This window comes from Haloarcula sp. MBLA0163 (genome assembly GCF_055632435.1).
On sequence record NZ_CM145745.1, the window covers coordinates 1,149,126 to 1,366,366 of the forward strand.

Annotated in this window: 233 protein-coding genes, 5 tRNA genes and 3 pseudogenes (2 of these 241 cut by a window edge); 130 read left to right on the forward strand and 111 right to left on the reverse strand. The window is 65.2% G+C overall.

Features of this window, described 5'->3' with window-relative positions; genetic code table 11:
- Positions 1 to 253, forward strand: partial view of a DNA adenine methylase gene (locus ACV7GQ_RS06095; protein WP_470312636.1) — the final stretch only. The gene continues 668 nt to the left of window position 1, outside the view; the window shows 253 of its 921 coding nt (coding positions 669-921); its start codon lies off the left edge, out of view; its stop codon occupies positions 251 to 253.
- 74 nt (positions 254 to 327) lie between these two features.
- On the opposite strand, the gene ACV7GQ_RS06100 is transcribed toward ACV7GQ_RS06095, so the two are convergent.
- Both ACV7GQ_RS06100 and ACV7GQ_RS06105 read right to left on the reverse strand, forming a co-directional pair.
- Positions 328 to 1,329, reverse strand: coding sequence for a Cdc6/Cdc18 family protein (locus ACV7GQ_RS06100; protein ID WP_470312637.1), 1,002 nt, complete (start codon positions 1,327 to 1,329; stop codon positions 328 to 330).
- 355 nt (positions 1,330 to 1,684) lie between these two features.
- Positions 1,685 to 1,894: a hypothetical protein gene (locus ACV7GQ_RS06105; protein WP_470312638.1), complete on the reverse strand. Its 210-nt coding sequence runs from the start codon at positions 1,892 to 1,894 to the stop codon at positions 1,685 to 1,687.
- A 1,205-nt stretch (positions 1,895 to 3,099) separates the two neighbouring features.
- Here ACV7GQ_RS06105 and ACV7GQ_RS06110 point away from each other — a divergent pair.
- The 3 genes and pseudogenes from ACV7GQ_RS06110 to ACV7GQ_RS06120 all read left to right on the forward strand — a co-directional run.
- The gene (locus ACV7GQ_RS06110) at positions 3,100 to 6,651 is read left to right on the forward strand and encodes a hypothetical protein (protein WP_470312639.1); all 3,552 of its coding nucleotides are present in this window, start codon (positions 3,100 to 3,102) and stop codon (positions 6,649 to 6,651) included.
- A 77-nt stretch (positions 6,652 to 6,728) separates the two neighbouring features.
- Positions 6,729 to 7,067, forward strand: a pseudogene (locus ACV7GQ_RS06115) (UvrD-helicase domain-containing protein); the annotation flags it as partial.
- 32 nt (positions 7,068 to 7,099) lie between these two features.
- Positions 7,100 to 10,318 (forward strand): annotated as a pseudogene (locus ACV7GQ_RS06120) (UvrD-helicase domain-containing protein); the annotation flags it as partial.
- Positions 10,319 to 10,369: 51 nt separating this feature from the next.
- Here the strand turns inward: ACV7GQ_RS06120 and ACV7GQ_RS06125 are convergent.
- From ACV7GQ_RS06125 to ACV7GQ_RS06135, 3 genes are read right to left on the reverse strand one after another with little or no spacing between them, the layout of a single operon-like run.
- Positions 10,370 to 11,059 (reverse strand): hypothetical protein, encoded by a 690-nt coding sequence (locus ACV7GQ_RS06125; RefSeq protein WP_470312640.1) that lies wholly within the window; start codon positions 11,057 to 11,059, stop codon positions 10,370 to 10,372.
- Positions 11,056 to 12,432, reverse strand: a complete 1,377-nt coding sequence (locus tag ACV7GQ_RS06130) for a hypothetical protein (protein ID WP_470312641.1) — start codon at positions 12,430 to 12,432, stop codon at positions 11,056 to 11,058. Before ACV7GQ_RS06130 ends, ACV7GQ_RS06125 begins: the two co-directional genes overlap by 4 nt.
- On the reverse strand, positions 12,429 to 15,317 hold the full coding sequence (locus ACV7GQ_RS06135; protein ID WP_470312642.1) for a coiled-coil domain-containing protein: 2,889 nt from the start codon (positions 15,315 to 15,317) through the stop codon (positions 12,429 to 12,431). Before ACV7GQ_RS06135 ends, ACV7GQ_RS06130 begins: the two co-directional genes overlap by 4 nt.
- A gap of 480 nt (positions 15,318 to 15,797) precedes the next feature.
- Between ACV7GQ_RS06135 and ACV7GQ_RS06140 the strand changes: the two genes are divergently transcribed.
- Positions 15,798 to 16,403, forward strand: a complete 606-nt coding sequence (locus ACV7GQ_RS06140; RefSeq protein WP_470312643.1) for a tyrosine-type recombinase/integrase — start codon at positions 15,798 to 15,800, stop codon at positions 16,401 to 16,403.
- Between the two features lie 132 nt (positions 16,404 to 16,535).
- Here the strand turns inward: ACV7GQ_RS06140 and ACV7GQ_RS06145 are convergent, their stop codons facing one another.
- Positions 16,536 to 17,879, reverse strand: a complete 1,344-nt coding sequence (locus ACV7GQ_RS06145; protein ID WP_470312644.1) for a glycosyltransferase — start codon at positions 17,877 to 17,879, stop codon at positions 16,536 to 16,538.
- Positions 17,821 to 18,723: a Rossmann-fold NAD(P)-binding domain-containing protein gene (locus ACV7GQ_RS06150; protein ID WP_470312645.1), complete on the reverse strand. Its 903-nt coding sequence runs from the start codon at positions 18,721 to 18,723 to the stop codon at positions 17,821 to 17,823. The genes ACV7GQ_RS06145 and ACV7GQ_RS06150 overlap by 59 nt, the downstream gene beginning before the upstream one ends.
- Positions 18,724 to 18,939: 216 nt before the next feature.
- On the opposite strand from ACV7GQ_RS06150, the gene ACV7GQ_RS06155 reads away from it, so the two are divergent.
- Positions 18,940 to 20,163 carry a right-handed parallel beta-helix repeat-containing protein gene (locus ACV7GQ_RS06155; RefSeq protein ID WP_470312646.1) on the forward strand — a complete coding sequence of 408 codons (1,224 nt, stop codon included), beginning with the start codon at positions 18,940 to 18,942 and terminating at the stop codon, positions 20,161 to 20,163.
- Between the two features lie 142 nt (positions 20,164 to 20,305).
- On the opposite strand, the gene ACV7GQ_RS06160 is transcribed toward ACV7GQ_RS06155, so the two are convergent.
- On the reverse strand, positions 20,306 to 20,563 hold the full coding sequence (locus tag ACV7GQ_RS06160; protein ID WP_470312647.1) for a DUF8053 family protein: 258 nt from the start codon (positions 20,561 to 20,563) through the stop codon (positions 20,306 to 20,308).
- Between the two features lie 324 nt (positions 20,564 to 20,887).
- On the opposite strand from ACV7GQ_RS06160, the gene ACV7GQ_RS06165 reads away from it, so the two are divergent.
- The 17 genes from ACV7GQ_RS06165 to ACV7GQ_RS06245 all read left to right on the forward strand — a co-directional run bounded on the left by ACV7GQ_RS06165 (position 20,888) and on the right by ACV7GQ_RS06245 (position 32,913).
- On the forward strand, positions 20,888 to 21,277 hold the full coding sequence (locus tag ACV7GQ_RS06165) for a hypothetical protein (protein WP_470312648.1): 390 nt from the start codon (positions 20,888 to 20,890) through the stop codon (positions 21,275 to 21,277).
- Positions 21,274 to 21,543 (forward strand): hypothetical protein, encoded by a 270-nt coding sequence (locus tag ACV7GQ_RS06170; RefSeq protein WP_470312649.1) that lies wholly within the window; start codon positions 21,274 to 21,276, stop codon positions 21,541 to 21,543. The genes ACV7GQ_RS06165 and ACV7GQ_RS06170 overlap by 4 nt, the downstream gene beginning before the upstream one ends.
- Complete coding sequence (locus ACV7GQ_RS06175) at positions 21,540 to 23,030, forward strand: hypothetical protein (RefSeq protein WP_470312650.1); 1,491 nt, start codon at positions 21,540 to 21,542, stop codon at positions 23,028 to 23,030. The genes ACV7GQ_RS06170 and ACV7GQ_RS06175 overlap by 4 nt, the downstream gene beginning before the upstream one ends.
- A 2-nt stretch (positions 23,031 to 23,032) precedes the next feature.
- Positions 23,033 to 23,494 (forward strand): hypothetical protein, encoded by a 462-nt coding sequence (locus ACV7GQ_RS06180; RefSeq protein WP_470312651.1) that lies wholly within the window; start codon positions 23,033 to 23,035, stop codon positions 23,492 to 23,494.
- Positions 23,495 to 23,497: 3 nt separating this feature from the next.
- Entirely contained in the window at positions 23,498 to 23,836 is a 339-nt protein-coding gene (locus tag ACV7GQ_RS06185) for a hypothetical protein (RefSeq protein ID WP_470312652.1), read from the forward strand.
- Positions 23,826 to 24,281, forward strand: coding sequence for a hypothetical protein (locus ACV7GQ_RS06190; RefSeq protein WP_470312653.1), 456 nt, complete (start codon positions 23,826 to 23,828; stop codon positions 24,279 to 24,281). Before ACV7GQ_RS06185 ends, ACV7GQ_RS06190 begins: the two co-directional genes overlap by 11 nt.
- Before the next feature lies 1 nt (position 24,282).
- A complete protein-coding gene (locus tag ACV7GQ_RS06195) occupies positions 24,283 to 24,570 on the forward strand; it encodes a hypothetical protein (RefSeq protein WP_470312654.1) in 288 nt (95 codons plus the stop codon).
- Positions 24,571 to 24,649: 79 nt separating this feature from the next.
- Entirely contained in the window at positions 24,650 to 25,030 is a 381-nt protein-coding gene (locus ACV7GQ_RS06200) for a hypothetical protein (protein WP_470312655.1), read from the forward strand.
- Positions 25,023 to 25,499: a hypothetical protein gene (locus ACV7GQ_RS06205; RefSeq protein ID WP_470312656.1), complete on the forward strand. Its 477-nt coding sequence runs from the start codon at positions 25,023 to 25,025 to the stop codon at positions 25,497 to 25,499. Before ACV7GQ_RS06200 ends, ACV7GQ_RS06205 begins: the two co-directional genes overlap by 8 nt.
- On the forward strand, positions 25,492 to 25,719 hold the full coding sequence (locus ACV7GQ_RS06210; RefSeq protein ID WP_470312657.1) for a hypothetical protein: 228 nt from the start codon (positions 25,492 to 25,494) through the stop codon (positions 25,717 to 25,719). The genes ACV7GQ_RS06205 and ACV7GQ_RS06210 overlap by 8 nt, the downstream gene beginning before the upstream one ends.
- The gene (locus tag ACV7GQ_RS06215; RefSeq protein ID WP_470312658.1) at positions 25,716 to 27,398 is read left to right on the forward strand and encodes a hypothetical protein; all 1,683 of its coding nucleotides are present in this window, start codon (positions 25,716 to 25,718) and stop codon (positions 27,396 to 27,398) included. The genes ACV7GQ_RS06210 and ACV7GQ_RS06215 overlap by 4 nt, the downstream gene beginning before the upstream one ends.
- The gene (locus ACV7GQ_RS06220; RefSeq protein WP_470312659.1) at positions 27,391 to 28,161 is read left to right on the forward strand and encodes a hypothetical protein; all 771 of its coding nucleotides are present in this window, start codon (positions 27,391 to 27,393) and stop codon (positions 28,159 to 28,161) included. Before ACV7GQ_RS06215 ends, ACV7GQ_RS06220 begins: the two co-directional genes overlap by 8 nt.
- A 4-nt stretch (positions 28,162 to 28,165) precedes the next feature.
- Positions 28,166 to 29,521, forward strand: a complete 1,356-nt coding sequence (locus ACV7GQ_RS06225) for a hypothetical protein (protein WP_470312660.1) — start codon at positions 28,166 to 28,168, stop codon at positions 29,519 to 29,521.
- Between the two features lie 195 nt (positions 29,522 to 29,716).
- Positions 29,717 to 30,013, forward strand: a complete 297-nt coding sequence (locus ACV7GQ_RS06230; RefSeq protein WP_470312661.1) for a hypothetical protein — start codon at positions 29,717 to 29,719, stop codon at positions 30,011 to 30,013.
- A complete protein-coding gene (locus ACV7GQ_RS06235) occupies positions 30,010 to 32,097 on the forward strand; it encodes an outer membrane protein assembly factor BamB family protein (RefSeq protein WP_470312662.1) in 2,088 nt (695 codons plus the stop codon). The genes ACV7GQ_RS06230 and ACV7GQ_RS06235 overlap by 4 nt, the downstream gene beginning before the upstream one ends.
- Positions 32,097 to 32,438, forward strand: coding sequence for a hypothetical protein (locus tag ACV7GQ_RS06240; RefSeq protein ID WP_470312663.1), 342 nt, complete (start codon positions 32,097 to 32,099; stop codon positions 32,436 to 32,438). The genes ACV7GQ_RS06235 and ACV7GQ_RS06240 overlap by 1 nt, the downstream gene beginning before the upstream one ends.
- A 97-nt stretch (positions 32,439 to 32,535) precedes the next feature.
- The gene (locus ACV7GQ_RS06245) at positions 32,536 to 32,913 is read left to right on the forward strand and encodes a helix-hairpin-helix domain-containing protein (protein ID WP_470312664.1); all 378 of its coding nucleotides are present in this window, start codon (positions 32,536 to 32,538) and stop codon (positions 32,911 to 32,913) included.
- 435 nt (positions 32,914 to 33,348) lie between these two features.
- Here the strand turns inward: ACV7GQ_RS06245 and ACV7GQ_RS06250 are convergent, their stop codons facing one another.
- The 24 genes from ACV7GQ_RS06250 to ACV7GQ_RS06365 all read right to left on the reverse strand — a co-directional run bounded on the left by ACV7GQ_RS06250 (position 33,349) and on the right by ACV7GQ_RS06365 (position 51,808).
- Complete coding sequence (locus ACV7GQ_RS06250) at positions 33,349 to 34,065, reverse strand: cupredoxin domain-containing protein (protein WP_470312665.1); 717 nt, start codon at positions 34,063 to 34,065, stop codon at positions 33,349 to 33,351.
- A 247-nt stretch (positions 34,066 to 34,312) separates the two neighbouring features.
- Positions 34,313 to 34,609 carry a hypothetical protein gene (locus ACV7GQ_RS06255; protein WP_470312666.1) on the reverse strand — a complete coding sequence of 99 codons (297 nt, stop codon included), beginning with the start codon at positions 34,607 to 34,609 and terminating at the stop codon, positions 34,313 to 34,315.
- Positions 34,610 to 34,815: 206 nt separating this feature from the next.
- On the reverse strand, positions 34,816 to 35,109 hold the full coding sequence (locus ACV7GQ_RS06260) for a hypothetical protein (RefSeq protein ID WP_470312667.1): 294 nt from the start codon (positions 35,107 to 35,109) through the stop codon (positions 34,816 to 34,818).
- Positions 35,110 to 35,505: 396 nt separating this feature from the next.
- Complete coding sequence (locus tag ACV7GQ_RS06265) at positions 35,506 to 36,225, reverse strand: hypothetical protein (RefSeq protein ID WP_470312668.1); 720 nt, start codon at positions 36,223 to 36,225, stop codon at positions 35,506 to 35,508.
- A 548-nt stretch (positions 36,226 to 36,773) separates the two neighbouring features.
- Positions 36,774 to 38,432, reverse strand: a complete 1,659-nt coding sequence (locus ACV7GQ_RS06270; protein WP_470312669.1) for a DUF7845 domain-containing protein — start codon at positions 38,430 to 38,432, stop codon at positions 36,774 to 36,776.
- Positions 38,429 to 38,773, reverse strand: a complete 345-nt coding sequence (locus ACV7GQ_RS06275; RefSeq protein WP_470312670.1) for a hypothetical protein — start codon at positions 38,771 to 38,773, stop codon at positions 38,429 to 38,431. Before ACV7GQ_RS06275 ends, ACV7GQ_RS06270 begins: the two co-directional genes overlap by 4 nt.
- Positions 38,770 to 39,366 (reverse strand): hypothetical protein, encoded by a 597-nt coding sequence (locus tag ACV7GQ_RS06280; RefSeq protein ID WP_470312671.1) that lies wholly within the window; start codon positions 39,364 to 39,366, stop codon positions 38,770 to 38,772. The genes ACV7GQ_RS06275 and ACV7GQ_RS06280 overlap by 4 nt, the downstream gene beginning before the upstream one ends.
- A gap of 287 nt (positions 39,367 to 39,653) precedes the next feature.
- The gene (locus ACV7GQ_RS06285; RefSeq protein ID WP_470312672.1) at positions 39,654 to 40,172 is read right to left on the reverse strand and encodes a PD-(D/E)XK family putative nuclease; all 519 of its coding nucleotides are present in this window, start codon (positions 40,170 to 40,172) and stop codon (positions 39,654 to 39,656) included.
- Positions 40,173 to 40,676: 504 nt separating this feature from the next.
- Positions 40,677 to 40,886 (reverse strand): DUF7563 family protein, encoded by a 210-nt coding sequence (locus ACV7GQ_RS06290; RefSeq protein WP_470312673.1) that lies wholly within the window; start codon positions 40,884 to 40,886, stop codon positions 40,677 to 40,679.
- 84 nt (positions 40,887 to 40,970) lie between these two features.
- Positions 40,971 to 41,044, reverse strand: a tRNA-Thr gene (locus ACV7GQ_RS06295).
- 30 nt (positions 41,045 to 41,074) lie between these two features.
- Positions 41,075 to 41,542 carry a GNAT family N-acetyltransferase gene (locus tag ACV7GQ_RS06300; protein ID WP_470312674.1) on the reverse strand — a complete coding sequence of 156 codons (468 nt, stop codon included), beginning with the start codon at positions 41,540 to 41,542 and terminating at the stop codon, positions 41,075 to 41,077.
- Between the two features lie 45 nt (positions 41,543 to 41,587).
- Positions 41,588 to 42,160 (reverse strand): CBS domain-containing protein, encoded by a 573-nt coding sequence (locus ACV7GQ_RS06305; RefSeq protein WP_470312675.1) that lies wholly within the window; start codon positions 42,158 to 42,160, stop codon positions 41,588 to 41,590.
- A gap of 207 nt (positions 42,161 to 42,367) precedes the next feature.
- A complete protein-coding gene (locus tag ACV7GQ_RS06310) occupies positions 42,368 to 42,706 on the reverse strand; it encodes a DUF7344 domain-containing protein (RefSeq protein WP_470312676.1) in 339 nt (112 codons plus the stop codon).
- A gap of 71 nt (positions 42,707 to 42,777) precedes the next feature.
- Positions 42,778 to 43,077: a DUF5785 family protein gene (locus ACV7GQ_RS06315; protein ID WP_470312677.1), complete on the reverse strand. Its 300-nt coding sequence runs from the start codon at positions 43,075 to 43,077 to the stop codon at positions 42,778 to 42,780.
- A 114-nt stretch (positions 43,078 to 43,191) separates the two neighbouring features.
- Positions 43,192 to 44,574, reverse strand: a complete 1,383-nt coding sequence (locus tag ACV7GQ_RS06320; protein ID WP_470312678.1) for a PGF-pre-PGF domain-containing protein — start codon at positions 44,572 to 44,574, stop codon at positions 43,192 to 43,194.
- 104 nt (positions 44,575 to 44,678) lie between these two features.
- Positions 44,679 to 44,762, reverse strand: a tRNA-Ser gene (locus tag ACV7GQ_RS06325).
- A gap of 40 nt (positions 44,763 to 44,802) precedes the next feature.
- A complete protein-coding gene (locus tag ACV7GQ_RS06330; RefSeq protein WP_470312679.1) occupies positions 44,803 to 45,543 on the reverse strand; it encodes a hypothetical protein in 741 nt (246 codons plus the stop codon).
- Between the two features lie 55 nt (positions 45,544 to 45,598).
- Positions 45,599 to 46,225, reverse strand: coding sequence for a uracil-DNA glycosylase (locus ACV7GQ_RS06335; RefSeq protein WP_470312680.1), 627 nt, complete (start codon positions 46,223 to 46,225; stop codon positions 45,599 to 45,601).
- A 1-nt stretch (position 46,226) separates the two neighbouring features.
- Positions 46,227 to 47,426, reverse strand: coding sequence for a chorismate synthase (aroC, locus tag ACV7GQ_RS06340; RefSeq protein WP_470312681.1), 1,200 nt, complete (start codon positions 47,424 to 47,426; stop codon positions 46,227 to 46,229).
- Positions 47,427 to 47,494: 68 nt separating this feature from the next.
- Complete coding sequence (aroA, locus tag ACV7GQ_RS06345; protein WP_470312682.1) at positions 47,495 to 48,781, reverse strand: 3-phosphoshikimate 1-carboxyvinyltransferase; 1,287 nt, start codon at positions 48,779 to 48,781, stop codon at positions 47,495 to 47,497.
- A 75-nt stretch (positions 48,782 to 48,856) separates the two neighbouring features.
- Entirely contained in the window at positions 48,857 to 49,285 is a 429-nt protein-coding gene (locus ACV7GQ_RS06350) for a DUF6069 family protein (protein ID WP_470312683.1), read from the reverse strand.
- A 73-nt stretch (positions 49,286 to 49,358) separates the two neighbouring features.
- Positions 49,359 to 49,799 carry a luciferase domain-containing protein gene (locus tag ACV7GQ_RS06355; RefSeq protein ID WP_470312684.1) on the reverse strand — a complete coding sequence of 147 codons (441 nt, stop codon included), beginning with the start codon at positions 49,797 to 49,799 and terminating at the stop codon, positions 49,359 to 49,361.
- Between the two features lie 78 nt (positions 49,800 to 49,877).
- Complete coding sequence (locus tag ACV7GQ_RS06360) at positions 49,878 to 50,771, reverse strand: ABC transporter permease (protein WP_470312685.1); 894 nt, start codon at positions 50,769 to 50,771, stop codon at positions 49,878 to 49,880.
- Complete coding sequence (locus ACV7GQ_RS06365) at positions 50,768 to 51,808, reverse strand: ABC transporter ATP-binding protein (RefSeq protein ID WP_470313142.1); 1,041 nt, start codon at positions 51,806 to 51,808, stop codon at positions 50,768 to 50,770. The genes ACV7GQ_RS06360 and ACV7GQ_RS06365 overlap by 4 nt, the downstream gene beginning before the upstream one ends.
- 100 nt (positions 51,809 to 51,908) lie before the next feature.
- Here ACV7GQ_RS06365 and ACV7GQ_RS06370 point away from each other — a divergent pair, with 100 nt between their 5' ends.
- Entirely contained in the window at positions 51,909 to 52,538 is a 630-nt protein-coding gene (locus tag ACV7GQ_RS06370; protein ID WP_470312686.1) for an NAD(P)-dependent oxidoreductase, read from the forward strand.
- On the opposite strand, the gene ACV7GQ_RS06375 is transcribed toward ACV7GQ_RS06370, so the two are convergent.
- Positions 52,532 to 52,903 carry a winged helix-turn-helix transcriptional regulator gene (locus tag ACV7GQ_RS06375; RefSeq protein WP_470312687.1) on the reverse strand — a complete coding sequence of 124 codons (372 nt, stop codon included), beginning with the start codon at positions 52,901 to 52,903 and terminating at the stop codon, positions 52,532 to 52,534. The genes ACV7GQ_RS06370 and ACV7GQ_RS06375 overlap by 7 nt on opposite strands.
- 81 nt (positions 52,904 to 52,984) lie before the next feature.
- Here ACV7GQ_RS06375 and ACV7GQ_RS06380 point away from each other — a divergent pair, with 81 nt between their 5' ends.
- On the forward strand, positions 52,985 to 54,160 hold the full coding sequence (locus ACV7GQ_RS06380) for a M24 family metallopeptidase (protein ID WP_470312688.1): 1,176 nt from the start codon (positions 52,985 to 52,987) through the stop codon (positions 54,158 to 54,160).
- Between the two features lie 10 nt (positions 54,161 to 54,170).
- Here ACV7GQ_RS06380 and ACV7GQ_RS06385 read toward each other — a convergent pair whose 3' ends face one another.
- Positions 54,171 to 54,320, reverse strand: coding sequence for an FmdB family zinc ribbon protein (locus tag ACV7GQ_RS06385; protein WP_470312689.1), 150 nt, complete (start codon positions 54,318 to 54,320; stop codon positions 54,171 to 54,173).
- Positions 54,321 to 54,520: 200 nt separating this feature from the next.
- Between ACV7GQ_RS06385 and ACV7GQ_RS06390 the strand changes: the two genes are divergently transcribed.
- The gene (locus ACV7GQ_RS06390) at positions 54,521 to 54,688 is read left to right on the forward strand and encodes a hypothetical protein (RefSeq protein WP_470312690.1); all 168 of its coding nucleotides are present in this window, start codon (positions 54,521 to 54,523) and stop codon (positions 54,686 to 54,688) included.
- A 45-nt stretch (positions 54,689 to 54,733) separates the two neighbouring features.
- Positions 54,734 to 54,943, forward strand: a complete 210-nt coding sequence (locus tag ACV7GQ_RS06395) for a ribbon-helix-helix domain-containing protein (RefSeq protein WP_166970745.1) — start codon at positions 54,734 to 54,736, stop codon at positions 54,941 to 54,943.
- Here the strand turns inward: ACV7GQ_RS06395 and ACV7GQ_RS06400 are convergent, their stop codons facing one another.
- Both ACV7GQ_RS06400 and ACV7GQ_RS06405 read right to left on the reverse strand, forming a co-directional pair.
- Entirely contained in the window at positions 54,944 to 55,354 is a 411-nt protein-coding gene (locus ACV7GQ_RS06400) for a JAB/MPN domain protein-containing protein (RefSeq protein WP_470312691.1), read from the reverse strand.
- A 61-nt stretch (positions 55,355 to 55,415) separates the two neighbouring features.
- Positions 55,416 to 56,096, reverse strand: a complete 681-nt coding sequence (locus tag ACV7GQ_RS06405; RefSeq protein ID WP_470312692.1) for a hypothetical protein — start codon at positions 56,094 to 56,096, stop codon at positions 55,416 to 55,418.
- 121 nt (positions 56,097 to 56,217) lie between these two features.
- On the opposite strand from ACV7GQ_RS06405, the gene ACV7GQ_RS06410 reads away from it, so the two are divergent.
- Positions 56,218 to 56,910: a VOC family protein gene (locus tag ACV7GQ_RS06410; RefSeq protein WP_470312693.1), complete on the forward strand. Its 693-nt coding sequence runs from the start codon at positions 56,218 to 56,220 to the stop codon at positions 56,908 to 56,910.
- Positions 56,911 to 56,925: 15 nt separating this feature from the next.
- On the opposite strand, the gene ACV7GQ_RS06415 is transcribed toward ACV7GQ_RS06410, so the two are convergent.
- Positions 56,926 to 57,225, reverse strand: coding sequence for a DUF5779 family protein (locus ACV7GQ_RS06415; RefSeq protein ID WP_470312694.1), 300 nt, complete (start codon positions 57,223 to 57,225; stop codon positions 56,926 to 56,928).
- Between the two features lie 111 nt (positions 57,226 to 57,336).
- Here ACV7GQ_RS06415 and ACV7GQ_RS06420 point away from each other — a divergent pair, with 111 nt between their 5' ends.
- From ACV7GQ_RS06420 to pfkB, 11 genes are all read left to right on the forward strand, one after another.
- The gene (locus tag ACV7GQ_RS06420) at positions 57,337 to 58,584 is read left to right on the forward strand and encodes a LeuA family protein (protein WP_470313143.1); all 1,248 of its coding nucleotides are present in this window, start codon (positions 57,337 to 57,339) and stop codon (positions 58,582 to 58,584) included.
- Positions 58,585 to 58,917: 333 nt separating this feature from the next.
- Complete coding sequence (gene ilvB, locus ACV7GQ_RS06425; RefSeq protein ID WP_470312695.1) at positions 58,918 to 60,681, forward strand: biosynthetic-type acetolactate synthase large subunit; 1,764 nt, start codon at positions 58,918 to 58,920, stop codon at positions 60,679 to 60,681.
- A 14-nt stretch (positions 60,682 to 60,695) separates the two neighbouring features.
- Entirely contained in the window at positions 60,696 to 61,283 is a 588-nt protein-coding gene (ilvN, locus tag ACV7GQ_RS06430) for an acetolactate synthase small subunit (protein WP_220618508.1), read from the forward strand.
- On the forward strand, positions 61,276 to 62,313 hold the full coding sequence (gene ilvC, locus ACV7GQ_RS06435) for a ketol-acid reductoisomerase (RefSeq protein WP_470312696.1): 1,038 nt from the start codon (positions 61,276 to 61,278) through the stop codon (positions 62,311 to 62,313). Before ilvN ends, ilvC begins: the two co-directional genes overlap by 8 nt.
- A complete protein-coding gene (locus ACV7GQ_RS06440) occupies positions 62,306 to 62,551 on the forward strand; it encodes a DUF7989 family protein (protein WP_470312697.1) in 246 nt (81 codons plus the stop codon). Before ilvC ends, ACV7GQ_RS06440 begins: the two co-directional genes overlap by 8 nt.
- Complete coding sequence (gene leuC, locus ACV7GQ_RS06445; RefSeq protein ID WP_470312698.1) at positions 62,548 to 63,969, forward strand: 3-isopropylmalate dehydratase large subunit; 1,422 nt, start codon at positions 62,548 to 62,550, stop codon at positions 63,967 to 63,969. The genes ACV7GQ_RS06440 and leuC overlap by 4 nt, the downstream gene beginning before the upstream one ends.
- A complete protein-coding gene (leuD, locus tag ACV7GQ_RS06450) occupies positions 63,966 to 64,610 on the forward strand; it encodes a 3-isopropylmalate dehydratase small subunit (RefSeq protein WP_220618504.1) in 645 nt (214 codons plus the stop codon). The genes leuC and leuD overlap by 4 nt, the downstream gene beginning before the upstream one ends.
- A 263-nt stretch (positions 64,611 to 64,873) precedes the next feature.
- Entirely contained in the window at positions 64,874 to 65,515 is a 642-nt protein-coding gene (locus ACV7GQ_RS06455; RefSeq protein WP_470312699.1) for a hypothetical protein, read from the forward strand.
- Between the two features lie 97 nt (positions 65,516 to 65,612).
- Positions 65,613 to 66,596 carry an isocitrate/isopropylmalate dehydrogenase family protein gene (locus ACV7GQ_RS06460; protein ID WP_470312700.1) on the forward strand — a complete coding sequence of 328 codons (984 nt, stop codon included), beginning with the start codon at positions 65,613 to 65,615 and terminating at the stop codon, positions 66,594 to 66,596.
- Positions 66,597 to 66,681: 85 nt separating this feature from the next.
- Positions 66,682 to 67,443 (forward strand): HTH-type transcriptional regulator GlpR, encoded by a 762-nt coding sequence (glpR, locus tag ACV7GQ_RS06465; protein WP_470312701.1) that lies wholly within the window; start codon positions 66,682 to 66,684, stop codon positions 67,441 to 67,443.
- A complete protein-coding gene (pfkB, locus tag ACV7GQ_RS06470; RefSeq protein ID WP_470312702.1) occupies positions 67,440 to 68,354 on the forward strand; it encodes a 1-phosphofructokinase in 915 nt (304 codons plus the stop codon). Before glpR ends, pfkB begins: the two co-directional genes overlap by 4 nt.
- A gap of 1 nt (position 68,355) precedes the next feature.
- Here pfkB and ACV7GQ_RS06475 read toward each other — a convergent pair whose 3' ends face one another.
- Positions 68,356 to 69,483: a hypothetical protein gene (locus ACV7GQ_RS06475; RefSeq protein ID WP_470312703.1), complete on the reverse strand. Its 1,128-nt coding sequence runs from the start codon at positions 69,481 to 69,483 to the stop codon at positions 68,356 to 68,358.
- Positions 69,484 to 69,486: 3 nt separating this feature from the next.
- Positions 69,487 to 70,269, reverse strand: a complete 783-nt coding sequence (locus tag ACV7GQ_RS06480; protein WP_470312704.1) for a class I fructose-bisphosphate aldolase — start codon at positions 70,267 to 70,269, stop codon at positions 69,487 to 69,489.
- Between the two features lie 117 nt (positions 70,270 to 70,386).
- Here ACV7GQ_RS06480 and ACV7GQ_RS06485 point away from each other — a divergent pair, with 117 nt between their 5' ends.
- A complete protein-coding gene (locus tag ACV7GQ_RS06485; RefSeq protein ID WP_188995439.1) occupies positions 70,387 to 70,536 on the forward strand; it encodes a DUF7557 family protein in 150 nt (49 codons plus the stop codon).
- Here ACV7GQ_RS06485 and ACV7GQ_RS06490 read toward each other — a convergent pair.
- The gene (locus tag ACV7GQ_RS06490; protein WP_470312705.1) at positions 70,533 to 70,973 is read right to left on the reverse strand and encodes a DUF5799 family protein; all 441 of its coding nucleotides are present in this window, start codon (positions 70,971 to 70,973) and stop codon (positions 70,533 to 70,535) included. The two genes, ACV7GQ_RS06485 and ACV7GQ_RS06490, sit on opposite strands and share 4 nt — an antisense overlap.
- A gap of 71 nt (positions 70,974 to 71,044) precedes the next feature.
- Positions 71,045 to 71,440 carry an OsmC family protein gene (locus tag ACV7GQ_RS06495; RefSeq protein WP_470312706.1) on the reverse strand — a complete coding sequence of 132 codons (396 nt, stop codon included), beginning with the start codon at positions 71,438 to 71,440 and terminating at the stop codon, positions 71,045 to 71,047.
- A gap of 106 nt (positions 71,441 to 71,546) precedes the next feature.
- Between ACV7GQ_RS06495 and ACV7GQ_RS06500 the strand changes: the two genes are divergently transcribed.
- Positions 71,547 to 72,437 (forward strand): NAD(P)-dependent oxidoreductase, encoded by an 891-nt coding sequence (locus tag ACV7GQ_RS06500; RefSeq protein ID WP_470312707.1) that lies wholly within the window; start codon positions 71,547 to 71,549, stop codon positions 72,435 to 72,437.
- 4 nt (positions 72,438 to 72,441) lie between these two features.
- Here ACV7GQ_RS06500 and ACV7GQ_RS06505 read toward each other — a convergent pair whose 3' ends face one another.
- Together ACV7GQ_RS06505 and ACV7GQ_RS06510 are read right to left on the reverse strand one after the other, a co-directional pair.
- Positions 72,442 to 73,161, reverse strand: a complete 720-nt coding sequence (locus ACV7GQ_RS06505) for a metal-dependent hydrolase (protein ID WP_470312708.1) — start codon at positions 73,159 to 73,161, stop codon at positions 72,442 to 72,444.
- A gap of 57 nt (positions 73,162 to 73,218) precedes the next feature.
- Positions 73,219 to 73,479, reverse strand: coding sequence for a hypothetical protein (locus tag ACV7GQ_RS06510; protein ID WP_470312709.1), 261 nt, complete (start codon positions 73,477 to 73,479; stop codon positions 73,219 to 73,221).
- Positions 73,480 to 73,560: 81 nt separating this feature from the next.
- On the opposite strand from ACV7GQ_RS06510, the gene ACV7GQ_RS06515 reads away from it, so the two are divergent.
- The gene (locus ACV7GQ_RS06515) at positions 73,561 to 74,670 is read left to right on the forward strand and encodes a S1C family serine protease (protein ID WP_470312710.1); all 1,110 of its coding nucleotides are present in this window, start codon (positions 73,561 to 73,563) and stop codon (positions 74,668 to 74,670) included.
- An 11-nt stretch (positions 74,671 to 74,681) separates the two neighbouring features.
- Here ACV7GQ_RS06515 and ACV7GQ_RS06520 read toward each other — a convergent pair whose 3' ends face one another.
- Positions 74,682 to 75,176 (reverse strand): TspO/MBR family protein, encoded by a 495-nt coding sequence (locus ACV7GQ_RS06520; RefSeq protein WP_470312711.1) that lies wholly within the window; start codon positions 75,174 to 75,176, stop codon positions 74,682 to 74,684.
- An 81-nt stretch (positions 75,177 to 75,257) separates the two neighbouring features.
- Between ACV7GQ_RS06520 and ACV7GQ_RS06525 the strand changes: the two genes are divergently transcribed.
- On the forward strand, positions 75,258 to 75,683 hold the full coding sequence (locus tag ACV7GQ_RS06525; protein ID WP_470312712.1) for a hypothetical protein: 426 nt from the start codon (positions 75,258 to 75,260) through the stop codon (positions 75,681 to 75,683).
- On the opposite strand, the gene ACV7GQ_RS06530 is transcribed toward ACV7GQ_RS06525, so the two are convergent.
- Genes ACV7GQ_RS06530 through ACV7GQ_RS06540 form a run of 3 tightly spaced genes read right to left on the reverse strand, consistent with a single transcriptional unit; the run spans position 75,684 to position 78,265 of the window.
- On the reverse strand, positions 75,684 to 76,571 hold the full coding sequence (locus tag ACV7GQ_RS06530) for a hypothetical protein (RefSeq protein ID WP_470312713.1): 888 nt from the start codon (positions 76,569 to 76,571) through the stop codon (positions 75,684 to 75,686).
- Complete coding sequence (gene priS / locus ACV7GQ_RS06535; RefSeq protein WP_470312714.1) at positions 76,568 to 77,746, reverse strand: DNA primase small subunit PriS; 1,179 nt, start codon at positions 77,744 to 77,746, stop codon at positions 76,568 to 76,570. Before priS ends, ACV7GQ_RS06530 begins: the two co-directional genes overlap by 4 nt.
- Positions 77,747 to 77,785: 39 nt before the next feature.
- The gene (locus ACV7GQ_RS06540; RefSeq protein ID WP_220618488.1) at positions 77,786 to 78,265 is read right to left on the reverse strand and encodes a GNAT family N-acetyltransferase; all 480 of its coding nucleotides are present in this window, start codon (positions 78,263 to 78,265) and stop codon (positions 77,786 to 77,788) included.
- 90 nt (positions 78,266 to 78,355) lie between these two features.
- On the opposite strand from ACV7GQ_RS06540, the gene ACV7GQ_RS06545 reads away from it, so the two are divergent.
- From ACV7GQ_RS06545 to ACV7GQ_RS06555, 3 genes are read left to right on the forward strand one after another with little or no spacing between them, the layout of a single operon-like run.
- Complete coding sequence (locus ACV7GQ_RS06545) at positions 78,356 to 79,399, forward strand: DUF502 domain-containing protein (protein ID WP_470312715.1); 1,044 nt, start codon at positions 78,356 to 78,358, stop codon at positions 79,397 to 79,399.
- A 24-nt stretch (positions 79,400 to 79,423) separates the two neighbouring features.
- Positions 79,424 to 80,518 carry a DoxX family protein gene (locus ACV7GQ_RS06550; protein WP_470312716.1) on the forward strand — a complete coding sequence of 365 codons (1,095 nt, stop codon included), beginning with the start codon at positions 79,424 to 79,426 and terminating at the stop codon, positions 80,516 to 80,518.
- 43 nt (positions 80,519 to 80,561) lie between these two features.
- The gene (locus ACV7GQ_RS06555; RefSeq protein WP_470312717.1) at positions 80,562 to 82,016 is read left to right on the forward strand and encodes an RtcB family protein; all 1,455 of its coding nucleotides are present in this window, start codon (positions 80,562 to 80,564) and stop codon (positions 82,014 to 82,016) included.
- Position 82,017: 1 nt separating this feature from the next.
- Here ACV7GQ_RS06555 and ACV7GQ_RS06560 read toward each other — a convergent pair whose 3' ends face one another.
- A complete protein-coding gene (locus ACV7GQ_RS06560; protein ID WP_470312718.1) occupies positions 82,018 to 82,452 on the reverse strand; it encodes a type IV pilin domain-containing protein in 435 nt (144 codons plus the stop codon).
- Positions 82,453 to 82,542: 90 nt separating this feature from the next.
- On the opposite strand from ACV7GQ_RS06560, the gene ACV7GQ_RS06565 reads away from it, so the two are divergent.
- The gene (locus ACV7GQ_RS06565) at positions 82,543 to 83,394 is read left to right on the forward strand and encodes an eIF2B alpha/beta/delta subunit family protein (protein WP_470312719.1); all 852 of its coding nucleotides are present in this window, start codon (positions 82,543 to 82,545) and stop codon (positions 83,392 to 83,394) included.
- Here the strand turns inward: ACV7GQ_RS06565 and ACV7GQ_RS06570 are convergent.
- Both ACV7GQ_RS06570 and ACV7GQ_RS06575 read right to left on the reverse strand, forming a co-directional pair.
- On the reverse strand, positions 83,391 to 83,585 hold the full coding sequence (locus tag ACV7GQ_RS06570) for a DUF8106 domain-containing protein (protein WP_470312720.1): 195 nt from the start codon (positions 83,583 to 83,585) through the stop codon (positions 83,391 to 83,393). The two genes, ACV7GQ_RS06565 and ACV7GQ_RS06570, sit on opposite strands and share 4 nt — an antisense overlap.
- A 124-nt stretch (positions 83,586 to 83,709) precedes the next feature.
- Positions 83,710 to 84,456: a proteasome assembly chaperone family protein gene (locus ACV7GQ_RS06575; protein WP_470312721.1), complete on the reverse strand. Its 747-nt coding sequence runs from the start codon at positions 84,454 to 84,456 to the stop codon at positions 83,710 to 83,712.
- Between the two features lie 76 nt (positions 84,457 to 84,532).
- Here ACV7GQ_RS06575 and ACV7GQ_RS06580 point away from each other — a divergent pair, with 76 nt between their 5' ends.
- Positions 84,533 to 85,552, forward strand: coding sequence for a mechanosensitive ion channel family protein (locus tag ACV7GQ_RS06580; protein WP_470312722.1), 1,020 nt, complete (start codon positions 84,533 to 84,535; stop codon positions 85,550 to 85,552).
- Here ACV7GQ_RS06580 and ACV7GQ_RS06585 read toward each other — a convergent pair.
- Together ACV7GQ_RS06585 and ACV7GQ_RS06590 are read right to left on the reverse strand one after the other, a co-directional pair.
- Entirely contained in the window at positions 85,522 to 85,968 is a 447-nt protein-coding gene (locus tag ACV7GQ_RS06585) for a universal stress protein (RefSeq protein WP_470312723.1), read from the reverse strand. The genes ACV7GQ_RS06580 and ACV7GQ_RS06585 overlap by 31 nt on opposite strands.
- 32 nt (positions 85,969 to 86,000) lie before the next feature.
- Positions 86,001 to 87,359 carry a bifunctional metallophosphatase/5'-nucleotidase gene (locus ACV7GQ_RS06590; RefSeq protein ID WP_470312724.1) on the reverse strand — a complete coding sequence of 453 codons (1,359 nt, stop codon included), beginning with the start codon at positions 87,357 to 87,359 and terminating at the stop codon, positions 86,001 to 86,003.
- Positions 87,360 to 87,738: 379 nt separating this feature from the next.
- Here ACV7GQ_RS06590 and ACV7GQ_RS06595 point away from each other — a divergent pair, with 379 nt between their 5' ends.
- From ACV7GQ_RS06595 to ACV7GQ_RS06625, 7 genes are all read left to right on the forward strand, one after another.
- The gene (locus ACV7GQ_RS06595) at positions 87,739 to 87,978 is read left to right on the forward strand and encodes a DUF5816 domain-containing protein (RefSeq protein ID WP_470312725.1); all 240 of its coding nucleotides are present in this window, start codon (positions 87,739 to 87,741) and stop codon (positions 87,976 to 87,978) included.
- 78 nt (positions 87,979 to 88,056) lie between these two features.
- A complete protein-coding gene (locus tag ACV7GQ_RS06600; protein ID WP_470312726.1) occupies positions 88,057 to 88,365 on the forward strand; it encodes a DUF7116 family protein in 309 nt (102 codons plus the stop codon).
- A gap of 24 nt (positions 88,366 to 88,389) precedes the next feature.
- Complete coding sequence (locus ACV7GQ_RS06605) at positions 88,390 to 88,923, forward strand: mechanosensitive ion channel domain-containing protein (protein WP_470312727.1); 534 nt, start codon at positions 88,390 to 88,392, stop codon at positions 88,921 to 88,923.
- An 86-nt stretch (positions 88,924 to 89,009) separates the two neighbouring features.
- On the forward strand, positions 89,010 to 89,924 hold the full coding sequence (locus tag ACV7GQ_RS06610) for a metal-dependent hydrolase (RefSeq protein ID WP_470312728.1): 915 nt from the start codon (positions 89,010 to 89,012) through the stop codon (positions 89,922 to 89,924).
- A 42-nt stretch (positions 89,925 to 89,966) separates the two neighbouring features.
- Entirely contained in the window at positions 89,967 to 90,587 is a 621-nt protein-coding gene (locus ACV7GQ_RS06615; protein ID WP_470312729.1) for a hypothetical protein, read from the forward strand.
- Positions 90,584 to 91,243 carry a DUF2238 domain-containing protein gene (locus ACV7GQ_RS06620; protein ID WP_470312730.1) on the forward strand — a complete coding sequence of 220 codons (660 nt, stop codon included), beginning with the start codon at positions 90,584 to 90,586 and terminating at the stop codon, positions 91,241 to 91,243. The genes ACV7GQ_RS06615 and ACV7GQ_RS06620 overlap by 4 nt, the downstream gene beginning before the upstream one ends.
- Before the next feature lie 46 nt (positions 91,244 to 91,289).
- The gene (locus ACV7GQ_RS06625) at positions 91,290 to 91,490 is read left to right on the forward strand and encodes a dodecin (RefSeq protein WP_166970634.1); all 201 of its coding nucleotides are present in this window, start codon (positions 91,290 to 91,292) and stop codon (positions 91,488 to 91,490) included.
- Here the strand turns inward: ACV7GQ_RS06625 and ACV7GQ_RS06630 are convergent.
- From ACV7GQ_RS06630 to ACV7GQ_RS06660, 7 genes are all read right to left on the reverse strand, one after another.
- On the reverse strand, positions 91,487 to 91,858 hold the full coding sequence (locus ACV7GQ_RS06630) for a HesB/IscA family protein (protein WP_470312731.1): 372 nt from the start codon (positions 91,856 to 91,858) through the stop codon (positions 91,487 to 91,489). The two genes, ACV7GQ_RS06625 and ACV7GQ_RS06630, sit on opposite strands and share 4 nt — an antisense overlap.
- 62 nt (positions 91,859 to 91,920) lie before the next feature.
- A complete protein-coding gene (gene hisD, locus ACV7GQ_RS06635) occupies positions 91,921 to 93,189 on the reverse strand; it encodes a histidinol dehydrogenase (RefSeq protein ID WP_470312732.1) in 1,269 nt (422 codons plus the stop codon).
- A gap of 48 nt (positions 93,190 to 93,237) precedes the next feature.
- Positions 93,238 to 94,512, reverse strand: coding sequence for an outer membrane protein assembly factor BamB family protein (locus ACV7GQ_RS06640; RefSeq protein WP_470312733.1), 1,275 nt, complete (start codon positions 94,510 to 94,512; stop codon positions 93,238 to 93,240).
- A gap of 84 nt (positions 94,513 to 94,596) precedes the next feature.
- A complete protein-coding gene (locus ACV7GQ_RS06645; protein ID WP_470312734.1) occupies positions 94,597 to 96,630 on the reverse strand; it encodes a SpoVR family protein in 2,034 nt (677 codons plus the stop codon).
- On the reverse strand, positions 96,627 to 97,943 hold the full coding sequence (locus ACV7GQ_RS06650) for a YeaH/YhbH family protein (RefSeq protein ID WP_470312735.1): 1,317 nt from the start codon (positions 97,941 to 97,943) through the stop codon (positions 96,627 to 96,629). The genes ACV7GQ_RS06645 and ACV7GQ_RS06650 overlap by 4 nt, the downstream gene beginning before the upstream one ends.
- Positions 97,934 to 100,216 carry a PrkA family serine protein kinase gene (locus tag ACV7GQ_RS06655; RefSeq protein ID WP_470312736.1) on the reverse strand — a complete coding sequence of 761 codons (2,283 nt, stop codon included), beginning with the start codon at positions 100,214 to 100,216 and terminating at the stop codon, positions 97,934 to 97,936. The genes ACV7GQ_RS06650 and ACV7GQ_RS06655 overlap by 10 nt, the downstream gene beginning before the upstream one ends.
- A complete protein-coding gene (locus ACV7GQ_RS06660) occupies positions 100,217 to 102,289 on the reverse strand; it encodes a PrkA family serine protein kinase (protein ID WP_470312737.1) in 2,073 nt (690 codons plus the stop codon).
- 453 nt (positions 102,290 to 102,742) lie between these two features.
- Here ACV7GQ_RS06660 and ACV7GQ_RS06665 point away from each other — a divergent pair, with 453 nt between their 5' ends.
- Both ACV7GQ_RS06665 and ACV7GQ_RS06670 read left to right on the forward strand, forming a co-directional pair.
- A complete protein-coding gene (locus ACV7GQ_RS06665) occupies positions 102,743 to 103,120 on the forward strand; it encodes a DUF5820 family protein (RefSeq protein WP_470312738.1) in 378 nt (125 codons plus the stop codon).
- A gap of 32 nt (positions 103,121 to 103,152) precedes the next feature.
- The gene (locus ACV7GQ_RS06670; RefSeq protein WP_470312739.1) at positions 103,153 to 103,605 is read left to right on the forward strand and encodes a UPF0179 family protein; all 453 of its coding nucleotides are present in this window, start codon (positions 103,153 to 103,155) and stop codon (positions 103,603 to 103,605) included.
- A gap of 81 nt (positions 103,606 to 103,686) precedes the next feature.
- Here ACV7GQ_RS06670 and ACV7GQ_RS06675 read toward each other — a convergent pair whose 3' ends face one another.
- Both ACV7GQ_RS06675 and ACV7GQ_RS06680 read right to left on the reverse strand, forming a co-directional pair.
- Positions 103,687 to 104,475, reverse strand: a complete 789-nt coding sequence (locus ACV7GQ_RS06675; protein ID WP_470312740.1) for a M14 family metallopeptidase — start codon at positions 104,473 to 104,475, stop codon at positions 103,687 to 103,689.
- Between the two features lie 55 nt (positions 104,476 to 104,530).
- A pseudogene (locus ACV7GQ_RS06680) lies at positions 104,531 to 104,851 on the reverse strand (DUF309 domain-containing protein); the annotation flags it as partial.
- Positions 104,852 to 104,914: 63 nt separating this feature from the next.
- On the opposite strand from ACV7GQ_RS06680, the gene ACV7GQ_RS06685 reads away from it, so the two are divergent.
- A complete protein-coding gene (locus ACV7GQ_RS06685; RefSeq protein WP_470312741.1) occupies positions 104,915 to 106,207 on the forward strand; it encodes a tyrosine-type recombinase/integrase in 1,293 nt (430 codons plus the stop codon).
- Between the two features lie 228 nt (positions 106,208 to 106,435).
- On the opposite strand, the gene ACV7GQ_RS06690 is transcribed toward ACV7GQ_RS06685, so the two are convergent.
- Positions 106,436 to 107,188 carry a hypothetical protein gene (locus ACV7GQ_RS06690; protein ID WP_470312742.1) on the reverse strand — a complete coding sequence of 251 codons (753 nt, stop codon included), beginning with the start codon at positions 107,186 to 107,188 and terminating at the stop codon, positions 106,436 to 106,438.
- A gap of 984 nt (positions 107,189 to 108,172) precedes the next feature.
- Here ACV7GQ_RS06690 and ACV7GQ_RS06695 point away from each other — a divergent pair.
- The 6 genes from ACV7GQ_RS06695 (at position 108,173) to ACV7GQ_RS06720 (ending at position 114,818) form a co-directional block, all read left to right on the forward strand.
- Positions 108,173 to 108,778 carry a site-specific integrase gene (locus ACV7GQ_RS06695; protein ID WP_470312743.1) on the forward strand — a complete coding sequence of 202 codons (606 nt, stop codon included), beginning with the start codon at positions 108,173 to 108,175 and terminating at the stop codon, positions 108,776 to 108,778.
- An 87-nt stretch (positions 108,779 to 108,865) separates the two neighbouring features.
- Entirely contained in the window at positions 108,866 to 111,568 is a 2,703-nt protein-coding gene (locus ACV7GQ_RS06700) for a hypothetical protein (protein ID WP_470312744.1), read from the forward strand.
- The gene (locus tag ACV7GQ_RS06705) at positions 111,565 to 111,795 is read left to right on the forward strand and encodes a hypothetical protein (protein WP_470312745.1); all 231 of its coding nucleotides are present in this window, start codon (positions 111,565 to 111,567) and stop codon (positions 111,793 to 111,795) included. Before ACV7GQ_RS06700 ends, ACV7GQ_RS06705 begins: the two co-directional genes overlap by 4 nt.
- Before the next feature lie 270 nt (positions 111,796 to 112,065).
- A complete protein-coding gene (locus tag ACV7GQ_RS06710) occupies positions 112,066 to 113,514 on the forward strand; it encodes a response regulator (protein ID WP_470312746.1) in 1,449 nt (482 codons plus the stop codon).
- A gap of 242 nt (positions 113,515 to 113,756) precedes the next feature.
- Positions 113,757 to 114,296: a hypothetical protein gene (locus ACV7GQ_RS06715; RefSeq protein WP_470312747.1), complete on the forward strand. Its 540-nt coding sequence runs from the start codon at positions 113,757 to 113,759 to the stop codon at positions 114,294 to 114,296.
- A 69-nt stretch (positions 114,297 to 114,365) separates the two neighbouring features.
- The gene (locus ACV7GQ_RS06720; RefSeq protein ID WP_470312748.1) at positions 114,366 to 114,818 is read left to right on the forward strand and encodes a hypothetical protein; all 453 of its coding nucleotides are present in this window, start codon (positions 114,366 to 114,368) and stop codon (positions 114,816 to 114,818) included.
- Between the two features lie 145 nt (positions 114,819 to 114,963).
- On the opposite strand, the gene ACV7GQ_RS06725 is transcribed toward ACV7GQ_RS06720, so the two are convergent.
- Genes ACV7GQ_RS06725 through ACV7GQ_RS06755 form a run of 7 tightly spaced genes read right to left on the reverse strand, consistent with a single transcriptional unit; the run spans position 114,964 to position 118,213 of the window.
- Positions 114,964 to 115,872, reverse strand: a complete 909-nt coding sequence (locus tag ACV7GQ_RS06725; RefSeq protein ID WP_470312749.1) for a hypothetical protein — start codon at positions 115,870 to 115,872, stop codon at positions 114,964 to 114,966.
- Position 115,873: 1 nt separating this feature from the next.
- Complete coding sequence (locus ACV7GQ_RS06730; protein ID WP_470312750.1) at positions 115,874 to 116,551, reverse strand: hypothetical protein; 678 nt, start codon at positions 116,549 to 116,551, stop codon at positions 115,874 to 115,876.
- Complete coding sequence (locus tag ACV7GQ_RS06735; protein WP_470312751.1) at positions 116,548 to 116,850, reverse strand: hypothetical protein; 303 nt, start codon at positions 116,848 to 116,850, stop codon at positions 116,548 to 116,550. The genes ACV7GQ_RS06730 and ACV7GQ_RS06735 overlap by 4 nt, the downstream gene beginning before the upstream one ends.
- A 52-nt stretch (positions 116,851 to 116,902) precedes the next feature.
- Positions 116,903 to 117,043, reverse strand: a complete 141-nt coding sequence (locus ACV7GQ_RS06740; protein WP_470312752.1) for a DUF7563 family protein — start codon at positions 117,041 to 117,043, stop codon at positions 116,903 to 116,905.
- Positions 117,036 to 117,212, reverse strand: a complete 177-nt coding sequence (locus ACV7GQ_RS06745; RefSeq protein WP_470312753.1) for a hypothetical protein — start codon at positions 117,210 to 117,212, stop codon at positions 117,036 to 117,038. The genes ACV7GQ_RS06740 and ACV7GQ_RS06745 overlap by 8 nt, the downstream gene beginning before the upstream one ends.
- The gene (locus ACV7GQ_RS06750) at positions 117,209 to 117,349 is read right to left on the reverse strand and encodes a hypothetical protein (protein ID WP_470312754.1); all 141 of its coding nucleotides are present in this window, start codon (positions 117,347 to 117,349) and stop codon (positions 117,209 to 117,211) included. The genes ACV7GQ_RS06745 and ACV7GQ_RS06750 overlap by 4 nt, the downstream gene beginning before the upstream one ends.
- 57 nt (positions 117,350 to 117,406) lie before the next feature.
- A complete protein-coding gene (locus ACV7GQ_RS06755) occupies positions 117,407 to 118,213 on the reverse strand; it encodes a hypothetical protein (RefSeq protein ID WP_470312755.1) in 807 nt (268 codons plus the stop codon).
- A 255-nt stretch (positions 118,214 to 118,468) separates the two neighbouring features.
- Between ACV7GQ_RS06755 and ACV7GQ_RS06760 the strand changes: the two genes are divergently transcribed.
- The 3 genes from ACV7GQ_RS06760 (at position 118,469) to ACV7GQ_RS06770 (ending at position 122,692) form a co-directional block, all read left to right on the forward strand.
- Positions 118,469 to 118,738, forward strand: coding sequence for a hypothetical protein (locus ACV7GQ_RS06760; RefSeq protein ID WP_470312756.1), 270 nt, complete (start codon positions 118,469 to 118,471; stop codon positions 118,736 to 118,738).
- Positions 118,739 to 119,427: 689 nt separating this feature from the next.
- The gene (locus ACV7GQ_RS06765) at positions 119,428 to 122,400 is read left to right on the forward strand and encodes a phage/plasmid primase, P4 family (protein ID WP_470312757.1); all 2,973 of its coding nucleotides are present in this window, start codon (positions 119,428 to 119,430) and stop codon (positions 122,398 to 122,400) included.
- A 91-nt stretch (positions 122,401 to 122,491) separates the two neighbouring features.
- Positions 122,492 to 122,692, forward strand: coding sequence for a hypothetical protein (locus ACV7GQ_RS06770; protein WP_470312758.1), 201 nt, complete (start codon positions 122,492 to 122,494; stop codon positions 122,690 to 122,692).
- Between the two features lie 3 nt (positions 122,693 to 122,695).
- On the opposite strand, the gene ACV7GQ_RS06775 is transcribed toward ACV7GQ_RS06770, so the two are convergent.
- From ACV7GQ_RS06775 to ACV7GQ_RS06785, 3 genes are read right to left on the reverse strand one after another with little or no spacing between them, the layout of a single operon-like run.
- A complete protein-coding gene (locus ACV7GQ_RS06775; protein WP_470312759.1) occupies positions 122,696 to 123,181 on the reverse strand; it encodes a DUF309 domain-containing protein in 486 nt (161 codons plus the stop codon).
- Positions 123,178 to 123,399, reverse strand: a complete 222-nt coding sequence (locus ACV7GQ_RS06780; RefSeq protein ID WP_470312760.1) for a hypothetical protein — start codon at positions 123,397 to 123,399, stop codon at positions 123,178 to 123,180. Before ACV7GQ_RS06780 ends, ACV7GQ_RS06775 begins: the two co-directional genes overlap by 4 nt.
- Before the next feature lie 40 nt (positions 123,400 to 123,439).
- On the reverse strand, positions 123,440 to 123,658 hold the full coding sequence (locus ACV7GQ_RS06785; RefSeq protein ID WP_470312761.1) for a zinc ribbon domain-containing protein: 219 nt from the start codon (positions 123,656 to 123,658) through the stop codon (positions 123,440 to 123,442).
- 102 nt (positions 123,659 to 123,760) lie between these two features.
- Here ACV7GQ_RS06785 and ACV7GQ_RS06790 point away from each other — a divergent pair.
- The 4 genes from ACV7GQ_RS06790 to ACV7GQ_RS06805 all read left to right on the forward strand — a co-directional run bounded on the left by ACV7GQ_RS06790 (position 123,761) and on the right by ACV7GQ_RS06805 (position 126,465).
- Positions 123,761 to 123,844, forward strand: a tRNA-Leu gene (locus ACV7GQ_RS06790).
- 296 nt (positions 123,845 to 124,140) lie between these two features.
- Positions 124,141 to 124,338 carry a hypothetical protein gene (locus tag ACV7GQ_RS06795; RefSeq protein ID WP_470312762.1) on the forward strand — a complete coding sequence of 66 codons (198 nt, stop codon included), beginning with the start codon at positions 124,141 to 124,143 and terminating at the stop codon, positions 124,336 to 124,338.
- Positions 124,339 to 124,392: 54 nt separating this feature from the next.
- Positions 124,393 to 125,229, forward strand: coding sequence for an inositol monophosphatase family protein (locus ACV7GQ_RS06800; RefSeq protein WP_470312763.1), 837 nt, complete (start codon positions 124,393 to 124,395; stop codon positions 125,227 to 125,229).
- Between the two features lie 87 nt (positions 125,230 to 125,316).
- The gene (locus ACV7GQ_RS06805) at positions 125,317 to 126,465 is read left to right on the forward strand and encodes a DUF63 family protein (RefSeq protein ID WP_470312764.1); all 1,149 of its coding nucleotides are present in this window, start codon (positions 125,317 to 125,319) and stop codon (positions 126,463 to 126,465) included.
- A 1-nt stretch (position 126,466) separates the two neighbouring features.
- Here the strand turns inward: ACV7GQ_RS06805 and ACV7GQ_RS06810 are convergent, their stop codons facing one another.
- From ACV7GQ_RS06810 to ACV7GQ_RS06825, 4 genes are all read right to left on the reverse strand, one after another.
- On the reverse strand, positions 126,467 to 126,619 hold the full coding sequence (locus tag ACV7GQ_RS06810; protein ID WP_470312765.1) for a DUF7479 domain-containing protein: 153 nt from the start codon (positions 126,617 to 126,619) through the stop codon (positions 126,467 to 126,469).
- An 81-nt stretch (positions 126,620 to 126,700) separates the two neighbouring features.
- Positions 126,701 to 128,416, reverse strand: coding sequence for a YcaO-like family protein (locus tag ACV7GQ_RS06815; RefSeq protein ID WP_470312766.1), 1,716 nt, complete (start codon positions 128,414 to 128,416; stop codon positions 126,701 to 126,703).
- Between the two features lie 31 nt (positions 128,417 to 128,447).
- Positions 128,448 to 129,266: a transcriptional regulator TbsP gene (gene tbsP / locus ACV7GQ_RS06820; RefSeq protein ID WP_470312767.1), complete on the reverse strand. Its 819-nt coding sequence runs from the start codon at positions 129,264 to 129,266 to the stop codon at positions 128,448 to 128,450.
- A 210-nt stretch (positions 129,267 to 129,476) separates the two neighbouring features.
- Positions 129,477 to 131,549: a hypothetical protein gene (locus ACV7GQ_RS06825; RefSeq protein ID WP_470312768.1), complete on the reverse strand. Its 2,073-nt coding sequence runs from the start codon at positions 131,547 to 131,549 to the stop codon at positions 129,477 to 129,479.
- A 174-nt stretch (positions 131,550 to 131,723) separates the two neighbouring features.
- Here ACV7GQ_RS06825 and glyA point away from each other — a divergent pair, with 174 nt between their 5' ends.
- The 3 genes from glyA to ACV7GQ_RS06840 all read left to right on the forward strand — a co-directional run bounded on the left by glyA (position 131,724) and on the right by ACV7GQ_RS06840 (position 134,474).
- Complete coding sequence (glyA, locus tag ACV7GQ_RS06830; RefSeq protein WP_470312769.1) at positions 131,724 to 132,971, forward strand: serine hydroxymethyltransferase; 1,248 nt, start codon at positions 131,724 to 131,726, stop codon at positions 132,969 to 132,971.
- A 126-nt stretch (positions 132,972 to 133,097) separates the two neighbouring features.
- Entirely contained in the window at positions 133,098 to 133,991 is an 894-nt protein-coding gene (locus ACV7GQ_RS06835; RefSeq protein WP_470312770.1) for a bifunctional methylenetetrahydrofolate dehydrogenase/methenyltetrahydrofolate cyclohydrolase, read from the forward strand.
- Positions 133,992 to 134,474 carry an NUDIX hydrolase gene (locus ACV7GQ_RS06840; protein ID WP_470312771.1) on the forward strand — a complete coding sequence of 161 codons (483 nt, stop codon included), beginning with the start codon at positions 133,992 to 133,994 and terminating at the stop codon, positions 134,472 to 134,474.
- Between the two features lie 6 nt (positions 134,475 to 134,480).
- Here the strand turns inward: ACV7GQ_RS06840 and ACV7GQ_RS06845 are convergent, their stop codons facing one another.
- Positions 134,481 to 135,203 carry a DUF7117 family protein gene (locus tag ACV7GQ_RS06845; protein WP_470312772.1) on the reverse strand — a complete coding sequence of 241 codons (723 nt, stop codon included), beginning with the start codon at positions 135,201 to 135,203 and terminating at the stop codon, positions 134,481 to 134,483.
- A gap of 59 nt (positions 135,204 to 135,262) precedes the next feature.
- On the opposite strand from ACV7GQ_RS06845, the gene ACV7GQ_RS06850 reads away from it, so the two are divergent.
- Positions 135,263 to 135,409 carry a hypothetical protein gene (locus ACV7GQ_RS06850; RefSeq protein WP_470312773.1) on the forward strand — a complete coding sequence of 49 codons (147 nt, stop codon included), beginning with the start codon at positions 135,263 to 135,265 and terminating at the stop codon, positions 135,407 to 135,409.
- 221 nt (positions 135,410 to 135,630) lie between these two features.
- On the opposite strand, the gene ACV7GQ_RS06855 is transcribed toward ACV7GQ_RS06850, so the two are convergent.
- The gene (locus ACV7GQ_RS06855) at positions 135,631 to 135,918 is read right to left on the reverse strand and encodes an amphi-Trp domain-containing protein (protein WP_470312774.1); all 288 of its coding nucleotides are present in this window, start codon (positions 135,916 to 135,918) and stop codon (positions 135,631 to 135,633) included.
- Positions 135,919 to 136,129: 211 nt separating this feature from the next.
- Here ACV7GQ_RS06855 and ACV7GQ_RS06860 point away from each other — a divergent pair, with 211 nt between their 5' ends.
- Complete coding sequence (locus ACV7GQ_RS06860; protein ID WP_166970575.1) at positions 136,130 to 136,405, forward strand: PadR family transcriptional regulator; 276 nt, start codon at positions 136,130 to 136,132, stop codon at positions 136,403 to 136,405.
- 8 nt (positions 136,406 to 136,413) lie between these two features.
- Here the strand turns inward: ACV7GQ_RS06860 and ACV7GQ_RS06865 are convergent, their stop codons facing one another.
- On the reverse strand, positions 136,414 to 137,679 hold the full coding sequence (locus ACV7GQ_RS06865) for an AI-2E family transporter (RefSeq protein WP_470312775.1): 1,266 nt from the start codon (positions 137,677 to 137,679) through the stop codon (positions 136,414 to 136,416).
- An 82-nt stretch (positions 137,680 to 137,761) separates the two neighbouring features.
- Here ACV7GQ_RS06865 and ACV7GQ_RS06870 point away from each other — a divergent pair, with 82 nt between their 5' ends.
- Positions 137,762 to 139,030: an MgtC/SapB family protein gene (locus ACV7GQ_RS06870; RefSeq protein WP_470312776.1), complete on the forward strand. Its 1,269-nt coding sequence runs from the start codon at positions 137,762 to 137,764 to the stop codon at positions 139,028 to 139,030.
- Between the two features lie 6 nt (positions 139,031 to 139,036).
- Here ACV7GQ_RS06870 and ACV7GQ_RS06875 read toward each other — a convergent pair whose 3' ends face one another.
- Positions 139,037 to 139,369, reverse strand: coding sequence for a hypothetical protein (locus tag ACV7GQ_RS06875; RefSeq protein ID WP_470312777.1), 333 nt, complete (start codon positions 139,367 to 139,369; stop codon positions 139,037 to 139,039).
- A gap of 115 nt (positions 139,370 to 139,484) precedes the next feature.
- Between ACV7GQ_RS06875 and ACV7GQ_RS06880 the strand changes: the two genes are divergently transcribed.
- From ACV7GQ_RS06880 to ACV7GQ_RS06910, 7 genes are all read left to right on the forward strand, one after another.
- The gene (locus tag ACV7GQ_RS06880; RefSeq protein ID WP_470312778.1) at positions 139,485 to 140,414 is read left to right on the forward strand and encodes an HhH-GPD family protein; all 930 of its coding nucleotides are present in this window, start codon (positions 139,485 to 139,487) and stop codon (positions 140,412 to 140,414) included.
- Between the two features lie 139 nt (positions 140,415 to 140,553).
- Positions 140,554 to 141,132, forward strand: a complete 579-nt coding sequence (locus ACV7GQ_RS06885) for an NADPH-dependent FMN reductase (RefSeq protein WP_470312779.1) — start codon at positions 140,554 to 140,556, stop codon at positions 141,130 to 141,132.
- 118 nt (positions 141,133 to 141,250) lie between these two features.
- Complete coding sequence (locus ACV7GQ_RS06890) at positions 141,251 to 141,883, forward strand: YIP1 family protein (protein WP_470312780.1); 633 nt, start codon at positions 141,251 to 141,253, stop codon at positions 141,881 to 141,883.
- Between the two features lie 24 nt (positions 141,884 to 141,907).
- Positions 141,908 to 142,171, forward strand: a complete 264-nt coding sequence (locus ACV7GQ_RS06895; protein WP_470312781.1) for a hypothetical protein — start codon at positions 141,908 to 141,910, stop codon at positions 142,169 to 142,171.
- 65 nt (positions 142,172 to 142,236) lie between these two features.
- Positions 142,237 to 144,456 carry a DHH family phosphoesterase gene (locus ACV7GQ_RS06900; protein ID WP_470312782.1) on the forward strand — a complete coding sequence of 740 codons (2,220 nt, stop codon included), beginning with the start codon at positions 142,237 to 142,239 and terminating at the stop codon, positions 144,454 to 144,456.
- A gap of 42 nt (positions 144,457 to 144,498) precedes the next feature.
- Positions 144,499 to 144,993 carry a cupin domain-containing protein gene (locus ACV7GQ_RS06905; RefSeq protein ID WP_470312783.1) on the forward strand — a complete coding sequence of 165 codons (495 nt, stop codon included), beginning with the start codon at positions 144,499 to 144,501 and terminating at the stop codon, positions 144,991 to 144,993.
- A gap of 60 nt (positions 144,994 to 145,053) precedes the next feature.
- On the forward strand, positions 145,054 to 146,718 hold the full coding sequence (locus tag ACV7GQ_RS06910) for a tRNA uridine(34) 5-carboxymethylaminomethyl modification radical SAM/GNAT enzyme Elp3 (protein ID WP_470312784.1): 1,665 nt from the start codon (positions 145,054 to 145,056) through the stop codon (positions 146,716 to 146,718).
- 102 nt (positions 146,719 to 146,820) lie between these two features.
- Here the strand turns inward: ACV7GQ_RS06910 and ACV7GQ_RS06915 are convergent, their stop codons facing one another.
- Positions 146,821 to 147,192: a DUF7994 family protein gene (locus ACV7GQ_RS06915; RefSeq protein ID WP_470312785.1), complete on the reverse strand. Its 372-nt coding sequence runs from the start codon at positions 147,190 to 147,192 to the stop codon at positions 146,821 to 146,823.
- Between the two features lie 62 nt (positions 147,193 to 147,254).
- On the opposite strand from ACV7GQ_RS06915, the gene ACV7GQ_RS06920 reads away from it, so the two are divergent.
- On the forward strand, positions 147,255 to 147,716 hold the full coding sequence (locus tag ACV7GQ_RS06920) for an SRPBCC family protein (RefSeq protein WP_470312786.1): 462 nt from the start codon (positions 147,255 to 147,257) through the stop codon (positions 147,714 to 147,716).
- A gap of 27 nt (positions 147,717 to 147,743) precedes the next feature.
- Here the strand turns inward: ACV7GQ_RS06920 and ACV7GQ_RS06925 are convergent, their stop codons facing one another.
- Together ACV7GQ_RS06925 and ACV7GQ_RS06930 are read right to left on the reverse strand one after the other, a co-directional pair.
- On the reverse strand, positions 147,744 to 148,397 hold the full coding sequence (locus tag ACV7GQ_RS06925) for a hypothetical protein (RefSeq protein ID WP_470312787.1): 654 nt from the start codon (positions 148,395 to 148,397) through the stop codon (positions 147,744 to 147,746).
- 69 nt (positions 148,398 to 148,466) lie between these two features.
- Entirely contained in the window at positions 148,467 to 149,288 is an 822-nt protein-coding gene (locus ACV7GQ_RS06930) for a hypothetical protein (RefSeq protein ID WP_470312788.1), read from the reverse strand.
- Positions 149,289 to 149,493: 205 nt separating this feature from the next.
- Between ACV7GQ_RS06930 and ACV7GQ_RS06935 the strand changes: the two genes are divergently transcribed.
- From ACV7GQ_RS06935 to ACV7GQ_RS06965, 7 genes are all read left to right on the forward strand, one after another.
- Positions 149,494 to 150,204 carry an MBL fold metallo-hydrolase gene (locus ACV7GQ_RS06935; protein WP_470312789.1) on the forward strand — a complete coding sequence of 237 codons (711 nt, stop codon included), beginning with the start codon at positions 149,494 to 149,496 and terminating at the stop codon, positions 150,202 to 150,204.
- A gap of 68 nt (positions 150,205 to 150,272) precedes the next feature.
- Positions 150,273 to 151,310: an NAD(P)/FAD-dependent oxidoreductase gene (locus tag ACV7GQ_RS06940; protein ID WP_470312790.1), complete on the forward strand. Its 1,038-nt coding sequence runs from the start codon at positions 150,273 to 150,275 to the stop codon at positions 151,308 to 151,310.
- A 59-nt stretch (positions 151,311 to 151,369) separates the two neighbouring features.
- Complete coding sequence (gene rqcH, locus ACV7GQ_RS06945; RefSeq protein ID WP_470312791.1) at positions 151,370 to 153,511, forward strand: ribosome rescue protein RqcH; 2,142 nt, start codon at positions 151,370 to 151,372, stop codon at positions 153,509 to 153,511.
- Positions 153,512 to 153,617: 106 nt separating this feature from the next.
- Complete coding sequence (locus ACV7GQ_RS06950; protein ID WP_470312792.1) at positions 153,618 to 154,319, forward strand: DUF4013 domain-containing protein; 702 nt, start codon at positions 153,618 to 153,620, stop codon at positions 154,317 to 154,319.
- 219 nt (positions 154,320 to 154,538) lie between these two features.
- Entirely contained in the window at positions 154,539 to 155,261 is a 723-nt protein-coding gene (locus ACV7GQ_RS06955; RefSeq protein WP_470312793.1) for a DUF4013 domain-containing protein, read from the forward strand.
- A gap of 39 nt (positions 155,262 to 155,300) precedes the next feature.
- Positions 155,301 to 156,368 (forward strand): mRNA surveillance protein pelota, encoded by a 1,068-nt coding sequence (locus ACV7GQ_RS06960; RefSeq protein ID WP_470312794.1) that lies wholly within the window; start codon positions 155,301 to 155,303, stop codon positions 156,366 to 156,368.
- Positions 156,369 to 156,481: 113 nt separating this feature from the next.
- Positions 156,482 to 157,639 carry a sensor histidine kinase gene (locus tag ACV7GQ_RS06965; RefSeq protein WP_470312795.1) on the forward strand — a complete coding sequence of 386 codons (1,158 nt, stop codon included), beginning with the start codon at positions 156,482 to 156,484 and terminating at the stop codon, positions 157,637 to 157,639.
- 1 nt (position 157,640) lies between these two features.
- On the opposite strand, the gene ACV7GQ_RS06970 is transcribed toward ACV7GQ_RS06965, so the two are convergent.
- Together ACV7GQ_RS06970 and ACV7GQ_RS06975 are read right to left on the reverse strand one after the other, a co-directional pair.
- Positions 157,641 to 158,399: an MBL fold metallo-hydrolase gene (locus ACV7GQ_RS06970; RefSeq protein WP_470312796.1), complete on the reverse strand. Its 759-nt coding sequence runs from the start codon at positions 158,397 to 158,399 to the stop codon at positions 157,641 to 157,643.
- A 327-nt stretch (positions 158,400 to 158,726) separates the two neighbouring features.
- Positions 158,727 to 159,524: an ArsR/SmtB family transcription factor gene (locus tag ACV7GQ_RS06975; protein ID WP_470312797.1), complete on the reverse strand. Its 798-nt coding sequence runs from the start codon at positions 159,522 to 159,524 to the stop codon at positions 158,727 to 158,729.
- A gap of 173 nt (positions 159,525 to 159,697) precedes the next feature.
- On the opposite strand from ACV7GQ_RS06975, the gene ACV7GQ_RS06980 reads away from it, so the two are divergent.
- Positions 159,698 to 162,448, forward strand: coding sequence for an ATP-dependent helicase (locus ACV7GQ_RS06980; protein WP_470312798.1), 2,751 nt, complete (start codon positions 159,698 to 159,700; stop codon positions 162,446 to 162,448).
- A gap of 69 nt (positions 162,449 to 162,517) precedes the next feature.
- Positions 162,518 to 163,144, forward strand: coding sequence for a beta-class carbonic anhydrase (locus ACV7GQ_RS06985; protein ID WP_470312799.1), 627 nt, complete (start codon positions 162,518 to 162,520; stop codon positions 163,142 to 163,144).
- Positions 163,145 to 163,195: 51 nt separating this feature from the next.
- On the opposite strand, the gene ACV7GQ_RS06990 is transcribed toward ACV7GQ_RS06985, so the two are convergent.
- Entirely contained in the window at positions 163,196 to 164,074 is an 879-nt protein-coding gene (locus tag ACV7GQ_RS06990; protein WP_470312800.1) for a hypothetical protein, read from the reverse strand.
- A 320-nt stretch (positions 164,075 to 164,394) separates the two neighbouring features.
- Here ACV7GQ_RS06990 and ACV7GQ_RS06995 point away from each other — a divergent pair, with 320 nt between their 5' ends.
- Both ACV7GQ_RS06995 and ACV7GQ_RS07000 read left to right on the forward strand, forming a co-directional pair.
- Positions 164,395 to 164,856: a PH domain-containing protein gene (locus ACV7GQ_RS06995; protein WP_470312801.1), complete on the forward strand. Its 462-nt coding sequence runs from the start codon at positions 164,395 to 164,397 to the stop codon at positions 164,854 to 164,856.
- Entirely contained in the window at positions 164,853 to 166,430 is a 1,578-nt protein-coding gene (locus ACV7GQ_RS07000) for a PH domain-containing protein (RefSeq protein ID WP_470312802.1), read from the forward strand. The genes ACV7GQ_RS06995 and ACV7GQ_RS07000 overlap by 4 nt, the downstream gene beginning before the upstream one ends.
- 226 nt (positions 166,431 to 166,656) lie before the next feature.
- Here ACV7GQ_RS07000 and ACV7GQ_RS07005 read toward each other — a convergent pair whose 3' ends face one another.
- A complete protein-coding gene (locus ACV7GQ_RS07005) occupies positions 166,657 to 169,440 on the reverse strand; it encodes an AAA domain-containing protein (RefSeq protein WP_470312803.1) in 2,784 nt (927 codons plus the stop codon).
- 264 nt (positions 169,441 to 169,704) lie between these two features.
- Here ACV7GQ_RS07005 and ACV7GQ_RS07010 point away from each other — a divergent pair, with 264 nt between their 5' ends.
- Entirely contained in the window at positions 169,705 to 169,878 is a 174-nt protein-coding gene (locus ACV7GQ_RS07010) for a DUF7556 family protein (protein ID WP_470312804.1), read from the forward strand.
- A gap of 8 nt (positions 169,879 to 169,886) precedes the next feature.
- Here ACV7GQ_RS07010 and ACV7GQ_RS07015 read toward each other — a convergent pair whose 3' ends face one another.
- Positions 169,887 to 170,267 (reverse strand): DUF2237 family protein, encoded by a 381-nt coding sequence (locus tag ACV7GQ_RS07015; protein ID WP_470312805.1) that lies wholly within the window; start codon positions 170,265 to 170,267, stop codon positions 169,887 to 169,889.
- Positions 170,268 to 170,383: 116 nt separating this feature from the next.
- Between ACV7GQ_RS07015 and ACV7GQ_RS07020 the strand changes: the two genes are divergently transcribed.
- The gene (locus ACV7GQ_RS07020; protein WP_470312806.1) at positions 170,384 to 170,929 is read left to right on the forward strand and encodes a hypothetical protein; all 546 of its coding nucleotides are present in this window, start codon (positions 170,384 to 170,386) and stop codon (positions 170,927 to 170,929) included.
- A gap of 34 nt (positions 170,930 to 170,963) precedes the next feature.
- A complete protein-coding gene (locus tag ACV7GQ_RS07025) occupies positions 170,964 to 171,290 on the forward strand; it encodes a hypothetical protein (RefSeq protein WP_470312807.1) in 327 nt (108 codons plus the stop codon).
- 18 nt (positions 171,291 to 171,308) lie between these two features.
- On the opposite strand, the gene ACV7GQ_RS07030 is transcribed toward ACV7GQ_RS07025, so the two are convergent.
- The 3 genes from ACV7GQ_RS07030 to ACV7GQ_RS07040 form a co-directional block, all read right to left on the reverse strand.
- Positions 171,309 to 172,403 carry a GNAT family N-acetyltransferase gene (locus ACV7GQ_RS07030; RefSeq protein ID WP_470312808.1) on the reverse strand — a complete coding sequence of 365 codons (1,095 nt, stop codon included), beginning with the start codon at positions 172,401 to 172,403 and terminating at the stop codon, positions 171,309 to 171,311.
- 94 nt (positions 172,404 to 172,497) lie between these two features.
- Positions 172,498 to 173,448: a zinc-dependent metalloprotease gene (locus tag ACV7GQ_RS07035; RefSeq protein WP_470312809.1), complete on the reverse strand. Its 951-nt coding sequence runs from the start codon at positions 173,446 to 173,448 to the stop codon at positions 172,498 to 172,500.
- A gap of 57 nt (positions 173,449 to 173,505) precedes the next feature.
- Positions 173,506 to 173,757, reverse strand: a complete 252-nt coding sequence (locus tag ACV7GQ_RS07040; protein ID WP_470312810.1) for a hypothetical protein — start codon at positions 173,755 to 173,757, stop codon at positions 173,506 to 173,508.
- A 77-nt stretch (positions 173,758 to 173,834) separates the two neighbouring features.
- Here ACV7GQ_RS07040 and ACV7GQ_RS07045 point away from each other — a divergent pair, with 77 nt between their 5' ends.
- The 6 genes from ACV7GQ_RS07045 to ACV7GQ_RS07070 all read left to right on the forward strand — a co-directional run bounded on the left by ACV7GQ_RS07045 (position 173,835) and on the right by ACV7GQ_RS07070 (position 180,103).
- Positions 173,835 to 174,893 carry a M20/M25/M40 family metallo-hydrolase gene (locus tag ACV7GQ_RS07045; protein ID WP_470312811.1) on the forward strand — a complete coding sequence of 353 codons (1,059 nt, stop codon included), beginning with the start codon at positions 173,835 to 173,837 and terminating at the stop codon, positions 174,891 to 174,893.
- Between the two features lie 150 nt (positions 174,894 to 175,043).
- Positions 175,044 to 176,192 (forward strand): AI-2E family transporter, encoded by a 1,149-nt coding sequence (locus ACV7GQ_RS07050; RefSeq protein ID WP_470312812.1) that lies wholly within the window; start codon positions 175,044 to 175,046, stop codon positions 176,190 to 176,192.
- A 98-nt stretch (positions 176,193 to 176,290) separates the two neighbouring features.
- Positions 176,291 to 176,473, forward strand: a complete 183-nt coding sequence (locus ACV7GQ_RS07055; RefSeq protein WP_166970488.1) for an LSM domain-containing protein — start codon at positions 176,291 to 176,293, stop codon at positions 176,471 to 176,473.
- The gene (locus tag ACV7GQ_RS07060; RefSeq protein WP_004517916.1) at positions 176,470 to 176,643 is read left to right on the forward strand and encodes a 50S ribosomal protein L37e; all 174 of its coding nucleotides are present in this window, start codon (positions 176,470 to 176,472) and stop codon (positions 176,641 to 176,643) included. The genes ACV7GQ_RS07055 and ACV7GQ_RS07060 overlap by 4 nt, the downstream gene beginning before the upstream one ends.
- A gap of 12 nt (positions 176,644 to 176,655) precedes the next feature.
- On the forward strand, positions 176,656 to 178,098 hold the full coding sequence (gene purF / locus ACV7GQ_RS07065; RefSeq protein ID WP_470312813.1) for an amidophosphoribosyltransferase: 1,443 nt from the start codon (positions 176,656 to 176,658) through the stop codon (positions 178,096 to 178,098).
- Positions 178,099 to 178,288: 190 nt separating this feature from the next.
- Positions 178,289 to 180,103, forward strand: a complete 1,815-nt coding sequence (locus tag ACV7GQ_RS07070; protein ID WP_470312814.1) for an asparagine synthase-related protein — start codon at positions 178,289 to 178,291, stop codon at positions 180,101 to 180,103.
- Positions 180,104 to 180,157: 54 nt separating this feature from the next.
- On the opposite strand, the gene ACV7GQ_RS07075 is transcribed toward ACV7GQ_RS07070, so the two are convergent.
- Entirely contained in the window at positions 180,158 to 180,715 is a 558-nt protein-coding gene (locus ACV7GQ_RS07075) for a DUF420 domain-containing protein (RefSeq protein WP_470312815.1), read from the reverse strand.
- A 215-nt stretch (positions 180,716 to 180,930) separates the two neighbouring features.
- On the opposite strand from ACV7GQ_RS07075, the gene ACV7GQ_RS07080 reads away from it, so the two are divergent.
- A complete protein-coding gene (locus ACV7GQ_RS07080; protein WP_470312816.1) occupies positions 180,931 to 181,851 on the forward strand; it encodes a hypothetical protein in 921 nt (306 codons plus the stop codon).
- Between the two features lies 1 nt (position 181,852).
- On the opposite strand, the gene coxB is transcribed toward ACV7GQ_RS07080, so the two are convergent.
- The gene (coxB, locus tag ACV7GQ_RS07085; protein ID WP_470312817.1) at positions 181,853 to 182,632 is read right to left on the reverse strand and encodes a cytochrome c oxidase subunit II; all 780 of its coding nucleotides are present in this window, start codon (positions 182,630 to 182,632) and stop codon (positions 181,853 to 181,855) included.
- 165 nt (positions 182,633 to 182,797) lie between these two features.
- Here coxB and ACV7GQ_RS07090 point away from each other — a divergent pair, with 165 nt between their 5' ends.
- Together ACV7GQ_RS07090 and ACV7GQ_RS07095 are read left to right on the forward strand one after the other, a co-directional pair.
- Positions 182,798 to 185,071 (forward strand): DUF6789 family protein, encoded by a 2,274-nt coding sequence (locus tag ACV7GQ_RS07090; RefSeq protein ID WP_470312818.1) that lies wholly within the window; start codon positions 182,798 to 182,800, stop codon positions 185,069 to 185,071.
- 3 nt (positions 185,072 to 185,074) lie between these two features.
- Positions 185,075 to 185,587 carry a DUF7979 domain-containing protein gene (locus ACV7GQ_RS07095; protein ID WP_470312819.1) on the forward strand — a complete coding sequence of 171 codons (513 nt, stop codon included), beginning with the start codon at positions 185,075 to 185,077 and terminating at the stop codon, positions 185,585 to 185,587.
- Here the strand turns inward: ACV7GQ_RS07095 and ACV7GQ_RS07100 are convergent.
- The 3 genes from ACV7GQ_RS07100 to ACV7GQ_RS07110 form a co-directional block, all read right to left on the reverse strand.
- The gene (locus ACV7GQ_RS07100) at positions 185,584 to 186,417 is read right to left on the reverse strand and encodes a cytochrome c oxidase subunit 3 (RefSeq protein ID WP_470312820.1); all 834 of its coding nucleotides are present in this window, start codon (positions 186,415 to 186,417) and stop codon (positions 185,584 to 185,586) included. The two genes, ACV7GQ_RS07095 and ACV7GQ_RS07100, sit on opposite strands and share 4 nt — an antisense overlap.
- Before the next feature lie 104 nt (positions 186,418 to 186,521).
- A complete protein-coding gene (locus ACV7GQ_RS07105; RefSeq protein WP_470312821.1) occupies positions 186,522 to 188,789 on the reverse strand; it encodes a CDC48 family AAA ATPase in 2,268 nt (755 codons plus the stop codon).
- On the reverse strand, positions 188,789 to 189,037 hold the full coding sequence (locus tag ACV7GQ_RS07110) for a DUF7127 family protein (protein ID WP_470312822.1): 249 nt from the start codon (positions 189,035 to 189,037) through the stop codon (positions 188,789 to 188,791). The genes ACV7GQ_RS07105 and ACV7GQ_RS07110 overlap by 1 nt, the downstream gene beginning before the upstream one ends.
- Positions 189,038 to 189,186: 149 nt before the next feature.
- Between ACV7GQ_RS07110 and ACV7GQ_RS07115 the strand changes: the two genes are divergently transcribed.
- A complete protein-coding gene (locus tag ACV7GQ_RS07115) occupies positions 189,187 to 189,972 on the forward strand; it encodes an alpha/beta fold hydrolase (protein ID WP_470312823.1) in 786 nt (261 codons plus the stop codon).
- A 3-nt stretch (positions 189,973 to 189,975) separates the two neighbouring features.
- On the opposite strand, the gene ACV7GQ_RS07120 is transcribed toward ACV7GQ_RS07115, so the two are convergent.
- The 3 genes from ACV7GQ_RS07120 to ACV7GQ_RS07130 form a co-directional block, all read right to left on the reverse strand.
- Positions 189,976 to 190,662 (reverse strand): protein sorting system archaetidylserine synthase, encoded by a 687-nt coding sequence (locus ACV7GQ_RS07120; RefSeq protein WP_470312824.1) that lies wholly within the window; start codon positions 190,660 to 190,662, stop codon positions 189,976 to 189,978.
- Positions 190,663 to 190,708: 46 nt separating this feature from the next.
- A complete protein-coding gene (locus ACV7GQ_RS07125; RefSeq protein ID WP_470312825.1) occupies positions 190,709 to 191,386 on the reverse strand; it encodes a metal-dependent hydrolase in 678 nt (225 codons plus the stop codon).
- 94 nt (positions 191,387 to 191,480) lie between these two features.
- Positions 191,481 to 191,912 (reverse strand): SRPBCC family protein, encoded by a 432-nt coding sequence (locus ACV7GQ_RS07130; RefSeq protein ID WP_470312826.1) that lies wholly within the window; start codon positions 191,910 to 191,912, stop codon positions 191,481 to 191,483.
- Between the two features lie 209 nt (positions 191,913 to 192,121).
- On the opposite strand from ACV7GQ_RS07130, the gene ACV7GQ_RS07135 reads away from it, so the two are divergent.
- A complete protein-coding gene (locus tag ACV7GQ_RS07135; protein ID WP_470312827.1) occupies positions 192,122 to 192,430 on the forward strand; it encodes a PRC-barrel domain-containing protein in 309 nt (102 codons plus the stop codon).
- Here the strand turns inward: ACV7GQ_RS07135 and ACV7GQ_RS07140 are convergent.
- Entirely contained in the window at positions 192,427 to 193,887 is a 1,461-nt protein-coding gene (locus ACV7GQ_RS07140) for a DHH family phosphoesterase (RefSeq protein ID WP_470312828.1), read from the reverse strand. The genes ACV7GQ_RS07135 and ACV7GQ_RS07140 overlap by 4 nt on opposite strands.
- Positions 193,888 to 194,045: 158 nt before the next feature.
- Here ACV7GQ_RS07140 and ACV7GQ_RS07145 point away from each other — a divergent pair.
- Both ACV7GQ_RS07145 and ACV7GQ_RS07150 read left to right on the forward strand, forming a co-directional pair.
- Positions 194,046 to 194,119 (forward strand) — tRNA-Lys (locus tag ACV7GQ_RS07145).
- Between the two features lie 116 nt (positions 194,120 to 194,235).
- A complete protein-coding gene (locus tag ACV7GQ_RS07150) occupies positions 194,236 to 194,472 on the forward strand; it encodes a PLDc N-terminal domain-containing protein (RefSeq protein WP_470312829.1) in 237 nt (78 codons plus the stop codon).
- An 11-nt stretch (positions 194,473 to 194,483) separates the two neighbouring features.
- Here the strand turns inward: ACV7GQ_RS07150 and ACV7GQ_RS07155 are convergent, their stop codons facing one another.
- Positions 194,484 to 194,921: a GNAT family N-acetyltransferase gene (locus ACV7GQ_RS07155; protein ID WP_470312830.1), complete on the reverse strand. Its 438-nt coding sequence runs from the start codon at positions 194,919 to 194,921 to the stop codon at positions 194,484 to 194,486.
- A 108-nt stretch (positions 194,922 to 195,029) separates the two neighbouring features.
- Here ACV7GQ_RS07155 and ACV7GQ_RS07160 point away from each other — a divergent pair, with 108 nt between their 5' ends.
- A complete protein-coding gene (locus tag ACV7GQ_RS07160; protein ID WP_470312831.1) occupies positions 195,030 to 195,254 on the forward strand; it encodes a hypothetical protein in 225 nt (74 codons plus the stop codon).
- Between the two features lie 81 nt (positions 195,255 to 195,335).
- On the opposite strand, the gene guaB is transcribed toward ACV7GQ_RS07160, so the two are convergent.
- The gene (guaB, locus tag ACV7GQ_RS07165; RefSeq protein WP_470312832.1) at positions 195,336 to 196,820 is read right to left on the reverse strand and encodes an IMP dehydrogenase; all 1,485 of its coding nucleotides are present in this window, start codon (positions 196,818 to 196,820) and stop codon (positions 195,336 to 195,338) included.
- A gap of 197 nt (positions 196,821 to 197,017) precedes the next feature.
- On the opposite strand from guaB, the gene ACV7GQ_RS07170 reads away from it, so the two are divergent.
- The 4 genes from ACV7GQ_RS07170 (at position 197,018) to ACV7GQ_RS07185 (ending at position 198,580) form a co-directional block, all read left to right on the forward strand.
- Entirely contained in the window at positions 197,018 to 197,185 is a 168-nt protein-coding gene (locus ACV7GQ_RS07170) for a hypothetical protein (RefSeq protein WP_470312833.1), read from the forward strand.
- Between the two features lie 6 nt (positions 197,186 to 197,191).
- Positions 197,192 to 198,079, forward strand: a complete 888-nt coding sequence (locus ACV7GQ_RS07175) for a DUF5794 domain-containing protein (RefSeq protein ID WP_470312834.1) — start codon at positions 197,192 to 197,194, stop codon at positions 198,077 to 198,079.
- A gap of 38 nt (positions 198,080 to 198,117) precedes the next feature.
- Positions 198,118 to 198,345: a DUF5795 family protein gene (locus tag ACV7GQ_RS07180; RefSeq protein ID WP_470312835.1), complete on the forward strand. Its 228-nt coding sequence runs from the start codon at positions 198,118 to 198,120 to the stop codon at positions 198,343 to 198,345.
- A gap of 54 nt (positions 198,346 to 198,399) precedes the next feature.
- Positions 198,400 to 198,580: transfer RNA gene (locus ACV7GQ_RS07185), tRNA-Trp, on the forward strand.
- Between the two features lie 357 nt (positions 198,581 to 198,937).
- On the opposite strand, the gene ACV7GQ_RS07190 is transcribed toward ACV7GQ_RS07185, so the two are convergent.
- The gene (locus ACV7GQ_RS07190; protein WP_470312836.1) at positions 198,938 to 199,297 is read right to left on the reverse strand and encodes a DUF7522 family protein; all 360 of its coding nucleotides are present in this window, start codon (positions 199,295 to 199,297) and stop codon (positions 198,938 to 198,940) included.
- A 255-nt stretch (positions 199,298 to 199,552) separates the two neighbouring features.
- On the opposite strand from ACV7GQ_RS07190, the gene ACV7GQ_RS07195 reads away from it, so the two are divergent.
- From ACV7GQ_RS07195 to dinB, 4 genes are all read left to right on the forward strand, one after another.
- Positions 199,553 to 199,933, forward strand: coding sequence for a hypothetical protein (locus ACV7GQ_RS07195; protein WP_470312837.1), 381 nt, complete (start codon positions 199,553 to 199,555; stop codon positions 199,931 to 199,933).
- 42 nt (positions 199,934 to 199,975) lie between these two features.
- A complete protein-coding gene (locus ACV7GQ_RS07200) occupies positions 199,976 to 200,299 on the forward strand; it encodes a DUF7964 domain-containing protein (RefSeq protein WP_470312838.1) in 324 nt (107 codons plus the stop codon).
- A 217-nt stretch (positions 200,300 to 200,516) separates the two neighbouring features.
- Positions 200,517 to 201,038, forward strand: a complete 522-nt coding sequence (locus ACV7GQ_RS07205) for a hypothetical protein (protein WP_470312839.1) — start codon at positions 200,517 to 200,519, stop codon at positions 201,036 to 201,038.
- A 64-nt stretch (positions 201,039 to 201,102) separates the two neighbouring features.
- On the forward strand, positions 201,103 to 202,416 hold the full coding sequence (gene dinB / locus ACV7GQ_RS07210; protein WP_470312840.1) for a DNA polymerase IV: 1,314 nt from the start codon (positions 201,103 to 201,105) through the stop codon (positions 202,414 to 202,416).
- Positions 202,417 to 202,425: 9 nt separating this feature from the next.
- Here the strand turns inward: dinB and ACV7GQ_RS07215 are convergent, their stop codons facing one another.
- Positions 202,426 to 202,773, reverse strand: a complete 348-nt coding sequence (locus ACV7GQ_RS07215) for a hypothetical protein (RefSeq protein ID WP_470312841.1) — start codon at positions 202,771 to 202,773, stop codon at positions 202,426 to 202,428.
- Positions 202,774 to 202,918: 145 nt separating this feature from the next.
- On the opposite strand from ACV7GQ_RS07215, the gene ACV7GQ_RS07220 reads away from it, so the two are divergent.
- Entirely contained in the window at positions 202,919 to 204,658 is a 1,740-nt protein-coding gene (locus tag ACV7GQ_RS07220) for a helicase HerA domain-containing protein (RefSeq protein ID WP_470312842.1), read from the forward strand.
- 12 nt (positions 204,659 to 204,670) lie between these two features.
- Here ACV7GQ_RS07220 and tpiA read toward each other — a convergent pair whose 3' ends face one another.
- A complete protein-coding gene (tpiA, locus tag ACV7GQ_RS07225) occupies positions 204,671 to 205,318 on the reverse strand; it encodes a triose-phosphate isomerase (RefSeq protein ID WP_470312843.1) in 648 nt (215 codons plus the stop codon).
- Between the two features lie 112 nt (positions 205,319 to 205,430).
- Between tpiA and ACV7GQ_RS07230 the strand changes: the two genes are divergently transcribed.
- Positions 205,431 to 205,988 carry a response regulator transcription factor gene (locus tag ACV7GQ_RS07230; protein WP_470312844.1) on the forward strand — a complete coding sequence of 186 codons (558 nt, stop codon included), beginning with the start codon at positions 205,431 to 205,433 and terminating at the stop codon, positions 205,986 to 205,988.
- On the opposite strand, the gene ACV7GQ_RS07235 is transcribed toward ACV7GQ_RS07230, so the two are convergent.
- Genes ACV7GQ_RS07235 through hisC form a run of 4 tightly spaced genes read right to left on the reverse strand, consistent with a single transcriptional unit; the run spans position 205,985 to position 208,746 of the window.
- Positions 205,985 to 206,512 (reverse strand): multiprotein bridging factor aMBF1, encoded by a 528-nt coding sequence (locus tag ACV7GQ_RS07235; RefSeq protein ID WP_470312845.1) that lies wholly within the window; start codon positions 206,510 to 206,512, stop codon positions 205,985 to 205,987. The two genes, ACV7GQ_RS07230 and ACV7GQ_RS07235, sit on opposite strands and share 4 nt — an antisense overlap.
- Positions 206,513 to 206,555: 43 nt before the next feature.
- Entirely contained in the window at positions 206,556 to 207,164 is a 609-nt protein-coding gene (locus ACV7GQ_RS07240; protein ID WP_470312846.1) for a CDP-alcohol phosphatidyltransferase family protein, read from the reverse strand.
- Positions 207,161 to 207,667 carry an adenylate kinase family protein gene (locus ACV7GQ_RS07245; RefSeq protein ID WP_470312847.1) on the reverse strand — a complete coding sequence of 169 codons (507 nt, stop codon included), beginning with the start codon at positions 207,665 to 207,667 and terminating at the stop codon, positions 207,161 to 207,163. Before ACV7GQ_RS07245 ends, ACV7GQ_RS07240 begins: the two co-directional genes overlap by 4 nt.
- On the reverse strand, positions 207,664 to 208,746 hold the full coding sequence (hisC, locus tag ACV7GQ_RS07250) for a histidinol-phosphate transaminase (RefSeq protein ID WP_470312848.1): 1,083 nt from the start codon (positions 208,744 to 208,746) through the stop codon (positions 207,664 to 207,666). The genes ACV7GQ_RS07245 and hisC overlap by 4 nt, the downstream gene beginning before the upstream one ends.
- A gap of 144 nt (positions 208,747 to 208,890) precedes the next feature.
- On the opposite strand from hisC, the gene ACV7GQ_RS07255 reads away from it, so the two are divergent.
- Both ACV7GQ_RS07255 and ACV7GQ_RS07260 read left to right on the forward strand, forming a co-directional pair.
- On the forward strand, positions 208,891 to 209,589 hold the full coding sequence (locus ACV7GQ_RS07255; protein WP_470312849.1) for a chemotaxis protein CheC: 699 nt from the start codon (positions 208,891 to 208,893) through the stop codon (positions 209,587 to 209,589).
- A gap of 59 nt (positions 209,590 to 209,648) precedes the next feature.
- Positions 209,649 to 210,104: a CopD family protein gene (locus ACV7GQ_RS07260; protein ID WP_470312850.1), complete on the forward strand. Its 456-nt coding sequence runs from the start codon at positions 209,649 to 209,651 to the stop codon at positions 210,102 to 210,104.
- Here ACV7GQ_RS07260 and ACV7GQ_RS07265 read toward each other — a convergent pair.
- Both ACV7GQ_RS07265 and ACV7GQ_RS07270 read right to left on the reverse strand, forming a co-directional pair.
- A complete protein-coding gene (locus ACV7GQ_RS07265) occupies positions 210,101 to 211,738 on the reverse strand; it encodes a GMC family oxidoreductase (RefSeq protein WP_470312851.1) in 1,638 nt (545 codons plus the stop codon). The genes ACV7GQ_RS07260 and ACV7GQ_RS07265 overlap by 4 nt on opposite strands.
- Before the next feature lie 68 nt (positions 211,739 to 211,806).
- Positions 211,807 to 212,580, reverse strand: coding sequence for a fumarylacetoacetate hydrolase family protein (locus ACV7GQ_RS07270; protein ID WP_470312852.1), 774 nt, complete (start codon positions 212,578 to 212,580; stop codon positions 211,807 to 211,809).
- A 161-nt stretch (positions 212,581 to 212,741) separates the two neighbouring features.
- On the opposite strand from ACV7GQ_RS07270, the gene ACV7GQ_RS07275 reads away from it, so the two are divergent.
- The 5 genes in view from ACV7GQ_RS07275 to ACV7GQ_RS07295 are tightly spaced (at most 58 nt apart) and all read left to right on the forward strand, a layout consistent with a single transcriptional unit that may run on beyond the window.
- Positions 212,742 to 213,476 (forward strand): prephenate dehydrogenase, encoded by a 735-nt coding sequence (locus tag ACV7GQ_RS07275; protein ID WP_470312853.1) that lies wholly within the window; start codon positions 212,742 to 212,744, stop codon positions 213,474 to 213,476.
- Positions 213,473 to 214,897 (forward strand): small ribosomal subunit Rsm22 family protein, encoded by a 1,425-nt coding sequence (locus ACV7GQ_RS07280; RefSeq protein WP_470312854.1) that lies wholly within the window; start codon positions 213,473 to 213,475, stop codon positions 214,895 to 214,897. Before ACV7GQ_RS07275 ends, ACV7GQ_RS07280 begins: the two co-directional genes overlap by 4 nt.
- A 58-nt stretch (positions 214,898 to 214,955) precedes the next feature.
- Positions 214,956 to 215,753 carry a 5'/3'-nucleotidase SurE gene (surE, locus tag ACV7GQ_RS07285; RefSeq protein WP_470312855.1) on the forward strand — a complete coding sequence of 266 codons (798 nt, stop codon included), beginning with the start codon at positions 214,956 to 214,958 and terminating at the stop codon, positions 215,751 to 215,753.
- 32 nt (positions 215,754 to 215,785) lie between these two features.
- Positions 215,786 to 216,835, forward strand: coding sequence for a flippase-like domain-containing protein (locus ACV7GQ_RS07290; protein WP_470312856.1), 1,050 nt, complete (start codon positions 215,786 to 215,788; stop codon positions 216,833 to 216,835).
- 42 nt (positions 216,836 to 216,877) lie between these two features.
- Positions 216,878 to 217,241, forward strand: the 5' end (the start) of a protein-coding gene (locus tag ACV7GQ_RS07295; RefSeq protein WP_470312857.1) for a DMT family transporter. Its footprint extends 575 nt past the window's final position; the window shows 364 of its 939 coding nt (coding positions 1-364); the start codon lies at positions 216,878 to 216,880; its stop codon lies beyond the right edge, outside the window.

The window sequence follows — 217,241 nt, forward strand, 5'->3', positions numbered from 1 at the left end:
CCAGGACGACCAGAAACGGCTCTTAGAGGTCGTCGAACAACTTGCAGAGCGTGACGTCCATCTCATTATCAGCAATAGCGGAGTTATGTATGAGCTGTACGAAGAGGTTGGCCTCTACGTTGAAAAAGAGGGCGCAACGCGTGCCATCAACAGTGATGGGGACAGCCGTGGCGAAGTAGATGAGATAGTCGCAACAACTGTTGACCCAGATAAAAGGGCGACAAAGGGACAGACGTCTCTCGGGCAGTACTAATACCGATAGCAATTTCTTCGACTACGACACCGGCAGCATGATCGGAAAACGCCCCTGCGCAAGTTATTGAGGTATCAGACACCTCCGGTAGTTTCGTACTGCGTCCCGCGAGTGCTACCATCCCTCGTGATAAGCCCATACTGACGCAAACTCCGCAAATAACGCCGGCGTGTCGACCGAGACTTTGGTGACTGAATCTGGGCTTCATACCGCGCATGCAACGTGCCACCATCGACCGAACCGGCGTCGTCGATAACTTGATACAGGAGTCGTTGATGAGTACCGAGCGACCGAATTCGTCGATCACGGATCTCGGCTTCGGCATCATCGACGACGGCATCCACTACATCTATTGTCAACGCCTGCACCTCGCTTTTCTCGACGTGCATTGCGGCCCGCCGAAGGATCGCGATCCCCTCGCGTGCGTTGCCGGCAACGATGTCCGCAATGTGTTCGACTGCACCATCGGCGACCCGTGAGCTTACCAAGCCGTGGACGACACGACCATCAAGGATATCGACGAGCTCAGCATGGCTGTACTTGGCCAACCGAATCCGTTTTCCAGTCTGCATCCGGGAATTCGCCTGCGAACTGAGCGAGGCGAACCATTCGTCTTCGTCGACTGTGATGCAGATGAGCGAGACGCTGGGAATTTCCCACAGTGCGATCAGGGTAGCTTCGTCGAGAACCGCGACTTCGTCTATGATCACGAACAACTGGTCGTCACACTCACGAAGCCGCTGGATTCCTTCTATCCTCGGCGACCCGTTTGTCCGGAGGTCGGCACCGAGCCCCATATCACGGACCAGACGCCGTAATACGGCTGCCGGGGTGTTGTTGGCCATGCAGTTGACGTAGCCCCACCGGATATCCAGTCGCTCGCGTTCGAGCTGGCCTAACGCATACTTCGCGATGGTCGTCTTGCCGGCGCCGCTGGGACCGAAGATACAGACATCGTTTGAGAGGTCGGAACTCGACGACGCCAAGACCGACGACAAGTGATCGAGCTGGCCGCCCCGATGGTGCAAGTCTCGGGGAACGTATTCGTGTTTGAGTGCTCTGGCGTCTGTAATCATGGATGGCGCTGGTCGGGTGGCGAGACGAGAGTCGGACTCCCGTCCGTACGGGCGTCGACGAGCTCGTCGTAGTGGTACGCTTCTCTACACGTGTGGCAGAATACCGATGGCCCATCGCGGTCACGGAGGTCGCTATGGCCGTTTGGACAGCGGATTCGCCAGCCGTCGCCGATACGGCGGGCGATCGCTTCGTACTCGCTGCCCAGTGGCCCGTCACTCGAGTCCATGGCCTACCTGTTCGTGGTCAGCAATCGTCTGGCAACGCGGGCACGCGACGACGCCAGCTAACGAATCAGCGAAGTGGTGGCCACAAGCCCGGCAGCGATAGCGAATCTCGGGCCCACCACGACGGGCCTTACTCATCGCCAGCCTCCGAGATCTTCCGACAGTACTCGGCTGCGGCATCGGCGGCGGTGTTACCGTGACCTTCGATGGCGACGCCACCCTGCGTAGCGAGCCAGTCGCCGTCGTCCTGTTCGTTCAGGATGATGGTCGTCCAGTGTTCGCGATACGTGTGGAGTTCGGCCCGCTCATGGACCGTTTTGTCGTCGTATGTTGCCCCCATACTCAGCTAGAGTGAGGTATTTGTAAAGGGGGTGAGCCATGGGTGCGGGGTGGAAGTGAAAGTGAAGTGATCGTCGCTATCTAATAATTGGTATCCCACCTAAGCTATCGGTAATGACCAGGTTTAGAATTGATCGCATGGGCTCTGCCCAGTCACAATCCAGTGAGCACCGATGAGATCGGTTTCGATCTCTTCACGTTTGTGCTGGGCATCGTGTTCAGGTAGTTGGGCGTAACTGAATGTGAGCGTCGGCGACCGATTGTTTCGATGTGTGCGTAATCGTGATCGGAGGTTAGCACTTTGCCCGATATACTCCAGTGGAGGACACTCGGATTTCACCCAAATCCGATAGACCCCGTTTGAGGAGGGGATGGTACTGTCTACAGATTCGAGCCGTGCCGGTGTCGACCAATCGAGCCCCATCCATTCCGTGATGGTCAGCGGCTCCATATTTGTCCATTCTACTGGACCGACACCTGGCTGAGAATGTGGGTCGGATTCCCCATTTGGGAGTGGGCCACCCCGGAAGTCATCACGTCGGTAGCCAGAGATCTCATAGCCAGTCAATATCCGTCCGAAATTCGCTGTGGGGCTCTCTCCGACGTCGCGTCGGTAGCAGGCGATAAGTGCCGCTTCCAGAGATTTCCGAGACTGCTTGTCGGTTGCAGCTGCTGGCGTTGCGATTGAGACCTCTAACTCAGGTCCGAACTCTTGTCTGACGGCCCATAGACACGGTGCTGCGGTATGGGGATCGCGATACGGCATTTCATCCGCATATGCGCCGCGTGCTAGTGCTCGGACTCGGCCTCTGAGGCTTCGGCCAGTCTCTCCGATATACTCGAGTCCATCGCGATCCGCGTGCCGTACTCGGTAGAGACCTTCGTCTGTGGGCAAGCTAGATAGATGTTCACTATTAGGGTGGAGAGAGCCCCATTCCGACCACGTTGTATCGAACCACGTTGGTTGTTCGCAGTCTGGCTGCTGCACACTCAGTATGTTTTGAGTGATTGGTATGGAATTATCGGTTCAATTAAATACAAGGTTGGGACAGGCAGAAACTGGCTGCTGAATGTGGCGAAGGTAGTCAGAGTAGCGTCATAAAGTAATTTGAGAATAGCTCGTGAAAATGTAAAATACTCACCCCGTGATATCAAAACCCCTACACCTAGAGAAGATTTAACAACATTTCACATCAATACGATGCTATGACTCTTCGGCTTCGGGACAGCTCTTTCTTGCAATACTTACGTAATCGTGCAGCAGAAACACCGGACCAGCCGGGAGCGGGTCGGAACGGGCTCACAATCGTGTCTGGACAAATCGTTCGACAAAACGTCCAGGACTGGATCGACCGTGAACAGATTCCGTCCGGACGGTTCACAGAACTAACTACCATTGAGGACCTCGCCTCGACATTTCTTGAACCAACGGATCACGCTGATATTATTCTGGATAGCGCACTTCGAGAAACGCTTCTAGAACAGTGTTTGCGGGCGGCTGACCCGGCAATAAGTGAAGTCACTCTCGACTCTCTTTCACAAAGTAGGGAGCTGGATACTGCCCAACGTGAAGCAATCGTTGAATTAGCCGACCGCCTTCCCTACCAAACGGAATCAGTTCGCGATTCGTTTCTCGAAGAGCTAGATGATTACTATCGGTGTACGGATGCTGGTGCCGACTCCGTTGCGCTTGAACGTGCGATTCGTGGCTTAGAGAACGAATTTGCTATTGCCCAGAGTCGACGGTCGATTGATGCATTTAAAGCAGTGACCACGCTCCTCAATGGACAACTCGACCGACTCCCAGCTGACCGACAACCCTCACGAAGTCACCTGGTTCGGGCCGCGCGGAACTTAGTCCGGAGTGACTGGGACAATCACTTCGGACAGGTTGAGTGGATAGCTGTGGGGAGCATCAGTGTTTTCGACAATCCGACCCTGCAATTTCTGAGTCGAATCGCTGCAGCGGACGATGCACCGGATGTCAACCTGTTTGTAAACCACGGTAGTATCGAACCACTGAAAGCGCGGATTGACGCGCTCCCGGTCGACTCTGACCTCCCGACAACCATCGACGAGTCTGCAGTCGCGATGGACAGTGAGGCAGCGCGCACCCTCTTTGCTGCCACACAGGGTGAAAGCAGTGATGTCCCGGAAAACGCAACATTCGTTGAGGCACCTGATGAGAGGCGACTTGTCGATCACATCGCCAACGACATTCGACAGCGACTGCAGGATGGGGCGAAACCACAGGAGTTCCTCCTCATCGCCCCTGAAGCTGGCACCTACCAGACGTTGATCGAAGACGCATTCAGTACCGTTGGTGTCCCTCTGTATGTCCAGACACGACGCCCGCTTGCCAACGCACCTGCATTACGATATATCTCTGCGTTTGTTGGACTGATCGAAAGCGCTGAAAAAGCGGCTGAAATCACACACGGTGAGCTGATGGACCCGCTCAGATTGGGTTACTGTCCACGACAGAGCAACCCTGATCAGTGGCCACTTGCGGGACGCCGGTTCACCCAAATCGAACAACGCCTCCATCTCGAACAACAACAACACAACAGTGACCCTGACCGCTACCCCGACCAGGGCATTGAATTCGACACCTGGCGTACAATTATCGATGACCAGCCCCACTGGACAGCGGCTTGGTGGGCTGTTGAGAACCTGCTAGAGGACGTTGAATCGCATGTGGGCGACCCTCCAGAGGATGGAGATGAACTTGTTGACCTGCTCGGCAAGTATCTCAATGCATACATTCATCATACCGTTGACCACGAGCGGCACCTGTACGAAGGGCCGGGTATCGATATAACCAGGATCGCACTGACGGAAACTCACGCAACGAATCTCGGGGAACGGGTTCGGAGTCAACTGGACAGTGTCGGAAGGTACTACGACCGGATTGGAAATCTGTTTGATGTTGACCTCACCTGGGAATCCGTCAGTCGAGCCCTCTCAGCAGTGCTCGGTAGCGAGACATACGGGAAGCAACAGCTCGACCGCCATGCAATCCCGCTCCTCGACGCTGGTAACGCCTACTACAGGGAGGCGAAATATGTGTACATTTTGGGCTTGAACGCCGAAGAATTCCCAGCCAGTCCTGGTACACCGACGTTCCTCCATTCAGATCTCAGGCAGGCAGTGCATGACAGTGCAGTCAGTGGTGAGAATCCCGAGCTACATCTCGATAACCGAGCTTCAAGTTACGGCCAAGCAGTCGATTTCTATCAATCGGCATTGGCAACGGCATCAGAGGATGCAGAAATCACCTTATATCATACCTATCGTGATACACAGGGCAACAATGTAGCGTGGTCTTCATTCGTTGACCTACTCAACCCCGATGAGATTGCCCAACGGACCGACGTTGGCGAGTGGTTGCCACAACCGAGCGTTGAGCGCGAAGACGATGAAATTGTGGCTCAGGAAGACTGGCGTGATGTCAGTAGCCGCATCGCCCCTCGAGAGCGCCTTCGCACGCTTCTCTATCACGCCCACCGCGACCGTCCTGAGACACAACCTGTTGTGAGCCGTGCAGATATCGCAGCCCTCCTCTCACAGGTTGACAGCGACGTCCTATCGAATGAACTGTATCCTCGTCTTGACCGCTATCACCACCCCCCACTCAATATCGAGATTGATCCGGATGAACCAGCGTTTGCGGACACTTCATATGCAGCAATTAGTGGTGAGCCCCATCACCCACATGAGTTAGACCTCTTGGGGCAGTGTGGCCTCAAGTACTACTATTACCAATTCCTCTACAATTTCGAAGGAGAGGCACCCGACCGGGACACAATTCCGTACTATTCCAGCAACTATCCGCATCATCGACTAGGTAGCCTCCCACATATTGTCCGAGAAAACTACGCGGACCCAAGATATGTTGAGAAGTGGCGGGCCCTGATAGAAGACTATCTGCCCGAAAGACAAAGTCCCACCGAGGGGCTTCGACAATTCGACACCGATGAGGAGCTTAGAACGTGGCTGCTTGAACAAGACGAGTTCGAAGAATTTGACGAAATAACGATCTTCGAAAACCTCCGGGCCGAGCGACAACTCGTCGAGGCAGAGGTTTCGGCAGGAATTGAACGGGACTGGGAATGGCGCAGTGGCGGTGTAATCGATATCGAAGGCTTCGAAGTGAAGGTACCACCATACAGGGCAGATAAGGTTGAGACCGAATCGAAGCCATACCACCTACCCATTTTCTTTACGAGATTCAGCGACCGAGCCCGCTCGGCATTTAAAGGCTGCTTCACACATGATGACCCGATTTGGGAGGTCGAAGAAGGCTGCTCAACTCTGTGTATCGAATGCCGGGACGAAGACTGTACCTACAACTCAAAATATGCACTCGACCATCGACTTATCAGCGGTCGCGAGTACGAACGAGAGGTAGCCGGCAATAACGTACTTGGCATTGGCCTGCAAGAACAGTATGGTGACCTCGATGGCGGGCGGTTCGTCGTGGCCAAATCCAATCATATGGAGGACCTCTACCAGGAAGACGATGGTCCTGTCGCGAACTTTGAGTCGATCCAAGCTCGAGGTGGATGGAACCAATGGTATGAGACAAAAGTCGAGTCCTGGAGGGAGGATGTAGGTGAGCACGCAACAACTCTCGCCACAACAACACCACCCGAAGTGACCGTCAACGAAGAGCTCGTTAACGAAGACGAATGTCTGCGGTGCGTGTATCGAGGCCTCTGTATGGTCCCTGAGCGCCAGGGGGTAATTAACCAATGAATCACGACGAACTCGCAGCTGAACTTGAGTTAGCACTGGGAGACGATTTCGAATTTACACCCGGGCAGGCGGATGTTATGGCAGGGTACCACGAAGGGACTGGCCGAGTTGCAGTTGGTGCTGGTGCTGGGACTGGGAAAACCGCCACGTTGACACGCGTTGTCGCCGAGGCGGTGCTCCGAAATTGTCTACCGAACCCTGAATCTCTCGAACAGAATCCGTTCGAAGACATCCTTGTAACCACATTTACCCGGGATGCAGCCGGACAATTGAAATCAGAAATCAAGAGGTTACTTCGCGACCACGAGGTTGCAAGCGGCATAGAGTTTGATACGGATCTCTGGCGGTGGGTCGAAACGGCAAGTGAAATCGGTACTATCGATTCACTTGTTCAATCACTTCTCCAGGAGGTGGCTACTGATGTCGCTATTCCCCTGATTTCGAAGTCCGAGATGACCTGGAGACCGCGGACCTCTTGCGGGAATTGTTCCAAAAACTGCGGGAGGACTCGCAGCTGGAGGAAGCTGTCGAGCTACTTGACCAAGAGTTCGAAGATGACAGTACGACCACACGGGAGTTCATTTACGATATACAACAGAAGCTCAGGGAGTTTTGCTATCCATTTGATTCGGACACGGACATGTTCTCGGTGCAGTATCAAACACAGCTCCATCAAGGTCAGGAACTACCCTTTGACCCGAGGGATATCACCGAGATTGTCGCCCAATTGACTGGGCAAGAGCGGGTGGATCTCAACCAGCCAACTGAACAGACTGTCGAAGCAATCGAATCGGAGTATCGTTATAATATCGCCTTTTTAGAAGCTGTGGAGGATGTTCTTGATGCATTCGAAACAGCCTATGATGAGCAAACCCGTGAAGAAGGAGCCCTTTCCTATACAGATATCACGTATCTGGTCTGGGAATATCTGGAGAGCGACGACGGTGCAGAGTTTGCAGCGAGTTTGGGAGGGCGGTTTAGTCACCTCTTTATCGACGAGTTCCAGGACACGAGCTATGCGCAATGTCAAATTCTCTCTCATCTCATCTCAAACGGTCGCGCCACAGCAGAATCGACTGGAAGTGATGACCGGACACAGGTCCTGGTCATCGGTGACGTGAAGCAGTCTATCTACAGCTGGCGGTCTGCAGACCCCGAGATATTTGCAGATATTCTTGACCATGCAGATAGCGGATCGACTGACCCAGACCAGTACCTCGGGGCGACTGACTGGACACGAGCGGAGTTGGAGACGAACTTTCGGAGTCATCCACACCTCGTTCGGGCTGCAAATCATCTGTTTTCCCAACTGTTCACGGACCCTGGCCGCGGGGATATCGGGAGTTTTGATATTGATTATACACCACTCCGTCCGTTTCGTGAAGAGACCCAACCCGACCAGGCACACCTCCATGTGCTTCGGCTAGGCGATGGAAATTCGGAGGAACTCCGGCAACGGGAACCGGGAGACGTCGCCGCAGCGATCCATGGTGTTCTAGAAGAGGAAACCTTGGAGGTTGACCGAGAAGATGAACCAGAGGGTGATGGTGAGTTACAGGAAGAAACGGCGACACGGCCTGCGAAGGCGGGTGACTTCACCTTGCTTTTCCGGCGGTCGACCTACATGCACCGCTTCCGTGCAGCCCTTGACAATCACGGTATCCAAAACGCTGTCGTCGCACAGAGCGGCCTCTTCGAAACTGAGGAGGTCAGTTTCCTTATCGACGTCTTGGATTGGTTTGCAAATCCCCACTCAAAGGACTCTTTGTTACGTATCCTTCGCTCACCGGTAACCGCTCTTTCAGATGCGACGATTCGATTCATCGTGAGTAACGAGCTAGATCTAACAAAGTCGCTAGACGAATGGGTGGACTCTGACCTTCCGGCTGGTGACCGCCTTCGGTTACAACGACTGGTCGATTTACGAAGCGACCTCCGGTGGGACAGGGAAGGTTCGAAAGCCAACCTGGTGCAAAAAATAATTCAACACACGGCAATCGAAGCTATCCTCCTCACCGGAGATGATGCACGACAAAAATACGGCAATCTCTGGATGTTAGTCGAAGTAACGCGGGACTGGGAAGAAGAAGAGTTGCTTCCGTATCGCGAGTTCGTTAACAGACTTCGGCGATATCAGGACCGAGCAGAGAGTGGGTCTGGTAGTTTCGAAGTGGCGGCTGTTACTGACAGCAACGCAGACGAGACAGTCAAACTCCGAACGGCCCATGGATCGAAAGGACTGGAGTTCAATATCGTCGTCCTCGCAGATCTCCTCGCCGGCCCTGGAGGGAATCCGACCGGCGAATTATATCTCAGTCTTCGACGTGATGAGCAGCGTGAGCTCGTTATCCATCCCCGGAACAATCAGGGCCCAATTTCATATGATGCTGGCCCTGGGAGCAACTGGAACCATGCTGATGATACGGGGACGACCTGGATTTCCCAGGCACGAGACGATTCAGGTGCGTTACAATTCCCTCACCCGTTCAATGCCGCACTCGAAGATCAGCTCGCAGAATATTGGCGATTGTTGTATGTTGCATTTACGCGTGCTGGAGACCATTTGATCACTCCGCTTGGTGATGATCTCCACCACTCCCAACGATGGACGACATGGGCAAAAGCGCTGAACCAACACTTCCGACCAGGAGCATCATGGCACGCTGGTCGATATGACAGTCCACTCGTTGGGGCCCACCCTGATGATACAAACCATGACGGCCAACTTCCTCTATGGGTTGACCAGTTGCCTCAGGCAGCCCCACTTGAGCCAGATCCGATCGGAATGGATGTCAACCCTGAGGACAGCAACCGCAATGCGGAAGACTCCACTGAATCTGGTGTAGCGACCCAAAACTGGGATGGTGTCAATTTCGCTCCTCGACGCCTGAGTCCGTCAACACTTCATGATCTAATTGCTTGCCCCAGGAGGTTCCAGTATCGAGCCCTCCAAAATGTGAGTGAGTCACGTGGGACGTCTCCGCCGGACTCGAACAATCCTGAGGGAATCTCTCCCACTGGATGGGGCAACATCGTCCACAATGCACTTGAAGAGCTTCATATCGATTATCGCAATAATGACCTCGGGACCGCAGACAGCCGACTTCAGTCATTCCTCCGAGACCGATCGGATATCCGGTCCAATTTAGAGCGAATCGTCGGTCAGTACCGTCAGAGTAACACGTGGAAGGAAGTTCAAAAGGCAGATCAGATTCTCCCGGAGTACGAGCTCTCTGCCTTACATCCTGATGAGCCGCAGGTTCACATACAGGGGTTCGTTGACCTCCTGTATCGGGTTGGTGACGACTGGTACATCGTGGATTACAAAACCGGACGCGTCGCCGAGGAACAGTCATATCTGTGGAACAAGTACCGCTGGCAACTTGCGACGTATGTCTGGCTCCTGCGCGAAGAATATGGGATTGAAACGACCGCTGCCCGCATAATCTATGTAGAGGAGGAGACTGAGGTTGTCCAAAACGTGGACCGGGACCTCTTTGCAGATTATCTTCGACGCTTAGAGGAGGAATTGCCAGTCACCACCCGGGAAGGCTTGCCGGTCGACCCGGATCCTGATCCCGGGACTGTTGCCCGCAATGACCTACCGGATGAATCACGGTGCGGAACCTGCCCGTATACTTCGATTTGTCCCGCCTGGGAAGAGTGACCTTCCAGTCAAGGCGTACATTGTTGGTTTTCGCCAGAGATAGCCACTGGATTAGTCGGACAATTGTGCTGAGGAAAATCGAGTGAATTGAATGTCCGTTTCGTATGATTTCACTCCCGACGAATCACGTCGAGAAGAGTTATTGATGACCGCAATCGAGGGGATGATTATTCGAGATGCTTGCAGTCGAAGGATTTCCTGGAGTGTCGGTCCCTTATCGACGACAAACGGGATCTGCGTTTTGAACTCATGGTTCAACATCTCGAACGCAACTGTCCACCAGACGAGCCGTGTCCCCTCCCGAACGGTGATTCGAGCGTCAGTTCGAATGGCGTCCGCATGCTGATCGAACCATTTCCTGATAATGTCGTGAAACTGTGGTTCAGTCAGCTCAGAATCGTCACTCAATAGTTTGCTCCCGATAGCAAGCACGTCATAGGACAAGGGCGTTGAAAACGAATCGGCGTCGACATCCATAATCGGCAGCTCAACGTGGTGTTGGTATGGCTCGTTATCGCTGTGGCGGGCAGCGAACTTCCTGAAATCATCCACATTGAAAAGTCGGCCCTCAAGCTCAACAAGGATGGGCAACACACGGTTTACCGTGATCGCGTCGGGACGAAGCCAAACGACTGAGTCAGGGACTCCGCGCTCCTTGCCAAACCCACGTGGCTCCGGTACCAATTCGACATGGGAGGTGGCAAGCATTTCTTTGAGCTGTTCCGCCTGAACATAACTCATCCTTCCAGGGACAACTCTATTGGTAGCTTCCCTTTTAGAGCTTCCAGGGATTCAATTTGAATCTCTGACAGAGGAACTGAATCCTCATTATACATCCTCTCGAACAACTCCCGGACATCTGTAGCTTCAAATTGAGATGCGATCTCATCGAACGCATCATCCAACCAGCGGTGCTGGTCCTCGATGGCCTCAAACGATGTGTCAAGGTTTCCTCGAACTCTGCTCGCTGAGAGGTCCCCGAGTTCCGATGGTGGTGAGACGAACTCGATGTTTGAGACGTCAAATGTCATCCGGATTTCTGAGCACATCGAACTTAACCGGGTAAGTTCCTGGCTTGTGGTCTCAACGAACGAATCGAATTCATTGTCAATCGCACTAGCTTGCGCGTTCAGTTCCGAGACCGAACTGGCGGCTCCCGTGTCGAACTTTTCGTATTTCTCTTTAATTTCCGAGGCTGCATCAGCGAGAGAGTCCGGAACGTCTTTGGCGAGAACTTGTTCGGCATTCTGCAATGACTCGTAGTACTGGTTTTGGAATCGAGCGAGCCCTGATGCAATTTCGTTCAGCTGCGACTGGATCTCATTCGGCCGGCAGTCAGCTATTTTTGAAAGGGTATCCTCGCGAACGGTCCCCGTAATATCGTACTGAATTCCCTCAATATATCTGTTGATTTCGGTTACTTCATCACTAATAGAATCAATATCAACAGGCTCGTCGAGTGACTGATACATCGACTCTTCATCTGATATTTGTGTCACCTCTGCTGGAACCCACGGTCCCGCATCATCAAACATCGATTCGAGCTTGACCAACACATTACGCCGCCGTTGGACATTCTCGACCAGTGGGGTGAGGTCATTTGCTGGTCCAATAAGATATCTTGCAACGTCGCTCTTGACACGCTCGGAGACTATACTATCACAAAGTGGCGGTAAATCTTCAAGAACAGTGATAACTTCCTGATAGGCGTCTGCATCGTTTTGAAGATCTGAGGCAGGGCGCTGTTTGATTTGTGCTTCTAATTCAGCCTCTCGGTCTTGACTCAGTTCTAAGCCAAGCTGGTCCAGTATTTCCCGGAAACGGTTGATGGTCGTTTCTTGAATCGGTTCCGAAAGCGCTTCTTGAATCTCTCGTGCCTGGTCGACAAGTTCGGTGGGGGTGTCTATCGTCCGAAGTTGACTTTGAAGTTCTGCCGCCCGACCACGAAACGCTTCCTTGTTTTCCGACCCCATTCGCTCCCATTCTTTCGGCGCTCCTTCCAACCAGTCCTCGACCTCGTCAAGTTTATTTCTCGTTTCTTCTACTGTTCCAATAGTATCCTCCAGTTCCTGGGTGAATTCTTCTACGGCGTCGACGTCGTCAGACTGGCTCATGCTTGCACCTCCTGATCTTGAAGCACCATCTGGAGGAGTTCTTCGAGTTCGTCCTCAATCGTTTCCATTTCTGATTCAAGACGCTCGTGCCGATCCTCGAGCCGGTCGAACAATTCACGTACGCTTTCGATTTCTGGCCGATACTTGTCCGCTTCGCGATTGATTTCATTGACTCTGTCAATATTAGCTGGTAGCGTCAACCGGTGTTCGCCAGATGCAAAGTCGAAAATGTCATTTCCGATTCGTTCGACTTTCGTGAGGAGTTGGTCTCGGGAAGCAAAGTATTCGACAAGTATCTCTGATTCTTCTGCCGTCTGATACAGGTCATCATAGATGGATTTGAGGTCTTCAATCGCCGAGATATCCATGCTTCCCAGCTTCGCCTCATCTTTATCGAATTCTTTAGACATCTGCTCGGCGAACTGTCGTAACTGTATCCAGTAGGCATATGCGAGGGGTGCGATGCCAGAATTAATTTCGAGTTGGTCAACAAGATCCTCAATCCCCTCAATAGTGGTTTCAAGAATCTCTTTGTATGCGTTGAAGGTCCCAGGATCGAGCTCAATCCAGGTTCCGACGTCAGCGGTGTCTGGAGAGCTCAGTGTTTCGTTTGCCGTTTCAATCCGCTCGAGCGCATCCTCGACGTTGGAGTTGGCATCACGAAACTCGTCTGCGAGTTCCGTTAGTTTACTGGCCAAATCGAACTGGGAGCGGCTACTCGTTACAAACTCTGCCATTAGATTGGCACGCAGGAATGCATAACTATGTCGTGCAACATCAACATCCAGAACCGGGATTTGCCCCTTCTTAGCTTCTCTCCCCGTATCGTTTACCCGGTCTATGACCGTCTCTTCACCGAAGTCACGAGCTAACTCACCGAGAATACTCTGGGTATTTTGTACGGAAGCGTCGAGTCCATTGCCACCAGAGTAGTGTGCTCGTTGCTGATTCAGCGTGTTTGAGAACTCGTTTTCACTGTACAGATTGTCAATATACTCTCCGTAAGGGAACGCAGATCCACCAGAAATCAGGTCTTCATCAAGTGCCCGTTCAATAGCCCGATGGATATCGCCGTACCGTTGCCCAAAGTCAGGTTCATCAGAGAGCACCAGTAGATATGAGAGGGTAACTGGAAGTTCCGATATTTGTCCTTGCGTCCAGAAAGGAGTATCATGTTGTAGCCTGTTTTCATTCCAGACGAGTGTCTGCGTATTGGACCGCGAATATCGGCTCAGATAATCGTTTGCAAATGAATCGGCTTGTTCGGTCGCAAACCGTTCGACCTGGTCATAGAGGGTTTCAATCGTGTTTCGGACATCCCGCGAGTCGGCGTCTTCCAACAATTCCCGCTGGATAGCATCATCCATCGCTCCATTCGACAACATTTCCCGCTCGCGTAGGCGGCCCCAAAGGTTGAGGATGAAGTCCCAGAGCAAACTCGATTCGTGAGTTACGACGTCGATGAGTGCGTGGTTGATGAGGAAATCAAATTCATCCGGAACGGCATCCTCAAACTCAGGGTCAACAACGAGCAATCCAGGCTCAGTAATATCTCGTTTGTTACGAATCGAACGCAGTTGATTCTCAAGGGCTGTTTCGGTCGGGCAGAAGTACACTGGGATATCAGCCGTTGACTCGGGCTCGATAGTTAGCCCTTCCTCCATCTGTTCTTTGAGTTGCCAGGTCGGTGTCTCGCAGACCAAATCGGGATTGAGAGCAATTGGCTGGAATGCTTGGTCGATTTTGGAGGGCTTTGGAACGACTACCTCCTCTTCGACGGCGTCGATAGAATCATTAGCATCAAACAGTTTGTTTTGGAAGGTAGACATTTCGACTTCGAGCGATTCGACCGCTTGTTGCCGACCCGGACCCGTAGGCTCGAACGACAGAATCTGGTCTTCGATCAGTGAGAGGATCCCGTCCACTTCCTCCTTCTCGAACATTATCTCGCGGTACGGGAACAGTCGCTGTTTCGGCAAGCAGAGTCCGTCAAAGACACGCTCAGTATTCCGACGGATGATCTCCTTTGCGTCACTACCTTCTTCTCCAGGAAATTCCGAGGCTTCGAAAATAATGTTGCTGACGAGGTTGACCATGTCCTCCTTCGTGTAGGCTTCAGTCCCTTCGAGCAGATAGCTATCAAGCCCGTCTGATTGGAATGCGAGAGCTCGACAGGCTGGCTTCCACAACTCCGCATCCAATTGAGTCCAGATCGAGTCGATAACATCCCTCCCTTGAGTTTCAAGCGACACTGATTCGAACCACCCATGAACGTCATCAAGCGCCGTGGGCGGCATTTCTTCGATGAATTTTATAATAAGCCCTGTCCGGCCGCGGGCCATCCACCAAATGACATTTGCAAGGGAGTTTAAACCGGGGTCCTTCTCATCAAGTCGTTCGTAGACTTCCTCGACATTGAGCGGTGGGACCCGGATTTCTTTTAACCGGCCCCAGTCAGCCTCACCGATGAACTCATAGGCGGACAGCATCCCAAAGCTCCAGACTTTGAGCGTATCGGGCACCCCGTCGTTGATTATGCGAAGTGGATTGGAGTCATCAGTATCGAGTGCCTGCATGAAGTCTTCATAGTGCTGCTCTACTTCGTCGATGAAGATTGCGTACTTCGTAATTTCATCAGCAGAATCAACTGTGACATTATTCTCAAGCCACTCTTCCTTCTGGCTTGAGGATGCATTTGGAAACCATTTCACCTGAGTAGGGTCTTGTGTGACGTACGCAGCGACCTCCGCTTCAATTCGGTCCGATAGCCACGTTGCAATATCTGTTTCGTCAGCAGCCTCAAATTCAGCGAGTAGCTCTCCTGGGTCATTGATATAAACAGCACCAATATCTTGTTCCCAGGCTTCCCTGAACATCTGGTACATCAATTGTGTCTTCCCCGACCGGTATGCCCCGACAATCGCGAGCGGGTCAGGACTCTCATCCGTGAGAAGTTGTTCGTAACTCGCGCGGTAACTGGCTAATGCCCGTTCATGAGCGTCAGTAAGAGCTTCCCACTCCCGAGATAGACTAGCGTTTCGCTGAGACATAAATACGTATCCAACTCGTTACGGTTTAGAAGTTGTGTGTGATGATGACTAACCCCCAAAATAGAATTATAGACAATTGGTAACCACTCACTGAAATTTAAATTAAATATAGTTTAGTATAGTATTCATTCTCAATACTAAAATAGAACTATTTTGTAGTGCTGTATGTGTTTTGTGTAGCTTATTGCATGTTTTTCTACAAACACGCAACCGATGGCAAGGCGCTGTCTCGAAACACGCGAATTAGGCCGTTTTGCTCGGTCGGCTTTCAGCGCCGATAGGTTGAAGTTGCATACTCTCGGGGAGGAACGTGAAATGCGAACGGAGCGTAACAAGGACGGGAGCTACAACGTCTGGATGACCCGGGACGAGTATCGCGAACTCCCGAGACGAGCGGCGACCACCCAGCGGGAGATCGCGATCCGTCTGATGGGTGACTGCGGTCTCCGTGTAGCTGAGATACTTGACGTCGAGCCCAGACACATCTCGCGGATGGCTGATGGTCGACACTACGAGCTCGAAGTTGTTGGTGGGAAAGACACGACCGGCGAATACGACGGCGGCAAACAACGCGAGACCTGGCTGCCGATCGACGCCGAGGCTATCATCAATCGGTACATCCAACAGCACGCTCTCGCCGACGACCAGCCACTCATCGACAAGTCCAAACGCACCATCCAGTACTGGGTCGAAGACGCTGCCGACGCCGCCGCCGACGAATTGGACGACGACGACTATCGACGGATCTCCACACACGATCTCCGGCGCTGCTGGGCGAACCACCTCCTCGTCGAAGAGAACGTTTCTCCGCGGATCGTGATGGCACTTGGTGGGTGGTCTTCGTACGATGCCATCGAGCCGTATCTGGCGGCGCCAACCGAAGAGAACATTATCAAGTCGATGAGCACAGTCGGGTTGTAACCAATCAACGAAAGGACTAGGTAGATGTGGCAACTTTGATTGTGAATGGTTGCTTCCTACAGAACGAATCGCTGATTGCTAGCTCGTACAATATACTTAAACTAATATAAATATTGTATACAAATATTCAATTTAATATTTTATAATTAATAGAAGGTAGATATAGGCGCTCATAGTGCCTAATGCGAGAAGCACAGAAAGAGATGTCACAGCTTTTTGTCGGAGCTGATTGAACCCAAAACGACTATCATCACCTCGGGTCAACCAACCCTGAGTATTTGCACTATACAGGGCATAGAGGTAGATCGGCGAACTGATGAACGAACTGACTGTATAAACTGGTACGTAATGAAATCGTTTTGGGTATGTTGAAAGAAACGGATACATCTTGCAGGAGCGTGAGACGAACCACCATAACAGGATAGCGGCGCTCACGAAGTATGCAGACTGCGCGAGTGACAAAGAAAAGTACAGAGGTGCCATTAAGATGGCAAAAGCAGCTACAAATCTATCAGCCGTGTAGTAAGCCAGCCCCTTCCGATCGAAGATCCAGCCCTCACAAAATGCCTTGAGATCAGATCTGATCGTATTCCGCGTCCATCGAATAGTCTGACTGATGAACTGATTCATATTCGGAGTGGCACCAATATCTATGACACTTGTTGACTGGTATATTGACCTCCATCCTGCGGCCTGGACAGCTCGAGTAAGATACTTATCATCACCAGAAATCACCTCCTTTCCGAGGAAGGTTTCTTTAGGAAGGCCGCTGATTACTGGGAGCAGTGCCTCTCGTCGATATACCGCAGTCCGTCCAGAAACACACGAAAGTGATTTAGACATGTGAGAAAGGGCTGGGTAGTCTATAGAGAATTGGAGTCGCATCTGTATCTCGTATAATTTTTGAGATATAGTGTCCTGATGACGAACCACCTGACGCGGACTGACCGCACCAACACTTGAATTAGCAAATGGTTTCAGAAATTCTCGTTTTGTATCGGCGTGCCAGTATACATCGTCATCAACTAGTGCGACAATATCACCACTCGTCTGTTTTACTCCATCAACAAGTGCCGGTCGTTTACCTGGTTTTGGGGTAACTACACAAGATATGTTCTCGTGATCCTCTGCAAACTCACGGAAGCGTCTGATCGTCTCAGTGTCACCCTTGTCGATTACAGCGATTATCTCATGAGGATTTGTTGCATGCCACGACCTGACTGCACTCATGAATCTGTTGATATCTGGTCGATATACTGGAGTAACTACAGAAACCGTTAATTCTTCAAGTTCTTTTCCGTCATCTAATGTATATGCTGAGTATCGTCGTGCAAGATACAATTTCACTGCCCATACACTCCAGCGCCAAATACCGACAAGAGCGATTGGTAGATACGCGAGTACATTTGACGGCATGTCAGTCTTCCACAATTGCTGACTGCTGTGAATCTTGATTAATATCGCCCGATTCTGCATTAATATCTCTCATAATCTTGTTCTCTATTATTGTTCCTGAAAGTTGAGGTACGATAGCCTCCCTGCGATTTACTGCCCACATTTTTAATCCCTTTGTGTCCTTCGGCAGGCAGTGACCTCCATATGGCCATCCGCCCTCAAGACCCATGTTCGGACCCATCCAGGGGCAGACCTGCCTGAATGCAGATAGAACCATCTCTGGGTCAGCTTCAGTCACACTATGTGCGAGTCGCCACATCTCATTGGCAAAAGAAATTTTTGTCGCACCGAAAGAATTACTCGCCAATTTCACGATTTCCGCCTCGGTAACGGTCAGTTCTATAAAACCGGTCACGCTCGAATTGAAGGTCTGTTTAATGATTTTCGTTGCTGTATCTGAGTTGCTTCCTATAATCATTAGATCTGTATTCTCAAGGTCGTTAACAGCTGTATCTGCGAATAAAAACTCTGGAACAACGGCGTAGTCGATTATACTGTATCTGTTAGCAATACGCTTTGTCGTACCCGGTGGCACAGTACTTCGGACAGCGACTACCTCTGGATTCTGGTTGCTGAGGGTTTTTATCGCGTCCTCAATATAGTCAGTTGATAGGCCTGTGTCCTCATTATACGGAGTCGGGACACACACGAGTGAAAGATCTGCGTTGATCTGCTTTGATGGTTTTTCTGCGCGATATCCATCCTCCCGAAGTGAATTGATTACATCCGAAGAAACATCTTTAAATACGACGTCGTGCCCCCACTCATCTAATACTTTACCAGTAGCACTTCCGACTGTACCAGAACCAATGATTTCCACAGTGACTGGTTCGTCATTCACTCTTGCTGGCGACATAGCAACCATCACTCATGGGCGGTTGGCATTGTTATCAGGATACTATTATGAGTAACATTCCTCAAAAAGACGCTTCTCTCTGTTATGTATCTTGGAAATATTAGTAACGATGGACAAATTATCGATACGTGGATACCCGATGAGTTCCAACCTGCCTCTATTATTTCTAACAGTGTGACAAATTATTAGTGATGGAAATACATTACATTCTCTGATAGGAATTGGATGAGAGAGAAAACATCTGATGAAAGAGAAGACTATCGACGGTCCTTTCTCAAATGGGGAGCGGCAGCAATAACAGGAGCCGTCGGTGGTGTATCCATATACGAGAACGCGGGTGGTCTGTTTTCACTATCCGGAAATAGTCCATCCAGCGATACACGGACCATTCAGCTATCTGCAAGGAACATTGATGTATTGGATGATGCCCTGGCATCACTCGGAGAGACTCCCGGTATCATTGACATCGGTCCAGGTATTATTGATGACATCACTGACAACGTCATCATCCCTTCAAATACCTGGCTACGAGGTGCAGGTCAAGGTTCTACAATTTTGAAATTCGCTGATAACCCTCGTCTCAACCTTGCGGGATTACTCCGAGTAGAAGGTTCTGATGTGATCGTGAGCGATATGACTCTTGATGGGAACAGAGAGAATGTTGCTCTCTCCCGCAGAAACGATGGTCAGGAGTATGGTTTCTACACCTCAGGTGCAAACAGAGTGGAAGTTCGAAACGTAACGGCTACCTCTTTCCCAGGTTATGGATTTGACCCTCACGCAAACAATGCCGTTCCATCCAAGGATATAGTGATTGATGCATGCCGGGCAACAAATAACGGCTACGATGGCCTTACCTTCGCAGGAGTTGAACGAGGGACAATCCGAAATTGCATCAGTTATGCTAATGACCGCCATGGAATAAATACGACTGATAAAGAAGGGCATCAGATAACCATTAATAACTCAACGGGCCAGGGGAACGGACGTTGTGGTCTGGTTGTGCAAAACCAAACAGACAACGTCATAATCAATGTCTCGTCCTTTCTGGATAACAATAAGGATGGCATTCGAATTGGAAGCGGAGAAAAGCCAAGTGACAATATTACAGTCTCTGGTAGTAAATTTAGCGAGAATGAGAACTATGGAATTAATGTACGGTCATCACAGCAAGTGAACATTACTACTAGTGTGTTCAATCGAGATAACAGTAGTGGCAATGCAACTGCTGAGATCGTTCTAGATGATAATGAGAGCCGATCTAGTCAATCTGTGTTAATCTCTGAGAACATTTTGAGATGTCGTGAGTCGACAAAGTATGCAGTAGAGGAACGTTTGGGAAGTGGACCTGCAATAATCACAAATAATATCGTGGAAAAAGGCAGCGGTATTCCATTTAACATGACCAATTCGGAGAGTATCGTTGAGAAGAATATAATCAGATCATGAGTCACATTTCACGACCTCTCTTTGTGTATCCGTTTGGTCGTCAGAATCGTAACTACGAATACGAAGACTATGCACAACGCTCATCCGTGTGAGATTGATACTTTCTTTATGTATTTCAACTCCCTCAACGTGGGCAAGATGATCACTCACCCTGCCGCTGCCCGAACACGTCCTCGTTGAGCAGCCGTTCGGCAACAATCCGCTGAATCGCCTCGCACTCGGACAGCTCAGGAATATCCCCATCGCACACGCGCACGGCGTACACGCGCTCTCCAAGTCGGTCAACAGTGAGGTGCGCACCATCGGGCTGGCCATCCTCATTGAGCAGCCCATCGCGTTCGAGGTCGCGCTTCGGAATCGTCACCACGCCGGACCCGTCGTGGTTTTGGAGTTTCTGCATGATCACACGCTGAGCCCACGGCATACGGCTTAAACGTTGCTACGGCTCACACAGTGTGTACACGACGTGTAGACCAGCGAGGGATATTTGGTAGCTACCGTGGTCGGGCGGGCAACCCGCGAGGAATCGCGGGCCTGTACCCCTACCCATGACCGACCACCCGTCCGGTGGCGACGAACCACCGGACAGCGCGGAGGAGACCGCGTTTCGACTGTATCGAACCGACTGGCGTAACGTCAATGAACGACGACGCGAGCGAGCCCGTCGCGAGGCGGCCGGCGCGAGCCGTGATCTCCTCGGAGAACATCCGGCTGGTGGTGGCGCGTGACTGGCGACCATCCCGGCGGACCCATCGACCCGTTCAGCGAGTACAATCTCCATGACGCCGTCGAAGGGTCGATACCGGCGAGCGAGAGCACGGAGTACCTTGGGCTCCACCTCATCAGCCAGGGATGTGGCGTAATCCATGTCCAGCCTGATGGCTACGCCGGCCAGCTTGATTCACTCGACGCCAACGACTACGACGGTGTGCTCGAACTCGTTGCCGACCTGAACTCGCTCCATCTCGAGTGGGACAACCTCCTGACCCATGGCGACCTCGAAGATAGAGTCGAGCGTGCTGGGAAGCTTATGACGAGCGACCCGGAGAAAGCAGCGGAACAGCCCAACCTGTACCTTCGAGTGCCTGACAACCCACCGGAGGTCGACGCGTGAACGACCGCGCCACTCTCGTCCATCTGGCCGGCTACGCGACCATCGCATCGATTCTTGCGACGGCGGACTGGGCCGGCCTGTCGGCAGTGCTGCTGGCACTCCCGCTCGTGCTGGGAACGCTGTGGGTCGCCGGTCAGCAAGGCGCCCGAAGCGCCATAGACCGAGCGAAGGCCGACATCGACCACCCGACACCGTCGACGGCGACGGACGGCGGCACCGACCAGACAGCTACGGGTAGCGACCGGAACCGCCCACACAACGAATGAGACGCACGATACTCGCGGTATTCCTCACCCTGACGGTAATTGCATCGCCCATCGCCGGCACCGCGGCGGCGGCACCCGGCCTGAACTTCTCCTCGGAGAAAGCACCGAACCCGACCGCTGTCGAGGACGAACTGGTCATCAACGAGTGGGACAACTCGGAGATGTCCTCGGCGATACAGTACTACAACGACTCCGGTGACATAACCGAACTCCCGGCGACGGTCAATCAGTCCCAGGATACACCCGTTGGCGTCCGCTTCGACCAGATCGACGCCGACGCATACCACCTGTTCCCGCGCATCGACGGAGAGAGCGCGAACTCGGCGAACTGGACCGTCGCATCGGACTGGACGACGACAAGCGGAGCGTCCTCGTCCATATCGGTCAGCGATGCTGACGCCGACGGCATCGACAAACTGCAATTTGCGGCTACCGTTGCTAGCGGAGAGACCGCGACTGGGGCGTACGCCGATAACGTCTCCATCACTAGCGACCCGAACAAGCGCGTCCTCACGACGGTCTTGAACGTGGACACGCTTTCGGGAACTGCGGAGATCCGGGCCGTCGACGCCGATGGTGACTACCGCTACGCCGAAATCAATGGTTCGGCTGATGCCTCGGCAGACGATATCGTTGCGAACAGCACTGGCAACGGCATCGTGTTCGCCGAGAAACTCTCGAACCTGCCGCTGGCCGGCAGCGGTGACGGTTCATTTGACGGTATCCAGCAAGTCGAGATCGTCGGCGTCGACAACGATGTGACGGTCACCGTCGCCGGCCTTGACCTCGACAAAAAGAGCGAAAGTGAGCTGGCGGAGATCGAGCGCGACACTGACGGTGACGGCGAGCTCGAGACGACGACGGCCACGAACTACTACGAGGGCGGCGTCGTGAACATCACCGGTCTCGATACGCTGGGCGGCATCTACGACGACGCGGTCATCAACGACCTGCACGTCTACGACGTCCAGTACCAGCTCTCGGATATCTCCGACGACGAGGAGTACTCGACGAACATCTCGTCGGCGGACGACTACAACTACCCACAGAAGCTGGAACTCTACGCGGATATGCAAGTACCGTCGGCCATCGATCTGAGCCACGGCACGATCACGCTGGAGTTCGAACAGGGTCTCGTCGAGTCACGCTACGCCATCGCCGACGTGGCGACCGGTGCCGACACGACCGAGGCGTTCGGTAACCTCACCGACCAGGACGGCGCCTACACGAGCGTCACGGACTCGTTCGGCTCGCAGGGCTCGACGGCGACGTTCGTTGCCGACGTCAGCGCTGACACGAATTACCGTGTCCACATGGTCATCCTCTACCAGGACGAGGAGATCGACACGATCCAGCAATCGCTGGCTGGCGGCCCGACTGGTACGTCCGTTGGCTTCTTCTCGACGCTGTGGGGCCAGGTCACTGGCGTCGTGGCCGCCATCGCTGGCGCTGTCGGGTTGAACCGACTGGTTCGCGGAGGGTCCTGACCGTGTCCGCGTCCGGTGCGGGCGGGCCACGTGTCCGCCGCCTGTTCGACCGGGCCGCCGACGCGGACAGCATCGGCGGTATCATCTTCCAGTTCATCGGCGCGGTGTTCTTCGCCATCGGGTCGGCACTCGCGAGTGGCGTCCTCACGCTGGCGGACGTGTTCATCATCCCGACCCAGACGTTCATCCGCGAGGTCGGTGGCCTCATCAGTTCGATCATCGGTGGCTCGGCACGGATCATCAACTTCGGGGCTATCGCCAGTGCAGTATCGATCGGGCCTGGTGGCCTGTTCGCCAGTCCGCTCTCGTTCGTGTTCGGTATCGGTATCGTGCTGCTCGGGTTGTACGTCGTGCTGGCGTACGTCAGCGAAGAGGACACGACGAACTTCTTCCCGCTCATCGGGACGGGGCTCGACCTGCCGACGCCCGGATTCATCGACGCCGAAGAGGAGGAAGAGGGATAGTTGATGGTCAGCGCCAGCGACTTCGTCGAGAACGCTTCGATCCGGTGGAGACGCCTCGCAATCGTGCTGTTCGGGGCGAGCGTCTTTGCGTACGCCGAGGGGTTCGTTGCGGCGTTCCTGTCGCTGGTCGATATCCCGATCGCGCTGCTAGCAGGATACACGGACTTTCTCGCCCGTGCGGTCAGTATCGTCTACGGTCTCCCGAGCGTCATCATCGACCAGGGATTCGCTGCGGCGGTCCCATACGTCCTCGAGGCCGGGTTCGCTGGCTTTCTGGTCGCACTCGGAATCGTACTGGTGACGCTGTTCCCGATTGCGTGGGTGGTGAACCGTGTCGGGTAGTCGTGATGAACTCACCACGCGCGAGCTGCTGAAGACGCTGGCGCCGCTGGCGAGCGTCGCACGAGTGCTCGTCCGCTTCGGCCGCGACCCAGTCGGGTTCGTGGCGACGATCATCTCACTGTATATCGTGAACGGCTTCCTGAACCTGGGCGCGTTTGCGGCTAACAGCATCCTCTCGGCGTTTGGAATCGTCGTCGGGTTCTTCGACGGCATTCGCATCACGCTGGTGCTGGCGTTCGGGAGCATCGGAATCGACCTGCTCGGGGCCTACGCCACGGTTCAGCGGACGGTGGCTGCCATCGTATCGACCGCCGGCCCGGCTGCACCAGTCCTCGCCGTCGGGTTTGCCGCGGTCTCGCTGTATGTCGGCTACCGTGTCGGCATCGCACTACTGGGCGAGGTCCCCATCGGGAGTAGCATCGTCGACTTGCTGGGGCTGAGATAGCATGCAACGACTCAAACAACTCGTTGTGCACCCGCTGACGGCGCTCGCCGTCCTCGTGAGCGCGGTCGGGCAACTGAGTATCGGCTGGATAGAGCCAGCCTGGGCGCTTATCTCGACGACGTCCGGCTACTGGTTCCCAGCAGTCGCGACAACCGCGACGACGCTCATGCCGGAAGTCGGCTACGGCGCACTGGGAACGAAGGTGCTCGTCGCTGCCGCCATCGTGTTCGTCGCCGTGCAAGTCGATCGCCTCGTGGATCGGGTGCAAACGTTCTTCGACAACAGATGAAACGACACAACCACACGAAACGCACGGACCGACTCCCCTCGCTCAGAGGGCGCACCACTCGCCGGCCTCGAGGTGGGCCATGCCACTAAACGTGTTAGCGGGCATCGGCGTGTTCGTCGCCATCCTCGGCACTGTTGTCCTCGCCCGCTTCGGTGTCGCCTACGCCCGCAGCGACGATCTCGCGGTTTCGTGGGACCGGACGATGAAGTGGGTGACGGCCGTCGCGATGGCCGTCGGTGCGGCCGTCTCGGTGGGCCTCGTCCAGTTCGGCGACCTCATCGGCATGGCCGTCGAGTTCGTCGTCACACATCCGTACTTCGTGACCAACCTCGGCATCACGGGTCTCGGTGCGGGGGCACTCTCTGGCCTGTTCACCATCAGTACGTCCCAATTCGTCGGTATTGCGTTCCTGCTTGTTGGGCTGGTGTTCCTCGTCGTGGAGGTGGACGACTATGTCTGACCTCGTCGATGTCGACAGCGTCCAGCTGTCTGACCTCTCGCTCGGTGGCTGGCTGGGTCTGGCTATCGGACTTCTCGGCGCGTATTGGACTGTTGATGCCGTCGTGAGTTGGGCGCTCGCTGGCGGTGACGTACTAGCACCGTTGATCGGGGGCGTCGTCGCTGTCGTGCTCGGCGTGGTGCTGGCGTACGACAATGGGCGACCGGAATGTGAAGCGACGTGCGATGCGTGCGGTGAGCACATTCGGTCGCAGTCAAGTCGTGCCGGCCTCAGCGAGTACGTTGAAGTTCACGCCTCGGGGACACCCCGCCGGGCCCGGCTCGGCCCAGTATCGGTTGTCACGGAGCGGTCGATGGGCGAGTGGGTCTACTGCTCGGGTGAGTGTGCAGCCGCCGACGCCGAGAGCCGCATCCTCGTCGACCATATCGAGACCGAAGCCGTCCGAACGGCGGAGGTGACGGATGACTAAGCCGTACTCGCTGGCGACGGTTACTCACCCACAGGTTGCACCCGAAGCAATCACGACACTCGCCAGCCTCGGTGCGGCGGCGTACATCGGTGCGGTCACGGCCGCGGCTGGTCAGTACGTACTGGCCGGGTTCGCACTACTCGTGACACTCGGCTTGCTCGTGGCACTGAAACGGGTCGACAGACGCGCTCGGTACGTTGAGGACCTACCCACGACATGAGCCGGGCACCCATCGCGATGTTGGCGCTGGTCGGGGTGCTGGTCATCTCGCCAGTCGTCGGGGCCGTCGACGCACAGGCGACCACCGAGACAGCCGGGAACGCCAGCGCCAGCGACGACACCAGCATCACCCTCGACGACCTTACGAAGACGGGACCGCGACAGGCGAACTCACCCCCGAGCGTCCGCATGGGGGCCGACCAGTTCTTCTGGGTGGTCTACTGGCCGGCCGACAACCCCTTCGCCAATCCAGGCGCAACCGATAGCGGGGAGTACCTGCCGCCAGGCCACACCGTCGGCCGGAACGCCGTCTATCTCCGCACCTGGACCTACGAAGACCAGCAGGAGACGGTCCACGTTGCCTACTGGGAGAAAGGCCAGCAAACGGTCCAGCGGGGAAATACGACTACGACCATCCCAGTCGCGAGGAACGTCACGCACGTAACGCACACCGTCACGTTTGAGCGAGGGCGGCCAACGGTGAAGATCCCGCTCCGCCAGCACGACGAGGAAGTGCGCGTGACGATGTGGATCGAGGGCAAGGAGTACGCGCGATGGGCCAACTTCGGCCACAAGAGCATCGCGACCACCCAATCGGTGGACATCAACAGCGCTGGAGACTACATCGCCTCGGTCATTGTTGACTTCCTGCTGATAATCGTCATCGGCGGATTCGCCGTCGGCTGGGTGTGCAAGTGGGCACTCGACGAAGCAGGTCGAGGGCCGGGATATGGCTATACGCCGTGGATATTCGCCCTCTCGCTGGGGACCGGACTCGGTGGGCTGCTGTTCTTCGAGTCACTCGCGAATCTCGTCGTCAACGCCCAGTACGTCGTCTCACTGTACGTCGTGGCCCTGTTCGGGATTATTCTCCTCGAGACGTACACGAGCGGCGTCAGCAAGGCCGGGTTCGTCCGGCCGACGCTTGAATACGCGACGAGTCCTACCGGCGACGATGCGTTCGACATCGTCGACGTCGATGTAGAAGAGGAGAAGATCGTCCGCAAGCCTGACGGCACGGTGTTGGTCGTTAAAGCTGGCCTGTTCCCGTTCCTCGCACGTGTGTTTGGCAAGAGCGCCGAACTGAAGAACGTCGAACAGCTCCGGACACGAATCACGGTCAACGGCAATTGGGATGAGATGTTCATCGCGGATCCTGAATCGCCGGAGGTCCTGTTCTACGAAGCGGAGGGCTGGACACTCGATTGGCCGCCGCTCGACCGGATGCATACCGGAGAGTGGCTGGCAATCGTCTCGGCCATCGGAGTTGCGTTCGGGTCTGTATTCCTTGGGTACGCGTCAGCGATGCCGGTCACCGGCGTTACGACGGCCGGCCTGCTGGTGTGGCTGGCGACGCCGACCGATGGCAAGGCCGCCGTGCGACCGGCCCCGGTCCATATCCGGACGGCGTTCGCGACGATGCTCCAGTTCACCGAGGACGTCGACGACGCGAAACGATTTCGCGAAGTCAAGGACCAGCTCGACAGCGAGCGCATCAGCAAACAGCGCGACGTCGACCGCGAAGTCGCTGACCACGACCGCACGCTCGTCGAGGGGATGCTCGATCCCGAAGAGCAGGTCCCGGCCGCTGTCGATGAGGACGACGTCGACGACGAAGTAACCGACAATCGCCGCGAGAGTGACCCACTCGGCACTGGGGAGGTGGCCGACGATGACTGACGCCGAGGTCCCCAAACCGTATCGGCCGGCGCTGGTCACACTCACTCAAGACGTCCGCGAACTCACGCAGGAACTCCAGCACGGATTGGCTTCGGAAAAGCGCGTGCTGACGTGGCTGCAAGAGATGACGATCCGAACGCTGGGGCGGCTGGACCGCACCGTCTATGCGGATATGACCCGGCAGTTCCGTGGCCCACAGGGTGTTTTACTGGCTGCGCTGCTCATTCCGAGCAAGCGTCGAGGCCGGATGACCGACCTCGATGACGACACGGCCAGACAGCTCCGAGGTCGATTGCTGGCTCACTACATCCATCCGGCGCATCGTGATGCGTTCCGACGCCTCCGCGGCGATGCGACCGAGTACATCGACGCGGCCGACGACGAGGACGCTCACGAGGCGACGCGCCAGCAGTTCGTCGCGATGCGGCCGGCTATCTCCGAGTTAGAGGAGTGGCAACAGCGCTCGCTCGGGTCGCTGCTCGAGGGCTTCGATGAGCGGTCGGAAGTGCTGGACTGGGGCCACGACGTGCTGTTGGCGACCCACGGCGAACTCGACAAGGAGTGGATCACACGCGTCTATCGCGAGGAATCGACGGTCGCAGTGCTGACCGGTGACACGGAGACGGATGCACAGGCCCGCCGCCTGTTCGCGGCGCATTATCTGCTACCGATGTTCCGGCGTGGCGTCCGTGAGCTGAGCGGCCGCGCAAAGGAGAGCCCGGACATCGGGCAGCCAGACGACACGGAGCCACCGGACTGGTGATACGATGAGTTCGTTAATTGACCCGAAAGCCGATACGCAGGCGAAGATTCGAGCACAGCTACGCGAGGTTACAGAGCCACACGAGACGTCATGTCAAGCACTCGGCGACGTAGAGGCGCCCAATCATAATGATGGGGAGGAGCTACACCGCCAGTTCAACATCCCACCACTGCACAAATACCTCGCTTCAGCCGCGCGGAACGACGCGGCCGTGGCGAAGTTCCCACGAGCGTTCGTCGACGCTATCGTTCACACTGACGAACGAGATCTTGAGTTCCTCCGGGAACTAGCAGGGAAAGTCGATTACGACTTCCGTGACCCGAATCCCTCACACGAGGCACTGGAGCGGTACCCTCGGTACAGAGCAAAGACACTGGAGTGGATCGCAGACGATCCCAATCGCGTACAGGACATCCGTGCTGTCGGTGGCACTGACCTGTTCGCCCATGGTGAGCCCGGCGGCGGCAAGACGACGCTGGCGCTGTCACAGGTACTCTGGCGGATGGAAGTCAACAACGAGACCTGCATCTGGGCCGAATCCGTCGACGAGTCCGGCACGAACGAGCGGACCGAGTGGCTGTCCTTGGCACCGTTTGCTACGCTCGCGATACCCGAGGGCATGGGCACGCGCGTCCGTATCGTGCCCCAGAATGTCACCGTCGAAGAGTTCGAGGTACGGCCCGAGGACATCGCTCGGGACGTCATCCGGTATGAGTCCGTTCAGGACCTCATGTCCCAGTTGCTGCCGGGGCAATTCTACGTCGTCTTCCCTGACCCGCTGCATCGGGGCTGTCGCGAGGTTTCGAAGTTCAACTACTTCGACTACCGCGAGGTGACGCCTGCCGACGACAACGGTCCGAACCAACCGACTGACGCCGACCAGTGGTGGTTCGCGTTCGTCGCTCACCGGATCTCCGGTGACGTGTTCCCGCATCCGACGTTCATCAACTTCGACGAGGCGGGAAACCTGCTGGACCCGGATGCTCAGAAGGACGTTCACGAGCACTACGACAAGCTCCGCTGGTTCCGCAACAAGTACGCCGACGCTCGGAAGAAAGGTGTCTCGTTTGGCTACCAGGCCCACGCCCTGTCGGAGGTCCACCAGTTCGGCCGGCAAAAGATCCGCTGGCGGTTGACGATGAACGGCAACAAGCCGCCAATCGGCCGGACGCTACCCGGTGACCGCTCCTGTCCGCTAAATACGGATCTCACCTCCGATATGGATGCAGGTGAGGGCGTCGTCTGGAAAGCGCCACACTTCGCGCCCATCAAATGGCCGAATCTGAAGGCGCAGGCCAAACTCGACGCCGAGGTCAGCATCGACTTTCGAAACTGGCAGGAGGCGGTTGGCGGTGTCTGAGCAAGTCGCTGTTCGCTCAGAAAAAATTGAAAAATCTGAGCAGATTCGGCCCACGGTTCGAAACACAAAATCGGGGCCGAGCGCCCGTCTCGCGCCGATCGGTCTGTCGGCTTCACACGCGCGCGTGCTTCAGATAGGACACGAGGGGGTCCCCCCGTGTGAGCGCACGCAGTACCGCGGAGGTGTGGTCGCGTGATGGCTGTCGTCTACGAACTCGTGCGAGGCCTCCTCGAACTGTTGGCGAGTCATGTCGGCGTCGAGGGCATCGCTATCGGCGGATTGGCGGCGGTCGTCGTCGCGTTGTGGTACCTGCGAGAGGCCGCGGACGTGTTCGTCGTCCTCGCTCGGTACTCGCGGGTCGCATCGCTCATCGGGTTCATCGTCCTCCTGTTGCTGGTCGTTGGCTCGGTGACGGGCATTCTCGAACTCGAAGGCACCGGCTCACTCGTCGAACAACTGCAGGACGCAATCAGTGAGGTAGACAACGTATGAGAGACAGTACAGCTCGCGGTTCGTCGGATAGTTCTGAAACAAACGCGTCGAGAATACGAACTCGCGTACTGGCGGTTGGGCAGGCGATGCTTGTGATTGTCGCTGTCGTTGGCGTCGTCACATCGCTCGCCGCTCAACCGGCTGCGGCGGCCCAATATGCGAACAGCGAGATCGTGTTCGTCGGCGAGGGCAATAATGGCAAACAAGTGACGGCCCTGGACCCAGCCGACGGGTCGGTACTCTGGCAAACAGGGACCGACGATAACGTGGAAGTCGTTCAGCGGGGTCCTGACAACGAGTTAGTGTATGCTGGTACTGGCGCTGGGACACTGTACGCCATGTATGTCGCGAATGGAACGATCAAATGGCAAGACAGTGTGATATCTTCCAACCTCTACGGCATCGCGGTCGACTACACTGGTGAGAGGGTGTACGTCGGTGCCGCCGGTGGTGGTGTCATTCGTGCGTTCGATTCCCAGAACGGGGACCGACTGTGGAAGACAGACTACACCGATCTATCCGCAATCTCGAGTGACGGTGGAATTGATTCGCTAACGGTCGATGAAAACGAAAGTCTGTACGTTGCTGCTGGAGATAGCACTGCTGACGGTTCCTCGGCATATTACCGAGTGGACGGAACCGATGGCTCAGTCTTGTGGGAGGACACTTCGACTCAGTTCTACAATATACAGTACAAGAGCGGGTACCTGTACGGTGGGACATCTAACGGTAATCTCAAGCAGATAGACCGTACTGACGGGTCCATCATCAATTCATTCGGTGTCTACGGAAATACGCTGAACTTCGTCTCCACAACGCCGGACGCGACTGATATCTACACTGTCGGTGACGGTTCGGACCTCAAGCGTCTAAATCAAGATGGCAGTGTCGTCTGGAGTGTCGGGACCGACTCCTACAGCCCGGTTGAGGGGAGTGTCGAAGGCAAGCACGTGTTTGTGGCGACCGACCAGAGCGTCACGAGGTACGACGCAGAAACTGGGAGTCAGGACTGGTCGATATCCACTGCTGGCTACACCAACGCGATCGACACCGGCTATATGTACGGCCCGTCGGCCTCAGTTGTCGCTGGGACCGTCAGTGGGCCGGATGGAAACCCAATCGAGGGTGTGACCGTCAAGACGGATACTGGGATTTCGACGACAACCGACTCGTCAGGACAGTACTCCTTCGAACTGCAGGACGGAACGTACACGATCACGGCCGACTCTGACACGTACGGTACCCTCTCGAAAGATGTCGAGGTTGCTGGCAGTGACGTCTCAGGGATTGACTTCGGGTACGGATTCGCGATGGAGTTCGGTATCGATGACCGCACCGATGGAAAGCTGTTCGCCGACGATCCGACACTCTACACCGAGCGCCCCGACGGTTCAGTGTCGGTGACGTCGTTCAACCATAACACGAAGGCGTTCGTCGGGCTGGCAGACGGCAAGACGTACAATTTCACGATTGTAAGCGACGAACCAGCGGTATGGGAGGCGAAGGGATTCATCGCCGTCGGCTCCATTCAGTCGGCGACCTTCGTGATCAAGTCGCCAGCGTTCACCACTACAGCGACGGCGACGAACGGCACGACGACGCCGACACTAGATGAACGTCTGGACGTCCGGTTCAATGAACTGGAATCGTCGCTCGCTGGTGATGGAACAGCCGTCACGGTCCGGTCACCGGAACCCGTTGAAGAGATCGAGTACGTCATTCGCGATGGGAACGGTACTGCAGTCTACAACGATACCCGTGAGTTCGATGATCCCACCCAGTACTACCAGGGCCGACTCTCGGATAACATCACGAACAACGCCTCGGAGATAGAGAACCCTACGCTGGATTACTCGGGCACGTTCGCGAACGGGACGACGTTCAACGGGACAGCAGATCTCTCGGGACTGCTCGATAGCGGAGGTGCGTTCGGCCCGACCGGTACGGGCGGCGGTGGAGGCGGATCTGCTTCGACGCTCGTGGGCGTGGGCCTGCTGGCCGGTAGCGCGTATCTGGTCTATCGACGCTTCGGCGATGGAAACCTCGGACAGACGGTCTCGAACGTCGTCGGGAGGGGCCGTTGATGGCGAACGGCACTGTGTTCGCGAAGCTCGCGACCGTGCTGCTGGGTGCGGCGCTGCCCATTGCACTGGTCGGAAATCTCCTCGTGGACGGATTGGCACCGGTCGCGATCGGCGTCGCCCTCGCAGTGGGCGGCCTCGGCATGGTCATGCTGGACTCGGTCGCCGCGTCGACGCCAGAGAAACTGCTGTGGGTCCTCGGCGTCGGCTTGATAGTCGCACCTGTCGCCGCGGGGAACGTCCCGCTCTTGCCTGCGGAGGTACCGGCGGAGACGATCGTCGCCGGCTTGGTCCTTCTGATCGTCGCCTACGCTCAGCGTGTCCGGGAGGTCGACGTACCGTGAGCACCCCGTTCGAGGTGCCACTCGTGGCGTGCGTGAGGTGTGCGGCCGACCAGTCGACGGACTGGTGTCCAGCGTGTGGTCGTCGACGTACGCAGATATGACCGACCTCGGGCCAACCCTCCTCGTACTCTCCGTTCTCGTGTTCGTCGTCGGCCGCTCGTACGAGATCGTCTCAGACTGGCTGGAGTCCAACGAGGCGGACGTGTCGCCGGTCGACGAAGCGCATCAGGCGTATCTCGACGACGAGATAGGCGAACAGGAACTCGAACGGCGGCTGGGCATCCTCGTTGACGACCGGGCGACGACGATTCGGGACATGTGCGACGACGTCGACGGCATCGGCGAGGAACTCTCTCGCGACCTCGCCGACGAGTTCGACAGCGTGGCCGACCTCCACGCCGCCGACTGCGAGCGGCTTCAGGAGGTCGACAGGATCGGAGAGACGCGGGCGAAGACACTGCAAGACGAATTGTAGCTGGGGTAGCACTGCAAGTCCCGAACGACATAGTTCCGATCATGGTCGACAGCGAGTTCCGAGCGAGAGTGCTGCGGGTCCTCCGGCTGAACTCAACGGGGCCGACAGACGGTGTCAGTCTTAGCGGATTCAAAACAGGACTCTGTGCTGCCTGTGAGAAACCGAACCGAGTAGAGGAAATCTGGAGGAACTCATCGAGGAAGGTGTAGTCGACTACGACGGCGAGAAGCTCCGACCGGTGGGTGAGTAAGTAACACACCAGATTGTCGAGTGTTTTGAGAGCGAATCTGTTGATGTGCGAAAATCCTCTGTTCTGGTGCAGATCGTCGTTTAATACTCGTTCATCTGGGCTGTAACTACCGTTCGGTACATCTGCATATTGTGTATGGATTGATTCTCCCTTCGAGCGGGGCACACAGGGGTTCTCGGTTTGTTTTATGGGTTGAGTACGACCACTGTTCCTCGCATCCAGAGCTGATGTAAGAGACACAGATATGGGTACTCTCCCGGAGTCTCGAAGGTGTGGACGAATGGCTTGTCGGGAAGAATATCCCCTTCTCGCCCTTTCCTCCAGCCATCCAATGCGGCCTCTGCGGAATCGAAGCCGCCACTTGCAAAGTACTCCCCATCTTCCGGGAATTCTCTGTCTGCACCTTCGGGAATAACATCGCCGCCGGCCTCGCCAGTGACTGAGTGGGCGATTCCTGTACCGTTCACCCAGCCAACGCTATCGCCCACTTGAATATGCAATGACTCTGGATAATACTCGTGCACACCCATCCCGACGACGTGATCAGTATCCGGTTGGACTACCTCCGGGGGTGACGGAATCTCACCTGATTCTGTCCGAACGACGATGGTTCCAGCCATCGTGTCCAGATCTTCGTGTGGGATACAGCAGTAGTAGAAGTGCCCAGGCGTGGTGAATGTGTGTTCGAATCGGTCGTCCGATTCGAGTATCCCTGCCCGAAGGTCTTTGCCCCGCGCGGCGGTTTCAGAGGCAAATCCACCGCTTGCAAAGTACGCTGCCTCGTCTGGAATCCGTTCTTGGTATGCGGTGACGGTATGACGAAAAGAACTGCTATTCCACCAGGTGACTGTCTCACCTGGGTTGATGACGAGGCGTGACGGGCTGAACGAACGGGGTTCCATTCCGACACGGGGCTTCGGTGGCGGCCCACGAACGGGGGCTGTCGAGCAACCTGCCACCCCGCCGAGTCCCAGACTTGCGGCGGTTCGGAGGACTGATCGTCGTGTCCACCACCGTCTCATGTGTTATCTACGGAACTGTAGAATCAAATACATTTCGACAGCTCAATACGCAGTGGAGCGCATCTACCGGATGAGTGCGGACCAATCCCGCACGAGTCATTGTGAAACAACTGTTCGGTAGGCGTACTTATTGTCCGGTATGCCTCCAGATGACGGAGAGGGAGAGGATTCCGGCACCAATGAGGGCTATTCCGCCGAATAGAATAATCGGATGATATGTTATCTCACAGCCGTTCCCGTACGCGATACCGATGTTCTGCCACTCAAGGATGACATATCGAAACCCACGCGGCGGCGATTCGCCCGCTGAATACCCGACCGGCCCACAGGACACCACGAAATTGAAAAACAAGAGTCCTAACCCGATGAGTGGCCCCACGATAGCGAGAATGTACTGGAGAGTCGTCGGGGCACGCTGAGCCATACGACAATCCTCACCAGCAATTTGTATGAATCTGCGGTTATTCCAAGTGGTAATTTGAGTCTCCGTTGAGAGAGCGACCGTCTGTACTGACCAACGCAGGATAGCCAATTCAGTGCCGAGAAGCCTGTGCTCCCGTGCGGAGGCATCCAGTTATTTCCTCAAATCTGAACTATCGAGACATTGCAGAGATTACTCACCCTTCTCTCTTAGTTGACCTCGATGAGCTCCTCTTTTGGAAGGTAGATGTTGTTCCCAGGGGAAGTTTTTCGAGTTTCCGTTTCAGGGCTTGAGAAAATGCTGTCGTTCGATCTGTAAGAGTCCCAGTGGTCCATATTATAGTAAAATACGTTGTCACAAGCTGGACATTGTATCTCTATATGAGTCGGCGGAATGTCCCCGTCGTTCAGTTTCTTCGCATCTTCATCTGATACAGATACAGATTCAATTGAGTGAGGACAGTACTCACAGGAAATACCAAATGTGGGGTCAATTGTATGCATAGCAATCGTAGCACAGACGGTTCATATTAGATTCTAATAAAGATATTCGCTCGTCCGAGAGAAATCTGATATAGGATTGCCCGAGAAGCGTGTGTTCTAGTGCAATCTAGCCTGATTTGAACCCTGCTGACGCCCGAACTCACCGGAAAAACTAGATGATTTGCATTAGAACTGGAGAACGCGTGCATGGGGCAGAAGGACTACGACGGTGACTACGCAAACGGAAATCACTCGATTACCACCCATCAACGGTGCTGTCAGAGAGGAAACCGACTCGTCGGGTGTTACGATAAAAAGTGATGATATAAAAGGATGGATTTCGAGCGTACGATCACGTCTCCCATCCTTGCTGTGGGATCGACGAGACTGTGCAGGTATGCCTTCCCTTAGGTCAACTCAGCCCGAGACAGCTCCGTCATCGTCAGGACCAGTCGATCCCGTAGCTGATGCAGCCTGATTGTTCACGGTCAGGTTGATTTCTGAGGTGAACTCCTTCTCGAAGATGAGATTATCTGAACTGTCGTACCACTCGTACCTCGTATAGATTGTGATCACGTAGGCTTGCGAGGAGCCATCCGAATCAACCTCGAATGGGGTTGCAGGGAGTGGGTTCGAAGGAAGTCCGTAATCGTTCAGCGTTTCGCTGTCGCCATCATCAACGATCTCCCAGTAGACCTCTTCGTTTTTGTTCCCACCAGAGCCGTATCCAATATCGCTCTTGATGGTCCCTTCACGCCCGCCGTCGGAAGTGCTGATAGTTTCGCCAGCACCACCCCACGAGTCGCCTTGGGAAAGATCGAATTTTCCCGTATCGTTGAGATTCTGTCTACTGATGAGACTTCCTCGCGATTCGTTCTCTTTGCGTGCACTCGCGCCGTTAACGATGCGAGCCTGCGTGGCTGGTGCATCGAAGCCGTCCCAGCTAACCACAGAGTCACCAAAAATGGCAACATACTCCACAGTCCCGTCATTACTCGTCAAGGACGTACTTCCGAAGTTGGTTCCCCCAGTTGCGGTGGCCCCTCCTATCATCGCACTGAGACCAGCACCAGCTGCACCGAGTGTAATGAGCGATCCTCCTGCTCTCTTTAACAGCTTGCGTCTATCGATTTTCATAGTTGTTTCAGTGAGTAGCTATAACGGTCTCTGCACCCCCCTACGATCCTTCGGAGCTACTCATGCCACTGTAACCCCTTATTTTGTATTGGTAATCCACCGTTTTATTTTCAAAATGAGATAGATAGATGTTCTTAGTAACTCTCTACGTTTAGGAAGAATCTATTAGCATACCAATTATTCTTCGAAAAGAGTGATATCGCTTCCTCAGGATGGCAGCAATAGGAGTTCTAGTTCTTGGGGTCGATTTGTTCATGAAACCCGGTGTATAACCCTGTTTCTCCTGTTCGGAGAATCTTACCGGTGCGGTAGTATTGCGGTTTTGCGGTGCGGTCCAGCCCGACCGAAGGGAGGGGTGGGTATTTGGATTTGGTACCCTTCGGTACACTTCCTAAGGGGTCCTTGCCCACCGGGTGCAAAAGCGAGCGTGACACCCGTCGCTGGCGAGGTGTGTGACCGAGAAAGTTGCACGGTGGACCCATCTGGAACGCGGTTGGTATATAAACGGAACTACCTGCTGGATAGTGATGCCTCTCTGCCGGAGCCGTCTACCAGATGGGCCGATCCACGTTGTGCTTGCCGAGGAACCGACCGTTGTTCACGATTTTGCGGTCCTTCCGCATCTCGCCGTCGAGTCCGGTCCAGTCGATGAGCGCGTTCTCGAAGCGCTCGGTTGGGATCGGTGACGCCTCCGCGGCGTCGAGTCCTGAGCGGAGTATCTTCAGTATCTCCTGCAAACTCACGGGCCGCTGCAGCTCCAGCTCCAGCGGATCCTGCGTCGAGTGGACGACGATGCCGTGGCGGTTCGCCCAGCGCTCCAGCGCGCTCGGTTCGTCGTCACTACGGCGTGAGAACGGCGACGCACGCTCGGCGACGCGCTCCAGCGCGTCCATCGTGGCGTCCTTCGTCGCCCGCCAACGCTCGGCGACGTTCTCGATCTGGTCGCGAACAACGCCGTCACGGAACCGCACCATCCCATTGTCGACCTCGATGATGTCCGCGAATCGCTCGGCGGCGCGGTACACCGTCGACGCCGATTTCCCGGCCTCATCGGCGACCTCTTGGTAGTGCCGACCACCGCCGTCGGTCATCGCGACCAGCACGTCCCACGCACCTTCGGTCGTGCCCGGCCCAGTGAGTTGGTCGACCGCGTCGGCACGGGTCTGTTGCTCGAGATCCGGCATCGGGTTCGGATACACGTCGACTGCGTCATCGGCCCGTCCCGGCTCGAAATACGGGTCCTCGATCCACACATCCGAATCCGGCGCGAAGTCGACGCCGGCCCAGTGCAGCGCATTCACGACGGTCTCGCGAAACTCGTCGACGGCGGTGTCGTACCCTGTCCACTGGATGGGTGACTCGCCATCAGGGTAGTAGTCTGCCCAGTACTGACACTCAATCTTGTGATGATACAGCGGGTCGTCGCCCGTATCCTCCGAGCGGACCCACTTCGGCTGGTAGCACTTCAGTCGCTTCGCGAGCATCTGATCGGGGAGTAATCGCTGCCAGTTGTCGGGCGAGAGCGAGACGGCCTCGTAGTGGCCCTTGACATCCTCGTGATCCCACTTATGCTCGCCACGACCGCGACCGTTCGAAAACTGCGCGATGTGCTCAAGCACGCCGCCTTTGCCGGCGATCGCGCCCGTCGCGGTCTCGCGCTCGATACGCCCGTAGAGTTCCAGCGCGTAGATCGAGGACCACTCATGCGGGTTCTGGAAGTAGCTGCCGTTGATCCCGAGATGCGACGCGAGCGACTGGAGCAGCGCCAGCACTTCGAACTGCGAGAGGTTCGTTGATTCGACCTGAACGCGGATGGACTCTGGACACTCCGTCGGCATCCCGCCGATGAGATCGCCCGTGTCCTTGTTTTTCGCGTGAGGGAAGCCAGAACGGACCTTGATGTTGGCCCCCTTCTCGTTGTTCGGATCGTCGACAGCGTAGGCACTGATGCTGTACTCGTTCATGCCGCCGTCGAAGGTGGCCTGTGGCGGCGCTTCGATCTGGCCTTCCCAGAACGACGAGTTCGTGATCGCCATCTCATCGCCCAGACAGGTGAACGTCTCGTCGCGTTCGTCGAGATCGGGCTCGAACTGGCTGACGAACGCCCAGTACGGCGAGAGGCCAGCGTCATCGAAGATGAGATGCGCTCCGATACGATGGGGCTGAAGGTCGATGACGTCCTCGATGGTAGTCGAGGCCTGGCTCACTGCCGATCACCGTCCTGTGACCGAGCGGTGTCGAGATCGCGGAGCAACTGCCGTATCTTCCGAGTAAGCCACTGCCGCTCAGCAGGGTGTTCGGATTCGTCGAGTGATTGCTTCCGACGGGCAATTTTCTTCTCCAGCGTTCGGCGCGCGGACTCGCCACCTGTAGTTGTCGCCTCCTCGAAGGTGTGCCCACAGGGAAGCGTGGCATCTTCATCGAGATGCTCTCGAACGATGCCTGTAGCCTCATCAGGCGATTCCGGAGCCTCATCGAGGCCCTCAACGACAACGAAGTCATCACAGGCGTAACACCACTGCTCGAGGACGTAAGGGGCGTCGCTCATTCGTCCCCACCTCCATCAGTCGCGTACTCACCGAGCGTCGCCGGTTCCGTACTCGGACTCGTCTCACTGGTATCGACGCCCTCGGGCGAGTACCCCTCACTGAGTTGCTCGGTAGCTACCTCGTCGCGGTCCCGAAGGTCGCCAGCACTGACTCCGCCCTCACCCTCACAACAGTCACAGGGCCGCCGTGGCCCGTGCGGTAGCCGCTCGGGACGCTCGCCATGCAGGCGAAGCCACTCCTCGCGCTGATCCAGCCGGCGCAGCACTGCGTCGCGAGGCTCCTCGAGATCGATCGCTGAGTCGTAGCGGTCGTTCGCCAGCCGTCGTTCGACGGCTTTCCACGCCCGAACGCGCTCAATCGTGTCGATCCCGTCGATGAGCGAGAACACGACTTTCGCCGCGGTCGTGACGTCCCGGTCCTCGACGAGTCGCACTTGCTGGGGACCGGTCCCCTCATGGTCGATCTGCCGTCTCGTCGACTGCGCCATGAGGTCCTGATCCAGCCAGCGGGCCGGGTCCTCGCCGATACGATCAGCGAGTTTGGGACAGCGCAACCGCTCGCGGGTCTCGCTGCCCTGGTGCGGCGACGGCATTACGCACCGTCACCTCCAGACTGCGAAGTCGCCGTGCTGTCTGTGGGGCTGTTACCACCGTCAGTGAATGTAACTACGCTCTGTTGTGGGCTGTCATTTTGACCACGCTCGGTGGCTCGAGACCAGGCTGCCCACTCGAGAGAGCAGTTGCCGAACTCCTGGAAGCCGAAGTTGCGCTCGAGAGCGTCCAGTAGCCACTCGGTATAACCAACATCGGGGTTCAGGTAGTTCGAAATACTGGCCGCCTTCAGTGCCCCTTCAACAGGCGTCCACTCAGTCCGACCCATCTACCGCACACCTCCCAGAACGTCACCCAACACGTGTGGCCAGCCGAGTTTCGCGAGCGTGCCCTCCCGACGGTCAGTCTCGCGCCACCGCCCACGCACGTGTTCGTCCACAAGCGAGGCTGGGATGATGGCGACTGCCACCAACACACGCTCATCGCGGGGTGTCTCCTCGTAGACAGTCAGTCCGTAGTAGTCAGCGCCCTCCAGCAACGCCGCGTGCTGTCCGTCATCACGCCCTTTCAGCACCCACCGACCGCGGGACCGACGCGCGCCATCGCTCGTCCAGCGTTTCGCCGCTTTGATCTCCACGAGGGAACCGACCGGGACCAGCGGCGTCCCACAGAAGACGACCGGAACGTCAGCCTCGAGAAGCGACGGGCACAAGAGCTCGGTCACGACCGCATCGTGGTGGGCGTCGTCATCCGCGGCGGGCTCAAGCGCGTCGACGGCGCCGATGACCAGGTCCTCGACGTCAAGGCCGATGGCCTTCGGATCGGCCATCGCTGTGGCGCTATGCATCGGCACCCTCCCGGACAGTGGCCACAGTGAGGCCACAGTATCCGCCACGCGATAGGACGGTCCCGTCACCACGGTTTTTGCCACAGCGGCGGACCGTCCGAATGGCTCGTGCCTGGCTCCGACCTACTGCAGTGTGCAATGTGTGGCTGGACGGGCGAACAGTCCGACCTCGATAGCACAAACACTGGCGCTGCCTGTCCCGCGTGCGGTGAGACGGTACTCGACGAGTAAGACCAGTCCGCCCTGTCGTCGCGGCCGCGCTCGATGCGCGGTCCCCAGCCTCGCTCGACACCTGCCCACCATCACACCGAACTGCTGGCTCGACGTCGACGACGAAGTCGCGCGCGTCGGTCAGGCCGTAGTCTGCATCCAGTGGCTCACTGCTGAAGTGGTGGATCGTCGCGCGCGGTGTCCGAAAGACGACCCGGCCGCGAAACGCACGAAGCTCGCTCGGGATAGACAGCGCGGACGCGCCGACGTCGGTCTCGCGGACGCCACCGGCGGTCATTCCTCATCACCCCCGTCAGGCGCGATGCTGGTGCCATCCGGATCACTGCGGACGGTGTACAGCGAATCGACACCTGCGGCGTCGCGCTGCCGCGTCGCCGGGTTCGCACATTCGGGACACCCATGGAGCTGTCCGTCGTTGCCCGAGCGCACACGATAGTACCGCGCGGAGACGTGCGAACCGCAGTTGTCACACTGCGGACTCACGCCTCGACACCTCGATTAATTCCCGCCCCAGAAGGTGAACGAATGTGGGGGTTTATATGCCCCAGCTTTGAACCTGAGGCAACAAGCCAGGGGTGGGATTTGAACCCACGAACTCTCGATTACAAGTCGAGTGCTTGGACCACCCAAGCTCCCCTGGCGCTCGCGTTCGTCCGTTGCAGGGGGACTGTTTAGAGAGTATCGTTTTCGGTCGACTTCTCCAGTTCGATTCGATGGGGGGCGTAGCCGTGGTCGGCGTAGAACTCGCGGGCCGCGTCGTTCTCGGCCATCACCTCCAGCGCGACGACGTCGGCCCCCTTCTCGGTCAGCGCCGCCTCGCCGGCCCGGAGGAGTTCGCTCCCGATTCCCCGGCGGCGGTAGTCCGGGCGGACGTAGATGTTCTCGACGAGGCCGCGGGCGGTCCGCTGTTCGTACCGGCCCCGCTCCATCGCGACCATGACGAACCCGACGATGGTCTCCCCCTCGCGGGCCACGAACAGTCCGTCGGCGACGACGCGCTGGAGGACGGCCTCGCGTATCGCGGTCCGGTTCTCCGACGCGAGGAGGTGCGAGCCGTGTGCCTGCTGGTCGCCTGCGAGGGCGACCCACTGGTCGACGACGGCGTCCACGTCGGCCGTTGTCCCGAGGGTTATCTCCACACCGTACCTGGGGCGTGCGAGTGCAAAACAGTTCGTGCCGACGTTTCAGACGTCCCGGCAGTCGGTACACAGCAACTGACCGTTGAACGACGCGAGGTTGCGCGCGAGGGTGCCGCAGGCCGAGCAGATGCCCTGTTCATCGAAGGAGTCCTCGGCGGCCGTCGTGCCGTCCGCCGTCGCGCCCTGTCCGGTGGTCGCCATCTGGGCCTCCTGGTCGACCTGCTCCGTCGTCTCGCTCTCCAGCCGGGCGGTCGAGAGGATGTCGTGTTCGGTCAGCGTCCCGAGTGGGTCGCCGTCCTCGGTGACGAGCACCCAGTCCGACGACCAGGCGGCCATCTGGTCGCGCGCCTCGGCGAGGCGGGCGTCCGGCGAGACGGAAGGCACGGACTCCGTCATCACGTCGCCGACCGTGGCCGACTCGAGGCTCCCTTCGGAGACGAGATAGCCGAGTATATCCGCCTGTGTGACCACACCGACGGGGTCGTTACCGCGCAAGACCAGTGCGGTCGTCTCGTCTTCCCGAACCAGGAGTTCGCTCGTCTCGAGGAGCTCGTCAGATTCGCTCGCGCCGACGTACTCGCGGTTCATCACCTCCCGTACGGAGACCGGCTCGTTCATGTGTGTCACTATCTGCCGAGATGGCTAAAAGATACCTCCACCACGTTTATGCCATACGGTAGCGAAGACCAAGGCTAGTTCGCGACGGTGCGAGAGCAGTGGCAGCGACGGACCCACGTCTGGACGGTACAGACGGGCGTCCCGTCTGGTAGTTCGGCGGCCGGAGCGGCTGCTGCTCGGCGTCTGTGGGAACGGTGCCGGGGCGACTCAAGCCCGTCCTCGCCCGGCGATACCGCGTCGCTGGAGTTCGACGGTCCCGACCATCGAGTCGTACTCGACCACCCCTGTCGCCGTCAACTTCGGGATGTGTTCGGTGAACAGTTCCTCCCGCATCGCCTCCCGGTCGGCGTCGTCGACCGCCGATTCCGGCACCCCCCGCTGACGGGCGACCACGGCCGCCGCGAGGTCGCCGACGACCACCGGGTGGTCGCGTTCGTCGAGAATCGACAGGGCGAGCCGACGACTGTCCGCCTCGAGCAGGTCGTGGACGACGGAATCGGGGAGCGCCGCCGGGTCCGAATCGTCGTCAGTGCCTCGTGTCGCCATAGTGGACCGTACGACGGTCCCCTACAAGTATGTGTCGTGCACCCACACCACACGGAGCTCCTCTCCTCCGTTCAGGCGTGCTGGAGACGGTAGGGCCACAGGTCGGCTTCGCGGAGCGCCCGACCGAGGGCTCGGTGGAAGTCCGGGAAGTCCTCGAACTCGTCCTGGTCGACGTACTCGAAGACCTCCGCGACGCTGACGACCGTCTCGTAGTCGATACGGACCGGATGGTCACCGTACTGGTCGACGTACTCCTCGGCCGTGAGCGGGAAGTCCGCCTCCTCGTCTATCTTCTTCGCGAGGATGGCGTGTCCGTACTTCCGTCGGCCTTCGCTGCCCTCTTCCCCGTCTGGGTCGTGCGGCCAGTCCATACGTGACGCTGGGTACAGCGACACAAAAAGCATTGCTCTCCGGCGACTGCGCCGAGGGACGCCTTTTCGCGCCTCGGTCCAGCGGCAGTCTCGTGGTCGTCCGCCCCGTTCGCCCTACAGTTGGTCGAAGCCGCCGCTGTCGTTGCCACCGCCCCCGCGGCGGAGCACCAGCACGAGGCCGAAGAAGACGACGAGGGCGACGCCGATGCCACCGGCGAGGTAGACGGTGTCGATGCCCAGCACCGTCGCGGGGACGCCCGCCGGGAGCGCGATGTCCGGCCCGTCACCGGTCGCCGGGGTGTCGTCGGTCGTGGACTGACTGTCCGTGGGTCCCGTGTCGGTCGCCGGGGTGTCGTCGGCGACCTGCCCCTCGGTGATGACGATACTGCCGGCGTCCTCGTCGTTCAACGCGATCTCGTAGGTGCCGGCGTCCTGGACGTCGTGGGAGAGCCGGACGGTGCGCTCGCTCTCCGCGGGAATCGACACGGTCGTCTCGTTGACTCGCTCGCCGTCGACGACCATCGCGCCCTCGTAGTCCCCGGCGACGCTCCCGTTGTTCCGCACGACGGCCTCGAGGACGAGGCGCTGACCGCCCTCGACCTGCGTCGTGCCGAGCGACGTGTCCTCGACGGTGAACTCGGGGTCGATGTGCCCGACGGCGAACGTCGAGAAGTCCGTCGCCGTCGCTTCGTAGACGACGCTCCCAACCCGCTCCTCGACGAGCGTGGTCTCCAGGGGTTCCCAGGCGGACCCGTTACGGTGGTACACGGTCACCTCGCGCTGCTCCAGACCGATCGCTCGGAGTCGGGAGCGATTGAGCGAGAACCGCACCGTCGCCCGCTCCACGGCCACCGTCGAGTCGACGGTGAAGACGCTGGCGATGGTCGCGGACCTGCCCGACGGGACGTCGACCGTCGCCGCTGCCGGGTCCGCGTACTCGACGACTTGCTGTTCGTACGACGACGCCCCCGTCTGGACCGTCCACGTCTCGACGGCGAACGAGCGGTTCGCCGCGTCTGGGAAGTCGAGCGTGTACGGTTCGTCCGTCGGGACCGAGCCCGCACGGACCGCGACGGTCCGCTGACTGCCGGTCTGGTTGGCGACGGCTGCTGCCGCCCGCTGGACCCGAACCGTTCCAATCTTCCGGTCGTCAGCCTTGATTACGTACCGTCCCGGATCGTCGAACTGTATCGTCTCGGTGAACTGGTTCGAACTGTCGCTCTCTACGATGACGCGGTGCTCTGCTACCTTCGTATCGTTCCGTTTGATCGCGACTGTGAGGGCACCACCGTCGGTGCCAGTGTTCTTCACCCTGACCGTCACGTTGACGTCTTCGCCCGCAATTGCCGTACCAGAGTCGACCGACCCACCGCTCACGAACAGCCGTGGTGCCGCTACCGCCGGTGTAGCTACGCTGCTGACCAGCAGGAGGAGCGCGACACAGGTCGGGAGGACACGTTTCCCGGGGCTTCGGGGGGACCAAGTGAATCGCTGCATCAATTCTTTTTGAGCCACACCATCGACTTAAAACCGCCCTATCGACCTGTTTATATTCCCGTCGTTGGCCGGTAGGCGTGCGCTCGTGCTTAGATACGAGAAGACGGTGGGGCTGGGATTCGAACCCAGGAATCCGTGAGGATACCTGCTTTCAAGGCAGGCGCAATAGGCCACTCTGCCACCCCACCACAGGAGTCGCTAACGACCGACTCCTCTAAGGCCTATCGATTACTCGCGGACCAGTTCGGGCCCGCCGTCGCGCTCCCGCACGCGCAGGTCCAACTCGTCGACGAGCGCCGTCGTCCGTGGCGGCACCACGCGTCCGGTCCGGACGCGCGCTCGAAGCAGCGGGACGACCGTCCGGAGGTCGGACAGCGTCTCGACCACGGGGTTCGTCGGGAGGAAGTCGACGCCGTGGCCGGCGTCGGCGGCCCGGTCGACGAGGGTCTCGACGGCGGGCGTAGCGTAGGCGTCCGCGAAGTCTATCGGGTCGGCGAACCCGGCGTAGTAGACGCGGCCGTCCGTCGAGGGACCGAGGACGACCTCGCTGGAGCGGAGTTTCATCGCGGCGCTGTCTATCTGCTGGCGGGCCAGCAGTGCGGCGGTGGGTTCGACGGCGGCGACGGTCGCCACCCCCTCGCGGTCCAGCAGGTGCGTGACCGTGTTGCCTACGCGGGCCGCGTGGGTGGACCCCACCTGCACCTCGTAGCGGACGTCGTCGGGGCTCTGGAGGGCCTCGTCGAGGGATTCTCTGACCGCCGCCTCGGGGTCGACGCCGTCGGGGACCTGTTCGGCCGGACGGTAGTTGACGAGCAACTCGGCGCCGCTGGCCTCGACGGCGCGACAGACGTCACACAGCATCGCGGTGTACAACTCCGTGACCTCCGTCTCGTCCAGCACGTCGCCGACGAGTCCGGGGAGGACGAATTCTTCGACAGGCGGGTCCGCGAGGACAGCGACCGTGGTCATGTCCGACTGTGTGGCCGGACAGGGTTAGTCGGTTGCGTTCTCCGCCGCTACTGGCTCACCGGCCGCGTCGCCCCTTCGTCTGGCGGTAGTCCTGTCCGAGGACGTCGCTGAAGTGCTCGAGGAACGCCTCGCGCTCGGCGTCGGTCTGCTCGGCCGGCGGGAGCATGGGCAGTATCTCGAAGCCGCGGCCGCGGATGGTGGTGGCGTGACGCTCCGAGACGTCCAGTTCGTCCTCGCTCAGCGTCGTGTACTCGAAGGCTAGTTCTTCGAGGGGGCGCTGGCCGACGGGGAGGAGGAGCTCGGGGTTTATCATCCGTATCTCGCTGTTGAGGTACGGTTCGCAGTTGACGACCTCCTCCTCGGTCGCCGGCCGGTCGGGGTGGCGACAGCGGGTGACGTACGTGAGGAAGACGTTCTTCAGTTCGGGCTCGGCGGCGTCGGGGTCCTCGACCATGTCGACGGCGTGGAGGACGTCCAGCAGTTCCCGCTCCCGTTCGCCGGTGAAGGGGATGCCCGACGCGTCTGCGCCGGCGCTCGGCGAGTCGCCGAGGACGACGAACTCCGCGCCGACGTCGCCGTAGCCGTGGACCACGTGCTCCCGGGTGTCACAGAGCTCGGGGCAGTTCTGGCAGTCCTCGTCCATCCCGAACGGGTTCGAGATGGACTCCTGATTGGCGTCCATCTTAGTCCTCGTCGACGGTCCTCGCGTGGGTGTCGGCGTCCGCGGGGTCGTTCTGTGGGCTGGACGGGTGGTAGTCGGTGTCGTACTCGCCGGGACGGCCGTCGAGACGGTCCGGGTTGATGCGCCCGCCGAGCAGCATGAAGTCGAGCACCGTACAGTAGAGCATCGCCTCGACGACGGGGACGGCCCGGGGCGGCAGGACGGGGTCGTGGCGGCCGGTGACGGTAATCTCCTTCTCCTCGCCGGTCTCCCAGTCGACGGTCGTCTGGGTCTTCGGGATGGACACCGGCGGGTGCCAGCTGACCTCGCCGTAGATGGGCTGGCCCGTCGTGATGCCGCCCTGGATGCCGCCGTGGTCGTTGCCCTCCGGCACCGGGTGGCCGTCGTCGTCGAACGCCCAGTCCTCGTTGTACTCGCTGCCGGCCGTCGTCCGGGCCTCGCGGCCGATGCCGTACTCGAAGTCGTTGACGGCCGGGATGGAGTACATCGCCTGTGCGAGCCGGGAGGGGAAGCTGTCGAACCGCGGCGCGCCGAGGCCGGCGGGGACACCGCGACACTCGAAGTAGATGGCACCGCCGATGGAGTCGCCCTCTTTCTGGTACTGGTCGGCGAGGTCGCGCATCTCCTCTGCGGCCTCCGGGTCGGCACACCGGACCTCGTTCTCCTCGGAGTGCTCGAGTATCTGCTCGAAGGTCACGTCGCCGGCCTCTACGTCGCCGATTTGGCAGACGTGGGCCTTGATGGTCACGTCGTAGTCGGACTGCTCTAAGACCTGCTTGGCGACGCCGCCGGCGGCGACCCAGTTGACCGTCTCGCGGGCCGAGGAGCGGCCGCCGCCGCCCCAGTTGCGCGTCCCGAACTTCGCGGAGTAGGTGTAGTCGCCGTGGGAGGGTCGCGGCGCCGTGATGAACGGTTCGTACTTCCCCGAGCGGGCGTCCTTGTTCTGGATGACCATCCCGATGGGTGTGCCCGTCGTGTAGCCGTCCTGCACGCCGGAGTTGAGCTTCACCTTGTCCGGTTCACCCCGCGAGGTCGTGATCATCGACTGGCCCGGCTTCCGCCGGTCGAGGTCCTTCTGGATCTCCTCTTCGGAGAGTTCGACGCCGGCCGGCACGCCGGACACCGTACACCCCATCGCCTCCCCGTGCGATTCGCCGTAGGTCGTCATCCGGAAGAGACGACCGAACTCGTTGCCGTTCATTAGCAACGTCTCGGGGACGGGGCCATTTGAACCTTGTAGATGTGCGCGACCGCGTCGGCGGTCGACGCCTACCGCTCGACCGCTGCCCCGAGCTCCGACAGCACGTCGAAGAAGTTCGGGAAGGAGACGTCGACGTGTTCGGCGCCCGTGACCGTCGTCTCGCCCTCGGCCACGAGGCCGGCGACGGCCAGCGACATGATGATGCGGTGGTCGGCCTTCCCGTCGACCGTCGCGCCGTGCAGGCTGGTGTCCTCGCCGTAGACTATCAGTTCGTCCTGCTCCTCCTCGACTTCGGCGCCCATCTTCGTCAGTTCCTCTGCCATCGCGCTCACGCGGTCCGTCTCCTTGTACCGGACGTGTTCGGCGTCGGTGATGCGGGTGACGCCGTCGGCGGCCGCGCCCAGCGTCGCGATGGTCGGCAGGAGGTCCGGCGTGTCCTCGACGCCGACCTCGATACCCGACAGTGCCGACCGTTCGACGGTGATCTCGCCGTCCTCGCGGTCCCAGTCGAGCGTCGCGCCCATCCGGTTGAGGACGTCGACGATGGCGGAGTCGCCCTGTGCGCTCGGGAACGCCGAGGTGACGGTCACGGCGTCGTCGCCCGCCAGCGCGCCCATCGCGAGGAGATAGCTCATCGAGGAGAAGTCGCCGGGGACGTGGTAGGTGCCGTCCGCGGGGCCGTAGGTCTGGCCGCCGGCGACGGTGTAGCCGTCGTCGGTCTGTTCGGCGGCGACGCCGAAGTCGTCCAGCACTTCCAACGTGATGTCGACGTACGGCGAGGACTTGAGTTCGGTCGTCAGGTCCACGTCGACGCCCGTGTCCGTGACCGCGCCGGCCATCAGGAGGGCGGTGATGTACTGCGAGGAGACGTCGCCCGGGATGGCGACGGTGCCGCCGTCGATACCGCCGCCGACGACGAGTGGTGCCTGCCCGTTCGCCCGCGTGCTGTCGGCGCGACCACCGAGTTGCTCGATGGCGTCCAGTAGCGGCCCCTGCGGTCGGGAGCGGAGCGAGTCGTCGCCGGTGAGGACCGTGAGTTCGTCCTGCAGCGCGGCGGTCGCCGTCACCAGACGCATCGTCGTCCCGCTGTTGGCGCAGTCGATGACGTCGTCGGGCGTCTCGGGGCGGCCGTCGAACCCGTCGACGGCGATGGCACTCTCGTCGCTCCGGTCGACGGTGCCGCCGTAGGCGTCGACGGCGCGCATCGTCGCCCTCGTGTCGGCGCTGACGAGCGGGTCGTGAACGGTCGCGCCCTCGGCGTAGCCGGCGGCGAGGATGGCCCGGTGCGTGTAGCTCTTCGACGGCGGGGCCTGCGTGGTCCCCGCGACCGCAGACTCGCGTATCGTGACGTCCATGTCCGGGCGATTGCGGGCGGGCGACAAGAGGCTACCGCTCTGTGAGACCGAACGAGAACGGGCGTGCGGGGTCGTTCAGAGCCGAACCGCGCCGACGACGAACGCCACGAGCGGGACCGCGACGACGACGTGCAACGCGACGAGGACGGCCTGTCCGACGCCGGTGACGCCCAGACCGGGGGCGACGACGAGGACCGGCACGAGCATCCCGAGGAAGACGAGCGCCGAGACGGCGACGAAGTTACGCACTGGTCGGTCGGTCAGGCGGGCGAGCGCGGCGTACGCGACGGCCGCGCCGACGCCGGCGACGAGCGTGCTGGCGACGACCGGCACGGCCGCGAACGGACTCATCGCCCCGGCCGCGCCCACCGGCAGGGCGAGGGCGTCGACGAGAGCGAGGACCACCAGCGACGCGACGACGGCCGTGAGGACGCCGAGCGTGGTCCTGCGGGTGAGTTCACCGGCGCTCTCTGCTATCGGATACCGAGACGTGATTGTTGCCATGGGGAGTCTAGACGTCGTCTCAGAGCTTAAATCTGACACTGAGTTGGGGTTACCGTGCGACCGGCACACACACTCAGCGCCGGTCGAACGCCGCTCTGACGGTCTCGCCGAGGTCCAGTTCGGCCAGTTCGGCCTCGACGTCGACGTCGGCGAACTCCTCGGCGCCGGCCGGGGTGCGCTTGAGCACGTTGACGTGGTAGAGATACGAGAGGCGGACGAGCCACCGCGCGTGGTCGTAGTCGTCGGGCGACTCGACGTAGTAGGTGGTCCATCCGGACTCGGTCAGGAGGTGGTGCGGGCCCGTCTCGCCCTCGTCTACGAGGACGTCACGGAGTTTCCGGAGGTAGGCGATGTCGAGCATCCCCCACGCGTGGACGTGGCCGACTTCGCGAGGCCCGACCCGCCACTCGGTGCCGCCGAAGCGGTGCTCACCGACGGTCACGTGTGGCCACTCGCTCACCTCGTCGACGAGGCGGTCGACGGTCTGCTCGATAGCGTCTCTGTCAGCTGCCATGGCCTACGTAGGGGCCCAGACCGCATAAGTGAGCGCGCCGCTGCGTCGACGGCCGCGACGGGTGCCCTGCGACCCTCGCTACTGCACGTTCGCGCTCGAGGCCCGCTGGAGCATGTGGACCGCGACGCTCCCGAAGCCGACGGCCAGGAGGAGGAGGACGGCGACGGCCGGGACCAGCGTGTCGTAGATACCGCCGAAGGCGAGGCCGTAGTCGGCCACCTCGACGACGGTCATCACGTCGCGGTCGAGCATGATGGCCCGGGCCGCGTCGACGCCGTAGGTGACGGGGTTGAACCGGGCGACCACCTGAATCCACGCCGGTAGCACGGAGAGCGGGAGGAACGCCGTCGAGACGAACAGGAGCGGGAACTGCAGGAGGTTCGCCCCGATGATGGTCGACTCCTGGTCCTTCGTGACGACGGCGATGGTGTTCGACAGCGCCGTGAACCACAGCGAGAACAGGATGCCGACGGCGACGATGCCGACGGCGCCGGCGACGCCGGTGGCCACCTCCGCGCCCAGAACGACGCCGAGGCCGATGATGATGGTAATCTGCGCGGCGATGCGGACCACCTCCGCGGCGGTCTTGCCAAGGAAGACGGCCGTGCGGTTCATCGGACTGACGAGCACCTTCTCGAACATCCCCTGCTCGATGTCGTTGACGAGGCCGACCCCGGAGGTGGCCGCGGCGGCCAGCGCCACCTGCATGCAGATGGCCGGCACGAGGTACGTCTCGTAGGTTATCGACGCGCCGCCCTGACTCACCGCGCCGGTCGCCACCTGCCCGAACACCTGCGTGAACAGGACGAGGAAGATGATGGGCTGGACCAGCGAGACGACCAGCACGAACGGGTTGCGGACGGCCTTGATGTTCCAGCGCACGAAGTTCACCCAGAAGTCCCCGAGGAAGGAGTTCCCCGACCGCGAGACACTGCGGGACTCCGCCGACGAGTCGTCGGTCGGCGAACTCACGGCTCACCACCCCCGTCGGCGGCGATGGGGTCCTCGGACTGCGCCGCCCCGTCGGTGTCGACGTGCTCGCCGGTGATGGCGAGGAACACGTCGTCCAGCGTCGGCGCGCGGACGTTGAACCCGGTCACGCTGACGCCCTCGTCGCGCAGGGCCACGAGGAGGTCGGTCCCGCGGGAACGGGCCCGCTCGGAGGTGACGGTGATGCCGTCGTCGCTCACCTCGACGGTCGCCGTCTCCTCGAACAGGTCGCCGGCCCGGGCGACCCGGGCCGCCGCCGCTCGCGCGTCCGCGTCGCCCTCGACGCTCACGTCCAGTATCTCCCCGCCGACCTCGCGCTTGAGTTCGGCCGGCGACCCCTCGGAGACGAGCTCGCCGTCGAGGATGACGGCCAGTCTGTCACAGAGGGCGTCCGCCTCCTCGAGGTACTGGGTCGTGAGGAAGATGGTCGTGCCGCGGTCGTTGATGCGCTGGAAGTACTCCCAGAGGCGGTTGCGGGCCTTCGGGTCCAACCCCGTCGTCGGTTCGTCGAGGAAGACGAGCGGCGGGCGGTGGACCAGCGCCGTCGCGGCGTCAAGCCGCTTCTTCATGCCGCCAGAGAAGTCGTCGGCCTTCTTGTCGGCGACGTCGGCGAGGTCGACGAGGTCCAACAGTTCGTCGATTCGGTCCGCTCGGTCGCGCCGCGGCACGCCGTACGCGTCACAGGCGAAGCGCAGGTTCTCGCGGGCGGTGAGTTCCGGGTCGACGCTCGTCTCCTGGGCCATGTAGCCGACCGTCTCCCGGACGGCCCTGCTCTCGGTCTCGGCGTCGAAGCCGTTGACGGTGATAGACCCGGCCGTCGGCCGCAGGAGCGTCACCAGCGTCTTGATGGTCGTGGTCTTGCCCGCCCCGTTCGGGCCGAGGAAGCCGAAGAACTCCCCGCGTGGCACCGTCAGGTCGATACCCCGAACCGCCTCCGTCCCGTCGGCGTAGGTGAGTTCCACTCCCTCCGCGACGATTGCGTCGTCGGTCACACGTACGGTGAGGGCCGCCAGCGGCATATACTCCCGTCTCACGACGTCCGCAGTTGCTACGACACCTCGTAGTTACTACGCCGCCGGAGACTCGGACGTTGATGCCCCGGGGCCACGTAGAGGGGGTATGCGACTCGCTGTCTTCGGAGCCACGGGCCGGACCGGCCGACCGCTCGTCGAACAGGCGCTCGACGCAGGCCACGACGTGGTCGCCTTCGTCCGCGACCCGTCGAAACTAGACGTCGGCGGTGACAGGCTGACCGTCGTCGAGGGCGACGCCTACGAAGGGACCGGCGTCGACGAGGCGGTCGACGGCAGCGACGCCGTCGTCAGCGTCCTCGGACAGACCGACGGGAGCCCATCGGACCTCCAGACGGTCGCCGGCCGCAACGTTCTCGACGCGATGGGCGCGGCCGGCGTCGACCGGTTCGTCACGCTGACCGGCGCCGCCGTCCGCCACGAGGACGACCGGGTGAGTCTCGGCGGCAAGGTGATGGGGCTGATGCTCGAACTGCTGGCCCGCGACGTCCTCGAGGACGCCCGTGACCACGTCGCCGACGTACGGGCGAGCGACGCCCGCTGGACCGTCGTCCGCGCCCCGCGCCTGACCGACGGCGACCACACCGGCGAGTACCGGCACGGCGACCTCTCGCTGGGCGTGCAGGCGTCGATATCGCGGGCCGACGTGGCGGACTTCCTCCTCCGCGTGGTCGAGGACGGCGAGTACGTCCGCGAGATGCCGCTCGTGAGCTACTGACCCGTCCCTTCGAGTCCGTGCGTCTCCGCCCACTCGCGTAGCTCGGCGAACACCGGCTGGAGGTCCCGGGCCTTCTGCGTGGCCTCGTACTCGACGCGGGGCGGTATCTCGTCGTAGGAGTGGCGGTCGACGAGACCCGCCGTCTCGAGTTCGTCCAGCCGGGCGGACAGCGTGTTCGGCGACACGTCCAGCCGCTCCTCCAGCTCGGTGTAGCGCCACGGACCGGGGTCCTCCCGGACGAGCGCGAACAGGAGCGCCATCGTGTGGGACCGGCCGAGCAGGGCGAGCAGGCCGCTCGCCGGGTGGCCGCCGTCGAAGTCGCCGGGAATCGGGGCGTCGCCCGCTGCGGGGTCGGCGTCGGTCATGGCCGACCGCACGGCCCGGTCCCATTTCGTCCTTTGGCCGCTGGCGGTAGCCCTTTGCCCCCGCCGGCCCGACGCCTGCGTATGGATCCAGACCTCTCGGCACTCGACGCGTACCTCGACGAGACGGACACCGACGGGTATCTGCTGGACGCGGACTCCGAGGACTCAGACCAGTACTACCTCTCGGGGTTCGACGCGCCGGACCCGTTCGTCACGCTGTACGACGGCGAGACGCACCTGCTGTTCCCCCGCAGTCTCGAGTACGGCCGGGCGAAGCGCGAGGCCCGGGCGGAGTCGGTCCAGCGGTACGTCGACTTCGACCACGCCGAACTGGTCGAGGAGCACGGACCCGAGGCGGCCGTCTCGCACGTCCTCGCGAGGTTCCTCGACGCCTACGACGTCGACAGCGTGGCCGTGCCCCCGCGGTTCCCGTTGGAGACGGCCGACGGACTGCGCGCCCGCGGGGTCGAGGTCACCGCCGACACCGACGGCGTCGTCACCGAGATTCGCGCGACCAAGACCGACGAGGAGGTCGACCACGTCCGGGCCGCCCAGCGGGCGAACGAGGCGGCCATGGCCGCCGCCGAGGAACTGCTCGCGGACGCCACCGTCGCGGACGACGGCACCCTCGAGCACGACGGCAAGACGCTGACCAGCGAACGAGTCAAGGAGGAGATAGAGGTGACGCTGCTCCGACACGGCTGTTCGCTCGACGAGACCATCGTGGCCTGCGGGGCCGACGCCGCCGACCCCCACGACCGCGGGAGCGGCCCGCTGACGGCCGACGAACCCGTCATCGTCGACATCTTCCCGCGGGACAAGGCGACGAAGTACCACGCCGACATGACCCGGACGTTCTGCAAGGGGACGCCGAGCGACACCGTCCGGGAGTGGTACGACCTGACGGAGCGAGCGATGGACGCGGCGTTCGAGGCGCTGGAACCCGGCGCGACCGGCGAGGCGGTCCACGACGCCGTCTGTGACGTCTACGAGGACGCCGGCCATCCGACGCTCCGGAGCGACGACCGGACGGAGACGGGGTTCATCCACAGCACCGGCCACGGCGTCGGTCTCGACGTCCACGAACTCCCCCGCCTCTCGCCGAACGGCGGCGAACTCGAACCCGGCCACGTCGTCACTATCGAACCCGGGCTCTACGACCCGGACGTAGGCGGCGTCCGCATCGAGGACATCGCCGTCGTCACCGAGGACGGCTACGAGAACCTCACCGAGTACGAAAAACGGCTGGTGGTGTAGGCGGGCAGCCCTACAACTCCTCCATCTGCCCGCCGCAGTTCGGACACGCGGCTTCCGGCAGTTCCGTCTGCTTCCCGCAGACGACGCACTCGTAACCCATCTCGACCGCCTCGTCCGAGTCGTTCCCGCCGATGCCTGTGAGTCGTGAGAGGAGGCCCATTGGTGTCCTCCACGGTAACGTACCACGTGAATTATCAAAGTTCTTGTCACTGCAACGTCACTCTGCGGATTGAACATGAACATTTATGATAGATGGGGCAAAAGGGGTTGGTAGCCTATGCTTGTACCCAAAGCACGCGCCGCACACCCACGCTCAGCCCACACAGACGACTACTCCAGACGACCCACACGACCCCCAGGATGACCACACGAATCACGACACCCACCGACGACGACGCGTATCCGACCACCAACCCCACCTTCGACGGCGCGCACAGGTCCGGCTCCGACCGCGCGCAGATGATGTTCACACCGACCAGCTCCGCGACCGCCGGGCAGTTCGACACCGAGGCCGACGAGCCCCGCTGACGACGGGACACAACCGTTTTCCTGCCGGCCGGCGTCCCTTCGGGTATGGCCGAATACACCACGGTCTCGATACCGAAGGACCTCGCCGAGCGCGTCGAGGGCACCATCGAGGGGACCAGCTTCTCCAGCACCTCGGACCTCGTCCGGTTCCTCCTGCGGAGCATCGTCGTCCAGCACCAGCGAGAGGGCGAACTCACCGAAGCGGAGTTCCAGGACATCGCGGACCAACTCCGCGACCTCGGCTATCTGGAGTAGTCAGGCCAGCGACTCCTCGGGCGGTTCGACGTCGAGAATCGTCACGTCCTGTCGCCGGCCCGACCGGTCGAACGCGCCGAACGTCTCCTCCTCCCACGGCGGGATGGCGACGAACACCACCGCGTGGAGGTCGTCCGTCTTGCTGACGCCCATGTAGCCGTCGGGATGCGAGACGAACCGGCCCTGTGTCTGGCCGGCGGGCGTCCCGAGGTCCATCCCGAAGACGGCGTTGACCGACCCGCCAGCGGACGGGAGGTAGAAGTCCGTGAACACCGGCGTCTCGGGGTCGAGGTCGGTCTCGGGCAGGTCCCCGGCCGCCGTGACCGCCAGCGATATCGTCACGTCGTCGGGCTCTGCCTCCCGCGCAAGCCGTAACAGCGTCTCGACGAGGCCGCGTGTGACGTAGACCACGCTCTCACTTGTCGCGGTGCGCGTATAACCCCGTCGCCGGCGAGGGCCGGCAGCGCCCGCCTCAGCCGAAGACGAGCGACTTGACGTTCTTCGCGTACAGGCTCGGCGTCCGCGAGCGCGACCCGCGGAGCGCGTAGGTGAGCGCCTCCGTCGCGTCCGCCATGATACCGTGGCCGTGGCCGACGAGCAGGCGGTCCGGGTCGAGCCGCTTCAGCTTCGACGGCGGCGTCAGGCGGAGCATCGGATGGACGCCGAGGCGCTCGTCGCCGGCGAGGAAGTAGTCGGCCGTCCCGACCGCCTCGGGGACCACCAGCGTGTCGTCGTCGTCACCGTACAGCGCCGCCTCCTGCCAGACGGGGTTCTTGACGAGTTTGTGGACGCCGTAGTCCGTCCCGGGAATCTGTCGACGGACGCGTTCGACCGGCGCGTCCAGTTCCGACTCGACGCCGGACATCCACTCCGGGACGTAGACGGGCGCGTCGTGGCGGTTCGCGATAGCGGCGCTGTCGCGCTTGTGGCGGTCCAGCAGGACCGCGACGCCGGCCACCTCGCCGAACTCGGCGAACAGCTCGTCGATACCGTCGGCGTCGACGGGGTCGACGACGACGACGCCCGCGTCGGTCTCGAGCACGTGGCTCGCCCGTTGCATCGTCTCGTGGGGATAGGCCAGCCAACTGGCGCCTCTGTCCCAGCGGTTCGTCTCCTCCCACCCCGTCGCCGACCCGGTGCCTTTCATGGGCATACCCGGTCGTACGCTCTCGGTGTGGATAAATGCTCGAACTGCGGGTATCCAGCGCGCGGTGCCGTCACGGACTGGTCCGCGAGGACCGACAGTTTTCACCCCCGGCACCGAACGTCGTCGTATGGTCTCACACCCGGAGTGGCTCACGCTCGAAGTGAAGTACACCGACCGGATGACGGCGTTCTACGACGCCTTCCTGGAGATGGACGTGGTCAGGGAGACCGAGCAGTCGGCCGTGCTGGCCGCGGGCGACACCGAGCTCCGGCTGCGGTCGCCGGGGCCGGTCCCGCGCGGCGGCCTGCACACCCACTACGCGATGACGGTGCCCGAATCCGAGTACGACGACTGGTGGGACCGCCTCGACGAGCGGTTCGACCTCGTCGAGGAGACGTTCGGCGACAAGCGCTCGTTGTACTTCTACGACCCCGAAGGGAACTGCGTCGAACTGGGCGAGCGCCCCCACGAGGGCCACGGCGTCACCGGCCTGTTCGAACTCGTCCTCGAGGTCGAGGCACTCGACCCAGCCGTCGAGTTCTACCGGACGCTCGGGTTCGAGGTGGTCGACGACGGCCGCGACGCGGGCCGGGTCCGGTTGACGACGGGCGAACTGGACCTCGAACTCTGGTCGCCGCGGCTCGGCATCGCCGACGCCCGCGGCGGCGTCCACGTCGACTTCGGCGTCGCCGCGGCGGACCCGAAGTCGGTCGCGCGCGAGGTGGCCGACGAGGCGCTGGCGGTCACGTCCGTCGACGAGGGCGTCCGCATCCGCGACCCCGACGGGCACTACCTGACGCTGGTCGGCGAGGGGAACTGACCGCGAGAACGACGCTCAGAGCCGGTCGGTGTCGATGCTGACGCCGGGCGGCGTGACGACGAGGAAGCCCCGGAAGTGCATCAGTTCGCCGCCGGCCTCCTTGACGGGCCGGGCGAACCCCGACGCCAGTTCGTTCAGGTCGCCGTCGACGTTCAACACGAGGACGACGCCGTCCTCGACCATCTCCAGCCACTCGTCGTCCGCCGTCGACCCGTCGAGGACGCCGAGGACGACGCGGTTGCTCCCGCCGGCGTCGGCGTCGGCCTCCATCTGGTCCTCGACGGCCTGCAGGTCCAGCCCCTCGAAATCACTCATGGCCGCGTAGAGGCGCGGCGACGGCAAAAATCCTCGGCCCGGCGTCTGACGCGCGGCATCCGCCGGGGGCGACCGGCCGCCCGGAAGGGACCCGATGGACAACTATAAATACTGGAAGTGTCCAGATACAGGTGCTTATGTCCAACAACGAGGGCACGTCGGAATCTCCGGCGGATCGAGTTCTTCCAGGGCACACTGGATTCCACGTCTGAGATAACAGACGCACGGATTTTCGACACCACGCTGCGTGACGGCGAGCAGTCGCCCCGCACGTCGTTCAACTACGAGGACAAACGCGAGATAGCCGCTGTACTCGACGAGATGGGCACCCACGTCATCGAGGCCGGGTTCCCCGTCAACTCCGACGCGGAGTTCGAGGCAGTGCGCGACATCGCCGAGTCCACGACCGTGACGACCTGCGGTCTGGCGCGCGTGGTCGAGAAAGACATCGAGGCGGCTCTGGACTCGGGTGTGGACATGGTCCACACCTTCGTCTCGACGTCGGACGTACAGTTGCAGGACTCCATGCACGCGACCCGGCAGGAGGCGCTGGACTCGGCCGTCGAGTCCGTCGAGCGCATCGTCGAGGCCGGCGCCGAGTGCATGTTCTCGCCGATGGACGCCACCCGGACCGACGAGGAGTTCCTCCTCGAGGTCATCGAGGCGACGTCCGAGGCGGGTGCGGACTGGATAAACATCCCGGACACGTGCGGCGTCGCCACGCCGCGACGGTTCTACGACCTCATCGAGAAGGTCGACGGACACACGGACGCCCGCATCGACGTCCACACGCACGACGACTTCGGACTGGCCTCCGCGAACGCCATCTCCGGGTTCGAGGCGGGCGCGAGTCAGTCGCAGGTGTCGGTCAACGGCATCGGCGAACGGGCCGGCAACGCGGCCTACGAAGAGGTCGTCATGACGCTGGAGTCGCTGTACGACGTCGACACCGGCGTCGACACCACCCGTATCACGGAGCTGTCGCGGCTGGTCGAGGAGAAGTCCGACATCCCGGTGCCGGCGAACAAGCCCATCGTGGGACGCAACGCCTTCTCCCACGAGAGCGGCATCCACGCGGCCGGCGTCATCGAGAACTCCGACACGTTCGAACCCGGCGTCATGACCCCCGAGATGGTCGGCGCCGAGCGCGAACTCGTGCTCGGGAAACACACCGGTGCACACTCGGTACGCGAGCGGTTGGTCGACGCGGGCTACGCGCCGACCGACGCCGAAGTGCGGGAAGTGACCCGCCGCGTCAAGGACTACGGCGCGGAGAAACAGCAGGTCACGATGAGCGAACTGGAGCGGTTCGCCACCGAGGTCGGCGTCGACGAGGAGACCGAGGAGGTCCGCGCGTAGGCCGATGACCGGACCTCCGGCCGCGACGAACAGCCACCAGCGGTGCGCAGTGGCGCGTGTCCGCGACCGGGACGTGCGCCAGCACCTCTCACAGAACGTTTATTACCCGTCGCAAACAGACTCTCGACGTGATGACAGCGCCTGCTGGACACCGGGTTCGACCCGTCGCCAGCGGCGCCGACCTTCTTCGCGACGTGCGTATTGTAGGGGCTGTATAGCCCCTCACACCTCACTTTCGTCGCCGGCCGTACCGACTTTCCACCACACAGCAGAGACGCCAGCTATGCACGCAGGACACACACGAACGCGACCGACACACGGGGGGACGAGAGCATGAGCGAACGTGCGTCCGTTCCCGCCGAGGACGAACAGACAGACGACGAACCGACCGAGGAGCAGGCGCCGGTCACCACGGGCGCCCAGTCCGTCGTCCGCGCACTCGAGAACGCGGGCGCGGAGTACATCTTCGGCGTCCAGGGCGGGGCCATCATGCCCGTCTACGACGCCCTGTACGACTCGGACATCACCCACGTGACGATGGCCCACGAACAGGGGGCCTCCCACGCCGCCGACGCCTACGGCATCGTCAGCGGTGACCCCGGCGTCTGCTTCGCCACGTCGGGCCCGGGCGCGACCAACCTCGTGACCGGCATCGCCGACGCGTCGATGGACTCGGACCCGATGATAGCGCTGACGGGGCAGGTCCCGACGGACTTCGTCGGCAACGACGCGTTCCAGGAGACGGACACCGTCGGCATCACTCAGCCCATCACCAAGGAGAGCTACTTCGCGAGCCACTCCGACACCGTCGGCAGCGACGTCAGCGAGGCGTTCGCGCTGGCCGACGCCGGTCGACAGGGCCCGACGCTCGTCGACCTGCCGAAGGACGTCACGCAGGGCGAGACCGACGTCGAACCGGCCGCACCGAGCACGCCCGACACCTACGACGTGCCGGACGAGGCCGACGACGAGGACGTCCAGGAGGCCGCAGACGTGCTGGCCGACGCCGACCGACCGGTCATCCTGGCCGGTGGCGGGGTCATCAAGGCCGACGCCTCCAACGCCCTGCGGGAGTTCGCCATGGAGTACGAGATACCGGTCATCACGACGATGCCCGGCATCGGGAGCTTCCCCGAGGACCACGACCTCTCGCTGGAGTGGGCCGGGATGCACGGCACCGGCTACGCCAACATGGCCATCACGAACACCGACTGCATGCTGGCCATCGGGACGCGGTTCGACGACCGCCTGACCGGCGGTGTCGACTCGTTCGCGCCGGACGCGGAGGTCATCCACGTCGACATCGACCCCGCCGAGATATCGAAGAACGTCTACGCCGACTACCCGCTCATCGGGGACGCTCGCGCGGTCCTACGCCAGCTGTTCGACGCGATGCCGCGCGCGCCGGACGTCGACGAGTGGCGCGAGCAGTGCCAGGACTGGAAAGAGGAGTACCCGATGACCTACGAGATGCCCGACGACGAACCGCTGAAACCGCAGTACGTCGTCGAGACGTTCTCGGACGTGACGCCGGACGACACCATCGTCTGTACCGGCGTCGGCCAACACCAGATGTGGGCCTCCCAGTTCTGGGAGTACACCGAACCCCGGACGTGGGTCTCCTCGCACGGCCTCGGGACGATGGGGTACGGCGTCCCCGCGGCCATCGGCGCGAAACTGGCCGCACCTGACCAGGAGGTCGTCTGCTTCGACGGCGACGGCTCCTTCCTGATGACGGTGCAGGGCCTCTCGGTCGCGGTCCGGGAGAACCTCGACATCACCTACGTCATCCTCAACAACGAGGCCGTCGGCATGGTCCGCCAGTGGCAGGACGGCTTCTACGAGGGCCGCCGCATGGCCTCGGAGTACCCGTGGATTCCGCAGTTCGACAAGCTCGCCGAAGCGTTCGGCGCCCGCGGGTTCCGCCTCGAGGAGGCCGAGGACGTCGAGGACACCATCCAGGCCGCGCGCGACTACGACGGGCCGAGCGTCATCGACGCCCACATCGACCCCGGGGAGAACGTCTTCCCGATGGTCCCGAGCGGCGGCGACAACGGCCTGTTCGCACTGGAAGAGACCCATCTGGAGATGCTCTAACGATGACCGGAGGAATGCCAGGTCCCGCGCCCGACGAACGGATGCGCCCCGAGGGCCGACGCAACTCGCAAGGGATCCGCGTCGACCCCGAGGCCGAAGTGACCCACGAACCGCGACAGGCGGTGCTGTCGGCGCTGGTCAAACACCGCCCGGGCGTGCTCTCGGAGGTCTCGGGCCTGTTCAGCCGCCGACAGTTCAACATCGAAAGCCTCACCGTCGGGCCGACGAGTGAGGAGGATACGGCCCGGATGACCATCCTCATCGAGGAACCGGAACCGGGCATCGAGCAGGCCAAGAAGCAGTTGCAGAAGCTCGTGCCCGTCATCTCGGTGATGGAACTTGAGCCGGAAGCGGTCCGGCGCGAACTCGCGCTCATCAAGGTCGGTGGGGAGAAACCCGACGACGTCAACGCCGTCGCGGAGATGTACGGCGGACAGGCCGTCGACGCCTCCACCGACTCGGTGACCGTCGAGATCACGGGAAGCAAGCAGAAGATAGACGCTGCCGTCGAGGCGTTCCGGCAGTTCGACGTGCAGGAGATCGTGCGGACGGGGGCCGCCGCACTGGAACGAGGCCCCAAGACACTCGATAAAGATGACTGACGAACTCACGACGACCGTCTACTACGACGACGACGCAGACGTATCGACACTCGACGACGAGACAGTTGCCGTACTCGGCTACGGTTCACAGGGCCACGCCCACGCGCTGAACCTCCACGAGTCCGGCGTCGACGTCGTCGTCGGCCTCCGGAAGGGCTCGTCCTCCCGCGAGGCGGCCCAGGAGGCCGGCCTTCGGGTGGCCACGCCGGACAACGCCGCGAGCGAGGCCGACCGCGTCGTGATGCTCGTCCCGGACACCGTCCAGCCGGCCGTCTACGAGGCCATCGAGGACGAACTCGACGCCGGCGACACGCTCCAGTTCGCCCACGGGTTCAACATCCACTACGGCCAGATAGAGCCGCCGGAAGACGTCGACGTGACGATGGTCGCGCCCAAATCGCCGGGCCACCTCGTCCGGCGGACCTACGAGCGCGGCGAGGGGACCCCCGGTCTCATCGCCATCTACCAGGACGCGACCGGCGACGCCAAGGAGGAGGCGCTGGCCTACGCGAAGGGCGTGGGCTGTACGCGCGCCGGCGTCATCGAGACGACCTTCCAGGAGGAGGTCGAGACCGACCTGTTCGGCGAGCAGGCGGTCCTCTGTGGCGGCGTCACCGAGATGGTCAAGGCCGGCTTCGAGACGCTGGTCGACGCGGGTTACGCCCCGGAGATGGCCTACTTCGAGTGTCTGAACGAGCTCAAACTCATCGTCGACCTGATGTACGAGGGCGGCCACATGGGGATGTGGAACTCCGTCTCCGACACGGCCGAGTACGGCGGTCTGACCCGCGGTGAGGAGGTCATCGACCGCGAGGGGATGGAGAAGATTCTCGACGAGGTCCAGAGCGGCGAGTTCGCTCGCGAGTGGATCAACGAGAACCAGGCCAACCGGCCCGCCTACAAGCAGTACCGCAACGCGGAACAGAACCACCAGATAGAGGAGGTCGGCGCCGGCCTGCGCGACCTGTTCGCGTGGGGCGAGGACGCCGGCGAACAGACAGAGGAGCAGGAAGCACCCGCAGATGACTGACGACAGCACCAACGACACGATGGGCGACGTCGACCACACGCACCCACACACGAACGACACCTTCGGCGCCGCGTTCAAGCGCGGTCCGACGGTCGCCGCCGACGGTGGCGAGCGCGATGGGCGCGACGACGCCGAGGACGACGCGGAGACGATGGAGGACGTCGACCACGAAGCGCCCGGTGAGGGCGTCTCCCGCGCCTACGAGCGCGGCACCGAGGGACGGGACGAGACAGTATGAGCGAAGGCACGCTGTACGACAAGGTATGGGACCGGCACAAAGTCACGACCCTGCCCAACGGGCAGGACCAGCTGTTCGTGGGTCTCCACCTCATCCACGAGGTCACGAGCCCGCAGGCGTTCGGGATGCTCCAGGAACGCGGTCTGGAGGTCGCACGTCCCGACCTGACCCACGCGACGGTCGACCACATCGTCCCGACGGCGAACCAGGACCGGCCCTACGCCGACGACGCCGCCGAGCGGATGATGGCCGAGCTCGAAGAGAACGTCCGGGACGCGGGCATCCAGTTCTCGGACCCGACGACCGGTGACCAGGGTATCGTCCACGTCATCGGGCCGGAGCAGGGCATCACCCAGCCCGGCAAGACCATCGTCTGCGGTGACAGCCACACCTCCACACACGGCGCGTTCGGCGCGCTGGCGTTCGGTATCGGGACCAGCCAGATCCGGGACGTGCTGGCCACCCAGACCATCGCCATGGAGAAACAGAAGGTCCGGAAGATCGAGGTCAACGGCGAACTCGGCGAGGGCGTCGAGGCCAAGGACATCATCCTCGAGATCATCCGTCGTCTGGGGACCGAGGGCGGCGTCGGCTACGTCTACGAGTACGCCGGCGAGGCCATCGAGGACCTCGACATGGAGGGACGGATGTCCATCTGCAACATGTCCATCGAGGGCGGCGCCCGCGCGGGCTACGTCAACCCCGACGAGACCACCTTCGAGTGGCTGGAAGAGACGGACTACTTCCAGGAGCACCCCGAGAAGTTCGAGGAGCTGAAGCCCTACTGGGAGTCCATCCGGAGCGACGAGGACGCCGAGTACGACGACGTCGTCGAGATCGACGCGAGCGAACTCGACCCCGTCGTCACCTGGGGGACCACGCCCGGACAGGGCATCGGCATCGAGGACCCGATTCCGGCCCCCGAGGACCTCGCCGACGACAAGCAGGACACCGCCCGACGGGCACAGGAGCACATGCGCGTCGAACCCGGCGAGTCGATGGAGGGGTACGACATCGACGTCGCCTTCCTCGGCTCCTGTACCAACGCCCGCCTGCCCGACCTGCGCCGCGCGGCCCGCATCGTCAAGGGCCGGCAGGTGGACGACGACGTGCGCGCGTTCGTCGTCCCCGGCAGCCAGCGCGTCCAGCGCGCCGCCGAGGAGGAAGGGCTCAAAGACGTCTTCGAGGAAGCCGGCTTCGAGTGGCGCAACGCCGGCTGTTCGATGTGTCTGGGCATGAACGAGGACCAGCTGGAGGGCGACGAGGCCTGTGCCTCCTCGTCGAACCGGAACTTCGTCGGCCGGCAGGGCTCGAAGGACGGCCGCACCGTCCTGATGAACCCCCGGATGGTGGCCGCCGCGGCCATCACCGGCGAGGTGTCTGACGTGCGCGACCTGAAGGAGGTGGCGCTCCAATGAGCGACCCCACCGAGGAGATTCCCGAGGTCGACTACGTCGAGGGGACCGGCATCCCCATCCGCGGGAACGACATCGACACGGACCAGATCATCCCGGCCCGGTTCATGAAGGTCGTCACCTTCGACGGCCTGGGCGAGTTCGCCTTCTTCGACCTGCGGTTCGACGACGAGGACAACCAGAAGGACCACCCGATGAACGAGGAGCGGTTCCAGGACGCCAACGTCATGGTGGTCAACAACAACTTCGGCTGTGGCTCCTCCCGCGAGCACGCCCCGCAGGCGCTGATGCGCTGGGGTATCGACGCCATCATCGGCGAGGGCTTCGCCGAGATCTTCGCCGGGAACTGCCTCGCGCTGGGCATCCCGACGGTGACCGCCGACCACGAGAGCATCAACGCGCTCCAGCAGTGGGTCGACGACAACCCCGACGGGGACATCGAGGTCGACGTGGCGGCCGAGACGGTCCGCTACGGCGGCAACGAGATCTCCGTCTCCGTCGACGACGCCCAGCGACAGGCGCTCGTCGAGGGCATCTGGGACACGACGGCCCTGATGAAGGCCAACCGGAACGCCATCGAGGAGACGGCGGCGCAGCTGCCGTACCTCGACCAGACGCGCTCGGACGTCGAAGCGGACGATTGACCGCGGAGGTGGTCATCGCTTCGGCGCGAGCGTGCGGTCCGGACAGTCAGAGATTACCCCCGTAGCGGACGACGTTGTCACCGTTTTCGACGACCGACGGTAACGCCGGCGTACCGCGCGGCCCCAAACTCGGATGCTCGCTGTACCGCCAGCGGGGACGGCGGGTCACGGTTCGCTCGCCGGTCGGTCCGCCGGCGTCGCCGCGGCGCCTCACCGAGTCTTAGCAGATGCCTAACTAACTCCCGACGGACCGCACGGGCGCTATGGCCACGTTCGACGCCACGCAGATGCAATCGCTGACGGGGCTCCAGGCCACGGCTCGGACGCTCCTCATGGTGGGGTTCACCGTCGTCGAGACGCTGACGCTCGGGCTCTGGCTGGCGCTCGTCGAGGGCGCGCCGGTCATCTCCCGGCCGGCGGCGATCGGCCTCGGGGTGTTGACGCTGGGTCTCGTGGTCGAACACGTGCTGACCGACGCCACGGTGAACGGGCTCTCGCTCTCGTTCCCGGTGACGCGCATCGTGGGCGTCAGCGTCTCCGAGGCGCTGCTCTGGGGGCTCTGGCTGGGTATCGCCGACCGACTCGGCGGCGTCGACGGCATCCTCGTGGCCGGCGTCGTCCTGACCGTGTTGCTCGTCCCCCAGCACAGCGTTGAGGACAACGTGCTCCGCGGCGAGGCACCGCTGTCCGAGACGCTCAACCTCGATACGGTCGGCTTCAGTCTCGTCGAGGGCGTCGGCGCGACGGTGTGGCTGCTGCTCGTGTTCGAGGGCCAGCAGTTCACCGGCCTGCTTGCGACGCTCGGGTTCGGTGGCGTCGACCCGGCGGCGCTCGGCCTCGCGGCCCTCGGCGTGTTCCTGCTCGTCGAACACGACATCGGCGTGACGCTGGCCCGTCAGGGCTGAATCCGACCGCTGGATTCCGGAGGTCGCTCCGGACAGGGAGCCCGACCGACGCCCGCGAACCGAACCACTTTCACCGAGTGGCCGCCTCTCGGCGCACATGACACACGAGATCGCGGTCATCCCCGGCGACGGCATCGGGCAGGAGGTCACGCCCGCCGCCGTCGAGGTACTGGAGGCGCTGGAGACGGTCGACTTCGACTTCGTCGAGGGCGAGGCCGGCGACGCCGTGAAGGCCGAGACCGGCGAGGCGCTCCCGCAGGCGACGCGGGACATCGCCGCAGACGCCGACGCGACGCTGTTCGGTGCGGCCGGCGAGACGGCCGCCGACGTCATCCTCCCCCTGCGCGAGGTCGTCGGGTCCTTCGCCAACGTCCGCCCGGCGCGTTCGTACCCCGGTCTGGACGCGGTCCAGCCGGACACCGACATCGTGTTCGTCCGCGAGAACACCGAGGGCGTCTACGCGGGCATCGAGGACGAGATCGTCGACGGCGTCCGGACGCTGACCCGCGTCGTCACCGAGGAGGCCTCACGCGACATCGCCGAGTTCGGCTTCGACTACGCGAAGCAGAACGGCTACGACGACGTGACCATCGCGCACAAGGCCAACGTCATGCGCGAGACGGACGGTCTGTTCTTAGAGACCGCCGAGGCCGTCGCCGAGGAGCGCGGCGCAGACTACGACACGGCGCTGATGGACGCGCTGGCGATGCACCTCGTGATGACGCCCGAGGCGTACGACGTGGTCATCTGCCCGAACCTCGCGGGCGACATGCTGTCGGACCTCGCGGCCGGTCTCGTCGGCGGTCTGGGCCTGCTCCCCTCGGCCAACGTCGGCGAGGAGAACGCGCTGTTCGAACCCGTCCACGGCTCCGCCCCCGACATCGCTGGCGAGGGCATCGCCAACCCCTCGGCGATGATTCTCTCCGCGGCGATGCTGCTGGACCACCTCGGCTACGACGAGGAGGGCGACCGCGTGCGCGGCGCGGTCGAGCGCGTCCTCGAAACCGGACCCCGGACCCCGGACCTCGGCGGCGACGCGTCGACCGAGGCGGTCACGGCGGCCGTCCTCGACGAACTGTAACGGCCGCCCCGCCCTTTTCGCGCACAAACGCGCACCAGTCGATAGAAAGTGGTAAAACCGAAGCGAAACAATCACGGGGAACAGCATGCTCCCGGCCGAACGCAAGCGGACCATCGTCCAGCTAGTGACAGAACGAGACGGCTGTTCGGTCGCGGTCCTCGCCGACGAACTGGAGTTCTCGAAGGCCACCATCCGACGTGACCTCCGCGACCTCGAGGCCGAGGGCCGCATCGAGCGGTCCCACGGTGGCGCCGTCCCGGCGTCGTCGGTCGGCACCGAGCGCTCGTACGACCAGCGAGAGGTGGAGCGACTCGACGCCAAACAGGCCATCGCCGCCCGGGCCAGCGACGAGATACGCGACGGGCAGGTCGTCTTCTTCGACGCGGGGACGACCACCATGGAGGTCGCGCGCGCCGCGCCCGACAGCGGCTACGTCGCCGCGACCAACATGCCCGAACTCGCCATGGAGCTCTCTAACCGGGAGATAGAGGTCAAGTCCACCGGCGGGGCCCTCCGGGCCCGGACGAAGGCGCTCGTCGGGCCGACCGCGGAGTCGTTCCTGGAGCGGACGAACTTCGACCTGCTCTTCCTCGGGACGAACGCGCTCGACGCCGAGGCGGGGCTCTCGACGCCCAACGAGGACGAGGCCGAGGTCAAGCGCCAGATGGTCGAGCGGGCCGGCCGCGTGGTGCTCGTCGCGGACAGCTCGAAGTTCGGGGAGCGGAGTTTCGTCTCGTTCGCGGACCTCGACGACGTGGACATGGTGGTCACGGACGGTGACCTGCCGAGCGCCCTCGCGGACGCGTTCGCGGAGGCCGACGTCGTCGTCGAAGGAGTGAGTCCATGATAGTCACAGTCACGTTCAACCCAGCGGTCGACCAGACGATCCAGTTCGACGAACCGATGACACCGGACCGCGTCATGCGGGCCACCGACGCGCGGTTCGACGCGGCCGGGAAGGGCATCAACGTCGCCCAGTACCTCACGGCGCTGGCGACGCCCTGCGTCGCGACCGGCGTGCTCGGCGGGTTCACCGGCGAGTTCATCCGGGACGAACTCGCGGCCGACGGCGTCGAGACGGCCTTCGTCGAGGTCGAGGGGACGACCCGGCTGAACACCGCCGCCATCGCCACGGACGCGGAGTACAAACTCAACCACGACGGCCCCGAGGTGGACGCCGCCGCCGTCGACGCCACAATCGACCGGATTCGGGCGAACGACCCCGAACGGGTCGTGGTCAGCGGCAGTCTCACGCCGGGCGTGTCGCTGGCCGACGTCGACGCCGTCGCCGCCGCGGGCGAGTGGGACACCGTCGTCGACATGGAGGGCAGCGCGCTCCGCGAACTCGACGAGCAGTACGCGCTGTGCAAGCCCAACCGCGAGGAACTCGGCGAGGCGACGGGCGCCGACGTCTCGACCGTCGAGGGGTGTGCCCGCGCGGCCGACGCGTTCCGCGACCGCGGCTTCGACCAAGTGCTCGCGTCGATGGGCGGCGACGGCGCGGTGTTCGCAACCGGGTCGGAACTCCTCCACGCAGAGGCGCTGGACGTCGACGTGGTCGGCACGGTCGGCGCGGGCGACGCCCTCCTCTCCGGCGTCCTCGCGGCGTGGGAGGCGGGTGCCGACGACGCTACGGCGCTCCGGCACGGCGTCGCCGTCTCGTCGCGTCTCGTCGAACAGGCCGGGACTGCGGTGCCGTCGCTGGACGACGTCGAGGCGCTGCGAGAGCGGGTGACCGTCCGGGAACTGGACGGCTGAGTCAGAACTTCTCGTCGTAGGTGTCGACGAACGCCCGGACCTCGCCGAGCGAGGGCTGGTCGGCCGTGCGGACGAAGTGTCCGGCGACGGCGTTGCCGACGACGACGGCCGCCGCCGGCGAGAGGCCGGTCACGAGGCCGAGGCCGAGGCCGGCGTTGAAGTGGTCGCCGGAACTCGTCGTCAGTTCGGGGTCGTCCACCGCCGGCACCGAGGCGCTGTCGGTCCCCGACGGGGAGACGACGACCGAGCGGTCGACGCCGTGGCCGACGAACCACGTCGGGTCGAGTGCCTCGTGGACGGCCTCGGCGGCCGCTTCGAACGAGCGGTCGGCCTCGCCAGCGAAGGCGTCGGCCAGCACGCCCGTTTCGGCACGGTTCGAAGAGACGACCACGTCGGTCACCTCGTCGAGGCGGCCGATGGCCTCCCGGCCCGCGCGCAGGCGGTCGGCGTCGAGCTTCCGGACGTCACCGGGGTCCACGAGGACGTGGCCGGGCGGGGACTCGATATCGTCCCAGACGTCACGGAGGCCGCCGAGGATGTCGGGGAGGGCCGGGGCCTCGGACCAGTAGCCCATCCCCAGCAGGTCGGCCCCGTCGAGGCGCTGGACCAGTCGGTCGTGACCGAAGCGCTCGTCGACGCCGGCCCAGTCCAGCCGCATCGTGTCGCCGATCTCGCTCAGCATCAGCTTCCCGTCGTCGAACTCGACGGCGTCGGTGACGCCGGGGGCGCCCATCGAGTTGAGGTCGTACTCGCCGAACTCCGCCTCGAACGCCTCGTGGACGGGGTCGCCGTACATGCCGACGAGCGTGGGGTCGAACGCCCACGTCCCGAACGCGCGGGCGAGGTGGCAGGTGTGGCCGCCGGTCCGGCGACCGTTCTCGAGCCACTCGAACGTGAGCGAGCTGTCGGCCGCCACGGAGTCGTCGACCCGCTCGCCGAAGGCGGCTATCGTCGGCAGGCGCTCGTAGGTGTCCGGGTCGACGCGGTCGGCGACGACCTCACGGACCCGGTCGAGGTAGCCGTCGAAGCCGAACACGACCCGGCCACGGTCGACGGCCTCGGGGAGCGCCTCGGCGTCCGGGAACTGCTCGCGGGCGTCGGCGACGGCCCGGCGTGTAGCCTCGTCCATGGCCTACAGGACGTCGTCGGCGCTGGCGCCCTCGAAGACGACCTCGTCGAGCTTGTCGAGGATGTCGTAGGGGTCGTCGCGCTGCCAGACGTTGCGGCCGACGGCCAGGCCCGAGACGCCGACGTCCATGCAGTCCGCGACGAGTTCGAGGAAGTCCCGGTCGGAGGTCTTCGACCCGCCGGAGAGCAGGACGCGGTTGTCGGCGGCGGCGTCGACGGCGTGGGACATCGCCTCCTTGCTCCGGGGGTACTTCACCTTCGTGAAGTCGGCGCCGAGTTCCAGCCCGATGCGGGCGGCGTAGGCGATGATGTCCCGACTCCGGTGTTCCTTGACGGCCTGCCCGCGCGGGTACGACCACATCGCGATGGGGAGGTCGTGGTCGCGGGCGGCCTCCTGCACCGGCCGGAAGTCCTCGAACATCTCGGGCTCCTTGTTCACGCCGGGGTAGATGGTGTAGCCGACGGCGTCGGCGCCGAGGTCGGCGGCGTAGTCGACCGACCAGTTGTGGGCGGAGTAGGGGTCGCCCATCCAGAGGTCCGAGCCGCCGTTGAGCTTCGCGAGGAGGTTCACGTCGTCCTCGTAGCTGGGGTAGTACGTCTCGGCGAGGCCCTTGCCGACGGCGAGCGCCGTGACGGCGTCGTGGGTCGCCATCTCGAACACCTCGCGCGGGTCGAGGCGCTCCTCGACGCCGGCGAACTGCTTCGGCCCGTGTTCGAGGCCGTGGTCGTGGGCCAGGACGAGCGTCTTGTCGTTGCGAACGAGCGGCGAGTCTGCTACGGGTCGCATGTCGAAAAGCTACCCAGAACGGACATTAACCGTTTTCGATTGTGATTTTTTACTACTGTCCGAGTTCGTTTCTGTGCGTCCCCGAACGTTAAGTGCCAGCGAGGGGAACCCGGGACCATGCCGACTGTGGAACTCGACGAGGACACCGTCCAGCGACTCGACGACCTGCGCGTCGAGGACGAGTCCTACGACGAACTGGTGACCGAACTCATCAACATCTACGAGGCCGAGGAGCTCACCCTGTTCCACGGCGGCGACGAGTACTAGTTCGCCGCCTGTTGGCAGATCGCCCGCCAGCGCCCGTTCGACTCGAGTTTCTCCTGTAACTTCTCGGCGTACCGCTGGGCGAGTTCCTCCGCCTCCTCGGTGTTCTGCTCGGACCCGCCGCCGCCGAGGCCCAGCGCGTCCTTCACGCCCGAGAAGAGGCCGCCACCGCCCCCGCTCCCGCCGCCGGACTGCTGTCCCATCCCGGGTTGCTGGTCGATGCGGTCGAGTTCGGGCATGATGCTCGGGAGCTTCGACGTGTCGGCCACGATGCGGGCCGTCTCGGGGTCCTCGGGACCCTCTATCTCGAACTCCACGGCCGTCATGACGAGGCCCCACTGCTGGCTGGAGAAAGAGGAGGCCGTCACCTGGTCGTTGAACAACCGGTCTACTTCCATCCGCTCCCCCGCGATACGGTCCGTCCAGTCGTTGTCGCTCATGGGTGACCGTTGGCGGGCCTCTCCCATGAGCGTTTCCCGGTCGAGAGCGATTCGTGGGTCGGTCGGCCGGCTCAGACGCCGGACTCGATGGCGATGTCGGCGTGGAGGCCGTCACGCAGCGCCGAGTGAACGTGACAGATGTCCTCACCGAGCTCGACGATGGCCTGCTCGTCGTCGCCGAGGTCCGCCTCGACCTCGACGTGGAACGCGATGGCTTCGAGGTCGTCGTCCTCGTCCAGGTCCGCCTCGACGTCGACCTCGACGACCCCGATGTCGTCGTACCCGTGTTGGTCGGCGGCGACGCGCAGGGCCGGGATGTAACAGGACGCGTAGTCGGCGGCCAGGACCTCGTTCGGCGACGGCCCGTCGTTGCTCAGGGCGTCGACGACGAGCTCCCACTCGCCGTTGATGACGCTCTCGGTCGTGTAGCCTTCCTCGCACGTGCTGGTGACTTCGATGTCTGCCATAGCACGCGGACAGTCTCGTCCCGGTAACGTAAACGTTGTCCGATAGTGTCTGCGGCCGGTCGCGCCCGACACCGGATTGAAGCCGCTGCCGCCCGAACGGCCGCGTATGACGACCGTTGGCTTCATCGGTCTCGGCGCGATGGGAACGCCGATGGCGTGGAACCTCGACGACGCGGGGTTCGACGTCGTCGTCTACAACCGGACGACCGACCGCGAACAGCCGTTCGCCGAGGCGGGCGTCTCGGTCGCCGACTCGCCGAAGCACCTGACCAGACGGTCCGAAGTCGTCTGTCTCATGCTCAGCGACGGCGACGCGGTCGCCGAGGTGCTCGAGCGCGACCTCGGGGTCCTCGACGGGCTCGACGAGTCGACGACGGTGGTCCAGATGAGCACCATCGCCCACGAGGAGACGCTCGCCGCCGCCGAACTGGTCGCGGCGGCCGGCGGCCGGTTCGTCGACGCCCCGGTCTCGGGCACGGTCGGCCCGGCCCGCGAGGGGACGCTCGTCGGCCTCGTGGGCGGCGACGAGGCGGCGGTCGAGGCGGTGTGGCCGGTCCTCGAGGCGATGTGTGACCCGGTCGTCCACTGCGGCGACGTCGGGCAGGGGACCAACATGAAACTGTTCGTCAACCTCCTGCTCGGCAACGCGATGAACGCGTTCGCGGAGGCGCTCGTCTTCGGCCGAGCGAACGGCCTCGACGTCGCCGACATGCGGACCGTCCTCGAGAGCGGCGGCCTCCACTGCCCGCTGTTCGCCGGGAAGGGTGCGACCATCGCCGACGGCGACTTCGAGGCTCGGTTCCCCGTCGACTACCAGTACAAGGACCTCTCGCTCGCACTGGACCGGGCGGGCGACGTCGGCGTCCCGCTCTCACAGACGGCGGCGGCCCGCGAGGCGTTCAGCGCAGCGCGTGCCCGCGGCTACGGCGACGAGGACATCGCGGCGGTCGTGAAACCGCTCGAAGAGACGGCGGACGTGCGGGTCCGGGAGGACTAGACGGCTACAGTTCGTAGGACTCGTCGCCGTCGAGGACGACCACCTCGGCGTCGCTGCCGGTCGCCTTCACCTCCTTCACGAAGTCGTCCGTGTCTATCTCGATTGGCGGGAACGTGTCGTAGTGCATCGGGAACGCGGTGTCGACGTCCAGCCAGTCGGCCGCGATGGCGGCCTGCCACGGTCCCATCGTGAAGTGGTCGCCGACGGGGAGCGCCGCGGCGTCGGGTTCGAGGTACGGGCCGATTATCTCCCGCATCTCCGTCATCAGGCCGGTGTCGCCGGCGTGGTAGAACGTCGTCGACTCCGCGTCGCTGACCTGCGTGGGCTTCGTGTCCGAGATGACGAAGCCGGCGGGCATCCCGGCGCTGGTACCGTAGGAGGTGTCGATGCCGTTGGTGTGGTCGGCGCGGTGCATCGTGACGAAGGCGTCGCCGATCTCGACGGTGCCCCCGAGGTTCATCCCCATGCCGCCGACGGCGTCGTACTCGCCGAAGTTGTCCTCGCAGTACTCGACGAGCTCCGGCGTGGCGACGAGGCCGGCCCCCTCGTAGCGGTCCACGTCGCCGATGTGGTCGGCGTGGCCGTGTGTCAGCAGGACGTAATCCGGGTCCAGTTCCTCGGGGTCGGTGTCCGTGTGCGGGTTGTCGAAGAACGGGTCGATGAGCAGGTCCGTGTCGTCGACGCTGACGTGCCACGTGGAGTGGCCGTGCCATGTGAGTTCCATGAGTCGGCCGGTGGTACTCGTGGCTCGCACTTAAGACTACACCGCAACTGGTTACTGTCAGTCGAAGATGGTCAGCGTGGTCGGCTTCCCCTGTGCGTACCGAATCCAGCGGCGCATGTGCCGGTTCAGTGCCCAGAAGAGGACGACGACCATCCCGACGAGTGCCGCCAGGAGGACGACGCCGAGCACCATCGGTTCCTCCGTCGGGAGGCCGAGGAGGGCGACGATAGTCCCGACCAGCGCCATCTCCATCGCACACCGAAGCCCCGGGAGGACGAACCCGGGGGCGGGCGTCGAGTCCTGTGACGCGTCTGCCATACGTCCCATTTTGTACCCGAGATATAGTAGTTTGTGCCCCCCGACCGTGGCTTTATTCGGTCGCTCTCCTAACACGTCGGTATGGCTAACGACAGACTCTCGCGCCGGGGGTTTCTCGGCGCTCTCGGGGTCACGCTCGCCGGCGCGGCGGGCTGTCAGGCGCCGGGGCAGGTGGACAGTCCGTCCGGAGCCGGGGCGAACTCGTCGTCCCAGGCCGACCTCCAGCAGTCCCAGCAGGCGACCCAGTCGAGCGGCAGCGTCTACACCGACGTCTACCGGCAGGTCGCAGACTCGGTCGTCTCGATACAGGTCCTCTCCAACCGGGGCCGCGGCGCACAGGGGAGCGGGTTCCTCGTCAGCGACGAGTACCTCGTCACGAACCAGCACGTCGTCGCGCCGGGCGACGAGTACTACGTCCGGTTCGCGGACAGCGGCTGGCGAGAGGTGTCGGTCGTCGGCACCGACGTCTACAGCGACCTCGCCGTGCTGGAGTCACGGACCGTCCCCGACGACGTGTCGGCGCTCTCGTTCGTCGATGGCGACCCGCCGATCGGCACCCAGGTCGTCGCCATCGGCAACCCGTTCGGCCTCTCGGGGTCCGTCTCGGAGGGCATCGTCAGCGGCGTCGACCGGACGCTGCAGGGCGCGAACAACTTCTCCATCGCCGACGCCATCCAGACGGACGCGGCGGTCAACCCCGGGAACAGCGGGGGCCCGCTCGTCGACCTGGACGGGAACGTCCTCGGGGTCATCAACGCCGGCGGGGGAGACAACGTCGCCTTCGCTATCTCGGCCGCGCTCACCCGGCGCGTCGTCCCGGCGCTCGTCGAGGACGGCACCTACCGCCACTCCTACATGGGCGTGACGCTCCAGAGCGTCGGCCCGCTCATCGCGGAGGCGAACGGGCTCCGGCGCGCCTCTGGCGTCTACATCGACAGGATAGTCGACGGCGGCCCCTCCGAGGGCGTCCTGCAGGGCAGCGACGACAGCGAGAGCGTCAACAACACGCGGGTCCCGGTGGGTGGCGACGTGGTCCGGCGGCTCGACGACACGCGGACGCCCACTCGACAGGCGCTCGCGACGTTCCTCGCGCTGGAGACCAGCCCCGGCGACACTATCGACGTGACCCTCGTGCGAGACGGCCAGACGGAGACGGTCGAACTCGAACTGGGCCGACGGCCCCGCCCCTGAGCGGTCGGCCGTCAGTTGACGACGACGAAGCGGTAGTTCAGGAGGGCGGCGAAGGCGACCCACAGCAGGTAGGGGACGAGCAGGAGGGCAGCCCGCCGACTGACCCGGGCGAACGCGACCACGGTCGGCAGTAGCAGGACCAACAGGGCGAGGATGACGCCGAGCGCGAGCGTGAGGTCCTGCGCCAGGAAGAACGTCGGCGTCCACGCGACGTTGCACGCCATCTGGGCGACGAACAGGCCCAGCGCGACGGTCCGGGGCCGGCCCGCGTCCGCCCGCCACACGAGGTACAGCGCGACGCCCATGAGCGTGAACAGCGTCGTCCAGACGACGCCGAACAGCCACCCCGGCGGGTAGATGGCCGGTTTGACGAGGCTCTGGAACCACGCGGAGCCCGGACCGCCCAGCGCGGCCGGCGCCGCGCCGACGACGTTGACGAGGAGGATCGCGACGAGGACGCCGGGGACGTCCTCGCGGTTGAACGAAGGGGTTGAAGTCGTCGACATACGTGGGCGTACGCTTGCCGGCGACGTATAGCCACGCCCGGCTCCAGAAAGACCTTACCGGGTCCCCCAGAGGCTCCGACCGTGCGTGACATCCCCTCCACGAACGGCGGTGGTGACGCCCGTCCGGTCGTCGCCCTCGTCCTCGGGGTCGCCCTCCTCGCCGGCGTGTTCCTGTTCGTCACCGGGGGCGGCGACGGCGCGGGTCCGACGGACGGCGACGTCCGGGTCGAGGTGACGGCGACACCCGTCGACGGGCCGACCGCCGAGAACCAGACCCGTCGACTGTCGAGCGTCGAGCTCACGACGCCGATTCATCGCGCGGTGTTGCGAGCGACCGACGAGAACAGGACCGCGACGGTCCGCCGAACCGTCGAGAACGGTGGCGTCGTCCGTCTCGACCGGCGGGAAACCGAGACGGAATTCTTCGTCCGCCGGGACCGGCCCGCGGGGACGGACGACGAGTACGTCCGCGTCCACGTCGAACGGCTCGGCGGCGTCGAGAACTGACTACTCCAGCGGCTCGGCGGCGTCCCGTTCGACCAGCGGGTCGGCGTTGTCGGCCGGCAGCGTCACCACGTCGTCTGTCGAGAGGTCGTACTCGCGCTGGTCGACGCCGAATATCTCGCCCACGTCGTCGGTGATGCGGACGGTCTTCCTGTCGACGTCGTCGGCCTCGCCGTCGGTCGGCGGGGCGTCGTCGGGACCGGCGGCCACCGCGGCCTCGGTCGGCGGTCGCTCGGGGTCGGGGTCGTCCGGCGGCGGAGTCGGGGCCTCGGAGGTGCCGTCGTCGCTCGGCGTCGCGGCTCCCTCCGACGGGTCGGCGCCGCCACCACCCATCAGGTCCGCGGCGTCGACGCCCGATGACTGGTCGTCGGCGGTCCGCTGGGGGGCGTCGGGCGCGACGTCGGACGGCGGCGCGGCCGTCGTATCCTCCGTCGCCGCCTCGGCGTCGTCGGCCGGTGGCTGTGCCGTCGAACTCTCGCCGTCGCCGACGGCCCCGGTGGGTGCCTCGCCCGCGATGACGTCGAGGACGTGCTGGCGGTTCTCCTTGATGGCCTCGACCATCGTCTCGAAGAGGTGGCGTTCCTCCTGTGTCAGGCCGTCCTCCTCGGTGGGCATGTCGGCGGCCGCGAGCGAGGCCATCTTGACGATCTTCCCGACGCGGCGCTCGTAGATGGCCTCGACGGTCTGCTCGGCCGTCTTGATGTCGTCGGTCAGGCGGTTGACCTCCGGGGAGTCGAACGGGTCGTCCGCCCGGTCGGCCGCCCGTTCCCGCTCCTCGCGGAGCTGGTTGACGAACTGGCCGGCCTCCTCGTAGAACGTCGAGCGCAGCTGCTGGAGCTGGTCGGTCTGGCGCTCGCGTGACTGGACCGATTGGAGTTCGTCGAGATTCATTCTGCCCCCTTCTCTGCGCGGCCGCGGGCCATGAGGAACACGCCCACGTGCTCAGGTACTGTGTGATTACCCGCCTCCACTGTAAAGCTATCCCCACCCAGTTCGACGAGGCCGCCGTCGGTCACCTCGACGGTGATCTCGTGGCCCCGGAACGTGTCGGGGACGGCGTCGACCAGCGGGTCGAACGCGTCAAGCGCGTCCCGGTCGATGCGCTGGACCTCCAGGCCGCTCCCGCCGTGGAGCGACCCGGGCAGGCGGATGAGCCGGTTCGTGTCCGTCGTCACCGGTTCGTCGATGGGGGCGTTGTCGTCAGCCACCACCTCGTGGACCAGCACCTTCGCGATCTGGTAGAACGCCGAGTGGACGTCGATGTTGCCCGCGGCCAACTGGTCGTAGTTGGTCCGGGCGGCGTTGAGCGCGGCGGTCGCCTTCCCCTCGCCGATACCCTCGTACTGCTGTAACCGCTCGAGGGCGTCGGCCTCGTCCATCTCCAGCAACGCGTCGACCTCCGACATGATGTGGCGGTGGGCGCGCGCGCTCCACCCGCCCTCGGTGGTGAGCGTGCGCTTCTCGGCGGGGCTGGACCGACCGGCGGTGCCGGCGACGGTCTCTATCTCGACCAGTTCCTCGAACTCCAGTCCGATGCCGCGGACGTAGTCGACTATCTCCCGTCTGGCGTCCCGTTCGAGGCCGCGTATCGACTCGTCGCGGACGTGGACGTGGTAGCCGCGGCCGCCGGAGAAGACGACGGTCAGGTCCTCGAAGTCGAAGTCGTCCTCCAGGAAGTCCAGGAGGCGGAGCAACGCGTCCTTGCACTTCGCCAGCATCTCGGCGTAGGTGTCTTCGCCGAGGACCACGGAGGGGAGGTGGTCGGCGTCTAGGTCGAAGACGAGGTCCGAGGAGCGCCACCCCTTCTCGCTCATCGACGAGGCGCTCGGGTCGTCGTAGCGGCCCGCGGAGAAGTAGACGTGTCTGGGCTTCTTCCGACCGAGGAAGTCCTCTAAGTCGCCGAGGTCGAGCAGCGAGCGGTGGCGCACCATCGTCTCGCCGGGACCGTCGGTCCACGGGATGAAGCCCCACTCACGCTCGTTGGCGGCCGGCGGCGGCGCTATCGACGCGCGACGGTAGTGGTCGCCGAAGCGCCCACGGAGGTACTCGAGGGTCCGCGCTTCCATCGGTGACTCCGTTGGGGGGACCCGTTCAAAAGGGTTCTCCTACCCGCGCAGGAACTTCGACAGTTTGTCCGTTATCGAGTCGTCGCCGAGTTTGAGGTAGTAGGCGTCGCCCCCGTCCTCGTAGTAGTTGTCGATGCGGCGGCGCGTCTCGAAGCCGATGTGTTTGTAGAAGCCCAGTGCGGCCTCGTTCGTCGAGCGCGCGTGGCAGGTGACGCTGCCGTAGTCCTCTGCAACGCGGGCGACGAGGCGCTTCCCGAACCCGTGCCCGCGGTAGTCGTCGTCGACGGCGAGAAAGAGGATGTAGCCGTCCCGACGCACGGCGGCGAAACCGACGAGACGGTCGGAGGAGCGGTCGAGATACAGGTAGACCGTCGAACGGCGGTAGGCGTTTCTGAAGAAGCCCCGTCGCTGTCGGAGCACACCGTCCGCTTCCCGGATGGTCTCCTTGAGTCGCCACGCGTCGTCGACGTACTCGTCGCTCCCCCTGTCGACGACCCGTGTTTCGATGTTGACGCTCACTGCCACTCAGGTAGTGGCGGCACGAATATAATTCCACCGCCCGACACGCTGAGGTACAACTTTTTCCGACTGCCTGCCGTGTTAGGTGGCATGAGTGATAGGCGGGCGCCGAGGCGCGTCTCCCCGACGGCGGTCCGAACGACGGCACGGCAGGCGGTCATCACCGGGTTCGCCCTGACGATTCCGCTGCTCGTGACGCTGCTCATCATCGGGTTCGTCGTCAACGCGCTCTCGAACGTGCTCGACCCCATCGTCGCGTTCACCTTCCAGATGACCGGGTCACAGATCCAGCCCTCCGAGACGTCGCCGGTCCTCCTGAAGGTACTCGCACTCCTCGTCCTGTTCACCGGCATCGTCTCCGTCGGGTTCGTCGCCGAACAGCGCTCGGGCAGCGGCCGCATCGAGTCGGCGTTCGACGCGACGATGAAGCGCATCCCCGGCGTGGGGTCGCTGTACACGAGCTTCGACGAGATGAGCGACATGCTGCTGGACAGCGACACCCAGAGTTTCAAGGAGGTGGTCCTCGTCGAGTACCCGACAGAGGGGTCGTTCACCGTCGCCTTCGTCACCGCGAGCACGCCGGCGAGCATCGAAGAGGCGACGGACAACGGGGAGATGGTGACGCTGTTCATGCCCATGGCGCCGAACCCCGTGATGGGCGGGTACGTCATCCACGTCGAGATGGACCGAGTGTACGACGTCGATATGACCGTCGAAGAGGGCATCCGCTCCATCGTCACGAGCGGCGTCGCCATCGGGGAGGGGTCCGTCTCGACGCCGCTCGGTGCGGACGAGACGACGGCCAGTGCCGGCCACCCCGCACAGGCGCAGTACCAGCCCTCCGGCGCGATGCGCGAACCGATGCCCGAGACGGACCTGCCGGACCGGGAGGCCGCCTACAGCGAGAACATGGACCCCGAGCACGCGGAGACGCCCGAGGCGATGGCGCGCCGGCAGGACGTCGACGACCCCGTCGCCAGCGACGCCGACCGCCCCGAGGACCTCGAGCGGGGCGAGGGGACGCTCGGCGACGAGCGCGACCACCCGGCCGACATCCACTCGCCCGAGGGCACCGTCGGCCCGGACGCGGGCACGCCACAGGACATCGAGCGTGACGAGGAGGAACAAGATTAGGTGTCTCGTGGTCCAAGCAGGGGTATGCAACGCCGTTCGATAGTCACGGGGGTTCTGGTGGGGGTCGCAGTCGTCGCCGGCAGTCGGCCCGCCGCCGCACACGTCGACTACGTCACGGACGGGCCGGGTGCGGCACTCGACGCGGTCGCGTTCGTCGTCGAAGTCCTCTCGAACCCGGTGAACGCCGCCGTCTTCGGCGTGTCCGGGCTCGCGGGCGCCGTGGGTCTCGCCGCCTACCTCTGGGTCCGGCCGACCATCGCTGACATCGTCATCCTGCGGGAGAAACTCGCCGGCTACGCCGACCTCGTCCCGTGGATGCTCCGGCTGGCCGTCGGCCTCCCGCTCGTCGGGGCCGGCTTCCAGGGGTACCTGTTCGCGCCGACGGTCACGTTCGACCCGAGCGCGAACCCGCTCGTCAGGGTGCTGTTCATCGGCCTCGGCTTCTGTCTCCTGTTCGGACTGGCGACGCGCATCGTCACCACGGTCGGCCTGCTCACGTACCTCTGGGCGCTGACCGTCGACCCGGGCGTCGTCCTCGCGATGGAGTACGTCCCGGCCTTCCTCGCGTTGCTCGTCGTCGGCGGCGGCCGACCGAGCGCCGACGACATGCTGCAGGAAGTCGCGAGCACCGAGGGGACGTACTACGGGCGGGTGGACCCCGTCCACCTCCTGAAGGCGTTCCTAGACGACGTCACCGACCCGTTCCGTCGGTACGTCCCGACCGTGTTGCGGGTGGGGATGGGCGTCGCGTTCGTCTATCTGGGGCTGTTCCAGAAACTCGCCGACCCGGGGAGCGGCCTGCTGGTCGTCGAGAAGTACAACCTGACGGCCGTCGTCCCGGTCGACCCCGGCATGTGGGTCGTCGGCGCCGGCGTGACCGAGATACTCGTCGGGCTCGCGCTGATAGCCGGGTTCTTCACCCGCGGGGCGGCCGCCGCGTCGTTCCTCCTGTTCACGACGACGCTGTTCGGGTTGCCCGACGACCCGGTGCTGGCCCACATCACGCTGTTCGGGATGGCTTCGGCCGTCTTCACGATGGGTGCCGGCCCGCTCTCGTTCGACCACTGGTTCGGTCGCCCGGCCGTCGCCGAGGAGGAACCGGTCGTCCCCGCCGACTGACCGTCCCCGTACACATTTGGGGGTCCGCGGCGGACGTTCACACATGGCGACATACGACGCCGGTTCGGTCACGCTCGAACGGGTCCGGGAGTACGTCTGGGAGATCCCCCCGACGGACGGGATGCGCGTGCCGGCGCGCGTACTGGCCAGCGAGACGCTGCTCGACGAGATCAGCGACGACAAGACCCTCGAACAGCTACAGAACTCCGCCCACCTCCCCGGCGTGCAGAAGCACACGCTGTGCATGCCCGACGGGCATCAGGGGTACGGCTTCCCAGTCGGCGGCGTCGCCGGCATCGACGCCGAGGACGGCTGTATCTCGCCCGGTGCGGTCGGCTACGACATCAACTGCGGGGTCCGGATGCTGACGACGCCGCTCGAATACGACGACGTGCGGGGCCACGAGGCGGAACTCGTCGACCGCCTGTTCGCCGCCGTCCCCTCGGGACTGGGCGGCGGCGGCGTCTACGAGGGGTCTGTCGCGGACGTCGAGGCCATCCTCGAACGCGGGATGGACTGGGCGCTGGAACACGGCTACGCCACCGAGGCCGACCTCGAACACTGCGAGGACGAGGGGTACCGCCCCGAGAGCGACGCCAGCGTCGTCTCCGAGAAGGCGAAGAACCGGGGGAAAGAACAGGTCGGGTCGCTGGGCTCGGGCAACCACTTCCTCGAGGTCCAGCGGGTCACCGACGTCTACCGTCAGGACGTGGCGTCGGAGTTCGGTCTCTCGCCGGACCAGATAGTCGTCCTCATCCACTGTGGCTCGCGGGGGCTGGGCCATCAGGTCTGTACCGACTACCTCCGGAAGATAGAGAAGCGCCACGGCGACCTGCTCGCCCGGTTGCCGGACAGGGAACTCGCCGCGGCGCCCGCGGGTTCCCAACTGGCCGACGAGTACTACCGGGCGATGTGCGCGGCCATCAACTTCGCGTGGGTGAACCGCCAGCTCGTCATGCACCGGACGCGGGACGTGTTCACCGACCTGTTCGACGTCGACCGGGAGGACCTCGAACTGCTGTACGACGTGGCCCACAACATCGCGAAGCGGGAGGTCCACGACGTCGACGGCGAGGACCGCGAACTGTACGTCCACCGGAAGGGAGCGACGCGGGCGTTCCCCGCCGGGCGGCCCGAACTGCCGCCGGCGTACGCCGACGTGGGCCAGCCGGTCATCATCCCCGGGAGCATGGGTGCCGGGTCGTACGTCCTCCGCGGGGGCGAGAACTCGCTGGCCGAGACGTTCGGGTCGACCGCCCACGGCGCCGGCCGCCTGATGAGCAGGACGCAGGCCAAACAGGAGTACTGGGGCGAGGACGTGCGCGACGACCTGCGGGACCACCAGCAGGTGTACGTCAAGGCCCAGTCGGGAGCGACGGTGGCCGAGGAGGCTCCCGGCGTCTACAAGGACGTCGACGAGGTGGTCAGGGTGTCGGACGCGCTGGGCATCGGTGACCGCGTGGCCCGCACCTTCCCCGTCTGCAACGTCAAGGGCTGAGTCAGCCGCCGCTCCACTCGTCCAGCTTCGTCCGGTTGCCGCTCCGGTTGTAGTAGATCTCGATGGTGTCCCGCGCGCTCACCCGCCGGCCGTAGGCGTTGCCACTGCTCAACTGCGCGATGTCGCCCGGTTCGACCATCGACGTGTTGTTGCGGTTCGCGAGCTGTGCCCAGGTCACCGTCCTGCTCGGCCCCTCGAACTCGATGCGGCCGGCCTCGAGCGCGTCGCCGCGGCTGTGGGTCACCAGGAGGAGTTCGTTCTCGCCGACGTAGTCGTAGGTGAAGTTCGCCTGCGGTCCGGCGCTGCCGTCCTCCTCGACGACCAGGACGTTCAGCCCGACGATGGCCGTCACGAAGACGGTCAGGAAGACGAGCACACCGACGCCTATCGACTCCGACATCCCCACCGTGTCCGCGCCGAGACTGCGGCCACCCATTGCCTGTCGGTCACATGGACGGACGGCGTTAAATGCTGTTCGGCTCCCGGGAGGGGAAAGCCCATGTCGGTTCGGGTCACAGCCCCCCACATGATAGACGAGACGGTCGAGGAGATCGAGGAGATGCAGACACACAGTTCCTCGACGGTGGCGATGAAGGCGGCGAAGGCGTTGCGGACGCTCACGGACCGCGAGTTTCCGACCGTCGAGGAGTACCTCCGGACCCTGGAGCGCAACAGCAACGCGCTCCGGCGGGCCAACCCGTCCCACGCGTCGCTGCACACCACGCAGATAGAGATTGTCGCGGCAGTCTCCGACGCCGACCCGGAAGACGTCGCGACGGCCAAGCGGCTCACCGAGGAGGCCGTCGACGCGGCCGTCGACGAGGTCGAGTACGCCAAAGAGCGTGCGGCGGCCCGGGCGGCGGACGTCATCGCCGACGACGAGACGCTGTTGACACACGACTTCTCCTCGACGGTGTTGAACGCCATCGACGACGCGTTGGAAGCCGGCCACTCCTTCGAGGTGTACACCACGGAGTCACGCCCCCGGTTCCTCGGTCGGAAGATGGCCCGGAAGCTCGCGGAGCGGGACGGGGTGAACGTCACGCTCGTCGTCGACAGCGCGGCGGGGCACTACCTCTCGGAGTGTGACCGCGTCCTCGTCGGGATGGACTGTATCGTCGAGGACACCCTCTACAACCGGGTCGGCACCTACCCCATCGCGACGGCCGCGAACGACACCGGCGTCCCGATGACGGTGGTCGGCGCGGACGCGAAGTTCGTCGACGGGGCGTTCGCCTTCGAGAACGAGTTCCGGTCGCCGGCGGAGGTCCTGCGCGAGCCGGCGGAGGGGTTCGACGTGGCCAACCCGGCCTACGACGCGACGCCGACGTCGCTGCTCGACTCTGTCGTCACCGACGAAACGATACGGGAGTACTAGCGGTCGCTCACGACCGTCCGACACTCGGGGCACCGGCGAGTCCGCGTGTCGCCGCGCCAGTCGACGTGCCAGTCGCCACCCATCGGGCTCTCGTGGCCACAGGCCGGGCAGAACAGCACGCCCTTCGAACGCCGGTGGGGCGACCGCTCCGCGTCGGCGGCGTCCACCGGGTGGGTTTCGATGGTAGTCATCGACTCTAGGGAGGGGCTGGAGCGGGAAGTATGTGTTGGCAATCTGTTTAATCGTTCACCGAGAAACGGACGAGTGTGGTTCACAGGGGCGTGCTACCGACAGATACGTACATCTATGCCGAACTTACATGTACATCCGGTCGTCCGGCATCGAGTCCTCCTCGGCCGCCTCCATCCGCTCGGCGAGCGCCCGGTACTGTGCCTCGACGGTGGCGGCGAACGACGCCAGCGGTTCGGTGTCGACGTCGACGTCGTGGGTCGCCGCCAGCGCCTCGACGAGTCGGATGGCCGCGGCGGCGTCGGGTGCCTGCGGGTGGGCCGGCGTCGTGAACACGCCGACGGGACGTTCGTCGTCGGGGATACCCCGGGCGACCAGTTCCGCCGTGGCGCCGTCCAGGAACCCCGTCCCCATCGCCCTGATGTCGGTGTCCGCGAGATAGCGCTCCCGGTAGTCGTCGGTGGCGATGTAGAACGGGACGTGGTCCTCGGGGCCGTGTGCGACGGGGACCCCCGAGAGGACGGTGAGGTTCGTCGGCGTCAACTGCGCGTAGACGTCGTCGACGGCGTCGGCGAAGGACTCGGCCATCCCCGGCGGGACGAACCGCTCGCTGATGACGACGCCCAGTGACCTGTCCTCGTCGGCGTACAGCCGCGTGTGGTGGCGCGGGGTCCCGTTCTCGAACGGCGTGATGGTCGGCGGGCCGGCGCTGTCGAGGTACCCCACCTGCTCCATCGGCAGCTGGTCGACGAGGTAGTCGACGGCGGTGAGGCCCGCGAGGCCGTACTCGGTGAACCCGACGGCGAGGGTGTCGACGTCCGGCGGTTCGGCGGTCAACTCGAAGTGCGGACGGGTCCTGTCGGCAGACTCCATGGGCTCACCTCGTCTGCCGTCGTCTAATCGGTTTGGGAGGGGAACGTTTTTCTCGTGGGACTGTTCACTCTGTGCCATGCGTCCCGGCCACGTCGTGTTGTTTCAGGCGGACTCCCCGACGCCGACCCCCACGCCGACGGCCGCCGAGGCGACGCGGTCGCTGTTCTCGTGGCTCCCGTTCGAGGTGCCGATGTGGGTGGCGCAGTTCCTGACGTCGCTCCTCGTCATCGCGCTCGCCATCGGCACCTCGCGCCTCCTCGTTCGCCTGCTCGGCCGGCGCGTGGCACAGCGGTTCCGTCGCCCCAGCCTGACACGGACGGTCCTCCGCGGTATCCGTGTCGGCGTCTACGTCTTCGCCCTCCTGACCATCATGGGTATCTACGGGCTCGGTATCGGCGACATCGGCCTCTCGGTGGCCGTCTTCTCCGCCGTGGTCGGTGTCGTCGTCGCACCCATCGTCGGGAGCTTCATCTCGGGGGTCTTCCTGCTGGCCGACCAACCCTACGAGATCGGCGACATGATAGAGCTGGCCGACCGGGGCCAGCGCGGGTTCGTCGAGGACATCACGCTCAGGCACACGAAGGTCTTCACGCTCGACAACACGTTCCTCGTCATCCCGAACGGGTCGATGCGGGACCGCGACGTCGTCAACTACTCCGCCGAGGACCCGCGGACCCGCCTCTCGCTGGACGTCCTCGTCACCTACGAGAGCGACATCGCCGAGGCCCGCAAACTCATCGAGCGGGCGGCCAGAGACGTGGACAACGTCATCGAGGGCGGGCCGAACATCCGGGTGGGCGCGGCCCGCTACCCCGCCGCACCGACGGCGTACATCAACGAGTTCGCCGACCACGGCGTGCTCCTGACGCTCCGCTACTGGGTGACGGAACCGTACAAACTGCTCACGGCGCGGTCGAAGGTCCAGACCAACGTCTGGGACGCGCTGGACGAGGCCGACGTCGAGATAGCCTACCCGCACTCGCACCTGTACTTCGACGAGACGAGCGGCGAGATGCAGGTCTCGCTGTCAGCGGACGACGCGGCGCGGGGACCGCCGCCCGACGCTCAGTTCCCGGGCGACCGCGACGCCGAGTAACCCGGGGGCTCGCTGTCCGGGCTGACCGTCACGACGTCGCAGTCAAGTTCCTCCCGCAGGAAGTGCTCGATGTCCGGGTCGTCGACCAGACGCCGTATCATCGACCGCCAGCGGCTCACCTGCTTCGAGCCGATGACGACCACGTCGGCGTTCTGCGCGGCCACCTCGTCGAGAATCGTCTCCTCGACGAGCATGCCCGCCCGGACGACGTAGCGTGTCCGGGGGAGGTGACCGAACTCCCGTTCCACGGCGCTCTTCAACTGGGACCGCGACACGTTGTGGCTGTTCTGGTAGAGGTTGACGTGGAGAACGGTGAGGTCCGCGTCCGCTTCCTCGGCGACGCGGATGGCCTCCGCCAGCGTGGCACGCGAGTTCTCGGAGAGCGGATACCGGACCGGGACGACGACCTGTGGCATCGCTGAACGGTTCGGCGTCGGGGGGTAAAACCCTAGCGACGGACCACGCGCCCGGTCACCGACGGGTCGATGCCCTCGCTCCGGGCGTAGTCGGCCAGCACCTCGTACTGGAGGCCGCCCACGTCGACGCGGTGGCCCCCGGTGAGGACGCGGAACTCGACCGGCGTGTGGAGCAGGTAGTCAGTCGTCGCGACGGTGTAGGTCGCCTCGGGGTCGACCGGCTCGCCGCCGACGTGGAGCCGTTCGACGGTCCGACTCTCGCGGTCCCAGACGACTTCGAGGCCGCTGAGGTGGGCGTTCCACCAGTCCGGCTCGCCGTACGGGACGACCCGCCCGCTGGCCTGCCGGCAGAGCGTCCGCAGCTCCGCGCCGGTCACCTCGGCGACGACCACGGGTTCCTCGAACGGGACGACGGAGACGAGGTCGGCGACCGTCACGTCGCCCGACAGCGGCGTCTCGTCCTCGCGCACGCCCCCACCGTTCTGGAGGCCGACGTCGGTGTCCATCGCCCACCGGTAGGCGTCGGCGACGAAGTTCCCGATGCGGCTCTCGCCGCCGTACGTGTCCATCCGGCCCCGGGAGAGCGGTTCTTCGACGGTGGCGACCGTCTCGTTCAGTCCCGTCTCGGCCAGTCGGGCCTCGATAGCAGAGGAGACCCGCTCGTCCGGCGCCGCGTCGTCGACGGTCCTGAACTCCGCGGTGGGTTCGGGGCCGTCCAGCGCCACCGTGACGACGGTGTGGCCGTTCGACCCGGGGCGGGCCAGCAGGGCGCCGTCGACGCGTTCGATGCGTCGCTCGTGGACGTGACCGCCGAGCACCACGTCGACGTCGGTCCGGCGGGCGAGGTCGTCGTCCGCTCGGCCGAGGTGGGAGAGGACGACCACGTAGTCGGCGCCCGCGTCCCGCAGGGCCGCTTCGGCGTCGGCCACCGCGTCGAACGGGTCGGTGAAGGTCAGCGGTTCGGCGGCGGGGCTGGCGTCGCCCGTCTCGGGTGCCGTGACGCCGACGAATCCGACCCGGATGCCGTCGACCTCGCGGACGGCCCACGGGGCCGTCTCGTCGGCGAGGAACCGCTCGTCGCCGCGGCGGACGTTGGCGGTGAGCCACGTCTGTGGCGACGATTCGACGACGGCCCGCGTGGCGTCGAGTCCGTGGTCGAAGTCGTGGTTCCCGAACGTCTCGAACGCGGGCTCGACGGCCGAGAAGAGGTCGAGCGCCTGTCGCCCGTTGGTCACAAGCGAGAGGACGCCGGGCGCGGTGTTGTCACCGGTCCCGACGAGCACCGCGTCCGGACCGTCGAGCGATTCGAGCGTGCCGGCCAGCCGACCGATCCGGTCGGGGTCGTCGTAGGCGTTCTCTACGTCCGAGTAGTGGACGAGGCGGGGACCCATCACTCTCAGTAGCGGGACAGAGCGACAAAGCCGTTCCGCCGTGGGTGACCGGCCCGCGGGCGCTCGGAGATGGGTTGTGCGGCTGTCACTTCCCGTGAGCGTTATCAACACCTACACTGTACGGTGGTCATGGATGGGTCGAACCCTCGAGGTGACGGCGAACCAACTATTTGTCGCGGCTGCAAAGACGCGTTCCGGTTGATAAGCGTGCTGCCGCTCGCCGGAGAGCTACAGTACTGTCCGACGTGTTTCGAGAAGTACCTCAACCGATGACGTAGGCCACACGCGGTCTTGCGGGACTTCGGGCCGGTACCGGGAGCCACCGCGCCCCGTCGTCCACTACCGCAGTGATTTAGCCGCTGGGTCCGTACATCCCGGTATGGACGCACGCGACGGTCCGGACGGGTCGACGCTGTACGTGGACCGAGAGGACGGCGACATCGGCACGAAGGGCACCTTCTACGTCGTCTACCGCGACGAGGACAGGGAGCGCCGCTGGGGCTACTTCTGTGGCAACTGCGAGACGTTCAACAACGCGATGGACTCGATGGGGCGCATCCGCTGTAACGACTGCAGCAACCTCCGGAAGGCGGAGGAGTGGGACGCAGCCCACGAGTGACGCCGCGGGGACCGCTTTCCTGTCGTCTGTCTGTCGAGTGGGAACGTTTATGCTACCCCCACTGGTAGACGGTGACAGATGGGGGCCGTTACCACATCACTTGGCGAGCAGGCCCAGTCGATATTCGACGATATCGGGTACACCGTGTCGCGCACCGACAGCGGACTCCGGGCGGAACACAAGTGGCGCGTCGTCCGAGTCACCGTACTCGAAGACGACCAGACACTACCGGAGACCGGGGATTTGCGTTGTTTCGTGACGTGGTCGTCGGAAGCGACGGCACTCGCCCGACGTCTCACACGGATGGACGTCGAGTACGAGTGGGCGGTCATCGGCGTCCGGGAGGACGGCGACTACGACATCGTCCGTCCCGGGGTCAAGACTTAGTGACGCCCCTGCCGACGTAGGGGCGTGCAGACGGACATCGTCGCCGAAGCGCTCGAACAGTTCCTCACAGACGTCCAGACCGTTCTCCCGGACCTGATAACCGGACTCGTCTTCCTGGTCATCGCGGCCGTGGCCATCAAGATTGTCATGTTCGTGGTGCGGGGGGTACTGGAACGGGCCCTCCCCGGTGAGGCCCCGGTCTACCGGCAGTTCATCGCGACTATCGTCCTCGTGTTCCTCTGGTTCGGCGTCGCGCTCTCCTTCCTCTCTATCGTGGGCCTGACGCTCGTCGCCGCGTCGCTGGGGACGGCGACCGGGTTCCTCGCACTCGGTGTGTCCTACGCGCTCTCGGGCATGATCGCCGACGCCGTCGCCGGCGTCTACCTCCTCCGGGACCCGGACTTCAACCCCGGCGACACCGTCACTGCGGGCGATACGACGGGTGAGGTGACGGCCATCGAACTCCGGAAGACCCGCTTCGACGTGGACGGCGACACGGTGGTTCGAGCAAACGCGGACATCGAGAAGCGCTGGACGAAAGTGGACGACGGCGCTTGATTCGGGTAGTCGAATCCTACCCAAGCGTGTGGCTGTACACCCGTTGACACGCGATACTTAAGCCTGTCGACGCCGAAGGAGACCACATGTTCGTGGGGCATGCCCTGCTGGCGTTCGCCATCGTGGCGCTCGGGGCGAGGCGACTGGACGTGCGTCCGGAGCGCGCGCTCCAGCTCGGCCTCGTGGGCGGCCTGTTCGCCGCCGTGCCCGACGTAGACGTCGTGTACGCGCCGGTCGGCCTGTTACTGCGCTCCGTCGAGACGGTGGGCCCGGACGTGTTCTGGGAGACGGCCAACGTCATCCACCGCGGACCGACCCACTCGCTGGTGTTCGGCGCGGTCCTCGCGGTCGCCGTCGGCCTGTGGGCGCTCGGGAACCGGCCCGCCAGAGCGGCGTCGCTGTCGCTCCTGGCGCTGCTCGTCGCCGCCGCGGCGACGGTCTCCGGGAGCGTCGCCGCCGTCGTCGTCCTCGTGTTCGTGCTCTCGGGCCTCTGTGTCGCCCTCGTGACCCAGCGCTTCGCCCTGCGACCGCGGACGGTGTTCGCCGTCGCGTTCGTCGGGCTGCTCTCGCACCCGTTCGGCGACCTGTTCACCGGGTCGCCGCCGGCACTGCTGTACCCATTCGACGTGGTGCTGGTCGCCGAGCGGATCGCACTCCACCCCGACCCGACGGGACACCTGCTGGCGGCGTTCGCCGTCGAACTCGGGGCGGTGTGGCTGGCCGTCTGGACGTACGCCCGCCTCACCGGCGTCCGCCTGCCCGCGCTCGTCAATCCGCGGGCGTCGCTCGGTGCCGGCTACGCCGCCGCGGCGCTCATGCTCCCGGCACCGACGCTGGAGCAGTCCGCCCACTTCGTGTTCAGCGTGCTCGCCATCGGCGTCGTCGGGGCCCCGGTCCGCCCGTTCACCCGCGGCGTCGACGTACTGGAGGCCGTCGTCACCGGACTGGCGGCCGTCACCGTCGCGGCGCTCGCGTACGCGCTGGCGTACGGTGTCCTCTGACCCGCCGATAGTGTTTTCCACGCAGCGGCGTACCTGACGGACATGAGTCCCGACGTAACCGAGTTGTTGCGCGACCGCAGAACCAACGCCGTGGTGAGTTGGGCCGTCGTCGCGATTCTACTGGCCGTGGTCGCGGGCAGCGTGCTCGACGACCAGCTCCTCTGGGCCGCCTTCGCGGCCGCCGTCGCTGCTCTGGCGGTCCTCCCGCCGACCCTGCTCTGGAACCGGGACGCGATGCTCCCGTGGGAGATACTCCTGCTGGCCGCCCTCCCGGTGGTCGGTCGGCTGTTCGCGACGGTGTCCGTCACCGGCAACCTCGCGACGTACCTCTCCGTCGCGGCCATCGCGCTCATCGTCGCCGTCGAGCTCCACGTGTTCACGCCGGTGAAGATGACGGCGCGGTTCGCCGTCGTCTTCGTCGGCGTGACGACGATGGCCGCCGCCGGCGTCTGGGCCGTCGTCCGCTGGGCCGCCGACCAGCTGCTCGGGACGGCGTTCATCTTAGACCCCGCGTTGACCGAGCACGCCATCGAACGGGCGCTCATGTGGGAGTTCGTCGCGTCGACCATCGCCGGCGTCGGCGCCGGCGTCATCTTCGCCTACTACGTCCGCCGACAGATCGGGACGGCCCGGGTCCCAGAGGAGGTGCAGCCCGACCTATGAGGATTCGGGACTACCTCGGTATCACCCAGCGCCGACAGCGACAGGCCTCCCGAGCGATGACGCTCGCGATGGTCGGTATCCTGGCTATCGGCCTCGAACGCGGCAGCACCGGCGTCATCGTCAACACCGGGGTCGGGCTGTTGGTGACCCAACTGCCGACGGTGCTCGAACGGGACTTCGGTATCACGCTGGACCCCGCACTCACGCTGTGGATAACGTCGGCGGTGTTCCTCCACGCCGTCGGCGTCCTCGGTCTGCCGGGGTCGGAGACGAACTTCTACGCCGGCATCTGGTGGTGGGACCACGTCACGCACGCCCTCTCCTCCTCTATCGTCGCCGCCGTCGGCTACACGACGGTCCGGGCGCTCGACCGGCACTCCGAGGAGATCTACCTCCCGCCCCGGTTCATGTTCGTGTTCATCCTGCTGTTCGTGCTGGCGTTCGGCGTCTTCTGGGAGGTCATCGAGTTCACCATCACGCTCGTCGCCGAGGCGTCGGGCAACGACACCATCCTCACCCAGTACGGCCTCGACGACACGATGCTCGACCTCGTCTTCGACACCGTCGGGGCCGTCGTCGTCGCCGTCTGGGGCACGGCCCACCTCACCGACGTGGTCGGCTACGTCGAGGGGTGGCTGGAGACGCGGACCGGCTAGCCCGACCGTAGCTTTATATCCCGACCGTGTGATTCGGTAGCACGCCATGGTGTTCAAGAAGATCACACTCATCGGAACGAGCTCGGAGAGCTTCGACGCCGCCGCCGACGACGCTATCGAGCGCGCGGAGGCGACGCTGGACAACCTGAAGTGGGTAGAGGTGGACGAGCTCGGCGTCGAGATAGCGAGCGTCGAGGGCCGGGAGTACCAGGCCGAGGTGACGGTGGCGTTCGAACTCGAGGACTAGGTCCGGAACGACTCGCCGCAACCGCACTCGCTGACGACGTTCGGGTTCTCGACGTGGAACCCGGCGCCCTGCAGTCCCCCCTCGTAGTCGAGCACCGACCCCTCGATGTAGTCGATGCTGGCGCCGTCGACGAACACCCGCAGGCCGTGGCGCTCGTAGACGGTGTCGTTCTCCTCCGGTTCGTGGTCGAAGCGCATCCCGTAGGAGAGGCCCGCACAGCCGCCCTGCTGGACGAACAGCCGCAGGCCGGCCACGTCCGTGTCCATGTCCTCGCTCTCCAGGAGCGCTATCGCTTCCTCGGCGGCCTCCTCGGTGACGCCCACGTCCTCGCCACCGAGCTCCGGTTCGCCGTCGACGGTACTGCTCATACGGATAGATGTGCGTCCGACCGTGTTAACCCTGACGCCGGTCGCGACGGTCGCGCCGCTCGCTACTCGAACCGCTTGCGGACGCTCTCGGCGTGGGCTTCCAGCCCTTCGGCCTCCGCGAGCGTCGTTATCGTCTCGCGCAGGTCGCCCAGCGAGTCCGCAGAGAGGCGCTGGACGGTCGTCGACCGGACGAACGTGTCCACTGAGAGGCCGCCGGTGACCCGTGCGGCCCCGCCGGTCGGGAGGACGTGGTTCGTCCCGGCGGCGTAGTCGCCGGCCGCGACGGGGCTGTACGGACCGAGGAAGACCGACCCGGCGGACGGAATCCGGTCCAGCAGGGCCTCGTCGTCCTCGGCCTGTATCGAGAGGTGCTCGGCGGCGTACTCCTCGGCGAACAGCACCGCCTCGCTCATCGACCGGGCGAGGAAGACGCCGGAGGCGTCGTTGTCGAGTGCGCCCCGAATCACGGACTCGCGGTCCCGTTCGGCGGCCTGTTCCTCGACGGCCTCGGCCACCGCCTCGGCCAGCGCCTCGTCGTCCGTGACGGCGACGACGGAGGCGTTCTCGTCGTGTTCGGCCTGCGCGACGAGGTCGGCGGCGACCAGTTCCGGGTCGGCCTCGCCGTCGGCGACGACCATTATCTCGGAGGGGCCGGCGAGGAAGTCGATGGCCACGTCGCCCCGGACCTCGGCCTTCGCGGCGGTGACCCAGCGGTTGCCCGGGCCGACGACGATGTCCGTCGCGGTCACCGTCTCGGTGCCGTACGCGAGGGCGGCGATGGCCTGCGCGCCCCCGACCTGATAGACGGCGTCCGCGCCGGCGACGTGGATGGCGGCCAGCGTGACCGGGTTGACCTCCTCGGCGGGCGGCGTCGCGACGGCGACGTGCTCCACGCCCGCGACCTTCGCGGGGACGACGCCCATCAGCGCGCTGGAGGGGTAGGCGGCGGTGCCGCCGGGGGCGTAGACGCCGGCGCTGTCGAGCGGCCGGAACCGCCGACCGAGTTCCCGCCCCTCGAAGTCCTCGCGCCAGTCCTCGGGCACCTGTCGCTCGTGGAAGGCGCGGATGTTCGCGGCGGCGTCCTCGATGGCCGCGCGGACGTCGTCGTCTATCTCCTCGTAGGCGCGTTCGGCGGCGTCGGTGATGTCGACGTTGCCCACCTCGACGTCGTCGAACTCGCTGGCGAAGCGGCGGAGCGCGACGTCGCCCTCCTCGCGGACCTGCGAGACGATGTCCCGGACGTCCTCCCTGACCGCGTCGACGCCCGCGTCCCGGTCGAACAGGGCCGAGCGCTCGTCGGGGCCGAGGTCGGCGACACTGCGTACGTTCATACCCGCCCAACGTGACGGGCGGAAAAACGGGTTTCCCTTCGTCGGTGGTCAGGGCGTGACGGCGAGTACCGTCTCGTCCTCGCCAGCGAATGCGTGCGACCCGCCGACCGAAAGGCGGGTGAGCCGCGACTCGGCGGCGAACGACCACGCCCGCTCGCCCGCCTCGGCGTCGAGCGCGAGGACGTGCCGGTCCCGGTCGTCCTGGCTCGCCGAGCGCTGTATCACCAACTGGCCGTCCAGCAGCCCGGACGGCCGGGCCAGATACGCGTCCACCGGGGTCCGCCACGCGACGTCCCCGTCGGAGAGGGAGACGGCGGCCGCCACCTCGTTGGCGACGTACAGCGTGCCGTCGGCCACCGGCGCGTCGTAGATGGCAGCGCTCACGTCGGCGCGCCACCGGACCTCGCCGGTGGCCGGGTCGAGACTCGCCACCGAATCCCCGCCAACGAGCAGCCGGTCGCCGACGGCCTGGGTGGTGTAGGCGTGCCACTCCTCGAACGTCCACCGGCGCTCACCGGTCTCGGCGTCGACCCCGTGGACGACCGGTTCGCGCGGGTCTTCGGCGCTCACGAAGGCGACGGTGTCGCCCACCACCGAGAGCGTCCGGTACTGATACTCGGGGACCGAGTACTCCCACGCTCGGGTCCCGTCTCGGCCGAACACGTCGAGGGCGCCGTATGCCGGGACGTACACTCGCTCGTCGGTGACCAGGCCGCCCCTCGGGTCGCCGATCTCGACTGCCCACTGTTCGGTCCCGTCGGCGAGCGAGAGCGCGTACAGCGTCTGACCCGAGGACTGGACGTGGTCGTCGGCCGTGCCGACGAACGCCGTCCCGTCGTGGACCCCGAGGACCTCGAGCCACCAGTCGGTCGGCGAGAACGTCCACCGTCGGTCGCCAGTGTCTGGGTCGACCGCGTGGAGCGTGTGGGCGGCGTTCAGGCCCTCGGCACCCGCTACGGTCAGTACCGTCCCCCCGGCGACGACCGGCGCGTTCTGGACCGTCTGCTCGGCGTCGTACATCCATTGTTCGGTCCCGTCAGAGGGGGACAGCGCGGCGACCGTTCCGTCCTCCGTGCCGACGTACAGGCCGTCTCCGGTCGGGGTCGGTGTCGTGACGACGGGCGCCTGGAGCGAACTGGTCCACGCGACGTGGTCGGCCGACGCGTACCGGTCCGTCTCGTCGGCCGGCGTCGCCGAGTCGGCAGTGCCGCCGGACGACCCCGTCCCCGGTGCGTCTGTGGTCGGGTCCTGGGAGCCGTCGGTCAGACAGCCGGCCAGGCCGGACGCCGCGGTGAGTGCGAGGAACGCGCGTCGAGAGGGCATACGCGCTTGTCCTGTCGAGAGGGGTACATACCTTCTGAAGGCTTCGACGGCGATTTGAGCGACCTGAGGGGTGGACCGACGGCCTCAGGCCAGCCACTCGTCGGGCTTGGTGTTGTAGTCGATGTCCGTCGCCGCGAGGTGTTCGACCTCGCTCCACGGCACGTCCTCCACGACCACGTCGTCGCCGTCGTACCGGAGGCGCTTGCCGACCTCTTCGGGTTCGGGTTCGCGGTCGCGGCGCTTGGCCACCTCGATGTCGTGGTCGTCGAACTCCTTGACGATGGTCAGCAGGTTCACCGGCCGCCCCCAGAGTTCGAACACCCGCTTCAGCACCGCCGTGGCCTGGCTCCGGTCGAGCATCACGCCGTTGTACTGGTGGGCCAGCAACAGTTCGTTCCGGTTCTGGTAGTTGCCGTCCTCGACGACGACGGTGGGCTTGCCGAAGTTGGTGAAGTTGAGCATCAGCTTCTTCTTCACGTCGGCGTGGTCCGTCGACGTGACCCGGTAGTCGCCCGAGGCGTGGGTGTACTCGTAGGTGAAGTAGTCGTTGTCGTCGACGAACTCCTGGGTGAGGAACTCGTCTAAGAACGTCACGTCGTTGTGGCTCTCGCGGATCTCGCGCATCCGCTCCCAGCCGCGGGTGTAGTCGACGTCGGCCAGCGCCGCCGCGACGCTGTCGTAGCGCGCGTCGTCGAACATGTAGCGGGAGACCCGCTCCAGTTCCTCCTGCCCGACGCGGGAGACGAACCCGCGGTACTGCGGCTTGACCAGCGAGTAGTGTCGCTGGGCCAGCCCCTCGTAGGTCAGGACCTTCCACGGATACCGCTCGACGTCGACTTCGCCGTCGCGGGCCCGTTCGAGGCCCTCGGCGTCGACCCGGGGGTCCTCGGGGTCGAGTTCGTCGAGGTGCCCGGCCACGTCGCGGAGCCACGCCGGCGGTTCGAGGTGGTCCTGCACCTCCGAGAAGTCCACGACGTCGCCGAAGGTACGCCACGTGACGCCGTCGACGCGGAGCAACCGTTCGACGACCTCCCGGCGGTTCTCGGTGTTCTCGACGTACTCCCAAATCTCCATGCCGAGCTTGTACGGGTTCAGGCCCGGCGACCCCAGCACCTGCGCCATGTGGTCGGCGTAGAGGACGAACTCGTCGTCGCCGGCGAAGCGCTCGCCGGTCATCATCAGCGACTCCCAGTAGGCCGCCCAGCCCTCGTTCATCACCTTCGTCATCTTCTGGGGGGCGAAGTAGTACGCCTCGCGGCGCAGCATCTCCAGGACGTCCTTCTGCCAGTCGGTCATCTCGACGGCCTTCCCGGCGTCCTCGTCGTAGGCCATCCCGTGCTTGCGGAGGAACCCGAGCACGTCCTTGTCGGGTTCGGCCGGGAAGGAGACGCCCTCGCCGTCGTCGTCCTGGGCGTCCAACCACTCGTCGTCGAACACCTGCCGCTTGACCTCCTCGGAGAGGTCCAGTTCGTCCAGCTGCTCGGTGACGTCGACGCCCTCGATGTCCTCGAAGTGCTCCTCGGCCGTCTCGACGGGGCTGTACGGCTGGTGCTGGTCGATGTTGTCCTCCAGACAGAGCACGTGGTCGACGAACCGCTCGACGGCCCCGCGCTCTATCTCGGGGTCCTGCATGTACTCCCGGATGGCGTCGGCGTGGCGGGCCAACATGCCGGCGGCGTCCGGGCCTCTGTCCCGGCCCGCCTCGTCGGCCGACCGCGGCGCGCCGTCGCTGAACATCTTGAACCACCGGTTGTTGGCGAAGAAGTCGGCGTGGGCCTCGACGTGGGTGATGACCGCCTTCTGGTCGGCCAGCGTGTTCGACTCCTGGAGGAAGGCGTGGGACGGGTCGTCGTTGTTGACTATCTCGAAGGCCTTCCCGCCGAGGAACTGGCCCTGCTTCTGCTGGCGGTCGTACTGCATCCCCCAGCGCCAGTGGGGGTACCGCTTCTGGAACCCGCCGTAGGCGATGAGTTCGTTCATCTCGTCGTAGTCGACGACCCAGTAGTTCACCGGGTACGGCGACAGGCCCAGTCGGCGAGCGAGGTTGCCCGCCTCCCGGACCGGTTCCTCGAGGTCGTCCGCGATGCGCTGTTTGGCGAATCTGTCGTCGGTGCTCATCCGTTGTCCTCCGTGCTCAGTATCTCGTAGATGGCGTCGACCACGTCGTCGGGCGAGGAGACGTAGGCGACGGCGACGTTGTCGCTGTCGCGGAACGTCCGCTCGACCTCCTCGGCGTGGGTCGCGTTGATGGCGTTCCCGCTCGGCTGGGTCTCCACGTAGGCGTGGAGGTTCGCGGGAATCTGCTCCATCAGCGGGATGACCTTCTCCTCGGTGTCGTTCGAGGAGTTCTCGCTGTCGCCCGCCGCGAAGACGTACCGGTTCCACTCGCTCCACGGGTACGCCTCCTCCAGTCGCTCGGCGGCCAGTTCGTACGCGCTGGAGATGCGGGTCCCGCCGCCCGAGCGGATGCCGAAGAACTCCTCGCGTTCGACCTCCCACGCGTCGGCGTCGTGGGCGATGTAGACGAACTCGGCGTTGTCGTACTTCCCCTGCAGGTACCAGTCCAGCGGCGTGAACGTCCGCTCGACGAGTTCGCGCTTCTTCTGGCGCATCGACCCGGAGACGTCGCGGATGTTGACCACGACGACGTTCTTCTCGCGCTCCTCGACGATCTCGGGGTAGCGGTAGCGCTCGTCCTCCCGGCGGAACGGTATCTCGTCGACGCCCTCGCGGCGGATGCGCGTCGGCGCGTCGACCTCCTCGACGTTGGCCTCCATCTCCTCGATGGTGGTCCACGCCGCCCGCTCGCTCGACGGGATGTCGTCGTAGGCGTCCTCTATCCACGCCTTCGAGACTGGGATGTTCTTCTCGCGGGCCCACTCGAAGACGGTCGCCGGCCCCCAGCCGTCGACCTTCAGGGCCTCGCGGACGTAGTCCTCGTCGAAGTCCATCGCGAGTTTCCGCTTCAGCCCCTTCTTGAACAGGCGCTCGAAGTCCAGCGTCGAGGAGGGGCCGGTCCGGGTGATGTCGGTGAAGTCGCCCTCCTTCTCCTCGATAACCTTCTTGCCCTTCGGTTCGAGGTCCAGGCCGAGTTGCTCGTCGAGTTCCTTCGCGAACTCCTCGGGATCCATCTCGTAGTACTCGTGTTCGCCGCCCTCCTCGCCGGGCTCGCCGTCCTCGTCGCCGTCGTCGCCCGGCTGGGGCTGTGGTTGCCCGACCGGGTCGCCCGGTTCGGCGCCGTCGCCCTGTCCGACGCCGCCCTTGTCGCGCTGGTCGTAGGCGAACTCCGGGAGGTCGACTATCTTGATGGGGATGCGCACCTCGTCGCCGCGGGACTGTCCCAGGTCGCCGTACTGGATGAACTCCGCGAGGTCCTGCCGGCGCTCCTCGCCGACCTCGCGGTACCGTTCGAGGTCGTCTTTCAGTCCCATCGGTAGCTCACCTGATTCATGACGTGTCGGCTGGTCAGTTCGGCGGCGGCCTCGCTGTAGCCGTGCATGTCGACCATGTTCTCGATAGTCATCTGCTTGAGTCGGGCCGTCTCGGTGCCGGACGGCGGTTCGTCCCACTGCCGGGGGTCGAAGTCCTCGAACGTCCGCTTGACGTCGTCCCAGTCGTGGCTCCCGAGGACGGTCTTGATGACCGGAATCTCCTTCGGGGAGACGTCGCCGACGCGGAACTCCTCGTCGCGGCGCTGCCACGCGTGACGGTTGAGCGCCGTGATTATCTTGTCCGTCCGGAACGCCTCGACGGCCTCGTCCGGGTCGTTGTCGTCGTAGTTCTCCTCGTCGAACCGGCCCAGGTGCTCTATCTCGAACACCTTCATCTTCAGCGGGTCCGGGTCGACGTACTCGCCGCGCTCGTTCTCTATCTGGTCGTCGGAGGCCCACGCGTAGACGTGTTCGATGTACTCCTCGACGGTGGCCTCGTCGACGCGCTTGTCCCGCATCATCGCGTCCAGCACGTCCCGCTCCTGCTCGCCGAAGACGTGGTTCTTCACCGGGACGACCCGCTCCTCGTACTCCGTGGCCTCCGCCGCCGAGAACACCGGCGCGTCGCCCATCCCCTCGGCGACGGCGTTCAGCACGTCCCGGGGCATGATGACGTGTTCGACGGGGAGGTCCGGGTGGTGGCGGTCCTGCGTCTCGTGGAGGAGGTCCGCGACCACGTCACGGACGTGCGTCACGGGGATGCCGTGGTCGCCGTCGTGGTCGGTCGTCTCCAGGTCGTAGTCGTCGATGTCGACGCGCTCGTCGCCCTCCATCAGGTACCCACGGTCGAACAGGAGCGCCTTGTCCACGAGGTCCAGCCCGTTCGGGACGTTCGAGGCGTCGAGCCGCGAGACGACGGCGTACAGCGCCGCGGCCTCGATGGTGTGGGGCGCCAGCTCCTTGTCCGTCGCCGTCTCGACGTCGTCCCGCACCGAGACGGTCACGGGGTCCTGAATCCACGTCTCCAGTTCCTCCCACGAGTCCGGGTCCCAGACCGCCGTCTCGTTGGTCAGCTCCCGGCGGAGCAGTTGGGCCTCCAGCGAGAGGTTCGTCAGGTAGGTGAACTCGTGTTTGTCCAGCCGTCGCTTCAGCGCCTTCAGCGGGTCCTGCCCCTCGCGGTCGGCGTGCTGGTTCAACTGCGCCTCCAGGTCGGGGTTCGAGATGATGACCAGTTGCGTGTCGACGTCCATCCCGATGCCCTTGTCCAGTTTGACCCGGCTCTCGTCGGGCACGTTCAGCAGTTTCTGGAGCAGGTCGGCGTGCTGGGCGGCGTCCTCGACGACCGTCAGCAGGCCGTTGCCCTGCGAGAGGACGCCGTCGTAGGAGAACGCCTGCGGGTTCTTCCGGCCCCGCGAGTCCAGTTCGCGGAGCATCCCGTGCATCCACGACCCGACCAGTCGCTCCTTGGGCGTGCCCTCGTCCTCGGAGTGGAGGACGCCGATGCCGCGGCCCACGTCCACGACGAAGTTCTTCACCCGGAGGTGCGCGGGGTCGGTGACCGCCGAGAACAGGTCTTCGGCGCCCTGTCGGCGGTACTGCTCCTCGAGGTAGTCGTAGGCCTCCCGCGAGAACGGGTCGAGTTCGCCGTCGACGTGGATTTCGATGTGGTCGTCGAGGCGCTCGTTGATGTCGGCCACGAGGTCCGCGCGCACGTCCGGCGGGAACACGGTCAGCGGGTGGACCTGCACCGGACTCTCGTACCAGTCGTCCTCGTCCTCGACCGGCACGTCGCCGTACGTGAGGGCGCTGTCGCTCCCGCCCGCGCCGGCGACGTTCCACTCGACGGTGTAGCGTCGGCCCTCCGGCGTCTTCGAGTACTCACGGAGGCCGTTGATGAGACACCGCTTCAGTTCGGACTTGCCCGTCGCGGTGGGGCCTTCGAGCCACACTATCTTCTCGTCCTTGCCTCTGCCAGCGGCGATGGAGCGCAGGTCGTCGACGAAGGCGTTCAGCACCTCCGTGTTGCCGAGGATGGCGTGTTCGCCGTCGTTGTACGGGTCGTCGAAGAAGCGGTACCTCTCCTTCTCCTCGCCCTCCTCGATGACCGTGCGGGTCCCCGCCGCCTCGATGGCCGCGAGCATGTACTTCGAGGCGTGTGCGGCTATCTCGGGCGTCTCGAGGACGGTGTCGACGTACGCCGCGAGGCTCATCGGGGCCTCGTAGGTGGCGTCCAGCGAGTCGTCCGCCCGGCCGATGTACTCCTCGCCGCTCATCTAGTCCTCCATCTCGCTCTTGGCGACCTCCGCGCCGGCGAACTCGAGCACTTCCTTGGCGCCCTCCTCCGAGTAGCCCTGCTCGATGAGGGCGTCTATCCACTGGTTGCGCTCGTCGTCGTCCATCTCGCCGCTGGAGACCAGCGCCGAGAAGTTGATGTTGTGTTTCTTGTCCTCCCAGAGCTTGCGCTCCAGCGCGCGGCGCAGTCGGTCGTTGTCCTGCGGGTTGAACGTGTCGCCCTCGCGGGCACGGCGGGAGACCCAGTTCGACACCTCCTGGCGGAAGTCGTCCTTGCGGTCCTCCGGGAGGTTCAGTTTCTCCTCGACCGAGCGGAGGAACTGCTCGTCCGGTTCCTGCTCGCGGCCGGTGAGTTCGTCCTCGACGGTGTCGTCGTCGATGTAGGCCATGACGTGGTCCATGTACTTCTCGCCCTGGCGCTGTATCTCGTCCATGTCGTAGGCCAGCGCGTGGCGCACGTCCTCGATGGCCCGCTCCTTGTACTCCTCGCGGACCAGTTCGAGGAAACGGTAGTACTGGTCGAACGACTCCTCGTCGATGGAGCCGTGGTTCTCTAAGTTGCCTTCGAGGTGGTTGAACGTCGTCAGCGGCGAGAGGAACTGGCGGTCGCGGTGCATCGAGTCCATGATGGCCTCGGCTATCTCGTCGCCGATGAAGCGCGGGGAGACGCCGTCCATCCCCTCGCCGATGTCGGCGGTGGTCGCCGCCTCGTCGCGGAGCTTCTTGACGTCGATGTCGTCGGCCTCGTCTATCTCGCCGTTGTAGGCTTTGGCCTTCTGGACGAGGTCGACGGACTCCGTGTCGGGCTCCTCGATGCGGGTGAGGACGCCGAACAGGCCGGCCATCTCCAGCGTGTGGGGCTCGACGTGGATGTCCGGGAGGTCCGCGTTCCGGAGCATCTTGTTGTATATCTTCGCCTCCTCCTCGTACTGGAGGACGTACGGGAAGTCGATGCGCTTCGTCCGGTCGTTGAACGCCTCCATCTTCTCGTCGCCCTTCTTGTCCCGGTACTCGGGCATGTTCGTCCGGCCGACGATGACCTGGTCGATGTCGATGCGCGGGTTGTTCTTCGGCTTGATGGTCTGTTCCTGACTGGCGTGCAGGAAGTCGTAGAGGAACTCCCGCTGGAGTTTCAGCAGCTCCTCGCCGGAGAAGATACCTCGGTTGGCGTTACAGAACGCCCCGGAGTAGTCGAACGCCCGCGGGTCGCTCTCGCCGTAGATGGCTATCTTCGAGTAGTTGACGTCGCCGGTCAGTTCCGTCTCGTCCTGGTTCTTCTTGTCCTTGGGTTCGAACGTCTCGATGCCCTGGCGCTGGTTCTCGTCGGCGACGAACCGGATTATCTCGACGTGGTTCTCCAGCACGGCCTGGAGGTCGTCGCCGTAGTTCGCCAGCAGGCGGTCCATGTAGAACTCCGAGGCGGGGTCGAGCGCCTGCTCGTTCCGGATGGTGTAGGGGGCGTCGAGTTCCTCGTTGATGTCCTCGATGACCCTGTCCCGCTGGTCCTGAGGGAGCAACACCATCGGGTCCTGGTTCATCGGGGACCGGACGACGTCGTCGGCGGGGTCCTGGTCGCCGATGACGTCACAGAGGTTCGTCCAGCGGAACGTGTACATCCGCCCCTCGTCGCGGCGGGTGTAGTCCTCGAAGTAGCGCCGGACCTGCCGGTCGAAGTCGGACTTCCCGGACCCGACCGGACCCAGCAGGAGCTTGATACGCTTCTCCGGACCCAGCCCCCGCGCGCCGGACTTGACCTTGTTGACGAACTCGTGTATCGCCTCGTGGACCTCGCGGCCGTAGAAGGTGTTCTCGCCGTCGTGGAGCGGGTCCTCGCTCGCTATCTCGTACTCGACGACGCCGGCGTCCTCGTCGTAGGAGGTCCCGTAGTAGTCGAACATGTCCGCCACCCGCTGGTGGGCGTTGCGGGCGATTCGCGGCTCGTCGTACAGTTGGTCGAGATACCAGTCGAAGCTCCGGGTCGTCCGGAGGTCGGCCGGTATCGTGTCTTGGTACTCCTTGCTCAGCGCTTCCAGTGTCTCTTTGTTCTTGCTCATGCTAACTCGGTGAGTTCGGCACGCGATGGCACGATGCCGTTCGGGGCCACCGTGTCGGACTCAGTACACCGGTGCCACCAACTGCCGCTCCGTGCGTGCAGGCGGGCGGCCGCGTTGGGACCCGGACTTGCGGGTCGGTGGTCGTACCATGCCATGTGTGCAGTGGCCGGGTGGTCGCGGGGACGGTCCCACCCCAATGGTAACGGGTGACAGTGGGTTACTGTTTCCGATACTATTTAACACATGAGTGCTTCAACATTAAGAGCCTTTTCCCGACACCCATATAACGCCGGGTTTTCTCACCCCGGATTCGTGACGTAACACGGGGACGGCATCGCTGAGGTACGGGTTCACACGAGGGCGATTCCCGCAGCTATTTATAAGTAATCGCGCGAAAGCGGGCGACGCGTCGGTAGTCGATAGAGTATTGCCCGCCGAGACGAAGCCGTCGGTATGGACCTCGACGGACTGGCCGACGACTGGACGGTCTGGAACGAGACCGAGGAGAAACTCGTACTCGCCTATCGGCCGGGCGTCTTCGACAGCCACGACTTCCCGGCGCCCTGCCTCCCGACGATATACCTCACGCGGGGCAAGCGGACCCGGCGACCCGGCCTCGACCGGACCGGCGAGGACTGGTACGTCACGCTGTACCTCGAACCCGAGGTGGACCGCGACGCCGAGTCGTTCGCGGACCGTGAGGCCGCCGTCGAGGCGGCCGTCGACCTCGCGAACCGCTTCGCCTCCGGCGAGTTCGACTACCGCGCGCTGTATCAGATACCCCGCGAGGACTACCTCGACGAACTCGACGCCCTGACCGGTCGGTCCTGACGCTTAAATTCCGTCCGAGTGTAGCCCACGGCATGACCACTGTCACGCTCGTCGGGACGCGCCTCGCGGAGGTCGGCGAGGAGTTCGTCTATCACGGCGAGGCCGACGGCTGCGCCGGCTGTCCGTACCGGACCCAGTGCCTCAACCTCACACAGGGGCGCCGCTACCGCGTCACCGAGGTCCGCGAGAGCGGACAGACCCTCGACTGCGCGGTCCACGACACCGGCGTCCGCGCCGTCGAGGTCGAACCCGCACGGATTCGCGCGAACGTCCCCACGAAAGGTGCCTACGCCGGCAGCAACGCGTCGCTGGCCGGCCCGTGTCCCCACACGGAGTGTCCGAGCCACCAGTACTGCGAGCCGATGGGCGCCGATTTCGACGAGGAGTACCGCATCGGTGAGGTCGTCGGCGACCCGCCGCACGACTACTGCATGCTCGACCGGGACCTCACGCTGGTGGAGTTAGACGCCCCCGACGACGCGTGACCACCGGCCGGGGCGCCGCGCCGTCGACGACGCCAACTGTTACGCGCAGAAACTGCCACTGTGACGGTGGTGACGGCGCCGTCAGTCGAGGACGCCGACGCGGTGCGCCGTGTAGCCGAAGACGTCCTCGTACCCCTCGGCGGAGAGGAGGACCGGGTGGAACGACTCCTCGGCGAGGACCCGTTCCCCGTCGGCGGCGGCGATGGGGGCGCCGGCGGCCAGCGGTTCGAAGTTCCGGGCGTACACCTCGTACTTCTCGGCGGCGGCCTTCGGAATCGGGTCGCCGAGTTGGAACACCGGGAGCGACTCCGTCCGTCTCGTCACGGGGTCGTCGGTGACGCCCGTGGCCGCGAGGAACTCACGGATTATCCGTTCGGCGTTGGCGGCGGCCGCCGGCGACCCCTGATAGCCACACTCGACCTCGATGGCCGACGGGACGACGGAGAAGATGCGTCCCTCGTTGGCCCCCTTCGTCATGACCACCGCGTCGACGGAGAGCTTCGGACAGACGTCCCGGGCGAGCGGCGTCAGGTCGTCGACGAGCGCGAACATGCCGTCGTAGGACTGGGTGGAGTGCAGCGACAACACGGTGCAGCCTCGCAGTTCGGCGGCGAGGTCGGCGGCCAAGCGGTCCTCGTGGGCCTCGCTCTCCGGGTCGCCCGGGAACGCGCGGTTGAGGTCGGTGTCGAGGTACCGCTCGCCGGCGGCCAGCGCCTCCTCGTTGACGACCACGAACTTCACCGGACGGGAGACCGTCGGGGGGTCCGCGAGGACCGCCTCGATACCGTCCCGACCACACGGCTCGTCGCCGTGGATGCTGCCCACGATGGCGACGTCCGGTTCTCCCGCACCCAGTTGTTCGACTCGCATTCAGTCTCTGGTGCGGGCCCCGGCCATTAGAGTCGTGTGGATTCCGGGCGAGGCGTCAGTCGAGGTCCTCGGCGAACGCGAAGTCGGTGTCGTCGGCGACCGGGTAGCCCCCGTCGAGTCGTATCTGCCACCCCTCGAGCACGCTCGGGTCCTGCAGCGCGTTCGTCACCGTCGTCCGGACGTCCAGCAGGTCGACGCCGTAGTAGTCGTTCGGCACCCCGCGGAAGTACTGGAGCGAGGTGCGAAACAGCGACCGCATCCCGTCGTCGTCCTCGAAGTCGAAGTGCTTGTACGCGCCGGCGGCCACCTGCACCATCCCGTGGAGGAACTTGCTCTCGGTCGACCCGCGGCCGTAGTTGTACCACTCGTCCTCGAAGATTTACTGGTCCGGTGTAAACAATCCTTACCTATTTAGTGGGTGGCGTTGCTCGTGGGAAGTATGCCGAAGTCAATGCGGGAGCGATACGAGAATGCGCGGGACAAGATTCGCAATGACGACGAAATCAGCGATGATGAACGAGAGCACATCCTCGAATTTCTGGATGCAAACGATCCACAACGGAACACGTACCAAATGCCAGACGGCGATACGAAGAGTGACGGGACGCTAGCCCGCTACGCCCGTGAAGTTCGTCGTGTGGCAGCTGACGCTGACTTTGACCTAACCGATGCATCGGAATACCAGATAAACCGCTTGATGGACGCATATCTAAACGGCCGTGTTGACCGCGTAAAGGACGAGGGCCTATCTTCCGGTACTGTCCGTAACAAGCAAGGCCCGATCCGTCGGTTCTACCTCTATCACGACGACTTAGGCGTTGACAGGGAAGAAATTCACTTCGCGGACCAAGAGGAATCGTCGGTTGATGAACGGGATATGTTCACGCCAGAAGAGGTGCAGGCCATCCGCGACGAAGCGAAACGCCGTGGTTCTCGTGACGCCTGTTTGGTCGACCTACTCCTCTACACCGGCCAGCGCCGAAGCGCTATCCTGAATTTGCGTCTGAAGGACGTGGATGTTGACGAAGGAATCTTCTATCTGAACGAGGACGACGGCGACCTGAAAGGAGCGAGCGGCAAGCGCCCGCTCTTAGGGGCTGAACAGTCTGCCAGAGAATGGAAGCGCCAGCATCCGACTGGCGACCCGAACGACTATCTAATCACGCACAAGCACAAGCAGACGAACCGAGAGGGTGTCCGCGCTGGGGACAAGTTGGACCCCAGCACGGTGTACCGACAACTACAGCGGATCGGTGACGGCGCTGGTGTGGACAAGCCTGTGAATGCCCATAACTTTCGGCATTACTTCGTCACGGTGTGCAAACGCGATTATGGCATGGACAACGACGTTATCAAGCACCTCATCGGCCACGAACCCGATTCTAAGGTCATGGAGCGGACGTATGCTCATCTGACCGACCAAGACTACATCGAGCAAGCTGAAGAGGACGCAGGGATTCGAGAACCGGAGGACGACAGTCCACTAACCCCTTCAGTCTGCGACAATTGCAAAGAGCCATTAGACGGCGAGTGGCAGGCGTGTCCGTACTGTGGACAGACGTATGGCCCACAGTCCCAGAAAGCCAGCGAGACTGTGCAGGAAGGGATGAAAGGCTCCTACGCGGAGACTGACCCCGAGGGCGAGCAGCAAGGGAAGGTGGATGAACTTGATGAACTACTGAATGACCCGCAAGTGAAAGCCGCACTACTGGAGAAGCTGACTGAAGATTAGCGGGCATAGCTTTGTTGAATCCCTTAATCGGTGATATATTTCAGTAGCCGTGCTGAATAGAGAGCGCGTATGCAGCCTTAAAACGGAGAGACTAATCCAAACCGTCGGGAGATCAAAAAATATCACGGAGAGCGATTCGCAGAGGTCGAAGCGGTCTGATTCTCGTTGACTGATGTTATAAGCGTCGTCGACACAAAAAACAGAAAATAGAATCAGACAGTCGCCGGCTTACAACGTCGGCAGGTCGACAGTGAGTTCGTGCGTTCCCTCGCTAAACTCCTCTTCCTCGTAGTCGTACCTGACGGAGTATTCGATATCCTCCTGCTTCCAGGGACCCGGCATCTCCCAGGAGCCCAGATGGACAGTCTTCGGCACATTGCTCAGAACCTCAAACGGCACAGTCACGGACGTCGGGACATCACCATCGTACGTGAGTGAGACATCATCTTTAGTGAGGTCCGCAATATCATCATCTTGATTAAACACTATAGTGTCTGGCTCGGGGTCGGTCGGGTTGTTCCGACCGTAGGTGGTGGCGATTAGCAGTTTCGCATCCTGATTCTGATAGTACGGCGGATCGTTAATCGTCCCGGTGCCGAGGTCGAACTGCCAGAACGCGTGCTCGATGCACAACGCGAAGTTCGAGATTGCGTACTTGTCCTCCGCACAGATTTCGTCGTTACCGACGTAACCGTCAAAGTCGAGTGAACGAGAGTCCGGTCCGGCCTTCACGAACCCGCACGACGCCTCGTAGATGTCTGAGTCGAACTCGACACACAGCGGCTCGCCCTCTTCGTCCTCTTTCGACTCAGTGACCGTCACGTCAAACGAATCGTCATCTATGTCGAGCGAGTCACGGCCCTCCTCAAACACGAATTCTCCATCCTCCTCGTTCCATTCGTACTTCGCCAGCAGTGCGCCGCACTCCTCACAGGGATCTGAAGGGCCCTGACCCATAGCTGCGCCACTGAATGTAGGCACACCCACCAATCCACCTGCTGAGGCCAACGCTGCACTCCGCAATATTGTCCGTCTGTCTATGCCTCGCTCCCCGTCCGTTGTGTTTTTCTCCGACATTGTCAGTTGATTGCCCTATGTTTGTCACTTGGCTCGTGTGGGCCAAGTCTTGGGCTCATCTACAGGCCTATTGCCGTGGTACCCTCTGACCTGGCCACGAAACTTGATGACGATAGAAGATATTGTTATACAGTATCATGGAAACTATCCCTGTGTATAATCTCCCCATAGAAGGCTGCCGGTCCGAGTATCCATTTCCCAACCAGCACCGTGTTGTAAGAAATATATAAACAACTCCACACTACAAATCGAAATGTGGTGTTACCGAAAGGGGTCGGTAAGCAATTTAGAGCGAACTTCCACGTATAACGTCTGTTAGAATATACTAATAATCAATCCTAATACTATCCTGTGGATTAAGCCCCTACCCTCATGAGTATCCTGTATATTGCTTTCTTCGCGGTGACCGGGCCGCGATTGACCAGCACTGTTGCTTCTGGTCGTTCTCTCGGTCGGTGTCGTCGCCGTTCAGCTACCACTCCTGACGTCCGACAGTGGTGTCGTCAACACCACGAGACTGTTCCCGCGCGTCGTCGCAGGGATAGCGCTCGTGCTGGTCTGTGTCTTCTCCGCCTCCGTCGGTGGCAGCATCGTCGCGCTGGGACGTGCTACCGGCAACTGATTCGTCTCGGGGTGTAGCCCACCGGTCGGGGTCCGTCCACAACGAGTTCCGGGTCGCGCGGAGTCGTCACTACAGAAGCTACGGTATTCGCTGCAATTACCCTCTGTATCTCGCAGAGCATTATTGACAATTTTTGAGGGCTTCAACAGAACAACGGTTCCGACTTGTGAGTCAAATCGGAAGCGAACGGCCGAATATCCCGTTATAGTCGCGCCAATCGGCCTGGCCTTCCCCGTTTTAGTTCGTACTTGTTCTAACAAGATTACATGAGACTAGAGGGGACAGCGAAAGCCGACACGTACAAAGTCTGGATCACGGACGAAGAGTTAGAACAACTTAGGCGAGCGGCCGCCAGTCATAGAGACGACCTCATAATTCAGTTTGGCGGGTATGTCGGACTTCGGGCGTTCGAGGTGCCACAGATACAGCCAGAGCACGTCAAACGAACGTCTGACGGCCAGCACTACCACCTTCGGGTGCCTGAGGGGAAGGACACAAAGAACGGCAATGGAGAGCCGAGGGACGCATATCTGCCGTCGTCAGTTGAACGGGACTTGCACCGTTACCAGAGCGCCGAGGACATAGCGCCCAGTGAACCGTACATAGACCTCACCCCGCGTGCAGTGCGTGGCGTGGTCGAACGGACGGCCGAACGCGCTGCTGATGAAACAGGGAACGACGACTTCCGGTACGTGTCTAGTCACGATCTCCGGCGACGGTTCGCACAACGGCTGTTGGTGGACGAGAGCATGAATCCCCGCGTAGTCATGGCAGTAGGCGGCTGGTCGAGTTTCCAGGCTATAGAACCGTATCTAAACAGCCCGACGCCGGACGTGATTAACCAAGAGTTCGAGAACGCTGGACTCACGTAATTTGCTTAATCCGCCTGGCCTTCCGGCTTTTTGTGCGATTTTCGCCTTATATCTACACATGACTCATACCACCGGAGGTGACTGCTGATGGCGTTTTCAGACAGATGGAAACGCAACCCAGACGGCAGCTTCACCGATACGCAGGACGACTCGGACAGCAGTAGCAACGACAGTAGCAACGACGACGACAGCAACGGCAGTGACCGGTTCTCTGGACTGTTCGGTGGTGGCACCGGACAGAACAACAACCAGAGCGATAGCGACAACGACGGTGCTAGCGACTCTGTGGACGAGACGCCAGAGTCGTCTAGCGGAGGTGGCCGCAAGGTCGACCCGAGTACGCCTGTAGATATTTCCGGCGACGGTGCCGAACTGCCGGGTAACTCTGGTTCGATCCAACCGACGCCGGACCCTGATACCGACACATCCGACACGGGCGACACGTCGACGTCGGACCCACTCGATGCAACGGACCCGACGAAAACCACGAGTAGCGGTCTAAACGCCGACCCACAGGGACCGGCACAGGACGGGGACACCAGCGACCAAGAGCAAGGCAGTGGCTTCACCGGTAGCCAGCAGGGAATCGGTGGGCCTGGTGTGACCGATCCGTCCGCCGCACCGGCTGAAGAACGGGACAGTCCCGACCGGGAGTTTGACCCGGAGAGTACACAGACCGGCGACGTCGAAGCCCAACAAGGCCGAATCGGAGAGCAGGCACGAAAGCTCGAAGAGCAGGTGATCGGTACGCAGATTAGCGACCTCTCACCGGACCTGAAACAGACTGGCGCGCAACTACGCCGGGAGGACGTTCTGGTTCGTCGTAGCGGCGATAGTCTGCGCGCCACACTGTCGCCTGTCGGCCGTGAGCGTGTCGGTTTCGTGGCCGAGGGACAACAGGCCCAGAGTGCCGAGATAGCCGTTGAACGGGAGCTAAACCGGCCTGTCGCTAGTAGTGACGTGACTGTCTCGAACGGAGAGGTGGAAGTGAGCAACGACGTGCGTAGACAGAGCACGAACCGCCGAACCCGCCGAACGGACGTCTCACCCAGCACTGGCGGCCCACAACAGGACCGGACCGACGCCGTGGCCGACCAACTCGACCCGGTGCGCGATCTCACCGGACTGGATACGGACTCGGCCGTCGAACGCGGGGCCGAGGCCCGAGACGACGAGACGGGCGAAGCCTTCGGCGGACAGGGTACGGTTGAATCGTTCATACGAGACGGCTTGAACGCCTACGAGGACGCTGTTGTCGACCCGGCGGCCAGTGGTGCCGGCGACGTCGGCCGATTCTTCAACCAGCCTTCGACTCGGCCGGAGTTCCTTCAACCGGTGGAGGGGCCAGAGGGCGGCCAGCAGGGGGCTGGTAACGCTTTCGTGCCGAACGAGGCACAAGCAGAAGCCGCGACTCGTACAATCGGGAACCTGCCACGGTTAGTCCTCACGCCGATAGAGGCCACAGAGTTCGGGGCAGCAGGTGTCGGTGCTATCGGTGAGTCGGCCGTTGAAGGGAGTACCGAACCCGCCGAGGATTTCGCCAGTCGCACTGTGGGGACAGCGGCACTCACAGCGGCCGAGACAGCAGCGGCGGCCGACCGAAGCCCCGACCGGTTCTTGTCCACAATCGGTGCATCGACGTTCGGGACGGCCGGGGTTCTGAAGGCTTCGCGTGCGCTTGCCGGCGCGAGAGGCGCGAGAGCAGCGGCTGTGACCATCCAGCCCGGAGAGGAAGCCGCTATCTTTGCGGCCCGACGTGGCGTGCCCGGTGCAACCCGAATCGCTAATCGAGTCGGTGACGTCGACGTCGAAGGACGCGCCCGGAGGTTTGCCGGGGACGAGAGCGGCCAACTCGATCTGACGGGACTGGGCCGGTCGGAGAGTGAGACAACCAGCGACGTCGATGCAGACACCGACGACGTGCCGACCATCACTGCCGAGGACTTTGATGTGGATACTGGACCACGGCGACCGCCGGAGCTACGGGACGATATTGACGCCGACCAGCGCGCCCTTCAACAGCGACGAGAGCGCGCCGAAGAGGGAGGTATGACTGACTCCGAACGCTTCGACTCCGATACGGTCATGGGCCGGCGTGCAGAGCGCCGACGACAGGCACGCGACCTCCCCGACGATGATGCACGAGTGGCGGACCAGCGCCGACGTGTGGCCGACCAGGACCTTCGTGAGCGCGCCGAAGCCCGAGAGGTGACAGAGGCCGAAGCCAGCACTGGACGCATCGAGGACACGGCTCTCTCGGCGCTGCGTGGCAGTGAGCCATTCGCCGGGACGGACACGGCGGCCGACACGACCGCGGACACGCAACAGCGTCTCCGAACCGCGCAAAGTCCATTCGCTGGCGTGCGTGGCCGGCAGGGGATAGACTCACTGCTGTCCCCGCGCATAGACACGAACCTTCGGACCGGCGCGTTCGGTCGGACAGAGGTGGACACTCGTGGCGAGACTCGGCAGGACACGCGACAGGACACGCGGCAAGAGCTACGGACCGAGACACGGACAGACGGCCGCACAGAGACACGCACAGAGAGTCGGCAAGAGGCGCGTAGCGAGTTCCGGTTTGAAACCCGTACCGAAACCGACGTCCGCGACCGACGCCGTGACAGCAACGACGACGAACGCCTTCCCGGTCTTGTGGGTGGTGACGCAGAGGCCATCATCACCAACTTTAGGGACCCGCTTAGTGGCGACGTCCTCGAAACGGACACAGGCGACAGCCTGCCGGCGCTGGGCAATAGCGACGGACCGGACCTCTCGGAGTTTGAGCTATGACCCGAGCACTGCCTGTCGTGGGGAAGGTGGACCGCATTGAGCGGTTACACCAGGACCCACCGGCCGAGTGGTCACAGACTGCGTGGGCAACCGACGACATGGACGGCGAGACGGTCCTAATCGAGACGGCCATCATCGAGTGTCCCGAGTGTGGCGAACGAGCATACTGGGCTAGGGGAGTAGTGGCCTGTAGCTACTGCGACGAGCGGCACCAGCTGGTAGGCTGATAGTGCCGTTTGGAGTGGTGTTTGTCGGCCGCAACCCCCACAGTCTGTGTGCCGGAAACGGCCATCTAGGTATTGTTTTGATGCGTAATTCGGAAGAAAATGTATCCGCGAAGGGTGAGCGGTCAGTACAGAAGATCGATTGAGCATCGTTCGAGATACCCCATTTGGTAGTGGATGATTTTCTCAAGCCAAAAATATCATATCCTTGTCCCAAAAGTATTATATGTACTTCTAATCGACGTTTCATATCCCGATAAGATAGCTTATTCCATGGTGACACTTACTATGTCGAGAGATACTACTCGAATCTTGCATGTTGATGATGAGCCAGAATTTAGTGAGCTTGTCAAGGCATTTCTTGAACGCGAAGACAAAGCGTTCGAAGTTGTCACCGAGGAATGTGCTGAGGACGGACTAAACCGACTCCAGAAGAATGAGATCGATTGTGTCGTAAGCGATTACGAGATGCCAGAAAAGGATGGATTAGAGTTCTTTGAATCGGTTCAAGAATTACACCCAGGAACTCCGTTCATTCTCTTTACTGGCAGAGGAAGTGAGGAAATAGCAAGCGTAGCAATTACTCGCGGCGTCACCGATTACTTACAGAAGGCAGGTGGTTCGGAACAGTACGAGGTACTGGCAAATCGTATTCGAAACAGCGTTGACCGACACCGAACCCAGCACGAACTTAAACAGAATCAAGAATTTCTCTCTCGCGTTCTCAATCTTAACCCATCAGCGATTCTGGTATTGAATGAGGACGGAGAGATCGTTCGAGCAAACGAGCGTGCGGAGACGATACTCAATCTATCTGAATCAGAGATAACGAATCGTTCTTTTAACGATCCAGAATGGGATATTGTGGATGAAGACGGCAACTCGATTCCTGATGACGCATTGCCGTTCAACCATGTTCGGGAGACTGGAGAACCAGTATATGATGTAGAACATGGTGTCCGAGGACCTGATGGGAATATTGTTTGGCTCTCGATAAACGCCGCACCACTGTGGAACGAGTCCAAAGAAATCGAATACGTTGTCGCAGTCCTGTCGGATACAACCTCCAGAAAACGGCAGAATAAAACACTGAACGCGACCATTAGCCAACTCGAAGGGTTTGGTAGCGTCTTGTCACACGACCTTGGAAACATCCTGCAAATCGCAAGTGGCCGTCTTGAACTGGCTCGTGAGACATCTGAAGAAGAACACTTTGAGGCTGTCGATGAGTCGATAGAGCGGGCAGCAGGTATGTTGAATGAACTGACTACAGCAATGCAGGCTGGTAGTATCGTCGAAGAAGTTTCCACAGTTAAATTGGAAGATGTATTTGACCAAGCGTGGCAATCGCAGGCAACAGCCGAGGCAACGAAAGAAGTAGAGGAAGGCATTCGGATTCAAGCTAATGAAATGGCACTGCAGCGTATGTTCGAAAATCTTGTCCGTAATGCGTTTGAACACGGAGAAGACACGGCGACAGTGCGTGTCGGTTCGATGATCGATGGTTTCTACGTCGAGGATAATGGGCCCGGTATTCCAGAAGACGAGCGTGGGAAAGTCTTCGAACCAGAGTATACTACAAAAAAAGATGGGACCGGTACTGGACTGGTGAGTATCCATCAAATAGCCCTCGCGCACGGGTGGGAAACGGAAATACAAGAGGGGTCCGATGGGGGCGCCCGCTTCAACTTTACCAATGTCGAGAAATCAACTAAACAGTAACATACTGCCCTGAGTAATTCTCTCAGAGGAACGGTATCTTCCATGAATGTCTGCAGTATTCGCAGGCTTAGTGAGCAGTGGATGCACGAAAAAGTAGATGGAAGAAACAAGTCGTTTTGCTAATTCTATCCTCTCTATTCAACAGAACTAGTTTCAGTTTTGCCGCGCACCCGAGGCTCGCTTTCACATCTCAGACGGCGGTGGGTCCCTTTGCGATGCAACGGAGAACACTCCTCGCAAGTATGGCAAGCGGACTGGGTGGTACTGTTGCCGGTGCCGCCCTTATCGGGAGTACAGACACAGCAGAAGCCAGTGTGAGCATGGGCAACCTCGATATGTCCGGTGCCCAGCAGACGACGTCGAACGGCTACATCAACGACGTGTCCGCCACAGTGAGCGGGAAATGGTCTTACGAACTGCCGGGCGGTGAGGTGGATCGGTGGATTGCGGACCTTCGTGTTTCGGACGGCGATGCGTGGTACGTTGTCGGTGAGACGAGTGAGTCAAACGAATGGAAACAATATTCTGGAGAGTACAGCGTCAGTGGTTCTATCACCGACACTGCCGGCTTTGACATTGAGTACTTTAGCGCGCCCGGACCAGGTAGGCAAACCTCTGTTGAGCTACCGTTACAGGTTCGGTTCCGTGTGTTGAGTACGAACGACACGCCATTGGCGAACACGTCCATCCAAGATACAGCCACGGTGACGGTCGCGCAAGAAGAGATCGACGCCAGTCTCTATGGTGAGGTTAGCGGCGGCGGGAGTATCGAGATAAAATAAACACCCGAGTTCTCTCAGATAAGCTGTTGGCCCACGGAACTTATTTTACGGCAAGCAGATGATTAGCGTGTGATTGACACAGACCCTCTCACATCAAGATGGGAAGATCGGGTCGCAGAATTACGGCGCGAAAAAGAAAATGTTCGAGCGGGCCACGATTCAATGACGAAAGGGGACACTGAAAACGTAGCAGAGGTGGCCAAGTACGAAATTCAGGTTCGGACTATCGAAACTTGCATTGAGGATATTGAGAGTTGCAACGGCACAGACGACGTACTCAGGGTGTTAGCGGAGTTGCGAAAAGCAGTCAATGAGAGAGATGATATATATAACGCCGAGAATGAAATTGAAGCTGAATATGAGCGGGTTCAATATAAACAGTGCGCGGATGATTTAGAGAGCGAGCTTCCGAGTGAAGTTTTTCCAGAATGCTCACTCTGTGGAGCGGTTAAGGAGCCGGTTAGCGACGACAGGTATAGCGAGAAGTATAGATGGGACTGCGGTAACTGTGGGGCGACATAGATTGTGTAGTTGGTCACTGGCCGGCGCACAGTGAATGCACACGCGACAGTTACAGCAGGATGGAGAGTCTGATTTGGTCTTGCGCGCGTTACTATACTAACTGTAGTCCCTCTGGGTGTCTCTATACTCTCCTACGCGGCATACGTTAGAAATCTTCTAAGTCAAAACGCTTCTCAAGCAGGCTCTTAACGGTTCTTGCGTCCGAATGGGATAAGCCATACTCTGCCCTAATCAGGTCGTCATTTATATAGGGTTGCTTCGTCTGCGCGTGTTGGCTCACGACGTCGTCTAAGCCACTACTTTCTATCTTATCGGCTATGTCTTTCACCGACAGTTGTTCCGCCTCTTGACCTTCTTCTTCACTCTCAAGTTTCTCTATCGTCCGTTCGTACATCTCCTGTTGGAATACGCCCTTGCGCTGTTCGTATTCGCTGATTAGTTCATCATCTGTTGGCGGAGCGAACGTATTCCGGGTGATTCGTTTCTCGTAGCCGTTCTGCTTGCGTCGTGGGTACTTCTTGAGGATGTTTCCGCTGCTGTCCACCCTGTCGGGGTCAATGAACTTCCACTTGACCCGGACGTACTCTTCGGGGTTCTTCTCGACTACCTCAAGGACTGCCTGTAGGCGGCCTTCGGCCTGTGAGTCCAGTTCTGACAGACGCGGCAGGGTGAAGATTAGTCCGAGGTTGTGACTTCGGACAAGCTGGAGGGCCTGGTTCGCGAGGATTTGAGCGCGGTCCTGCCACGTTCGGTTGCCCAGTGACACGCCGGCTTCGTCCAGCACATAGAAATCACCCGCTGAGTGGTCCCCGCTACTCAGGATTTTCAGCAGTTCCGTGACGTCGAAGATCACCCTGTCGGCATTGAAGCCCGAATCAAGGTTGTTGGCTATCTTAAGAGCGGTGTAACTCTTGCCACTACCCTCTCTTCCCACAATACAACCCATGAAGTGCTCGTTCTTGCTATTCACGCGGTCCCACACACGCCGGAGTAGCCACGGCGTGTGTTTCTCGTTCGGTTTCTGTAGCGGCTCTGGTGGCGATTTTGTAGACATGTTAGAAGGGGTCGTTGTCGGGGTCGTCTTCTTCTCGATGGCCGATCTCCAGCCCGATACCCGCTTGTTGGAGGAACGCGTCGGCTTGCTCCACAGCCGCGTCAAAACACCTCTTCGGGAGAGGGATATTGTGCTGGAGGGTTTCAACGTCGGTCATGGCCACGCCCTCGCCCTCTTTGAGGTTGAACGACCAGCGGAGAGTGATTTCGTCTCGCGTGAGGATGGCGTCTAACCCCCGTATTTCGGCCACTTTGGGTTTCGGCGGGTCGACATGGCGACTCAGGCCCATGTCCATTTTCAGCTTCGAGTCGTCGACGCCCTCGCGGGCGAACCGGGACCACTGATACCGACCGTTCGGCGGCGGGACCTCTTCCTCGAACAGCAAAACCTCGGAGTAGTAGTACTCAGACCGGGGGATTTTGCGGGAAGTGAGCAGCGGCTTAATCGCTCTGATGAACTGCCGGACCATCGTCCGGTAGCCGATATACTGCTCTTTCTGGGAGATACCTCGCTCGGAGGTGGGTGCATCCACGTACAGGGACGCTTCGGCGTCGTCGACCCGCTGTCGGGCCTTCAGAATCCGGGATTTGACCTTCTCGTCAACCGTCCCCTCCTGGTCCCGGACTTTCTGACTCGGTTCGTTACTGTCGCTCTCGTCGTCAAATGGGTCTATGCTCATTCAAGATCACGTCCTTTCTCTCCAGAGGGGTTGCACCAGATGGACGGCGTCACTCTGGTACCTCGCTTCATCCCGCGCCCGTTCTCTTTCGGTTGCCAGTCACCCCATTCGCCTTCGACAGGCCTGTATGCGTGGATATAGTAGCCCTCGCTCTCCTTTTCGTAGGAGTTGCCGCAGTGGGGGCAGAGTGGGTCCGTCACTTCGCCGTGTTCCTCGATCTGCTCTTTCTCGTGTTCGTTCGCGAGGATTTGTTCACCGTCCGGGATGAACCACTCAGGTATATCGTGTTGCTCTACCATGCTATCGTAGCACCCCGCGCGCGGGTAGCCGTCTTCGCGCCGCTTCGCTCACTCATCGTTTGTACTCCCTGATCTCGTCGCTCACGCCTCTGCCAGACGTGCAGCGGTAGCACGCCGGGATTACGCCGTTGACGCCGTACACACGTGCCCAGTCGGACGTGACGTGCGCGCCGCAACCGTCACACTCAGGCATCGTCCCTCCACTGGCCACAAGCGTCCCCGCCTATGTACGCCTCACTTAGCTCTCGGAGAGCGTCACTCCGGGTCGGTTCCCCGCCGATCTCTTCTGCGACGGCGTCTAAAGTCTGCTCAAAAACCGCCTTGTCGGACTCTCTAACCGCTATAGTGGTGTAGTCACTCATGCAGTCTCACCACTGCTCATGCCACGGCGGAGCAGGTCCCGGATGGCTTGCGACTTATTCTCAAAACCGTTTGCCTCTTGGTGGTTTTCAATACCCTCTTCGAGCGGCGGAGGGACCATTGCCTCAATCCGTTCCATACACAAATAATGGGACGATTATCCCAAAAACCCACAAGGCCAGGCAGAAATAGAGATTCAGAACTTTGCTACGTCGTCGGGGTCCATTTTCTCCAGCAGTTCTTGCGGAGTCTCGTCAACGGGAAACGCCGGCACTTCCGACGTATAAGCGTCTGCCATATCTGGTCCCTCGCCAACTGGACTGATGCAGTCGACCTCAACGTCGGTAAGGAAAACCGCATCGTCGCACGGCTTAAGCAGATGACGCTTACCACCAACAGCCAACAACGCCTTGTCGTCGCCTATGTCAACCTCTTCAACGCCCAGTTTTCGCTCAAAGTCGTAGCCGTCCGCAAAGTCGGTATGCATAATCGGCACAGTGGGTTTTGCATAGAGTTCGCCCGACACGAGCGCTTGCACCTCGTCGGCCCCCGAAGCCATATGCTCAACATCTTCGACCCGGTTCTCGTAGTGGCGCACGCGCATGACGCCGTATTCATTCGGTTGGTCAGCCCGCCCGCGTACTTCCAGTTGCACTTTGTCACCTGCTTCAGCCCGGCCGTCGTTCGGGTGTATCGCCGTCGATGGGTCCCTGTCTAGGCCCATATAGCGATCTTCAAAATACCGTTTCACGCGCTGTGCGTGAGTTTCTTGGGAGTCGCTGGAGGGTTCCGTGACAACGCCGACGACGTAGTAGCCGTTAGCGTTCCCGACTTTCATCTTCTCAATCTTGTTTTCGTCGGCCATCTCGTCTAGTTGCCTCTTGGCCGTCTTTCGTGTGACGTCGGTCACATCAGCGACCTCCGTTGCTGTCCACACTGGATGTGTACCATCATCCATGACCTCGATGATCTTCTCGTCGGTAAGTTTCGGCGCGCGTCCCATACTTACTCTATCGGGCGGTTATCATAAATAGTTACTGCCTCCCGGTAACTTCCTGTCCCTCGGTATCTATTTTATATACCCTACCATAGCGTCTGGCAAGGCAGACTCGGACGAGATACACGCGCCGCTTGTAGGCGCGAACGGCACTGGCCCGCTGGCAACGGGCCACAGAACCATGCTCCACCCGATTGTTGGTTCTGTGGCGTCTTTATACCCGGGGGCCAGGCCGGTGTCTGTGCTCTGCTGAGCATACCCATGAGCACGAAACACGCTTCGCAGGACACGTCGGCCAACCCTTCCAAAGACCGCCCGACGTGCCCTGAGCGGGACGTCCGCGAGGACGCCCAGAACGACGATACCGACGAAGAGACAAATAACCCACCGAATCACGGGGTGCCGACCCACGGCGTGGGTCGGTTCCTGTGGGAGTGCGACCCGCGAACGCCAGTCGAGGAACTGGGCAAGCTCTACGACCGCTGGCAAACCGACAGCGAGCAGGTCGATCTTGAGAGGTGGTCCGAATGACCCGCGAGCGTGCCGATTGGAGCTGTCCGAACTGCGACAGCAGCGACGTGTTCCGCCAGTCTGGTAGCGTCTTCGCTTGTGACGACTGTAACCAGTCGATGCACGAGAGGGTCGGGCGGAAAGCAGAATCGCTTGAAGACCTAGCAGAGAGCGACTTGCCCTGTGCTGACATTGCGAGCGCCCTGCTGACCATTGACTGGGGTGAGCGGCTGTGATCCCGCGCACTCTCTGGGAGCGTAGCCCGTCTACCGACTGGCGGACTGTCGCCGTCGTCATGCACGCTACGGATGGGGTGAGTCACCGATGATGGACGGCTCAGGCCCCAACACAGTCAACACATCTGTCGAGTGTGAAGAGTGCGGGCGAATGACTGGCGCGTGTCCACTCTGTCCATTCGTGTCCACCCCCCGGGGTGGACAGGCAGGGTGCCGCTCGTGGGCGTGTGAGGCATGTCTACTGGCCGTCTGTAACTCTGTCCACCCTGTCCACCCCCTAGACGCATGCATCGCGGGGCGTGTGCGTGTGTGTGCGCATGCGCTACGCACAATAGTAGCGTCTGCGGGGTGGACAGGGTGGACAGAACAGTCAAACGTCGGCAAACTCCACTCTCAGCCTCTCTCTGGCGTGCACTTTGTCCACCCCGGGGGGTGGACACGAATGGACACGTCGGACAACCGGAGGTGCAAAGCATGGTGACGGTCGACGCCGAGAGCATCCCGGAGCGATTCAAAAACCGCGACCGGTGGCTCATGTGGGACTGCTCTGCCGACACGCCGCGCCGGCCTCACTGGAAGGGCGACTTCGGGATAAGCTGGAACGACCCCGACGACTGGCACACATTCGAGGACGCACACGCGGCCATGCAGGACCGCGAGAGTTGGGGGATCGGCTATGTCTTCCAACCCGACGACGAAGAGTACGTAATCGACATTGACGGGCCGTTTACCGGTAGCGGCGACCGTCGTGGATGGGTGCCGGCCCTAAAGCTATTCAAAGACGCGGGCGCGTACATGGAGTGGTCCCCGTCCGGCAACGGCCTACATATCCCAGTCGAAGGTGAGCCGCCGGACTGGTGGCGAGATTCCGAAGTACCGGACACTGAGCACCAGGGCGTCGACGTCCTCACCAACAAGTTCTGCACGTTTACTGGGGACACCCTCCATGACGCCGGCAGTGCTGTCACACCTGAGAACGGCGCGCAGTTCCTCTACCGGGCGTACAAAGCTATCCACGGCGAGTCGCCGCTACAGGACACTGGCAACGGTGCTACAGATACAGACACCGAGTTAGACAAAGGCGACGTCAAAGAGGCTCTAGGCCACGTTGACTCGCATTTGTCCTACTCCGACTGGCTACGGTTGGGTATGGCTGTCTACGACTGGGACAGCGGCAGCACAGGCAAACGGCTCTTTGAGCAGTGGTCGAAGAGCAACCCGAAATGGGACGAGAAAAACGGCCAACCGCATATTGACGACATTTGGGACAATGACAGTCCAGACGGTCATGTGACGGTCGGGACGCTCGTCCATCTCGCCAAACAGGGCGGCTGGGAACCGCCAGCGCCGTCGAAGCCACAACCCCCAGAGCCACCTACGGACAACGACGACACCGACAGTGGCACCGGTAGCGACGATACTGCTGGTTGGTGGTCGTATGTCTGCGAGACTTACGACGCACAGACAAGCAAAGAGGGGCGATCAGCAGCGGCGAACGCGCTCGAAAAGGAAACAGACTGGATGTACGTGATGGACTCAGACACACTCTGGGTCTACGACGCTTCAAAGGGCTACTTCAACCGCTGGGGCGAGCAGACGGCCCACAGAGTGCTTGAGCGTGAGCTAGGCCCGCACTACAGCCAGCGAGAGGCAGCAGAGATTATCGGGCGATTGCACGCGCGGAATCAGACACGCCGGAGAGAGCTAAACGCCCGAACCCTAGACAGCGCCCTACTCTGTGTCGGTAACGGTGTCGTTGACTTAGAGACTGGCGACCTGATGGACCACAGTCCCGAGTACAAATTCACGCGGGGCCTCTCGTGGGACTATGACCCAGCGAACGCCGACCCAGAACCTATCAAGTCGTTCTTAGACGACGTCACCAAACGGGATGAGGACCGCGACACAATCCTCGACCACTTAGCACACGGCCTCATGCCAGGCCACCCGTACCGTGCGTTCATCATCATGTACGGACCGGGTAGCAACGGTAAAACCCGAGTCGGGAAGTTACTACGCGGGTTCGTGAGCGAAGAAAACGCCGCCAGCGTCGAACTACAGGACCTTACAGGTGACGACAATTTCGCCACAGGCGGCCTGCCGGGCGCGTTCGTGAACGTCGGTGACGACATTAGCGTGTCCGAAATCCGGGACACGAGTATCATCAAGTCCCTCACTGGCGATGGCACTGTTCGCGCGAACGAAAAGTACGAGAAACAGTACGAGTTCGAGAACGAAGCGGCAATGTTCTTTAGCGCGAACGAACCGCCCCGAATCCGCGAACAGACAGACGCAGTGAGTGACCGTCTTTACCCGATTGAGATGCCAAATCGGTTCGTTGACGATCCAGACCCGGACAACCCACACGAGAAGCAGAAAGTGCCGGGTGTCGCGGAGGACCTGCTGGACAACGACGCGGCAATGCGCGGCCTGCTGCTACTGGCGGTCAAACACGCACAGGAAGTGATTGACCGCAACGGACAGTACAGTATGCCAGAGGCTCCTCACGAACGCCGCGAGATGTACGAGTCGGCTAGCGACCCCATCAAGCGGTTCGCTTTGACGCATCTGGAACCCGCTACTGGTGACGACGTCGTATTGAAAGACGACGCTTACGCTGTCTACCAGCAGTTCTGCGACGTCGAGAACGCCCGTCCGGCCGGTCAGGACGTGTTCAAAGAACAGGTGGGAGGTATCGCATCTATCGATCTGGAATCTACCCGAAGCCGGACACTGACGCCGGGCGATAGCCGAGACAACGGCTGGAAGTACGTGGGCTTTGCTGAGAGTGCAAAGCAGCTAATGCCGGGGCGTCTCAGAGAACGGTACTTTGACTCTGACGAGAGCACCCCACAGGCCAGCACAGACGGTGATAGTAGCGACAGTGTGGCCTACAATGCCAGCCGCCTCACGGACGCTGCTAAGAGTCTGACTGGCTACGTCACAGTGACAGCAGAAGTGGTGAAAGTCGAAACCTACGGCGAGAACACGACGAAAGCCATTCTGAAAGACTCGTCCGGTGCAATGGACCTTCTGACATGGGACGAGACTCTGGCGGCCCATGTCGAAGAGTTGGAAGGCCAGACGGTGGTGATTGAGGACGCCGAAGTTGGCGAACACGACGGAACCCGCCAGCTACAGCCCGTTGATGGTCTGACGGAGATTCAAACGATTCAGGCAGGTGTTGGACACACAGAAGGCGCTACACCCGACGATGGACAGGGCCAGTTAGCCGAAGCTGCTACAGACGGCGGCGAACTGGAAGGAACCACGGCACAGGTCGAAGAGTACCTACGCAATTGCGAGAGCGGGGACACCGTGACGACGGCGAACGTCGCCGGGAAGCTAAACGATCTCTCGCCGGACGATGCTGAAGCCGCGCTACAGTCAATAACGACGAAACGCCGGCTAATTGAGGAAACAGAGGACGGTTGGCGGGTTCTGTAGACCCTCGCGCTTTGCGTCCAAAGCACGCTTTGCACGCATAGAATAATTAGAAAAATGAAATGTTATCACTCCGGCTTGTTTTGGTAAGTACATGGTACCGAAAGGAACCCAAGACGTAACACGACGAGAGAAAGGCCAGTGTCCGGTCTGTGGCAGCGAATACGACGACGCAACGGAGCTAACAGAGCGACGAAGGAGCGGCGACGTCGAGAACGTTCCCGGCCGGGCATATGACCACGACGGCGACGGAGTGCACATCGAGTGGGCCGATGGTGAGATCGTGCGCGGCTAGCCCTTACTCCAGAGCTTCAGCGTATTCAAAATCAATTTCCGTCGCTTCTGGGAATTGTTCATCAAGACAAATCTTCCAGTCGTGCAGAACGGACGGGTCGTTTAGTGCGTTGGTGACTGTTGTCCTCACATCAAGCACGTCAACCCCGTAATAGTCGTTCGGGGTTCCACGAAGGTATTGCAATGCCGTTCTGAAGAGGCTCCGCATTCCATCATCGTTCTCAAAGTCGAAGTGCTTGTACGCGCCGGCAGCCACCTGCACCATTCCGTGAAGGAACGCACTTTCCGTCGTTCCACTGCCGTAGTTGTACCACTCTGCTTCAAAACAATCGTGCGATTCGTGGAACTCGCCAGAATTGTAGAGTCGGACGCCATGAACCACCGCTTTGCGTAGTGTCGCGTGTTCCCATTCGCGCCGGCCACTATGCCAGCCGGTAGGATTCCCCGCTTCAGGTGGTTCTACAGTAGAGTCGCGCGTGTGGTCGTTCATGCGTTCGGAGAGAGTGTTTGCCCGGTAGCATTGTTTACACTGGGCCAATTATTCTCGAAGCAGTCGTGTGACTCGTGGAACTCGGCGGCGTTGTACAGACGGACGCCGTGGACGACGGCCCGCCGGAGCGTCGCGTGCTCCCACTGCCCGTCGGCCCGCCACCCGGCCGGGTCGCCGTCGGGCGGAGCGACGCTCGGGTCCCGCGTGTGTTCGTCCATACGCGTCGTACGTGACCTGCATGGGTCAATCCACCGGTCCTCAGAGGTCCTTCCCACACTCCGGACAGACGCTGTCCGAGGCCGCCGTCGAGTGGTGGCACCGCGGGCAGACGACGGCGTCGGTCGCCGCCGCGGGGTCGTGGTACCCGCCGGTGTCCCGGACCGTGTAGACGACGATAGCGACGAGAAGCAACGTCAGAAGCACACCGACGACCGGGAGCGCCCCACCCATCTGGAGCGGGGTCGCGAGGAGCGCCATGTTTGGCCCCTCTCGCCCCACGCTGTTAGGCGTTTGCCCGGCGAGGGCGTTCCGTACGACATTTATACCACACCGCCGTCAGCACCCTTGCGAGCAGCGCGTGCGAGGGTAGCCAAGCCAGGAAACGGCGGCGGACTCAAGATCCGCTCCCGTAGGGGTCCAAGGGTTCAAATCCCTTCCCTCGCACTGTTGGGCCGATACGGTCCCTCGCACACAGTGCCGGAAGACTCGCACGGAGCGGTCTTCCCTCGCAAACTCTCGGAACCGCACCTGCCAGCGGCGGCGCTGGACGGCGGCCACGCCGCGACGGCTCCACCGGTCGGGGCCCGACCACTCCCCGCGCCGTGACCGGTACCCAAGACGTGGCATTAGGCCGTCTATACGGGAGATAATCCGTCTATTCGTCTCGGTCGACGGTCGGAAAATCAGCCGATTTCTCATATATGGGTACCTTTATACGGAAACGTGAGTTAATGTCTGGCATGGCTACCGACCAGTCCGACGGTTCAGGTATCCGAGTGCCACCGCTGGAGAACACGGCGTTCTTCTCCATCGGTGCGGACGACGACTACGTCCGCATCGAGCAGTCGCTCGGGAACCAGGTACTGTACACGCCCGAGGAGGCACGGGACATCGCCCACTCCATCCTGGACGCCGTCGACGAAGCCAGCGACGAGTAACCTTCCTTTTCCAGAACCCGAGGTGGTAAGTTCCCAGCACTGCCAGCCCCGGGTATGCCAGATGCACACCACCGTGCGGCGCTCGCAGAACGCGCCGCCCGTGCCGGGGGCGTCGTCGCACGGCAGGCGTTCCGCGGCGACCTCGCCGTCGAGACGAAGGGCGACAAGAACGACCTCGTCACCGAGGCCGACCGCGACGCACAGAGTCAGGTCGTCGCGACGGTCCGCGAGGAGTTCCCGAACGACTCGTTCGTACTCGAGGAGGACGTCGTCACGCTGAGCGGGCCAGAGACGGGCGAGACCGACCCGGATGTCCTCGACGGCGTCCCGGCCACCGGGCCGGCGTGGATAGTGGACCCGATAGACGGGACCGCCAACTTTGTCCGCGGGAACCGGACGTGGGCGACGAGCGTCACCGCCGTCGAGGACGGCGAGCCGGTCGGGTCGGCGACGTACATGCCCGCCGAGGGCGACCTGTTCGCCGCCGGCCCGGAGAGCGCGACCCGGGACGGCGCGACCCTCGCCGTGAGCGACCGGGACGACCCGGAGACGTTCGCCGTCGCACCGGTCGGCTGGTGGAACCGCGACGACCGCACCGAGTTCGCCGACCTGTGTGGCGCCGTCGTCGAGCGGTTCGGTGACATGCGTCGCATCGGGAGCTTCCAGGCGACGCTGGCGTACGTCGCCGACGGGGCGCTGGACGGGGCCGTCTGTACGAATCCGAACCACCCGTGGGACACGCTGGCCGGGGTCCACATGGTCCGACAGGCCGGCGGGACGGTGACCGACGCCGAGGGCGACCGGTGGCGACACGACAGCGACAGCCTCGTCGCCTCGAACGGCGAGGCACACGGTGAACTGGTCGCGGCGGCGTCCGAGACCCTCGCCTGAGCAATCTCGTCGGCCCGCCGTATCGGTGTCGCAGGCTCCACGCACGCGACCGGAAGCCTGAAACCGACGCACGCCGCCCACTCGCCCATGAACACGTTCGAGCAGGTCGTCGACGAGTACGGGGCCGGGCGCCTCTGGGTCGCCTCGTTCGTCGCCATCATCGCGGTCGGCTTCGGCGCGGTCCTCGCGTTCCCGCGGGCGGTCTGGGACCGGTTCCTCTGGCACTACTTCTGGGGCCCGGTGTACGCGGACGCGAAGGCCGCCAGCTGTGCGGTGATGACCGACGGCGGCCCGGAACCGCTGTACGAGGGCTGTGCCGCGGCGGTACAGCAGGGCCAGATCGTCGCCGAACCCGGCTACACCATCGTCTCCGAGGTCGGCTACATGCTTATCCTGGTGTACATGCTCGTCGGCGTCTATCTCCTGCTGGACCGACTGGAGATCGCCGAGGACCCGAAACTGTACTTCGCGTTCGTCCCGTTCATGCTGCTGGGTGGCGCGCTGCGGACCGTCGAGGACGCCACCGACCGGGCGCTCGAAGCCGGGTTCGCCCCCATCGTCGAGTACCCGCTGAGTTCGCTCATCATCAGCCCGGTCATCTACGGGACGCTGTTCGTGATGACCCTCGTGACGCTGGTCGTCTGTCTCAGACTCGACCGGGAGGGCTACGTCGATAGCTACTACCGGTCGACAGCGGCGGTCGGGGGCGTCCTCGTCGTCGTGACGCTGCTCTACCTGACTGCCGTCGCGACCACCACGGAGTACTCGACGCTGTACCCGTCGGTCCTGCTCACGACCGTCGGCCTGGCGACGGTACTGTCGTACGGCCTGTACCGCGCCTTCGAGGCGTACGCGCCGGCGGTCAACGACGGCACCGGCTACATCGGGCTGGTCGTCATCTGGGGCCACGCCATCGACGGCGTCGCGAACGTCGTGTTGGCCGACTGGCTGGACGTGCTGAACGTGCCGCTGACCTACTACCCGAAACACCCGGCCAACGCGTTCATCATCGCGACGACCGAGGCGCTCCAGCCCGCCGGGCTGACCGCCGCCATCGGCACGTCGTGGCCGTTCCTCGTCGTGAAACTCGTGGTCGCGTCGCTCGTCGTCTGGCTGTTCAACGAGGAGTTCCTGGAGGAGAGCCCGCGCTACGCGTTGCTGCTGCTGGTCGCCGTCACCGCGGTCGGTCTCGGACCGGGGACGCGGGACATGCTGCGGGCCACGTTCGCCATCTGACTCAGAACTCTCGCAGCGCCGTCTCGGGGTAGTGCCGGACCCCGCAGTTCGGGCACTCCGCGACCACGACCGGCGACCCGTCGGTCGCCGTCGTCTCGTCGCGCACGAGGTCGTGTCCGCACTCGCTACACGGGAGGTCGAACTCGGTCACCATTGTTTTCGTGTCCAGTGCTACCGACTGGCACACGTCGAGAACTGACGGGGTTGTCCGTATTAAACGACCCGGTGGCCGGGGTCAGGGGAACGGGTGGTGGTCCCGGTCGAGTCGCGGCTCGAAGCCGAGGTCCGTCGGCACCGTCTCCGCCCGGTCGCCGAAGTAGCTCTCGTCGAAGAACAGCGGTTGGGCGGTCGGGCAGAACGCCCGGACTGCCTCGAACCCCATCAGTTCGAGGTCCGGCGTCGTGAGGCGGCTCGCGTACGGGGTCAGTCCCGCCTCCACCACGCGGTCGACCAGTTCCTCGAGCTCGGCGTCGCCGGTCGGGACAGAGTCCGGGCCGACGCTCGAGAGGGGCACGGCTGTCGCCGTCTCGGTCAGCGGCTCGGCCGCTTCGGGACGGTCCGCGTACCGCCCGATGGCGCCGTCGGCGTCGGCCGCCTCGTCGCGCCCCATCCCCCGCAGCTCCATCCAGTTCTGGAGCGCCTCCTCGAGTGCCCCGGCCGCCGCGTCGGCCGGGTCGAGCCGCGCCGACGTGCCCAGCGCGAACTTCGGCCACGCCTCGCGCTCGAGGGCGACGGCGACCACGGGGACGTCGACGTCCTGCGTCAGCAACAGCGCGGTCACGTCGAGGTCCTCCGAACGGGCCCGTCGTCGCAGGGTGTCGAACGGCCCGCCGTCGTCGTCGACGACGACCGCCAGTGGGTCGTAGGTGGAGTACCACGAGAGCATCGCCGCGTCGCGTTCGACCACCTCGTAGAGGCCCGAGAGGAGCGCGTCGGTCTCCAAACTCCCGAGTCCGAGCCCCGTCGTCGTCGCCGGGCGGACGCTGCGGGACGGCGGCGGGTAGACGACCACCTCCGCCGGCGCGAGGCGCTGGGCGCCCGTCTCGAGGTTCTCGGCAGGCACCCACGGTACGGCCTCACCGCCACCCCACGCGCCGCCGTCCGGAGCGACGAACCCCGCCGGGTCGAGACCCTCAGTCACCGTCTCGCCGGTCCCCGAGACCATCTCCGCCGCCCGGTAGACGCCGGCGGCGTACCGTTCGTAGCTCTCGCCCAGCGCCTTCATGAACGCCGAATCCCAGTCCGTCGCGACGCCGGCGGCCTGCTGTGGGGCCGTCACGTCGCTGAACCGGGCGGTGTCCGCGAGCTCCGCGAGGTAGTACGGGGCCGGGAACGATTCGGCCTCGCCCACGTTCCGGACGACGCCGACGCGGTCGTCGAGGCCGGCCTCGGCGCGCGAGAGGGCCTCCCGTTCGTGGTCGCGCCGGCCGGCGTGGGCGAGCGTCCATCGGTCGTCGTCCCGGCACGCACACCCCGGGACGGGGAGGAACTGTCGCTCGGTGTGGGGGAGTTCGAGGACGGTCCCGACGACGGCCCCCTCGCCGGCCAGCGCCCGCTCCACACGCCGGCCGGCGACCGCTCCGGCGAACCGCTGGGTACTGGCCGACGGGGCCTCCGCCGGCTCGGACTGCTGGTCGACGTTCGACCGTACGCGCTCCCGGAGACAGTCGTAACACCCGCTCTGCGGGCCGAACCCTGTGATGGCGGCGTCGACCACCGGGACACCGCCGACGCCGCCGAGTTCGACGGCGACCCACGGCGTCCCCGCCGCTCTCGCTCGCTCGTTCGCGGTGTCGAACAGGTCGGTGGTGACCGGTCCGACGACGACGCTGAGGTCGGTGCCGTCGGTGAGCGGGTCCGTCGACCGAGTCACGTCGGCCGGCGTCTCCGACAGTGCCGCGACCAGCGATTCGACGGCCGGCCCGCTCCCGACGACTTCGACAGTACTCATGCCCGGGGGAACACAGAGGGGGCCGAAAAACCTATGCGGCCAGCAGGCTCTGTGCGACCGTCGCCAGTTCGTCGGCGTCGGCGTCTTCGAGACGCTCGTCGCCGAGCATCAGGCGGAGGCGCGGCCGCCCGACGTCGATGGGGACCTTCTCGGTGTCGATGAGGCCCATGTCCTCGAGCTTGGTCTTCGTCCGGGAGAACGTCGCCTTGCTCGCGAGGCCGACGTCCTCACCCCACTTGCTGATGTCGTACAGCAGTTCCCCGTTCTTGGCTGCCACGAGCAGGCTGATGGTCACCTCGTCGAGCCCGTCGCCGTCGCCGCGGGCCGTCGCCAGCGACCCGAGGACGCTGTCGAAGTCGTTCGCCGTCGCCTCGCCGATCTCGCTCTCCAGCGTGCTACGGACGGTGGAGATGGGTGGTGTCCGGAGGGAGTACGCTTCGGCCTCCTCCCACGTGGTGTCGTAGTAGTCGTACGCCCCGTCGACGAACTCGCCGTCGTCGGTCCCCAGGCCGCCGACGGCGTCGCCGATGGTCACGAGCGCGTACACGGTGTCTGCGGTGACGGCGACCGAGTGGGTCGGTACGTCCGACAACAGCCGCATCGTCAGGTCGCCGCGGTCGACGAGGTCCGCGGCCGTGCTCGCCACCAGGAAGTCGTCCATGACGTCTTTCAGGGCCCGCTCGTCCGCGAGGAGTCGCACCTCCGGCGGGGCTGTCTGTTCGTCCAACGTCGTCACGAGCGCCGAGATGGTGTCTCGGTCCGGGTTCACGACGAACACCGGCCCGTCGGCGTCTTCGAACACCGACGACAACATCGCTCCGACGTCGTCGTCCAGTAGGGTTGCACTCATTGTCCCAATGGGTGTATTGTGTATTGTAACATTTAATTTCATCGGCCAGCTCTAGTTGAATTCTCCAACGAGGACGCCACAGGCACCTCCCAAACGGCTTAAATATATGTTCCGGCCTAGCTATCAAAAACGAAACTAGATAGCGGTCCGACGCCGATATCTCGGCGCCTATCGGCCCACTAGTGGCCCGTCCTGATAATCACGGGGGCGCTACGCCGAGGCGCGAAGGCGGGCCGCGAGGTCACGTGACCAGTGGAACCCGCCGTCGAAGATGACGGGCACCGAGACCGACTCCAGCGTCTCGACGAGCGTCGCCTCGGGTACCGTCGTCTCCGTCCGCCGGCCGTTGAGCGCGACCTCGCCGTCGAACGGGAGCGTATAGCCGTCGCCGGCGTCCGGCGTCACCACCTCACAGACGACCTCGTACCCCGCGGATGACTCGCGCACCCGGACGACGACCGGGTCGGTCGGACCCGGCAACAGCGAGTACGTGCCGTCGCCGACCACCGCGTAGTCGTGGCCCATCACGATGCGACGCCGGGCCAGCTGGAGGGCCCGCTGGATGCTGAACCCGTTGCTCAACAGGCGAGCGAACGCCGTCCCGACCAGCGCCGCGTGTCGGTCCAGCACGTCGTTCAACGTCACCGCTCCGGCCACCGCGCCGCAGTCGACGAGGTGTAACCCCTCCTCGTAGGAGCCACAGGCGTTGAGGAAGAACGTCCGGGTCCGCGAGCGCGACACCTCGGCGGCCGAGAGATTGCCGTCGGGACACCGGAGGCCGGCGTCGTCGCAGTGGCCGACGAAGTGGACGAAGTCGTGCTCGGCCTCGAACACCGCGGCCAGTTCGGCCGTCGTCAGCGCCTCGCTGACCGTGACGTCCATCGGGAGGTCGGCCGCGCGGTAGATGTCCGTGACCGTCCCCTGCTCGTCGCTCATCTCGGCGTCGTTCAACACGACCGACACCCGCATCCGGTCGTTCTCCCGGTGCCGGAACCGATACCGGTTCTCGTAGGCCGCCGTCGTCGTCTTGAAGGCGTCGATGGGCGTCCCCGGCGCGAGCCACCCCTGCACACGACCGCGCTCCCCACGCGGGTCGAGCACGGACGACCGCTGTGTGCTCCCCCGCGTCGGATAGGCGTCCGAGAGCGTCCGGTCGAGGAGGTCACGCCGGTCCAGTTCCGACCCCTCGGAGAGGTAGACGAGGCTCAGCTTGTCGAGCAGGAACGGCAGACACCGCGCCCGACCGAGCGAGGGTCGGACGTGCGTCGAGAGGTGCCACTCCGGCGCGGCCGCTCGGACCGTCTCCGTCGGCACCGAGAGGTACCGTTCCAGTCTGCCCGCCGGCGACAGCGCGCGCACCGCTTCCGGGTCCAGCGAACACGCCGCCAGCACCTCCGGAGCGGATTCGGGACGCACCCGACGGACGAGACAGTCGAGGTAGAAGACCCGTCGGAGGACGGAGGCGACCTCGTCCTGTAACGCCGGGAGCGGACCGAACTCGTGTCTGACGTCGGTCCCGGCGGCACTCAGCACGGGCCGGTCCCGCTCCTCGACAGCCACCTCCGCTCCGAGGTAGTACGCCAGCGGCGCCGCGACGAACACCGCCTCGGCGCGCTCCGGCAGACGCAGTTCGACGCCAGTCGCCGGCCGGCGGTCCTCGACGGCGTCGGGGACCGAGGCCGTCTCGCCCGTCGTCAACAGCGGTGGGTGGTCCCGCTGGTCGGGGTGGGACCGTGAGGGGCTGCTGGTGCGGTGGGCGGCGCTCAGACAGGACACGCCGGTCGCGAGCCCCTCGACTGTGGCCGGGACCTGTACGCGAGGCAGTCCTGTGGTCGTCTCCCTGTAGCCGACGGTGACGGTCTTCGACTCCCACAGCGAGAGGCCGGTCCCGTCGCCGGTCGGCCGCAGCGACGCCGGGCCGTCGAACCGGACGTACAGACGGACGGCGTCGCTCGCCAGCGGGTCGTCGGCCGCGTCGGACGGAGTCGTCTCGGCCGTCCCGCTCAGGAGGAACGACCCCGACGGGAGCTCCGAGGCGCTCGCGAGCGTGTACCGGGCGTCGCAGTCCAGTGCCGTCACGGTGACGTCGGTACACGGCACGTGGAGCCGTGTCGCCTCGCCGCGACGACACTCCGCCGTCGGGCGCGGTATCGCGTCGTCAGGTCCCTCCCGCCGGTTCGCCAGCTGTTCGACCAGTGCCGTCGAAGACACTGTCTCCTCGTCGCCGACAGATGCGGGCTCGGTCCCACCAGAGCCGGCATCCGCCACCCCCCAGGTGACCATGTGGCGGTCGTTGTGTCCTTCTGGATTATATACATACTGAAAACCGGCGTCCAATCAGCGGCCGACGCCGGTCGGCCGTGCCCGGAAGTGGCTCCCGCGTCAACTCCTTGCCAACCTGTCACATGGTCTCGGGCAAAGGGTAGATTATTGACGGGCGGGTCCCGAGGGTGGCACATGACCTACGATACCGTCCGCGAGACGGACCCGGCCGTCGCAGACGCCCTCGAGGGCGAGCGTGCCCGCCAGAACGACACGCTGGCGATGATCGCGAGCGAGAACCACGTCTCCGAGGCCGTCATGGAGGCCCAGAGCTCCGAACTCACGAACAAGTACGCCGAGGGCTACCCCGGCGAGCGCTACTACGGCGGCTGTGAGTACGCCGACGACGTCGAAGAACTCGCCATCGAACGGGCGAAGGAACTGTGGGGCGCCGATCACGTCAACGTCCAGCCCCACTCCGGCTCGCAGGCGAACATGGGCGTCTACCTCGGCGTCCTCGAACCCGGCGACAAGATCCTGTCGCTGGACCTGACCCACGGCGGCCACCTCTCGCACGGCCACCCGGCGAACTTCGCGGGCCAGGTCTACGAGGTCGAGCAGTACGAGGTCGACGAGGAGACCGGCTACATCGACTACGAGGGCCTCCACGAACACGCAGAGGAGTACGAGCCTGACATCATCGTCTCGGGCTACTCGGCGTACCCGCGCGAGGTCGACTTCGAGCGGATTCAGGAGACGGCCGACGCCGTCGACGCCTACCACCTCGCCGACATCGCCCACATCACCGGTCTCGTCGCCGCCGGCGTCCACGAGTCGCCGGTCGGCGTCGCCGACTTCGTCACCGGGTCGACGCACAAGACCATCCGCGCAGGCCGCGGCGGCATCATCATGTGCGACGAGGAGTACGCCAGCGACATCGACGCGGCCGTCTTCCCCGGGTCGCAGGGCGGCCCCCTGATGCACAACGTCGCCGGCAAGGCCGTCGGCTTCGGCGAGGCGCTCGACGCCGGGTTCGAGGAGTACGCCGAACAGACCGTCGCCAACGCGAAGGCCCTGGGTGACCGCCTCCAGGAGCACGGGCTGGACCTCGTCTCGGACGGCACGGACAACCACCTCGTCCTCGTGGACCTCCGACCGTCCCACCCGGACACCACCGGCAAGGAGGTCGAGGAGAGCCTCGAGGAGGCCGGCATCGTCCTGAACGCCAACACCGTCCCCGGCGAGACCCGCTCCGCGTTCAACCCCTCGGGCATCCGCGCGGGCACGCCGGCACTGACGACGCGTGGCTTCGACGAGGAAGCCTGTCGCGAGGTCGCCGACCTCATCTACGAGGTCGTCGACGCCCCCCACGACGACGACGTCGTCGCCGAGGTCAGCCAGCGCGTGGACGAACTCACCGACGAGTACACCCTCTACGACTGAGCGAGCGGAACGTTCGTTCTCTCGTTCACTCTCGCGTTCGCGCTGGACGAGGCCGCGATGGCAAACTGCGCCTCGCCGCGATCCGTGTAGTGACGTTTTTGGCCCCTCCGTGTCCCTCTCCACGTGATGACAGAGATTATCGACGGCAACGCCGTCGCCGAGGAGGTCCGCTCGGACCTCGCGACGGCCATCGACCAACTCGAAGCCGAAGGCGTCCAGCCATCGCTGGCGACGGTCCTGATGAGCGACGACCCCGCCAGCGAGACGTACGTCTCGATGAAGCAGGACGACTGCGCCGAGGTGGGCATCGAGGCCATCGACATCGACATCGACCCCGACGCCGACGCGAGCGAACTGTACGACACCATCGACGACCTGAACGCCGACGAGAACGTCAACGGCATCCTCGTCCAGATGCCGGTGCCGGACCACGTCTCCGACCGCGAGGTCCTGCGGGCCATCGACCCGGTGAAGGACGTCGACGGCTTCCACCCCGAGAACGTCGGGCGGCTGGTCGCCGGCGACGCGCGCTACAAGCCCTGTACGCCCCACGGCGTCCAGAAGCTCATCGAGTCGGCTGGCGTCGACACCGAGGGCAAGGACGCCGTCGTGGTCGGCCGGTCGGACATCGTCGGCAAGCCGATGGCGAACCTCCTCATCCAGAAGGCGCCGGGCGGCAACGCGACGACGACGGTGTGTCACTCCCGGACCCGGGACCTCGCCGAGAAGACACGGAACGCCGACATCCTCGTGGCCGCCGCCGGCGTCCCCGAGATGATAGACGGCGACATGGTCGGCGAGGGCGCGACGGTCGTGGACGTGGGCATCAACCGCGTCGAGGCGGACACCGACAAGGGCTACGAACTCGTCGGCGACGTCGACTACGAGAGCGCGAAGGAAGTCGCCGGTGCCATCACGCCCGTCCCCGGCGGCGTCGGCCCGATGACCCGCGCGATGCTCCTGTACAACACGGTGAAAGCGGCCGGTCTGCAACACGACGTCGACGTCGACCTGCCCTGAATGCCGTCGCTCGCCGCCTTCGAGGCCGACGGCGTCTACACCCGGCGGGTCACCCGCACGGTCGAGCCGCCGGCCCTCGAGTCGTTCCGGCGACGCGTCGACGACGGACTGGAGTGGGCCGTCGGGGCACTCGTAGAGGACGCCGCGGACCGCCTCCTCCTCGTCTACGAGGACGGGACGTGGAAGCTCCCGGGCGGCGGCGTCGAATCTGACGAGGCCCGGAGCGAGGCGCTCGTCCGCGAGGTGCGCGAGGAGACCGGTGTCGGCGTGACGCCTGCGGAACTGCTCGCCGTCACCGAGGTGACGCTGACCGACGGCGACCGAGCGACACAGTTCCACTTCGGGACGTATCGGGCGACACCGGTGGACACGGCGCTGGCGACCGACCCGGGGCTGGACGGGGAGTCGATCGAACGCGTCGCGTGGCGTGGGTCGGTCCCGGAGAACTGTCTCGACCACGAATTGGTCCGGCGCTTTCGCTGACCGGCCTCAGAGCGCGTCGTCGTCGAGCCCCGACAGCCAGTTGTCGGCGGTGACGTAGGCGCTCTCGTCGCCCTCGCCGACGAACCGGCCGAGGTCACGGGCGGCGTGGAGCAGCCGGTTGGCGTTCGCCGGGTCGACGTCGCCGTCCAGCGCCTCCACGCGCTTTCGGTGGTCGCGGATGCGTCCAGATAGCTGGCGGCCCTGCTCGTTCGGGTGGTCGTCCAGATACTGCCGGACGTCGGACTGGTAGCGCTCGACGGCGGTGGCCATCGCCAGCCCGAAGGCCGACCGGAGGTCGCTGGGCACCGCGTCCGCGCCGGGGCGGTCGCCGTCGTTGGCCCCGCCCAACAGGTCGTAGAAGTACAGCTCGACGTCGTCGCTCGGGCGCATCTCCTTGGCGACGTCGCTCGCGACGTACTGGAGTTCGACCGCGGCGACGTACGTCTCGTCCAGCGGTTTGAGGGTGCCGGTGTCGATGAACCCTCGCTTGCGGGTGTACTCGCGACAGGTCTCGGCGGCGGCCCGTGCCACGTCTTCGAGCGGGTCCTCGTCGATACGGTTTCTGATGGGTGTCAGGTCGAGCGAGACCGGCGCGTCGGTGTGTTCGGTCCGTTCGTCGACGCCGACGCTGTGGACGCTCCCGCAGTCGGGGCAGGCGATGCTCCCGGTGTCGTAGTACGACCAGCGGGTCCCGCAGGACCGACACTCCCGGTCGCCGCGAATCTTCATACTCAATGCTGGGCCCGCCGGCCTCAAGTTTGTTCCGCGAGCGGTTCGTACGCGCACCCATGCGACCGGAATCCGAAGTGCGCGAGCAGTACGAGTTCCTCACCGAACAGTTAGAGAGCGACGAGATGCGCCACGAACGCGTCCGGATGATGTTCACACACTACAAACGCGCACTTGGGTGGGTGCTGGAGGAGGAACACATCTGAGTGGGATTATTACACTGTCCTAACGTTCGGTAACTAACACCAACGAGACGGTGCCGGTACTTTTAAGTCCATCACCCCCATTGACCCAAGTGACGCTTCGCTTGGAGGGCCGAAGCGTCAGCGGGGACCAATTCAGGGCGGCAAGGGGTCGCGTTTTTCGCGACCCCTTTCCACTTACTTCGCTGCACGACACCGAACAGCCGACGGTACGGCGTTCGTGCCTACTCGATGTGTAACTCGCCGGTAGACGCGTCACCGCCCGACGCGTCCTCGGGCCACTCCAGCTCGACTTCGATGCTCAGTTCACCGGGTCCGTCGGCGGGGCCCTCGCGCTCGGCCTTGACCTCGAACTCCACCTCGGACGGCGGGTCGAGCGACACGGACTCGTCGCCGGCACTGAGTGCCACGTCGCCGCCGGCCGCGACGGAGTCCGCGAGCGAACGCAGGTAGTCGGCGACGTCCGCACGGCTCATTCGCTGTTCCGTCTCGAACAGAATCTCTTCTGGCATGGTCGGTTTACGCGTCGCGGACAAATAATATCGTCGGCATCACCTTCGACGGTATGATGTAATCCTGACTCGAAACCCGAGAACCGAGATTCTGTCTCTGAGGCGCCAGATAGGGCAGATACCTCGGACCATGTGAGAGAGTACGAGGTAAAACCCTCCGATTCGACACATTTAAGCGATTTAGACAATAAGAGATACCTAGACCGTATCGATGCACGACCTGACAGGCTTCCAGCGTGACCTCCTCTACGTCATCTCGGGCCGAGAAGAGCCACACGGCCTGGCGATAAAGGAGGACCTCGAGGAGTACTACGAGAAAGAGATCCACCACGGCCGGCTGTATCCGAACCTCGATACGCTGGTCGACAAGGGCCTCGTCGAGAAGGGGCAACGCGACCGCCGGACCAACTTCTACACGCTGACGCGTCGCGGTCGGCGCGAAATCGACGCCCGGCGGGACTGGGAAGACCAGTACGTCGACCTCTGAGGCCGGCCCTAACTGACGTCGGGGTCGTCGGACCCTCTCGGTGGGGACGTCGTCTCTGTCGGCGTCGGGGTCTCTTCTTCGCTACTTGTCTCTGCGTCCGTCTCCGGGTCACCGACCTCCTCGCCGATGAGGTTCGTCGGGTCGACCGCCCTCGGCCGTATCGGTTCGCCTTCGACGAGCTCCGGCAGGACGAACCGGGCGAAATGCACGACGAAGACCAGTATCATCGGCGCGAGGAAGATGCCGTACCACCCGAAGAGAAACGGGCCGAGGATGTACGCGAACATCAGCGTCCCGGTGTGCAGGCCCGCCTTGACCTCCGCGTCGGTGTCGCGCGCACCGAACCGACCGATGGAGAACGACCTGCCGCTGGAGACGTAGGGCCGGACGAGCAGGTCGGGGATGGTGTCGACGACGACGAACGCGACGCCGGTGAAGAGCGCGACGAACCACCACTCCCCGCCACCGAGCGCCGTCTGCACCCCGAGGTAGGCGGCCATCGGGACGTAGACGATCTTCATCCCGATGATGGGGATGAGGCTCGCGGCGCCGGCGAGCAACCCGGTCAGGGCCGGGTACGGCACTCCCATCCCGGCCGGCGCGACGACGTCGACGAGGCTGAACGAGATAGCGCCGATGGCGCCGGTGACGATGGCGTTGAGGATGTTGCCGTAGAACACCTTGTGGAAGCTCCGGTCGACCTCGTGGAAGTACCGGTCCAGGACGCCCCGGTGGTCGAGGAAGTCCTTGGCCCACTCGGCCAGTCGCGGGCCGTCCCGGAGCAGGTAGAACGCGACGGCGAACATGACGAAGACGTGGACGAGGCCGGTCCCGACGAACCCGAGGTAGTTCACGAACTGGCCAAGCGTGTCGAGGACGGTCCCGGGCCCGGCGGCGTCGGTGAGCAGCGCCTGCGGGTTCTGGACGAGCTCGGAGACGTCGAGGTACGGGTCGACGAACGAGGCGTAGGGGCCGAGGTCGGCCGTGTCCGCGAACCGTTCGAACTCCTGCAGGGCGATGGCGATGGTGTAGTACAGCAGGACGATGACGGGGAAGGCGAGGAGGAACAGCGAGAGCATCGCCGCGAGCGTCCGCTGGCGCACCCGGCGGTAGACGCGGCGGTAGAGCGGCCGCGTCGCGTAGTAGAGGAAGATACCGAAGACGAACGTCCCGACGAAGGTGTAGAGGACGAACAGGAGTGTGGCCGCGAGAATCGTCCCGAACCCGATCCAGAACGCACGTGGCCAGTCCACGTCCACGTCGTACTGCGCCATTACTCCCGATTTCACCCCGGTCCGCAAAAAGGTGTGCCGTCGCCGACCCGAATACTTTAGGCGCAGACCGAGTAGCCGTAGCGTGAGCGTTCCGATACAGTTGTCGTCGTTTCCGATCGACACGGCGGTCCTCAGAATCCTCCTCGCGGGCGCGCTGGGCATGTTCCTGGGGCTAGAGCGCGAGTGGTCACAGAAGACGGCGGGCATCCGCACCTTCGCGCTCATCAGCCTGCTCGCCGCCGTCTTCACCATCGTCGGTCGGGAGACGCTCCTCGTCGTCGGCGGCGTCCTCGTCATCGTCCAGGGCGTGTTACTGGCCGTCCAGGGCCTCCTGCAGGAGGAGGAGACGCTCTCGATGACCACCTCCGTGTCGATGCTGGTCGCGTACGGCGTGGGGGCGCTCGTCGCCGACGGCCACATCCTCGAGGGCGTCACCGTCGCGGTCCTCTCGTCGCTGTTGCTGGTGCTCAAGCGGGAACTCCACAGTTTCGCGTGGGGGCTGTCCCGGAAGGAGCTACGGGCGGCGACGGAGTTCGCCATCCTGGCGTTCGTCATCTACCCGCTGTTGCCCGCCGACCCGGTGGCGGTGCCGGGGGGCCTGCTGGACATCACGGTCGAACTCCGCGTCATCTGGCTGATGGTCGTGTTCGTCGCGGGCATCGGCATCGTCAACTACGCCGTCGTCCAGAGCTACGGCGGCCGCGGCATCGCCATCACGGGCTTCTTCGGCGGCCTCGCCTCCTCGACGGCCGTCGTCGGGACGATGCTCGACCACGTCCGCCAGCGGCCGGACGCCACGTCATACGCCGTCGCAGCCATCCTCCTGGCCGACGCCGCGATGGCCCTGCGGAACCTCCTCATCGCCGTCGTGTTCTCCCTCGAACACGGTCTGTTGCTGTCCGCCGTCGTCCCGCTCTCGGCCGTCATCGTCGGGAGCGTCGTCGTCGCCGCCTACACGGCCGACTGGCGAGAGACGGTCGACATGGAGCTGGACAGCCCGTTCTCCCTGCAGAACGCGCTCGCGTTCGGCGGCGTGTTCCTGCTGGTCGTCGTCGCCGGTGGCGTCGCCAGCGCCCGGTTCGGTACGGCGGGACTGTACGTCACGTCGGCGCTGAGCGGGCTCGTCTCCAGCGCCGGTGCGACCACCTCCGCGGTCCTCCTGTACCGCGGCGGCGCTATCGGCGAACAGACGGCGATGGTCGCGATCCTCGTCGCCACGGCCGCGAGCATCCTCGTCAAGGCGGCGCTCACGGCACCCGGGTCGAACCGGCAGTTCGCCTCCCGCGTGGCGCTCTGGAGCGCGGTTGTGCTGGGCGCGGCGAGCGTCACCGCGGCCGCGATGCTCCTCTGAGGCCGCTCAGAACTGGTAGCGTCGGTCGTCGGGGTCGCCCTGCTGCTGTGGGAACTGGTTCCCGCCGGTCATCTCGTCGAAGGTCATCCCGGAGAGGTACTCGTCGTAGGTCGCGTCGTAGCCGGAGCGGAGGTGGAAGTCCAGCTGGCCGCGGTCCACCATCGACTGGAACAGCATGTGGACCGCCCGATGGACGAGCTCGTCGGGGTCCTCGGGGTCGAGTGCGACCGACAGCATCGCCAGTTCGTTGCGCGTCTCGCCGTCGAGCGAGACGGCCAGCTCGTCGCCGAACGCGGCGTACTGGTCCTCGACGTCGTCCTGAAGGTCTTCGAGGGTCACGTCTGGAGGCAGGCGGACCGGGCGGAAACCCCTTGCGACTCGGCCGGACCGACGCTCGTCGAAAGACCGACCGTAACCACCACACACAAACCGGAACGGACCCAACGGAGGTGCAATGAGCGACCAGTCGGCGACGGAGGCCGAGCAGTTGCCCGCGGACCTCGACCGGGTCCAGCGAGCGCTCGTCGAGTGGTACGAGGCCGACCACCGCGAGTACCCGTGGCGACAGACCGAGGACCCCTACGAGATTCTCGTCTCGGAAGTGATGAGCCAGCAGACCCAACTCGACCGCGTCGTGGCCGCGTGGCGGGACTTCCTGGAGCAGTGGCCGACCGTCGACGACCTCGCGGCCGCCGACCGGGGCGAGGTAGTCGGGTTCTGGACGAGTCACTCCCTGGGGTACAACAACCGCGCGAAGTACCTCCACGAGGCCGCCCGCCAGGTCGTCGAGGAGCACGACGGCGAGTGGCCCCGCGACCCGGACGGCCTCTCGGAGCTGATGGGCGTCGGCCCCTACACCGCCAACGCGGTCGCCTCCTTCGCGTTCGACAACGGGGACGCCGTCGTCGACACGAACGTCAAACGCGTGCTGTACCGCGCCTTCGACGTGCCCGACGACGACGCTGCCTTCGAGGCGGTCGCCGGACGCCTCATGCCAGAGGGCGAGTCCCGGGTCTGGAACAACGCCATCATGGAACTGGGCGGCGTGGCCTGCGAGAAGACGCCGGCCTGCGACGGCGCGCAGTGTCCGTGGCGCGAGTGGTGTCACGCCTACCAGACCGGGGACTTCACCGCGCCGGACGTCCCCACCCAACCCGAGTTCGAGGGGAGTCGCCGCCAGATGCGGGGCCGCGTCGTCAACGTCCTCAACGAGTACGAGGAACTGGCGCTGGACGACCTCGGCCCCCGCGTGCGCGTCGACTACGCCCCCGACGGCGAGTACGGCCGCGAGTGGCTGCGGGACCTGGTGACCGACCTCGCCGACGACGGCCTCGTCTCGGTCGCCGACGGGAGCGGGGAGACGACCGTGTCTCTCGACCGCTGACGGCCGAAACCGAGATAGCCGCCGGCGCCGCCGACCGCGTGCCCGGGGGCGCAGTCGGTCTGCGGGATGTCACGACCAGTACCGGGACCGACAGTACGGTTCCGCTACCCCTTTACTGAACGGCGCTCTGTCTCCACGCATGTCTCGACCCCACGTCGTCGGTATCGCCGGCAGCCTCAGAGACGCTAGCTACACGCGCGTCGGCGTCGAGCGCGCCCTCGAAGCGGCCAGCGAGACGGGCGCGACGACCGAACTGCTCGACCTCCGGGAGTTCGACCTCCCGGTCTTCGACGCGGACGACCGGGAGGCCGGCGACGCGCTCGCACTCACGGACGCGGTACACGAGGCCGACGCCATCATCCTCGGGACGCCGGTCTACCACGGGTCGTACTCCGCGCCGCTGAAGAACGCGCTGGACTACTGTGGGTTCGACGAGTTCGAGAACAAGACCGTGGGTCTGCTCGCCGTCGCCGGCGGCGGGTTCCCCATCACCGCGCTCGAACACCTCCGGTCGGTGTGTCGCGCGCTGAACTGCTGGGTCATCCCGCACCAGGCCGCCATCCCGCGGGCCAGGAACAGCGTCGAGGACGGTGTCATCGTCGACGCCGACGTCGACGAGCGCGTCGCGACGCTGGGCGAGGAGGCGGTCCAGTACGCGAACATCGAACCCGACCCACCGTGCTTCGAGAGCACCGAGAACGTCGGCGCCGGCGACTAGTCGCCCACACCGGGCGCGCGTCCCCGTCCGGGTCGAAGCGACGAGCGAACGACCGGGCGGGTCGCCACAGCGGAGCCGACTCGCAACCGTCTTACTCGCCCAGTCGCTACACCGAGTCGTGACACAGTGGGTCGAGAACCCGACGGGCGGGCGCGACAGGGGGCCGAGTGCGCTGGTGCGCGCGTGGGCCGAGGTGCTGGTCCGCCCGCGGCGGTTCTTCCGGACCGGCGTCGCCCCCGGCGACCAGGCGCCGGGGCTCGTGTTCGCGGCGGTCATCGTCCTCCTCGAGGAGGCCAGCCGGTTCCTCGTCGTCGACCTCGCGCGCCGCGGCCTCGTCTCGACGGGGCCGTTCCCGTACCCCGCCATCGGCGATTTCACGCCGGGTATCGCGGTCCTGGCGCTGCTCGGTATCGTCGTCTTCGTCGCGCCGGCGACGGTCCACCTGACGGCGGCGCTCCAGACGCTCCTCTTGATGCCGATTGCGCCGAACCGCGGCGGCGTCAGCGAGACGGTGCAGGTCATGTGCTACGCGATGGCGCCGTGTCTGCTGGCCGGCCTGCCGTCGCCGGAGCTCCGCGTCCTCGTCACGGCCTGGGGGGCGGCGCTGTACGTCGTCGGGACGGCTGTCGTCCACGACCTGCGCGTCGGCGTCGCGGCCGCCGTAGCCGCCCTTCCCGCCGCCATCGTCTTCGGCTACGGGTTCCGGGGGTTCGACGCGGCCCTCCGCCTGCTCGCGAGGAGTGGGTTTTAGGCGTCCGCCGCGCGCAGTGCCGGCATGCTCAGTCTCGACATCGAGCAGTTCATGCTCGAACTGAAAGACGGCGCGTTCAAGAACGTCGGTCCGTCGAACAAGCAGGCGACGGTCAAGATGTACGACGTCGAGGGCGTCGACGTTCGGGAGTACGGCGACAAGCGCGTGAAACTCGCCTTCGAGGACGACCAGGGCAGCGAGATAGAGGTCGCGCTGTTCCCGGAACAGGCCAGAGCGGTCGCTGAGGGGCTCGAGCTGCTCGAATCCGAGAGCGAGATGTTCGACTGAGAAGGGTCGACACGCTCGCGCGTAATTCGACAACCGTTTTAGGCCCGAAGCGCTTCGTCCGGGCAATGGGTTCGTGTATCATTTGCGGCACGTCTGTCGAAGGACGCATCTGTGACCTCCACGAGGAGGATGCCGTATTCGAGTTCAGAGGCACCAGTCCCGACCAGCTATCGGTCGGTCGATACTACCGCGGCAGCGTCGACGGCTTCGCCGAGTTCGGCGTCTTCGTCGACATCGGTGACAGCGTCACCGGGCTCCTCCACCGGAGCGAACTGGACCGCCGCCTCGACTCCCTCGACTGGGACTCGGGCGACGAGGTGTTCGTGCAGGTGAAGAACGTCCGCGACAACGGCAACGTGGACCTCGGCTGGTCCATCCGCCAGTCCGAGCGCGAGTTCCGCGGCGTCCTCGTCGACGACCCCGACGTGGGCCACTCGACGCTCCTCGAGGACGAGGACGAGGAGACCGCAGAACAGTCGGGAAACGCTGACGGGGACGAGGGGCCGCCTCAGTCCCCCGACGCTGACGACACGGCAGAACCGACAGGCGACGACGCGGCGACCGCGGACACCGAGCCGAGCGCCGAGACGTCCGCCGGCGCAGTCAGCCAGACCGGCGACGCGGACCGCGTGAACGGCGCGGGGACGGTCGGCCAGCCGAGCGACGACACCGAGGCGACCGCCGACGCCGAGAGCGTCTCGTCGAGCGGCGGTGCGGCCGCCGTCGTCGAAGCCGAGGACGAGGACGCCGAGGCGGACACCGAGGACGCGGCGGCCGAAGCGCCGCCCGTCGTCGCCGTCGCCGCCCTCGACGACCACGTCGGCGAGGACGTCCGGCTGGAGGGCGAGGTCGTCGGGGTCCGCCAGACCTCGGGCCCCACCGTCTTCGAACTGCAGGACGAGACCGGCACCGTCGACTGCGCGGCCTTCGTCGAGGCCGGCGTCCGCGCGTACCCGGACGTCGAGGAGGGCGACGTCGCCCGGTTCGAGGGCGAGGTCCGCCGCCGCCGCGGCGAGATTCAGGTCGAGACCGAGGCCCTCACGGTCCTCGAAGCGGACGAGCGCGACGCCGTCGAACAGCGACTGGCCGACGCGCTGGACGACGAGGCACGCCCCGACGCCGTCGACCCGCTGACGGACGACTCGACGGTCGAGGCGCTCTCCGAGGACCTCGTCGAGGCGGCCACCCACATCCGGAAGGCCGTCCTCACGGACCGTCCGGTCATCGTCCGGCACGCCAACACCGCCGACGGCTACCTCGCCGGGAGCGCGCTCGAGCGCGCGACCCTGCCGCTGGTCACCGACCAGCACCGACGGTCGGACGCCCAGTACCACTACTTCGACCGGCGCCCGCTCGAGGGCGGCGTCTACGACATGGACGACGCCACGAAGGACACGACGACGATGCTCGACAACCGCGCGCGCCACGACGAGACGCTGCCGCTGTTCGTCTTCGTCGCCGCCGGCGGTACGCGCGAGAGCCTCGACGGCTTCGAGCTCCTGAACGTCTACGGCGCGCCGACCGTCGTCATCGACGACATCGACGTCGACGGGGCCGTGACCGACGCCGTGGACGCCGTCGTCTCGCCGAGTCTGGCCGACGCGCCGGACACCACGGCGACGGCGCTGGCCGCGAACGTCGCCGCCCACGTCAACGACGACGTGCGCGGGGACCTCCTGCACCTGCCGGCCGTGAGCGTCTGGGAGGACGCCCCCGAGTCGTACCTCGAGGCGGCCAGCGAGGCCGGCTACGACGAGACGGCCGTCACGCAGCTGCGCGAGGCCGTCGCGCTGGAGGCGTACTACCAGTCCTACGAGGACAAGCGCGAGCTCATCACCGACCTCGTGTTCGGCGACGACGAGGACGACGTGGGCGGCCTCGCCGGCCACGTCGCCGAGCAGTTCCGCGAGAAGGTCGACACCGAGGTCTCGACGGCCCGCGCGAACGTCGACGTCCAGACCGTCGGCGACAGCGAGATAGCCGTCCTCGACACCGACGCGTTCTCCCACCAGTACGAGTTCCCGCCGGAGACGCTCCTGCTGGACGAACTCCACCGCGAGATGCGCGACGATGTCGACGCCGTCGTCGGCGTCGCGACGGACACGCTGTACGTCCGCACGGACGCCGACGTGGACCTCCACGACCTGACCGACGCCGTCGCGGAGGCGGTGCCGGAGGGTGGCGTCGCCACCCGCAGCGTCCGCGAGGGCTCCATCCGCTACCTGGCCGGCGAACAGACGGCCGTCCTCGACGCGACGCTCGCCGCGCTCAGCGACGACCTGTAACGACGGCGAGACTTTTTCACCGGGGCGGTCGGAGGGCCGACCATGCCCGACGGCCCCGTCAACGTCGACGACGTCGAGTGGACCGACTACGACCACGGCCAGCGCGCGTTCAGGCGCAAGCAGCTCGCCCCCGCCGCCGGCGGCGAGGAGCTCGGTGCGAGCCTCTACGACATCTCGGCCGGCAAACGGCTGTGGCTCCGTCACTACCACGAGGGCAACGAGGAGGCCATCCTCGTACAGGCGGGGAGCGGGACGCTGTGGCTCGGTCCCGACGCCGAGGAACACGCCCTCGAACCCGGCGACTACGTCGCGCTCCCGGCCGGGGAGGCGTCGGCTCACGAGATCGAGGCCGGCGACGACGGGCTCCGCCTGTTGATGGTCTCCACCATGCAGGAACCGGACATCACCGTCTACCCCGACAAGGACATGGTGGGGCTGTACGCCGGCGCGGCTCCCGGCGGCGACAGCGACGACCGGAGCATCTCGACGTATCTGGACCTGCACGCCGAGATGGCCTACTGGGACGACGAGCCCTGACTCGCCGCGCGGGCGAGCGACACGCTTATTCGCCCGAGACGACGAGAACGGACAACAGCGATGAGCACGGAGACGCCGGACCCGGAGGAGACGGAGGCCTTCCAGCAGGTGTGTGCGGAGCTGGTCGACCGCATCCTCGCCGGCGAGGTGGAACGCGACGAGGTGGAGTCGGCGAAGATAGACGTCTGCCGGGAGTTCTCGGCCCCGAAGGTACCCCAGAACTCCGAGCTGCTCGACTACGCTCCGCAGGAACACCGTGAGGTGCTGGAGGAGGTGCTCCAGCGGAAACCCGTGCGCACGGCCTCGGGCGTCTCGCCCATCGCCATCATGACCTCGCCCGAGCGGTGTCCCCACGGGAAGTGCCTCTACTGTCCCGGGGGCCCGGACTCGGAGTTCTCCTCGGCGCAGTCCTACACCGGCCACGAACCGGCCGCGGCCCGCGGCGAGCAGAACGACTACGACCCCTACGGGCAGGTCACGCTGCGGCTGAACCAGCTCCGAGAGATCGGTCATCCCGTGGACAAGGCCGAACTCATCGTCATGGGCGGGACGATGACCGCCCGGAGCCACGACTACCAGGAGTGGTTCGTCAAGCGCGCTCTGGAGGCGATGAACGACTTCGACGTCGACGCCGACCCACAGCCGGCGGAGGAGGTCAGCTTCGCACAGGACCCCGACGAGTACGAGTTCCGCTACCTCGAGGACGTCATCGCGGAGAACGAGACGGCCGACGTGCGCAACGTCGCCACGACGTTCGAGACCAAGCCGGACTGGTGTGACCCCGAGCAGATAGACCGGATGCTGGACCTGGGCGGGACGAAGGTCGAGGTGGGCGTCCAGACCACGTTCGAGCGCATCAACCGCGAGATGCACCGCGGCCACGGCGTCCAGGCGAGCATCGACGCCAACCGGCGCCTGCGCGACTCGGCGTTCAAGGTCGGCTTCCACATGATGCCCGGCCAGCCCGGCATGTCCAAGGAGATGTGTCTGGAGGACTTCCGGCGCATCTTCTCCGAGTCCCGGTGGAAGCCGGACTACCTCAAGATCTACCCGACGCTCGTGGTCCCGGGAACGGTCACCTACGACTGGTGGCAGAAAGAGGAGTTCGACCCGCTGGACAACCAGGAGGCGGCCGAACTCGTCGCCGAGATCAAGGACATGATTCCCCGCTACACCCGGCTCCAGCGGGTCCAGCGGGACATCCCGGCGGACTTCATCGAGGGCGGCGTCTGGAAGTCGAACCTCCGGCAGCTGGCCTGGAAGGAGATGGAGAAACACGGCTGGACCTGCGACTGTATCCGCTGTCGCGAGGCCGGCCACAGCGACGAGGTCGCCGAGGAAGTCGACCTCGACGTGTTGACCTACGAGGCCTGCGGCGGCACGGAGCACTTCATCTCCTTCGAGGACTTCGAGAACGACGTCCTCGTCGGCTTCTGTCGCCTGCGGTTCCCGAACGACCCGGTACGCCGGGAACTGCAGGACGCCGCGCTGGTCCGGGAGCTCCACGTCTACGGGAATGCCGTCGGCCTCGGCCAGTCGGCGGGCGACGACGACCACCAGCACAAGGGGTACGGGAAGCGTCTGCTGAGGAAGGCGGAGGAACTGGCCCGGGACGCCGGGTTCTCGAAGATAGCGGTCATCTCAGGCATCGGCGTCCGCGAGTACTACCGGGACAAACTCGACTACGTGCAGGACGGCCCGTACGTCTCGAAGCGGCTGGAGTAGGGTCGCGCTCTCGGCCGCGTCCTCGTTCTCAGGACCGCAAATGAACGCTACCGGAGCCGATGGCGACCGATGTGTCTAACGCCTTGCAGCGTGTGGCGAGACTCACAGCCGCCCGTGTGTCTCGGCGAGACCGACGACGCCGAACAGCACCGCGCTCAGGCCGCCCAGAACGACCAGCGCCGTGTAGACGGTGCCCTCGGTGCTGGCCGGGGTCCGCCAGAGGCCGCCGAAGATGGCGAGGCCCACCGCGATGTCGCCGAGGCCGCTGCAGTCCTGTCCCTCGACCGTTCGCCCGCCGACCCGCAGGACACGCTCCGTCGCGGCGGCGAGGAACAGGCACCCGGCGACGGCGAGGAAACCGACGAACGCCGTGGGCCCGACGCCGGCGGTCAGGGCCGCCGGCCCGAAGACGACCCCGAGAAGCGCCAGGCCGGCGAAACAGCACAGCGCGGCCAGCAGGTTCAGATAGTTCACCACGCTCGCCTTCGGCCGCGAGCCGGAAATCCGATGCGGCTCCGGGTCGGAGCCTCGGGGTGATGCCGCGTATCCACCGCGAGACCCGCATCGACGCGCCGCGCGAGCGGGTGTTCGACCTCGCGCGCCACGTCGAGGCCCACGTCGCGACGATGCCGAACGAGGAGGCGGTCCGCGGGACCGGACTGCTCGGCCCCGGCGACGTGGTGACGTTCCGGGCACCGCAGTTCGGTGTCCCGTTCGAACTCACCGCCGAGGTGGTCGCGTTCGAGCCACCGCGGCGGTTCCGCGACGTCCAGCGGGACGGCGTGTTCGGGTCGCTCTCGCACGACCACACCTTCGCGACCGACGACGGCGGCACCGTGATGACCGACGACGTGCGCTTCGCGATGCCGTTCGGCCCGCTCGGTCGGCTCGGAGCGCCGGTCGCACGCCGGCGACTCGAGCGACTCGTCGACTACCACGCGACGGCGCTGAAAGCACTGGCGGAGGGCGACGAGTGGCGGACGTTCCTCGACGACTGAGTCGCGGCCCTCGGCGAGTGCTCGCGCCTATCGGGGCTGGACCGACCGACTGACCCGTTCGCAGACGGCGTCGTACGTGTCCGGACAGGGGTCGCCCGCGTCGACGGCGGTCCGGACCTCTATCTCGTAGGTGTCGCCCGCGCTCGGGATGTCGAAGACCCACGCGACGGCCGTGTCGTCGGTCCGGCGGACGGCGACCGCTCGCTCGTCGCCGTCGTGCGCGACGGTCCCGCCCGCCTCCCAGCCGTCTCGCCGGGCGTACCGTTCGCCGACGTCCGCGCCGTCGACGGGGCCGCGCTGGGTGACCCGGAGCGTCTGCTCGTACCCTCCGTCCTCGGTCGCGGCGTAACCGATGGCGGTCACGACCTCGCCGTCGTCGGCGCGCTCCTCGAACACCGCGCCGGCCATCGGATAGGCGAACGTCGCCACGAGGGGCCGGTCGCCCGGGTCGTAGCGCTGGTCCGTGTCGCCGAACGCGGCTGCACAGGACCCCGCCAGACTGGTGTCCCCGCTGGCGTCGCCACCGCCCGTCGGCAGCGCGTCGGTACCGTCCTGTGCCGTCGTCGGCGTCCCGTCCGGGTCGTCGCCGAGACAACCGGCTACCACCGTCGCCACCCCGCCGGCCGCGAGGGCGGCGAGGAACCGCCGTCGACCCACGGGCCCCTGCTTCGTCCGGTGCATGCCTACCAGACGGCCACGCGAGGACTTAAACCCCTCTCGGGGCGAGAGAGAGTCTCTCAGTGTGTCCTGTCACCGCCGATTGCGTTCGGCGACGCTGCTGTTCAGGAGCTCCTCGGCCAGCACGTCGACGCCCAGCTCGTCCTCGCCGGGGGTCGCCGTCGTCTCGAACCCGGCTGGTTCGGCGGGCGGGCCACCGCGACTCCCTCGTGGCGGCGGGCCGTGTGCGTAGACGCCGCCGGGGTTCGGCAGGGTCCAGACGTGCATCATACAGGGGGTTCGGCACGGCAGGCGGAACCCGGTGTCGGCGCCGTCGCCCCACACCTGCTGGTACTTCCACCACGCGTACCGCCCGGGCAGGCCGACGTGGTGGTGCCACGGTGAACAGCGGGCCTCGCCGTCGCCCTCGCCGTACACCGTGGGCGGGTCGTCGACTTGTGTCCCGCCGCGCGTCGCCACGAACATCACCCCGAGAGGGCGCCACCACTTGTTGTCGACCATTATCGCTGCCGGGCGGGTCGCGTCGAGTATCGAGTCGTCGCCGATGTACCGTGGGTTCAGCCAGTGGGACCAGCCGCCCTCGTCGCCGTCCGTCAGGAGGTCGAAGTACGGGACGAACCCGTCCTCGAGGAGGGCACCGACCGTGTCGAAGTCGGTGTCCAGCGCCGCGGCGGCCTCGTCGCGGAGTTCCTTCGTCCGAGGGTGGTCGTCGGCGCACCCGGCCGTCGTGGCGTCCTCGCAGTCACGCATCGCCGGTCGCGTCGTGGCGTCGGGACAGTCACGCGTGAACGAGAGGCCACCGGTCGACCCCGCGCCCGAGAGGCCGAGGACACCGCCCGAGGACCGGAGGACGTCGCGCCGGGAGAGCGACCCGGACGTCTGTTCGTCGGTCATGTGTCGTGGTCTCACAGGCCACGATTCAATAAACAATCAGCGGCTATCGCTCGCCCGCCGTCGATAAGGCCGGCTTATCGGGTCGTTCTGCGCGTCGGTTCCCGGTCGACCCCGGGGCCGTTCGCAGCCGTGGGTGCCCGTGTCACGGTAGGGACAGACACACACGATTCCGTGCCGTTTTGCTCGTCCGGGCTCTGTCTAGGGTATGGTCCGTCGTCTCTGCGAGGGCGTGTGGCTCCTCGAACTCGGGCTGATTCCGCCGTTGGCCTCCAACGCCTACCTCGTCGACGAGAGCGCGTTCGGCGTCGAGAGCGACGCCCTCACGCTGGTCGACACCGGCCTCTGGTGGAACGAACCCACCATCGTCGACGAACTGGACGCCGTCGGGTTCGGCCCCGCCGACCTCGACAGGGTCCTGCTGACGCACTACGACCTCGACCACGTCGGCGGGCTGAACCGGCTGGTCCCCGAGTTCGACGGCCCGGTCGCCGTCGGGAGCGACGACCTGGAACTGCTCTCCGGACGCGTGTCCCCACGACTGCTCCACCACAAGGGGCTGTTCCACCGGGCGAGCCGACGGCTGTTCCCGCTGCCCGACCTCGCGCTGGAACCGGTGGAGGACGGCGACGCCATCGGCGGGTTCACCGCATACCACACGCCGGGACACAACCCGGGCCACGTCGTCTACCACCACGCGGCGGCCTCGACGGCGTTCCTCGGTGACCTCGTCTGGGAGGACGACGGCGGTCTGACGACCCCCTTCTGGGGCGACTCCTACGACATGGACCGGCTCCGTCGGAGCGTCGCGGACCTCTCGGCGCGGATTCCGCCGTTCGAAGTCGCGGCGATGGGCCACGGCGACCCGCTGGTCGCGGACGGCGACGACGCGCTCCGAGCCCTCGCTGGCCGGGTCTAACCGAGCGACGGCGCCTCCCTCTCCCGCGCGGGGGTGGTTATTTACTCGCGCCGACCCTCCGTTCGGGTATGACAACGACGTTGGCAATCGTCGGCGCCGGAGCGGCCGGGGCCGCGGCCGCGTACGCCCTCCGGGACGCGCCCGTCCAGGTGACGGTCCTGGAGAAGAGCCGCGGCGTCTGCGGCCGGGCCGCTACGCGGCGCAAGGACGACTGCACCTACGAGTACGGGGCGAACTACCTCAAGGACGACGACGCCCGCGTCACGGAACTGGTGACCGAGACGCTGCCGACCGACGGCCTCGTCGACGTCGCGGACCCGATCTACGCCTTCGAGCGCGGCGGCGGCATCCACGAGGGCCGGGACGCGGACGACCACAAGTGGACCTACGAGGCCGGCATCACGCAACTCGCGAAGCGCCTGTTCGCCGAGACGGACGCGGCGGTCCACAACGGCGTCCGCGTCGAGACGCTCGACCGGACGGACGACGGGTGGCGAATCGCCGACGCCGACCAGACGGACCACGGGGCGTTCGACGCCGTCCTCCTCACGCCGCCGGCCCCCCAGACGGCCGACCTCCTCGGACAGGCGCGGTGGGACCACGACGACTGCCGGGGCTTCCGACAGGCCATCGCCTCGGTGCCGTATCGGACCGTCGTCACGGGGGTCTTCCACTACCCGTTCGAGCTCGACGTCCCGTGGTACGGCGCGGTCAACACCGACAAGGACCACGACGTCGGGTGGGTCGCCCGCGAGGAGTGCAAGGACGGGCACGTCCCCGACGGGGAGTCGCTGCTGGTGGTCCAGATGAACGAGCGGTGGTCGGTCGCCAACTACGACGAACACCCCGACCGGCTGCTCTCGGCCATCGCCGAGCGCACCGCGCGGCTGGTGGACGACGAGCGACTCACCGACCCCGACTGGACGGACTACCAGCACTGGCGGTACGCCCAGCCGGAGGCGACCGTCGACCACGCCGAACTGGCGGACGCCTCGGCCCACGACCTCTACTTCGCCGGCGACTGGGTCGCCGACGAGCCGCGCCTGCACGCGGCGGTGCGGAACGGACTCGAGACCGGCGCGGCCATCGCCGACGAACTCGCCTGACCGGCCCCCTCGTCCGCCGGTCCCGACAGGCCTTTGCGTCGGCGCCGACAGCCACCGACATGGACACGAAGCGGGAGCTGACGAGCGTCGACCTCGCGGCCCTCGAGGGCGAACTCGCCGACTACGAGGGCGCGAAACTCGACAAGGCGTACCTCTACGCCGAGGACGACCTCGTCCGACTGAAGATGCGGGACTTCGACCGCGGGCGGGTGGAGTTCATCGTCGAGGTCGGTGACGTCAAGCGCGCTCACGTCGCGGCGGCCGAACACGTCCCGGACGCCCCGGGCCGACCGCCGGACTTCGCGATGATGCTCCGGAACCGCCTGTCGGGGGCGGACCTCGTCCGCGTCGAGCAGTTCGAGTTCGACCGCATCATCGAACTGGAGTTCGACCGGGAGGACGGGTCGACGACCATCGTCGCGGAGCTGTTCGGGGACGGCAACGTCGCCGTGCTGGACGAGTACGGCGAGGTCATCGACTGTCTGGAGACGGTGCGGCTGAAGTCACGCACCGTCGCGCCCGGGACGCCCTACGAGTTCCCGTCGGCGCGGTTCAACCCCCTGACCGTCGACTACGAGGGGTTCGTCGCCCGCATCCGCGACTCCGACTCGGACATCGTCCGCACGCTGGCGACCCAGCTCAACTTCGGTGGCCTCTACGGCGAGGAACTGTGTACGCGGGCGGACATCGACTACAACGTCCCGGTCGAGGACGTCACCGACGAGCAACTCGACCGCCTCTACGACATCGTCTCGGAGCTGGGCACCCGGCTGCGCGAGGGGGACCTCGACCCGCGGGTGTACTACGACACGCCCGAGGGGAGCGAGGACACCGCGGAGAACCGCCAGCGCGTCGACGTCACGCCCATCCCGCTCGAGGAGTACGAACACCGATACAGCGAGCCCTTCGACTCGTTCAACGACGCGCTCGACGACTACTTCTTCAACTTCCAGCGCGAGCAGGAGGTCGAGGGCGGCGAGACCCAGCGGCCGGACTTCGAGGCGGAGATATCGAAGTACGAGCACATCATCCAGCAACAGCAGGGCGCCATCGAGGACTTCGAGGCCGACGCCGAGGCCGAGCGCGAGAAGGCCGAACTGCTGTACGCGCGCTACGACCTCGTCGACGAGGTGCTCTCGACGGTCCAGCAGGCCCGCGCGGACGACGTGCCGTGGGACGAGATAGAGGCCACGTTCGCGGAGGGCGCGGAGCGCGGCATCGAGGCGGCGGCGGCCGTCGTCGGGGTCGACGGGAGCGAGGGGACCGTCACGCTGGAGGTCGACGGGACCCGGGTCACCGTCGACGCCAGCACCGGCGTCGAGAAGAACGCCGACGAGCTGTACCAGGAGGCCAAGCGCATCGAGGGCAAGAAGGAGGGCGCGATGGCGGCCATCGAGGACACGCGGGAGGACCTCGAAGCCGTGAAACAGCGCCGCGAGGAGTGGGAGGCCGACGACACCGACACGGCCCCGGAACCGGACGCGGACGAAGACGAGGCCGACGAACCCACCGACTGGCTCTCGGAACCCTCCATCCCCATCCGGAACAACGAGCAGTGGTACGAGCAGTTCCGCTGGTTCCACACCTCCGACGGCTACCTCGTCATCGGCGGCCGGGACGCCGACGACAACGAGGAGCTCGTCCAGAAGTACTGCGAACGCGGTGACAAGTTCTTCCACGCACAGGCCCACGGCGGCCCGGTCACGGTGCTGAAGGCCACGGGCCCGAGCGAACCCGCGAAGGAGGTCGACTTCCCCGACACCTCGCTGGAGGAAGCCGCGCAGTTCGCCGTCTCGTACTCCTCGGTCTGGAAGGACGGGAAGTTCGCCGGCGACGTGTACATGGTCGACCCGGAGCAGGTGTCGAAGACGCCCGAGAGCGGGGAGTTCCTGGAGAAGGGCGGATTCGCCGTTCGCGGCGACCGCACGTACTTCGAGGACACGCCGGTCGGCGTCGCCGTGGGCATCACCTGCGAGGACCGGACGCATGTCATCGGCGGCCCGCCGGCGGCCATCCGACCGGCGGCAGCGACGAGCATCACCGTCGAACCCGGCCGGTACGCCCAGAACGACATCGCGAAGCGTCTCTACCGGGAGTTCAAGGACCGTTTCGCCGACGAGACGTTCGTCCGGAAGGTCGCCAGCCCCGACCAGATTCAGGAGTTCCTCCCGCCGGGCGGGAGCCGGATGGTCGACGAGTAGCACGGCTCACGCACGTTGATATACTTGCTGGTCGTAGTATAGGATGTAGAGACGCGGGGCGCCGTACGGACAGGACGACACCCCGGCCGTGTCTCGGGAGCCACCAATGTTTCAAGAAGCCCTAAACTACCCACGGAACAGCGACAGCGCACTCAAGAACGTCGTCATCGGCGGCCTGCTACTGGCCTTCAGCTTCCTGCTCGTCCCGACGGTCCTGGTCTTCGGGTACCTGGCCCGGACGCTCCGGAGCGTCATGAACGGCGTCGAGGAACCCCCGGCGTTCGACGACTGGGGTGAGCTGCTCGTCGACGGCCTGAAGGTGTTCGCCATCGGGTTCGTCTACGCCCTTGTGCCCACGGCCATCACCGTCGCGGCGCTGTTCGCCACCGGCGTCACGGCCGGTATCGGCGGGAACAACGGCGGGACGGGACTGGCTATCGGCCTCATCGTCGTCGTGACGGCGCTCCTCGTGACCGTCGTCTCGCTGCTGGTCGCGTACGTGATTCCGGCGGCCGTGGTCGCCTGGGTCCGCACCGACCGCCTCGGCGCGGCGTTCTCGCCCGCCGAACTCCGCCCGATGGCGTTCAGCCGGACCTACGCCACCGGCTGGCTCGTCGCCTTCGGTATCAGCCTCCTGGGCGGTGTCGTCATCGGCCTGCTGAACGTCGTGGTCGTCGGCGCCATCCTCGCCCCGTTCGTCACGTTCTACGCGAACGTCGCGGGGGCCCACGCGGTCGGCTCGGCGGTCCGGGAGATGCCCGCCGTCGAGGAGGGACCCGACGCCCCGGCCAGCCAGCCCGCTGCCTGAGCCGCCGAGCGGACCGGTGACCCGTTTTTCGATGCTACTCATCGTCCAAGTGGCAACCACCCACCACCGAGCGTGGTCGTATGTGGCATGCTACCTGCGGGGTTCTGTCAGCCCGTCTTTATGCCCACGGCGGTCGTACTCCAGTCCGTTACTGCCCCGCTGGACCGACGACGAGAGCGCTCGAACGTGGCGCCGACGGCGGCGGTGACGGTGATACCCATGTTCGAAGACGCACTCAGATTCCCTTGGACGGGCGAGAAGAAAGTCGAGACGTTACTGATTGGCGGCGTGCTGAGTCTGCTGGGCTTCCTGTTCGTCCCGTTACTGTTCGTGTACGGCTACCTCGTGCGCGTCGTCCGGCAGGTGGCGGCGGGCGACACCGACCGACCGCCGGTGTTCGACGACTGGGGCGACCTCCTCGTCGACGGCGTCGTCGCCTTCGTCATCTCGCTGGTGTACCTCCTCGTCCCCGCGATAGCCATCGCCGTCGCGGCGTTCCTGTTCTTCGTGCCGGTAACCGTCGTCGAGGGCGGTGCCGGGCCGCGGGCGGGGCTGTTCGCCGCGGGGGGACTGCTGGTGGCGCTGGTCGCGCTGTCGCTGACGCTGTTGCTGTTGCTCGCCGCCCTGTACCTCTTCCCCGCCGGAGTCGCGGCGTTCGCCCGGACGGGGCGGTTCGGTGCGGCCTTCTCGCCCAGCTCGCTCCGGACCGTCGCCGGGGACCGCCGGTACGCGACCGGGTGGCTCATCTTCGTCGCCATCGGCATCCTGGCACAGATACTCTCCGGCGCCGTCGCGGCTACCGGTGTCGGCGGTCTGCTGGTGCCGTTCGTGCTGTTCTACGGCAACGTGGCCGGGGCCTACGCTATCGGGGCGGGCGTCGCGGACGTCGACCTCCGCGACGAGGCCGACGACGACGCGACGGCGAGTCAGCCCGCAGTGTGAATAGCAGGGCACTTGTGGGCGGGCGGCCCACCACCCGGTATGCAGATCAAGAGCCGGCAGGCCACCGGCGAGGGTCGCGAACGCGTCGAGGTGGTCCCCGAGACGCTCGACGACCTCTGGCACCTCTCGCACGTCGTCGAACCCGGCGACCACGTCTCCGGTGACACCACGCGGCGCATCCAGCGCAACGACGACACCCTCCGCGACAAGGGTGGGGAGCGCGAACCGATGTGGCTGAAGATCGAGGTCACGGACGTCGAGTTCGCGAAGTTCGCCAACCGCCTCAGGGTCGGCGGCGAGATCGTCGACTGCTCCCGCGAGGACCAACTGGGCTTTCACCACACGCTCAACGTCGAGGAACACACCGAACTGACGATCGAGAAGCGCTGGAAACCGGACCAGAACGCGCGGCTGGAGGAGGCCGTCGAGGCCACCGAGAACCCCGACGTGGCCATCGCCACCGTCGAGGAGGGCGAGGCCCACGTCCACACCGTCGCCCAGTACGGCACCGAGGAACGCGCCTCGATAACGTCGACGACGGGGAAAGGGGAGTACGCTCGCCCGCGCGACGAACTGTTCGGCGAACTCGCAGACGTGTTGAAGCGGCAGGACGTGGACGCCTACATCCTCGCCGGGCCCGGCTTCACGAAGCAGGACGCGCTCGACTACTTCGAGGACGAGATTCCGGACATCGCCGCCCAGATCACCGTCGTCGACACGGCCGCGGTCGGCGACCGCGGCGTTCACGAGGTGCTGAAACGCGGCGCCGTCGAGGACGTCCAGCAACAGACCCGCATCGCCGAGGAGGCGGACCTCATCGACGAACTGATGGCCCGCATCGGCGAGGGGAGCGAGGTGGCGTACGGACCAGAGGAAGTGGCCAAAGCCGCCGACTTCGGCGCTATCGAGACGCTGCTGGTCGTCGACGACCGGCTCCGCGAGGAGCGGTCGGGCGACGGTGACTGGGACGTCGACGTCGACCACATCATCGAGACCGCCGAACAGAAGGGCGGGTCAGTGACCGTCTTCTCCGCGGAGTTCGCCCCCGGCCAGCAGCTGTCGAACCTCGGCGGTATCGCCGCCCTGCTTCGCTACCGGCTCGACTGACCCTCGCCGCCGACCCGCCAGCGCCTCGGAGTATCGTATCTTGTAATCGCCCGAAACCGTTTTTCCCTCTCCAACCCAGTAACGGATAGACACACTCCGAGAGGGTGGCCTGGATGGCATTCGAGGAACAACCGGACTTCGCGCGGCAGGTGGCCGACCTGAACAAGTACGGTCAGGCGCTCAATCGCTGTGAGACCGTCGAGGAGGTGGTCTCGCTGACGCTGGAGGCGATGTCGCTGCTCTTCCAGTTCTCCTACTCGACGTTCGTCGAGGTCCGGGACGGCGACCCCCGCGTCGTCCACAGCACGAACCCCCGGTTGGGGGCGGGCGACCAGCCGAGCGACGTCGCGCGTCGCGCACTGACCGCCGGCGAGACGGTCGTCGCGACCGGCGCGGAGGCGGGGATGACCGCCGACTCGGACGTCACTGCCACGCTCGCCGTCCCGACGCAGGTCGGTGGCGAGGTGACGGCGATTCTGGTCACGCGCTCGACCACCGTCGAATCGTTCGGCGAGGAGCAGAGCCGCCCGCTGGAGATTCTGGCCTCTCACGCCGGGACCGCCATCAGCAACATCCGCTCGCGCGAGCGCCTCGAGCGCGCTCGGCAGGACCTGGAGACGCGCAAGGAGATGATAGAGCTGTACGACCGCCTCCTGCGCCACGACCTCGGCAACGACCTCCAGATTATCGCCGGGTTCGCCGACGCCGTCGCCGACGAGGTCGACGGCCAGACCGAGGAGTACGTCGGCAAGATACAGCGGGCGGCCCGGAGCTCCGCCGACCTCATCGAACGGGTGGGGGACCTCGTCTCGACGCTCGAGGCCCAGGAGGAACCGGAACCGCGCGACCTGGGGGCGATACTGGAGACGACCATCGCGGAGGTCGAGGGGAACTACGACAGTCTGTCCGTCGACTTCGACCCGGACGAGTTCGATTACCGAGTGTACGGCGGGGAACTGCTGGACTCCGTGTTCACGAACCTCGTCTCGAACGCCGCCGTCCACAACGAGGGCGACGTCGCGATGCGCGTCTCCCTCGTGGAACGCGGCACCGACGAGGTGGTCGTCGGGTTCGCCGACGACGGGAGCGGCGTCCCCGAGCACCTCCGCGAGGAGATATTCGAGATGGGGGCGAAGGGCCCGGACAGTTCCGGGAGCGGGTTCGGGCTCGGGTTCGTCCGGGCGCTGACCGAGTCCTACGGCGGGAGCGTCGCCGTCGGCGACAGCGAGATGGGCGGGGCCGACTTCCGCGTCACGCTCCAGCGGGTCTGAGTCACCGCTCGTCGACGGTTATGCTGAGGCCGTCTTCTGCGAACCGGACGTCGCCGTCGTAGCGGTCGCCGAGCGACGACAGCATCTCCTCGTGCCGGCCCTCGGTGTGGGGGTAGAGGTGCGTGAGATAGACCCGTCCGAGGTCGGCGTCGGCCCCCGCGAGGGCGTCGCCGAGCGCCGACGGCGTCGGGTGGTTCGACACGTCGACGTCGTCGGGGAAAGAGCAGTCGTGGACGAACACGGCGGCGCCGTCGGCGAACTCGACGAGGTCGGTGAACGCCTCCGAGTCGCCGCTGAACGCGATGGTCGGCCCGCCGGTAGCGGGCGTCACCCGGTAGGCGAGACACTGCATCGAGTGGCGCGTCTCATGGGCGTCGACGTCGAACCCGGCGAGCGAGAACGACCCCTCGACGTCCCGGAGCGTCAGGTCGAGGCGGTCCTGCATGTACTCGTGGACCGAGAGCAGGTCCTCGACGAGCGCCCGCGTGCCGGGCGGCCCGGCTATCGTCAGGTCCGTCTCGCCGGCCAGCCACCGGGCTTTCAGCAGGACGTCGATATCGGAGACGTGGTCCAGGTGGTGGTGGGTCAGGAGGACGGTGTCGACCCCCTCGTAGCCGCGGTCCGTGCGAGCGAGCGCGTCGAGGACGCCGCTCCCGCAGTCGACGAGCAGGGCGTCGTCGCCGCGTTCGACGAGGTAGCCCGACTGCGCGCGGTGCCCGGTCGGCATGGCGCTCCCGGTGCCGAGGAACGTGAGTCGCATACGCGGGACCACCGCTCGGAGGAGCAAAGGTATTGGTGTCGCCAGCGGGGTGGGCGGACGTCGATGGAGGGTGGGGGAGGGGGACCGTTCAGGGCCGCGTCGGCGGAGGGTTGGGGGAGGGGGACCGTTCAGGGCCGCGTCAGCGGAGGGGCGGGCAGCAGTGGCCGCCGACGGGGACCGGTGGGGCGGTGACAGGGGAGCGTGCCACCGGGTCAGGGCGGAGTCGGCTTGACCGGGTCGCCCCGCGACGGCGCAGTTGGTGGTTGTCCCGGGTATATAAAAAGTCCATCTGAGGCTCAAAACGAGTTTTGAGCGACCGGTACCTGGTCAGTACTCGCTGTAGGCGAGCGTCACCGCGACGATGGCGACCACGAGGAGGCCGCCGAGGAAGAAGGCCACCCCCGGTTCGACGTCGAACCCGCCGCCGCTCGCGGCCGTCGTCGCGACCTCCGTCGCCATGTCGAGGGCCTCCGGTTCCTCCGTGGCAACCTCGGTGGGCGTCGGCGTCTCCGTCGCCTCGGCGATGCTGACACCGCCGCCGTCTCCGGACGTCGTCGCCGCCTCCGTCTCCGTCGAGACGGCCGTCGAGGTCGGTGTCGCCTCGGTACTCCGGGCGGCCGCGTCGCCGCCGCCCGACCCGCCACTCTCGGCACCGTCGCCGGAGGCGGCAGTCCCGAACGGGAAGGGGACGTTCCCGAGCAGAATCTGGAGAATCAGGCTCGCCGCCGTCAGGATACCGACGGCCGGCATCAGGCGTTTCACGAGGGACCGGAGCGACCGTTTCCGGTCCTGCGTGCCCACGAACAGCACGAGGGGGTCCTCGGGCGGTTCGTACACCTTCATCTCCTGACCCTTCTCGGAGTACTGCGTGCCGGCGACGGCGATTAACTCCTCGTTTTCGAGCTTCTCGAGGTGGTACGAGACCTTCTGGATGGACATCCCCAGTCGGTCGGCGAGTTCGGAGGGCGTTCCCGGGTTCTCGTAGACGGCGTTGAGTATCTCGCGGGCCGTCTCGGATGAGAGCGCGTCGAGGACGGCCGAGACGTCGTCGTCGACACCGACGATCTGGAGCTCGCCGTCCTGTGACGCACTCGCGTCGGGACCACGCGAGGGCAGCAGGGACATGTCCAACTCACCGAACCCCAGCGTAATGAATCTCGTGGAGACTGCGACGGGAGTTTCACTGTTCCGGCGACCAGCTTAAGACCGTATTACCGCGCCCCTGCCGCCACGATGCCTAACTATCGTGGCGGAACCCACTTCCCCCCGCAGGCCGACCCCACTACAAGAGCCCACCAATGGGAGGACGAGAGCGCCTCGCGGCGACCGACCCCGCCTTCGACGCCGACTCGGTCGCCATCGACGACGCGGACGTACTGGACTGCCTCGCGCCGGTCGTGCAGGACTGGTGGGTCGAGCAGTTCGGCGAGTACGTCCCCGGCAACGGCGGCTTCTTCACCCCGCCACAGAAGGAGGCCATCCCGCTCATCCACGCCGGCGAGAACGCCCTCATCTGTGCGCCGACGGGGTCGGGCAAGACGCTGGCCTCCTTCACGGGCATCATCAACGAACTGTTCGCGAAGGCCCGTGCGGACGAGCTCGACAACTCGGTCTACTGCCTGTACGTCTCGCCGCTGAAGTCGCTCGCCAACGACATCCACCGGAACCTGGAGGTGCCGCTGGACGGCATCACCGGCAAACTGGACGACCGGGGCGAGGACGTGGACATCCGCCACGCCATCCGCCACGGCGACACCAGCGACAGCGAGCGACAGGCGATGCTGGAGACGACGCCGCACATCCTCAACACGACCCCCGAGACCCTCGCCATCCTGCTGAACTCCCCGAAGTTCAAGGAGAAACTGGAGACGGTCGAGTACGTCGTCGTCGACGAGATCCACAGCCTCGCCGAGAACAAGCGCGGGACCCACCTCTCGGTGTCGCTGGAGCGACTGGAGGCGATGGCCGAGACATCGCCCACGCGCATCGGCTGTTCGGCCACCGTCGAGCCGCTGGACACCGTCGCGGAGTTCCTCGTCGGCCGCGAGGAGCCCGGGGGCGAGTCCCGTCCGTACGAGATAGTCGACACGCGGTTCGCACGCGACTTCGACGTCGAACTGACCTGCCCGACCGACGACCTCATCAACACGCCCAGCGACGTCGTCACCGAGCGGTTCTACCGGGAGCTCCACGAGCAGATACAGGACCACACCAACACGCTCGTGTTCACGAACACGCGCTCCGGGGCCGAGCGCGTCCTCCAGAACCTCCGCGAGAACTTCGCCGCCTACGACGCGGACAACTCCGGGTGCCACCACGGCTCCCTGTCGAAGGAGAAACGACAGGGCATCGAGCAGGCGCTGAAAGACGGGGAGCTGGACGTGGTGACGACGTCGACCAGCCTGGAACTGGGCATCGACATGCCGTACATCGACCTCGTCGTACAGGTCGGGTCGCCCAAATCCGTCGCCTCGCTCCTCCAGCGGGTCGGCCGCGCCGGCCACCAGCTCGGCCAGACCGTCGAGGGGCGCGTCGTCGCACTCGACCGGGACGAGCTGGTCGAGTGCGCGGTGATGCTGCGGAAGGCCGAGGAGGGGTTCGTCGACCGGGTGTTCGTCCCCGAGAACGCACAGGACGTGGCGACACAGCACGTCTACGGGATGGCCATCAACCGGGTCCGGCCCGAACGGGAGGTCCGCGGCATCCTCGAACGTGCCTATCCCTACCGGAACTACACCGACGAGTCCTGGGAGCAGCTGTGTCGCTACCTCACCGCGGACTACCCCGGGATGGAGGAGAAGAACGTCTACGCGAAGATCTGGCGGGACACGAACGACCCGCCCGACGGCGAGTACCACTACGAGGCGTACGACGTTGGCGAAGACCTGATCGGCAAGCGCGGCCGCCTCGCCCGGGTCATCTACATGACCAACATCGGCACCATCCCCGACTCGTTCACCTGCGACGTGTTCGTCCGCGGCGGCGACGAGTGGGTGGGCCAGCTGGACGAGTCCTACCTCGACACGCTCGAACAGGGCGACGTGTTCGTGCTGGGCGGGTCCAACTACGAGTACCGCTACCGCCGCGGGTCGAAGGTGTACGTCGACCCGACGAGCGCACGGCCGACCGTGCCGTCGTGGTTCTCCGAGCGCCTGCCGCTGTCGTACGACCTCGGTCGGGAGATACTCGCCTTCCAGCGCGAACTGCTCGACAAACTCGAACGCGGCGGGATGTCGGAGGTGCGGAACTGGCTCCGCGAGTTCCCGCTGGACGAGCACAGCGTCCGCGCTATCGCCCGGATGTTCCGCGAACAGGTGGCCTACGCCGGCCCGGAGAGCGTCGCCACCGACGAGCGACTGGTCATAGAGGAGGCGATGGACCGCGACGAGTACGAGCGCCACTACTACGTCCACTCGAACTACGGGCGGCGGTTCAACGACGGGCTCTCGCGACTGCTGGCCTACCGGGTGGCGCAGGCCGCCAACGCCAACGTGCAGGTCGCCGTCGCCGACAACGGGTTCACGCTGTCGATGCCGCTCAACCGGAAGGTCGACATCCAACGCATCGTCGAGAACGTCGACCCCGCGGACGTCCGGGCGGACCTGCGGGCGAGTCTGGACGGCACCGACCTCCTCCAGCGGTACTTCCGCATCAACGCCACCCGGTCGCTGATGATACTGAAGCGGTACAAGGGCTACGAGAAGTCCGCCAGCGAACAGCAGGTGTCCTCGGAGATGTTGCTGGGGTTCGCCGAGGACCTCGGGGAGTTCGCCGTCGTCGAGGAGACCTACCGGGAGATTCTGGAGGACAAACTCAACGTCGCCGGCATCGAGGACGTGTTGACCGACGTCCAACGGGGCGCCGTCGACGTCGTCTCGACGCGGGTCGACTCCCCGTCGCCCCGCGCGTTCGGCCTCGCGACGCTGATGGCCAGCGACGTGGTGCTCGCCGAGGACGAGTCCGCCGTCCTCGAGGAGTTCCACCGCCGCGTCCTCGAGGAGATAGAGGGCGACGGGGACACCGAACGGTCGGTCGCCACGGACGACTGAGCGTCGTAGATTGCGGTATCAGTTGCCCAAACGACAACACCGGTGTCGGTGGCGACCGAACGTCCGGTGATGCCACATCACACACACGGCGAGGAGCGCGAGGAACCGGAACCGGGACACGTCCACGAGGCCGTCGACGCCGACGTCGACGCCCGCGACGACTGGGCGCGGCGCCGACGGAAGGGCATCCCGACCGACAAGCAACTGCTGGTCGTCGCCTGTATGGACGAGCGCATCCCGGTAGAGGAGGCGCTCGGACTCTCGCTCGGGGACGCGCAGATATACCGGAACGCGGGCGGGAAGGTAACGGACGACGTCGTCCGGTCGGCGGCGCTGACGACCCAGTTCTTCGACACCACCGAGATAATCGTCGTCAACCACACCGACTGCGGGATGATGAGCGCGAGCGACGAGGACGTGGTCGCGGGGCTGGAGGCCGCCGCAGACGGGGACCTGGACGACGTCGACATCGACCCGTCGCTGCCCGACCTGAACCTCGGCGACCACTCGGTTGCCGAGTGGGTCCGCATGACCGACGACATCGACGAGGCCTGCGCGGCACAGGTCGAGTACCTGCGGAACCACGAACTCATCCCGGACGACGTGACCGTGACCGGCTACGTCTACGAGGTGGAGAGCGGGCACCTCCGCCGACCGGGCGAGCGCGTCGCCGAACGGGTCAACGAGCGGGTGTGAGCCGGCCGGGCGCGGGCGACGTGGTGGCGTCGGGGGTCGACTGACTCCGTCTCACTCGCCCGCGCCCTCGAACGCGGCGAACTCGTCGATGGAGACGAACAGGCCGTCGCGCATGGTCGGTTGCATGACGTACGCCGTCGGGTACTCGTCGGCGGTGGCGTACACCTCCGGCGTCTTCATATCGACGGTCAGTTCCTCCGACAGACCGTCGACGAACTCGGTCGTCACCATCGGTTCGACGAAGGTCAACTGGCCGGTGCCGTCCCCGTCTGCGTCGTAGGCGCCGTAGATGTTCGTGTGCGTGAACGACCCGTCGGACCGGAACTCCGACCCGGTCGTGTCCACCAGGTGTTCGCCCATGTGGGGCTCGACGAGTGGGGTGTCGGGTTCGCCGTCCCCGTCGGTGTCGAGTACCGGCAGGCGCTGGTAGTCGGGGGGCGTTTGTGCGTCCGGGAGGTCGAAGGTCGCAGGCCCGCCGAGGATGCCCTCGACCATCTCCTCCGGGACCATGTAGAAGTGGAAGTCGTAGTGCGGCACGGTGTAGATCCCGGGCGGCGGGTGCCCCGCCGGATTGTAGTGAAAGCCCACGAAGGTGAACTGGTGCGTGTCCACCGACGAGGGCAGCCCCAGATGGACGCCCAGGGCGTCGTCGTCGAAGGCCGCCAGCGCCTCGGCGTCGACGTAGACGCCGAGCGAGGAGAGCTCACCCTGCGGGTTCGTCGTGGCGTAGGTCTGGACGACGCCGTCGAGGTAGCCGACGTCGTCACCCCACACGACGTCGTGGTTCTCGGGTTTCGGATGGGCCGCCGTCCGCGTCGAGAGGGTCGCCCCGCCGACGGTGAGCGACCCCACGACGACCGTGCTCGTCGCCAGCCCTCGTTTGAGCGCGTCACGTCGTGTCAGTCCGTTCGCTGAGTGTGGGTCCGGCATGTGAATCCGGGTGACTCGTGTCACCCGGACTAGTACACTCGACGCGGTCGCATTGTTATGTGTCTCGAACGCCGCGGTAGCGAAGGATACCCTATTTCGCGCACCGAGACGGCGCGGTAAGTGTCGGGTATGCCCGTATAGCCGCCACGGCGGGTGACGGGTGAAAACGACCACACCTGTCATATATCTGGGGTTATGCTGTGGACCCCCATCGAAGTGTCAGACGCGGAACGTCGGGCGGCACCTCGAAGTGAGCGGAACCCCCGGCACGGCGACGCTCGTCCCCACACTTAATCCGCACCTCGCACTACGGGTGGCGTATGGAGTCGTTGCATCCGCGAGTGAGGCTGCTGTGGGTCGGCCGGACAGTCGTCGTCGCGTCAGTCCTCCTCGGACTCGCGGTCCTCGCAGACCGGTTGGTGGTCTCGGTACCGCTCGGACTCGTCGCCGTCGGCTGGGCCGTACTGGTTGGCCTGGGAGCCGTCCACGCGGTGTTCGCGCACCGTATCTGGCGGTTCGGGTTGCAGGACGACGCGCTGTTCCTCGTCCGCGGGGTCCTGACGCGGACGGACACGTCGGTCCCCTACGTCAGGGTCCAGCACGTCGACACGACGAGAGGACCGGTCGAGCGGGCGGCGGGCCTCGCGAGCGTCGTCGTCTACACCGCCGGCTCCCGCGGCGCGGACATCACCATCCCCGGTCTGCGGCCGGAGCGGGCGACGGAACTGCGCGAACGCCTCCGTGACCTCGCCAGCGAGAGCGAGGCCACGGACGCAGTATGAGACGGCTCCACCCGCGGAGCGCGGTCCTGCGCGTCGGCCGGGCCGCCGTACAGGGCGCCGTCTTCGGCTTCTTCGTCGGGACGGCGCTGGCGGGGTCGCTCGGCCTGCCCGCGTGGGTCGTTCCCGCGTTGGCCCCGCTCGGGGCGACGGTCACCGGCGGGTTCGCGCTGGTCCGGTACTACCGGTTCCGCTACGAGATCGCCGACGACACGCTGGCCGTCGAGTCGGGGGTGCTGGCCAGACAGTCGCGGGAGATACCGCTCGGTCGGATACAGAACGTCGACCTCAGGCAGGGCGTCGTGAACCGGTTGCTCGGGTTGACTATCGTCGACTTCGAGACGGCCGGCGGGAGCACCACCGAGGCCTCGCTGGACGCCGTCGCCCCCGAGGAGGCCGAGCGGCTCCGTCGTCTGGTCCAGCAGTTCGACCGCGAGAGCCGGGCCCGAGCGGCGGAGGCCGCCGAACCGACGACGGACGAGACGGGGAGCACGACGCCGACCGAACAGGGGGCCGACGACGAGGTGACCGACCTGTTCGCCTTCTCGTGGCGCGACCTGCTGACCTACGCCGTGGTCTCCGTGCGTCCGGCCGCGCCGGTGTTGACCCTCGCCGGCCTCCCGTTGGGCGGGGACCTCGTCGCCGCCATCGTCCGGTTCAACCTCACGCTCGTGGGCGCCGAGCCGGCGCTGACCCCCTCTGTGCTGGAACCGTTCGGCCCGCCGCGACTGGTCGCACTCGCGCTGCTGACGCTCGTCGAGTTCCTGCTGGCGGCGCTGGTCGTCAGCGTCGTGCTCACGGTCGTCGAGTACTACGGCTTCCGCCTGTTCCGGGAGGGCGACGACCTGCGGTACCAGCGCGGTCTGGTCCGGCGGTACAGCGGCACCATCCCGTTGTCGAAGGTCCAGACGGTGACGGTGAAGGAGAACGTCCTGATGCGGCGGTTCGGGCTGGCCACCCTCGTCGTCGAGACGGCGGGCTACGGCGGCGGGACTCAGCAGTCGGAACAGGGCGTCGCCGTGCCGATGGCCCCCCGCGAGGAGGTGTACGAACTCGCACGGGACATCGAACCGTTCGGGACCTTCGAGTTCGAGCGGCCACCGACCCGCGCCCGTCGCCGGTACGCGTTCCGCTTCGCCGGCCTCGCGGCCGTCCTCACCGGCCTCGGCTACGCCGTCGACAGGTTCCTGCTGGAGTCGGGCGACTGGTGGGTCCTGCTGGCGCTGTTCGTCCTCGTCCCGGCGGCGGCCCACCTCCGGTGGCGACACCGCGGGTTCGCCCTGGACGAGGACGTCCTCGCCACGCGGGCGGGGTTCTGGTCGCAGACGACGCGAATCGTGCCGTACTACCGCGTGCAGACGGTGTTCGTCGGCCGGTCGCCGTTCCAGCGGCGCCGCGACCTCGCGACGGTCACCGCCGACACCGCCAGCACGGCGAGCGTTCTCGGCGGGTCGGCGACCGCCTTCGACGTCGACGAGGAGACGGCGACCCACCTGCGGGCGGAGCTCCGGAAGCGGCTCTACACCGACCTCCTGGCGCGGAAACGCACACGGAGGCTGGACGAGAGCGGTCCGTAGACTGGGCGGGGAGGAGACGCGGTCGGGGGACCGGGAGGGTGGTGCGTGGAGGGCTGTCTGGTCGGTCCGACCCGGGCGCTCACTCCACGTGTCGCTTCCCACACTGCTGGCAGGAGAACAGGGTCCCGTCGGACAGTTCCTGTTCGGCCGCCAGCGGGAACCCACAGTCAGGGCAGTCTGTCATACGTTGTATTCGTGCCCGCCGGGTTTTAAAATACGGGACTAACTATGCAGGGTCCCGGCCGCCACCTGCCCACTCGACCATCCGGCCGTACACCTCGTCCGTGCCGAGAGCGGCCGCGTCGCCGACGAGGACGAGCGCCTTCTTCGCCCGCGTCATCGCGACGTTGATGCGCCGGTAGTCCTCGAAGATTGGGCCTTCGAGCGTCCCCGTCGCGACGAACGAGACGACGATGACCTCCTTGCTCGACCCCTGGAAGCGGTCGACGGTGTCGACGGTCACGTCGGGCAGGCGCCGGTCGAGTTCGGCGACCTGTGCGCGGAACGGGGCGATGACGCCGATGTCCTCGACGGGGACACCCGCCTCGCGGTAGGCCGCGACCACCTCGGCCACGGCGCCGGCCTCGACGGGGTTCGTGTTGCCCGTCTGGGTCCCCTCCGGGTCGACGAAGGCGACGCGGTCGCGGAGGTGGGCCGGCAGCGCGTCCATCGAGACGCCGGGGAGGTCGTCGACGCGCTGGGCGGCCACCTCGCCCGTCGCCGGCCGCAACTGACCGTCGTAGAACTCCCGCGAGGCGAACGCCTGGATGTGTTGGGCCATCCGGTACTGCCGGTCTAACATCACGCCGGCGTCGGGGTGGGTCTCGATGAGGCGCTGGAACAGCGACGTCGAGAGGGTGGCGTCGTCGGACTGGACGACCGGCGGGAGTTGCTGGTGGTCGCCCACGAGGGCGAACCGGTCGGCGAGCGTCGTCGCCGCGAGCGTGCCGGGTTCGGTCAACTGGCCGGCCTCGTCGACGACGGCCACGTCGAACGACTGGCTCTGCATCGCGGTGCCGCCGCAGGTGGCCGTCGTCGCGGCCACGACCCGTGCGTTCTGGAGCGTCGCGGCACACTCGCCTGGGTCACCGGACTGTTCGAGCCTGTACTGCTGCATGTCCTCGCGGACGCCGCTCTCGGTGCCGACCCGGACGACGTCCGTGAAGCCCTGCTCCTCCAGCGCCTCGATGGCGTTGTCGACGGCGCGGTTGGTGAACGCCGACAGCAGGACCCGGTCCCCCCGCTCGACTAGCGCCCGCACCATCCGCGCGAGCGTGTAGGTCTTCCCGGTCCCCGGCGGCCCGTGGACCAGCGCGAAGTCCTCGGCGCCGACGGCCAGGCGGACCGCCTCGTCCTGGGCCTCGTTGTTGTCGATGAACGTCTCCTCGACCGTCTCGAACTCGGGGTCCCGACGCCCGAACAGCACGTCCTTCTCCGCCGGCGACTGGGTCAACAGCGCGTCGTGGAGCGCGTTCTGGAGGCGGTCGGTCGTCAGTTCGGAGGGGTAGACGTCCAGCCGTCGCAGGTCGAGCGGTTCGTCGGCGGTGACGACTATCTCCTCGCCGCTGCTCACGGTTTCACCGTTCACGTCTTCCGAGGCGCTTCGCGCCTCGCTAATGCGCTCGACGCGCGCCAGTTCCGCGTCCCCGGTCACCGGGTCGCCGTCGCTGGCCATCACGAGGTCCCCCTCGCGTATCTTCGAGACGGCCCCGGTCCCTCTCGCGCGGAGCTCCCAGCGCCCGCTGTCGAGCTCGGTCCGCCCCACCGGTTCGAGGTCGACGAGCGCCCGGTCGTCGTCGGCCCGTTCTGCGGCGGTCTGCTCCCAGAGTTTCGCGTACTCGCGGTGGACCGCCCGACGCTCGGCCTCGATGGCCTCGTAGTACCGCTCGAAGTAGTCCTGCTCCTCGTCGGGGATGGCGACACCGACCTGTCCGGCCTTCGATTCCTGGTCCAGACGGCCGGAGACGGCCATGCAGGTGTCCTGCTCGAAGCAGTACTCGCACTTGGCGTTGGCCTCGTACCCGGTCGGGACGCCGGTGTCGTGTTCCATCGCCGCGATGGCGTTCCGGGTCCGAATCACGTAGTTCAGCAGGCCCGACCCGATGGAGAACTCCTTGGCCGGCGAGAGGTCGCCGCTCTCCTCGGTGCGGTCGACGGCGGCGTTCTTGGTGTAGAGCAGGGTCCCGGTGTCCGGTGCGGCCTCGATGGGCGTCGTCGTCCCGCCGTCGCCGGCCATCACGGCGCTCGCGTCGAGCGAGTTCGCCGCCCGTTCGCCGAGCATCAGCGCGTAGGCGGTCGCCTGAATCTTGTCCTGGAAGCGCGGTTCGCGCTTCGTGTTCTTGCCCGTCTTGAGTTCGACCGGCATCCCGCGGCGGACGGCGTCGGCCCGCCCCTTCATCCCGTACCGTTCGGAGATGAGCGTCATCTCGGAGCGCCACTCGTCGGTGTCGGTAAGGGTCCCCTGATTCAGCCACCCCTCGATGGCCTTCGCGTGGTCGCGGACGTCGCCCGCCACCTCGTCGGCTTCCCGGCCGAGTAGGCCGATGTCCAGTCCCGCCTGCTCGACCTGCTCCTCGATGGCGGCCCCGACGTCCCGGCCCCGCAGCAGGTCGCCGAACACCTCGTGGACGACGGTCCCCTTCACGAGCGGGTACGCGAGGTCCGCGCCGTCCAGCTTCCGGAGGTAGTACATCCGGGGACACTGGACCCACGCGCGGACATCGGTCACGTCGACGAGGAAGTCCGGTTCGACGACGACGGTGGCGTCGCTCCCCACCGAGTACTGGGTCTCGCCCTGATACTGTCGCTCGTCCGGGTCGTAGACGGCCAGTTCCATCCCGGGTTCGAGCACGTCGGCCGTCTCGGTCCACTTCCCCCAGAGCGTGACCGTCGTCGGGTCCCCCGCCCCGCGGTCCGGGCGGAGCGTCACCTCACAGAGGTCGCTCTCGCCGTACTGCGTGTTCACGGTCTTCGGGTCGCCGACCTCGACGACAGGGCCGCGAAGTTGCACGGCCTGAGTCACGGCGGGGCGCGGAAAAACGCTGTCGGTCACCCCGCTGTGGGACGCCGGGACCCGCGCGTCGGCCCGTCGGTGTCGAGAGCGGTGGCCGCCATCGCCCGGTCAGACCGGGGATACTGCCGTCCGGAGCCGGTGTTTCAATCTGGCGCAGAAAACGGCGCGAAACAGACAGAAACGACGACCAATATCTCGTGTATGTGCTGGTCGTGTCTTTATTTCGCCACATTCATTAATTCCGAGGGAGGACAGACTAGTATGAGCGCGCGAACCGAGTCGGTCGAGAGTCGTCCCGTCGATAGCCAGCGCGTCGTCGCGGCCGTGGACGAGACAGACGGCCGGCGGCGTCTCGTCGTCGCCGACATCACGACCGACGAGGCGTGGCTGTCGATGCCGGCGACCGCCGCCGCGACGCTCTCCGAGTGGCGGTAGTCCGCCTCTCAGGACTCCGTCTCGTCCTCGTGGCTGTACCGCCGTAGCGTCTCCAGTGCGACCTCGTCGAGGACGTCCTCGCTCGTGGCCGCCAGCACGACCGGCGGCGCGTGGCCGTCCTCGCGGGCCTCTATCCAGCGCGGGACGCAGACACACCACCGGTCGCCCGGTTCGAGGCCCGGGAAGTTCAGTTCCGGGCGGGGCGTGACGAGGTCGTTGCCGGCCGCCTTGCTGTACTCGAGAAACGACTCGGTCATCACCGCACAGATCTCGTGTCGGCCGGGGTCGCGTTGCAGCGGGTAGCAGTAGCCGTCCCGCATGAACCCGGTCACCGGGTCCTGTGAGCAGCTCTCGAGGTCGCCACCGAGGACGTTCGACTCGCTCTCCATACCGCTAGCTCCGGGTGTCGACCTAAAGGGGTTCGGCTCTCTGGCCGGGTCGCGGCCGTCGTCGCACCGCTGAGACCGATGCCTTCATTCTGACGCGGGCCCAACCTCCGACCGAGATGCGCGTTCGTGACTGGCAGGACATCATCGAGGACGTGATGGACAGCAACGCCGACCCCGGCGGGTGGCGCGCCGTCGGCGGCGACCGCGCAAACGGCATCGGCGAGGACCTGTACGTCGGCCACCCCTCCTCGGGGGTCTACCAGCTCAAGACGTACGCGAAGAACCCCTTCGAGGTGCAGGGAGTCGGCACGCGGGTGGCCCGCCGCATCGACGAGGACATCGACCCGCTGTTCCCCGAGGACGGGACCGGCCTGTTCGGCGTCCAGCAGGCGCCCGAGGACGAGGACGACGCCGAGGAGAAGGCGAAGAACTTAGAGACCGTCCTCGAGACGCACGCCGACGCGCCGACGACGCCGCGCGCCATGCTCGAGGACGTGCTGGACGCCGTCGACTCGCCGGCCTACGGACCGATGGAGTTCGACCAGTACGACCGTCCCGAACGGATGGACTCGCTGACCGACACGTTCGAGGAGGCCGAGGAGCTACTGGACAAGGAGTTCGAGGACGTCGTCGAGGAAGACGTCGAACGAGGGTTCTACTGATGATACAACCACACGACAGCACAGGAGCCGCCTGATGGTCGGCCCCTCTATCTCCAGCGCGGACCGCGAGCGGTTCCTGAAGCAACTCAAGCTCGGCTTCGCCGTGCTGGTCGGCGGGTCGATGGCGCTGGTCACGCTCTGGGGCGGCGCTGACCCGCCGCTCGTCGCCGGCGTCGCGGTCGGGACGGCCGCCGTCGGGCGACTCCTCGCGGAGTTCACGTTCCCCGACAGCATCGCCGAGACGCCCTACGAGGACACGACCGACCGCGGGCCGAAACCCGGCGTCCGGACGAAGCGGCGCCGCGCTGAATCGGACGACGATGAGCTGACGCGGGCGACGGACGGCGACGGCCGACGGTAGAAGCGCGAGTAGCGACCGTCAGCCGACGTGCTTGAGATACAGCGACCGGCCGGTGGCGAAGACGTCCCAGACGGGACTGGCGCCCCGCTCCCACACCAGCGTCGGAATCGTCTGGCCCCCGAACCCCTCCTTGTACCGGAACACGCCGTCGTCGTAGTCGGGTTTCGTCGACCCGAGGTCGTAGGTGTCGTACCCGTGGTCGATGCCCCAGCGGACGACGTAGTCGTAGAGTCGCTCGGACGTGTGGTGCTCGAAGTACCGCTCCGGAACGGCCGAGAGGTAGCCGTGGACCGACGACTGCTCCTCGTCGAGTACCTCAAGCAGTCCGCCGGCGTACTGGCCGTCGACGCGGGCCGTCACGAGGAGCAGTCGGTCGTCCATGTCGAGCAGCTCCTCGAGGAACCGGAACGGGAAGGGGTCGGTGCCGACGCGGGCCATCACCTGCTCGTAGGTCCGGTAGTACCGCTCGAGCGAGTCCCACGTCACCGGTTCCTCGACCACCTCCAGACAGTCCGCCTCGCGTCCGCGCTCGACGCCACGGCGCCGTGACCGACTCATCCCGGCGCGGACGCCCTCGTACCCCTGCGACAGGTGGAGGAGGAACCGGCAGCGGCGGCGGTTCGGCACGTAGTCGTGGGCTTGCAGAGCCGTGTTGTACCGGAGGTAGCTCGGGTCCAGCGCCCGTATCTCGTGGACGATGGTCCGCGGCGACATGAGGTCGGGTACCGCGTCGAGGAGCGCCGAGAGCACCGCGTCGGTATCCGTGGTCATCACCGGCCCGCCGAAACCGGGGTCGACCGAGGTCAGCCGCCGGAACGGGGTGCGCTCCGTCCCCTCGAGCGGCGCGACGAAGTTCGGAAAGAGGCCGACGAGGTTGTCGTCCTTCCTGACGACTAGGTGCCGGGGCGTGCGGTCCAGCCCCGCTTCCACGGCGTCGAGCCACTCGTAGCGGTGGAAGACGCTCCCACGGCTCGCGTGCTCGACGACGCTGTTCCACTCGTCCCGACAGAGCTCCCGGACCGACTCGAGGACGTCGACCTCGAGCCGTGACTGCCCGCTCGCCACCGGGCCGCGCCCGGAGATACTGGACGCGAGACGACTGACGCGGTGCATCTGGCACCTGCGTACTCGAAGCGGGGACTATGTAATGGTGCTATTTCGACCGGTAAGGTCCACTAGCGGTCGATACGAGCGCTCTGGTGCCGCCCTACGGGTCGACGCGTTCTATCCAGAGCGCCGGGGTCTCGATCTCGTCGTCGGTCGGCAGGGTCTCCGGGGAGTCCCAGACCCGGCCGGCGGCCGCGACGCCGCGTTCGTCGGCCACGGCCTCGAAGAAGGCCTTCCCGCGTTCGTACTGCTGGCGTTTCATCCCGAGGCCCAGGACCCGCCGGACGAGTTCGGCGACCGGGCCGCGGCCCTGTCGTCGCTCATCGACCTTCCGCCGCAGGTCGTCGTACTCGTCGTCGAAGGCGCGGTCCATCAGCAGCTCCGCGTACCCCTCGACGGCGGTCATCGTCGTGTCCAGTTCGCCCAGCGAGTCCCGGTCGAGGCTGCCGTCGGTGAGGCGGTCGATGGCCTCCTCCATCGTCTCCTCCATGTGGTCGGAGAGCCACGGCGCGGCCCCGAACTCGGCGGCGTGTGTCACCTCGTGGAACGCTATCCACCGGCGGAAGCGGTCGTGGTCCACGTCGAGTTGGTCGGCGACCTTCCGGATGTTCGGTCGGACGAAGTACAGCGCGTGGTCGTCGCCGTCGGCGAGCAGGAGGGGGTCGTACTGCCCGAGGACGTTGTTCCCGAGGAAGGAGAGTGCGAACGCCATCGACCCGGTGTTGACAACGCGGGCGACGCCGGGGATGAACTCGGCCTGCTGTTCGATGGGCGCCATCACTCGCTCGAAGGTGGCGACGTTGGCGTCTATCCAGTGGTGGCGGTGCTGAATCTCGACCGTCTCGGGGAGGTCGAAGTCGAGGCCGCCGACCTCCCGTACCCTGTCACGGGCGTCCCGGACGTCCGTCGCGTACCCCTCGCGCTCAGCGGCGGAGACGTCGAGGTCGCCGGGGTCCGTCGCCGACTTCGCGGCCTCCGCGACGGCGGTCCAGTCTATCGGACCGTCGCCGGAGGCGCCCGCGACGGTGCGAACGCTGTGATACAATCCCATACCCGAAGGAGGGGACGGGGCGGCATAGTCCTTCTCCCCGCCGCGATGGCGTGACTCTCACTCCTCGTCCATATCGACGGACGGCAGTTCCTCGTCGTCGCTCCCCGCCAGCAGCTTCTTGCCGGCTACGGCCACGACAACGAGGGCGAGGAGGACGACGAGTGCGAGCACTCCGCCGCGGCCGCCGGTGCCGCTCGCGTCGTCCGCGTCGGGGGCCGTCTCGACGGGCTCGTCGCTCCCGACGCCGGGTGCGTTCGCGGTGAACTCGGCGCCGTCCAGATGCAGTTCCAGGAGGGTGAATTTCGCCATACTGATAGTTCGCCGGCCCGGCTCTTATCGGTTGTGGCGTCCCCGTGATTCTTCACAGCCGGCGGCATAGGCCGGGTATGGACGAACGCCGACGAACGTTCCTCGAATCGCTGCTGACGACGCCGGCCCCGTCCGGGTACGAGGCCGAGAGCCAGCGGGTGTGGCTCGACTACGTGCGCGAGTTCGCCGACGAGGTGCGGACCGACGACTACGGGAACGCCGTCGCCACGCTCCACGGCAACGACACCTCTGTGGCGCTGGCGGGCCACGGCGACGAGATCGGCTTCATCGTACGGGACCTGACCGAGGACGGCTTCCTCCGCATCGAGCGCATCGGCGGGTCCGACAAGACCGTCTCTCGCGGCCAACACGTCACGGTCCACACCGCCGACGGCCCCGTCTCGGGCGTCGTCGGCCAGACGGCCATCCACCTCAGGGACCCGGACGAGGAGAGCGTCCCCGACGTCTCCGAACAGCACGTCGACGTGGGTGCCGAGGACGGCGACGAACTCGCGGACCTGGTCGACCGCGGCGACCCGGTGACGTTCCACCAGACCCTGAGCGAACTCGAGAACGGCCGGCTCGCCGCCAGGGGGATGGACAACCGCATCGGCATCTGGGCCGCCGCCGAGGGCCTGCGCCGAGCCGCGGAACGCGGTGCCGACGCCACCGTCCACGCCGTCTCGACGGTCCAGGAGGAGGTCGGGCTGCAGGGCGCGAAGATGGTCGGGTTCGACCTCGACCCCGACGCCGTCCTCGCCGTCGACGTCACCCACGCGACGGACAACCCCGACTCGCCGGGCAAGCGGTCGAACGGCATCGAACTCGGCGGCGGCCCGGTCGTGGCGCGGGGGAGCGCCAACCACCCGGTCGTCGTCGACGCCCTGCGCGAGGCGGGTGCGGACGAGGAGCTGGACGTCCAGTTGCAGGCCGCCGGCATCAGGACCGGGACGGACGCCGACGCGTTCTTCACCGCACGCGGCGGCATCCCGTCGGCCAACGTCGGCCTGCCGAACCGCTACATGCACACGCCCGTCGAGGTCGTCGACCCCGAGGACCTGGAGGACGTGGCGGACCTCGTCGCCGGGTTCGCCGTCCGCGCCGACGACCACGCCCCGTTCACCGTCGACGTCTAAGCGGGCCTTACCCCGGTCGGAGCGCGGTATCGGGACCATAACCAACCGCGGCCGTCGGCGATACCGGAGTATGACCGGCGCCGCTCGCCCGCAGCCGCTCAGTCGCACGGTGCTGCGTCGCCCATCCCCGAGGGGGCCGGGACGGTAGCGATGGACCTGCCGTTCTCGCGGGACCGGGCGGCGTGGGCCGTCGCCGGCCTCGTCGCCGCCGTCGTCGTGGCCTGGGTGGTCGCCAGCTACGTCGGGACGTTCGTCCTCGGCGTCTTCCTCTACTACGTCGCACGTCCGGCCCATCGGCGCCTCCAGTCGCGACTGCGACCCACGATAGCGGCGGCGACGGCGCTCTGTGTCCTCGCCGTCCCGGTCGTCCTCCTCGTGGGGTACACCCTCGCCGTCGCCGCGCAGGAACTGGACCGGCTCGCCCAGACGGTCGACCTCGGACCGCTGGCCGAGCGGGTCGAGCCGTACCTCGACGTCTCCGAGGTCGTCCAGGACCCCGCGATGCTCCTCCAGAACCCGGACGTGGTCGACGCCGGGCAGCTCCTCGCGGAGGGGGTCCTCGACTACATCCCGCTGGTCGGGACGGCGCTCGTCAACCTCTTCCTGGCGCTCGCCGTCGCGTTCTACCTCCTGCGTGACGGCCCGCGACTCGGCCGGTGGCTCCGGGGGACGTTCGGGAACGGAACCGGGACGTTCGACGCGTACGTCCACGCCGTCGACGAGGACCTGGGCAGCGTCTACTTCGGGAACATCCTCAACGCCTTCGTCGTCGCTATCGTCGCCGTCGTCGTCTACACCGTGTTGAACGCCGTCGCGCCGGCGACGGGCATCCCGTACCCGGCGCTGGTCGGCGTCCTCGCCGGCGCCGCGAGTCTGATTCCCGTGGTCGGGATGAAACTGGTGTACGTCCCCGTCGCCGTCGGCCTGTTCGCTCGTGCCGTCGTCGCGGACGAACCGCTCTGGTTCCCTACCGCGTTCGTCGTCCTGACCGTCGTGTTCGTCGACCTCATCCCGGACGTGCTCCTCCGGCCGTACGTCTCCGGCCGCAACCTCCACGTCGGGCTCGTGATGATAGCCTACGTCCTCGGCCCACTGCTGTTCGGCTGGTACGGCCTCTTCCTCGGGCCGCTGGTCCTCGTCGTCGTGTTCCACTTCGCGCGGCTGGTCCTCCCGGTGCTGGTCGCGGGCGACCGGCCGACCACCCCTCCGGCGTCCACTGAGCGTGCGGACCACGGACCGACAGAGCCGGAGGCCGCCGAGGACGCGCCGAACAACTCGCCGGAAAGTGACCCTGCGTAGACAGGTCCGGGCGGTGGCACCCGTATCTGTCGAATCCACGCCCCGTCCCGGGCCGCGCAAGCGGTACGTTTAAGCGGCAGTCACTATCCCAACCGAACATGAGTGGACGACCGCTTGACGTTCTCGAAGCCTCGCTCGGCGAGGAGGTCACTGTACAACTGAAGGGCGGCGAGATATTCGAGGGGACGCTGACTGGGTACGACCAGCACATGAACCTCGTCATCGAAGACGAAGACACAACGATTATACGCGGGGATAACGTCGTCTCGATTAACCCATGACTGGCGCAGGAACCCCGAGCCAGGGGAAGAAGAACACCACGACACACACGAAGTGTCGGCGGTGTGGCGAGAAGTCGTATCACACCAAGAAGAAAGTCTGTTCGTCGTGCGGGTTCGGTAAATCGGCCAAACGACGGGACTACGAGTGGCAGTCGAAAGCCGGCGAATAACACTCACCTACCATGCACGAGAAGTGCGGCGTTGTCGGCATCTCTCTCGAGGACCGTGACGCCGCCCGCCCCCTCTACTACTCCCTGTACGCCCTCCAGCACCGCGGCCAGGAGTCGGCCGGTATCGTCACGCACGACGGCTTCCAGCAGCACAGCCACGTCGAGATGGGCCTCGTCGGCGACGCCTTCGGCCCCGGTGACCTCGAATCGCTCAACGGGTCGAACGGCATCGGCCACGTCCGGTACCCCACGGCAGGGAGCGTCAACGCCTGCTGTGCCCAGCCGTTCTCCGTCTCGTTCAAGTCCGGGTCGCTGGGCCTCTCGCACAACGGGAACCTCGTCAACGCCGACGAGATAGGCGACGAACTGGCCGACCTCGGCCACGCCTTCACGAGCGACGGGGACACTGAGGTCATCGCCCACGACCTCGCACGGAACCTACTGGAAGAGGACCTCGTCCGCGCCGTCAAGCGGACGATGGAGCGCATCCACGGGTCGTACTCGCTGACCATCATGCACGACGAGACGGTACTCGGCGTGCGGGACCCGCAGGGCAACCGGCCGCTGTGTATCGGCGAACTGGACGACGGCTACGTCCTCACGTCGGAGTCGGCCGCCATCGACACGCTGGACGGCGAACTCATCCGTGACGTCGAACCGGGCGAACTGGTCGTCCTCCACCCCGACGGCACAGGGTACGACACGTACCAGCTCCTCGAACAGGCGAACACGGCCCACTGCTTCTTCGAACACGTCTACTTCGCCCGCCCGGACTCGACCATCGACGGCAGTCTGGTGTACGAGGTCCGGCGCGAACTGGGCCGCAAGCTCTGGGAGGAGTCCGGCGTCGAGTCCGACGTCGTCCTCCCGGTGCCCGACTCCGGGCGCGCGTTCGCCTCCGGGTACGCCGAGGCCGCCCAGGACGACGGCTCGGACATCGAGTTCGCCGAGGGCCTGATGAAGAACCGCTACGTCGGCCGCACCTTCATCATGCCGACGCAGGACGAGCGCGAGCGGGCCGTCCGCCTGAAGCTCAACCCCATCAAGTCGACCATCGAGGGGAAGAAGGTCACCATCATCGACGACTCCATCGTCCGCGGGACCACGTCGACCCAGCTCATCCAGCTGCTGAAAGACGCCGGCGCCGAGGAGGTCAACGTCCGCATCGGCGCGCCGCCCATCGTCGCCCCGTGTTACATGGGCATCGACATGGCCTCGCGCGACGAGCTCATCGCCGGCGACCAGTCGGTCGAGGAGATACGCGACGAGATAGAGGCCGACTCCCTGTCGTACCTCTCCATCGACGCCGTCGCCGAGACGCTGGAGACGAGCCGGGCCGACCTCTGTCTGGGCTGTGTGACCGGCGAGTACCCCTACGACATCGAGGGCGAGGAGACCGACCGCGATGTCACCCGCCCCGAGATCGGCGGCGAACCGACGGTCGCCGACGACTGAGACAGGACGCGGCGGCTCCTTCTCCGACCCGACCGCTCTCGAAACAACCCAGAGACTGGGCTGCGCTCCACTGGTCGGTGGCAGCGAAACCACTCGGTAAGCGCCTCGTACTCTCCGTGACGGTAGACGGCGACTAAGATGCGAATGGCGCTGTATACTTTTTGACGCGCATACCGCTCGGTTCTGGTACATGCCCGGTATCAACGTGCTGGCCGGTGGGCCGCTCCCGGAGCGGGGCGAAATCGAGGCAGCCCACCGTCCGGCGCTCTACGACGACCGCTACGGGTTCGACGCGTACGACCTCGGGCACTGTCGCGTGACCACGGCCCTCTACCCCGAGTACCCGTTCAGGCGGTTCACGTTCGGAGAGCGGTCGGTGTTCGTCGAGGGCGTCGTCTACAACCGCGACGAGGCGACGCTCGCAGACGAACTCGAACGGCGGTTCGTCGACGGCGACGCCGCACTGACGGACCCGGCCTGGCTGCGAAGTCTCGACGGCGAGTTCGTGTTCTACGCACACGACCCGGTGGCGGAGACGATGACCGTCGTCCCGGACCTCCTGGGACAACTGCCGCTGTTCTACGCGCCCGACACCGACGTCGCGCTGGTCGGTCGGAACAAACCGATCCTCGCCCGCCTCGGGGACTGCACGGCGTTCGACCGCCTCGCGGTCGCCGAGTACCTCCGCCTCGGCTACGCGCTGGCGGACCGGACGCTCTACGCCGGCCTCCGGCGTCTCCCCGAGGGCCACCACATCCGGGTCGAGACGGACACCGGCGACCTGAACGTCGACCGGCACTACGAGTTCGACTTCGACGCGGAGCCGAACGCGGACGCCAGCGTCGCAGAGAACGCACGCGAACTGGCACGCCGGTTCACTGACGCCTGCGAGCGCCGGGCGGCCGCCGCTCCCGGTGAGAACGTGGTCCTCCTGAGCGGCGGGCTGGACTCGCGGGCGGTCCTCGGGGCGTTCGAGCGATGCGACGTGTCGTACCGCGCCATGACACGCGACTTCGAACACGATTCCCGCGCGGACATCGACCTCGCCCGGCGCCTGACCGACGCCGTCGATTCGAACTGGGACCGCCTGCCGACGCCCGGTCCAGATGGGGCGGACCTGCTCCACCACCTCGATATGACCGGTGGGACGGACTCGTTCGGCATCGCACACATGCAACCGTTCCTCAGGCAGGTCAGGGCGGACGCCGACGCTCCGGCGTGGTCCTACACCGGCGACGGCGGCGACAAGCTCGTCCCCGACATCTCCCCGGTCGTCGAGCTAACGTCAGCCGAGGACCTCGTCTCCTACATCCTGCAGTCCGAAGGGACGTTCGACGCCGACGACGTCGAGGCGATGACCGGCGTCTCGGAGGCCGAAATCCGTGCGGACATCCGCGAGACCGTCCTCGGCTATCCGGAGTCGTCGCTCTCGAAGCGGTTCGTCCACTTCGAACTGTTCCAGCGGGCGTTCTCGTGGCTCTTCGAGGCGACGGATACGAACCGGAACCACCTCTGGACGACGACGCCGTTCTACGCCCCCCAGGTCTTCGAGTACGCGATGTCGGTCCCGGACGTCCAGAAACGGCGCTACCAGCTCTACGGCGCGTTTCTGGAGGCACTCTCGCCCGAACTGTCGAGGGTCCCGAACGCGAACTTCGGCGCACCGCCGACCAGCGTCGGGCACGAAGCGCGGGTCGCGCTCTACAACGCCCTCCGACGCCATCCGGACCTCTTCGAGGCTGTCAAACCGGTGATAAAGTCGGTGCTCGGGCTCAGTAGGGACACGGAGCGGCCAGCCTCCGCGTTCGTCGACTGCCTGCGCGACCAGGCTGCCCGCGCCCACCGGCCGGTCCTCGACCGACACGGCCTCGAACGAACCGTCCTCGGCGACCCTGGGGCGTACACGCGGAGCCAACGGTACCACCTGCTGACGCTCACGTCGCTCGTCGACTACCACAGCGACGACCCCGTGTTGTCGGAGTACCGGGGCGAAGAGTTCGCCTGATGGTAGAGCCTCCCGCCGGGCGGGGGCTACGGTCCGCCACCGCCGACCGGCGAGTCACCACACCAGATACAGCATCGCGTAGACGACGATGCCCAGCGAGAAGGAGACGAGCCACAGTCCCGCGGCGAGTTTGCCGGCCCGCGGGTGGTTCGTCTGGCCGAGCTCCGAGACGGGGTAGCTCGCCGCGAGCAGGAGGACGTAGTAGACGGCCGGGATCGCCACGATGGCGAGCAGGATGTGCACGGCCAGCAGCGGGAGGTAGACGTACGACTCGACGACGGCCGGCCCGGCGAAGTCAGTCGGTCCCTCCAGCGTCACCCGGTAGAGGTAGAGGACGAGGAACGTCGCGAACAGTCCGAACGTCGTGAGCATCAGCCGCCGGTGTCGACGGACAGCACCGTTCCGAATCGCGCTGATTCCGCCGAGGATGGTGACGATGGCCGCCGCGCTGACGACGGCGTTGACGTGCGGGATGGCCGCGAGGACGGCCTCGGGCGCGCGCGGGAGGACGGTACGCGGAATCGCGCCCAGTACGGCACCGAACACGAGGGCCAGCGAGACGACGGTCAACAACCCGGTCAGTGCTGGGACGCGCTCACGAACAGCTATCATGCGACCACGTACGTCGGTCTCGATAATGTGGGTTGTGACACGGTCCGGGGTGGCGTCTGCGGCCGTACCGTCGGCGTATCGACCCCTTAGGCGGGACCGAGCGGACGCTCTCAGTTCGCGACGACGAAGTGCCTTCGAGCGGCTCACCCCTCTAGGGTCGGCTTACGGCCCATTACCGGTGTTTTACAATACTCCGTCTCCCCTGAGGAGGCCGTGTGACATCCTTACTCAAATGGGCGTACTACCAGTACGTCGGGGCCGCCATGTCGGTGCTGTCCCGGTACCCCGTCGGGACGAACGTCTACGAACGGGACTGGGACGCCCTCGTCATCCTCGATACGTGCCGGGTGGACGCGCTCCGCGAGGTGGCCCCGGAGTACGACTTCGTCGAGGACGTCGACGCCATCTGGTCGGTCGGGTCCGCGTCCGCAGAGTGGATCGCCCAGACGTTCACCGAGCGCCATCGCGCCGACGTCGAGCGGACGGCGCTGGTCTCCGCGAACGCGTTCACGGAGCGGGTCCTGCGAAACCGGGAGTTCCCCGAGACTGGCCGTGGCCTCTCGTTCACGGACTGGCAGACCCTCCGCCCCGAGGACTTCGACTACGTCGACCAGCCGTGGAAGTACGCCGACCCGCCGCCGGTCGGACTGACCCTCCCGCGGCCGGTCACGGAACGGGCCATCAACGTCGGCCGGGAACGGGACCCGGACCGCCTCGTCGTCCACTACGAACAGCCACACCACCCGTTCACGGCGCGGGCGATCGCCGAGGGTCGCGAGACGCTGGAACCGTGGGAGGGCGAACCGTTCGACTACCTCAAGAACGGCGGCGACTACGAGAAGGTCTGGAACGCCTACCTCGACAACCTCCGCTGGGTGCTGGACGAGGTGGAACTATTACTGGCGAACCTGGACGCCGACCGGGTGGTGCTGAGCGCCGACCACGGCAACGCCTACGGCGAGTGGGGGATGTACATGCACCGCTACGCCGTCCCGGTGCCGGCGGTCCGGCGAGTCCCGTGGGCCGAGACGACGGCCACCGATACCGGGTCGTTCGAGCCGACGCTGATGCCGCCGGAGCGAGAGGCCGAGCCGGATACCGACGAACACCTCCGCCAATTGGGGTACCTGCAGTGAGTCAGTGGCGGGCAGCGACGCGCGCGGCCTGCGTGGTCGCGTTCGCGCCGCTCGACGCGTCGGCGGCGCTCCCGGATTGCTGGGCGGCCACCCAGTCGTCGTACGCGGACTGGTTCAACACGACCACGGTGGCGTGCATCCGCGTGTGGCCGGAGCCACACAGTTCAGCACAGTAGAGCCGATAGGACCCGGTCTGGGTCGCGTTCGTCCGCGCGACCGTCGCCTGGCCGGGGAAGATGTCCTGTTTGAGGCCGAGTTCGGGGACGTAGATGGAGTGGATGACGTCGGCCGACCTGAGCGTGAACCGGACGTCCGTGTTCGCGGGGACGACGAGACGTGACTGGGTGGTGACGTTCGAGTCGGGGTAGTGGAACTCCCACCCCCACTGGTAGGCGAGGACCTCTATCTCCGCGTCGCTCTGGAGTTCGCCGCCGGGTTCGGTCGGACCGGCCGCCGCGGGCGTGATGTAGGGGTTCGACAGCACGAAGAACGCGGAGATGCCGACGAACACGAGGATAGCGCCCGTCGCCGCCGTCCACGTGATCTCCAGCGCGGGGTCGTCGATGGTCGGTTTCGGCTCGTCGTTGTTCCGGAACCGGTAGATGGCGTAGACGAGCGTCAGTTCGACGAACAGGGTCAGCGGCAGGGCGACGTACAGCAGTTGCTCGTTCAGCTCGTCGATGGCCGCTCTGTTCAGCGACTGTGCGGCGGCGGGCGTCGTGAACAGCAGGGCGCCGGCGACGACGACACAGAGCCACGCCGCCACGCGACTGAGACGCATTGTCACCACCTTCCGCCGGGCGTCACAAATAGCTTGGCCAGCGGGGGTCTGTCCGGGACTACCCCGTCGTCGGGTAGTTTTATCAGCGTGGGACTGGCAGTGTGTGGCAATGTCGCTCCGGACTGTGTGCCTCCCGACTGTCGGTGGCTACTCGGAGGGACGCGGATGAACCGAGCCGTCGTCGAAGGGTCCGCCCTCGCGGTGCTCGCACTAGGGGCCCTGGCCCTCTGGTTCGTGGCCCGCCGCCGCGCTCGCCCGGAGAGCGACGGCGGGTACACGACCCGCGAAGAGATCCGCTTCGAGATCGGTCGCCTCCAGTCGCAGGTGTACCGCTGGCTGACCACGACGAACCACCGCGACATCGGCCTCCTCTACATCGCCTTCGGGACCGTCGCCGGCCTGTGGGGCGGCGTCGACGCGATGATGCTGCGGACGGAACTGCTCTCCCCGCCCGCCGACATCTGGTCGCCGGAGACGTACAACGCGCTGTTCACCACCCACGGCCTGACGATGCTCATCTTCTTCGTCCTGCCCGTGTTCTTCGGCATCGGGAACTACGTCCTGCCCCTGCTCATCGGCGCCGACGACATGGCGTTCCCGCGCGTCAACGCCATCGGCTTCTGGCTGTTGCCCCCGGCGCTGCTGCTCGTCAGGATGGGGCTGCTCGTACAGGTCGGCGGCCAGTTCCTCAGCCTGTTCCTCCCGGAGGACACCATCGCCTTCTTCCTCACCGTCCGCGAGGTGAGCGTCGGCTGGACGCTGTACGCGCCGCTGTCCGTCCAGCAACCGAACCCGCAGATAGACCTGCTGTTGCTCGGACTGCACCTCTCGGGCATCGCGACGACGGTGGGCGCCATCAACTTCATCTCAACCATCGTCTACGAGCGAGCGGACGACGTGACGTGGGCGAACCTCGACATCTTCTCGTGGAACATGCTCGTGACCAGCGGCCTCGCGCTGTTCGCGTTCCCGCTGCTGGGGAGCGCGCTGGTGATGCTCCTGCTGGACCGGAACCTCGGCACGACGTTCTTCGCGACGGAGGGCGGCGGCGCCATCCTCTGGCAACACCTGTTCTGGTTCTGGGGCCACCCGGAGGTGTACATCCTCTTCCTCCCCGCCTCGGGGTTGATGAGCACGCTCCTCCCGAAGTTCGTCGGCCGGAAACTGTTCGGCTACAAGTTCGTCGTCTACTCGACGCTGGGACTCGGCGTGCTCTCCTTTGGCGTCTGGGCCCACCACATGTTCACGACGAGCGTCGACCCGCGCATCAAGGCCTCCTTCATGGCCATCTCTATCGCCATCGCCGTGCCCAGCGCCATCAAGGTGTTCAACTGGATAACGACGCTGTGGGACGGGAACGTCCGCATGACGGCCCCGTTCATCCTCTGTGCGGGGGGCATCTCGACGTTCATCGTCGGCGGCGTCACGGGCGTCTTCCTCGCGGTCATCCCCATCGACATACTGTACCACGGCACCTACTACGTCGTCGGTCACTTCCACCTCATCGTCGTCGGCATCATCCCGTTCCTGATGATAGCGGCGAGCTACTACTGGTACCCGCTCATCACCGGGCGCTGGTACGACACGCGACTGGCGAAGTTCCAGGCGGTCCTCATCGTCTTCGGGTCGTTCGTGACGTTCATGACGCTGCTGGTCATCGGCGGACTGGGGCTGCCGCGCCGACAGGCCATCTACCCGCCGGAGTACCAGCTCGCCCAGCAGATAGCGACCGTCGGCGCCTACGTCATCGGCCTCAGCGCCCTGCTGTGGCTCTACAACATGCTGGTGTCCTACTGGCAGGGCGACGTCGTCCAGACGACGGACCCGTGGGAGCTGAAAGCCACGAACCAGTTCACCCGCGAGTGGCAGTGGTTCGAGGAGCGCATGGTGGAGAAGTACGACCTCGAACCGGCCCAACCGGAGACCACCCGGCGGTCGTACGCGCCGGAGATGGAACCGCTGGGGCTGCTCGGCGGGGTCGGCACCGTCGCCGAGAACGTCTACCGGAACGCGTCGATGGCGGCGGCCGGCGGCTTCGTCGGCACGGTGTTGATGACCGGGGGCATCGGGACCGCCGTCGTCGTCGACGTCCTCGACCCGTCCTCGTTCGCCGAGATAGCCGAACTCGTCGGCCTGCCGGCAGACCCGCTCGTCGGTGCGGCGCTGTTCCTCGTCGGGGGCACCGTGACGTGGCCGCTCCTGTTCCTCGCGTTCCAGGAGTACCTCCCCGGCCGGATGCTGTTCGAGACGGGACTCGTGTTCGCGACGCTCATCTCCACCGGGTTCGCCATCGCGTTCTACACCGGCCAGCAGGGACTGGCGCTCGTCGGCTACCTCGGGTTCGTCATCGTCGCCCACTGGGCCTACGGACTGGGGCTGACCGTGACCTTCCAGTACCTCCGGTCTCGCCGGCGCAAGGCACGGGAGATGGAGGCCTGACAGATGAGCGACCAACCCGAGTCGGTGCTGTTCACCTACCTCGCGCCGTTCGTCGGCGTCCTGCTGGTCGCCGTCGGCATCGGTGCGGCCGTGCCGGGCGGCTACGCGCTCATCCAGGACGACATCAGCACCTGCGGTGAACCGACGATAGCGGTCGAGGGCCCCGAGGAGACCGCACGGCGGTTCGCCGAGGAGACGCCCCAGGTGGCCCGCTTCGAGTTCGAGGCGCTCTCGACGGCCGAGCAGGCGGCGTTCACCGAGGCGCTGGCGGACCCGAGGGGCGAGGCCCACGTCACCGGCGACTTCCCGAACGCCGACCAGTTCCGCAACGGGTCGCTGGTCCGGTACGAGGGCGAGCGTCACTACGTGACCATCGTCTCCGAGAACCCCTGCTTCGAGGCCGCAGCGCTGCAGTTCCCGCTCGGCGTGTTCGCCATCGCCTTCGGCGTGGTCGGCATCCTGACGCCGCCGCTGTACCGGAAACTGGTCGCGCTCGAGCAGTCGGCCGGGGACTAGAGCGCCGACCCGACGTAGAGGACGAGGACGAGCACTATCCAGACGGCGTCGACGAAGTGCCAGTACAGCGACGTCGTCCGTATCGCGGTGTCTCGGTCCGGTGCGTAGTGGCCCCTGAGAGACCGGCCGAAGGCGATACCGATGAGGAGGACGCCGAGCGCGACGTGGAGGCCGTGGAGCCCGGTCAGGCCGTAGAACGCGCTCCCGAGGATGCCGCTGGAGAACGTGAAGCCGTCCCCGACGACGAGCTCGTAGTACTCGACCCCCTGCCCGACGAGGAAGACGACACCGAGCACCAGCGTCGCGCCCAGCAGGCCGAGGTAGCGCCGTCGGTTCCCACTCTCGAGCGCCTCGTGGCCGTAGTGGAGCGTGAAACTACTGGCCACCAGCAGCGCCGTGTTGACGAGGACGAGCGACCCCAGCAACGGCGGGAGGTGGTCGGGCGGCCACGCGCCGACGCGGACGAACGCGTAGTAGATGAACCCCGCGGAGAACGTCGCCACGTCTGAGACGAGGAACAGCACCATCGTCGTGCTGTACAGGTCCGACTCGCCGGCGTGGGACTCCCGGTAGTCCGCGACGAACGCCTCGTTGGCCCACCCCGCGAGGCCGACCACCAGACCGACGGCACCGACCGGGATCAGGGCGGTCGGAACGAGCGCCGGAACGAGGTCGCCGCCGACGAAGAAGAGGCCGGCACCGAGGTACAGCGCCGCGGCACCGAGCGCCGCGACGAGCGGCCAGCGGCTCCGGTGCTCGTGTTCGTGGTCGTCATCGTCCTCGTACCCCTCGGGAGCGTGTTCGGACGCGACGTCTGTCGACCCGGCCATTGCCCTACGGTGCGGCCGCTGGTGTTAAATAATTGGTCCGGCCGGGAATCGATACACGGGCGAAAAAACCGACACTACCCCCGAGCGGAGGACGGGTGGCCGGGCTACTGGAACGTCCGGCCGACCTTGTCCTCTTCGAGCTCGGGTTCGGCGGTGTCGAAGCGCTTCTCTATCTCGTCGTAGCGCTCCCGGGTCTCGTCGGTGACGCTCGGGCCCACCTCGTCGAGTGCGTGTTCGAAGTGGTCCATCGTCACGCGGACGTTCCCGACCGAGTCACCGATCTCCTCGGGGTCGACGCTGTTGATGAACTCGCGGGTCGCGGCCATCGACGCCTCGCGGCAGACGGCCTCGATGTCGGCGCCCACGTAGCCCTCGGTGCGGCGGGCGAGGCTGTCGAGGTCGACGCCGTCCGCGAGCGGCTTCCGCCGCGTGTGGACGTCGAAGATGGCCCGGCGGGCCGCCTCGTCGGGCACCGGCACGTGGACGTGGCGGTCCAGTCGGCCGGGGCGCAGCAGTGCGCTGTCGATGAGATCCGGCCGGTTGGTCGTGGCGACCACGACGACGTCCTCCATGTCCTCGATGCCGTCGAGCTCGGTCAGCAGCTGCGAGACGACCCGTTCGCCGACGCCGGAGTCGGTCTGCCCGCCGCCGCGTTCGGTGGCGATGGAGTCTATCTCGTCGAAGAACACCACGGTCGGGGCGTTCTCGCGGGCCTTGCTGAACACCTCGCGGACGCCCTTCTCGGACTCCCCGACGAACTTGTTCAGCAGTTCGGGGCCCTTCACCGAGATGAAGTTCGAGTCGGCCTCGTTGGCGACGGCCTTCGCCAGCAGGGTCTTCCCCGTGCCGGGCGGGCCGTACAGCAGGACGCCCTTCGCGGCGTCCAGGTCCATCGACTCGAACACCTCGCCGTACTCCAGCGGCCACTGGATGGTCTCGCGGAGCCGCTCTTTGGTGTCCTCGAGGCCACCGACGGAGTCCCACGTGACCTCGGGCACCTCGACGAACACCTCACGGAGCGCCGAGGGTTCGATGCCCTTCATCGCGTCGCGGACGTCGTCGTCGCTGATCTCCAGCTTCTCCAGCACCTCCGCGTCTATCTCCTCGGATTCGAGGTCGAGTTCCGGGCGGATGCGCCGGAGCGCGTTCATCGCGCTCTCTTTGGTGAGGGAGGCGAGGTCGGCGCCGACGAACCCGTGGGTGTTCTCGGCGTAGCTGTCGAGGTCGATCTCCTCGGCCAGCGGCATCCCGCGGGTGTGGACCTGCAGGATCTCCTTGCGGCCCTCCTTGTCCGGGACGCCGATCTCGATCTCGCGGTCGAAGCGGCCGCCACGGCGGAGCGCGGGGTCGATGGCGTCGACGCGGTTGGTCGCGCCGATGACGATGACCTGCCCGCGCTCCTCGAGACCGTCCATCAGCGAGAGGAGCTGGGCGACGACCCGGCGCTCGACGTCGCCCTGGGTCTCGCCGCGCTTGGGAGCGATGGAGTCGATCTCGTCGATGAAGACGATGGCGGGGGAGTTCTCGGAGGCCTCGTCGAACACCTCACGGAGTTGCTCCTCGCTCTCGCCGTAGTACTTCGACATGATCTCCGGCCCGGAGATGGTCGTGAAGTAGGCGTCTATCTCGTTGGCGACGGCCTTCGCCATCAGGGTCTTCCCCGTGCCGGGCGGGCCGTGCAGGAGGACGCCCTTCGGCGGCTCGATGCCCAGCTGCTGGAACAGCTCGGGGTGTCGCATCGGGAGCTCTATCATCTCCCGGACCTGCTCGAGCTCGTCGTCGAGGCCACCGATGTCCTCGTAGGTCACGTCGGGCGAGCCACGGTCGGCCGCGCCCTCCTCGCCGCGGATCTGTTCGGCCGGCTTCTCGCTGACCTGGATCTCCGTGGAGTCGGTGACGACGACGGTCCCCGTGGGGTCGGTGTCGGCGATCTTCAGCGGGATCTTCTGGCCGGACATCGACGAGAGCGGTCCGAGGCCGAAGCTCACCGGGACGGTCTGGCCCTGCGTGACGGCCTGCCCGCTGAGGTTGTTCCGTATCATCGGACCCACGTTCCCGCGGACGCGGAGGTTCTGCGGGAGCGCGACCGTGACGTTCGTGGCCGGCTTCACGTCGGCCTTCTCGACGGTGACGCTGTCGTCGATACCGACGCCGGCCTCCTGCCGGAGCTGGCCGTCGATGCGGACGATGCCCTTCGCCTCGTCCTCCGGGTAGCCGGGCCAGACGCGCGCGACGGCGCGGTTCCCGCTCTTCCCCTCGAGGACGATGTAGTCACCGTTCTCGAGGTCCATCTCGTCCATCGCTGCCCTGTCGATGGCGGCGAGGCCGCGGCCCGCGTCCTTCTGTTTGAGGGGTTTGACAGTGAGTTTCATCAGTTAGATTCCTCCTCGTCTGACAGTTCGATAGTGAGGACGCCGTTGTTGATAAACGCTCGTCCGTCGGCGGCCTCCGGCACCTCCTGTTCGTACTGCTCGTCACCCGCGACGACGATGACCGTGCCGTCGACGACGTCGACGCTGGCGTCGTCTAGGGCACCCACGTCCGCCGCGAGCACGACGCTGTCGTCGTACTCGAATCGGCGGAGCGGCGTCTCGTCGAACAACTGCTGTTCTGAATTCATCCTAACCACGAGTAAGCGCGATAAGTATATAAATCTGTCGCTAAAATACGCTATACGGCGGGGAACTAGAGAGAGTTGACTGTTTGCGGTTCACACTCTGTCGGCCTTGGTCGGTTGGCTTTATTTCTCGCCCGCGTGTCCCTGCACGCATGGAGACACTCGACCACGACGGACGGACCACCGCGTACCGAGTCCGGGGCGGTGACGGCGAGGGCCCAGTGGCGCTGTACGTCCACGGCAGCGGGGCGACCCACCGCGTCTGGGCGGCCCAGTACGCGCCGAGTGGCCCCACGCGGGCCGCAGCCGCACTGGACCTGAGCGGGCACGGCGCGTCCGACGACATCGAGACATCGGCGGGGACCGAGACGCTCTCGGCGTACGCGGCCGACGTCGTCGCCGTCGCCCGGGCCGTCGACGCGGACGTGCTCGTCGGGAACTCCCTCGGCGGCGCCGTCGCGCAGTGGGTCACGCTGGAGACGGACTGGCGACCCGACGCGCTCGTGTTGCTGGGGACCGGACCGACGCTCCCGGTGTTCGAGGGGCTCAGGGAGTGGCTGGAGACAGACTTCGACCGGGCCGTCGAGTTCCTCCACGGCCGGGACCGCCTCTTCCACGAGGCCGACGAGGACCTGCTCGACCGGTCCCGGGCGACGATGCGCGAGACGGGCCAGGCGGTCACCCGGCGCGACTTCCTGACCTGCCACCGGTTCGACGTGGCCGAGCGCCTCGCCGAGATAGACGTCCCGACGCTCGCCGTCTGTGGCGAGCACGACACGCTCACGCCCCGGTCGTACCACGAGCGACTGGCGGGCGAGATTCCGGCCGGCGAGTTCGCCGTCGTCCCCGACGCCGCCCACCTCGCGATGCTCGAGCGGCCGGCGGTCTTCAACGAGACGGTAGAGGACTTTCTCGACGCTCGACTCGCGGCCGAGTGAGGCTCAGTCGAGCCAGTAGTACCGCGGGCCCAGCGCGAAGAAGAGGAGTGCGATGGCGAGCATGAGCCGCGGAGCGGCCCGACCGAACGCGGTCGGCGCGACGACGGCGCCGAACAGCACCACGCCCATCGGCCCGACTGTCTTCACGCCCGGCTTCGGGTAGTCGAACGGCGCGACCTGCGCGACGGCGAGGACGGTCACGCCCGCGGCCAGGACGACGGGGTCCGTGACGCCGGCCAGGTACGCCGTCGCGAGGAGGATGGCGCCCAGCGAGTTCGGCATCCCCGGACGCTCGTCGGGCGCGTCGAAGTACGTCGAGTAGAAGGCCGTCCGGACCACGGAGAGGACGGCGTACAGCGACGCCACGAGGACGAGGCCGACGAAGGCGAGTGGTCTGCCGGCCTCGAAGCCGCCGACGGCGTCGGTCAGCAGGACGTAGACGAACAGGCTCGGCGTGACGCCGAAGGAGACCACGTCGGTTATCGAGTCCAGGAGCGGACCGACCTCGGAGCTCTCGCCGCTCCGGGCGACGATGCCGTCGAGGGCGTCGACGATGACCGACAGGAGGAGGAGGCGGGCGGCCAGATGGAGGTCGGCGAAGGCGACGGCCCCGGCGACGAACCCGACGACGGCGTTGACCAGCGTGACGGCGTCGGCGACACTGAGTCGACGACGCACCTCGAATCCCATACCCGCCCGGTGGGCCACCGCCTACATGAAAGAGTCGAAACCGGCGTCACTCCTCGGGCAGGTCGTAGCCGACCACGAAGCGGGCCACCGTCGCCAGCGTCCCCGTGACGAGGAGGTACAGTTGCCAGCCGCCGCGGGCGACCGGGAAGATGCGGTCGACGTTCTCCGGTTCCGCCTGCCCCGGCGTCGGGTCGACGCCGGTGTCCATCTGTACGGTGCTCGTGTTGCCGATGGACTTGAGCGAGGGACCGCCGCTCCCGCCGCCGTTCGCACCGCTCCCGCCGTTCCACTCGACGAACGTCTGGACGATGCCCCGCTGGCTCGACAGTTCCAGTCGCCCCCTGAAGACGTAGAACTCGTCGTGGAGCGGCCACAGGAGGTTCGCACCGCCCGTGACGGCGTCGAACAGCACGTGACCGACCGCGTAGACGACGACACAGAACCAGGCGACCCGGACGCCGTACGCGCCCCACCGCCCGCGGACGTACGACTCCTCGCGAGCGTAGAGGTCGACCGCCAACACCGCCGCCGCTATCGCCGGGATGACGAGGTTCGTCGTCGCGGTCCGGTGGCCGAACTGCGAGAAGAGGGCGATGAACGCGTCCGCGTCGGGGACCGTGACGACGACGAGGGAGAGCAACAGCGACCGTCTGTCGAAGGCCGCACCGAGCAGGGTCGCCGCGAGCAACCCCACGAACGCGTAGTGGACGACCAGCGATGGCATACGTTGACTCACGACACGACCGGAATGAGTGTTGTGGTGGGTCGTGCGGCACGTATTTATACTGTCGTCCTCCCGAGAGCCTACACGACCGGTCTCATCCCTCGGTGAGTTCGATGGCCCGCCGGCGCACCCCTACGTTCATCTGCTCGAACCCGCGGCGCATCCGCCGACCGAGGCGGTCGACGAGACGGCCGGCGAACGGCCCGTCGATGGTCTCGTGCTGGACGAACCGGGTACTCCCGTCGTCGGTCGGTTCGAGCAGGAAACTGTGTTCGGCGTCGTAACCGAAGAGCCGCGACCGCCAGCGCAGTTCGCGGGGTGGTTCGACCGCTGTTATCTCCGGACTGAACGACACCGTCGGCAGCCCGGGGACCGAGAGCCGCGCGGAGACGGACTCCCCGACGGCGAACTCGCCGTCGACGGCCAGCAGCGTGTTCCACTGCGGGTAGGCGTCGACGTCGGTCAGCACCGTCCAGACGACGCTCGGCGGCGCTGGAACGTCGATACTGGCGCTGACCTCCGGCATCGTGGGGGCGTTAGGCTCGTCCCCTCAAAAGCTTCCCGTGTCGCTCCAGGCTGGCTGTCGACCCCGCGGAAACCGGGTCCCGTCGCTGGCCGACGAGACGGTGTTGGGTCGACGCTGCGAGAGCGCGGCGAGAGGCTGCGTCACCTCGTCGCAGACGGACGTCTGACGCGCAATGAAACTTTAAGACCCGTCCGGCCCAGCAGGAGAGTATGGACCACAGGAGCGCTCCACAGGAGATTACGACCCTCGTCGGGAGAGAGGTGTACTCGAAGAACGGTGTGTTCGTCGGCGAGGTCGAGGACATCCGCCTCGACCTCGACCGCGAGGCGGTCACGGGGCTCGCCCTCCACCAGCTCAACACCGAACTGTTCGGCGCCGACGCGCGCTCGTCCCGCGGCGTCATCGTCCCGTACCGCTGGGTACAGGCCGTGGGCGACGTCATCATCGTCAACGACATCGTCGAGCGGCTGCGCCAACCGGACGCCGACGAGGACGAGGAAGAAGAGGTCCCCGCCTAGTTCCCGTTCGCGCTCTCGCCGCTCGAACTGTCGACGCCCATCGCCTCGAACAGTTTTCGCTTGACCGCTTCCTCGGTCAGTTCCAGCAGCGTGTCGCGGTTGTCGTCGCTCGTGTCCAGTCCGGTGAAGATGCCGAGCGGAATCTCGACGCTCGCGTCCGTCGAGTGGCCGGCCGTCTCGCCCATGTCGCCGAAGGCGTCGGCGAGCACCTTCCCGATGTTCATCCGGATGTCCTTCGAGCGGGCGGCGAGGTAGATGGTGTCGTCGGCGATGGCGAACACCGCCGTCGTCGTGATGCCTTCGAGGTTGAGGAGGTGCTGGGCGGCCTGTGACAGCGCGTCTCGGTCCCGGATGAACCCGGCGTTCGAGACGAGGTGGCTCCCCTGCACCTCGCGGTTCCGGATGGCCTCGGCGAGGACGTCCAGCGTCTCCGGGCTCATCGACGGCGACTCGACCTGTTCGAGGGTGTCGTGGTCGGCGAACGGGTAGAGGTACGCCGCGGCCGTGAGGTCCGCCGGCGTCGTGTCGCGCTTGAAGTCCAGCGTCTCGGCGCGGATGCCGTACAGCAACGCGGTGGCGACGGTCTGGTCCAGCGTCAGGTCCAGCTCCTGGATGTACTTCGTGAGGATGGTCGAGGTGGCCGAGACGTTCGGCCGGATGTCCGAGAAGGCGGCGTCGTGGTCGTGGTCGTGTTCGTAGTGGTCGATGACGATGTCGACCGACTGGACGTCCGGTTCGCCGCCCTTGGCGACGTCGACGAGGGCGAACGTGTCGTAGTCGTCCAGCGAGACGGACTGGCGCGAGGCGAGTTCGATGCCCAGCAGGTTCACGAACGCCCGGTTCTCCTGGTGGCCTATCTCGCCCTCGTAGACGATATCGGCCTCGACGTCGCGGCTCTCGGCGATGGCCCGCAGTGCGGCCGCGGAGGCGATTGAGTCGGGGTCGGGCGAGCGGTGGATGAGAATCGCCATCCGCTCCTCGGTGGCGTCGATGACGTCGCCGAGTTGGGAGGCCTTGTACTCCAGTTCGCCCGTCTCCAGCGCCCGCAGGGCCGAGTCGGCGATGACCGCCGACGGGTTGATGACGACGTCGGCCCCGAGTTCTGTGAGTTCGTCGGCCGAGACGGGGTCGTCCGCCCGGGCGACGATGAACTGGTCGCCGTCCGACGACCGGATGTTCCTGACGGCCTCGGCGTTGGCGGTCACGTCCGAGGACATGATGAGGACGACGTCCCGGTCCTGCACCGTCTCGACGACGTCCGCCTCCGAGATGTCCGCCAGTTTGGCGTTCAGGTCCTGGTCGCGCAGTGCCTCGACGCGACCCTCGTCGGCGTCCAGGATGAGGACGTCCTTCCCCTCGTCGACGAGTTCCTCTGCCACGGCGTGGCCCACGCTTCCACACCCCAGAATGGCGTACGTGGACATCGAGGCCATCGTGATGCCGCTGGCTGCACTCATTGGGTGTGACTGTGGCTGGGACGTACTTATATCACACCGTCTCGCCCACAGGGACGGGGCTGGGAGCGGATTCGAGCACGCAGCCGCCCGGATGTCGGTGTCGTCCGTCGATTCGAAAGGAAACGTATTTACAACGGCCTCCGCAACCATTGAGTGCAGGGCCGGTAGCTCAGTCTGGCAGAGCGACGGCCTCTTAAGCCGTCGGTCGAGGGTTCAAATCCCTTCCGGCCCGCTTTCCTGCGTCGCTGATTCAGACGCCGAGCGACAGTATCGGCGTGCCTGTGGACTCGTCGCGCCCGTCGAGCGGGTACCCGAAGACATTTGTCGGTGTCCCGAGTCGTCCGACACATGTCCCTCCCACTGCTGCAGATACCCGGTGCGGTAGAACTGCTCGTCATCCTGTTGGTGTTCGTCATCGGCCTCGTCATCCTCGTCGGCGCCAGTTACTGGGTCTACTCCGACGCGAAGGGGCGCGGGAACGACAACGCCGTCCTCTGGGCCGTCCTGACCGGACTCGGGTTCTTCATCGGCCTCATCCCGGGGATTCTGGTCATCGTCATCTACCTCGTCGTCGGCCGCGAGTAGCGCTCGGCCGGTCAGTCGAGCGGTTTGACCATCTCGACGTGCGGGATACCGGCCTCCTCGAAGGTCTCTCCCTCCGCTTCGTACCCGATGTTCTCGTAGAACTCGCGGACCCGCAGTTGCCCGTGGAGGAACGCCTCGGTCGCTCCCTGTTCGCGGGCCGTGGTCTCTGCGGCGTCCATCACCCGGACCCCGAGCCCCTCGCCACGGTAGGACTCGAGGACGGCCACGCGCTCTATCCGGGCCGTCGTCCCGTCGACGAACCGGAACCGGGCGGTCGCGACCGGGTCGCCGTCGTCGGTGACGACGACGTGGGTCGCCTCCTCGTCCTTGTCGTCCATCTCCTCGGCCTCCGAGACGCCTTGTTCCTCGATGAAGACGGCGCGGCGGACCGACCGTGCCTGGTCCCCCAGTGCCGCTTCCCCACCGACGTAACACTCGTAGGACGTCATGGTCACCAGTAGCGAACTGAGGGCGGAGTATCTTGCGTTCGACCCGTGCCTCCCGCGTGGGACTTTCGGCGAAAACGTCTATGTGCTGGCAGGTGTACGCGAGCCCGTATGTCACCGGAGCATGCCAGCGACCACGACCACGAGCTGTCGGCCGAGTACCTCTACCCCGCCGACGCGGACGTACTCGACATCTACGAGCGAGACGGGGCGCTGTACGTCGAGGTGGCGACGGTGTGCCCGGAGTGTAGCGAGACGCTGGCGCTCTCTGCGTCGGTCGAGTCGGTCCGCGAGACAGAGGTCGACCTCCCGCTCGACGACGACTACTACGACTGAGGGGCCGGCAACTGTCGCCTCCGGGAGACGACGCCGACCGAAAACGAACCTCTCGACCGACCGCACGACGAGCGTACTGGGTTAGCTGTCGGGGCTGTAGTTCGGCGCCTCGTCCGTGATCATCACGTCGTGGGGGTGGCTCTCCTGCTGGCCCGCCGCGGAGACGCGGACGAACTCGGAGCGCTCCTTGAACTCCGGAATCGTCTCGGCGCCGACGTAGCCCATCCCGGACTGCATCCCGCCGACGAGCTGGTGGAGCTCGGACTCCAGCGACCCCTTGTACGGCGTCGCGGCCTCGACGCCCTCGGGGACGTACTCCTCGCCCTCCTCGTCGTCCTTGAGGTAGCGCTCGCCGCCGCCCTCGTTCATCGCGCCGACCGACCCCATGCCGCGGTACTGCTTGTACTTCTTGCCGTTCATCGTGATGACGCGGCCGGGTGCCTCGTCGGTGCCGGCGAAGTACGACCCGAGCATCACCGCGTCCGCGCCGGCCGCGATGGCCTTGATGGCGTCGCCGGAGTACCGGATGCCGCCGTCGGCGATGACCGGCACGTCGTGTTGGCTGGCGACGTCTGCGACCTGCGCGACGGCCGTAATCTGGGGCATCCCGGCCCCGGTGACGACGCGGGTGGTACAGATGGAGCCCGGGCCGATACCGACCTTCACGCCGTCGGCGAAGTCGACGACGGCCTCGGCCGCCTCGCGGGTGCCGATGTTCCCGACGACGACGTCGGCGTCGACTTCCTGCTTGATCTCGCGGGCGCTGTCGATGACGTTCGCGTTGTGCGCGTGAGCGCAGTCGATGAAGAGGATATCCGCGCCGGCCGCGTCGGCGGTCTGTGCGCGGTCGACCTCGAACGGGCCGACGGCGGCCCCGACGCGCAGCTTGCCGTTCCCGTCCCGGGCGGCCTCGTCGTACTCGCGGCGCTGGAGGACGCCCTTCATCGTCACGAGGCCGACGAGCCGGTTCTCGTCGTCCACGATGGGGACGCGCTCTATCTTGTGGTCGTACATCAGTTCGAGCGCCTCTCGCGGGGTGACGTCCTCGGGGGCCGTGACCACCTCGTCGGTCATCGCCTCCGTGACGGCGTCGGACTCGCCGACCTCGAGGTACGGGCGGATGTCGGTCCCGGAGATGATGCCGAGCACCTCGCCGCTCTCGTCGTCGACGACGGGGGCACCGGAGACGCCCTGCCGGTCCATCATCTCGTCGACCTCGCGGACCGTCTGCTCGGGGTTCGCGGTGACGACGTCGCGGATGATGAGCTCGTCGGCGCGCTTGACGCGCTCTATCTCGGCGGCCATCTGGTCGGCGTCCATGTTGCGGTGGAGGACGCCCAGCCCACCCTGCCGAGCCATGGCGATGGCCATGTCGCTCTCCGTGACGGTGTCCATCGCCGCGGTCAGCACGGGGACGTTCAGCTGGACGCTCTTCGAGACGCGCGTGGCCGTGTCTGCTTCGTCGGGTTCGACGCGGGACTCTTTGGGTCGAAGCAGTACGTCGTCGAAGGTCAGCGCCTCCGGAACGCGGAGTTTCTCGGAGAAGGGCTCGGAATCGTTCGCCATGTAAGCCGTCCACGACGGCCGGGCAAAAACGTTGCGAGACTGGCCGAGACTGGGGCGGAGTGCCACACCAGGGTGTCCGGTCTCGGCCGCTCTCGCGGGACGACTGTCCAGTTGTGTGGAGCAGATTCGCACGTTCCACGCGGTGTGGGGCCGAATCTCACACAACGTTTATACTCCGGTGAAAGATAGTTATAGACATGCGTCTCACCGAATCCACCCCCGAGGCCAGCGGCCCGCAATCGACGTGTGCGACGGCGTCGAACACATTCTGGGTGGATTTCGGGAAGTCGAAGGGGTGGCAATCGACCGTCGGCACGGTCGGCGCCGTAGACACCCATCGGGAACCGGGGTATCCCCGTCCGTAACACGCGATGAGTAGCTCCAGACACCCGGTCGCACTCGACATCGAGCGACGCGTCGGTCGCGGCGGTCGCCTGCTGGCGACGGTCATGGGACTCCCGCTGGTCGACGGCATCTTCCCCGTCCTCGTCCTCGCGGGAGCGCTGACGACGTGGACCGGGATGCTCGAGGTCGGGCTGCTGGTCTTCGGCGGGTCGGCGATGGTCGCCGTCGTCCTCGCGGAGCTGGAGGGCGGCCCTCGCGAACAGGCCAGGACCGTCCTGCTCATCGGAGCGCTCCTGCTCCCCATCGCCGTGTTAGAAGCGGCTCTCGCACCGACTATCGCCGGCGTCGTCCGGCTCCCAATCTTCGAGCGCTTCGCCGGCATCGTCATCATGGCCATCGCCGCGCAGACGGCCAGCGCCCGCATCGGCGAGATACTGCCCCGTCCCGCGATAATCGTCGGCCTCGGACTCCTCGCGAGCCTCGACCCTGCGGGCGCCTCGCTGGTCGTCGAGGCCGACGTGGCGACGATGGCCCGCGCCGCGGCGACGGCGGGTATCGGCGTCGGGTTCGCCCTCGTCGTCGCCCTCGCCAGTCCGTGGCTCCGCAACGCCGTCGACATCGACCGCTTCCGCTTCGGGAGCGCCGTCGCGCTGGGCGTGCTGGCGCTCTCCGTGCTGGGACTGATGCCGACGACGGCGCCCGTCGCACTCGCCGTCCTCGCAGTCACGGCACTGCTCTCGTTCGACCCCGACAACGCCCGCGAGCGACACGCCGAGTACCGGCCCGACAGCATCGACCTCACGGCCGCGTTCGCCGACGGCGGGGCCTCGCAGGGCGTCGCGGCGGACGAGCGTACCGACGACGGTGCCACCGTCGAGTACGACCCCGACCAGGAGCGCGCGCCCTGGCTCTGAGGGGGAACGTTTAGGCCGCTCACGCTCTGCTGTCCGATATGGCCGACAACCGCGTGGTTCAGGGACGGATGCAGACCCCCGAGAGCCTCGCCGAACTCATCGAGGGCGAGAGCGTGATGGACGCAGAACCGATTGAGGACGCCGACGAGGCGTGCCCGGAGTGCGGCGAGAACGTCGTCTCCGTGGGCTACATGCCCTCGGCGCTGGAGTTCGTCACCGGCTACAAGTGCCAGGAGTGCGACTGGTCCGACACCGACCGGGACTGAGCGCCGCCCAGCAATCGAAATCCCTTTACGGTAACTCGGTGAACGACGGAGTGCGGGGTCGTGGCCTAGTCCGGGAAGGCGGCTGACTCCAGAGGCCACGTGCCTGGGACGAGACTCCAAGGGCTGATATACTGAGCGGCCGACTGATCATCGGTTCGCGACGATGACCCTCTGGAGTTCCGAGGCACAGGACGGAGATATCAGCCGATCGGGGGTTCAAATCCCTCCGACCCCATTCCCTCTTGCGACAGACCGCTTCGAGAACGGTCTGTCCGTCCCGATAGGATTGTCGACCCGACAGGGCCAACAGGGGTAGGGCCAACCACCGTCGACATCGGTGACGTCGTCCGACTGGCGGCGACGTGAATACATATTCATCGGCTGGCCGATGCGGCGAATACAGTTACCCACGGTGTTGAATATGTTAGCTCTACACAACGAAACTGCCCGGTGTCAGAGGCACCAGCGACAACATCCCCCCTGTCGCCGCCACCGTCGTTCCTGTCACCGGCACCCCCAACGGTTTGCACTCGACGCCATCGGCCGGTCCACCCACCGGCCATCTCTCTCTTTCCAGCGCAACCGTCGGCGTTCACAGCGAACTGTCGATCGGTTCGGTCTTGCAGAGGTCGACGAACTCCTGCATCGCGAGCAGCGAGTCGGGGTCGATAGAGACGAAGACGCCCGATATATTCGGGCGGACGAAGTGGAAACACATCGCCTCCTCGAAGCTGTGGACGGTACAGTTCAACCGGCCGACGTCGAAGACCTCCTCGAGGTGTTCGGTCCCCAACCCCTCCATCACGAGCTCCTGATGTATGCGGTCGATGACGCGCGGTTTGGACTGGACGTCCGGGCGCTCGTAGAGTATCTTGCAGGTGTCCTCTCGGTACGCCGCGACGGCACGAAGGTCGTCGCCGACCTCCTCACGGAGCGACGGGACCAGTGACATAGGGACGTGGTTCGCTGGGCTCCCTGCTAAAGATGGGTGGTCGTTCACCCGACCGGGACAGCGGAACGGCGGCCGCCGACGAACAGAAGGCTGATATTCACCCTCAGTTTGAGGGCTAGTGGGGACCTGGTTGTGGTATAGTGCGCCAGTTCCCCGTTCTACCGACCACCGGCTCCGAGCGGTGCAACCGTCGCGAGGGTAGCGCCCTTACTGGTAAGGGTGCACCACGAAACGCCAGCGTACCGAGGTACTCGTATGTCTGTCACGGAAGCAGGATTCGACGTCGAAGCGGACACGGAGACGAACACACTGTATCTCGAACTCTCGGGAGCGCTCTCGACCGCCCAGATGAAGCAGGCCGCTGCCGAGGCGCTCACCTCGGCCCGGCACCTCTCCGAGGGCTTCGGCGTCATCAACGACATCTCGGAGTTCAGGCCGCCGTCGCCGGAGGCAGCGAAACCCATCGCTGACGCCCAGAGCGAACTGAAACAGATGGGCGTCGGCGACGTCGTCCGCGTCGTCGCGTCCGAGACGAGCACCGTCACCGAGAACGCCTTCCAGCGACGGTCACGGTCGGCCGGGTACGAGGGCGAGACCGCGGCGTCGGTAGCCGAAGCGGAGCGGCTGCTCCACTGAGTCCCGAAACCGATATGGGTGTCGTGCGGCGACACTGACCCGATGACTACGCTGCGAGACTCCCTGCCAGCGCGTCCCCTCTCGACGACGGAGGTGAAGGCCCTCGAAGCGCAACACGAGGCGTACGGCGTCGCTCCGGTCGGGTTCTTCCCGGAACTGGACGTCGTGACGGCGTTCGTCGTCATCGTGGACGGCGACCACGGGTACAGCCTCGGGTTCGACAGGCGCGACGAGCGGTGGGTGGTCGTCGAACAGTTCGAGGACGGCGACGACTTCGCCGGCGTCACTGACCGCCTCCGCGAGTGGGTCGGCGACGACTGGGACGACGTCGACGAGGACACCGTCGAACTGGACGACGTCGCCTGAGGCTGCCTCCTGTCAGACAGTCTGAACAATCTTGAAGTGGTACCGTGAGTAATGTTAGCATGGAGCCCCCGAGCTCCCAGCGGGAACGACCGCTGTAGCTTCCGGGATTGGCATCGACGGCCAACTATCGTCGGCGGGCTAGGCCACCCCGCCGGCGTGCGCTTCGTTTCGCGACGGCGTCGACAGTTTGAGGTACGCCTCCGGTTATATCGACCCAATGAGCACTCTAGCCGCTGTTCTCAGAGTCGGTGAGACGCCATCCCTGGGCGCGGGGATGGTTCCGCGCGTGGAGGCTCACCTCTACGACGGTGGCCTCCCGAGGCTCGTCGCCTACCGCGTGACGGAGGGCCCGGAACTGGACCGCTATCCGGGCGGGTACGCGCCGGACTTCGCCGCCGAGACGCCGTACCCGGTGACGGACGTCCTCCTCGCGGTACCCGAAGCGCGAGCGCTCTCGTCCATCGGGCAGCGGCTCGACACGCTCTCGACGAAGGCCGAGGCGAACTACGGCCGGGACTTCGGGGCGATGGTGTTCACCACGGACGTCGAGTGGGGCAGCGACGGCTACGGGCGCCTGTTCGAGGCCCGGAGCCAGCTGGAGGCGCATCCGTTCGACGGGGTGGTCACGGTGACGCTGACACCCGGCGCGACGGACGACCAGACGGCGGCCCTGCGGGAGAACCTCGACCGGATAGCCGGCCGGACGCGTGTGTACGTCCCGGCGGACGACGCCGACTGAGTGACTGTCCTCGAGGCGGCCGCTCGGGCGGAGAGGTTTTGACCCCGCGTGTGTACTCTCGGATATGGACGCGGCGCGGCTCCCCGGGACCCAGACGGTCGACCAGGTGGTCGCCCACGTCGACATGGACTGCTTCTACGCGGCCTGTGAACGGCGGCGAGAACCTGCCCTCGAGGGCGAACCGCTCGTCGTCGGGATGGGGTACGAGAACGGGGAGAGCCACGGCGCCGTCGCGACGGCGAGCTACGAGGCCCGCGAGTACGGCGTGGAGTCCGCGATGGCCATCTCGGAGGCGCTCGAACGCCTCCCTCGGAAGGTCGAGGCCGCCGAGGACCCCGAGACGCCGGTCGAGGCGGCGGGGTACTACCGCCCGGTCGACATGGACCACTACGAGGCCGTCGCGAGCGAGGTCAAGGAGGTCCTCCACGACGCCGCCGAGGTGGTCCGCGAGGTCAGCATCGACGAGGCGTACCTGGACGTCACCGACGACGTCGCGTGGGACGAGGCCGAGTCGTGGGCCGAGACGCTGAAGTCGACCATCGAGTCGGAGGCGGGCGTCGTCGCGAGCGTCGGCGTCGCGCCGACCATGAGCGCCGCGAAGGTCGCCAGCGACCGCGACAAGCCAGACGGCCTCGTGGTCGTCCGCCCGGGTGACGTCCGGGAGTTCTTCGCGGACCTCCCCGTCGAGGAGGTCCACGGCGTCGGCCCGGTGACGGCTCGGGAACTCGCCGCACTGGACATCGAGACGGCGGGTGACCTCGCCGCGGCCGACCCGGAGACGGTCGCCGAACGGTTCGGCGACCGGGGGCTGGAGATACGGCGCTACGCCCGCGGCGAGGACACGCGTACCGTCACGCCGAAAGGTGACCCGAAGAGCCTCTCCCGCGAGTCGGCGTTCACCGACGCCGTCGAGGCCGCCGAACCGAAGCGCCAGAAAGTCGAGACGCTCGCGGCGGCCGTCGCCGACCGCGCCCATCGCAAGGAGGCCCGCTACCAGACGATCGGCATCAAGGTCGTCGAACCGCCGTTCGACGTGAACACCCGCGCCCGGTCGCTGCCGGGGCCCGTCGACGACCCCGACCTCGTCGAGTCGGTGGCGCTGGACCTGCTGACGGAGTTCGAGGACGCCGCGGTCCGGAAGGTCGGCGTCCGCGTCTCGAACCTGGACTTCTCCGCGGGGCGTCAGGCCAGTCTCGGCGGGTTCGAGGAAGGGGACTCGTCCCCGACGAGCGACGGGGCTGCTGGCGGCTCGACCACCGACGGCGACCCGGAGGGACAGGTGTCGCTCACCGAGTTCGGCGACACGGCGGCTGGGGGAGACGAGGACGGAGCCCCGGCGGGCCGGGACGGTCAGGTGTCGCTCGACGACTTCGACTGACGGGTGGTCTCAGGCGACGCCGTTCTCTAGGTTCTCCAGTAGCTTCCCGACGAACAGCCCCGCCCGCGGCGAGATGGTGTCCGCCTGAGGAACCGTCGTCGGGTGTGCGGCGAGCGTCCGGACGAACTGCTCGCTGTGGGTCATCGCGTTCAGCATGTCCACCACGTCGACGACCAGTCCCTCGTCGTCCGTCTCCATCTCCGGGTACCGCGCCTTCTCGGCGTCGGTGTAGGTGATCGTCCACGCCGGGCCACCGACGGCGTCGAGGACGTCCTCGAGCGGTGCCACCTCCAGCGGTCCGTCGCTCGTCCCGACGAAGACGACGCCGTCCTCGACGTGGGTGTCGTAGCGGGTCATGCGGTGGTCACCGACACTGGTTACCACGGACGGGGGCCAGCACAATAGCCCTTGCTCACCTCTCACCCGTGCGACCGGTCGGGTAGCTGACTAGCGTCTGACGGAGAGTTATGGGCGGTGCGGTGCTCTGTCCGGACAAGCACGCATGGCAGAGACTGAACACATCACCGTCGCGGACACGAGCGCGGGGCCAGGCGGCACAGAGGACCCGGGCCAGTCCGTCGACATTCCGGTCGTCGAACTGCTGACCGGGCGGGGGTTCATCACGGGCAAGTCCGGGTCGGGGAAGTCGAACACCGCCAGCGTCGTCGCCGAGAAGCTGCTGGACAACGGTTTCGGGCTCCTCATCGTCGACATCGACGGCGAGTACTACGGCCTGAAGGAGGAGTACGAGATCCTCCACGTCGGCGGCGACGAGGAGTGTGACATCCAGGTCACCGAGGAACACGCCGGCAAGATCGCCTCGCTGGCGCTCGAACAGAACGTCCCCATCATCCTCGACGTCTCCTCGTTCCTCGACGAGGAGGAGGCCGAGGCGCTGCTGACGGCCGTGGCCAAACAGCTGTTCGCCAAGGCGAAGAAACAGAAACAGCCGTTCCTGATGCTCGTCGAGGAGTGTCACGAGTGGATCCCCGAGAAGGGGTCGATGGGCGAAGTCGGCAAGATGCTCATCAAGATCGGGAAGCGGGGCCGCAAGCACGGCCTCGGCATCGTCGGCATCAGCCAGCGACCCGCCGACGTCAAGAAGGACTACATCACGCAGTGTGACTGGCTGGTGTGGCACCGCCTGACGTGGAACAACGACACGAAGGTGGTCGGGCGCATCCTCGACAACGACTACGCCGACGCCGTCGAGGACCTGGACGACGGCGAGGCGTTCATGATGACCGACTGGGCCGAGCAGGTCCGGCGGGTCCAGTTCCACCGCAAACAGACGTTCGACGCCGGCGCGACGCCCGGCCTCGACGACTTCGAGCGCCCCGAACTGAAGTCGGTCAGCGACGACCTCGTCTCGGAGCTGGAGACCATCAGCGAGGAGAAGCAGGCCACGGAGAACCGCATCAAGGAGCTCCGCGAGGAACTGGACAAGAAGAACTCCCGCATCGCCGAACTGGAGACGGAACTGCAGGACGCCCGTGACCTCCAGCGGATGGCCGAGCAGTTCACCGAGGCGCTGGTCGGACACGTCGAGGGGTACAACCCCGGCCGCACCGCACAGGAGGAGATGCGGCGGCAGCGCGAGCGTCTCGGCGGGCCGCCCGAGGAGGGCGATGCGGCGGCGAACGAACCGGTGGGGACCGACGGAGCGGACGAATCGCCGCCCTCCGACGCGACCTCCGGGGGCGGGTTCGGCGACGCGTTCAGCGCCTTCAGCGACGACGGCGTGGCGATGAACGGCGGGAGCGACGCCGCCGCCACGAACGGCGCGTCGGCGAACGGACACGCCGAGGGAGAGCGCGACGCCGACGCCGCTCTCGCGGCTGCGATGGCCGCCGTCGAGGACGAGGAGAGCGAGGGCGAGGACGACCCGCAGGCGGGCACCGCGACCGACCGGCCCGCCGTCGTCGCCGACATCGTCGCGGACCTCGCCGAGATGAACGACAAGACCCTGCGGATGCTGGCCTACTACCGGGAACACGGGCCGGGGACGCCGCTGAACGCGCAGTTCTCCGCCGGCGGGGACGGGGACCGGACCGCCGCGTACGCCCGGAACCGGACGCTACGGCTCCGCGGTCTCGTCGAACACGTCGGTCGCGGGAAGTACGACTACCGGCTCCGCGACCTCGTGAGCGAGGAGAGCGACGAGACGCTCGACGAGTCGACGATAGAGGACTACGCCACGCGAGTCGAGCGCGACGTGCTCGACGGGCACGGCGAGTCCTGACGGCTTCTGCGGTCAGTTCAGCGGTTCGACGAGGTCTTCGAGCGCCGCCCGCGGGTCGTCGGCCTTCGCGACGCCGCTCGCGAGGAGCACGCCGGTCGCGCCGAGGTCCGACGCGGAGACGAGGTCCTCGCCGGTCGAGATGCCGGCGCCACAGAGGACGTCGACGTCGCCGTCGACGCGTGCCGCGGCGTCGACAGCGCCCGTGACGATGTCCGGGTCGGCCTTGCTGACCGGGGTCCCGGTGCCGATGAGCTCCGGCGGTTCGACGGCGACGGCGTCGGGGCCCAGCGCCGCGGCGGCGCCTATCTGGTCGGGGTTGTTCGCACAGACGATGGTCTCGAGGTCGGCCCGGTCGGCCGCGTCGAGGCTGGCGTCGATGTCCGCGAGCTTCATGCGCTTCTCCGAGTGGTTCAGCATGGTGCCGACCGCGCCGGCGTCGGCGACGGCCTCGGCGAGCGTACTCCCGGTGTGGCTGCCGTGCTCGTTCGGGCTGACGTGCTGGGCCCAGGTCTCGACGCCGGTCTCGGCGACGGCCCCGAGGTGCGCGGCCTGCGGCGCGACGGCCACGCGGACGCCGGAGTCGTCGGCCACGTCGGCCGCGGCGGTCGCTACTTCGACTGGGTCGCACGGATACGCCTTCAGGTTGACGAGGACGAACATACACCACCCACCGGGGGCCGCCGGGAAATAGGTTGCGAGAGCGGGCGACGCGTCGAACGCCGCGATGAGTGAGGATTAAGACACTGGCCGGTAAACAGTCGGAAGACAAGTCGTGACCATCGGTGACGAGACGCCGACCGTACTCATCGTGGAAGACGAACAGCACCTCGCCGACCTCTACACCGACTACCTGTCCGACCGCTTCGACGTCGAGACGGCCTACAGCGGCGAGGAAGGCATCGAGATGCTCTCGTCGGACGTGGACGTGGTCCTGCTGGACCGCCGGATGCCGGTCGTCTCCGGCAACGAGGTGCTCGCCGAGATGGAGGAGCGCGGCCTCGACTGCCGGGTGGCGATGGTGACCGCGGTCAACCCCGACTTCGACATCATCGACATGGGGGTCGACGACTACCTCGTCAAACCGGTGACGCGCGACGACCTGACCGAGGTCGTCGAGCGCCTCGACAAGATAGCGACCTACAACGAGGAACTCCAGCGGCTCACGTCCCGGAAACTGAAGCGCAACGTCCTGCAGGTCGAGAAGACGCAGGCGGAACTCGACGGGAGCGAGCAGTACCGGCGGCTCCAGTCGGAGATCGCCGACATCGAAGAACGGGTCGATTCGCTGGCCGCCGAGCTCGACGTCGAGGAGCGGGACCTGCGTCTCTAATCTTTCCGTTCGACCACGTCACCGAGGGTGTACTCGCCGCTGCTGGACCCACCGGACCACTCGGTGTCGTCGGTGCTGCCGCCCGCGCTCAGGTCGATGCCGAGCGCGCGTTCCAGCTTCGACCGCACGTCGTCGCTGGGGAGCGAGTTGCCCTGTTCGAGCTTTCGGATGAGGCTCGCCTTCTCGTTGAGTTGCTGGGCGAGGTCCGACTGGCTCAGCCCCTTCGACTCGCGGGCCTGCCGTATCTGGTCGTCGAAGTCCTGGGCTATCTCGTCCATCTCGTCGAACATGTCCCGGCGGCGGCCGCCACCACCCGACGAACTCGACGAGGAACTGGACGACGAGGACGACCCACCGCTACTCGACGACGTCGAGTACTTCGTCGACGTGGACGACGAGGTGTCCTGCGTCTTCACCTCGGTCCCGAAGTCCGTACACTCGTCGCAGACGTCGAGTTCGGCCCCCTCGATTTTGACGCGGTTTGGAGACGAGACCTCCGTCCCGCACATCTCGCACTGTACCATACTGCCGGGTTGGAGAGGGCGCGGTATAAATGGTGCGTTGCCCTCACTCCAGGGCCTGCATCGAGTAGTAGAACCGCTGGGAGGCGGTGACGTGGCCCACGACGGCGAAGACGGCGAGCAGCCACCCGACGAGCGTGAGGTCGAGCGCCGCCGGGTTCGCGAACGCCGCGACGCCGGTCGTGACGCCCACGAGGGCGAGGCGGTCAGCCCGGCCCAGCAGCCCGCCGTAGACGCGGTCGAGGCCGACAGCCTGTGCCTGTGTGCCGAGGTACGACGTCATCAGGACGCCGGTGACGGCCGCGATACCGAGCGCCCACCGGCCGAGTCCGGCCGCGAGGCCGACGATGATGACGATGTCGGCGTACCGGTCCAGCACGTGGTCGAGCAGGTCGCCGGCCTCGGAGGCGACGTCCAGCTCCCGGGCCAGCGCGCCGTCGACGAGGTCGAGCCAGCCGTTGAGGAAGACGAGGACCGCCCCGACCAGGTACAGGAGTGGGCGCGCCGACGCGACGGCGTAGACGCCGCCGGCGGCGACGGCCAGCAGGAACGCGAGGACGCTGACGCCGTTGGGCGAGAGCCCCATCGTCTTCGCGGCGCCGACGAACGGCACCAGCGCTCGGTCGGCCACCGAGCGGAACCTGTCCAGCGTCATAGCCAGTCGACGTAGGAGACGGTGCCGGCGCTCGGTTCGACCTCGTCGGCGAGGACCGCTTCGATGGCCTCGGCCACCGCGTCGGGGTCGCGCTCGGTCGTGTCTATCTCGTAGACGTTCTCGGGCCCGTGGTGGTGGACGGCCTCCGAGAGCAGCACGTCCAGCGCCTCCGATTCCGCGTTCTCGTAGGCCTTCGAGTCAGCGTCCCCCCGTCCCCGTAACCGCTCGACGACGGTGTCGGGATGCGCTCGCAGGACGACCACGCGGTCGGCCGCGAAGTTGTGGGCCAGATGGGACTCGAAGAGGACGTCGTCGCGGTCCTCGAGCCACTCGGCGACGGCGTCCATGTCGGCGACGAGGCTCCCGCGCTCCTCGTCGACGCCGGTCGAGAACCCCTCCTCCTTGATCACATCGTTGAGGTGGACGACGTCGAGGTCGGTGTCCAGCCGCTCGGTCGCCGTGGTCTTGCCCGTCCCGGGCGTCCCGGTGACCGCGACTCTCACGCCTCGACCACCTCGATGACGTCGTTCAGGACCGCGACGGCCCGCTCGGTGTCCTCCTCCGTGCCGCAGGTGATGCGGATGCACTCCGGCAGGCCGAACGAGGAACAGTCGCGGATGATGACGCCCTGCTCCTGGGCGGCGTCGGCGACGGCGGAGGCGTCACCGACCTCGGCCAGGACGAAGTTGCCCGCGCTGTCCCAGGTGTCCGCCGCCAGGTTGTCGTGGATGTACTCGCGGGCCCACGCGGCCGTCTCGACGGAGCGCTCGACGTGGTCGTCGTCGTCGAGCGCCGCGAGGCCGGCCCGGCAGGCCAGTTCGCTCGCCGAGAACGGCGTGTTGATGCGGGCGTAGGCGTCGGCCCACGCCTCGGGGACGAGCGCGTAGCCGAGGCGGACCCCGGCCAGCCCGTAGGCCTTCGAGAAGGTCCGCAGGAGCGCCACGTCCTCCCGTTCGTCGAGGAGGGGCCGCTTGCTCGGCGACTCCGTGAACTCGCCGTAGGCCTCGTCGACGAGGACCAGCGTCTCCTCGTCGGTCTCCTCGGCGATGGTCCGGACGGCCTCCGTCGAGAACTCCGCCCCGGTTGGGTTGTGGGGGCTGGTGAGGTAGACGATGCGCTCGCCGTCGTAGTCCTGCAGGACGGTGTCGGCCGTCTGGGCGAAGTCGTCGGCCTTCGAGAGGGTGTACTCCCCGACCTCGCCGTGGTGGTAGCGCGCGCTCATCTCGTAGTAGGCGAAGCCGGGCTTCGGGACGAGGACCTCGTCGCCGGGTTCGAGCATCGCGCGGGCGAGACAGTCCAGCGCCCCGTCGCCGCCGTTGCTCAGCCACACCTGCTCCGGGTCGGCGTCCCACATCGACGCCAGTCGCTCGACGAGGTCGGCGTGGGAGGCCTTCGGGTAGGAGTGCATGCGCTCGGCCGACTCCCGGATGGCCTCGACGGCCAGCGGGCTCGGGCCGAACATGTTCTCGTTCGACGCGAGTTTCACCATCTCGTCCGGGTCGAGACCGAGTTCCCGGGCGACTTCCTCGATGCCGCGGCCCGCCCGGTAGACAGTGTGAGCGGAGAGGTCCCGTGGGTTCATGGATGGGACAAGCGGGTGGGGCGGCTTAAGCGTGCCCACCTGCAGAGCGTCGGCCGTGGCCCGAGAACCTTCGACCGCCCGTGGGATTCAGTTCACCCTCATCGAAAAGTAATAAGACGGTGTGCCATGACTGTGCGGTAGGCGATGCCACTCCTCATCGACGTCCGGAAGCTGACGGTCATCAACCGCCTCATCACGGAGGGCTCCGAGAGCGTGGCCGACTCGCTGTCGACGCTGGCCGGGGTGGACGCGTCCGTCGAGATAAAGAGCCTCTCGTTCGTACAACCGGGCGACATCCCCACGGAGATGGGCGACGGCGAGATATTCAGCGCCCGCGTCAGGCTTGCGGAACCGCCGTACGGCGTCTTCATGACGACCTTCTCTCCGACGACGGCCGTCGAGATAGCGGAGTTGATGACCGGCACGGACGTCGAGTCGGAGTTCACCGGACTCCACGAGTCGGCCCTGCAGGAGATGTGCAACGTCCTCACCTCGGGGTTCGTCGACGGCATCGCGAACACGCTGGAGACGACCATCGACATGGGGACGCCGACCGTCGAACAGGCCGACGCCATGGCCATCGCGGACGACGCGCTCTCGCACGTCCGCCGCGACTCGCTGACCATCGTGCTGGACTCGCTGGTCGACATCGAGGACAGCGACGTGGCCTTCTCGCTGCGCATCTTCCTCGTGCCCGACCCCGGGTCGTTCGTCCACCTCATCGACCAGCTGGACCGCGACGCCGAGACGGGTGAACCCACGAGCGCGGCCGCCGCGGACACGGCGGAGCCGGCCCCCTCCAGCGAGGTGCAGGCGTTCGAGGACGCGTTCGACGGGTCCTGACGCGCTACGGCCGGCCGGTTCCGGGGCGTTGAAGGGGCCCGCGTCCAACCCACGGGCATATGAGCACAGTCGATGCCGCGATATTCGCGACGCACCTCGTCTTCGCGGGCCTCTGGTCCGGGAGCGTCCTGTTCACCACCTACGCCGTCCTCCCGACGGCGATGGGCGGCGACACCCGTCCCGGGCCCCTCTCGGCCATCACCGGAAAGCTCCAGACCGTCTCGCGGGCGAGCGCACTGCTCCTCCTCGTCACCGGCGGGCACCTCGCCGCCACGCGGTACACGTCCGAATCCCTGTTCGGCACGGGCAGGGGCCACCTCGTCGTCGCGATGGTCGTCCTCTGGTTCGCGCTGGCCGGCCTCGTCGAAGTCGGGGCCTCGAAACTCTCCGACGGGTTCGACCAGAAGAAGGTCCGCGAACCCGCGCGGAACGCCCGGCCGTTCCTCCTGGGCGCGTCGCTCGTCGCGGTCCTCCTGCTGGTCAACGCCGGCGCCATCCTCGGCCTCTACTACTAGAGCCGCTCGCCGACGTGGTCGGCACACTTCAGCGCGAGCGCCGCGATGGTGAGCGTCGGGTTCATCGACCCGGCGGTGACGAACACCGACGACGACGCCACCGAGAGGTTGGCCACGTCGTGGGTCCGTAACTGCGGGTTCACGACGCTCGTCTCGGGGTCGGTCCCCATCCGCGTCGTCCCCATGTGGTGGTAGGCGGGCCCGGTCCCGCCGCCATCGGGGCCGGCCGTCCACGAGACGTCGACGCCCAGCTCGTCGAGAATCGCGTGCTGGATGTCGTTCGCGCGCCCCAGCGACCGCCTGACGCGCGGACCCCACGACCACTGGACGTCCGGGACCGGGTTGCCGTGGTCGTCGGTGGTCGATGTGTCGAGCGTCACCCGGTTCTCCTCTCGGGGCGGCTGGCCGACGAGACCGCCCATCGCGATGCTGTTGCCGTAGGCCTCCCGGAGGTCCCCCAGCAGCGCGTCGCCCCACTCGTCGGCCGAGAGCGCCAGTTCGACCGGCGAGGGGCCGGCGTAGTTGAGGAACTCCAGTTTGACGGGCGAGAGCGGGTCGTCGGTGGCGGGAACGACCGTCTCGCCGTCTGCGACACGCTCGACGGCCTGTCCCGGGTCGTCGTAGAACTGGTGGCACTCGCTGGTGAGGAAGCCGACGTGGTTCTGCCGGGTTCGGGCGTCGAGCGTCCCGCCAGCGCCGGCGAACAGGTGGTCCATGAAGTACCGGCCGACCAGCCCCGAGGAGTTCGCGAGGCCGTCGGGGTGGTCCTCGGACCGCGAGAGCAGGAGGAGGCGCGGTATCTCGACGCCGCCCGCCGCGAGGACGAACTCGCGGGCCCTCTGTCGGTGTTCGGTGCCGTCCGGCGTCGCGTAGACCGCCGCGCTCACGCGGCCGTCGGCGTCGGTCTCGAGGCGCTGGACCGGCACCCGGTCGAGGACCGTCGCGCCCTCGGCCTCGGCGTCCTCGACGTGGACGCTCGCGTCGTACTTCGCGCCCGAGGGACACACCGGCTGGCAGGTGCCGTAGCCGACACAGGGGCTCCGCCCGTCGTAGGCCTCGGAGTTGCGGGCGTTCGGGACGCCGTGCATCGAGACGCCCAGCGACTCGCAGGCCTCGGCGAACAGCGAGTCGCTGTAGGAGGGCGGGAACCCAGGGAGCGGGTACGGGTCGTCCCGCGGCGGGGCGAACGGGTTGTCGGCGTCGCCGGCCACGCCCATCGCCCGTTCGGCGTCGGCGTAGTACGGCCGCAGGTCGTCGTAGTCGATGGGCCACGCCGGGTCGTCGTTGTCGTGGCTCCCCGCGAAGTCGCTCGGGTGGAGGCGCATGACCATCCCCTGCCAGTGGAGCGTCGACCCGCCGACGCCCTTCACCCGGGCGACGTTGAGCGGGTAGTACTGCTCCCCGCTGGCCGAGAAGGCGTCCCGCTCACCGCCCATGTCCCAGACGGACCCGTGGTGGGCGGGTCGGATGGCTTCCTCCATCTGTCGGGGTCGCTCCTCGAAGTCGAACCGCGGACCGGCCTCCAGCACCACCACGTCCTGGCCGTCGCTGGCGAGTCTGCTCGCGACGAGGGCGCCCGCCGGCCCCGCACCGACGACGCAGACGTCCGCGCGTGACTCCGGCGTCCGGTCCATCTCGGCAGCGATTAGGCGAGCCTAAACTTATGCGTTGTCATCGACGGCGTCGAGAAGCGGCCGCGGTGTCAGGGGATCTTCACGGAGTGTTTCAGCGTCCCGACGCCCTCGACCTCTATCTCCACCTCGTCGCCGTCCTCGAGCGGGCCGACGCCCTCCGGCGTCCCGGTGGCGATGACGTCGCCGGGTTCGAGCGTCATGTATTCGGTTATCTCGGCGATGAGCTCCTCGACGGAGAAGATGAGGTGGTCCCGCGAGGAGGACTGCCTGACCTCGCCGTTGACGCGGCTCTCGATGGTGGCGTCCTCGGGGACGTGTTCCGGCGTCGCCACGAGCGGGCCGATGGGACAGGCGTTGTCGAAGGCCTTCCCCCGGACCCAGTTCTGTTCTATCTCCTGGTCGTCCCGGTTCGAGATGTCGTTGAGACAGGTGTACCCGGCGACGACGTCCATCGCACCGGACTCGCTGACGTTCTTGCACTGCTCGCCGATGACGACGCCCAGTTCGGCCTCGTAGTCGATGCGCTCTTTCCCGGACGGGAGGGTGAGGTTGCTCCCGTGGGAGGCGACGGCGTTCGGTGCCTTCAGGAACAGCATCGGCCTGTCCGGCAGGTCGGACCCCATCTCGTCGGCGTGGTCGGCGTAGTTGCGGCCGATACAGACGATTTTGGTCGGTTCACACGGTGGGAGGATGTCCACCTCGTCGGGAGCGTACGTCTCGTCGCCGAAGGCGATACGCCCGTACGGACCGGCGGCCGCCGTGACGACTGGTTCGCCGTCCTCGACGGTCCAGCGGCCGCCACGGACGTTCCCCGCGGTGTCGCGGAATCGAACGCGCTTCATGACTCCGACGACTCGGGGGCGACGGATAAGCGTTTAGGAGGGCGGGAGGCCTGCCGGCTGGAGGTTCGACGCCTGTCTACGCTGCGTTCGTCAGTCGACACATTCTGGCGTGCCGGGAGTGACCGAACGGCTTTTGAGAGGCGCCGGGCTACGCTCGTCGCATGAACTGTCTCGTCGTCGGCGCCGGGTCCATGGGCCGCTGGTTCGGCCGGACCATCCGGGACCACGCCGACGCGACACTCGCGTTCACGGACCTCGACGCGGACGCGGCGCGCCGGGCGGCAGACGCCGTCGGCGGCCGCGCCGTCCCCGGGGACACCGACGACGGATTCGACGTGGTCTGTGTCGCCGTGCCGATGCCGGTCGCCGAGGAGGCCATCGGCGAGTACGCACCGCTGGCGACGGAGGCCGTCGTCGACGTGACCGGGAGTATGGCCGGCCCGCTCGCGGCGATGGAGGCGGCAGCCCCCGACGTCGGTCGGGCGAGCCTCCACCCCCTGTTCGCGCCGGAGAACGCCCCCGGCAACGTCGCCGTAGTCACGGACGCCGGCGGCGACGCCGTCGACGTGGTCCTCGGGGCCATCGCGGCGGCCGGCAACGACACCTTCGAGACGACGGCGGCCGAACACGACGAGGCGATGGAGACGGTACAGGCCGGCGCCCACGCGGCCGTCCTCGCCTACGCGATGGCCGCCGACGACGTGCCCGACCGGTTCCACACGCCGGTCTCGGGCGGCCTCGACGACCTCGTCGGACAGGTCACCGGGGGCGACGCCCACGTCTACGCCGACATCCAGGCCACCTTCGAGGGCGCCGACGGCGTCGCCGAGGCCGCCAGAGAGATAGCCGACGCCGACCCGGAGGCGTTCACCGCCCTGTACGAGGAGCTCTCATGAACCCCGAGACGCGCCGGCAGGTGCGCGAGAACGCCCAGTACCTCCGGAACGTCCGGCCGATAGACCCCGAGAAGATATTCGAGTACGTCGACGGCCAGCCCCACCCGGCCGTCGTCCGGCAGGTGCTCCGCGAGGAGGCCGTCGACCTCGCGCTCGTCGAACAGGACGACGGCACGTTCGTGCCGGCGCCCGAAGGGCCGCTCTCCCCGGCGGGCCCGTTCCACGGCGTCGAGCGCTTCCCCGAGGAGCACGCCCGGCGCGTCGAGAGCCTGCTCACCGACGCCTACGGCGTCGACTGGGAGCGCGGCGAGAGCGGCGACCGCCTCCGCGAGCGCATCCGCGACGTGAAGGAACGCTACCTCCGGCGCGACGACGTGGCCTACGACGACCTGACCGCCCGCGGCTACGCCGTCTACCACCTGCCCGACTACTACGCGGTCACCCAGTACGTCCTCTCGGACCTGCTCGCCGAGGGCCTGCTCCCCACCAGACTCAGGGTCCTCGACGTCGGCGCCGGGGTCGGCGGGCCGGCGCTGGGACTGCTCGACCTCCTGCCGGACGAGGCGCTCGTGGACTACCACGCTCTCGAACCGAGCGCCGCCGCGGACGTCCTCGAGACGATGCTCGAGGACCCCGGCCCGACCGTCGACGTCACGATACACCGTGAGACGGCCGAGGCGTTCGACCTCGAGGCCGCCGTCGCCGAGGACGGGCCGTTCGACCTCGTGCTGTTCGGCAACGTCCTCAACGAACTCGACGACCCGGTGAGCGTACTCGAACGGTACCTCGATGCGCTGGCCGACGACGGGACCGTGGTGGCGCTGGAGCCCGCCGACCGGAACACCGCGACGGGCCTGCGCGAGATAGAGCGGGCCGTCACCGACGACGGTCCGGCAAGCGTCTACGGGCCGACGGTCCGCCTGTGGCCTCACCAGACCCCCGAGAGCGAGTCGTGGTCGTTCGACCGCAAGCCGGACCTCGAGGTCCCGTCGATGCAGCGACGGCTCGACGACGCCGCCGGCGGGACCGGCGAGTTCGTCAACGTCGACGTGCAGTACGCCTACAGCGTCCTCCGGAAAGACGGACGGCGAGCCATCGAGATGACGCCGGACCGGGGCACCCACGCGCCGATGGCCGACGCCGAGAGCTACGTCACCGACCGGGTGAACCTGCTGGCGGTCAAGCTCAGCCACGACCTCTCGGAGGGGGAGTCGAACCCGCTGTACCTGCTCGGCGACGGGAGTCAGCGGGTCGACCACTTCGCCGTCGTCACCGAGCCCTCGCTGCTGAACGACGACCTGCGGGACGCCGACTACGGCGACCTGCTCTCGCTGCGGAACGCGCTGGTCCTCTGGAACGACGACGAGGGGGCGTACAACGTCGTCGTCGACGGCGAGACGACGGTCGACAGGGCGCGCTGACGGGCGGCGCGTCGCGCCCGGGCAGTGGGTTTTTCTCGCCAACGGCCCCAGACGGCGTATGGACGAGCCGACCATCCTGCTGACGAACGACGACGGCATCGACAGCGTCGGGTTGCGAGCGGTGTACGACGGGCTCTCGGGGGTCGGCGACGTGACCGCCGTGGCGCCGGCGGAGGACCAGAGCGCCGTCGGGCGGGCCATCTCCCACGAGGTCGAGGTCCGGGACCACGAGATGGGGTACGTCGTCGACGGTACCCCCGCGGACTGCGTCGTCGCCGGACTGGAGGCGCTGGTCCCCGAGACGGACCTCGTCGTCGCCGGCTGTAACCGCGGCGCGAACCTCGGCGCGTACGTGCTGGGCCGGTCGGGCACGGTGAGTGCCGCCGTCGAGGCGACCTTCTTCGACGTCCCCGCCATCGCCGTCTCGATGTACATCCCGGTCCGCGAGGACGCCGCGTTCTCGGACATCGAGGCCGACGGCGACAGCTACGCGGAGGCCGTCGGGGCCACCTCGTACCTGGCCGACCACGCGCTCGGGGCCGGCGTGTTCGAGCAGTGTGACTACCTCAACGTGAACGCGCCCGTCGCCGAGTGGGGGCCGGCGCCGCTCGAGGTCACACGGCCCTCGCGGCTGTACGAGATGGACGCCGTCCGCGACGGCGACGCGGTCACGCTCCACGACCGCATCTGGGAGCACATGGCCGACGGCGACATCCCGGACCCCGAGGGCACCGACCGCCGGGCCGTCGTCGACGGGCGAGTGAGCGTCTCCCCGCTCACCGCGCCGCACACGACCGAACACCACGAGGCACTGGACGCGCTGGCGGAGACGTACGACCCCGGAGAGCGCCCGTAGATTGATACCCGTAGGCGCTCCAACGTGACTCGATGGCGACTGCGAGGGCCGAACGAGCGGGGTACGAACGGCTGGCGCTCGGTGCCGGCGTCGCGCTCGCGCTGTTCGCGTTGCTGTTCCTGTCGCTGGACCTCTCCGCGACCGTCGGCGCCCTGACCGGCGCCGACCTCCGGTTCGTCGCGCTCGCCGCGCTGCTGTCGCTGCTCGCGCAGTTCTGCTGGAGCCTGACGACGGTCGCGATCGTGAACGGTATCGACGGCTCGCTCCCGCGCCACCGCGTGCAGTTGGGCTACCTCTCGGGCACGTTCGGAAAGCAGGTCCTCCCGCTGGGCAACGTCGGCGGGTCGGCGATTCTGGCGTACGTGCTCGCCGAGGACCTCGACCGTCAGTTCCGCGAGGTGTTCGCCGCCGTCACGGCGAGCGAACTGCTCGTGTTCTCGGGGTCGCTCGGCGTCGCGACGCTGGGGCTTGTCGCCCTGCTCGCCAGTCCGCTCCCCGGCCTGGACGGTCCGCTCGTGCTCGCGATGCTGGCCGCCGTCGTCTTCGCGCTCGTCGTCGGCGGGGCCGTCCTCGCGTACCGCCGGCACGCCGTCGGGACGCTCGTCGAGCGGACGGCCGCGCTCGTCAGGGCCACCGTCGGCCGCGTCTCGATGCGGGTCCACCGCTCGCTGGCGCCCCGTCGCGTCTCGAACGGCGTCGAGTCGTTCCTCGCGGCCTTCGGCGCGGCGACGGGGGACACGCGCCGCCTCGTCCTCGCGTCGACGCTCGCCGTCATGGGGTGGATAGCCTTCTCCTACGCGCTCCTGTTCGGCTTCGGCGCCGTCGGCGTGGCGTTGCCCGTCGGGCTGGCCCTGTTCCTGACCCCGGCGAGCGGCCTCGCGACCCTGCTGCCGACGCCGGGCGGATTGGGCGGGACCGAAATCGGACTCACGGCCGTGCTGGCCGTGTTGACCGGTGCCCCGCCGGAGGTAGCCGCCGCCGGCGTCATCGTCTACCGACTCGCGACGTACTGGCTGGTCGTCTCCGTGGGTGCCCTCGCCTCGCTGTACCTCTCGGCGACGGTGTGGCGCGCCCTGGACTGACGAGATGGGCAGCGTTATGACGACGCCGTCGTACACCTCGATATGAGCGAACGACGGTCGGCAGTGCTGTTCGTTCTCCTCGCCGCGGTGTGGGGCACGTCGTTCATGGCGATCAAGGCCGGGCTCGAGGCGTTCCCACCGGTACTGTTCGCCGCCATCCGGTACGACCTCGCCGCGGTCCTGATGGTCGGCTACGCCGCGGTCACCTGCGACTACTGGCTCCCGCGGACCCGCGCGGACTGGCTGACTCTGGTCGTCGAAGGGACGCTCATCATCGCGCTGTACAACGCCTTCCTCTTCGTCGGCGAGACGGGCGTCACCAGCGGCGTCGCGGCCATCCTCATCGGGATGAGCCCCATCCTCTCGACGGTGTTCTCCCGCCTGTTCCTCCCGGACCAGCGGCTGA

Excerpts from the sequence above, each read along its gene's own strand:
- purF (WP_470312813.1), top strand. The coding sequence starts at position 176,656 with ATGCACGAGAAGTGCGGCGTTGTCGGCATCTCTCTCGAGGACCGTGAC.
- ACV7GQ_RS06265 (WP_470312668.1), bottom strand. The coding sequence starts at position 36,225 with ATGAAAATCGATAGACGCAAGCTGTTAAAGAGAGCAGGAGGATCGCTC.
- ACV7GQ_RS06140 (WP_470312643.1), top strand. The coding sequence starts at position 15,798 with ATGCGAACGGAGCGTAACAAGGACGGGAGCTACAACGTCTGGATGACC.
- ACV7GQ_RS07160 (WP_470312831.1), top strand. The coding sequence starts at position 195,030 with ATGTCACCGGAGCATGCCAGCGACCACGACCACGAGCTGTCGGCCGAG.
- ACV7GQ_RS06610 (WP_470312728.1), top strand. The coding sequence starts at position 89,010 with ATGTTCGTGGGGCATGCCCTGCTGGCGTTCGCCATCGTGGCGCTCGGG.
- ACV7GQ_RS06585 (WP_470312723.1), bottom strand. The coding sequence starts at position 85,968 with ATGCCACAGGTCGTCGTCCCGGTCCGGTATCCGCTCTCCGAGAACTCG.
- priS (WP_470312714.1), bottom strand. The coding sequence starts at position 77,746 with ATGGAAGCGCGGACCCTCGAGTACCTCCGTGGGCGCTTCGGCGACCAC.
- ACV7GQ_RS07215 (WP_470312841.1), bottom strand. The coding sequence starts at position 202,773 with ATGACCCGCTACGACACCCACGTCGAGGACGGCGTCGTCTTCGTCGGG.
- hisC (WP_470312848.1), bottom strand. The coding sequence starts at position 208,746 with ATGAACCCACGGGACCTCTCCGCTCACACTGTCTACCGGGCGGGCCGC.
- ACV7GQ_RS06510 (WP_470312709.1), bottom strand. The coding sequence starts at position 73,479 with ATGGCAGACGCGTCACAGGACTCGACGCCCGCCCCCGGGTTCGTCCTC.
- ACV7GQ_RS06245 (WP_470312664.1), top strand. The coding sequence starts at position 32,536 with ATGACCGACCTCGGGCCAACCCTCCTCGTACTCTCCGTTCTCGTGTTC.
- ACV7GQ_RS06755 (WP_470312755.1), bottom strand. The coding sequence starts at position 118,213 with ATGGGACGCGCGCCGAAACTTACCGACGAGAAGATCATCGAGGTCATG.
- dinB (WP_470312840.1), top strand. The coding sequence starts at position 201,103 with ATGGACGCGGCGCGGCTCCCCGGGACCCAGACGGTCGACCAGGTGGTC.
- ACV7GQ_RS07025 (WP_470312807.1), top strand. The coding sequence starts at position 170,964 with ATGGTCGGCCCCTCTATCTCCAGCGCGGACCGCGAGCGGTTCCTGAAG.
- ACV7GQ_RS07200 (WP_470312838.1), top strand. The coding sequence starts at position 199,976 with ATGACTACGCTGCGAGACTCCCTGCCAGCGCGTCCCCTCTCGACGACG.
- ACV7GQ_RS06865 (WP_470312775.1), bottom strand. The coding sequence starts at position 137,679 with ATGGCGCAGTACGACGTGGACGTGGACTGGCCACGTGCGTTCTGGATC.
- ACV7GQ_RS07135 (WP_470312827.1), top strand. The coding sequence starts at position 192,122 with ATGGACCACAGGAGCGCTCCACAGGAGATTACGACCCTCGTCGGGAGA.
- ACV7GQ_RS06835 (WP_470312770.1), top strand. The coding sequence starts at position 133,098 with ATGACAGAGATTATCGACGGCAACGCCGTCGCCGAGGAGGTCCGCTCG.
- ACV7GQ_RS07170 (WP_470312833.1), top strand. The coding sequence starts at position 197,018 with ATGCGTCTCACCGAATCCACCCCCGAGGCCAGCGGCCCGCAATCGACG.
- ACV7GQ_RS07055 (WP_166970488.1), top strand. The coding sequence starts at position 176,291 with ATGAGTGGACGACCGCTTGACGTTCTCGAAGCCTCGCTCGGCGAGGAG.
- ACV7GQ_RS06220 (WP_470312659.1), top strand. The coding sequence starts at position 27,391 with ATGACTGACGCCGAGGTCCCCAAACCGTATCGGCCGGCGCTGGTCACA.
- ACV7GQ_RS06990 (WP_470312800.1), bottom strand. The coding sequence starts at position 164,074 with ATGCCGGACCCACACTCAGCGAACGGACTGACACGACGTGACGCGCTC.
- tpiA (WP_470312843.1), bottom strand. The coding sequence starts at position 205,318 with ATGTTCGTCCTCGTCAACCTGAAGGCGTATCCGTGCGACCCAGTCGAA.
- ACV7GQ_RS06800 (WP_470312763.1), top strand. The coding sequence starts at position 124,393 with ATGCCAGATGCACACCACCGTGCGGCGCTCGCAGAACGCGCCGCCCGT.
- ACV7GQ_RS06250 (WP_470312665.1), bottom strand. The coding sequence starts at position 34,065 with ATGGAACCCCGTTCGTTCAGCCCGTCACGCCTCGTCATCAACCCAGGT.
- ACV7GQ_RS06940 (WP_470312790.1), top strand. The coding sequence starts at position 150,273 with ATGACAACGACGTTGGCAATCGTCGGCGCCGGAGCGGCCGGGGCCGCG.
- ACV7GQ_RS06365 (WP_470313142.1), bottom strand. The coding sequence starts at position 51,808 with ATGCCGCTGGCGGCCCTCACCGTACGTGTGACCGACGACGCAATCGTC.
- ACV7GQ_RS07240 (WP_470312846.1), bottom strand. The coding sequence starts at position 207,164 with ATGACGCTGGACAGGTTCCGCTCGGTGGCCGACCGAGCGCTGGTGCCG.
- ACV7GQ_RS06225 (WP_470312660.1), top strand. The coding sequence starts at position 28,166 with ATGAGTTCGTTAATTGACCCGAAAGCCGATACGCAGGCGAAGATTCGA.
- coxB (WP_470312817.1), bottom strand. The coding sequence starts at position 182,632 with ATGCGTCTCAGTCGCGTGGCGGCGTGGCTCTGTGTCGTCGTCGCCGGC.
- ACV7GQ_RS06305 (WP_470312675.1), bottom strand. The coding sequence starts at position 42,160 with ATGAACGAGCCGGTCTCCGTACGGGAGGTGATGAACCGCGAGTACGTC.
- ACV7GQ_RS06595 (WP_470312725.1), top strand. The coding sequence starts at position 87,739 with ATGGACGCACGCGACGGTCCGGACGGGTCGACGCTGTACGTGGACCGA.
- ACV7GQ_RS06150 (WP_470312645.1), bottom strand. The coding sequence starts at position 18,723 with ATGGTTGCTATGTCGCCAGCAAGAGTGAATGACGAACCAGTCACTGTG.
- ACV7GQ_RS06125 (WP_470312640.1), bottom strand. The coding sequence starts at position 11,059 with ATGAGTTATGTTCAGGCGGAACAGCTCAAAGAAATGCTTGCCACCTCC.
- ACV7GQ_RS06805 (WP_470312764.1), top strand. The coding sequence starts at position 125,317 with ATGAACACGTTCGAGCAGGTCGTCGACGAGTACGGGGCCGGGCGCCTC.
- ACV7GQ_RS06725 (WP_470312749.1), bottom strand. The coding sequence starts at position 115,872 with ATGTCTACAAAATCGCCACCAGAGCCGCTACAGAAACCGAACGAGAAA.
- ACV7GQ_RS07050 (WP_470312812.1), top strand. The coding sequence starts at position 175,044 with ATGGACCTGCCGTTCTCGCGGGACCGGGCGGCGTGGGCCGTCGCCGGC.
- ACV7GQ_RS06685 (WP_470312741.1), top strand. The coding sequence starts at position 104,915 with ATGCCGAAGTCAATGCGGGAGCGATACGAGAATGCGCGGGACAAGATT.
- ACV7GQ_RS07115 (WP_470312823.1), top strand. The coding sequence starts at position 189,187 with ATGGAGACACTCGACCACGACGGACGGACCACCGCGTACCGAGTCCGG.
- leuC (WP_470312698.1), top strand. The coding sequence starts at position 62,548 with ATGAGCGAAGGCACGCTGTACGACAAGGTATGGGACCGGCACAAAGTC.
- ACV7GQ_RS06330 (WP_470312679.1), bottom strand. The coding sequence starts at position 45,543 with ATGACCACGGTCGCTGTCCTCGCGGACCCGCCTGTCGAAGAATTCGTC.
- ACV7GQ_RS06505 (WP_470312708.1), bottom strand. The coding sequence starts at position 73,161 with ATGGAACTCACATGGCACGGCCACTCCACGTGGCACGTCAGCGTCGAC.
- ACV7GQ_RS06735 (WP_470312751.1), bottom strand. The coding sequence starts at position 116,850 with ATGGTAGAGCAACACGATATACCTGAGTGGTTCATCCCGGACGGTGAA.
- ACV7GQ_RS06310 (WP_470312676.1), bottom strand. The coding sequence starts at position 42,706 with ATGGCGACACGAGGCACTGACGACGATTCGGACCCGGCGGCGCTCCCC.
- ACV7GQ_RS06850 (WP_470312773.1), top strand. The coding sequence starts at position 135,263 with ATGCGACCGGAATCCGAAGTGCGCGAGCAGTACGAGTTCCTCACCGAA.
- ACV7GQ_RS07190 (WP_470312836.1), bottom strand. The coding sequence starts at position 199,297 with ATGTCACTGGTCCCGTCGCTCCGTGAGGAGGTCGGCGACGACCTTCGT.
- pfkB (WP_470312702.1), top strand. The coding sequence starts at position 67,440 with ATGATAGTCACAGTCACGTTCAACCCAGCGGTCGACCAGACGATCCAG.
- glpR (WP_470312701.1), top strand. The coding sequence starts at position 66,682 with ATGCTCCCGGCCGAACGCAAGCGGACCATCGTCCAGCTAGTGACAGAA.
- ACV7GQ_RS06985 (WP_470312799.1), top strand. The coding sequence starts at position 162,518 with ATGCCACATCACACACACGGCGAGGAGCGCGAGGAACCGGAACCGGGA.
- ACV7GQ_RS07270 (WP_470312852.1), bottom strand. The coding sequence starts at position 212,580 with ATGAAGCGCGTTCGATTCCGCGACACCGCGGGGAACGTCCGTGGCGGC.
- ACV7GQ_RS06195 (WP_470312654.1), top strand. The coding sequence starts at position 24,283 with ATGCAACGACTCAAACAACTCGTTGTGCACCCGCTGACGGCGCTCGCC.
- ACV7GQ_RS07000 (WP_470312802.1), top strand. The coding sequence starts at position 164,853 with ATGAGACGGCTCCACCCGCGGAGCGCGGTCCTGCGCGTCGGCCGGGCC.
- ACV7GQ_RS06710 (WP_470312746.1), top strand. The coding sequence starts at position 112,066 with ATGGTGACACTTACTATGTCGAGAGATACTACTCGAATCTTGCATGTT.
- ACV7GQ_RS07015 (WP_470312805.1), bottom strand. The coding sequence starts at position 170,267 with ATGGAGAGCGAGTCGAACGTCCTCGGTGGCGACCTCGAGAGCTGCTCA.
- ACV7GQ_RS06350 (WP_470312683.1), bottom strand. The coding sequence starts at position 49,285 with ATGGCAACAATCACGTCTCGGTATCCGATAGCAGAGAGCGCCGGTGAA.
- ACV7GQ_RS06130 (WP_470312641.1), bottom strand. The coding sequence starts at position 12,432 with ATGAGCCAGTCTGACGACGTCGACGCCGTAGAAGAATTCACCCAGGAA.
- ACV7GQ_RS06975 (WP_470312797.1), bottom strand. The coding sequence starts at position 159,524 with ATGTCCCTGCTGCCCTCGCGTGGTCCCGACGCGAGTGCGTCACAGGAC.
- ACV7GQ_RS06655 (WP_470312736.1), bottom strand. The coding sequence starts at position 100,216 with ATGAGCGGCGAGGAGTACATCGGCCGGGCGGACGACTCGCTGGACGCC.
- ACV7GQ_RS06275 (WP_470312670.1), bottom strand. The coding sequence starts at position 38,773 with ATGAGCGACGCCCCTTACGTCCTCGAGCAGTGGTGTTACGCCTGTGAT.
- ACV7GQ_RS06960 (WP_470312794.1), top strand. The coding sequence starts at position 155,301 with ATGCAGATCAAGAGCCGGCAGGCCACCGGCGAGGGTCGCGAACGCGTC.
- ACV7GQ_RS06695 (WP_470312743.1), top strand. The coding sequence starts at position 108,173 with ATGAGACTAGAGGGGACAGCGAAAGCCGACACGTACAAAGTCTGGATC.
- ACV7GQ_RS06565 (WP_470312719.1), top strand. The coding sequence starts at position 82,543 with ATGATAGACGAGACGGTCGAGGAGATCGAGGAGATGCAGACACACAGT.
- ACV7GQ_RS07105 (WP_470312821.1), bottom strand. The coding sequence starts at position 188,789 with ATGAAACTCACTGTCAAACCCCTCAAACAGAAGGACGCGGGCCGCGGC.
- ACV7GQ_RS06455 (WP_470312699.1), top strand. The coding sequence starts at position 64,874 with ATGGCCACGTTCGACGCCACGCAGATGCAATCGCTGACGGGGCTCCAG.
- ACV7GQ_RS07125 (WP_470312825.1), bottom strand. The coding sequence starts at position 191,386 with ATGCCATCGCTGGTCGTCCACTACGCGTTCGTGGGGTTGCTCGCGGCG.
- ACV7GQ_RS06260 (WP_470312667.1), bottom strand. The coding sequence starts at position 35,109 with ATGCATACAATTGACCCCACATTTGGTATTTCCTGTGAGTACTGTCCT.
- ACV7GQ_RS06780 (WP_470312760.1), bottom strand. The coding sequence starts at position 123,399 with ATGGACGAACACACGCGGGACCCGAGCGTCGCTCCGCCCGACGGCGAC.
- ACV7GQ_RS06965 (WP_470312795.1), top strand. The coding sequence starts at position 156,482 with ATGGCATTCGAGGAACAACCGGACTTCGCGCGGCAGGTGGCCGACCTG.
- ACV7GQ_RS06410 (WP_470312693.1), top strand. The coding sequence starts at position 56,218 with ATGGTCTCACACCCGGAGTGGCTCACGCTCGAAGTGAAGTACACCGAC.
- ACV7GQ_RS06670 (WP_470312739.1), top strand. The coding sequence starts at position 103,153 with ATGACCACTGTCACGCTCGTCGGGACGCGCCTCGCGGAGGTCGGCGAG.
- ACV7GQ_RS06175 (WP_470312650.1), top strand. The coding sequence starts at position 21,540 with ATGAGACGCACGATACTCGCGGTATTCCTCACCCTGACGGTAATTGCA.
- ACV7GQ_RS07040 (WP_470312810.1), bottom strand. The coding sequence starts at position 173,757 with ATGGCGAAATTCACCCTCCTGGAACTGCATCTGGACGGCGCCGAGTTC.
- ACV7GQ_RS06615 (WP_470312729.1), top strand. The coding sequence starts at position 89,967 with ATGAGTCCCGACGTAACCGAGTTGTTGCGCGACCGCAGAACCAACGCC.
- ACV7GQ_RS06750 (WP_470312754.1), bottom strand. The coding sequence starts at position 117,349 with ATGGAACGGATTGAGGCAATGGTCCCTCCGCCGCTCGAAGAGGGTATT.
- ACV7GQ_RS06705 (WP_470312745.1), top strand. The coding sequence starts at position 111,565 with ATGACCCGAGCACTGCCTGTCGTGGGGAAGGTGGACCGCATTGAGCGG.
- ACV7GQ_RS07110 (WP_470312822.1), bottom strand. The coding sequence starts at position 189,037 with ATGAATTCAGAACAGCAGTTGTTCGACGAGACGCCGCTCCGCCGATTC.
- ACV7GQ_RS06520 (WP_470312711.1), bottom strand. The coding sequence starts at position 75,176 with ATGTCGACGACTTCAACCCCTTCGTTCAACCGCGAGGACGTCCCCGGC.
- ACV7GQ_RS06640 (WP_470312733.1), bottom strand. The coding sequence starts at position 94,512 with ATGCCCTCTCGACGCGCGTTCCTCGCACTCACCGCGGCGTCCGGCCTG.
- ACV7GQ_RS06155 (WP_470312646.1), top strand. The coding sequence starts at position 18,940 with ATGAGAGAGAAAACATCTGATGAAAGAGAAGACTATCGACGGTCCTTT.
- ACV7GQ_RS07035 (WP_470312809.1), bottom strand. The coding sequence starts at position 173,448 with ATGGGATTGTATCACAGCGTTCGCACCGTCGCGGGCGCCTCCGGCGAC.
- ACV7GQ_RS07275 (WP_470312853.1), top strand. The coding sequence starts at position 212,742 with ATGAACTGTCTCGTCGTCGGCGCCGGGTCCATGGGCCGCTGGTTCGGC.
- ACV7GQ_RS06490 (WP_470312705.1), bottom strand. The coding sequence starts at position 70,973 with ATGAGCGACAACGACTGGACGGACCGTATCGCGGGGGAGCGGATGGAA.
- ACV7GQ_RS06335 (WP_470312680.1), bottom strand. The coding sequence starts at position 46,225 with ATGGACGCCAATCAGGAGTCCATCTCGAACCCGTTCGGGATGGACGAG.
- ACV7GQ_RS07260 (WP_470312850.1), top strand. The coding sequence starts at position 209,649 with ATGAGCACAGTCGATGCCGCGATATTCGCGACGCACCTCGTCTTCGCG.
- ACV7GQ_RS06320 (WP_470312678.1), bottom strand. The coding sequence starts at position 44,574 with ATGCAGCGATTCACTTGGTCCCCCCGAAGCCCCGGGAAACGTGTCCTC.
- ACV7GQ_RS06625 (WP_166970634.1), top strand. The coding sequence starts at position 91,290 with ATGGTGTTCAAGAAGATCACACTCATCGGAACGAGCTCGGAGAGCTTC.
- ACV7GQ_RS07010 (WP_470312804.1), top strand. The coding sequence starts at position 169,705 with ATGAGCGCGCGAACCGAGTCGGTCGAGAGTCGTCCCGTCGATAGCCAG.
- ACV7GQ_RS06770 (WP_470312758.1), top strand. The coding sequence starts at position 122,492 with ATGGTACCGAAAGGAACCCAAGACGTAACACGACGAGAGAAAGGCCAG.
- ACV7GQ_RS06920 (WP_470312786.1), top strand. The coding sequence starts at position 147,255 with ATGCCGCGTATCCACCGCGAGACCCGCATCGACGCGCCGCGCGAGCGG.
- tbsP (WP_470312767.1), bottom strand. The coding sequence starts at position 129,266 with ATGAGTGCAACCCTACTGGACGACGACGTCGGAGCGATGTTGTCGTCG.
- ACV7GQ_RS07180 (WP_470312835.1), top strand. The coding sequence starts at position 198,118 with ATGGCCGACAACCGCGTGGTTCAGGGACGGATGCAGACCCCCGAGAGC.
- aroA (WP_470312682.1), bottom strand. The coding sequence starts at position 48,781 with ATGGACGTCACGATACGCGAGTCTGCGGTCGCGGGGACCACGCAGGCC.
- ACV7GQ_RS06995 (WP_470312801.1), top strand. The coding sequence starts at position 164,395 with ATGGAGTCGTTGCATCCGCGAGTGAGGCTGCTGTGGGTCGGCCGGACA.
- ACV7GQ_RS06160 (WP_470312647.1), bottom strand. The coding sequence starts at position 20,563 with ATGCAGAAACTCCAAAACCACGACGGGTCCGGCGTGGTGACGATTCCG.
- ACV7GQ_RS07150 (WP_470312829.1), top strand. The coding sequence starts at position 194,236 with ATGTCCCTCCCACTGCTGCAGATACCCGGTGCGGTAGAACTGCTCGTC.
- ACV7GQ_RS06135 (WP_470312642.1), bottom strand. The coding sequence starts at position 15,317 with ATGTACCAGATGTTCAGGGAAGCCTGGGAACAAGATATTGGTGCTGTT.
- ACV7GQ_RS06380 (WP_470312688.1), top strand. The coding sequence starts at position 52,985 with ATGGATCCAGACCTCTCGGCACTCGACGCGTACCTCGACGAGACGGAC.
- ACV7GQ_RS07130 (WP_470312826.1), bottom strand. The coding sequence starts at position 191,912 with ATGCCGGAGGTCAGCGCCAGTATCGACGTTCCAGCGCCGCCGAGCGTC.
- hisD (WP_470312732.1), bottom strand. The coding sequence starts at position 93,189 with ATGAACGTACGCAGTGTCGCCGACCTCGGCCCCGACGAGCGCTCGGCC.
- ACV7GQ_RS06570 (WP_470312720.1), bottom strand. The coding sequence starts at position 83,585 with ATGACTACCATCGAAACCCACCCGGTGGACGCCGCCGACGCGGAGCGG.
- ACV7GQ_RS06485 (WP_188995439.1), top strand. The coding sequence starts at position 70,387 with ATGCCGACTGTGGAACTCGACGAGGACACCGTCCAGCGACTCGACGAC.
- ACV7GQ_RS06955 (WP_470312793.1), top strand. The coding sequence starts at position 154,539 with ATGTTCGAAGACGCACTCAGATTCCCTTGGACGGGCGAGAAGAAAGTC.
- ACV7GQ_RS06895 (WP_470312781.1), top strand. The coding sequence starts at position 141,908 with ATGCTCAGTCTCGACATCGAGCAGTTCATGCTCGAACTGAAAGACGGC.
- ilvB (WP_470312695.1), top strand. The coding sequence starts at position 58,918 with ATGAGCGAACGTGCGTCCGTTCCCGCCGAGGACGAACAGACAGACGAC.
- ACV7GQ_RS06660 (WP_470312737.1), bottom strand. The coding sequence starts at position 102,289 with ATGAGCAAGAACAAAGAGACACTGGAAGCGCTGAGCAAGGAGTACCAA.
- ACV7GQ_RS07060 (WP_004517916.1), top strand. The coding sequence starts at position 176,470 with ATGACTGGCGCAGGAACCCCGAGCCAGGGGAAGAAGAACACCACGACA.
- ACV7GQ_RS06885 (WP_470312779.1), top strand. The coding sequence starts at position 140,554 with ATGTCTCGACCCCACGTCGTCGGTATCGCCGGCAGCCTCAGAGACGCT.
- ACV7GQ_RS06855 (WP_470312774.1), bottom strand. The coding sequence starts at position 135,918 with ATGCCAGAAGAGATTCTGTTCGAGACGGAACAGCGAATGAGCCGTGCG.
- leuD (WP_220618504.1), top strand. The coding sequence starts at position 63,966 with ATGAGCGACCCCACCGAGGAGATTCCCGAGGTCGACTACGTCGAGGGG.
- ACV7GQ_RS06255 (WP_470312666.1), bottom strand. The coding sequence starts at position 34,609 with ATGGCTCAGCGTGCCCCGACGACTCTCCAGTACATTCTCGCTATCGTG.
- ACV7GQ_RS06740 (WP_470312752.1), bottom strand. The coding sequence starts at position 117,043 with ATGCCTGAGTGTGACGGTTGCGGCGCGCACGTCACGTCCGACTGGGCA.
- ACV7GQ_RS07205 (WP_470312839.1), top strand. The coding sequence starts at position 200,517 with ATGAGCACTCTAGCCGCTGTTCTCAGAGTCGGTGAGACGCCATCCCTG.
- ACV7GQ_RS06675 (WP_470312740.1), bottom strand. The coding sequence starts at position 104,475 with ATGCGAGTCGAACAACTGGGTGCGGGAGAACCGGACGTCGCCATCGTG.
- ACV7GQ_RS06230 (WP_470312661.1), top strand. The coding sequence starts at position 29,717 with ATGGCTGTCGTCTACGAACTCGTGCGAGGCCTCCTCGAACTGTTGGCG.
- ACV7GQ_RS06665 (WP_470312738.1), top strand. The coding sequence starts at position 102,743 with ATGGACCTCGACGGACTGGCCGACGACTGGACGGTCTGGAACGAGACC.
- ACV7GQ_RS07220 (WP_470312842.1), top strand. The coding sequence starts at position 202,919 with ATGGCAGAGACTGAACACATCACCGTCGCGGACACGAGCGCGGGGCCA.
- ACV7GQ_RS06580 (WP_470312722.1), top strand. The coding sequence starts at position 84,533 with ATGCGTCCCGGCCACGTCGTGTTGTTTCAGGCGGACTCCCCGACGCCG.
- ACV7GQ_RS06745 (WP_470312753.1), bottom strand. The coding sequence starts at position 117,212 with ATGAGTGACTACACCACTATAGCGGTTAGAGAGTCCGACAAGGCGGTT.
- ACV7GQ_RS06950 (WP_470312792.1), top strand. The coding sequence starts at position 153,618 with ATGTTTCAAGAAGCCCTAAACTACCCACGGAACAGCGACAGCGCACTC.
- ACV7GQ_RS07290 (WP_470312856.1), top strand. The coding sequence starts at position 215,786 with ATGGCGACTGCGAGGGCCGAACGAGCGGGGTACGAACGGCTGGCGCTC.
- ACV7GQ_RS06550 (WP_470312716.1), top strand. The coding sequence starts at position 79,424 with ATGCAACGCCGTTCGATAGTCACGGGGGTTCTGGTGGGGGTCGCAGTC.
- ACV7GQ_RS06930 (WP_470312788.1), bottom strand. The coding sequence starts at position 149,288 with ATGACCGACGAACAGACGTCCGGGTCGCTCTCCCGGCGCGACGTCCTC.
- ACV7GQ_RS07175 (WP_470312834.1), top strand. The coding sequence starts at position 197,192 with ATGAGTAGCTCCAGACACCCGGTCGCACTCGACATCGAGCGACGCGTC.
- ACV7GQ_RS07100 (WP_470312820.1), bottom strand. The coding sequence starts at position 186,417 with ATGGCCGGGTCGACAGACGTCGCGTCCGAACACGCTCCCGAGGGGTAC.
- ACV7GQ_RS06495 (WP_470312706.1), bottom strand. The coding sequence starts at position 71,440 with ATGGCAGACATCGAAGTCACCAGCACGTGCGAGGAAGGCTACACGACC.
- ACV7GQ_RS06730 (WP_470312750.1), bottom strand. The coding sequence starts at position 116,551 with ATGAGCATAGACCCATTTGACGACGAGAGCGACAGTAACGAACCGAGT.
- ACV7GQ_RS06815 (WP_470312766.1), bottom strand. The coding sequence starts at position 128,416 with ATGAGTACTGTCGAAGTCGTCGGGAGCGGGCCGGCCGTCGAATCGCTG.
- ACV7GQ_RS06785 (WP_470312761.1), bottom strand. The coding sequence starts at position 123,658 with ATGGCGCTCCTCGCGACCCCGCTCCAGATGGGTGGGGCGCTCCCGGTC.
- ACV7GQ_RS06545 (WP_470312715.1), top strand. The coding sequence starts at position 78,356 with ATGAGTGATAGGCGGGCGCCGAGGCGCGTCTCCCCGACGGCGGTCCGA.
- ACV7GQ_RS06970 (WP_470312796.1), bottom strand. The coding sequence starts at position 158,399 with ATGCGACTCACGTTCCTCGGCACCGGGAGCGCCATGCCGACCGGGCAC.
- ACV7GQ_RS06530 (WP_470312713.1), bottom strand. The coding sequence starts at position 76,571 with ATGAATCTCGACGAACTCCAATCGGTCCAGTCACGCGAGCGCCAGACC.
- ACV7GQ_RS07140 (WP_470312828.1), bottom strand. The coding sequence starts at position 193,887 with ATGAGTGCAGCCAGCGGCATCACGATGGCCTCGATGTCCACGTACGCC.
- ACV7GQ_RS06405 (WP_470312692.1), bottom strand. The coding sequence starts at position 56,096 with ATGCCCATGAAAGGCACCGGGTCGGCGACGGGGTGGGAGGAGACGAAC.
- ACV7GQ_RS07020 (WP_470312806.1), top strand. The coding sequence starts at position 170,384 with ATGCGCGTTCGTGACTGGCAGGACATCATCGAGGACGTGATGGACAGC.
- ACV7GQ_RS06315 (WP_470312677.1), bottom strand. The coding sequence starts at position 43,077 with ATGGACTGGCCGCACGACCCAGACGGGGAAGAGGGCAGCGAAGGCCGA.
- ACV7GQ_RS06700 (WP_470312744.1), top strand. The coding sequence starts at position 108,866 with ATGGCGTTTTCAGACAGATGGAAACGCAACCCAGACGGCAGCTTCACC.
- ACV7GQ_RS06650 (WP_470312735.1), bottom strand. The coding sequence starts at position 97,943 with ATGGGACTGAAAGACGACCTCGAACGGTACCGCGAGGTCGGCGAGGAG.
- ACV7GQ_RS06285 (WP_470312672.1), bottom strand. The coding sequence starts at position 40,172 with ATGCATAGCGCCACAGCGATGGCCGATCCGAAGGCCATCGGCCTTGAC.
- ACV7GQ_RS06765 (WP_470312757.1), top strand. The coding sequence starts at position 119,428 with ATGGTGACGGTCGACGCCGAGAGCATCCCGGAGCGATTCAAAAACCGC.
- ACV7GQ_RS06500 (WP_470312707.1), top strand. The coding sequence starts at position 71,547 with ATGACGACCGTTGGCTTCATCGGTCTCGGCGCGATGGGAACGCCGATG.
- ACV7GQ_RS07030 (WP_470312808.1), bottom strand. The coding sequence starts at position 172,403 with ATGCACCGCGTCAGTCGTCTCGCGTCCAGTATCTCCGGGCGCGGCCCG.
- ACV7GQ_RS06630 (WP_470312731.1), bottom strand. The coding sequence starts at position 91,858 with ATGAGCAGTACCGTCGACGGCGAACCGGAGCTCGGTGGCGAGGACGTG.
- ACV7GQ_RS06910 (WP_470312784.1), top strand. The coding sequence starts at position 145,054 with ATGAGCACGGAGACGCCGGACCCGGAGGAGACGGAGGCCTTCCAGCAG.
- ACV7GQ_RS06515 (WP_470312710.1), top strand. The coding sequence starts at position 73,561 with ATGGCTAACGACAGACTCTCGCGCCGGGGGTTTCTCGGCGCTCTCGGG.
- ACV7GQ_RS06575 (WP_470312721.1), bottom strand. The coding sequence starts at position 84,456 with ATGGAGTCTGCCGACAGGACCCGTCCGCACTTCGAGTTGACCGCCGAA.
- guaB (WP_470312832.1), bottom strand. The coding sequence starts at position 196,820 with ATGGCGAACGATTCCGAGCCCTTCTCCGAGAAACTCCGCGTTCCGGAG.
- ACV7GQ_RS06235 (WP_470312662.1), top strand. The coding sequence starts at position 30,010 with ATGAGAGACAGTACAGCTCGCGGTTCGTCGGATAGTTCTGAAACAAAC.
- ACV7GQ_RS07265 (WP_470312851.1), bottom strand. The coding sequence starts at position 211,738 with ATGGACCGGACGCCGGAGTCACGCGCGGACGTCTGCGTCGTCGGTGCG.
- ACV7GQ_RS06205 (WP_470312656.1), top strand. The coding sequence starts at position 25,023 with ATGTCTGACCTCGTCGATGTCGACAGCGTCCAGCTGTCTGACCTCTCG.
- rqcH (WP_470312791.1), top strand. The coding sequence starts at position 151,370 with ATGGACACGAAGCGGGAGCTGACGAGCGTCGACCTCGCGGCCCTCGAG.
- ACV7GQ_RS06355 (WP_470312684.1), bottom strand. The coding sequence starts at position 49,799 with ATGGCAGCTGACAGAGACGCTATCGAGCAGACCGTCGACCGCCTCGTC.
- ACV7GQ_RS06280 (WP_470312671.1), bottom strand. The coding sequence starts at position 39,366 with ATGCCGTCGCCGCACCAGGGCAGCGAGACCCGCGAGCGGTTGCGCTGT.
- ACV7GQ_RS07255 (WP_470312849.1), top strand. The coding sequence starts at position 208,891 with ATGCCACTCCTCATCGACGTCCGGAAGCTGACGGTCATCAACCGCCTC.
- ACV7GQ_RS07280 (WP_470312854.1), top strand. The coding sequence starts at position 213,473 with ATGAACCCCGAGACGCGCCGGCAGGTGCGCGAGAACGCCCAGTACCTC.
- ACV7GQ_RS06925 (WP_470312787.1), bottom strand. The coding sequence starts at position 148,397 with ATGCACCGGACGAAGCAGGGGCCCGTGGGTCGACGGCGGTTCCTCGCC.
- ACV7GQ_RS06375 (WP_470312687.1), bottom strand. The coding sequence starts at position 52,903 with ATGACCGACGCCGACCCCGCAGCGGGCGACGCCCCGATTCCCGGCGAC.
- ACV7GQ_RS06775 (WP_470312759.1), bottom strand. The coding sequence starts at position 123,181 with ATGAACGACCACACGCGCGACTCTACTGTAGAACCACCTGAAGCGGGG.
- ACV7GQ_RS07235 (WP_470312845.1), bottom strand. The coding sequence starts at position 206,512 with ATGGTACAGTGCGAGATGTGCGGGACGGAGGTCTCGTCTCCAAACCGC.
- ACV7GQ_RS06555 (WP_470312717.1), top strand. The coding sequence starts at position 80,562 with ATGGCGACATACGACGCCGGTTCGGTCACGCTCGAACGGGTCCGGGAG.
- ACV7GQ_RS06480 (WP_470312704.1), bottom strand. The coding sequence starts at position 70,269 with ATGCGACCCGTAGCAGACTCGCCGCTCGTTCGCAACGACAAGACGCTC.
- ACV7GQ_RS06385 (WP_470312689.1), bottom strand. The coding sequence starts at position 54,320 with ATGGGCCTCCTCTCACGACTCACAGGCATCGGCGGGAACGACTCGGAC.
- ACV7GQ_RS06145 (WP_470312644.1), bottom strand. The coding sequence starts at position 17,879 with ATGCAGAATCGGGCGATATTAATCAAGATTCACAGCAGTCAGCAATTG.
- ACV7GQ_RS06935 (WP_470312789.1), top strand. The coding sequence starts at position 149,494 with ATGGTCCGTCGTCTCTGCGAGGGCGTGTGGCTCCTCGAACTCGGGCTG.
- ACV7GQ_RS06390 (WP_470312690.1), top strand. The coding sequence starts at position 54,521 with ATGACCACACGAATCACGACACCCACCGACGACGACGCGTATCCGACC.
- ACV7GQ_RS06860 (WP_166970575.1), top strand. The coding sequence starts at position 136,130 with ATGCACGACCTGACAGGCTTCCAGCGTGACCTCCTCTACGTCATCTCG.
- ACV7GQ_RS06460 (WP_470312700.1), top strand. The coding sequence starts at position 65,613 with ATGACACACGAGATCGCGGTCATCCCCGGCGACGGCATCGGGCAGGAG.
- ACV7GQ_RS07090 (WP_470312818.1), top strand. The coding sequence starts at position 182,798 with ATGAACCGAGCCGTCGTCGAAGGGTCCGCCCTCGCGGTGCTCGCACTA.
- ACV7GQ_RS06645 (WP_470312734.1), bottom strand. The coding sequence starts at position 96,630 with ATGAGCACCGACGACAGATTCGCCAAACAGCGCATCGCGGACGACCTC.
- ACV7GQ_RS06795 (WP_470312762.1), top strand. The coding sequence starts at position 124,141 with ATGGCTACCGACCAGTCCGACGGTTCAGGTATCCGAGTGCCACCGCTG.
- ACV7GQ_RS06415 (WP_470312694.1), bottom strand. The coding sequence starts at position 57,225 with ATGAGTGATTTCGAGGGGCTGGACCTGCAGGCCGTCGAGGACCAGATG.
- ACV7GQ_RS06440 (WP_470312697.1), top strand. The coding sequence starts at position 62,306 with ATGACTGACGACAGCACCAACGACACGATGGGCGACGTCGACCACACG.
- ACV7GQ_RS06900 (WP_470312782.1), top strand. The coding sequence starts at position 142,237 with ATGGGTTCGTGTATCATTTGCGGCACGTCTGTCGAAGGACGCATCTGT.
- ACV7GQ_RS06100 (WP_470312637.1), bottom strand. The coding sequence starts at position 1,329 with ATGATTACAGACGCCAGAGCACTCAAACACGAATACGTTCCCCGAGAC.
- ACV7GQ_RS06210 (WP_470312657.1), top strand. The coding sequence starts at position 25,492 with ATGACTAAGCCGTACTCGCTGGCGACGGTTACTCACCCACAGGTTGCA.
- ACV7GQ_RS06590 (WP_470312724.1), bottom strand. The coding sequence starts at position 87,359 with ATGGGTCCCCGCCTCGTCCACTACTCGGACGTAGAGAACGCCTACGAC.
- ACV7GQ_RS07155 (WP_470312830.1), bottom strand. The coding sequence starts at position 194,921 with ATGACGTCCTACGAGTGTTACGTCGGTGGGGAAGCGGCACTGGGGGAC.
- ACV7GQ_RS06370 (WP_470312686.1), top strand. The coding sequence starts at position 51,909 with ATGCGACTCGCTGTCTTCGGAGCCACGGGCCGGACCGGCCGACCGCTC.
- ACV7GQ_RS06105 (WP_470312638.1), bottom strand. The coding sequence starts at position 1,894 with ATGGGGGCAACATACGACGACAAAACGGTCCATGAGCGGGCCGAACTC.
- ACV7GQ_RS06560 (WP_470312718.1), bottom strand. The coding sequence starts at position 82,452 with ATGGGTGGCCGCAGTCTCGGCGCGGACACGGTGGGGATGTCGGAGTCG.
- ACV7GQ_RS07095 (WP_470312819.1), top strand. The coding sequence starts at position 185,075 with ATGAGCGACCAACCCGAGTCGGTGCTGTTCACCTACCTCGCGCCGTTC.
- ACV7GQ_RS06840 (WP_470312771.1), top strand. The coding sequence starts at position 133,992 with ATGCCGTCGCTCGCCGCCTTCGAGGCCGACGGCGTCTACACCCGGCGG.
- ilvC (WP_470312696.1), top strand. The coding sequence starts at position 61,276 with ATGACTGACGAACTCACGACGACCGTCTACTACGACGACGACGCAGAC.
- ACV7GQ_RS07120 (WP_470312824.1), bottom strand. The coding sequence starts at position 190,662 with ATGGGATTCGAGGTGCGTCGTCGACTCAGTGTCGCCGACGCCGTCACG.
- ACV7GQ_RS06880 (WP_470312778.1), top strand. The coding sequence starts at position 139,485 with ATGAGCGACCAGTCGGCGACGGAGGCCGAGCAGTTGCCCGCGGACCTC.
- ACV7GQ_RS06810 (WP_470312765.1), bottom strand. The coding sequence starts at position 126,619 with ATGGTGACCGAGTTCGACCTCCCGTGTAGCGAGTGCGGACACGACCTC.
- ACV7GQ_RS06600 (WP_470312726.1), top strand. The coding sequence starts at position 88,057 with ATGGGGGCCGTTACCACATCACTTGGCGAGCAGGCCCAGTCGATATTC.
- ACV7GQ_RS06110 (WP_470312639.1), top strand. The coding sequence starts at position 3,100 with ATGACTCTTCGGCTTCGGGACAGCTCTTTCTTGCAATACTTACGTAAT.
- ACV7GQ_RS06240 (WP_470312663.1), top strand. The coding sequence starts at position 32,097 with ATGGCGAACGGCACTGTGTTCGCGAAGCTCGCGACCGTGCTGCTGGGT.
- surE (WP_470312855.1), top strand. The coding sequence starts at position 214,956 with ATGGACGAGCCGACCATCCTGCTGACGAACGACGACGGCATCGACAGC.
- ACV7GQ_RS06980 (WP_470312798.1), top strand. The coding sequence starts at position 159,698 with ATGGGAGGACGAGAGCGCCTCGCGGCGACCGACCCCGCCTTCGACGCC.
- ACV7GQ_RS07070 (WP_470312814.1), top strand. The coding sequence starts at position 178,289 with ATGCCCGGTATCAACGTGCTGGCCGGTGGGCCGCTCCCGGAGCGGGGC.
- ACV7GQ_RS07195 (WP_470312837.1), top strand. The coding sequence starts at position 199,553 with ATGTCTGTCACGGAAGCAGGATTCGACGTCGAAGCGGACACGGAGACG.
- ACV7GQ_RS06185 (WP_470312652.1), top strand. The coding sequence starts at position 23,498 with ATGGTCAGCGCCAGCGACTTCGTCGAGAACGCTTCGATCCGGTGGAGA.
- ACV7GQ_RS06395 (WP_166970745.1), top strand. The coding sequence starts at position 54,734 with ATGGCCGAATACACCACGGTCTCGATACCGAAGGACCTCGCCGAGCGC.
- ACV7GQ_RS06825 (WP_470312768.1), bottom strand. The coding sequence starts at position 131,549 with ATGGTCACCTGGGGGGTGGCGGATGCCGGCTCTGGTGGGACCGAGCCC.
- glyA (WP_470312769.1), top strand. The coding sequence starts at position 131,724 with ATGACCTACGATACCGTCCGCGAGACGGACCCGGCCGTCGCAGACGCC.
- ACV7GQ_RS06760 (WP_470312756.1), top strand. The coding sequence starts at position 118,469 with ATGAGCACGAAACACGCTTCGCAGGACACGTCGGCCAACCCTTCCAAA.
- ACV7GQ_RS07075 (WP_470312815.1), bottom strand. The coding sequence starts at position 180,715 with ATGATAGCTGTTCGTGAGCGCGTCCCAGCACTGACCGGGTTGTTGACC.
- ACV7GQ_RS06200 (WP_470312655.1), top strand. The coding sequence starts at position 24,650 with ATGCCACTAAACGTGTTAGCGGGCATCGGCGTGTTCGTCGCCATCCTC.
- ACV7GQ_RS06475 (WP_470312703.1), bottom strand. The coding sequence starts at position 69,483 with ATGGACGAGGCTACACGCCGGGCCGTCGCCGACGCCCGCGAGCAGTTC.
- ACV7GQ_RS07045 (WP_470312811.1), top strand. The coding sequence starts at position 173,835 with ATGGACGAACGCCGACGAACGTTCCTCGAATCGCTGCTGACGACGCCG.
- ACV7GQ_RS06620 (WP_470312730.1), top strand. The coding sequence starts at position 90,584 with ATGAGGATTCGGGACTACCTCGGTATCACCCAGCGCCGACAGCGACAG.
- ilvN (WP_220618508.1), top strand. The coding sequence starts at position 60,696 with ATGCCAGGTCCCGCGCCCGACGAACGGATGCGCCCCGAGGGCCGACGC.
- aroC (WP_470312681.1), bottom strand. The coding sequence starts at position 47,426 with ATGAACGGCAACGAGTTCGGTCGTCTCTTCCGGATGACGACCTACGGC.
- ACV7GQ_RS06905 (WP_470312783.1), top strand. The coding sequence starts at position 144,499 with ATGCCCGACGGCCCCGTCAACGTCGACGACGTCGAGTGGACCGACTAC.
- ACV7GQ_RS06715 (WP_470312747.1), top strand. The coding sequence starts at position 113,757 with ATGGCAAGCGGACTGGGTGGTACTGTTGCCGGTGCCGCCCTTATCGGG.
- ACV7GQ_RS06215 (WP_470312658.1), top strand. The coding sequence starts at position 25,716 with ATGAGCCGGGCACCCATCGCGATGTTGGCGCTGGTCGGGGTGCTGGTC.
- ACV7GQ_RS06845 (WP_470312772.1), bottom strand. The coding sequence starts at position 135,203 with ATGAAGATTCGCGGCGACCGGGAGTGTCGGTCCTGCGGGACCCGCTGG.